212 protein-coding genes, 2 pseudogenes and 1 riboswitch (2 of these 215 running past the window's edge) are annotated in these 228,352 nt (G+C 71.1%); of the genes and pseudogenes, 84 read left to right on the plus strand and 130 right to left on the minus strand.

All coding sequences use genetic code 11. The annotated features are described in order from the left end of the window. Positions 1–503 carry the 5' portion of a carbohydrate ABC transporter permease gene (locus KBX50_RS00825; protein WP_210933715.1) on the minus strand. The gene continues 349 nt to the left of window position 1, outside the view, so 503 of the gene's 852 nt are visible here — the first part of the coding sequence; it begins with the start codon at positions 501–503; its stop codon lies beyond the left edge, outside the window. A gap of 26 nt (positions 504–529) precedes the next feature. Beyond that, entirely contained in the window at positions 530–3,319 is a 2,790-nt protein-coding gene (locus tag KBX50_RS00830) for a sialidase family protein (RefSeq protein WP_210933716.1), read from the minus strand. Between the two features lie 154 nt (positions 3,320–3,473). Between KBX50_RS00830 and KBX50_RS00835 the strand changes: the two genes are divergently transcribed. Next, positions 3,474–4,361 (plus strand): pentapeptide repeat-containing protein, encoded by an 888-nt coding sequence (locus KBX50_RS00835; RefSeq protein ID WP_210933717.1) that lies wholly within the window; start codon positions 3,474–3,476, stop codon positions 4,359–4,361. A gap of 8 nt (positions 4,362–4,369) precedes the next feature. Here the strand turns inward: KBX50_RS00835 and rnhA are convergent, their stop codons facing one another. Further along, entirely contained in the window at positions 4,370–4,849 is a 480-nt protein-coding gene (rnhA, locus tag KBX50_RS00840) for a ribonuclease HI (protein ID WP_210933718.1), read from the minus strand. Between the two features lie 138 nt (positions 4,850–4,987). Between rnhA and KBX50_RS00845 the strand changes: the two genes are divergently transcribed. Beyond that, positions 4,988–5,524, plus strand: a complete 537-nt coding sequence (locus tag KBX50_RS00845; protein ID WP_307870784.1) for a GNAT family N-acetyltransferase — start codon at positions 4,988–4,990, stop codon at positions 5,522–5,524. Here the strand turns inward: KBX50_RS00845 and KBX50_RS00850 are convergent. Both KBX50_RS00850 and KBX50_RS00855 read right to left on the minus strand, forming a co-directional pair. Further along, complete coding sequence (locus KBX50_RS00850) at positions 5,518–6,792, minus strand: lycopene cyclase family protein (RefSeq protein ID WP_210933720.1); 1,275 nt, start codon at positions 6,790–6,792, stop codon at positions 5,518–5,520. The genes KBX50_RS00845 and KBX50_RS00850 overlap by 7 nt on opposite strands. Before the next feature lie 159 nt (positions 6,793–6,951). After that, on the minus strand, positions 6,952–7,539 hold the full coding sequence (locus KBX50_RS00855) for a hypothetical protein (RefSeq protein ID WP_210933722.1): 588 nt from the start codon (positions 7,537–7,539) through the stop codon (positions 6,952–6,954). Positions 7,540–8,189: 650 nt separating this feature from the next. On the opposite strand from KBX50_RS00855, the gene KBX50_RS00860 reads away from it, so the two are divergent. The 4 genes from KBX50_RS00860 (at position 8,190) to KBX50_RS00875 (ending at position 10,443) form a co-directional block, all read left to right on the plus strand. Beyond that, the gene (locus tag KBX50_RS00860) at positions 8,190–8,678 is read left to right on the plus strand and encodes a hypothetical protein (RefSeq protein WP_210933723.1); all 489 of its coding nucleotides are present in this window, start codon (positions 8,190–8,192) and stop codon (positions 8,676–8,678) included. Between the two features lie 125 nt (positions 8,679–8,803). Then, complete coding sequence (locus KBX50_RS00865; RefSeq protein ID WP_210933724.1) at positions 8,804–9,418, plus strand: class F sortase; 615 nt, start codon at positions 8,804–8,806, stop codon at positions 9,416–9,418. Between the two features lie 66 nt (positions 9,419–9,484). After that, on the plus strand, positions 9,485–9,955 hold the full coding sequence (locus KBX50_RS00870; protein WP_210933725.1) for a hypothetical protein: 471 nt from the start codon (positions 9,485–9,487) through the stop codon (positions 9,953–9,955). Positions 9,956–10,023: 68 nt separating this feature from the next. Then, entirely contained in the window at positions 10,024–10,443 is a 420-nt protein-coding gene (locus tag KBX50_RS00875; protein ID WP_307870785.1) for a YchJ family protein, read from the plus strand. On the opposite strand, the gene KBX50_RS00880 is transcribed toward KBX50_RS00875, so the two are convergent. From KBX50_RS00880 to KBX50_RS00895, 4 genes and pseudogenes are all read right to left on the minus strand, one after another. Then, on the minus strand, positions 10,419–11,840 hold the full coding sequence (locus tag KBX50_RS00880) for an MFS transporter (protein WP_210933726.1): 1,422 nt from the start codon (positions 11,838–11,840) through the stop codon (positions 10,419–10,421). The two genes, KBX50_RS00875 and KBX50_RS00880, sit on opposite strands and share 25 nt — an antisense overlap. Before the next feature lie 612 nt (positions 11,841–12,452). Continuing rightward, positions 12,453–13,098, minus strand: a pseudogene (locus KBX50_RS33745) (hypothetical protein); the annotation flags it as partial. 84 nt (positions 13,099–13,182) lie between these two features. Next, positions 13,183–14,007, minus strand: coding sequence for a hypothetical protein (locus tag KBX50_RS00890; RefSeq protein ID WP_210933728.1), 825 nt, complete (start codon positions 14,005–14,007; stop codon positions 13,183–13,185). Continuing rightward, positions 14,004–14,795 carry a hypothetical protein gene (locus KBX50_RS00895; RefSeq protein ID WP_210933730.1) on the minus strand — a complete coding sequence of 264 codons (792 nt, stop codon included), beginning with the start codon at positions 14,793–14,795 and terminating at the stop codon, positions 14,004–14,006. Before KBX50_RS00895 ends, KBX50_RS00890 begins: the two co-directional genes overlap by 4 nt. Before the next feature lie 242 nt (positions 14,796–15,037). Between KBX50_RS00895 and KBX50_RS00900 the strand changes: the two genes are divergently transcribed. Further along, positions 15,038–16,222: a CdaR family transcriptional regulator gene (locus KBX50_RS00900; protein WP_210933732.1), complete on the plus strand. Its 1,185-nt coding sequence runs from the start codon at positions 15,038–15,040 to the stop codon at positions 16,220–16,222. A gap of 87 nt (positions 16,223–16,309) precedes the next feature. Here KBX50_RS00900 and KBX50_RS00905 read toward each other — a convergent pair whose 3' ends face one another. From KBX50_RS00905 to KBX50_RS00915, 3 genes are all read right to left on the minus strand, one after another. Then, the gene (locus tag KBX50_RS00905) at positions 16,310–16,915 is read right to left on the minus strand and encodes a lytic polysaccharide monooxygenase (protein WP_307870787.1); all 606 of its coding nucleotides are present in this window, start codon (positions 16,913–16,915) and stop codon (positions 16,310–16,312) included. A gap of 548 nt (positions 16,916–17,463) precedes the next feature. Then, positions 17,464–18,219 (minus strand): hypothetical protein, encoded by a 756-nt coding sequence (locus KBX50_RS00910; protein WP_210933738.1) that lies wholly within the window; start codon positions 18,217–18,219, stop codon positions 17,464–17,466. Between the two features lie 49 nt (positions 18,220–18,268). Beyond that, complete coding sequence (locus tag KBX50_RS00915) at positions 18,269–19,954, minus strand: serine/threonine-protein kinase (protein ID WP_210933740.1); 1,686 nt, start codon at positions 19,952–19,954, stop codon at positions 18,269–18,271. Between the two features lie 26 nt (positions 19,955–19,980). Here KBX50_RS00915 and KBX50_RS00920 point away from each other — a divergent pair, with 26 nt between their 5' ends. Next, positions 19,981–20,163 (plus strand): hypothetical protein, encoded by a 183-nt coding sequence (locus KBX50_RS00920; protein WP_210933741.1) that lies wholly within the window; start codon positions 19,981–19,983, stop codon positions 20,161–20,163. 29 nt (positions 20,164–20,192) lie between these two features. Further along, entirely contained in the window at positions 20,193–21,767 is a 1,575-nt protein-coding gene (locus KBX50_RS00925; RefSeq protein WP_210933743.1) for an FMN-binding glutamate synthase family protein, read from the plus strand. A gap of 131 nt (positions 21,768–21,898) precedes the next feature. Here the strand turns inward: KBX50_RS00925 and KBX50_RS00930 are convergent, their stop codons facing one another. Beyond that, a complete protein-coding gene (locus KBX50_RS00930) occupies positions 21,899–22,600 on the minus strand; it encodes a hypothetical protein (protein WP_210933744.1) in 702 nt (233 codons plus the stop codon). 162 nt (positions 22,601–22,762) lie between these two features. Next, a complete protein-coding gene (locus tag KBX50_RS00935) occupies positions 22,763–23,341 on the minus strand; it encodes a hypothetical protein (protein ID WP_210933747.1) in 579 nt (192 codons plus the stop codon). A gap of 695 nt (positions 23,342–24,036) precedes the next feature. Between KBX50_RS00935 and KBX50_RS00940 the strand changes: the two genes are divergently transcribed. From KBX50_RS00940 to KBX50_RS00950, 3 genes are read left to right on the plus strand one after another with little or no spacing between them, the layout of a single operon-like run. Further along, positions 24,037–24,753 carry a FadR/GntR family transcriptional regulator gene (locus tag KBX50_RS00940; protein ID WP_210933749.1) on the plus strand — a complete coding sequence of 239 codons (717 nt, stop codon included), beginning with the start codon at positions 24,037–24,039 and terminating at the stop codon, positions 24,751–24,753. Next, positions 24,750–25,577, plus strand: a complete 828-nt coding sequence (locus KBX50_RS00945; RefSeq protein WP_210933752.1) for a sterol desaturase family protein — start codon at positions 24,750–24,752, stop codon at positions 25,575–25,577. Before KBX50_RS00940 ends, KBX50_RS00945 begins: the two co-directional genes overlap by 4 nt. 29 nt (positions 25,578–25,606) lie before the next feature. Then, a complete protein-coding gene (locus KBX50_RS00950) occupies positions 25,607–26,239 on the plus strand; it encodes a lysoplasmalogenase (RefSeq protein ID WP_307870790.1) in 633 nt (210 codons plus the stop codon). A gap of 2 nt (positions 26,240–26,241) precedes the next feature. Here the strand turns inward: KBX50_RS00950 and KBX50_RS00955 are convergent, their stop codons facing one another. From KBX50_RS00955 to KBX50_RS00965, 3 genes are all read right to left on the minus strand, one after another. Then, positions 26,242–28,071, minus strand: a complete 1,830-nt coding sequence (locus KBX50_RS00955) for a long-chain fatty acid--CoA ligase (protein WP_210933754.1) — start codon at positions 28,069–28,071, stop codon at positions 26,242–26,244. 128 nt (positions 28,072–28,199) lie between these two features. After that, complete coding sequence (manD, locus tag KBX50_RS00960) at positions 28,200–29,429, minus strand: D-mannonate dehydratase ManD (RefSeq protein WP_210933756.1); 1,230 nt, start codon at positions 29,427–29,429, stop codon at positions 28,200–28,202. A 24-nt stretch (positions 29,430–29,453) separates the two neighbouring features. Continuing rightward, a complete protein-coding gene (locus tag KBX50_RS00965) occupies positions 29,454–30,332 on the minus strand; it encodes an aminoglycoside adenylyltransferase family protein (protein WP_210933757.1) in 879 nt (292 codons plus the stop codon). An 89-nt stretch (positions 30,333–30,421) separates the two neighbouring features. On the opposite strand from KBX50_RS00965, the gene KBX50_RS00970 reads away from it, so the two are divergent. After that, the gene (locus tag KBX50_RS00970; protein WP_210933758.1) at positions 30,422–31,042 is read left to right on the plus strand and encodes a hypothetical protein; all 621 of its coding nucleotides are present in this window, start codon (positions 30,422–30,424) and stop codon (positions 31,040–31,042) included. 25 nt (positions 31,043–31,067) lie between these two features. On the opposite strand, the gene KBX50_RS32580 is transcribed toward KBX50_RS00970, so the two are convergent. The 3 genes from KBX50_RS32580 to KBX50_RS00980 form a co-directional block, all read right to left on the minus strand. Further along, positions 31,068–31,496: a PHP-associated domain-containing protein gene (locus KBX50_RS32580; RefSeq protein ID WP_374224555.1), complete on the minus strand. Its 429-nt coding sequence runs from the start codon at positions 31,494–31,496 to the stop codon at positions 31,068–31,070. After that, positions 31,394–32,071 (minus strand): CehA/McbA family metallohydrolase, encoded by a 678-nt coding sequence (locus KBX50_RS00975; RefSeq protein WP_247672873.1) that lies wholly within the window; start codon positions 32,069–32,071, stop codon positions 31,394–31,396. The genes KBX50_RS32580 and KBX50_RS00975 overlap by 103 nt, the downstream gene beginning before the upstream one ends. Positions 32,072–32,193: 122 nt before the next feature. After that, entirely contained in the window at positions 32,194–33,273 is a 1,080-nt protein-coding gene (locus tag KBX50_RS00980) for a cellulose binding domain-containing protein (protein ID WP_210933760.1), read from the minus strand. 460 nt (positions 33,274–33,733) lie between these two features. Between KBX50_RS00980 and KBX50_RS00985 the strand changes: the two genes are divergently transcribed. The 4 genes from KBX50_RS00985 to KBX50_RS01000 are packed head-to-tail and all read left to right on the plus strand — an operon-like array spanning position 33,734 to position 37,017. Then, entirely contained in the window at positions 33,734–34,747 is a 1,014-nt protein-coding gene (locus tag KBX50_RS00985; protein ID WP_247672874.1) for a hypothetical protein, read from the plus strand. Then, positions 34,744–35,199 (plus strand): ABA4-like family protein, encoded by a 456-nt coding sequence (locus KBX50_RS00990; protein WP_210933762.1) that lies wholly within the window; start codon positions 34,744–34,746, stop codon positions 35,197–35,199. Before KBX50_RS00985 ends, KBX50_RS00990 begins: the two co-directional genes overlap by 4 nt. A 4-nt stretch (positions 35,200–35,203) precedes the next feature. Further along, a complete protein-coding gene (locus tag KBX50_RS00995; RefSeq protein ID WP_210933765.1) occupies positions 35,204–36,394 on the plus strand; it encodes a sensor histidine kinase in 1,191 nt (396 codons plus the stop codon). Next, positions 36,391–37,017 carry a response regulator transcription factor gene (locus KBX50_RS01000; protein ID WP_210933767.1) on the plus strand — a complete coding sequence of 209 codons (627 nt, stop codon included), beginning with the start codon at positions 36,391–36,393 and terminating at the stop codon, positions 37,015–37,017. The genes KBX50_RS00995 and KBX50_RS01000 overlap by 4 nt, the downstream gene beginning before the upstream one ends. A 6-nt stretch (positions 37,018–37,023) precedes the next feature. On the opposite strand, the gene KBX50_RS01005 is transcribed toward KBX50_RS01000, so the two are convergent. Together KBX50_RS01005 and KBX50_RS01010 are read right to left on the minus strand one after the other, a co-directional pair. Then, complete coding sequence (locus tag KBX50_RS01005) at positions 37,024–37,326, minus strand: MoaD/ThiS family protein (RefSeq protein WP_093405671.1); 303 nt, start codon at positions 37,324–37,326, stop codon at positions 37,024–37,026. After that, positions 37,323–38,438 (minus strand): sialidase family protein, encoded by a 1,116-nt coding sequence (locus KBX50_RS01010; RefSeq protein ID WP_210933771.1) that lies wholly within the window; start codon positions 38,436–38,438, stop codon positions 37,323–37,325. The genes KBX50_RS01005 and KBX50_RS01010 overlap by 4 nt, the downstream gene beginning before the upstream one ends. A gap of 243 nt (positions 38,439–38,681) precedes the next feature. Between KBX50_RS01010 and KBX50_RS01015 the strand changes: the two genes are divergently transcribed. Both KBX50_RS01015 and KBX50_RS01020 read left to right on the plus strand, forming a co-directional pair. Further along, a complete protein-coding gene (locus tag KBX50_RS01015) occupies positions 38,682–39,107 on the plus strand; it encodes a hypothetical protein (RefSeq protein ID WP_093405676.1) in 426 nt (141 codons plus the stop codon). 15 nt (positions 39,108–39,122) lie between these two features. Further along, positions 39,123–41,771: an alpha-amylase family glycosyl hydrolase gene (locus tag KBX50_RS01020; RefSeq protein ID WP_210933773.1), complete on the plus strand. Its 2,649-nt coding sequence runs from the start codon at positions 39,123–39,125 to the stop codon at positions 41,769–41,771. On the opposite strand, the gene KBX50_RS01025 is transcribed toward KBX50_RS01020, so the two are convergent. From KBX50_RS01025 to KBX50_RS01035, 3 genes are all read right to left on the minus strand, one after another. Continuing rightward, a complete protein-coding gene (locus KBX50_RS01025) occupies positions 41,740–42,246 on the minus strand; it encodes a hypothetical protein (RefSeq protein WP_210933777.1) in 507 nt (168 codons plus the stop codon). The two genes, KBX50_RS01020 and KBX50_RS01025, sit on opposite strands and share 32 nt — an antisense overlap. After that, positions 42,236–44,038, minus strand: a complete 1,803-nt coding sequence (locus KBX50_RS01030) for a RyR domain-containing protein (RefSeq protein ID WP_210933780.1) — start codon at positions 44,036–44,038, stop codon at positions 42,236–42,238. The genes KBX50_RS01025 and KBX50_RS01030 overlap by 11 nt, the downstream gene beginning before the upstream one ends. A gap of 156 nt (positions 44,039–44,194) precedes the next feature. Then, positions 44,195–45,808, minus strand: a complete 1,614-nt coding sequence (locus KBX50_RS01035; protein WP_210933782.1) for a flavin monoamine oxidase family protein — start codon at positions 45,806–45,808, stop codon at positions 44,195–44,197. A 231-nt stretch (positions 45,809–46,039) separates the two neighbouring features. Here KBX50_RS01035 and KBX50_RS01040 point away from each other — a divergent pair, with 231 nt between their 5' ends. From KBX50_RS01040 to KBX50_RS01050, 3 genes are read left to right on the plus strand one after another with little or no spacing between them, the layout of a single operon-like run. Further along, positions 46,040–47,932, plus strand: a complete 1,893-nt coding sequence (locus KBX50_RS01040; RefSeq protein WP_210933786.1) for a hypothetical protein — start codon at positions 46,040–46,042, stop codon at positions 47,930–47,932. Further along, positions 47,929–50,955 (plus strand): ATP-binding protein, encoded by a 3,027-nt coding sequence (locus tag KBX50_RS33490; protein WP_210933787.1) that lies wholly within the window; start codon positions 47,929–47,931, stop codon positions 50,953–50,955. The genes KBX50_RS01040 and KBX50_RS33490 overlap by 4 nt, the downstream gene beginning before the upstream one ends. Positions 50,956–50,958: 3 nt before the next feature. Continuing rightward, entirely contained in the window at positions 50,959–51,582 is a 624-nt protein-coding gene (locus tag KBX50_RS01050; RefSeq protein WP_210933789.1) for a hypothetical protein, read from the plus strand. Between the two features lie 165 nt (positions 51,583–51,747). On the opposite strand, the gene KBX50_RS01055 is transcribed toward KBX50_RS01050, so the two are convergent. The 7 genes from KBX50_RS01055 to KBX50_RS01085 form a co-directional block, all read right to left on the minus strand. Then, positions 51,748–53,292 (minus strand): arabinofuranosidase catalytic domain-containing protein, encoded by a 1,545-nt coding sequence (locus tag KBX50_RS01055; protein WP_247672875.1) that lies wholly within the window; start codon positions 53,290–53,292, stop codon positions 51,748–51,750. Positions 53,293–53,514: 222 nt separating this feature from the next. Next, complete coding sequence (locus KBX50_RS01060; protein ID WP_210933790.1) at positions 53,515–54,480, minus strand: NAD(P)-dependent alcohol dehydrogenase; 966 nt, start codon at positions 54,478–54,480, stop codon at positions 53,515–53,517. A gap of 70 nt (positions 54,481–54,550) precedes the next feature. Beyond that, on the minus strand, positions 54,551–56,056 hold the full coding sequence (locus KBX50_RS01065) for a tripartite tricarboxylate transporter permease (protein ID WP_210933791.1): 1,506 nt from the start codon (positions 56,054–56,056) through the stop codon (positions 54,551–54,553). 17 nt (positions 56,057–56,073) lie between these two features. After that, positions 56,074–56,535, minus strand: coding sequence for a tripartite tricarboxylate transporter TctB family protein (locus KBX50_RS01070; RefSeq protein ID WP_210933792.1), 462 nt, complete (start codon positions 56,533–56,535; stop codon positions 56,074–56,076). Position 56,536: 1 nt separating this feature from the next. Next, positions 56,537–57,550, minus strand: a complete 1,014-nt coding sequence (locus KBX50_RS01075) for a tripartite tricarboxylate transporter substrate-binding protein (protein ID WP_210933793.1) — start codon at positions 57,548–57,550, stop codon at positions 56,537–56,539. A gap of 187 nt (positions 57,551–57,737) precedes the next feature. Beyond that, on the minus strand, positions 57,738–58,883 hold the full coding sequence (locus KBX50_RS01080) for an erythromycin esterase family protein (RefSeq protein WP_210933795.1): 1,146 nt from the start codon (positions 58,881–58,883) through the stop codon (positions 57,738–57,740). 68 nt (positions 58,884–58,951) lie between these two features. After that, entirely contained in the window at positions 58,952–59,341 is a 390-nt protein-coding gene (locus KBX50_RS01085) for a MerR family transcriptional regulator (protein ID WP_210933798.1), read from the minus strand. A gap of 63 nt (positions 59,342–59,404) precedes the next feature. Between KBX50_RS01085 and KBX50_RS01090 the strand changes: the two genes are divergently transcribed. After that, positions 59,405–60,055: an NADPH-dependent FMN reductase gene (locus tag KBX50_RS01090; protein ID WP_210933800.1), complete on the plus strand. Its 651-nt coding sequence runs from the start codon at positions 59,405–59,407 to the stop codon at positions 60,053–60,055. Between the two features lie 47 nt (positions 60,056–60,102). On the opposite strand, the gene KBX50_RS01095 is transcribed toward KBX50_RS01090, so the two are convergent. After that, positions 60,103–61,005, minus strand: coding sequence for a LysR family transcriptional regulator (locus tag KBX50_RS01095; protein ID WP_210933804.1), 903 nt, complete (start codon positions 61,003–61,005; stop codon positions 60,103–60,105). A gap of 79 nt (positions 61,006–61,084) precedes the next feature. Between KBX50_RS01095 and KBX50_RS01100 the strand changes: the two genes are divergently transcribed. Together KBX50_RS01100 and KBX50_RS01105 are read left to right on the plus strand one after the other, a co-directional pair. Continuing rightward, positions 61,085–62,008 carry an EamA family transporter gene (locus KBX50_RS01100; RefSeq protein ID WP_307870792.1) on the plus strand — a complete coding sequence of 308 codons (924 nt, stop codon included), beginning with the start codon at positions 61,085–61,087 and terminating at the stop codon, positions 62,006–62,008. Further along, positions 62,005–62,631 (plus strand): NAD(P)-dependent oxidoreductase, encoded by a 627-nt coding sequence (locus KBX50_RS01105; RefSeq protein ID WP_210933808.1) that lies wholly within the window; start codon positions 62,005–62,007, stop codon positions 62,629–62,631. The genes KBX50_RS01100 and KBX50_RS01105 overlap by 4 nt, the downstream gene beginning before the upstream one ends. 2 nt (positions 62,632–62,633) lie before the next feature. Here KBX50_RS01105 and KBX50_RS01110 read toward each other — a convergent pair whose 3' ends face one another. Then, entirely contained in the window at positions 62,634–63,923 is a 1,290-nt protein-coding gene (locus KBX50_RS01110; protein ID WP_210933810.1) for a serpin family protein, read from the minus strand. Positions 63,924–64,215: 292 nt separating this feature from the next. Between KBX50_RS01110 and KBX50_RS01115 the strand changes: the two genes are divergently transcribed. Continuing rightward, on the plus strand, positions 64,216–64,629 hold the full coding sequence (locus KBX50_RS01115; RefSeq protein ID WP_210933812.1) for a nucleoside 2-deoxyribosyltransferase: 414 nt from the start codon (positions 64,216–64,218) through the stop codon (positions 64,627–64,629). 125 nt (positions 64,630–64,754) lie between these two features. Here the strand turns inward: KBX50_RS01115 and KBX50_RS01120 are convergent, their stop codons facing one another. Genes KBX50_RS01120 through KBX50_RS01130 form a run of 3 tightly spaced genes read right to left on the minus strand, consistent with a single transcriptional unit; the run spans position 64,755 to position 65,965 of the window. After that, positions 64,755–65,150: a hypothetical protein gene (locus KBX50_RS01120; RefSeq protein ID WP_210933815.1), complete on the minus strand. Its 396-nt coding sequence runs from the start codon at positions 65,148–65,150 to the stop codon at positions 64,755–64,757. Continuing rightward, positions 65,147–65,650 carry a hypothetical protein gene (locus tag KBX50_RS01125; RefSeq protein WP_210933817.1) on the minus strand — a complete coding sequence of 168 codons (504 nt, stop codon included), beginning with the start codon at positions 65,648–65,650 and terminating at the stop codon, positions 65,147–65,149. The genes KBX50_RS01120 and KBX50_RS01125 overlap by 4 nt, the downstream gene beginning before the upstream one ends. Before the next feature lie 60 nt (positions 65,651–65,710). Next, complete coding sequence (locus KBX50_RS01130; protein ID WP_210933819.1) at positions 65,711–65,965, minus strand: DivIVA domain-containing protein; 255 nt, start codon at positions 65,963–65,965, stop codon at positions 65,711–65,713. A gap of 227 nt (positions 65,966–66,192) precedes the next feature. Between KBX50_RS01130 and KBX50_RS01135 the strand changes: the two genes are divergently transcribed. Next, complete coding sequence (locus tag KBX50_RS01135; protein ID WP_210933821.1) at positions 66,193–67,080, plus strand: helix-turn-helix transcriptional regulator; 888 nt, start codon at positions 66,193–66,195, stop codon at positions 67,078–67,080. Continuing rightward, positions 67,073–67,276, plus strand: a complete 204-nt coding sequence (locus tag KBX50_RS01140; protein ID WP_210933822.1) for a DUF397 domain-containing protein — start codon at positions 67,073–67,075, stop codon at positions 67,274–67,276. The genes KBX50_RS01135 and KBX50_RS01140 overlap by 8 nt, the downstream gene beginning before the upstream one ends. A 42-nt stretch (positions 67,277–67,318) precedes the next feature. Here KBX50_RS01140 and KBX50_RS01145 read toward each other — a convergent pair whose 3' ends face one another. From KBX50_RS01145 to KBX50_RS01155, 3 genes are all read right to left on the minus strand, one after another. After that, on the minus strand, positions 67,319–69,232 hold the full coding sequence (locus KBX50_RS01145; RefSeq protein WP_307870794.1) for a DUF2075 domain-containing protein: 1,914 nt from the start codon (positions 69,230–69,232) through the stop codon (positions 67,319–67,321). A gap of 154 nt (positions 69,233–69,386) precedes the next feature. After that, the gene (locus KBX50_RS01150) at positions 69,387–71,351 is read right to left on the minus strand and encodes a DUF2075 domain-containing protein (protein ID WP_210933824.1); all 1,965 of its coding nucleotides are present in this window, start codon (positions 71,349–71,351) and stop codon (positions 69,387–69,389) included. A 121-nt stretch (positions 71,352–71,472) separates the two neighbouring features. Continuing rightward, positions 71,473–71,856 (minus strand): nucleotide pyrophosphohydrolase, encoded by a 384-nt coding sequence (locus KBX50_RS01155; protein ID WP_307870795.1) that lies wholly within the window; start codon positions 71,854–71,856, stop codon positions 71,473–71,475. A gap of 130 nt (positions 71,857–71,986) precedes the next feature. Between KBX50_RS01155 and KBX50_RS01160 the strand changes: the two genes are divergently transcribed. The 4 genes from KBX50_RS01160 (at position 71,987) to KBX50_RS01175 (ending at position 76,565) form a co-directional block, all read left to right on the plus strand. Then, positions 71,987–72,352, plus strand: coding sequence for an MmcQ/YjbR family DNA-binding protein (locus tag KBX50_RS01160; protein WP_247672877.1), 366 nt, complete (start codon positions 71,987–71,989; stop codon positions 72,350–72,352). Between the two features lie 73 nt (positions 72,353–72,425). Further along, positions 72,426–73,028 carry a dihydrofolate reductase family protein gene (locus KBX50_RS01165; RefSeq protein ID WP_210933825.1) on the plus strand — a complete coding sequence of 201 codons (603 nt, stop codon included), beginning with the start codon at positions 72,426–72,428 and terminating at the stop codon, positions 73,026–73,028. A gap of 389 nt (positions 73,029–73,417) precedes the next feature. Beyond that, positions 73,418–75,550 carry a PQQ-dependent sugar dehydrogenase gene (locus KBX50_RS01170; protein ID WP_247672878.1) on the plus strand — a complete coding sequence of 711 codons (2,133 nt, stop codon included), beginning with the start codon at positions 73,418–73,420 and terminating at the stop codon, positions 75,548–75,550. A gap of 19 nt (positions 75,551–75,569) precedes the next feature. Continuing rightward, positions 75,570–76,565 (plus strand): sugar phosphate isomerase/epimerase, encoded by a 996-nt coding sequence (locus KBX50_RS01175; protein WP_210933826.1) that lies wholly within the window; start codon positions 75,570–75,572, stop codon positions 76,563–76,565. 498 nt (positions 76,566–77,063) lie between these two features. Here the strand turns inward: KBX50_RS01175 and pdxY are convergent, their stop codons facing one another. The 6 genes from pdxY to KBX50_RS01205 form a co-directional block, all read right to left on the minus strand. Beyond that, positions 77,064–77,915, minus strand: coding sequence for a pyridoxal kinase PdxY (gene pdxY / locus KBX50_RS01180; protein ID WP_210933828.1), 852 nt, complete (start codon positions 77,913–77,915; stop codon positions 77,064–77,066). Positions 77,916–77,993: 78 nt separating this feature from the next. After that, positions 77,994–78,959 carry a zinc-binding dehydrogenase gene (locus KBX50_RS01185; protein WP_247672879.1) on the minus strand — a complete coding sequence of 322 codons (966 nt, stop codon included), beginning with the start codon at positions 78,957–78,959 and terminating at the stop codon, positions 77,994–77,996. After that, on the minus strand, positions 78,959–79,321 hold the full coding sequence (locus KBX50_RS01190; protein WP_210933829.1) for a hypothetical protein: 363 nt from the start codon (positions 79,319–79,321) through the stop codon (positions 78,959–78,961). The genes KBX50_RS01185 and KBX50_RS01190 overlap by 1 nt, the downstream gene beginning before the upstream one ends. Next, positions 79,318–80,181, minus strand: coding sequence for an extradiol ring-cleavage dioxygenase (locus KBX50_RS01195; protein WP_210933830.1), 864 nt, complete (start codon positions 80,179–80,181; stop codon positions 79,318–79,320). Before KBX50_RS01195 ends, KBX50_RS01190 begins: the two co-directional genes overlap by 4 nt. Before the next feature lie 12 nt (positions 80,182–80,193). Beyond that, positions 80,194–80,982, minus strand: a complete 789-nt coding sequence (locus KBX50_RS01200) for a citryl-CoA lyase (protein ID WP_210933831.1) — start codon at positions 80,980–80,982, stop codon at positions 80,194–80,196. Next, a complete protein-coding gene (locus KBX50_RS01205; protein WP_210933832.1) occupies positions 80,979–82,169 on the minus strand; it encodes a CaiB/BaiF CoA-transferase family protein in 1,191 nt (396 codons plus the stop codon). Before KBX50_RS01205 ends, KBX50_RS01200 begins: the two co-directional genes overlap by 4 nt. Positions 82,170–82,361: 192 nt before the next feature. On the opposite strand from KBX50_RS01205, the gene KBX50_RS01210 reads away from it, so the two are divergent. Together KBX50_RS01210 and KBX50_RS01215 are read left to right on the plus strand one after the other, a co-directional pair. Next, positions 82,362–83,819 (plus strand): amidohydrolase family protein, encoded by a 1,458-nt coding sequence (locus KBX50_RS01210; RefSeq protein ID WP_210933834.1) that lies wholly within the window; start codon positions 82,362–82,364, stop codon positions 83,817–83,819. 31 nt (positions 83,820–83,850) lie between these two features. Then, positions 83,851–84,666 carry an IclR family transcriptional regulator C-terminal domain-containing protein gene (locus KBX50_RS01215; RefSeq protein WP_210933837.1) on the plus strand — a complete coding sequence of 272 codons (816 nt, stop codon included), beginning with the start codon at positions 83,851–83,853 and terminating at the stop codon, positions 84,664–84,666. 77 nt (positions 84,667–84,743) lie between these two features. Here KBX50_RS01215 and KBX50_RS01220 read toward each other — a convergent pair whose 3' ends face one another. The 3 genes from KBX50_RS01220 to KBX50_RS01230 form a co-directional block, all read right to left on the minus strand. Further along, on the minus strand, positions 84,744–85,748 hold the full coding sequence (locus KBX50_RS01220; protein WP_210933839.1) for a MerR family transcriptional regulator: 1,005 nt from the start codon (positions 85,746–85,748) through the stop codon (positions 84,744–84,746). 6 nt (positions 85,749–85,754) lie between these two features. Continuing rightward, complete coding sequence (locus KBX50_RS01225) at positions 85,755–86,423, minus strand: HEAT repeat domain-containing protein (protein WP_374224556.1); 669 nt, start codon at positions 86,421–86,423, stop codon at positions 85,755–85,757. Positions 86,424–86,527: 104 nt separating this feature from the next. Continuing rightward, the gene (locus KBX50_RS01230; protein WP_210933841.1) at positions 86,528–88,975 is read right to left on the minus strand and encodes a M14 family metallopeptidase; all 2,448 of its coding nucleotides are present in this window, start codon (positions 88,973–88,975) and stop codon (positions 86,528–86,530) included. 328 nt (positions 88,976–89,303) lie between these two features. Here KBX50_RS01230 and KBX50_RS01235 point away from each other — a divergent pair, with 328 nt between their 5' ends. The 3 genes from KBX50_RS01235 to KBX50_RS01245 all read left to right on the plus strand — a co-directional run bounded on the left by KBX50_RS01235 (position 89,304) and on the right by KBX50_RS01245 (position 91,497). Beyond that, the gene (locus tag KBX50_RS01235; RefSeq protein WP_210933844.1) at positions 89,304–89,630 is read left to right on the plus strand and encodes a hypothetical protein; all 327 of its coding nucleotides are present in this window, start codon (positions 89,304–89,306) and stop codon (positions 89,628–89,630) included. Positions 89,631–89,671: 41 nt separating this feature from the next. Next, positions 89,672–90,151, plus strand: coding sequence for a hypothetical protein (locus KBX50_RS01240; protein WP_210933845.1), 480 nt, complete (start codon positions 89,672–89,674; stop codon positions 90,149–90,151). A gap of 77 nt (positions 90,152–90,228) precedes the next feature. Beyond that, the gene (locus KBX50_RS01245) at positions 90,229–91,497 is read left to right on the plus strand and encodes an MFS transporter (RefSeq protein ID WP_210933846.1); all 1,269 of its coding nucleotides are present in this window, start codon (positions 90,229–90,231) and stop codon (positions 91,495–91,497) included. Here the strand turns inward: KBX50_RS01245 and KBX50_RS01250 are convergent. Next, positions 91,448–91,957, minus strand: a complete 510-nt coding sequence (locus tag KBX50_RS01250) for a hypothetical protein (protein WP_307870796.1) — start codon at positions 91,955–91,957, stop codon at positions 91,448–91,450. The two genes, KBX50_RS01245 and KBX50_RS01250, sit on opposite strands and share 50 nt — an antisense overlap. Positions 91,958–92,488: 531 nt before the next feature. Here KBX50_RS01250 and KBX50_RS01255 point away from each other — a divergent pair. Further along, positions 92,489–93,307 carry an arginase family protein gene (locus tag KBX50_RS01255; RefSeq protein ID WP_210933848.1) on the plus strand — a complete coding sequence of 273 codons (819 nt, stop codon included), beginning with the start codon at positions 92,489–92,491 and terminating at the stop codon, positions 93,305–93,307. Here KBX50_RS01255 and KBX50_RS01260 read toward each other — a convergent pair. The 4 genes from KBX50_RS01260 to KBX50_RS01275 form a co-directional block, all read right to left on the minus strand. Beyond that, a complete protein-coding gene (locus KBX50_RS01260) occupies positions 93,297–94,040 on the minus strand; it encodes an SDR family NAD(P)-dependent oxidoreductase (RefSeq protein ID WP_210933849.1) in 744 nt (247 codons plus the stop codon). The two genes, KBX50_RS01255 and KBX50_RS01260, sit on opposite strands and share 11 nt — an antisense overlap. 100 nt (positions 94,041–94,140) lie before the next feature. After that, positions 94,141–94,692, minus strand: coding sequence for a GNAT family N-acetyltransferase (locus KBX50_RS01265; protein ID WP_210933852.1), 552 nt, complete (start codon positions 94,690–94,692; stop codon positions 94,141–94,143). Between the two features lie 70 nt (positions 94,693–94,762). After that, the gene (locus KBX50_RS01270) at positions 94,763–95,728 is read right to left on the minus strand and encodes a diacylglycerol kinase family protein (protein WP_210933853.1); all 966 of its coding nucleotides are present in this window, start codon (positions 95,726–95,728) and stop codon (positions 94,763–94,765) included. Positions 95,729–95,872: 144 nt separating this feature from the next. Further along, positions 95,873–96,088, minus strand: a complete 216-nt coding sequence (locus tag KBX50_RS01275) for a GntR family transcriptional regulator (RefSeq protein ID WP_307870797.1) — start codon at positions 96,086–96,088, stop codon at positions 95,873–95,875. A gap of 215 nt (positions 96,089–96,303) precedes the next feature. Here KBX50_RS01275 and KBX50_RS01280 point away from each other — a divergent pair, with 215 nt between their 5' ends. After that, entirely contained in the window at positions 96,304–96,468 is a 165-nt protein-coding gene (locus KBX50_RS01280; protein WP_210933855.1) for a hypothetical protein, read from the plus strand. Beyond that, positions 96,458–97,675, plus strand: a complete 1,218-nt coding sequence (locus KBX50_RS01285; RefSeq protein ID WP_210933856.1) for a helix-turn-helix domain-containing protein — start codon at positions 96,458–96,460, stop codon at positions 97,673–97,675. The genes KBX50_RS01280 and KBX50_RS01285 overlap by 11 nt, the downstream gene beginning before the upstream one ends. Positions 97,676–97,809: 134 nt before the next feature. Here KBX50_RS01285 and htpG read toward each other — a convergent pair whose 3' ends face one another. The 4 genes from htpG to KBX50_RS01305 all read right to left on the minus strand — a co-directional run bounded on the left by htpG (position 97,810) and on the right by KBX50_RS01305 (position 102,488). Continuing rightward, the gene (gene htpG / locus KBX50_RS01290; protein ID WP_210933857.1) at positions 97,810–99,726 is read right to left on the minus strand and encodes a molecular chaperone HtpG; all 1,917 of its coding nucleotides are present in this window, start codon (positions 99,724–99,726) and stop codon (positions 97,810–97,812) included. An 88-nt stretch (positions 99,727–99,814) separates the two neighbouring features. Continuing rightward, the gene (locus tag KBX50_RS01295; protein ID WP_210933858.1) at positions 99,815–100,450 is read right to left on the minus strand and encodes a GerMN domain-containing protein; all 636 of its coding nucleotides are present in this window, start codon (positions 100,448–100,450) and stop codon (positions 99,815–99,817) included. Further along, a complete protein-coding gene (locus KBX50_RS01300; RefSeq protein ID WP_210933860.1) occupies positions 100,447–101,802 on the minus strand; it encodes a cell wall metabolism sensor histidine kinase WalK in 1,356 nt (451 codons plus the stop codon). Before KBX50_RS01300 ends, KBX50_RS01295 begins: the two co-directional genes overlap by 4 nt. Next, on the minus strand, positions 101,799–102,488 hold the full coding sequence (locus tag KBX50_RS01305) for a response regulator transcription factor (RefSeq protein WP_093405811.1): 690 nt from the start codon (positions 102,486–102,488) through the stop codon (positions 101,799–101,801). Before KBX50_RS01305 ends, KBX50_RS01300 begins: the two co-directional genes overlap by 4 nt. Before the next feature lie 153 nt (positions 102,489–102,641). Here KBX50_RS01305 and KBX50_RS01310 point away from each other — a divergent pair, with 153 nt between their 5' ends. The 7 genes from KBX50_RS01310 (at position 102,642) to KBX50_RS01340 (ending at position 108,083) form a co-directional block, all read left to right on the plus strand. Then, a complete protein-coding gene (locus KBX50_RS01310) occupies positions 102,642–103,121 on the plus strand; it encodes an STAS domain-containing protein (protein ID WP_210933862.1) in 480 nt (159 codons plus the stop codon). 44 nt (positions 103,122–103,165) lie between these two features. Then, a complete protein-coding gene (locus KBX50_RS01315) occupies positions 103,166–103,435 on the plus strand; it encodes a GlsB/YeaQ/YmgE family stress response membrane protein (protein ID WP_093405816.1) in 270 nt (89 codons plus the stop codon). 85 nt (positions 103,436–103,520) lie between these two features. Beyond that, complete coding sequence (locus KBX50_RS01320) at positions 103,521–104,195, plus strand: STAS domain-containing protein (RefSeq protein WP_210933864.1); 675 nt, start codon at positions 103,521–103,523, stop codon at positions 104,193–104,195. Positions 104,196–104,433: 238 nt separating this feature from the next. Next, positions 104,434–106,065, plus strand: coding sequence for an MFS transporter (locus tag KBX50_RS01325; RefSeq protein ID WP_247672880.1), 1,632 nt, complete (start codon positions 104,434–104,436; stop codon positions 106,063–106,065). Between the two features lie 47 nt (positions 106,066–106,112). Next, positions 106,113–106,913 (plus strand): hypothetical protein, encoded by an 801-nt coding sequence (locus tag KBX50_RS01330; RefSeq protein ID WP_210933868.1) that lies wholly within the window; start codon positions 106,113–106,115, stop codon positions 106,911–106,913. A gap of 68 nt (positions 106,914–106,981) precedes the next feature. After that, positions 106,982–107,545 (plus strand): DUF6529 family protein, encoded by a 564-nt coding sequence (locus KBX50_RS01335; RefSeq protein ID WP_247672971.1) that lies wholly within the window; start codon positions 106,982–106,984, stop codon positions 107,543–107,545. A 25-nt stretch (positions 107,546–107,570) separates the two neighbouring features. After that, complete coding sequence (locus tag KBX50_RS01340) at positions 107,571–108,083, plus strand: Rieske (2Fe-2S) protein (protein WP_210933872.1); 513 nt, start codon at positions 107,571–107,573, stop codon at positions 108,081–108,083. A 135-nt stretch (positions 108,084–108,218) separates the two neighbouring features. Here KBX50_RS01340 and KBX50_RS01345 read toward each other — a convergent pair whose 3' ends face one another. The 7 genes from KBX50_RS01345 to KBX50_RS01375 form a co-directional block, all read right to left on the minus strand. Continuing rightward, positions 108,219–110,195: a cellulase family glycosylhydrolase gene (locus tag KBX50_RS01345; protein WP_210933874.1), complete on the minus strand. Its 1,977-nt coding sequence runs from the start codon at positions 110,193–110,195 to the stop codon at positions 108,219–108,221. A gap of 114 nt (positions 110,196–110,309) precedes the next feature. Continuing rightward, positions 110,310–110,993, minus strand: coding sequence for an urea ABC transporter ATP-binding subunit UrtE (gene urtE / locus KBX50_RS01350; protein ID WP_247672881.1), 684 nt, complete (start codon positions 110,991–110,993; stop codon positions 110,310–110,312). 8 nt (positions 110,994–111,001) lie between these two features. After that, complete coding sequence (gene urtD / locus KBX50_RS01355; RefSeq protein WP_210933878.1) at positions 111,002–111,775, minus strand: urea ABC transporter ATP-binding protein UrtD; 774 nt, start codon at positions 111,773–111,775, stop codon at positions 111,002–111,004. Then, entirely contained in the window at positions 111,772–112,941 is a 1,170-nt protein-coding gene (gene urtC, locus KBX50_RS01360) for an urea ABC transporter permease subunit UrtC (RefSeq protein ID WP_210933880.1), read from the minus strand. The genes urtD and urtC overlap by 4 nt, the downstream gene beginning before the upstream one ends. Then, positions 112,938–113,825, minus strand: a complete 888-nt coding sequence (gene urtB / locus KBX50_RS01365) for an urea ABC transporter permease subunit UrtB (protein ID WP_210933882.1) — start codon at positions 113,823–113,825, stop codon at positions 112,938–112,940. Before urtB ends, urtC begins: the two co-directional genes overlap by 4 nt. Before the next feature lie 64 nt (positions 113,826–113,889). Then, entirely contained in the window at positions 113,890–115,134 is a 1,245-nt protein-coding gene (urtA, locus tag KBX50_RS01370; RefSeq protein WP_210933884.1) for an urea ABC transporter substrate-binding protein, read from the minus strand. A gap of 456 nt (positions 115,135–115,590) precedes the next feature. Next, on the minus strand, positions 115,591–116,718 hold the full coding sequence (locus KBX50_RS01375) for a substrate-binding domain-containing protein (protein ID WP_247672882.1): 1,128 nt from the start codon (positions 116,716–116,718) through the stop codon (positions 115,591–115,593). A gap of 96 nt (positions 116,719–116,814) precedes the next feature. Between KBX50_RS01375 and KBX50_RS01380 the strand changes: the two genes are divergently transcribed. Further along, positions 116,815–117,261, plus strand: a complete 447-nt coding sequence (locus KBX50_RS01380) for a MarR family winged helix-turn-helix transcriptional regulator (RefSeq protein WP_210933888.1) — start codon at positions 116,815–116,817, stop codon at positions 117,259–117,261. A gap of 177 nt (positions 117,262–117,438) precedes the next feature. Here KBX50_RS01380 and KBX50_RS01385 read toward each other — a convergent pair whose 3' ends face one another. Genes KBX50_RS01385 through KBX50_RS01415 form a run of 7 tightly spaced genes read right to left on the minus strand, consistent with a single transcriptional unit; the run spans position 117,439 to position 122,896 of the window. Next, the gene (locus KBX50_RS01385) at positions 117,439–118,404 is read right to left on the minus strand and encodes a maleylpyruvate isomerase N-terminal domain-containing protein (RefSeq protein WP_307870798.1); all 966 of its coding nucleotides are present in this window, start codon (positions 118,402–118,404) and stop codon (positions 117,439–117,441) included. Further along, the gene (locus KBX50_RS01390) at positions 118,382–119,164 is read right to left on the minus strand and encodes an urease accessory protein UreD (protein WP_210933890.1); all 783 of its coding nucleotides are present in this window, start codon (positions 119,162–119,164) and stop codon (positions 118,382–118,384) included. Before KBX50_RS01390 ends, KBX50_RS01385 begins: the two co-directional genes overlap by 23 nt. Continuing rightward, positions 119,164–119,937 carry an urease accessory protein UreG gene (gene ureG, locus KBX50_RS01395; protein ID WP_374224557.1) on the minus strand — a complete coding sequence of 258 codons (774 nt, stop codon included), beginning with the start codon at positions 119,935–119,937 and terminating at the stop codon, positions 119,164–119,166. Before ureG ends, KBX50_RS01390 begins: the two co-directional genes overlap by 1 nt. Beyond that, complete coding sequence (locus tag KBX50_RS01400) at positions 119,891–120,574, minus strand: urease accessory protein UreF (protein ID WP_210933894.1); 684 nt, start codon at positions 120,572–120,574, stop codon at positions 119,891–119,893. The genes ureG and KBX50_RS01400 overlap by 47 nt, the downstream gene beginning before the upstream one ends. Beyond that, entirely contained in the window at positions 120,574–122,277 is a 1,704-nt protein-coding gene (locus KBX50_RS01405) for an urease subunit alpha (protein ID WP_210933896.1), read from the minus strand. The genes KBX50_RS01400 and KBX50_RS01405 overlap by 1 nt, the downstream gene beginning before the upstream one ends. Further along, entirely contained in the window at positions 122,274–122,597 is a 324-nt protein-coding gene (locus tag KBX50_RS01410; RefSeq protein WP_210933898.1) for an urease subunit beta, read from the minus strand. The genes KBX50_RS01405 and KBX50_RS01410 overlap by 4 nt, the downstream gene beginning before the upstream one ends. After that, positions 122,594–122,896: an urease subunit gamma gene (locus KBX50_RS01415; protein WP_210933900.1), complete on the minus strand. Its 303-nt coding sequence runs from the start codon at positions 122,894–122,896 to the stop codon at positions 122,594–122,596. Before KBX50_RS01415 ends, KBX50_RS01410 begins: the two co-directional genes overlap by 4 nt. Before the next feature lie 401 nt (positions 122,897–123,297). After that, positions 123,298–123,410, plus strand: a riboswitch (SAM riboswitch). Between the two features lie 272 nt (positions 123,411–123,682). Here KBX50_RS01415 and KBX50_RS01420 point away from each other — a divergent pair. From KBX50_RS01420 to KBX50_RS01430, 3 genes are read left to right on the plus strand one after another with little or no spacing between them, the layout of a single operon-like run. Further along, positions 123,683–124,531, plus strand: a complete 849-nt coding sequence (locus KBX50_RS01420; protein WP_210933902.1) for an ABC transporter substrate-binding protein — start codon at positions 123,683–123,685, stop codon at positions 124,529–124,531. A 37-nt stretch (positions 124,532–124,568) separates the two neighbouring features. After that, entirely contained in the window at positions 124,569–125,348 is a 780-nt protein-coding gene (locus tag KBX50_RS01425; RefSeq protein WP_210933904.1) for an amino acid ABC transporter permease, read from the plus strand. Beyond that, the gene (locus tag KBX50_RS01430; protein WP_210933907.1) at positions 125,345–126,076 is read left to right on the plus strand and encodes an amino acid ABC transporter ATP-binding protein; all 732 of its coding nucleotides are present in this window, start codon (positions 125,345–125,347) and stop codon (positions 126,074–126,076) included. Before KBX50_RS01425 ends, KBX50_RS01430 begins: the two co-directional genes overlap by 4 nt. A 56-nt stretch (positions 126,077–126,132) precedes the next feature. Here KBX50_RS01430 and KBX50_RS33495 read toward each other — a convergent pair. The 3 genes and pseudogenes from KBX50_RS33495 to KBX50_RS01445 all read right to left on the minus strand — a co-directional run. Then, positions 126,133–126,507: pseudogene (locus KBX50_RS33495) on the minus strand (DUF559 domain-containing protein); the annotation flags it as partial. 703 nt (positions 126,508–127,210) lie between these two features. After that, complete coding sequence (locus tag KBX50_RS01440; RefSeq protein WP_210933908.1) at positions 127,211–128,836, minus strand: ABC transporter permease; 1,626 nt, start codon at positions 128,834–128,836, stop codon at positions 127,211–127,213. Further along, on the minus strand, positions 128,833–129,753 hold the full coding sequence (locus tag KBX50_RS01445; RefSeq protein ID WP_210933909.1) for an ABC transporter ATP-binding protein: 921 nt from the start codon (positions 129,751–129,753) through the stop codon (positions 128,833–128,835). Before KBX50_RS01445 ends, KBX50_RS01440 begins: the two co-directional genes overlap by 4 nt. A gap of 108 nt (positions 129,754–129,861) precedes the next feature. On the opposite strand from KBX50_RS01445, the gene KBX50_RS01450 reads away from it, so the two are divergent. After that, positions 129,862–130,668, plus strand: a complete 807-nt coding sequence (locus tag KBX50_RS01450; protein ID WP_210933910.1) for a TetR family transcriptional regulator — start codon at positions 129,862–129,864, stop codon at positions 130,666–130,668. Positions 130,669–130,733: 65 nt separating this feature from the next. On the opposite strand, the gene KBX50_RS01455 is transcribed toward KBX50_RS01450, so the two are convergent. Then, the gene (locus KBX50_RS01455) at positions 130,734–132,059 is read right to left on the minus strand and encodes a metallophosphoesterase (RefSeq protein ID WP_210933911.1); all 1,326 of its coding nucleotides are present in this window, start codon (positions 132,057–132,059) and stop codon (positions 130,734–130,736) included. Between the two features lie 139 nt (positions 132,060–132,198). Beyond that, positions 132,199–133,716, minus strand: a complete 1,518-nt coding sequence (gene glpK / locus KBX50_RS01460) for a glycerol kinase GlpK (RefSeq protein WP_210933912.1) — start codon at positions 133,714–133,716, stop codon at positions 132,199–132,201. A gap of 57 nt (positions 133,717–133,773) precedes the next feature. Here glpK and KBX50_RS01465 point away from each other — a divergent pair, with 57 nt between their 5' ends. Together KBX50_RS01465 and KBX50_RS01470 are read left to right on the plus strand one after the other, a co-directional pair. Beyond that, positions 133,774–134,796, plus strand: coding sequence for an SDR family oxidoreductase (locus KBX50_RS01465; protein WP_247672883.1), 1,023 nt, complete (start codon positions 133,774–133,776; stop codon positions 134,794–134,796). 62 nt (positions 134,797–134,858) lie between these two features. Next, positions 134,859–135,353 carry an ATP-binding protein gene (locus KBX50_RS01470; protein WP_210933913.1) on the plus strand — a complete coding sequence of 165 codons (495 nt, stop codon included), beginning with the start codon at positions 134,859–134,861 and terminating at the stop codon, positions 135,351–135,353. Positions 135,354–135,378: 25 nt separating this feature from the next. Here KBX50_RS01470 and KBX50_RS01475 read toward each other — a convergent pair whose 3' ends face one another. Continuing rightward, positions 135,379–135,699, minus strand: a complete 321-nt coding sequence (locus tag KBX50_RS01475; RefSeq protein ID WP_210933914.1) for a TraR/DksA family transcriptional regulator — start codon at positions 135,697–135,699, stop codon at positions 135,379–135,381. 455 nt (positions 135,700–136,154) lie between these two features. On the opposite strand from KBX50_RS01475, the gene KBX50_RS01480 reads away from it, so the two are divergent. The 5 genes from KBX50_RS01480 to smpB all read left to right on the plus strand — a co-directional run bounded on the left by KBX50_RS01480 (position 136,155) and on the right by smpB (position 142,245). Next, positions 136,155–136,586, plus strand: a complete 432-nt coding sequence (locus KBX50_RS01480; RefSeq protein ID WP_210933915.1) for an SCP2 sterol-binding domain-containing protein — start codon at positions 136,155–136,157, stop codon at positions 136,584–136,586. Next, positions 136,583–138,640, plus strand: a complete 2,058-nt coding sequence (locus KBX50_RS01485; protein WP_210933916.1) for a glycogen debranching N-terminal domain-containing protein — start codon at positions 136,583–136,585, stop codon at positions 138,638–138,640. Before KBX50_RS01480 ends, KBX50_RS01485 begins: the two co-directional genes overlap by 4 nt. A gap of 104 nt (positions 138,641–138,744) precedes the next feature. Continuing rightward, positions 138,745–139,257, plus strand: coding sequence for an NUDIX domain-containing protein (locus KBX50_RS01490; RefSeq protein WP_210933917.1), 513 nt, complete (start codon positions 138,745–138,747; stop codon positions 139,255–139,257). 113 nt (positions 139,258–139,370) lie between these two features. Beyond that, on the plus strand, positions 139,371–141,722 hold the full coding sequence (locus KBX50_RS01495; RefSeq protein ID WP_210933919.1) for a hypothetical protein: 2,352 nt from the start codon (positions 139,371–139,373) through the stop codon (positions 141,720–141,722). Positions 141,723–141,753: 31 nt separating this feature from the next. Next, positions 141,754–142,245, plus strand: a complete 492-nt coding sequence (gene smpB / locus KBX50_RS01500; RefSeq protein WP_210933921.1) for an SsrA-binding protein SmpB — start codon at positions 141,754–141,756, stop codon at positions 142,243–142,245. Positions 142,246–142,339: 94 nt separating this feature from the next. Here the strand turns inward: smpB and KBX50_RS01505 are convergent, their stop codons facing one another. The 3 genes from KBX50_RS01505 to KBX50_RS01515 all read right to left on the minus strand — a co-directional run bounded on the left by KBX50_RS01505 (position 142,340) and on the right by KBX50_RS01515 (position 146,633). Continuing rightward, positions 142,340–142,753, minus strand: coding sequence for a hypothetical protein (locus KBX50_RS01505; protein WP_093405922.1), 414 nt, complete (start codon positions 142,751–142,753; stop codon positions 142,340–142,342). Between the two features lie 41 nt (positions 142,754–142,794). Further along, the gene (locus KBX50_RS01510) at positions 142,795–143,685 is read right to left on the minus strand and encodes an MHYT domain-containing protein (protein WP_210933923.1); all 891 of its coding nucleotides are present in this window, start codon (positions 143,683–143,685) and stop codon (positions 142,795–142,797) included. A 167-nt stretch (positions 143,686–143,852) separates the two neighbouring features. Continuing rightward, positions 143,853–146,633: an RNA helicase gene (locus KBX50_RS01515; RefSeq protein WP_210933925.1), complete on the minus strand. Its 2,781-nt coding sequence runs from the start codon at positions 146,631–146,633 to the stop codon at positions 143,853–143,855. A gap of 86 nt (positions 146,634–146,719) precedes the next feature. Between KBX50_RS01515 and KBX50_RS01520 the strand changes: the two genes are divergently transcribed. Beyond that, entirely contained in the window at positions 146,720–147,475 is a 756-nt protein-coding gene (locus KBX50_RS01520; protein WP_307870799.1) for an HAD-IA family hydrolase, read from the plus strand. Between the two features lie 120 nt (positions 147,476–147,595). On the opposite strand, the gene KBX50_RS01525 is transcribed toward KBX50_RS01520, so the two are convergent. Next, on the minus strand, positions 147,596–148,528 hold the full coding sequence (locus KBX50_RS01525; RefSeq protein WP_307870815.1) for a diacylglycerol kinase: 933 nt from the start codon (positions 148,526–148,528) through the stop codon (positions 147,596–147,598). 206 nt (positions 148,529–148,734) lie between these two features. On the opposite strand from KBX50_RS01525, the gene lanKC reads away from it, so the two are divergent. The 4 genes from lanKC (at position 148,735) to KBX50_RS01545 (ending at position 155,115) form a co-directional block, all read left to right on the plus strand. Further along, on the plus strand, positions 148,735–151,344 hold the full coding sequence (gene lanKC, locus KBX50_RS01530) for a class III lanthionine synthetase LanKC (protein WP_210933927.1): 2,610 nt from the start codon (positions 148,735–148,737) through the stop codon (positions 151,342–151,344). A gap of 6 nt (positions 151,345–151,350) precedes the next feature. Then, the gene (locus tag KBX50_RS01535; protein ID WP_093405935.1) at positions 151,351–151,470 is read left to right on the plus strand and encodes a SapB/AmfS family lanthipeptide; all 120 of its coding nucleotides are present in this window, start codon (positions 151,351–151,353) and stop codon (positions 151,468–151,470) included. A gap of 73 nt (positions 151,471–151,543) precedes the next feature. Continuing rightward, positions 151,544–153,268 carry an ABC transporter ATP-binding protein gene (locus tag KBX50_RS01540; protein WP_210933929.1) on the plus strand — a complete coding sequence of 575 codons (1,725 nt, stop codon included), beginning with the start codon at positions 151,544–151,546 and terminating at the stop codon, positions 153,266–153,268. Continuing rightward, on the plus strand, positions 153,265–155,115 hold the full coding sequence (locus tag KBX50_RS01545) for an ABC transporter ATP-binding protein (protein ID WP_210933930.1): 1,851 nt from the start codon (positions 153,265–153,267) through the stop codon (positions 155,113–155,115). The genes KBX50_RS01540 and KBX50_RS01545 overlap by 4 nt, the downstream gene beginning before the upstream one ends. Before the next feature lie 18 nt (positions 155,116–155,133). On the opposite strand, the gene KBX50_RS01550 is transcribed toward KBX50_RS01545, so the two are convergent. The 8 genes from KBX50_RS01550 to KBX50_RS01585 form a co-directional block, all read right to left on the minus strand. Continuing rightward, entirely contained in the window at positions 155,134–155,712 is a 579-nt protein-coding gene (locus KBX50_RS01550; protein ID WP_210933931.1) for a response regulator transcription factor, read from the minus strand. Between the two features lie 124 nt (positions 155,713–155,836). Then, positions 155,837–156,472 (minus strand): response regulator transcription factor, encoded by a 636-nt coding sequence (locus KBX50_RS01555; RefSeq protein WP_307870800.1) that lies wholly within the window; start codon positions 156,470–156,472, stop codon positions 155,837–155,839. Positions 156,473–156,633: 161 nt separating this feature from the next. Continuing rightward, positions 156,634–158,019: a hypothetical protein gene (locus tag KBX50_RS01560; RefSeq protein WP_210933932.1), complete on the minus strand. Its 1,386-nt coding sequence runs from the start codon at positions 158,017–158,019 to the stop codon at positions 156,634–156,636. A gap of 221 nt (positions 158,020–158,240) precedes the next feature. Beyond that, the gene (gene tatC, locus KBX50_RS01565) at positions 158,241–159,191 is read right to left on the minus strand and encodes a twin-arginine translocase subunit TatC (protein WP_210933933.1); all 951 of its coding nucleotides are present in this window, start codon (positions 159,189–159,191) and stop codon (positions 158,241–158,243) included. Between the two features lie 18 nt (positions 159,192–159,209). Continuing rightward, entirely contained in the window at positions 159,210–159,503 is a 294-nt protein-coding gene (gene tatA, locus KBX50_RS01570; protein WP_210933934.1) for a Sec-independent protein translocase subunit TatA, read from the minus strand. A gap of 246 nt (positions 159,504–159,749) precedes the next feature. Next, positions 159,750–159,998, minus strand: a complete 249-nt coding sequence (locus tag KBX50_RS01575) for a hypothetical protein (RefSeq protein WP_210933935.1) — start codon at positions 159,996–159,998, stop codon at positions 159,750–159,752. A 10-nt stretch (positions 159,999–160,008) separates the two neighbouring features. Further along, positions 160,009–161,031 carry a YafY family protein gene (locus KBX50_RS01580; RefSeq protein ID WP_210933936.1) on the minus strand — a complete coding sequence of 341 codons (1,023 nt, stop codon included), beginning with the start codon at positions 161,029–161,031 and terminating at the stop codon, positions 160,009–160,011. Further along, a complete protein-coding gene (locus KBX50_RS01585; RefSeq protein ID WP_210933937.1) occupies positions 161,028–162,017 on the minus strand; it encodes a YafY family protein in 990 nt (329 codons plus the stop codon). Before KBX50_RS01585 ends, KBX50_RS01580 begins: the two co-directional genes overlap by 4 nt. Positions 162,018–162,205: 188 nt before the next feature. Between KBX50_RS01585 and KBX50_RS01590 the strand changes: the two genes are divergently transcribed. Further along, positions 162,206–163,318: a DUF3866 family protein gene (locus tag KBX50_RS01590; RefSeq protein WP_210933938.1), complete on the plus strand. Its 1,113-nt coding sequence runs from the start codon at positions 162,206–162,208 to the stop codon at positions 163,316–163,318. Between the two features lie 39 nt (positions 163,319–163,357). On the opposite strand, the gene KBX50_RS01595 is transcribed toward KBX50_RS01590, so the two are convergent. From KBX50_RS01595 to rfbA, 4 genes are read right to left on the minus strand one after another with little or no spacing between them, the layout of a single operon-like run. Continuing rightward, entirely contained in the window at positions 163,358–163,543 is a 186-nt protein-coding gene (locus KBX50_RS01595) for a hypothetical protein (protein ID WP_210933940.1), read from the minus strand. Between the two features lie 53 nt (positions 163,544–163,596). Then, positions 163,597–164,955, minus strand: coding sequence for a Pup--protein ligase (pafA, locus tag KBX50_RS01600; RefSeq protein WP_093405965.1), 1,359 nt, complete (start codon positions 164,953–164,955; stop codon positions 163,597–163,599). A 56-nt stretch (positions 164,956–165,011) separates the two neighbouring features. Continuing rightward, positions 165,012–165,629, minus strand: a complete 618-nt coding sequence (locus KBX50_RS01605; RefSeq protein WP_210933942.1) for a dTDP-4-dehydrorhamnose 3,5-epimerase family protein — start codon at positions 165,627–165,629, stop codon at positions 165,012–165,014. Further along, complete coding sequence (gene rfbA / locus KBX50_RS01610; RefSeq protein WP_210933944.1) at positions 165,626–166,540, minus strand: glucose-1-phosphate thymidylyltransferase RfbA; 915 nt, start codon at positions 166,538–166,540, stop codon at positions 165,626–165,628. The genes KBX50_RS01605 and rfbA overlap by 4 nt, the downstream gene beginning before the upstream one ends. Before the next feature lie 85 nt (positions 166,541–166,625). Here rfbA and rfbB point away from each other — a divergent pair, with 85 nt between their 5' ends. The 6 genes from rfbB to KBX50_RS01640 are packed head-to-tail and all read left to right on the plus strand — an operon-like array spanning position 166,626 to position 171,920. Then, positions 166,626–167,624 carry a dTDP-glucose 4,6-dehydratase gene (gene rfbB, locus KBX50_RS01615; RefSeq protein WP_210933946.1) on the plus strand — a complete coding sequence of 333 codons (999 nt, stop codon included), beginning with the start codon at positions 166,626–166,628 and terminating at the stop codon, positions 167,622–167,624. Then, positions 167,621–168,505, plus strand: coding sequence for a dTDP-4-dehydrorhamnose reductase (rfbD, locus tag KBX50_RS01620; RefSeq protein WP_210933948.1), 885 nt, complete (start codon positions 167,621–167,623; stop codon positions 168,503–168,505). The genes rfbB and rfbD overlap by 4 nt, the downstream gene beginning before the upstream one ends. Then, positions 168,502–168,900, plus strand: a complete 399-nt coding sequence (locus KBX50_RS01625; protein ID WP_210933950.1) for a DUF2304 domain-containing protein — start codon at positions 168,502–168,504, stop codon at positions 168,898–168,900. The genes rfbD and KBX50_RS01625 overlap by 4 nt, the downstream gene beginning before the upstream one ends. Then, positions 168,893–169,594 (plus strand): glycosyltransferase family 2 protein, encoded by a 702-nt coding sequence (locus KBX50_RS01630; protein ID WP_210933951.1) that lies wholly within the window; start codon positions 168,893–168,895, stop codon positions 169,592–169,594. Before KBX50_RS01625 ends, KBX50_RS01630 begins: the two co-directional genes overlap by 8 nt. Next, positions 169,591–170,895: a lipopolysaccharide biosynthesis protein gene (locus KBX50_RS01635; RefSeq protein ID WP_210933952.1), complete on the plus strand. Its 1,305-nt coding sequence runs from the start codon at positions 169,591–169,593 to the stop codon at positions 170,893–170,895. Before KBX50_RS01630 ends, KBX50_RS01635 begins: the two co-directional genes overlap by 4 nt. Further along, positions 170,892–171,920, plus strand: a complete 1,029-nt coding sequence (locus KBX50_RS01640) for a glycosyltransferase family 2 protein (protein ID WP_210933953.1) — start codon at positions 170,892–170,894, stop codon at positions 171,918–171,920. The genes KBX50_RS01635 and KBX50_RS01640 overlap by 4 nt, the downstream gene beginning before the upstream one ends. 100 nt (positions 171,921–172,020) lie before the next feature. Here the strand turns inward: KBX50_RS01640 and prcA are convergent, their stop codons facing one another. The 6 genes from prcA to arc all read right to left on the minus strand — a co-directional run bounded on the left by prcA (position 172,021) and on the right by arc (position 178,171). Further along, the gene (gene prcA / locus KBX50_RS01645) at positions 172,021–172,854 is read right to left on the minus strand and encodes a proteasome subunit alpha (RefSeq protein WP_210933954.1); all 834 of its coding nucleotides are present in this window, start codon (positions 172,852–172,854) and stop codon (positions 172,021–172,023) included. A gap of 58 nt (positions 172,855–172,912) precedes the next feature. Continuing rightward, positions 172,913–173,752: a proteasome subunit beta gene (gene prcB / locus KBX50_RS01650; protein WP_210933955.1), complete on the minus strand. Its 840-nt coding sequence runs from the start codon at positions 173,750–173,752 to the stop codon at positions 172,913–172,915. Continuing rightward, the gene (locus KBX50_RS01655; protein ID WP_307870801.1) at positions 173,671–174,252 is read right to left on the minus strand and encodes an endonuclease VII domain-containing protein; all 582 of its coding nucleotides are present in this window, start codon (positions 174,250–174,252) and stop codon (positions 173,671–173,673) included. Before KBX50_RS01655 ends, prcB begins: the two co-directional genes overlap by 82 nt. A 95-nt stretch (positions 174,253–174,347) precedes the next feature. Further along, positions 174,348–174,563 (minus strand): ubiquitin-like protein Pup, encoded by a 216-nt coding sequence (locus KBX50_RS01660; RefSeq protein WP_013734319.1) that lies wholly within the window; start codon positions 174,561–174,563, stop codon positions 174,348–174,350. Between the two features lie 119 nt (positions 174,564–174,682). Then, complete coding sequence (gene dop / locus KBX50_RS01665; RefSeq protein ID WP_374224558.1) at positions 174,683–176,200, minus strand: depupylase/deamidase Dop; 1,518 nt, start codon at positions 176,198–176,200, stop codon at positions 174,683–174,685. A 189-nt stretch (positions 176,201–176,389) separates the two neighbouring features. Next, positions 176,390–178,171, minus strand: a complete 1,782-nt coding sequence (gene arc / locus KBX50_RS01670) for a proteasome ATPase (RefSeq protein WP_210933958.1) — start codon at positions 178,169–178,171, stop codon at positions 176,390–176,392. Positions 178,172–178,349: 178 nt separating this feature from the next. On the opposite strand from arc, the gene KBX50_RS01675 reads away from it, so the two are divergent. Next, positions 178,350–178,643, plus strand: a complete 294-nt coding sequence (locus tag KBX50_RS01675; protein ID WP_093406155.1) for a ferredoxin — start codon at positions 178,350–178,352, stop codon at positions 178,641–178,643. A 29-nt stretch (positions 178,644–178,672) separates the two neighbouring features. Here the strand turns inward: KBX50_RS01675 and KBX50_RS01680 are convergent, their stop codons facing one another. The 3 genes from KBX50_RS01680 to KBX50_RS01690 form a co-directional block, all read right to left on the minus strand. Continuing rightward, positions 178,673–179,245 (minus strand): hypothetical protein, encoded by a 573-nt coding sequence (locus KBX50_RS01680; RefSeq protein ID WP_093406003.1) that lies wholly within the window; start codon positions 179,243–179,245, stop codon positions 178,673–178,675. 176 nt (positions 179,246–179,421) lie between these two features. Continuing rightward, positions 179,422–180,408: a tRNA (adenine-N1)-methyltransferase gene (locus tag KBX50_RS01685; protein ID WP_247672997.1), complete on the minus strand. Its 987-nt coding sequence runs from the start codon at positions 180,406–180,408 to the stop codon at positions 179,422–179,424. A 32-nt stretch (positions 180,409–180,440) separates the two neighbouring features. Further along, positions 180,441–181,604 carry a site-2 protease family protein gene (locus KBX50_RS01690; protein WP_210933960.1) on the minus strand — a complete coding sequence of 388 codons (1,164 nt, stop codon included), beginning with the start codon at positions 181,602–181,604 and terminating at the stop codon, positions 180,441–180,443. Positions 181,605–181,687: 83 nt separating this feature from the next. On the opposite strand from KBX50_RS01690, the gene KBX50_RS01695 reads away from it, so the two are divergent. The 5 genes from KBX50_RS01695 (at position 181,688) to KBX50_RS01715 (ending at position 188,204) form a co-directional block, all read left to right on the plus strand. Further along, positions 181,688–182,602 (plus strand): PD-(D/E)XK nuclease family protein, encoded by a 915-nt coding sequence (locus tag KBX50_RS01695; RefSeq protein ID WP_210933961.1) that lies wholly within the window; start codon positions 181,688–181,690, stop codon positions 182,600–182,602. 79 nt (positions 182,603–182,681) lie between these two features. Then, the gene (locus KBX50_RS01700; protein WP_210933962.1) at positions 182,682–183,878 is read left to right on the plus strand and encodes a sensor histidine kinase; all 1,197 of its coding nucleotides are present in this window, start codon (positions 182,682–182,684) and stop codon (positions 183,876–183,878) included. A gap of 40 nt (positions 183,879–183,918) precedes the next feature. After that, positions 183,919–184,605: a response regulator transcription factor gene (locus KBX50_RS01705; RefSeq protein ID WP_210933965.1), complete on the plus strand. Its 687-nt coding sequence runs from the start codon at positions 183,919–183,921 to the stop codon at positions 184,603–184,605. 282 nt (positions 184,606–184,887) lie between these two features. Further along, positions 184,888–185,655: an ABC transporter ATP-binding protein gene (locus KBX50_RS01710; protein ID WP_210933967.1), complete on the plus strand. Its 768-nt coding sequence runs from the start codon at positions 184,888–184,890 to the stop codon at positions 185,653–185,655. Continuing rightward, positions 185,655–188,204: an ABC transporter permease gene (locus tag KBX50_RS01715; RefSeq protein WP_210933970.1), complete on the plus strand. Its 2,550-nt coding sequence runs from the start codon at positions 185,655–185,657 to the stop codon at positions 188,202–188,204. Before KBX50_RS01710 ends, KBX50_RS01715 begins: the two co-directional genes overlap by 1 nt. Positions 188,205–188,292: 88 nt before the next feature. On the opposite strand, the gene KBX50_RS01720 is transcribed toward KBX50_RS01715, so the two are convergent. Beyond that, entirely contained in the window at positions 188,293–188,940 is a 648-nt protein-coding gene (locus KBX50_RS01720) for an HAD family phosphatase (protein ID WP_210934386.1), read from the minus strand. A gap of 101 nt (positions 188,941–189,041) precedes the next feature. Then, the gene (locus KBX50_RS01725; protein ID WP_210934387.1) at positions 189,042–189,812 is read right to left on the minus strand and encodes a neutral zinc metallopeptidase; all 771 of its coding nucleotides are present in this window, start codon (positions 189,810–189,812) and stop codon (positions 189,042–189,044) included. Positions 189,813–190,135: 323 nt separating this feature from the next. On the opposite strand from KBX50_RS01725, the gene KBX50_RS01730 reads away from it, so the two are divergent. Together KBX50_RS01730 and KBX50_RS01735 are read left to right on the plus strand one after the other, a co-directional pair. Beyond that, the gene (locus KBX50_RS01730) at positions 190,136–190,525 is read left to right on the plus strand and encodes a YciI family protein (protein ID WP_247673001.1); all 390 of its coding nucleotides are present in this window, start codon (positions 190,136–190,138) and stop codon (positions 190,523–190,525) included. Next, positions 190,525–191,763 (plus strand): RNA polymerase sigma factor, encoded by a 1,239-nt coding sequence (locus KBX50_RS01735; RefSeq protein WP_210933974.1) that lies wholly within the window; start codon positions 190,525–190,527, stop codon positions 191,761–191,763. Before KBX50_RS01730 ends, KBX50_RS01735 begins: the two co-directional genes overlap by 1 nt. Positions 191,764–191,830: 67 nt before the next feature. Here KBX50_RS01735 and KBX50_RS01740 read toward each other — a convergent pair whose 3' ends face one another. The 8 genes from KBX50_RS01740 to KBX50_RS01775 form a co-directional block, all read right to left on the minus strand. Beyond that, the gene (locus KBX50_RS01740) at positions 191,831–192,691 is read right to left on the minus strand and encodes a class I SAM-dependent methyltransferase (protein WP_210934388.1); all 861 of its coding nucleotides are present in this window, start codon (positions 192,689–192,691) and stop codon (positions 191,831–191,833) included. A gap of 83 nt (positions 192,692–192,774) precedes the next feature. Next, positions 192,775–193,782: a 1-aminocyclopropane-1-carboxylate deaminase gene (locus KBX50_RS01745; RefSeq protein WP_210933977.1), complete on the minus strand. Its 1,008-nt coding sequence runs from the start codon at positions 193,780–193,782 to the stop codon at positions 192,775–192,777. A gap of 163 nt (positions 193,783–193,945) precedes the next feature. Then, positions 193,946–194,578 carry an HNH endonuclease family protein gene (locus tag KBX50_RS01750; protein WP_210933979.1) on the minus strand — a complete coding sequence of 211 codons (633 nt, stop codon included), beginning with the start codon at positions 194,576–194,578 and terminating at the stop codon, positions 193,946–193,948. A 152-nt stretch (positions 194,579–194,730) separates the two neighbouring features. After that, the gene (locus tag KBX50_RS01755; RefSeq protein ID WP_210933981.1) at positions 194,731–197,118 is read right to left on the minus strand and encodes a hypothetical protein; all 2,388 of its coding nucleotides are present in this window, start codon (positions 197,116–197,118) and stop codon (positions 194,731–194,733) included. Beyond that, on the minus strand, positions 197,118–198,125 hold the full coding sequence (locus KBX50_RS01760) for an NUDIX domain-containing protein (RefSeq protein ID WP_210933983.1): 1,008 nt from the start codon (positions 198,123–198,125) through the stop codon (positions 197,118–197,120). The genes KBX50_RS01755 and KBX50_RS01760 overlap by 1 nt, the downstream gene beginning before the upstream one ends. Further along, positions 198,122–199,921 carry a hypothetical protein gene (locus KBX50_RS01765; protein WP_210933986.1) on the minus strand — a complete coding sequence of 600 codons (1,800 nt, stop codon included), beginning with the start codon at positions 199,919–199,921 and terminating at the stop codon, positions 198,122–198,124. Before KBX50_RS01765 ends, KBX50_RS01760 begins: the two co-directional genes overlap by 4 nt. Continuing rightward, positions 199,914–201,098, minus strand: a complete 1,185-nt coding sequence (locus tag KBX50_RS01770) for a hypothetical protein (protein WP_210933988.1) — start codon at positions 201,096–201,098, stop codon at positions 199,914–199,916. Before KBX50_RS01770 ends, KBX50_RS01765 begins: the two co-directional genes overlap by 8 nt. Positions 201,099–201,218: 120 nt before the next feature. After that, positions 201,219–201,893: a response regulator transcription factor gene (locus KBX50_RS01775; RefSeq protein ID WP_210933990.1), complete on the minus strand. Its 675-nt coding sequence runs from the start codon at positions 201,891–201,893 to the stop codon at positions 201,219–201,221. A 241-nt stretch (positions 201,894–202,134) separates the two neighbouring features. Here KBX50_RS01775 and KBX50_RS01780 point away from each other — a divergent pair, with 241 nt between their 5' ends. After that, positions 202,135–202,824, plus strand: a complete 690-nt coding sequence (locus KBX50_RS01780; RefSeq protein ID WP_307870802.1) for a DUF2306 domain-containing protein — start codon at positions 202,135–202,137, stop codon at positions 202,822–202,824. Positions 202,825–203,018: 194 nt separating this feature from the next. Here KBX50_RS01780 and KBX50_RS01785 read toward each other — a convergent pair whose 3' ends face one another. The 10 genes from KBX50_RS01785 to KBX50_RS01830 all read right to left on the minus strand — a co-directional run bounded on the left by KBX50_RS01785 (position 203,019) and on the right by KBX50_RS01830 (position 214,097). Then, a complete protein-coding gene (locus KBX50_RS01785) occupies positions 203,019–204,098 on the minus strand; it encodes a hypothetical protein (protein WP_210933991.1) in 1,080 nt (359 codons plus the stop codon). Continuing rightward, the gene (locus tag KBX50_RS01790; RefSeq protein ID WP_210933993.1) at positions 204,095–205,180 is read right to left on the minus strand and encodes a hypothetical protein; all 1,086 of its coding nucleotides are present in this window, start codon (positions 205,178–205,180) and stop codon (positions 204,095–204,097) included. Before KBX50_RS01790 ends, KBX50_RS01785 begins: the two co-directional genes overlap by 4 nt. Then, entirely contained in the window at positions 205,180–206,835 is a 1,656-nt protein-coding gene (locus KBX50_RS01795; protein ID WP_210933995.1) for a hypothetical protein, read from the minus strand. Before KBX50_RS01795 ends, KBX50_RS01790 begins: the two co-directional genes overlap by 1 nt. A gap of 185 nt (positions 206,836–207,020) precedes the next feature. Next, a complete protein-coding gene (locus KBX50_RS01800; RefSeq protein WP_210933997.1) occupies positions 207,021–207,281 on the minus strand; it encodes a hypothetical protein in 261 nt (86 codons plus the stop codon). A gap of 19 nt (positions 207,282–207,300) precedes the next feature. Beyond that, positions 207,301–208,407 (minus strand): putative manganese transporter, encoded by a 1,107-nt coding sequence (locus KBX50_RS01805; protein ID WP_210933999.1) that lies wholly within the window; start codon positions 208,405–208,407, stop codon positions 207,301–207,303. Between the two features lie 220 nt (positions 208,408–208,627). Then, positions 208,628–209,074 carry a MerR family transcriptional regulator gene (locus tag KBX50_RS01810; RefSeq protein ID WP_210934001.1) on the minus strand — a complete coding sequence of 149 codons (447 nt, stop codon included), beginning with the start codon at positions 209,072–209,074 and terminating at the stop codon, positions 208,628–208,630. Next, positions 209,074–210,573, minus strand: coding sequence for a SulP family inorganic anion transporter (locus KBX50_RS01815; RefSeq protein ID WP_210934003.1), 1,500 nt, complete (start codon positions 210,571–210,573; stop codon positions 209,074–209,076). Before KBX50_RS01815 ends, KBX50_RS01810 begins: the two co-directional genes overlap by 1 nt. 283 nt (positions 210,574–210,856) lie before the next feature. After that, positions 210,857–213,235 carry an excinuclease ABC subunit UvrA gene (locus KBX50_RS01820; protein WP_210934005.1) on the minus strand — a complete coding sequence of 793 codons (2,379 nt, stop codon included), beginning with the start codon at positions 213,233–213,235 and terminating at the stop codon, positions 210,857–210,859. Next, on the minus strand, positions 213,232–213,642 hold the full coding sequence (locus KBX50_RS01825; RefSeq protein ID WP_210934008.1) for a VOC family protein: 411 nt from the start codon (positions 213,640–213,642) through the stop codon (positions 213,232–213,234). Before KBX50_RS01825 ends, KBX50_RS01820 begins: the two co-directional genes overlap by 4 nt. A 5-nt stretch (positions 213,643–213,647) precedes the next feature. Then, complete coding sequence (locus KBX50_RS01830; protein WP_210934010.1) at positions 213,648–214,097, minus strand: helix-turn-helix transcriptional regulator; 450 nt, start codon at positions 214,095–214,097, stop codon at positions 213,648–213,650. 153 nt (positions 214,098–214,250) lie between these two features. Between KBX50_RS01830 and KBX50_RS01835 the strand changes: the two genes are divergently transcribed. Further along, positions 214,251–214,772 carry a hypothetical protein gene (locus tag KBX50_RS01835; RefSeq protein WP_210934012.1) on the plus strand — a complete coding sequence of 174 codons (522 nt, stop codon included), beginning with the start codon at positions 214,251–214,253 and terminating at the stop codon, positions 214,770–214,772. Next, positions 214,756–217,482 carry a M48 family metalloprotease gene (locus tag KBX50_RS01840; protein WP_210934013.1) on the plus strand — a complete coding sequence of 909 codons (2,727 nt, stop codon included), beginning with the start codon at positions 214,756–214,758 and terminating at the stop codon, positions 217,480–217,482. The genes KBX50_RS01835 and KBX50_RS01840 overlap by 17 nt, the downstream gene beginning before the upstream one ends. A 54-nt stretch (positions 217,483–217,536) precedes the next feature. Here the strand turns inward: KBX50_RS01840 and KBX50_RS01845 are convergent, their stop codons facing one another. Both KBX50_RS01845 and KBX50_RS01850 read right to left on the minus strand, forming a co-directional pair. Next, entirely contained in the window at positions 217,537–218,199 is a 663-nt protein-coding gene (locus KBX50_RS01845) for a response regulator transcription factor (RefSeq protein ID WP_210934014.1), read from the minus strand. Beyond that, positions 218,196–219,329, minus strand: coding sequence for a sensor histidine kinase (locus tag KBX50_RS01850; protein WP_210934015.1), 1,134 nt, complete (start codon positions 219,327–219,329; stop codon positions 218,196–218,198). The genes KBX50_RS01845 and KBX50_RS01850 overlap by 4 nt, the downstream gene beginning before the upstream one ends. 225 nt (positions 219,330–219,554) lie before the next feature. On the opposite strand from KBX50_RS01850, the gene KBX50_RS01855 reads away from it, so the two are divergent. Continuing rightward, positions 219,555–219,965: a DUF6223 family protein gene (locus KBX50_RS01855; RefSeq protein ID WP_247672886.1), complete on the plus strand. Its 411-nt coding sequence runs from the start codon at positions 219,555–219,557 to the stop codon at positions 219,963–219,965. A gap of 56 nt (positions 219,966–220,021) precedes the next feature. On the opposite strand, the gene KBX50_RS01860 is transcribed toward KBX50_RS01855, so the two are convergent. From KBX50_RS01860 to KBX50_RS01875, 4 genes are all read right to left on the minus strand, one after another. Next, entirely contained in the window at positions 220,022–220,687 is a 666-nt protein-coding gene (locus KBX50_RS01860) for a DUF305 domain-containing protein (RefSeq protein ID WP_210934016.1), read from the minus strand. Between the two features lie 71 nt (positions 220,688–220,758). Then, a complete protein-coding gene (locus tag KBX50_RS01865) occupies positions 220,759–221,652 on the minus strand; it encodes a DUF1996 domain-containing protein (RefSeq protein ID WP_210934017.1) in 894 nt (297 codons plus the stop codon). Positions 221,653–221,912: 260 nt separating this feature from the next. Beyond that, the gene (locus tag KBX50_RS01870) at positions 221,913–222,947 is read right to left on the minus strand and encodes a glycoside hydrolase family 11 protein (protein ID WP_210934020.1); all 1,035 of its coding nucleotides are present in this window, start codon (positions 222,945–222,947) and stop codon (positions 221,913–221,915) included. Beyond that, positions 222,944–223,099, minus strand: a complete 156-nt coding sequence (locus tag KBX50_RS01875; RefSeq protein WP_210934022.1) for a hypothetical protein — start codon at positions 223,097–223,099, stop codon at positions 222,944–222,946. The genes KBX50_RS01870 and KBX50_RS01875 overlap by 4 nt, the downstream gene beginning before the upstream one ends. 423 nt (positions 223,100–223,522) lie before the next feature. Here KBX50_RS01875 and KBX50_RS01880 point away from each other — a divergent pair, with 423 nt between their 5' ends. Beyond that, positions 223,523–225,784, plus strand: a complete 2,262-nt coding sequence (locus KBX50_RS01880) for a hypothetical protein (RefSeq protein ID WP_210934023.1) — start codon at positions 223,523–223,525, stop codon at positions 225,782–225,784. Between the two features lie 46 nt (positions 225,785–225,830). Here KBX50_RS01880 and KBX50_RS01885 read toward each other — a convergent pair whose 3' ends face one another. Further along, a protein-coding gene (locus KBX50_RS01885) for a BTAD domain-containing putative transcriptional regulator (RefSeq protein ID WP_210934024.1) crosses the window boundary here: on the minus strand, positions 225,831–228,352 show its 3' portion. 313 nt of this gene lie beyond the right edge of the window; the window shows 2,522 of its 2,835 coding nt (coding positions 314–2,835); its start codon lies off the right edge, out of view; the stop codon is at positions 225,831–225,833.

Here is a 228,352-nt window from a genome sequence, read left to right on the forward strand (position 1 = left end):
AGGTAGTAGACCAGGACGTAGAGCGGCGAGGTGCCCAGCAGCGCCGGCGCGATCAACGGTACGAGAGTGTCGGTCAGCCCGAGCAGCCGAAAGATCGCGAAGCGGGGCACCAGCAGGGCGGTCGCCGGCACCATCAGCGCGACGAGTGAGGCGGCCACCACGACAGCGGTGACGCGTGGCGCGATTCTGGCCAGCGCGAAGCCGGCCAGTGCGGCGACGAGCACGCTCAACGGCACCGCCACCACGGCGACGAGCAGCGAGTTGAGCGAGGCACGCAGCAGGCCGCCGAGGTCGAGGGCGCGCTCGTAGCCGGTGGTGGAGAGTGGTTCGGGCACCAGCTGCGGCGTCGGGGACGGTGGCAGGCCGGGCTCGGTGAGGGAGCCGGAGACCAGCAGCAGCAGGGGCGGAACGAAAACCAACAGGACGAAGGCCGCGCCGAGCGTACGCCACAGCCGGGCGGCCCGTTCGGGCAGCGGTGAGGGGCCGCGAGCGCGACCCCTCACCAATGTTGTGCCGATGATCGTGTTCCCTACTTCAACGTCATTTTCCAGGCGCCGAGACCGTGCGAGGCAGCGTAGAGGATCCGCTCGCCGGGCACGATGGTCAGGCCGGCCACCTCGACGTTGGGCATACCGCGAGCCGCCTTGGTCCAGGACTTCTTGCCCTTGGGCAGCAGCAGCACCCCGAAGTCGGTGGAGGCGTACAGGTCGCCGGTGACGTCGTCGCGGACCAGATCGGTGATCGGCTGGTCCCCGAAGTCGTACGACCTGTCGCTCCAGGTCGCCCCGTCGGCCGTGACCGTCACCTCGAAGGCGTGGCCGGGGGTGGTCGGCGTGTTGGAGCCGTACCCGCTGTAGGAGATCCACGCCCGGGCCGGGTCGGCCGGGTCGATGTGGATGCTGGTGACGAAGCGGTTCGGCGTGGCGGCGGTGTCCACCCGGGTCCAGGTCACCGCGGCGGCCGGCTCCGCGTCGACGTTGCGGCTGACGAAGACCCGGCCGGTGCTGGTGGCCGCCCAGGCGGTGGAGCTGTCGGAGTCGACCCGCTGGATGACCGACACCGCGCCGCCGGCCCGGTCGCCCCAGCCGGTACCGGTCAGGTTGGTGGTGCCCAGCGGCTCCCAGTCACCGCAGTCCTCCTCGTAGGTGCCGGTCCAGGAGTTGCAGATCCGGTCGGCCTCGGCCAGGCTGCGGTCGCCCAGGCCGAAGGTCTTGGTGCGGTACGCCGACAGTCCGGTGCCGGCGAACATGGTGCCGCTGACCTTCGGGTCGCTGATCACCGGGGCGTAGAACAGGCTGCCCGGCTGACCGTAGATCGGGTCGGCGGTCCAGATCCAGCTCGCGATGTCACCGTTGGCGAAGCTCACCTCGGGCGAGACGTCGTAGTAGGTGTGGAACCGGAACTCGGGGCGGGCGACGTCCCAGCCGGAGGCCCCGCCGTCACCGATCATCGTGTTGACCCAGCGCTGACGCTGGCCCTTGTTCTCCCAGGTGCCGTTGTCCTGGGTACCGCCCTGCAACAGGTTCACGTCGTGCGGGCTGGCCGAGAGGCTGATGAACTGCAAGGTGTTCATGCCCTTGTTGACGCCGTCCAGCTTCGACGGGATCTTCGACAGCATCTGCCGGCAGCGGTCCTGCTGGCCCGGCTTGGTCAGGTTGCGGTCCGGGTTGTCGCACCACGACGAGCGGTCCACGAACTCACCGCTGGAGCGCATCACGCCGCCGTCGCTGGCCTCGAAGAACTGGTACGGGTTGCGCGGGTTGGTGACGAGGTCGTGCTGGTCGGGGTGCAGGCCGTTGGGGTGCAACTCGTCGGTGCCGTCGTAGGTCATGTCGGTGCCGCTGACCCCGGCGTCGGTGGAGAGGATCACGGCCCGCTTGTTGGCCACCGTCTCGCCGTACACGTAGGAGCCGCCGGTGTAGACGATGTCGGGGTGCCCCGCCGGGGTGTGCACGAACACGTCGTACCAGCACTGGCCGGTGCACTGGTTGTAGGTGGCGAAGCCCGGATCGGCCGGGTTGGAGCTGGTCAGGTCGGTGAACGTCGGCGATCCGGCGGCCACGTCATCGCTGCGGAACAGCCGCGAGTACGGGGTGCCGGTGTTGCCCTCGTAGACGTACATCCGGGTCTTGCCGCCGGGCAGGGCGGTCACGTCGATCGCCGGGCGGGTCTGGAACATCGCGGGGTTGAGCGACGGCTTGATCTGCGTCCAGGTCGCCCCGGCGTCGGACGAGCGCCACACCCCCCGAGCGTACGAGCTGGCGTAGACGATGTTGGCGTCGCGCGGGTCGAGCTTGACCTGGCGTACGCCGCGCGGCGAGCAGGTGGCGGTGTTGTTGTACTCGGCGGCGCTGCCGGTGCAGGCGGTGGCGTCGGCCGAGCCGTTGTGGATGAACTTCCAGCTCTTGCCGCCGTTCGTGGACTTGTACAGGCCCCACTTCTCGGCGTCCGGCACCGGCCGGGTGACCCCGGTGCAGCAGGAGCTGGACATGCCGCGCAGCGCCGTGGTGGTGGCCACGTAGAGAGTCTTGGGGTCGCCGGGCTTGATGGTGATCTCACCGATGCCCTTGCCGCCGAGGACGTCCTTGCCGAGCGGGCCGGACCAGGTCAGACCACCGTTTGTGGATCGGTACAGGCCGACGCCGGCGACACAACCGGAGCCGCAGGTGTTGGCCTCGCCGGTGCCGACGTAGATGGTCAGGCCGGTACGGTCGTTGCGGTCGATCGTCACCGCGCCGGCGGCGTTGATGCCGAGCGGGCCGCCCAGGTAGAACCACTTCGGTTCGGCGGCGAGGATGTTCAGGGTGCCCCAGACGCCGCCACCGGCCGGGGTGACGTACGCCCGGCAGAGCAGCTTGGAGCAGTCGGGGCTGATGTCGATCGAGGTGACCCGACCGCCGGCGACGTACTCGTTGGGCACGTAGTTGAAGGCGTTGCGGTACTCGGTGAACGGGTAGAGCGCCTCGCTCGGGCCGACGTTGGTCCACTTCCGGCTACCCTTGAACCGCTTGTCGGCCGCCGTGAAGGCTGCCTTCGACCGGTCCAACTGAGCGATGGTGATCGCGTCCGCCGGGTAGGCGCGCTCCAGAAACGCCTGCTGCGCGGCACCGCCGGGTCCGTCGGGTGACATGCCGCTGTCGCCGGGTACGGCTCGGCGCAGCCGCTCCAGGTGGGTGCCGAGGGCGTTGGGCATCTCCCCGCCGACCGCGACGGGTGCCGGCACCTCGGCGCCGGCGAAGTGGATGCCGACCAGACCTGTCGACGCCACCAGGGCACCGACCGCCAGGCCAACAAGAAGATGGCGACGTCTACGCTTCACGAGGGTTCCTCCGGCATGACGGCGTCACCGCAGCGCGGCATCCGGATTGGCGACCGTCGCTGGCAGCGTCCACGCAGGAATATGTCAGAGGGATCCACCGCAGGCAATAGAGCTGTTAGACGTTATCCGACCGCCGCCAGGAGGAACGGATCGGATGTCCGAGGAGGGTGGGCCGGTGTCCGAGGAGGGTGGGCCGGCCGCCGACGAACTGCGGGCCGACTGTGCCCGCTGCTTCGGCCTGTGCTGCGTCGCCCCCGCCTTCGCCGCGTCGACCGACTTCGCGCTCGACAAGCCCGCCGGCCAGCCGTGCCGCAACCTGGGAGCGGATTTCGGCTGCACCATCCACGCCGAGCTTCGCGAACGGGGTTTCCCCGGCTGCACCGTCTTCGACTGCTTCGGCGCGGGTCAGCGGGTCGCCCAGGTCACCTTCGGCGGTCGGGACTGGCGCGACCAGCCGCGCCGCGCACGGCAGATGTTCGACGTGTTCGCGGTGATGCGCCCGCTACACGAGCTGCTGTGGTTGGTCACCGAGGCGTTGCGGCTGAGTCCGCCAGCCGACCTGCGGGCGGGGCTGGCAGCCGCGCTCGCCGAGACTGAGCGGTTGACCGTTGGCGACCCGGAAACGCTGCTCGCCACCGACGTCGACGCGCATCGGGCGGCGGTCAACTCGCTGCTCTCGCGTACCGCCGAGCTGGCCCGCGCCCGGGGCGGAGCCGGCGCCGACCTGCGCGGCGCCGCGCTGGTCGGCCGCGACCTGCGCCGCACCACCCTGCGCGGGGCGAACCTGCGGGGCGCGTCGCTGGTCGGCGCCGACCTGCGTGGAGTGGACCTGGTCCGAGCCGACCTGACCGGCGCGGATCTGCGCGGGGCCGACGTGCGCGGGGCCGACCTGTCCGGTGCTCTCTTCCTGCACCGGTCGCAGGTCGACGCCGCCCGGGGCGACCTGCGGACCCGGTTGCCGGGACGGATCAGCCGCCCGGCCCACTGGTCGCAGCTGCCGCTCGCCTCGCCGAGAGCGTCGCGGCGCGGCCGTCCCCGCTGAACCGGTGGTCAGCGGCGGACCGGCGCGGCGGCCTTCCGCGCCTCGTTCATGCCCTGGTTGGCCAGCGCGTCGGCCCGCTCGTTCTCCGGGTGCCCGTTGTGGCCCTTCACCCACAGCCAGGTGATCTGGTGGCGGGCGCCTGCCGTCTCCAGCCGCTGCCACAGGTCGGCGTTCTTCACCGGCTGCTTGGCGGCGGTCAGCCAACCGTTGCGTTTCCACGACGCCAGCCAGCTGGTGATGCCGTTGCGGACGTACGTGCTGTCGGTGTGCAGTTCGACGGTGACCGGGCGGGTCAGGCTCTCCAGCGCCTCGATGGCGGCGGTCAGCTCCATTCGGTTGTTGGTGGTCGGGTCCGCCTCCCCGCCGCGCAGCTCACGCTCGTGGGAGCCGTAGCGCAGCACCGCGCCCCAGCCGCCCGGGCCGGGGTTGCCGCTGCACGCCCCGTCGGTCCAGATCCGCACCACCCGGCCGTTCGTCTCGTCCACCATGGCGGCAGACCCTACCGTCCGCGGGCCCCTGGGTCGCTCGACGGGCCGTCAGTGCGGCGTCCAGCGTTGGCGGTGTCGCGACGAGGTCCCGGCGGCGGTCCGGTGACCGTTCCCGGACATCGCGCTAGGGTCGGCGGAGTGAGTGATGTCGTGACCGACGGTCGGCTGCTGATCCGCCCGGCGGAGCCGCGCGATGCGGAGATGCTGCACCGTTTCATCGTCGAGCTGACCGAGGCCGAGCAGTATCCCGGCGAGGTGGCGGCACAACCGGCGGACGTGGCGAACGCGCTGTTCGGCGACCGGCCGGTGGCCGAGGCGGTGGTGGCCGACATCGCCGGCGACCCGGTCGGTTTCGCGCTCCACTACCCCACCTACAGCACCGTGGCCGGCCGGCCCGGCATCCACCTCGAGGACCTGTACGTCCGGCCGGAGCATCGCGGCGACGGCGTCGGTCGGGCGTTGCTGGCCCACCTGGCGAGGCTGGCCGTGGCACGCGGCTGCGGCCGCCTTGAGTGGTGGGTGCTGCGTACCAACGATCCGGCGCTGCGCTTCTACCGACGGCTGCACGCCCGCACCGTCGACGAGATCGACGTGCTTCGGCTGGACGGCCCGCAGCTGCGGGCGCTCGCCGCCGGCCACCACCAGTCCGACGCCGACACCGCCGTGGCTCAGTGACCTGGGGCCTCGACGTTCGGCGGCTCGCGGTCGACGACGGGCGGCGGCACGGTCCACGACGGGCGGCGCGACGGCGCGAGCCGGTCGCGTAGCCGACCGGCGGCATCGGCGACGGTGGCGGTGACCATCGGTCGGAGTCGGGTGGAGCGCATCACCGCCAGGTCCTCGGCCACCGTGGTGTCGCCGTCGAGGAAGCGCAGCACCCGGCTGGCCGGGTTGCGATCGAAAAGACGGCCGAAGAACTCCGGACCGTTGACCAGACCACCGTCCAGTGCCCGCAGCGCGACCGCGTCCATCCACCGGTGCCGGTCGGGGTACGCGGGCGCCGGCACCGGCGGCCGGCCGGCCGCGACGGCCCGGGCCACCTGTTCGGCCTGACGGTGCATCGCCGAGAAGGTGAAGCCGGTCGAGGGCCGGGTGGCACCGCCAGCCGTGCCGAGCCGCACCACTCGCGGCGAAGGCCGGGCCACGAACGGGCCGTCGGTCATCGGGATGACGCCGTTCTCGACCTCGGCGACCGTGAGCCGGGCCGGGTCGAGACCGAGCAGGTCGCGGTATCCGGCCAGCGCCGCGTCGTACGCCGCTCCGGTCAGCAGGTCGGGTGAGAACTCGGTGTACTCGACCAGGGCGTACCGGCTGTCGACGGGCAGGACGTAGCCGAAGGAGACCCCCCGGGCAGGCTGCGGGGTGCGAAAGTCCATCAGGACCGCCCGCGCCGGGTCGAAGACCGGTCGGTCGGCTCTCAACCACCAGCCCCGGAAGTGCTGCAACCAGTTGGTACGGCCGGGCCGGTGCGGTGGCCGCGGCCGGGAGTCCAGCAGCCAGCGGGCCCGCAGCAGCGGTCGACCGTCGACGGTACGCACCAGCACCCGTTCACCATCGTCGTCGACACTTCCGGCAGCGGCGACGATCCGGGTCACGCCCAGGCTCCGCTCCGCCTCGGCGGCCCGCTCGTAGATCGGGCCGGAGCGCAACATCGCGTACCGCAGGGGCGTCAGATCCAGGGCGTGCTGCGTGTCGGGCGTGACCACCTCGACCCGGGACCAGTTGGCGCTGAGCAACTCGTCCAGGTCATTGCCGGGCTGGCCCCAGAACGCCCAGGTGCGGTCCTGTCCACGCCGGTGCACCGGATCGACGACGGCGATCCGCACGTCGCGTACGCGGTGCCGAGCCAACGCGGCCAGCACCAGCGACGCCGCTCCACCCCCGCCCACCAGGGCGAGATCGACGTCGACCGGCGGGGAGTCCATCCGATCACGCTGCCACATCCGCAGGCCGGTCGGATGCGCAGGGGCGGTACCGAGTTCTTCGGCCGGTCTCCGAACGCCACAAAGCCCGCTGGCCGGCACCCTGGTTGGGTGCCGGCCAGCGGTTCTTGCTCCCCCTGTGGAGGAATGTTTGTGGTTGTTGTCTGACCGTGGTGGGGGTCAGCTGGTCCAGTGCTGGGCGACGAGGTCGGCGGCCTGCTGCTCCCACTGGGCGTAGTGGTCCGGGTAGGCCGACACCTGCACCGTCTGCGCGGCCTCGGTCAGCGGCATGTCCTGCCAGCCGTCGACCTGCTTCAACCCCTTCAGGAAGGCGAGGGTCGAGTACTCGGGGTCGGTGATCTGCTCCACCGTGCCCCAGCCCGACGACGGGCGCTGCTGGAACAGACCCTGCGAGTCGTGGTCGTTGCGGTCACCCAGGTGACCCAGGTTCTCCAACTTCGACTCCTGCAGAGCGGTCGCGATCGACACCACCGCGGCCCGCTCGTCCATACCGGCCTTCTTCGTCGCCGCGATGATCGCCTTCACATTCGCGATCTGCTCGTCGTTCAACTCGATCGTCGACTGGTTGGCCGGGGCGCCGTGCGGCAGCAACTTGCCCATGTCCGGCTTGTCAGCCGGCACCGCCGCGACCGGGACGGTCTTGACCGGGGTGACATCGGCGTGAGCGGCCACCGGACCGGCGAACAGACCACCGGTGAACGCCAGACCCGCAACACCCAGCACACTCTTCCGCAGCATCGTGTTCATGACCAAGCTCCAATCGGGGGTCAACGCACGCACACCCGCCGGGGGGACAGCAGACACGCGCACGCAAGCACCACCAGGCGCTCAAAGAGGGGGAAAGATCTCCGGGACGCGGGGCCCGAAGGGCCGCTTCGCATCGCCGGGACCATGTCCAACGACCACCGACCCGCCATCATTCCCGGCGGCCCGCACCCGCCGTGACGGGCAGTCGTTCACGGCCGTTCGGGAGTGTCCAACGACCCGCCGGCCCCCACCATTCCCGGGTGCTCATCCCCGAACCCGACACCCCCACCCCAAAACCCCCAAAACCCCCAGACCCCACCCGTTGATCATGAGGTTGGCGGCAGAGTTGGAGATCAAACATGCCGCCAACCTCATGATCAACGAGGAGAAACGGGGGGAGGACGGGGGGCGCGGGCGCAGACCACCGGGCATCGCACCCACAACCTCAGCCGGACACGGCGTACCCCGATCGCCCCTTCCGCGACGCCTACGGCGTCCGGGAGAACACCGGACGGCAACGAGGATTTCTCATTTTCACCGGATCGAGTCTCAAGGCCACCTAGTGTTGGGCACACCGGTGCTAGTCACGGAGTTGGCCACCCGAACGACGTCCCACGCAGTCAGCGGACGAAAAGTGAGGGAAGACGCGTATGAAGGCAAGAAGAGTTCTCATACCGGCGGCAGGTGGCATCGCTCTCGGCGCGCTGTTGCTGCCCGGCACCGCGCTGGCCGACACGACCGTGTCGCCGTCCACCACGCCGGTCGGTGGAACCGTCGTACTCACCGCGACGGGCTGCAACCCGAAATCAGGAGACGCGATCTTCCGCGTCACCGGGCCTGACCGCGACCAGAACGTTCGCTCCACCACGGCAGCCGCCGGTGGCGGGTTGAGCGCGGAGCTGTTCACCGCCGGTTTCACCCTCGGCACCTACACGGTGGCCGCCACCTGCGGCGACGGTACGGCCGACGGCAGCGCGACCTTCACGGTCACCCCGATCGGCGGTGCCGAGGCCGGCGGCCGTGACGGCGACGACGGTGCCGGGACCCTGGCCACCGGCGCCACCCTGTTGGCCACCGCGCTCGGCGGTGCCGTCATTGTGGCCCGGCGGCGCCACGCCGTCACCGCCGCGACCCACTGATCCACGACTCACCCCATCCCATCCTGCGACGGGTGCCCGCACCGTGCTCGACGGTGCGGGCACCCGAGGTGGCACCGGAAGACGGAGTTTCCGCACCTACGCGGGCACCGCGAACGGAGGTTCCCGTGCGGGCGTACCAGGTGATCCGGTTCCTGATCGCGACGCTCGCGGTGGCCGGCCTCGCGCTGGTCGGCACGGGCCTGACGCGGCTACCGGCGCGACCGCCGCAACCCGACGGCGCGACGGCGCCGCACCGGACGGTTCCGGCGCCGCATCTGTCGCCGCTGCCCCGGGCCGCTCCTGTGGAGGTACGCATCCCCGCCGTCGGCATCCGCGCACCGCTGATCTCCGTCGCCGCCGACGCCGCCGGGGCGCTGGAGGTGCCCCCGCTGGACCGCCCGGGTGTGGCGGGCTGGTACCGGCCCGGGGTCAGCCCGGGTGAGACCGGCAACGCGGTACTGGTGGGTCACGTGGACTCCCCCGACGGGCCGGCCGTCTTCTTCCACCTGGGACGGCTGCGTCCCGGCGACACCATCGAGATCGTCCGGACCGACGCCCGGATGGTGCGCTTCGCCGTGCACGACGTCGAGGCGTATCCGAAGGACCGGTTCCCCACGGACCTGGTCTACGGCCCGGGCGACGCGGCCGGCCTCCGACTGATCACCTGCGGCGGTCGGTTCGACCGGGACACCGGCGAGTACGTCGACAATGTCATCGTGTTCGCCACCCGGGCAGCGTGAACCCGCGTTTGACCGTCGGGGCTCCGGGAAGAACGGTCGCCCACGGCAGATTCGCAAGGAGCGACGATGGCGCAGCCAGCACGGGCCAGCAAGCGGACCGGCGCGGACAAGGGTGGCCCGCCGCCACGGAAGGTGGCGGCGAAGAAGGCGGCCACGGCGGCGAAGCGGGCCACCGGGGCCACCGCCGCGAAGACGCCCGACACGAAGCCCACCCCGACGAGTTCCCGCGTCGCCCGCAAGAAGGCCGTCTCCGCCACCGCCACCCCGGCCCGCCGACCCACCGCCAAGGCAACCGCGGCGAAGAAGTCGGGGCCGGTCAAGAAGGCGCCCGCGAAGAAGGTGACGGCGGCGAGAGCGTCCAGCACGACGGCGCCGGCGGGGAAGGCCACGGGTACGAAGCGGGCACCAACCAGGAAGACCTCCGCCTCCCAGGCCGCCGCATCCCGGTCCCGTTCGGCCACCCCGGCACCGGCGAAGCGAGCCACCACGATGGAGTCCTTCGGTAACCGTCGGAACCCCCGCACCGGATCCCGCTGACCGGCACGTCCGGAAGGCCGACGCGCCCCGGTGACCGTGGCCGACGCCGTGACCGGAAGGATGGCGACGTGGCCAAGCGAGACAGACGACCAGCCAGCGGATCCGAGGTGACCGGGACGTGTCCGTGCGGGCAGGGCCTGCCGTACGCGGACTGCTGCGGACGGCTGCACCGGGGTGAGGCGGACGCGCCCACGGCCGAGGCGCTGATGCGGTCCCGGTACGCGGCCTTCGCCGTAGGCGACCCGGACTATCTGCTGCGCAGCTGGCACTCCCGCACCCGGCCCCCACGGCTGCGCCTCGATCCCGCGCAGCGCTGGACCGGGTTGGAGGTGCTCGACACCGACGGCGGTGGCCTGTTCGACAGCACCGGCACCGTGGAGTTCCGGGCCCACTACCGGGAGGGACGCGATCCGGGCACGGTGACCGAACGCAGCCGCTTCGTCCGTGAGGACGGCCGCTGGGTCTACCTGGACGACGACCTGGGCTGAAGCTGGTCACCGCCCCGGGTCACCCCCACCGACGCGAGCGGTCTCCGCTCGTCGGACGGCCGGATCGCCAGTGCCACCGCGATCAGCAGGTACGGCACGGCGGCGACCGCGAACGCCACCGGATTGCCCGCCACGGTGGCGACCAGACCGTACCCGCCGTACACGACGATGATCGTCAGGTCGGTGGCCATGCCGGCGAGCGAGGTGACGGTGGCCCGCCCCGGCCCGGTGATCCGGGCCTGTAGTCGCGCGTCGGCCAGCACCGAGGCCAGTTGAAGGCCGCAGAACGCCACTGCCACCAGCCCGAACGCGGCCGGGTGACCCGACAGCGCGCCCCCGGCCAGGGCCAGCGCGGAGCCGCCCAGCAGCAGCGCGTAGCCACGACTGCCGAACCGCTGACCGACCGGGGCGAGCAGACCGCCGACGATCTGCCCGAGCGTGACGATCAGGAGCAGCAACGGCACGGTGGTCAGCGCGACGCCGGTGTCGCGGGCCAGCAGCGGCGTGTACTCGTCGAGCGCGCCCCAGACGGCACCGACCCCGGCGACGAGCAGCACCGCCCGGCGTACCGACCGGTGACCTCGGGCCTCGGCGATTCCCGCGCGCAGCTCCTGCCACCAACCGAGCTCGTCCCCGTCCGGGTCGGCGGCCGTCACGGTGTCCGCCGGCCCACTGACCACGGTTGCGGCCGCCCTGCCCACGGCCGGCGCGGCGAGATCGGCGTCGACGCCAGCCGACGCGGCGCGTTCGACGCCACGCGGCACGGCGAGATCGGCGTCGAGGTCAACCGGCGCGGAGAACGCGCCGCCGGTTCGGCCGACGGTCTGCCGCTGCTCGGGGAAACGGACGGCGACGGCTGCGGCGAGCAGGCACGCCGCGACGCTGGCCGCACCAACCGCCGGGTAGCCACCGACCCCGAGCACGGGAGCGGCCAGCACGATCGACGCCAGCACCCCCACGGTGCCGGCGGTGCGCGCCCGGCCGATGACGCGGGCGTACCGGTCGGCGGCACCGAGCCGGTCGAGTTCGTCGAAGACCAGAGCCTCCGTCGCGCCGGAGGCGAGCGCTCCGCCAGCCCCCCAGAGGACGAACCCGGCGGCGAACGCCGGATAGGACGGGACGAGGGTCCAGAGGGCGAAGCCGGCGGCGGTGCAGAGCGGCGCGAGGCAGAGCATCCGCCGTCGGGAGGTCGCGTCGGCCCAGGCGCCGGAGGGCACCTCCAGCGCGATGCTGGCCAGCGACCAGATGACGAACAACGAGGAGATCTGCCCGACCGACAGGCCGGTGTCGGCGAAGAGCAGCGCGTACACCGGGTAGAGCAGCACCAGGTCGGTGAGGAACGCGTACGCGTAGAGCGTGCCGGCCAGGCGGCGGGCACGCGGCGAGGTCGGGGTCATCGGGGCCTTTCAGGTGGGACGGTCACGGACGCCGGTGTAATGGCGTTCGTGGCGGCCCACGGCCTCGGATGACGGATCAATGTCGCCAGGTCATGCCGCTGATGCTAACGCCCCACTCGGCGTCTCCGCACAGGTGATTCGGGCGCAGCCAACGGCCTGGGCGGGACGGAACCGGCGCCGGTCCCGTCCCGCCCGCCGGTCAACGCTGCTCGCCGGTCTTCGGCAGCACGATTGTCGAGTCGCTGTCGGCGGAGTCGCGCGGTGCCGGCACCTGCGGCGGGTTCGGAGTGACCACCTGGGTGGCCTCCGGGTCGCTCTCCGACGGCGCCGAGGGCTGCGTCGGGGCCGGGTCCTGGCGGGGCAGCGGCGTGGTCGCGTCAGGGTCGATGGCGGGGCCGGTGACGACCTGGGTCGCCTCCGGGTCGTCACCGGTGGAGGCGGGTGCGGTGTGGCCAGCCGGTTCCGCGTCGACCGGGTGGGAGGTGCTGGGCGCGGCGGCGTCCGACGCGTAGGTGGGCGCGCCGGCAGCGGGATCGGCGGGACGTTCGTCGGCCTCGCGCCGGCTGGCGGAGTAGGCCCGCGCGTGCTCGGCGATGGTCCGCGACTCCTGCTCGGCCCGGGCGAGCCAGGACTCCCAGCGGCTCTGCATCGGACGCACCAGCCCGCCACCGACCCCGACCACGAGGATGCCGCCGATGGTGGCCAGCACGGCGATCAGGACCGGCGTGGTCACCGTGGTCGCCACACCGATCTGGTTGAGCGCGGCGATGATGCCGAGTCCGAGAATGAACGCCGAAGCGGCGGTGGCCAGCAGCCGGCCGTAGGACAGGCCGCCGAGCGCACCGGAGATGATGTCCTTCACCGCACTGGCGATGGCGGCGGCGACAACCACGATGACGATCGCCACGAAGGCGCGGGGCAGCCAGGCGATGACCCCGCCGATCAGGTCGGAGATCGGGTTCGGCCCCCAGACCCCGAAGGCCAGGTAGAGGGTGAGCAGCAGGATCCCGTAGTAGGCGAGCCGGGCGACGATGTCACTGGCGTCGTAGCGGGATCGGGCCAGGGCCCGGCGGATGCCGCCGCGCTCGACCGCACGGTCGAAGCCGACCCGTTCGAGCAGCCGGTTGACCAGCTTCAGCGCCGCCTTGGCCAGCAGCCAGCCGACAACCAGAATGGCCACGAAGGCGAGCGCCTTGGGCAGGAAGAGAAGTATCGAGCGGAGGGTGTCCCCCACCGCGTCACCAAAGTCGTCTCGCATTGGATGGTCCTCCACAGGGGCAGGTGGTTCGTCCGGCCCGACCTACCCGCCTGCCCCTGCGTAGAAACCAGTGGAGGAGACGACCTACGGGCGCAGTTGGGCCAGCGAGGCGACCGCGACCCCGTGCGCGTACTGCTTCGACGCCGCGTCGATCAGCGGGCTGAAGTCGTACTGGATGAGCGCCCCGTACTGGAAGAGCCCCATGCCGCCGGCGGATGCCTGGGCCACGTGCGTACGGGTGACGGTGTCGTACGGGCCGGAACAGAAGAAGCCGCCGTTGAGCCAGATCGGATCGTGGTAGTTCATCCAGAACTCCTCGTTGACACCGTACGGGGTTCCCATGCAGTACGGCTGCCACTGGGTCTGCACCCGGGTGAACGCGTTGACCAGCAACGACCTCAGCTCGGTGACGCTGAAGCGGGCCTGGGCCCGGGCGATCAGCGCGATCGGCCCGATGGCGCCGAGCAGGATGCCGAGCTGATTCTTCGCCGAGGCGTTGGTGACCGCGTTCCACAGCGCGTCGATGAGCGTCACGCAGCTTGTCACGTCCTGCGCCCAGCGCTGCTTGAGGCTGAGCGGGAACTCGGCGATGTCGGCGAACTCGAGCACGTGGTGCCGGACGCAGCCGGTCGCCTCGGCCACCGCCAGCGCATCGGCGTGTGCGTTTATCGCGTCCCGCGAGGCGTTGACCGCGCCGATGATCTGGCTGGTCGCCTGTTCGAGGGTCAGGCCGCCGTTCTGCGAGCTGTTGAAGTACGAGTAGGCCGCGGCGGCGAACTGGATGATCGTCGCCACCGTAGCCGGGTCGACGGCCGCCTGCGCCGGTCGGGCGCCGCCCGGCACGACGAGCCCGGTGGCCAGCACCGCAGCGGCCATGCCGGTAGCGAATCGCTTACGTAGTCTTGTCACCGATCGCCTCCCTGGTTGTCCATCGTTTGTAGTACCGCCCGGGCCACCGCCCAGCTCGTGCCCGCCCCGGCGGCCTCCAGCAGCGACTCCGGCGAGTACGGGCCCTCCACCCAGTCGCCGAAGTACTCGTAGTCCCGGAATTCCAGTCGCCGACCGTCGGGCGCGGTGCAGACGTGCACGACGTGGTAGATCGACGGGTGCGGGTCCAGGTCACCTTGCGCGGGGGGTGCGCAGACCGGCTTGAGGTTCTCCACGATCGACTCCAGTGCCTCCCGGTAGTGGCGCATCAGCGTGGTCGTGCCGAACCCGGCCTTGACCCGGGCGGTCAGCGCCATCGGGTAGAGCGTGTGGATCGCGTACCCGAGGTCGTTGCGGGACTTCCTGTCCGTCATCGCGTTGAAGACGCTCGCCGCCACGTCGGCGTCGTGGGTGACGGCCATCGCCCAGTCCCAGAGCGTCTCCTCCTCGAAGATCTCTATGTCGTTGAACTCCACGACGTGCGCCCGAGCCGCGCCGAGCCACGGTGCCGCGGCGAGGGCGTCCATGTGCGTGAGCACCACCGACTCGGCATCGTCGACCGCCAAGATGGTGTCGGTCACCAGCTGGGCGATCTCCTCGGGGCTGAGCCCGCCGTCGCTGAACAGGTTCAGCAGCTGGATGACAGTGGTGCCGACCTTCTGCACGGGCACCGTGCCGTCGGCGGCGTGCGCCGGCGTCGCCGTACCCGAAACAGCCAGGGCGACCGCCAGCGCGGCGGCGACGAGCGTACGTACCGGTTGACGTCCCATGGCGACTTCTCCTTCGCCCTGCTATCGACGGACGCCAATAGCGTGGACCGCGCACCACCGGCTTGTCTTCGTCATCGGTGACAACCCGGATGCGCGATCGGGCAACCTGCTTGTCACTTGTGGTGACCCGATCGAACGCGGTGCCACCCTTCGCGGACCGCTGGCTCTTACTCGGGCGGGGGCACTAATCTCTGAGGTTGAGGTGACGCGGGAACGGCTGGACCTTCGAGGCAGGGGCTTCAATGGGAGACCTGTTCCACCAGCTCAGCAAGCAGGTCGACCGCAACGCCCGACGGGCTGTTCGGGTTTACCAACGCGAGCTACCCGAGTTTCGGCAGGTCGATGTGTCCAGCCACGGGCTCGCCGCGATGCTGGATTTCGCGGTGCTGCTCCGCCGCCGCACCGCTACGCTCGCGGCCGACGAGCAGCCCTTCACCGACGACGACCTGCGGCAGATGGAGTCGGTCGGCCAGGAGCGCGGCGAGCGCGGCATCTCCGCCGGAGCCCAGCGCCAGGTGCTGATGCTGCACTCGACACTGACACTTCAGGAGATCCGCGAGGCGGCCGGGCCGGACGACATCGAAGACGTGATGCGGATGCTGCGGTGGCTGGGCCCGCAGGGCGCAGTCGCCCAGGCCGCGTACACCCGGGGTTTCCTCGCCGGGCAGCACCGCAGCGTGCCGTTCGCAGCGCGGATACAGCGCCTCACGCTGGCACTGCTCCACGACGACCCCGCCGCCGGTCAGCTCGCCGGTGACCTCGCCCTGCCCCACCACGGGCAGTACCTGGTCACTATCGTCACCATCCGAGGCGACACGCGACGCCTGACCGCCAAGGTGCGCGCCAGGACCATCGAGACGCTTCTGCACGCGCACCGCACGCCGATGATGTGGCGCACGCCGTCGGAGTTCGTCCTGCTGACCCCGATGCCGGGGGCGGTCGGAACGCTCGTCGCCGCGGATCAGCAGACCGCTCTCGCGGTGATCCGCGGTCTCGCCGACGCCGTCGGCCGTCCGCTGTCGATCGGTACCACCGCCGGTTCCACCGGTAACCTCGCCCCGACCGCCGACCTGGCCCGCCGGGTCAGCGGTGTCGCGCCCGCGCAGCCGAGGCCGGAGTGCCTGCACACGGTCGCCGACGTCCTGATCGAACTCGCGGTCGCACAGCTGCCCGCGGTCGACAGCTGGCTCGACGACCTCACCCGCCGTCTCTCCGCCGGCCCCGATCTTGTCGAGACGCTCGCCGCCTACTACGACAACGACATGAACCGTCTCCGTACCGCGGCCGCCCTCAACATCCACCCGCGTACGCTCGACTATCGCATCCGCCGGGCCCACGACCTGCTCGGCTTTCACCCCGCGACAGCCCGAGGCGTACGCCTGATCGGCGCCGGCATCGCCCGCGCTCGGGCCGACCGCACCCGGTGAGCCGGCCCGCCGCAGCGCCGCGACCACCTCGACGAGCCGCTCCGGCCCAGGACGGCAACCCTGGGCCGGAGCGATGGAGCTGGTCGATCAGACGAAGTTCACGTCACTGCACCACATGTACGCCTGGTCGAGGTGCGATGCCTGCCAGATGACGAAGACGATGTGGCGTCCGGTGTAGCCGGAGGTCGAGACGTTGAACGAGATGTTCTGCGCGGGCGCGTACCTGCCGGTCTGCGTGATGAAGTCGAGGTTGCCCCAGCCGAGCCGCTGGGTGGTGGGGTCGAATCCCTGCTTGCTGACGTAGACGCGGAAGAAGTCGGCGCCGTGGCTGGCCTGGTCGTAGAGCTGGACCGTGAAGTTGCGGCTCACGTTGGTCGTCCGCCACGCACCAGGCTGGTTCAGGCTGTTGTTCCTGGACAGCCCGTTGCTGCAGAGCTGCCCGTCGGGGGTGCGGCCCTGGAAGTTGCCGCCCAGGCCGTCCCGCAGCGCGCTCATCCAGTTCCACATGGTGTCCGGGTTGGCCTGGAACGCCTGCCAACACATGGGGTCCTGCTGCTGCATGGCCGGGTTCGTGTGCTGGCTGCCCCAGCTCTGCCAGCACTGGTAGGCGCGGGAGGCCGGGTTGATGATGGTGCCGTGGGCCTGGACCGGGCTGCTCCACGGCAGCACGCCGACCATCATCGCGAGCAGCACGGCAAGCACCCGAAGGGGCTGGCGGACGGCTGACCGGGATCGTCCGCCGCTCTGATCAGGCCTGCGTGAACGCATGTGCGTCCTCCGTTCCTCGGTGGTGTCGGTGGGTGGGAGCGCTTCCAACGCCAGACAAGCATCGAGTCGCATAAATGTCAACAATGATCTTAATTGGTGCCACTGTGTCCCGAGCCGGCCCGAGTCACCGTGAAGGGCACCAATGCCCCATCTGTGCTGCGACGATGACCCACTCCGCCACCCACCCGATCACCCGAACGACGTCCCAGATCGAAACTTTCGGTTGTTGACGGCCCGCGATTCATAGTACGAGAGCGGCGTCGGGCCGGCTCGTTCCAGAGGCGAATGTCGGTGCGGCCGGCAGAGGTCGTCAGGTCGCGTCCGCAGCGAGCAGCGGCAGCCGCTGGACGCAGCGCTGCCCGGTTCCACGGCGCTGCCCGGTTCCATGGCGTAGGCGATCAGGATGGGGCCGCTGCATCCCGGGGGCTAGGCGTCCGAGCCCCAGACGCATCCCGACCACCGGCCCGTCGGAGTCAGCCTGGACAGGCGTAGCTGACCTCGGTCGCCGCCTGCGCCGGTGCCGGCGACACGATGTTCACCGTCGCGGTCTCCGTGGTGCTGCCGACCCCGGTGAACGACCAGCGCAACGTCAGCGTGACGCTACGCTGTCCCCGACCGACGCGCTCGGTGAGCAGAGCACCTGGCGCACTGCCGGTCCGCAGCCACTGATACTCGATCACGCCCGCGCGGCCGTTGGTCCGCACGGTGGCGACCACGTCGACGGTGACGTCGCAGCGTGCGCCGGCCGGTCGGGGCACGCTCGCGGTTACATCGGCGATCTCCAGCGGGCTGAGTCGCTGCCAGATCCACAACCCCACCGCGGTCAGCAGCGCGAGGCTCAGCAGCGCGGAGAGCACTGTGGTCAAGCGACGCCAGGGCGACGGCCGGCGCGGCGGCGCGGGTGCCGGCCAGGCCGGTGCCACTGGCGGGGCGACCGGCACGCCGGGACCGAACCGCAGCTCGCCGCCGGGCCCGGCGGTGGGCGCGGGCAGGGCCGTGCCGCCGGTACGCGTACCGACCGTGACATTCGCGGCCGTCGTGTCTCCCCCGGTCCCAGCCAGCGACAGCGTCGGCTCCGCACCGTCGAGTGAGAGCGTCGGCTCCGCACCGTCGAGTGACGCCTTAGGTGCGGTCACGGACGGTGGGTGTGCGGGCAGGGTGACGGTCGGCTCGGCCGGTACCCGTTGGGTGGGCAGGGCCTCCGTGGCGGCGTCGTCCGGCTGATTCACGCTGTCGTCTCCTGCGTTCGTCGCGGGCCTGGGTGCGGGGGGCGGCTGGTCAGCCGGGCGTGCAGAAGGAGTAGAGCGTCACGTGCACCGTCGCACCGGTGGTGGTGTTACCGACGGCGTCGGTGGCCAGGACCGCGACCGGGATCCGCGTGGTCGCTCCGGGCCTGGGCAGGTCGCCGAGCACGCCCCGGAACTGGCCGCCACGCAGCTGAGCCATGTTCTGCTCGTACGACCGCTTCTCGAGCGTGTAGCGCAGACGGACCCGCAGCTCACCCGAGTCGGTACGGTCGTCGGCGACGAGCGCGGTGACCGTGCTCGCGGTCGGTCCGAACGGGCAGCCCGCCGGATCCAGTTCGGTCGGACTCGCGGTGACCCGGTCGACGGTGGGCGCGGTGGTGTCCGACGGCGGTGCGGGACTGGTGGACGACGTGGGCACCGGCGTCGCGGTCGGTGAGCCGCCCGGGGGACGTACCGACCGGCTCGGCTCGACCGTTGTGCCGCCCGTCGGGACGGTCGCCGTACCGGTCGGGGTGGGTGGATCGGGGGTGCCGACCGTCGGCACGTCGGACGTTGGCGTCGGCTGCTGTGCGGCCGGGACTCCGACGGTCGGGACGGTCCCGGCGGTCAGATCCGTGCGGGCCTCGGTGGCCGCCGCCGCACCGACCGACGGTGGCTCGTCCTTCCCGGCGTAGCTGAGCCCGGCAACGCCGACCAGCATCGCCGCCACCAGGCCGGACCCGACCAGCGCCGCCCGGGACCGTCCGGTCCGCCGAGGTACGGATCCGTCGGCGGCCTCGCCCACCGATATCGGCGCATAGGCACCGACCGCCGTGCTGGCCACGCTGATGCCGCCCCCGCTGCCGTCCGGGAACGGAAACAGAGCCGCCAGCAGCGCTGCCCGGCGAGCCAGCTCGCGCCACCCTCGTTCCTCCCAGTCGTCCCCGTAGGCACCGGCGGCTACCTCCTCCAGGTTGGCGAGGAAGACCTGCGCGGGCTGTGGACGGTCGTCGGGCCGCTTGGCCATCCCGTCGCGCAGCAGGCCGTGCACCGGGCGCGGCGCCCGATCGGTGGGGATCGGCGCCCGGATGTGCTGCCGGCGCAGCGTGGCCAGATCCCGCCCGTCGAACGGCGGGTGGCCGGTGAGGCATTCGAAGAAGGTGGCGGTGGCGGCGTAGATGTCGCAGGCCGGGGTGGCCGGCGCACCGGACCACTGCTCGGGAGCCATGTAGCGGGGGGTGCCGGTGACAGTGCCACCGGAGGCGGCGCCGACCGGCATGGCGATGCCGAAGTCGGCGAGCTTGCTCGTGCCCTCGGCAGTCACCAGCACGTTCTCGGGCTTGTAGTCACGATGCACCACGCCGCGCGCGTGCGCCGCACCGAGCCCGGCCAGGGAACCCTTGAGCACGCAGAGCGCGGACTCCGGTGTGGTGGGGCCCTGCGCACGCAGCATCTGGCGCAGCGACACGCCGTTGACCAACTCCATCACGATCGCCGCACCGCCGGGCGCCTCGACGTACTCGTAGAGGCGACAGATGTGCGGGTCGTCGATGTCGGCAAGCAGCCGCGCCTCGTCCCGGAAGTCGGCCCGCAACAGCTCGTCGTCGGGCCCGGTGGTCAGATACTTGATCGCCACCGCGGTGCCGGTGGCGTCGTGCACGGCGAGATCGACGCTGCCGGAGGCACCGGCACCGAGCCGACGGACCGGGGTGTAGCCGGAGACCTGCCAACCGTTCATGTCGCCACTATCCGCGCCACGCGCAAGTGAACCGTGCCGCTGAACACGCGATCATTATCGCCACCGCCGCCGGTGACGTCATCGTCCCGGCGGGTGCACCGACCTCACCGGGTGGATACCTGGTGAGTCGTCCGGTGGGCACGGTCGGCGGCCTTCCGCTGCGCCTGGTGCGGCCGACCGGCCCTGAGCTGCACCGCCCCGACGTTTGACCTGGCTCGGCGACGGAAAGTGTGGCGGAATGAGATGGGCCCGTCACGCCGTACCCGCCGCCGTCACCGCGCTCGCCGCGCTCGCCGCCCGTGACCTGCTGCAACGTGAGCACGCGCTGAGGCGCAACTTCCCGCTGCTGGGTCGGGCACGCTACCTGCTCGAATCGCTCGGACCGGAGCTACGGCAGTACATCGTGGCCGGCAACAACGAGGAACGTCCGTTCACCCGGGACCAGCGCCGCTGGGTGTACGCCTCCGCGAAGCGGCAGAACAACTACTTCGGGTTCGGCACCGACAACGACATCGAGTACACCCCGGGCTATCCGGTCATCAAGCACCGCACCTTCGGTCGGGCGGTACCGCCGTCGACGCCGACGACCGGGCACGAGGTGCGGCTGCCGTCGGCGAAGGTGCTCGGAGGCGCGCGACGACGCACCCACGCGTTCCGCCCCGGATCGGTGGTGACCATCTCCGGGATGAGCTTCGGCTCCCTGTCCGGCCCCGCTGTGGAGGCGTTGAACCGGGGCGCGGCGATCGCCGGCTGCCTGCACAACACCGGCGAGGGCGGGCTGTCCCCGTACCACCGCCACGGCGGCGAGCTGATCCTGCAACTGGGTACCGCGTACTTCGGCTGCCGCGACGATCGGGGCCGGTTCGACCTGGCCCGGCTCAAGGACGCGGTCGCCGGCGCACCGGTGCGCGCGCTGGAGATCAAGCTCAGCCAGGGCGCCAAGCCCAGCCTGGGGGGCCTGCTGCCGGGGGCGAAGGTGTCGGCGGAGATCGCCGCGACCCGAGGCATCCCGATCGGACGGGACTGTGTCAGCCCGTCTCGGCACGCGGAGTTCTCCGACTGCGACAGCCTGCTCGACTGGGTGGAACTCCTGGCCGCCGAGACCGGCCTGCCGGTCGGCATCAAGTCGGCCGTGGGCGACCTCGACTTCTGGACCGAGTTGGCCGACCTGATGCGCGACACCGGCCGCGGCGTCGACTTCGTCACCGTCGACGGTGGCGAGGGCGGCACCGGGGCCGCCCCGCTGATCTTCACCGATTCCGTGTCACTGCCGTTCCAGCAGGGCTTCGCCCGGATCTACCCCGTTTTCGCCGAACGTGACCTGCACGAGCAGGTCGTCTTCATCGGCTCCGGCAAGCTCGGCCTGCCCGACAACGCGGTGGTCGCATTCGCGCTCGGCTGCGACATGGTGGCCGTGGGCCGGGAGGCGATGCTGGCGATCGGCTGCATCCAGGCGCAGAAGTGCCACACCGACACCTGCCCCACCGGCGTGGCCACCCAGAACGCCTGGCTGACCCGAGGGCTGGACCCGGCATCGAAGTCGGTCCGGGCGGCGCACTACATCAAGACGCTGCGGCGGGACCTGATGAAGGTCGCCGAGGCGTGCGGAGTGGAGCATCCAGGGCTGATCGACACCGACGCCGTGGAGATACTCGGCGGGCGGACCAGCGCCACTCCGCTGCGCGAGGTGTACGGGTATCGACCGGGCTGGGGGCTGCCGTCGGCGGCCGACCGCAAGGCGCTGGTGGAACTGATGTCCGTCGAGGGCTCTCAGGGCGGCAGCGCTCCCCCCTCGCCGACCGCCCAGCGTTGACGCCCGGCGGCCACCCCGGCGGTGGGCAGTGGTGCCGTGAGCCGGGGTGGGCGCGGCGCGGGTCGGCCGGGACCGACCCGCGCGTCCGGGTCGCCGGAGGACGGATCACGTTCGTGCCATCTCGGTACGGATCAGCGGCAGGCCCCTCCTCCGGCGTCGGCCGTTATCACCGTCCTGGGCGGCGGCGTCGCCTGTAGGGCGGCTGGTACCCGTCGCGTCGGAAAGGTGGAGTGACTGATCCGGACCGACGGGACCGGCCGCCAGAGCAGGTTGACGGTGGCGCCGCCGGGACCCGACAGACGTTGCCGGCCCCGGTAGCCCAGCCGGCGATAGAGGCGCAGGTCGTCGTCGCCGTGCGCCTCCGCGTAGGCGGGCAGGCCGAGATTGTCCATGTACCGGTGGCTGCCGGCGAGGACGGCGGCGGCCTGACGAGCCCGGTCGGCGTCCGGTGGTGCGGCGAGGAACGCGAGGTGGTTGTGCGCCTCGGCGGGCCGCCGCGCGGCAAGCAGGTGATCGACATGGCGGAAGCGCGGGGCGTGTACGCCGCTGGCGTCGTCGAGTCGCTCGTCATAGCGGGGTGGCGGCGGGATCGGGCGATAGCGGTGGAACCAGACGGTGGCGGCGGTCCCGTCCTTGAGCAGGAACGCGTCGCCGAACAGCAGGGCGTGCTCGGTCCAGATGCGGGCCACGGCGGCGATCACGGCGGGACGCCGCCGCTCGTCGGGGACGAGCCACGCGCCGAGAGAGGTCGGGACGATCGTGGCGGTGAGCAGGTCGACGATCCAGTCGAGGTCGCACCATCGGGCACGGTTGACGGGCAGGGTGACGTGCATGGGTACTCCTGGTGAGGCATGAAGTCGAAGGACGGTGCCGAGCCGTCGCGACAGGACACGCGCGAGCAGGCTCGGAGGACGGTCGGCGGTGTACGACCGCCGTGAAGTGTCGCGTGACGCGGCCACGACCGGCGTGGCCGCGCGGAAGTGGCAGGGCTGCGGTCAGGCTGGCCGGCTGCGCGGTCGCGGCGAGCGGGAGGGCCGTCGCCGGGTGCGCGCCAGCCGGGTCACCCGGCCGCTGACCGCCGGCGGCGACCAGCCAGCCACAGCCAGGTCGGCCGGGCCGCTGTGCGAGGTCGGGGCCGACTCAGCGCCGCTGGTGCCGGGCGCCGGCGAGAAGGGCGGCGTGCCCGGCGTGCGGTCGGCCGGGCGGCTTCGGTCGTGCTCCTCGCCGTCGACGGCCCCCTTGCCGGAGTGCGACGACGCCGCCGACGGGTAGCCGGAGAGGTGACGGGTGCGGTGATCGGCGGTGCCGAGTTGCCGGGCGCTCTCCGGGTCGAGGTCAGTCCGGTCCGGGCTGACCGGTCCCGCGGGCTCGGCGTCCGGTGCCGGTGGCACGAGATCGGCTCCCGGTGCCGCCGGGGCGCCGGGATCCGGGGCGGGTTGCGGGGTCGGGTCCACCGGTGTCGGTACCGGGGCGGGCTGGGGCAGCTCGACGACCGGATCCAGCACGTCGAGCACCGGCTCCACCAGATCGAGAAGCGGATTCAGCAGGTCGAGGACCGGCGTCAGCTCCCGCAAGACCGGGTCCGCACCCTCCAGAACGGAGTCGAGCAGCGGCGGCGCGGTGTCCTGCGGCGGTTGCCCACCGACAGGGGGAGACTGCCGTCCCCCGGGCCGGCCATCAGCGGGCTCGGGTTGAGCCTCCGCTGGTTGGCCGGGTGGTGGCGTTGGCGCCTGCTTACCAGGCGGCTTCGGCGAGGCGTCCCGCCTCGGTGGCGCGGGCTCGGTACGCCGCCGACGATCGTCGGGCCGGTGAGGGCGGGGCCGATCGGCCCTGGGCGGATCGGACGCGTGCGGATCGGCCGATCGGGGCGCGGGACCGGGCGGTGGAGGGGGGTCCGGGGCGGGCGCATCCGACCCGAGCACCGGCGTCAACAGCCCTCGAACGAGGTCACCGACGCGGGGCGTTGCTCCGTCCTGAGTGGCGACCGGCGGCTCCCCGGCGGCGCGGGCGGAATCGGTCGAGGCGACGTCGTAGGCACACCAGGCCAACCCGGCGACCGCGGTCAGGAAACCGAGTCGTAGGACCGCGCGTGCGAGGCCACGCCGTCGTCTCGTCACCGGCGCCTCCCGTGCCCGACTGCCACCCGCTGCGAACGCACCATAACTCACTGCGACAGTACGGTCACGAGCCACGGGCGTGTCGATCCGCCAGGTTCCGGACTGGTCCAACCAGTTGACGGGTTGATGTGCCCTGGGCCACACTGCCGGGCATGACATTCGTCCCCGTCACCCGGGCTTCCGTCTCCGACCTGGTCTTCGGACAGCTGCGCGACGCCATCGTCAGTGGCACCTACCGCACCGACGACACGCTGCCCGGCGAACGGGAGCTGGCGACGACCTTCCAGGTGAACCGGCATGCGGTCCGGGAGGCGCTGCGCCGGTTGCAGCAACTCGGCCTGGTCCGGATCAGCCAGGGCGGCGCCACCCGGGTGTTGGACTGGCGGGTGCACGCCGGTCTGGATCTCGCGCTCTCCCTGGTGCGCTCCGGAGACGTCCTGCCGGTCGCCACCCTGGTCCGCGACATGATGGACATGCGGGCCTGCATCGGCGTCGACGCGGCCCGGCTCTGCGCCCGCCGGGCCGACGACGCGGCGCGACGACGGATCGTCCGCGCGGTCGAGGAGTTCGCCGACCTCGCACCCGACCTGACCGCGATGGGTGAGGCCAACATCGCCGTCTGGCGGCTGATCCTGGACGGCTGCGGCAACACCGCGTACCTGCTGGCCTTCAACAGCCTGGTGGCCGGCGCCCTGGCGGTGGCCGAGGTGCCGCCCCAGCGGCGCGCCACCGAACTGCTCGACGTCACCGGGCACCGTCGGCTGGCGTCGGCCATCGCCGACGGCCGGGACGTCGAGGCCGCCGAACAGGCCCGATCGCTGCTCACCGCCGCGCTCACCGCCCCGACCAGAAAGGACAGCCGGGCATGATCCCCGCCGTGCTCTACGCCATCCCCGCGTTCCTCCTGCTCATCACCGTCGAGGCGCTGTCGTACCGGTTCGCGCCCGACGACGCCGAACGGGGCTACGCGGCCCGGGACACTGCCACCAGCCTGACCATGGGTGCCGGCAGCCAGGTCATCGGCGTGCCGTGGAAGCTGCTCACGATCGGCCTGTACGCCGCCGCCTACACCATCTCGCCGTTCAGTCTCTCCCCCGGCGACTGGTGGGTCTGGGTGTTGTTGTTCTTCGCCGACGACTTCGCCTACTACTGGTTCCATCGGGCCCACCACGAGGTGCGACTGCTGTGGGCCGGGCACGTGGTGCACCACTCCAGCGTGTTCTTCAACTTCTCCACCGCCCTACGGCAGAGCTGGACGCCGATGACCTCGCTGCCCTTCTGGCTGGGCCTGGCCCTGCTCGGCATTCCACCGTGGATGATCTTCCTTCAGCAGTCGATCAGCCTGCTCTACCAGTTCTTCCTGCACACCGAGCGGATCAATCTGCTGCCCCGACCGATCGAGTTGCTGTTCAACACCCCCTCACATCACCGGGTGCACCACGGCTCGAACGACGAGTACCTGGACCGCAACTACGGCGGCATTCTGATCATCTGGGATCGAATCTTCGGGACCTTCCAGGCTGAGGGCGACGCGGTCCGGTACGGCCTGACCAAGAACATCGGCACCTACAACCCGCTGCGGGTGGCGACCCACGAGTACGCGGCCATCTGGCGGGACCTGCGCACCGCCAGGTCCTGGCGGGAGCGGCTCGGGTACCTGCTGCGCCGCCCGGGCTGGCAGCCGGCCCGATGAACACCGCGACCGGCGGCGGCCGGAGGCTGGTGGACACGCGGCCGCGGCGGCCGGACCGGGATGTGGTGTTGCTCTGGGCGTTCGCCGTCGTGGCGGCCGTCGAACTGGTCGCCGTCGCCAGCGACGTGCTCGCGGTGCAGTGGTTGGCCAAGCCGCTCCTGGCACCGCTGCTGCTGACCTGGCTGTGGCGGGTCCGCGCGGCGAACGCCCCGATCGCGGTCGGCCTGCTGCTCGCCACCGCTGGAGACATCGCGCTGCTGGTGCCGTCGGACACCGCCTTCCTGGTCGGGATGGGCTGTTTCCTCGGCACCCAACTGGCGTTCGTCACCGCGTTCGTCGGTCACCGCCGGGCCCGACCGGCGGCGCTGGCCGGGTACCTGACGCTGTGGGTGGTGGCGAACGCGCTGCTGTGGCCGCGGCTGGGCGAGCTGCGGCTGCCGGTGCTCGGGTACAGCCTGGCGTTGTGCCTGATGGCGGCGACCGCGACCGCGGTCGGCCTGCGGGTCGCGCTCGGCGGCGCGCTGTTCCTCTTCTCGGACCTGTTGATCGGCCTCGGCGCGGCCGGTACGACAGCGCCCGGACACGGCGTGCTGGTGATGGCGACCTACAGTGCCGCACTGTTCCTGATCAGCACCGGCTGGGCAGCGGCGAGCCGGCGCTGACCCTAATGGCCGTGGTAGAGGGCGGCGACCTCGTCGGCGAAATGATCCTGCACCGCCTCCCGTTTGATCTTGAGCGTGGGGGTGAGTTCCCCGTCCACCTCGGTGAGATCCCGGTGCAGGATCCGGAAGGTCTTGACCTGTTCGGCCCGGGAGACGCTGCGGTTGGCCTGGTCGATCGCCACCTGGATCTCGCCACGTAACTCCGAATCGTCCCGCAACGCGGACACCGACGCCCCGGGGTGCCCGTGCTGCTCCCGCCAGCGCGTCCACGCCTGCGGGTCCACCGTCACCAGCGCGGCGACGTAGGGGCGACCGTCGGCGACCAGCATCACCTGGCTGATCAGCGGATGCGCTCGGATCCGCTCCTCGATCGGCCCGGGCGCGATGTTCTTACCGGCGGCCGTGACCATGATGTCCTTCGTCCGTCCGGTGATCCGCAGGAAACCGTCGTCGTCGATCGTGCCGAGGTCGCCGGTACGCAGCCAGCCGTCGTCGGTCAACGCCGCCCGGGTGGCCTCCGGGTTGTTCCAGTAACCGCCGAACACCACCTCGCCCCGGGCGTGGATCTCGCCGTCGTCGGCAATGCGGATCCGTACCCCCGGCAGTGGTCGCCCGACCGTGCCGATCCGCATCTCCGTCGGCAGGTTCGCGGTCAGCGCCGGGGAGGTCTCGGTCAACCCGTACCCCTCCAGCACGGTGATGCCGGTGCCCCGGAAGAAGTGACCGAGCCGCTCCCCCAGCGGCGCGCCGCCCACGATGGCCATCCGGCATCGTCCGCCGAGGGCGGCGCGCAACCGGCGGTACGCGGCGAGGTCGAACACCAGGTGCGCCAGGCGGAGCAGCTTTCCGGGTCCGCCTGGCGTGTCCAGCGCCCGGCTGTACCGCACGGCCGCCCGCTCGGCGAGGCCGAAGAGCCATCCCCGGTGCGCGTCCTCGGCGGTGTGGCGGGCCTGGTCGTGCAGCTTCTCGAACATCCGGGGCACGGCGAGGATGAAGGTGGGCTTGAACCGGCGCAGCTGGTCGAGCACTCCGGAGATGTCGGCGCTGTGCACCATGGTGGCGCGGTTGTGCACCATGCCGATCTGGATCAGCCGGGCGAAGGCATGCGCCAGCGGCAGGAACAGCACCGTCGTCGCACCCGGGTGCAGCAACTGGGGAAGCACCGCGGTGGCGTTGCCGATGTCGGCGGAGAGATTTCGGTGCGCCAGCACGCAGCCCTTCGGCGGGCCGGTGGTGCCGCTGGTGTAGACGATGGTGGCGATGTCGGCGCCGGTCACGGCGGCTCGACGCGCATCCACCTCGGTGGCGTCGACGGCGCGGCCCCGCGCCACCAGCTCGATGAGATCGCCGGCGTCGATACGCCAGGTCTGCCGCAACTCGGGCAGCTCCGAACGCAGATCGGCCACGCTGAAGGCGTGGTCGGCGGTCTCCAGCACGCAGCCGACCGCACCGGAGTCGCCGAGCATCCAGCGGATCTGTTCCGGGCTGGAGGTGTCGTAGATCGGCACGGTCACCGCGCCGATCGACCAGAGGGCGTAATCGACAAGCGTCCACTCGTACCGGGTGCGGCTGAGCAACCCGACCCGGTCGCCGTGCGCGATCCCGGCGGCGACGAAACCACGGGCCACCGCGACCACGTCATCGCGGAACTGCCGGCAGGTCACCGGCAGGGCGCCGCCCCGTCCGGAGCGGCGCACCGGCCACGACCGGGGATCCGGGTCGGGCCGGACGAACTGCACCGCGTCCGGGTCCTCGGCCGCGTTGCGCCACACCTGCTCCGCCAGGGTGGTGTCCTCGCCGCTGACGATCGGCTCGACCGCTGTCTCCTGCACGCCTGTCCACCTGCCGTCGCGTCACCCGGCCAAGGCCATCGGAACAGATGGTGGACCGCACCCCGACGGTGTGCCCGGAAAACCCGAGAACCCGTCCCCCAGGCCCGCCGACGTGCTATCCCCGCCGGTCACCAGTCATGGACGGTGCCGTCCTGGAGGCGGTTGAACGGCAGGTACGCCGGTTGGTACGGGAACCGGGCGGCGGCCTCCTCGTCCAGTTCGACGCCGAGACCCGGCTGCTCACCCGGGTGCAGGTAGCCGTCGGTGAAAGTGAACGACTGGCGGAACACCTCGTTGGTGAGGGCGCCGTGCCGCATGTACTCCTGGATGCCGAAGTTGTGGATGGCCAGGTCAAGGTGGAGCGCGGCAGCCATGCCGACCGGCGAGATGTCGGTCGGCCCGTGGATACCGGACTTGATCTGGTACTGCGCGGCGAAGTCGAGCAGCTTGCGCATCGCGGTGATGCCGCCGGTGTGGGTGACCGCGGAACGCACGTAGTCGATCAACTGTTCCCGGATCAGGGTCTGGTAGTCCCAGACGGTGTTGAACACCTCGCCGATCGCCAGCGGGGTGATGGTGTGCTGACGGACCAGCCGCAGCGCGTCCTGGTTCTCCGCCGGGGTGCAGTCCTCCAGCCAGAACAGGTCGTACGGTTCCAGGGCCTTGCCCAGCCTCGCGGCCTGGATCGGGGTCATCCGGTGATGCCCGTCGTGCAGCAGCGGCAACTCGGGCCCGAACTCGTTGCGGACCGCCTCGAAGACGCCGGGCAGGTGGCGCAGGTACGCCCGGGTGTCCCAGTCCTCCTCGGCCGGCAGCGGGGTGCGCTGCGCCGGCTCGTAGTCGTAGCGCTTACCGTCGGCGCTGGGCTGGGTGGCCACCCCGTACACGGCGTTGATGCCGGGCACCGAGGTCTGCACCCGGATGGACCGGAAGCCGAGGTCGAGGTGGGCCCGGATGGAGTCGAACAGCTCCGGCAGATCCCGCCCGGAGGCGTGCCCGTACGCCATGATGCCGGTGCGGGACGCGCCGCCGAGCAGCTGGTAGAGCGGCATCCCCGCGGCCTTGGCCTTGATGTCCCAGAGCGCGACGTCGACCGCGGCGATGGCCGCCATGGTGACCGGCCCGCGCCGCCAGTACGCCGAGCGGTACAGGAACTGCCAGGCGTCCTCGATACGGTGCGCGTCGCGCCCGAGCAGCAACGGCACGACGTGGTCGCGCAGGTACGAGGCGACGGAGAGTTCACGCCCGTTGAGCGTGCCGTCACCGAGGCCGGTGATGCCGTCCTCGGTGGTGATCCTCAGGGTGACGAAGTTGCGATCCGGGCTGGTGACGATGACGTCGGCGGCCACGATCTTCACGAGGGGTGCCTTTCCCGCGGGCCGTTAACCCGGCGGCGGCACCGGCGGCGAGTCGGGGGAACCCGCGTTGAGCTCGACGTTGTACTGGCCCGAGATGCTAGGCCACAACGCCACCGCGCCGCCATCCGCGGCCGGGAAGCTTCCTCGGCCGACCGCCCGCCCGATGTGGCCCAGCACCTCGTGGACGTGCGGCCGGATCTGGGCGCGCAACGTCTCGCTCCACCGCTCCTGCTCGTAGCGGCGGTCGAGGTACAACCGGCGGGCATGGGCCAGGACGGGCCGGTGCTCCGGCGGCAGGCGGGCCAGGGCCCAGTCGGCGGCGACGTCCTTGGCGCGGACCGCACCGGTGGTCACGGTGAACCAGACGCGGGCGAGGGTGAGCAGCACGTTGCGGGTGTCGCCGTCGAGGTCGTCGAGCAGGCCCGGCACGCCGGCCACGCTCGCCCGGACCACGTCGGCTGTCGGCACCGCCGCCAGCAGCCGCGCTGGGGGCGGTCCGGCCAACGGGTGGTCACCGGCGCGGGCGGCCGCGACCACCAACGCCAGGTCCACCATCGTCTCCGGCTGCGGAACAGCGCCGGACAGGTACGCGGCACGACGCCACTCGCCGTACTGGAAGTCCACAGTGGGTGGGTAACGCCAGGGCCGCACCTCGGTGGCGACGACCACGGTCAGCTCGATCGGGCGGGCCCGGTTCACCGAACCGGAGGTGGCCAGCAGCCCGTCGAGCAGCAGCCGTCGCTCCCGACCGGTCAGGCTCCGGGCGGCGACCACCAGCACGTCGATGTCGCTGGCGGGCCGCAGTCCGCCGAGCACCGCCGAGCCGTGCAGGTAGGCACCGACGAGCCGGTCGCCGAGCACCCGTTCGACAAGCCCGACGAGTTGCCGGATCTGGTCCGTCACGGGTCGAGTCTGTGCCAGGGCCGGGCGTCGGAGCCACCGCTTTACCCGGCACGCCGGCTCCCGTCCCGGTGGTGCGTACGATGCGGCACATGGCGTTGTTGCACCGGGCGGACATCCGTCCCACCAAGCTGGAACTGTTGGCGGCCTGGCTGCCGACCCGCGACTGGTACGAGGGCGGCGTCGACGTGGCGCGCGTGGCCGGGTACCGGTTCGACGACCCGGCCGGGCAGGTGGGCATCGAGACGCTTCTGGTCGCCGACGGCGACGGGCCGGTGCACCAGGTGCCGTTGACCTACCGTGGGGCGCCGCTGGACGGCGCTGACGAGTGGCTGGTGGGTACCACCGAGCACTCGGTGCTGGGTCGGCGCTGGGTCTACGACGCGGTCGGCGACCCGGTTTACGCGGCCGCTCTGGCCGGGGCCATCCTGGCCGGCGCCGGACAGGCCGAGGAGTACTTCGAGGTTGACGGCCGGCGCGAGGTACGCCCGCCCAGCATGGCCATCACCAGCGACGCTCCCGCCGCCGTCGTCGTGCCTCCGGTCGGCGCGCTGCTCCGGGTGGTCGACGGCGACCCGACGCTCGTCGTCACCGACACCGTCGAGCTGGGGGTGATCCGCCGCCCCGGATCCACCGCCGCCCCGGCCGGTGCCACCTTGACCGGCACCTGGGACGACGTCCAGGCCCCGCTGGCGTACGCCGCGCCGCGCTGAGCCGGCACGGGACGGGTGCCGCCGGTCAGGCCAGGATGACGGGGTTGGTCAGGGCCGCCATCCGCCGATCCGGGTGGCGTACCTCGGCCCGGACGAAGCCGCCCTCCCGCGCGGCGGTGCGCCAGCGGACCGTGCCCTCCCCGTCGGCGGGCAGTCGCTCGCGGAGCACGGTGCCGCGTTCGGTGTGCAGACTGACGACGCCGAACGGCACCCCGGACACCCGCAACCGCACCTCGATCGGCTCGCCGCCGGAGTCCAGGCGCTCACCGACACCGACGACGCGGTCACCGCTCGCGGCGGCGAACGCCACGTCGACGGCGGCGGAGCCGGCGATCCAGCTCCGGCCGGCCTTCAGGCCGGCGAGGACCGCCTCAACGCCCAGTTCCTCGGCGAAGACCACGGTGTGCGGGGTGCCGAGCTGACCGGCGAGGTGGGCGTCGCTGTTGCCGACCACCGGCCACCACCGCCCCGATGGATGTCGTGGCCGAGGTTGCGTCCCCACTCGGCCAGCGCCGCCTCGTTGTCGGCGTTCCACGGCAGATCCGAGCGCCACTGTCCGTTCCACACCTCCACCGCGTCGAAGCACCGGTACGGATAGGCCAGGGTGCCGGACTCGTACGGCGCGTACGGGTGGGCGGCCACGCAGATCCCGCCGCCTCGGCGTACCCGGGCCAGGTGCCGGTCTATGACGTCGTCGCGCACGCCGTAGCGCCACTCGATCTGGTGCCCGGCTTCGAGGCCGAGCGCTAGCCAGTGTCCGGTGCGGGTGGTGACCTCCTGTCCGAGAATGACCAGCAGGTCGTCGGCCGCGTACCGGCTCCAGTCACCGTGCCCGGCGGCGGTGTTGTGCTCGGTGGTGGCGACGAAGTCCAGCCCGATCCCCCGGGCGGCGGCGGCGAGCTGCGCCGGGGTGAGTTCGCCGCCAGCGGAGAGCGTCGTGTGCAGGTGGACGTCGCCCCGATACCAGCCGGGCTTCAGGCAGACCGGCTGGCTGTTCCCCCGGGAGGCCGCCGTGCGTGGCCATGTCATCTGATCGGGGTGGAACACCACTGCGGCAGACTACCGCCGGTCCCGGCGCCCGCTGCCGCCCGGTGCGCGGGCGGCGGCGGGCGCCGTTTACGAATCGGACCGCCTCCGGCAGGAGCCTCGCGCTACGTAGCGGAGCACGCCGGGGCCATGCCCGTTCCTGACCCGGTGCCCTGGAAACCGAACTCAGTCGACTGACCAGCGGCCACGGAGCCGTTGTAGCTGACATTGGCGAACTGGACAGTTCCGGTGTTGCCGCTGCGGTTGGCGTTCCACGCGTTGGTGACGGTAGCGCCGGACGGCAGTGCCATGGTCACCGTCCAACCATTGATCGACGTTCCGCCCGAGGTCACCCGGACCGTGGCCACGAAACCACCGTTCCACTGATTCAGCGACACCGACGCGGTGCAGCCCGGTCCCGGCGACGGAGTCGTCGGAGGTGGAGTGGTCGGCGGCGGAGTGGTGGGCGGCGGTGTCGTCGGCGGCGCGGTCGTCGGAGGTGGAGTATCACCGCCGATCGCACCCGGGACCGCCCGCAGGGCGTCGTACCAGACGGCGGCCATCTTGCTGTAGCCACGAGCGTTGGGGTGTACGCCGTCCGCCAGGTCCGCCAGCGTCAACGCGTTGTACATGTCCACCAGGTGCACGCGACGCCCGGCGTCAACCTTGCTCTGCACGATGCCGGGTATTGCCGCGTTGAACGCGCGCACCTGACTGTCCGCTCCGGACAGTGGCACGATGGTGGCGACGAACACGTCCGCCGCCGGCGCGGTGGCGGTGATCTTGTCGATCAGCGTGGACAGCCGGGACGGTGCGCCGGACGAGTTGCCGAACATGTCGTTGGTCCCGATGTGCAGCATCACCGTGCGGGGTGTGGTGGCCCGCAGCCAGTTGACCACGTTGGCGTCGATCTGCGCGATGGTCCACCCCGAGTGGCCCTCGTGGTTGCGATCACCCAGGCTGCTCGGGCCGTTGGACATGGAGCCGACGAAGTCGACCTGGTAGCCGTCGGCCACGAGCTTCTGCCAGAGGTCGATCCGGTACCCGCCGGGCACATTGAACCCGTCGGTGATCGAGTCGCCGAGCGGCATCACCCGTACTGGGGCGTCGGCTGCGGCGTTGGTGGGCCCGGCGGCGACCGCCGTGGTAGCCACGACGGCGGCAAGGGCCGCGAAGAGCGCCGACACATTCAATCTTCGTAGCATGGGCACATTCCCCGATCTGGTCCGTTGCGGTTGGTCGAGTCACCACGGCCGTTGGCGCTTCATAGGTGGTGACGGTGGCAGCGGAGGACGGTCGTGCCCACGATCCATCCACTGACGGTGCCCTGAATGCGCTCACGGCGGAGACCAACCGTGGCCGGGACGGACCGGTCTACGCGCCGAGATGCGTCGCACCCGAGCGCAGCCAATCCACCCGCTCGGAGCTGCCCGAGCTCCCATGGGGAGGCTAGTCGAAGTACCTCTGCACGGACAAGATCCGACCAGCTCTTCGCCAATAATGCAATGACAGACACCGATCTCATGGTCTCGGTCGAGCGGGCCTGCGACCGGACGCCCACCGTCGAGCCCCTACCCAGGGAGGATGTGGAGGTCCACCCAGTGGCCGCGGCTGAGGCTCCTGGTCGGGCGCGGCGGGCAGTCGTTCGATCCAGCATCTACAGACATGACTGACAACCTGTCGCGGCGGGCGTACCGGCACCGTCCCCTGATGGTCTTCGTCTCGGCGATGGCGGTGCTCGCCGTCGTCTGCGCGGTCGGCATTCTGGCCGACCAGCGGGTCCTGACCGGCGTGCCGATCTGGCTCAAGCCGTTCAAGTTCTCGGTGTCGTTCGTCCTGTACGGGGGCACCCTGGTCTGGCTGCTCTCCCTGCTGCGTCGCCGTAGCCGGGTCGCGGAGTGGGCGGTGACCGTGGTGGTCGCCATGGGTGTGGTGGAGATGGTCATCATCGTCGGGCAGGTGCTTCGCGGCACCACCAGCCACTACAACGAGACAAGCCCGGTCAACGCCGTGTTGTGGCAGCTGATGGGTGTGGCGATCATGGTGCTGTTCGTCGCGCACGTCGTCATCGGTGTCGCGGTGCTGCGGCAGCCGATCGCCGGCCGCGCCGGCCGCTACGCGATCGGTCTGGGGCTCGGGCTGGCGGCACTCGGCATGCTGGTGGCGGTACCGATGACCCTGCCGGATCAGGCTTCGGTGATCGAGGGCGTCGCCGGGGCGCACAGTGTGGGCGTGCCCGACGGCGGGCCGGGCCTGCCGCTGGTCGGCTGGAGCACGACCGGCGGGGATCTGCGGATCGGGCACTTCGTGGGGCTGCACGGGATGCAGGTGTTGCCGATCCTGGCGTTGCTGCTGAGCCGGTTCGCCGGTGGTGCGTTGGACGAGCGCACCCGGGCGCGGTTGCTGCTCGTCGTGGGCGTCGGTTACGGTGCGGCGACCGTACTGCTGACCTGGCAGGCGCTGCGCGGGCAGCCGCTGCTCCGGCCGGACACGCTCACCCTGGCGGCTGCTGCGGCGCTGGCGGTGGTGACCGTAGCCGCTGCCGGCGCGGTGCTGGCGCGACACCGGTTCTCGGCGACCACTGTCGAACATCGGCCGGCGGGCCCGGGTGAGCAGCGCGCGGCGGGTCCGCGCGACGGGCGGGTCGCGGGTGACGAGCGGGCGGAGGTGACCGCGTGAGCGCCACGTTGTTCTCCTTGACCTTCGCGGTGGCGGCACCCTTCTGGGCGCTGATGATCCTGCTGCCGAACTGGACGGTGACCCACCGGATCATCCGATCACCGCTGATCGTGGTGCCGGTCGTGGCGATCTACGCGATCCTGGTGGTCCCGGCGTTCGCGGAGGTCCTGCCGGCGGTGATCGATCCCACCCTCGACGGGGTACGGGAGTTGCTGGGCACGGCCGACGGTGCGGCGGCGGCCTGGGCACACATGATCGCCTTCGACCTCTTCGTGGGCCGCTGGGCCTGGCTCGACAGCCGGAAACGGGCAGTTCCACCGCTGGTGATGGCACCGCTGCTGCTGCTGACGATCCTGCTCGGTCCGATCGGCCTGGCCGCCTATCTGGTCGTACGCACCAGATGGGCTGACCCGACGGCCGCTGCCGGCCCCGACGAGCACCGCCTAGGCTGAGGCCGTGGCCTGGGTGGGACGGCTGTTCGACGCGCGCGACAGCCTGGTACGGATGGTGCTGCTCATCCTCTCCGGCCTGGGCTACCTGTTCTTCGGCACCCTGTCCGCACCGACCAGCACCCAGTGGGTGCTCGCGGCGCTCGCCTTCGCGGTCGGGCTGTCGCTGCACCACCGGCCACTGGCCGGCATGCTGACCCAGACCGCGCTGCTGGCGCTGGCGATCTTGCTGGTCGACGACTTCACGATCAACCAGGTGGGTGCCAGTTGGGCGCTGCTCGAACTGACCATGGCCGCCCGCCGGGGGCGGACCATCTGGCTGGCGGCGGGGCTGCTGGCCGTGGTCGACCTGACCGACTCGATCGGCGATCCGCTGTCGCGTCTGCTCTCCGGTGTGTTCGGGCTGCTGCCGGAGGTCGGCGTTCCGCTGCTGCTCGGGCTGGTCATCCGGACCACCCGGGAACTCGGGCAGCAGTCGCGGCAGCGGGCCGAGGAGGAGCAGCGGCGACGCGAGTCGGAGAGCCGCGCCGCGCGTGCTGACGAGCGCAGCGCCATCGCCCGGGAGCTGCACGACGTGGTGGCGCACCACGTGGCGTCGATGGTGCTGCGTGTCGGGGTGGCCCGGCACGTGCTGACCGACCTGGATCCACGGGTCGGCGAGGTCTTCGACGACGTCCACGGCACCGGCACGGCAGCCCTGGCCGACCTGCGCCGGCTGGTCGCGGTGCTGCGCGACCCCGACGGCGTACGCGGCGACGCCGCGCTGACCGCGATCGAACCGTCGGCGCTGCCGGCCGCGCTCGGCGCCGCGGTGGACCGGGCCCGCCAGGCCGGTGTCACAGTGCTCGCCGACATCGACCCGGCGGTCGGCACCCTCGACGCGGTACGCGGCCTCGCGGTGCTTCGGCTCAGCCAGGAGGCGTTGACGAACGTGGCCAAGCACGCCGGTACCGCTGCGGTGGCGCGGCTCTCGGTCAGCGTGGTCGACGGGGCCGTCCACTGGGAGGTGGTCGACGACGGTCGCGGCTCGGTGCCGGCCACCGTGCCGGTCGGCGGTGGCCACGGCATCACCGGCATGCGCGAACGGGTCGAGGTCCTCGGTGGACAGTTGACGGCCGGCCCGACCGGCACGGGGTGGCGGGTGGCCACCGTGCTGGACGGGACCCGCGCCGGCCCGCGTGCGACGGAGCGCGCGTGATCCGGGTACTGCTGGTCGACGACCAGCACCTCATCCGCGCCGGGCTGCGCATGCTCTGCGAAGCCCAGCCCGACATCGAGGTCGTCGGCGAGGCCGACAACGGCCGCGACGCGATCGCCCTGGCCGCCCGGCTGGTGCCCGACGTGGTGGTGATGGACCTGCGCATGCCCGGCGTCGACGGGATCTCCGCCACCAGCCGGATCATCGCCGACCGTCCCGGTGCCCGCGTCCTGGTGCTGACCACGTTCGGCGACGACGACCACCTCTATCCGGCGTTGACGGCCGGCGCCTGCGGCTTCCTGCTCAAGGACGCACCGCCGACCGAGCTGCTGGACGGCGTGCGCCGGGCCGCGACGGGCGACAGCCCGTTCAGCCAGGAGGTGCTGCGCCGGTTGGTGCAGCGCGCGGTGCACGCCCGCGCCGGGACGCCGTCGCCGGTCACCGGGCTGACCGCCCGGGAACAGCAGGTGTTGGAGCTGGTCGCCGACGGGCTGTCCAACGGCGAGATCGCCGAGCGGCTCCACATCGGCGTCACCACCGTCAAGTCCCACATCACCAGCCTGCTGACCAAGACGGGCAGCCCCAACCGGGTACGCCTGGCGCTGTTCGCCCGTGGCCTGTGAGCCGGGTCAGCCGCCGGCCATCGCGCCGAGGACGATGAACGGCTCCTGCCCGGCGACGACCCGCTCGGGCAGGGGCGTGTCGGGTGAGCAGTTGGAGAGGTCCTCCTCGCAGGCGTAGAAGCGGACGAAGGCGCGACGCTTACCGCTGTGCCGGTCGCGGATGGTGCCGAGCAGCATCGGGTACCGCGCCTCGACGGCGTCGAGCACCAGGCGCTGGGTGGCCGGCCCGGGGCCGGCCACCTCGACCCGTACCTCACCGGTCACCCCGGCGAGGGTCTTCAGGTGAGCCGGGAGGACGACCCGGATCACGGCAGCACCTGGACTTCCACGGAGAGCACGGGCGGCAGGTCCCGGACGATCGGCGCCCAGCTGTCACCGCCGTCGGCGGAGCGGTAGACCTGGCCGCCGGTGGTGCCGAAGTAGATGCCGCAGGGGTCGAGCGTGTCGACGGCCATCGCGTCGCGCAGCACGTTGACGTAGCAGTCGGACTGCGGCAGCCCGTCGGTCAGCGGCTCCCACTCGTCGCCGCCGGTGCGGCTGCGGTAGACGCGCAGCTTGCCCTCCGGCGGGTAGTGCTCGGAGTCGCTCTTGATCGGCACCACGTAGATGGTTTCCGGCTCGTGGGCGTGCACCGCGATCGGGAAGCCGAAGTCCGACGGCAGGTTGCCGCTGACCTCGCGCCAGTTCGCGCCGGCGTCGTCGCTGCGCATCACGTCCCAGTGCTTCTGCATGTACAGCGTGTCGGGGCGCGACGGGTGCTGGGTGATGTGGTGCACGCAGTGGCCGACCTCGGAATCCTGGTCGGGAATCTCCCCCGACCGCAGGCCCTTGTTGATCGGCAGCCAGCTGATGCCGCCGTCGTCGCTGCGGAACGCGCCGGCCGCCGAGATGGCGGTGTAGATCCGACCCTGGTGGACCGGATCCAGGATGATCGTGTGCAGACACAGGCCACCCGCGCCGGGCTGCCACGACGGCCCGCTCGGGTGGGTACGCAGGGCGGTCAGCTCCGTCCACTTGCCGCCGCCGTCGTGGGACACGTAGAGCGCCGCGTCCTCCGCGCCCGCGTAGAGGGTGTCGGGATCGTCGCGGGACGGTTCGAGGTGCCAGATGCGCTTGAACTCCCAGGGCCGCGGGGTTCCGTCGTACCAGAGGTGGTCGCCGACGTCGCCGGCGTAGGCGAAGTCGTTGTCGACCGTGGTCCAGGTCCGTCCGCCGTCGTCGGAGCGCTGGATCAGCTGCCCGAACCAGCCGCCGGACTGGGAGGCGTAGAGCCGGTCCGGATCGGCCGGCGATCCGGTGAGGTGGTACATCTCCCAGCCGCCGAAGTGCGGCCCGTCGACCGTCCAGCTGTCGCGTCTGCCGTCGGAGGTCAGGATGAACGCGCCCTTGCGCGTCCCTACCAGTACGCGTACACCACTCATGAGCGTTCTCTCGTCTTCGTCGGGTCGGTGTGGCGGTCGCCGCGCGGCCGCCGCACCGACATGCATCAGTCCTGGTCGGTCTACTCCTGAGGTACGACGAATTGGCATCAGCGAAACGGACAGCACTCCGCCGCCGCGCGGGATCCCCCCGCTTTCTGTCGGATGCCCGTCACTCCCGCCCCTGACCCGTATCCCGCCGTCGCGGCCCTTGCACGGTGTAGTGACAGCGACCACGATGGGATCATGGTCGATGGATTGATCTTGCAGGTCGGGTCGGACGGTCCGCTCAGCGACGAGGAGCTGGCCGAGCAGGCGCGCCATCTGAAGGAACACCTGAACCAGCTGCCCGGTGTCGAGGCGAGCGAACTGACCGCCGAGGCCGCCCCGGGTACCCGGGACACCGCGAGCTACATCTTCGGCGTACTGGCCCTCGCCGTGTTCACCGTGCCGACGGTCAAGCGGGCGGCGGCGGACATCCGGCACCTGGCCGAGGTCATCAAGCGCTATCAGGAGCGCAACAAGGGCAAGCGACTGCGCATGACCCTTCCCGACGGCACCGAGATCGACGTACGGGACGTGTCGGAGAAGACCCTGGCCGAGCTGATCAAGTCGGTGTCGGTACCGCGCCAGGGTACGGCGGCCGTGCCCGAGAAGGTCGACGGTGACTGACCCGGCGGAGCCACGGTGAAGCGGGCGCTGCTGGTCGGGGTGGGCAGCTACGCCAACGAGGCGCTGCCCACCCTCGACTCCCCCGCCAGCGACCTGAAGGACTGGGCCCGGCTGCTACGGGATCCGACGCTCGGCGCCTTCGACGACGTACGCGATCTCCTGGACGCCGACTCGTACCGCCTCCAGCTCACCCTCTACGACTTCCTGACCAGCGCCGAGCCGCACGACTTCCTGCTCGTCTACTACTCCGGCCACGGGCGGCTGCATCACGATCACCGGCTCTACCTCACCGCGACCGACACCGACCCCGACCGGCTGCCACCGACCTCCGTACCGACCGACGAGTTCCGGCACTGGGTCGACGAGTGCCGGGCCCACGAACTGGTGCTGATCCTCGACTGCTGCCACGCGGGCGCCTTCGGCGACCTCAAACAGCGCGGCGACCGCAGTCGCATCGTCGTGGTCTCCGCCGGGGCCACCGAGCTGGCCCACGAGGGCGACGGCCACAAGCAGCACGCGCTGCCGTCGGCGTTCTCCGGTCCGTTCCTGGAGGGGCTGCGTACCGGCGGGGCCGACCGGGACGGCAACGGGATCATCAGCGTGCGGGAGGCGTTCGAGTACGCGGCCGTACGCATGATCGACCGGGAACGCCGGCAGACACCCCAGATGCGCGCCGCCGGAGTCGGTGATCTCATCCTCAGCAACGCACCCCGCCGGCCCCAGCTGATCCCGGAGGAACTGCTGGCGCTCACCCGCAGCCGGCTCGCGGTGGCCCGGGTGCTGGCGGTGGACGAGCTGAGCAACTGGGCGTACGGCCACCAGCGCAGCCGGGACCAGCTGGTCGCCGCCTTCGAGACGCTGGAGACCCTGGAACGGGATCCGGCGGAACGGGTGGCCGAGCGCGCCCGCCAGGCCCTGTCTGGGCGGCTGCGGGTCACCCGGGCCGAGGTGGCGGAGGATCCCGGGCCGCCGGAGCCGGCGGGCGAGCCGGGCTGGGCGGCCGGCAGCACCTTCTACGAGGTCAACGTCCGGTTCTTCTACGACTCCGACGGAGACGGACACGGCGACCTGCGGGGTGTCACCGAGAAGCTGGACTATCTGCGCCGCCTCGGCGTCGACTGCCTGCTGCTCAACCCGATCATGGCGGCCCCGGCGCTGGGCGACGGTCGGGCGGCCGCCGACTTCGAAGCGATCGACGAGGGCCTCGGCGCACCGTCGCACCTGCTGGAACTGCTCAGCCTCGCCCATCGACAGGGGTTACGGGTGGTGCTGGACCTGGTGCTCAACCACACCAGTGATCAGCACCCGTGGTTCCAGGCGTCGCGCGACGACCCGTCCGGCCCGTACGGCGACTTCTACGTGTGGAGCGACAGCGGCGAGGGCTACGCCGAGGCCGACGACCCGCTCGGCAGCCACGGCGCGGGGTGGACCTACGACAGCCAACGCCGCCAGTACTACTGGCACCGCTACAGCCGGTCCGAGCCGGACCTGAACTACGACGCGCCCGAGGTGCGCGCGGCGATGCGCGACGTGATGGCGTTCTGGCTCCGCCAGGGCGTCGACGGGCTGCGCCTGCTCACCGTCCCGTACCTGTTCGAGCGCAGCGGCACCTCCAGCAAGGGGCTCGACGAGACCCACGGTTACCTGCGCCAGCTGCGGTCCTGGTTGGACTCGGCGTACCCGGACCGGATCCTGATCGCCTGGAGTGAGGACTGGCCGGAGGGGGCGGGCGCCTACTTCGGCACCGCCGAGCACCCCGAGTGCCACCTGGTGATGTACGCCTCGCTGATGCCGAGCCTGCTGCTGGCGATGCGACGGGAGGCGCACCGGCCGGTGTCCCGGGTGCTGGCGCAGATGGGCGACCAACCGCCCGACCGGCACTGGGCGGTGTTCCTGCGCAACGGCGACGAGATGTCGCTGGGCCTGCTGCACGAGCGGGAACGTGACGACCTGCTGCAGGCGTACGCGCCGCTGGCCCGGATGCGCGGTGCTACCGGCATCCGGCGGCGCACGGCGACCCTGCTCAATGACGACCGGGGGCAGTTGGAGCTCGCCTTCGCCCTGCTGCTGTCGATGCCCGGCGTGCCGGTGCTGTACTACGGCGACGAGATCGGCATGGGTGAGAACCTGGCGTTGCCGGGCCACCTGGCGTTCAACACCCCGATGCAGTGGGCACCGGACCGCAACGGCGGCTTCTCGGTGGCCCAGCCGGAGAATCTGCCGGCGCCCCCGATCCATGAGTCGATCTACGGCTACATGGCAGTGAACGTGGAGAACCAGCTCCGCTCGCGCTCGTCGCTGCTGCACGTGGTCGAGAAACTCATCGAGACCCGGCACGCCTGCCCGGCGTTCTCCCGCCCCGGTTGCCGGATCGTCCGCTCCACCAACCCGGCGGTGCTGGCATTCCTGCGCGGTGAGCCCGACGACGAGGTGCTCTGCCTGTTCAACTTCTCCCGCTACCCGCAGACCACCACGCTGAGCCTGGCCTCGCACGTCGGTTGCCGGCCCCGGGAGTTGACCGGCGGCGCCGAGTTTCCCGGCGTGCCGAATTCGGGCGAGTACGACCTGGGCGTCGCCGGTCACGGCGTCTTCTGGCTCTCGGTGGCCGCGGGACACGACCCGGACACCGGGGTCAACCCGCCGGGGACCGCCGCGCGTCGGTAGGCCAGATGACGGTGGTGGGGATGCCCCGCTCGCGGGCCCAGCCGACGGTCCGGTCGGTCGACGCGTCGTGGCAGCCCGGTTCCCCGTCCCAGACCGCCACCAGCCGCTGCACCCGCAGCAGCAGCTCCCGGTTGGCGGCCACGTAGGCGGCGGTGCCGGAGGTGCGGTGGCCGGTGTGCAGCACCCGGCTGGCGCGACCCAGCAGCTCGTCGAAGGCGCCCCGCACCTCCGGGGCGATGGTGTTCCGGTAGTCGGGGGCCGGCAGGACCACCTCGTACGTGCCGCCGCTGTCCAGAACCGCGCGAGCGAAGATCTGGTCGGTGCCGGCCGCCAGGCAGGTGACACCGTGCACCGGCCGGTCGCTGATCCGGCGCAGTTCGAGGCGGATCGCCTCGGCGACCAGCCGCTCGGTGGCCGGGGTCAGATTGATGTGGCCGGTGACCCCGACGCGGACCGGTTCCCGTTCAGGCGGCATCGGCCGACCCTCCCCGCTGGACCGGCACCGTGGGGCCCAGTCGGATCAACTCGAAGCCGCTGTCGGACAGCACATCGGGCAATGCCCGGATCTCCTCCCGGTTCTGCTCCTTCGCCGCCGGTGGCAACTCGTCCCACGGCCGCAGCAGATTGTGCCGACGGCGGACGTCGTCGCGCGGCTCGCCGTACGTCCAGCCCTCGGAGCGCCGTTCCCGGCACCACCGCTCGTGTTCGAGTCGGGCCAGCTGTTCGACCCGGTCGTCGATGGCCCGACCGGCCGCGGAGGCGTCACCGGCACCGCCGTGGCGGGGCGCCACGACGCAGCCCAGGTTCAGCAGCTTGGCCGCGATGTCCTGGACATGGCTGCGGTTGGCGCGGCGCAGCGACTCCGGCAGCCGGGACCAGGGCACCATGGCGGGCGCGTCACCGAGACGTACGCCGGCCCGCTGCTGGGCGTGCAGGTACCGCAGATGGATCTGCTGGGCGAGCCGTTCGGTGAGGTCCTCGGCGATCAGCCGGGCGTCGCAGGCGTGCGTCAGCACCGGGTACAACCGCAACTTGCCGTGCACCTCGTCGAGCAGGTCGTGGCGGACGTCGCCGTGGAAGGCGGCGGCGAGCGCGGCCTGCCGGTAGACCGGCACGAAGACGATGCTGCGCGCCCCGCGCCAGAGCGCGGGGGTGTCCAGCGCGAGACGCAGGCCGCTGATCTCGTCGGGGGCGCAGAGGTAGATGCGGTCGTAGCCCTCGGCGGCGAAGTGTTCCAGGCCGACCAGCCCCGCGATGTCCCGGTCGTACCCGACCAACCGGCAGACCTCGCGCAGGAACGGGTAACGGGAGGTGGCCAGGGCCAGTTCGGCCCGGGCGTCCGGCGCCACGAGGTCCACCCGCAGCCGACGGTCGGGCCCGCCCTGGTCGGCCTGGCGCGCCCGCCAGTGCCGGGCGGTCTCCACCAGCAGCGCCCGGCGGAAGCTGCCGCCACCGGCGATGAGGACCGTCGTCGACCGGTCGGGGGCCGACGGCAGCGGATGGTGCCGGTGCAGCGCCCGGGCGGCGATGTCGTCGACGTGGAAGTAGTCCAGGCGCAGCCGGCTGGAACCGGCGGCGCCGAGCCGCCGGGCCTGCAACGACAGGCACATCTCCGGGTCGTGGACCTGCACGTACACCCGGGGCGGATGGCGTCGGTCCTGGATCAGGCGGTTGGCGGTGTTGGCGATGGCGTGGTTGCGGTCGTCGTCGTCGGTGCAGGCGTAGACGGTGTGCGCCCGGGGCAGGCCGGCCCCCCGCAGCACCTCCTCGTTCGTCGGGTCGCCGACGACGCCGAGGTAGCGGCGTCGCCGGTACTCCAGCGGCCCGAACGGTTCGGACCGAACGACCACCACCCGGTCGCCGTCGGCGTACAACCGGTCGGCCAGCATCTGCGCGAACTGGGAGTCGCCGCAGACGACCGCATGGCCACTGGCGCGCCGGGCCCGCCGCCGCCGGATCTCCGTGGCCAGCAGCAGCCGGCCGGCCTCGGCCACCGCCAGCAGGGTGAACAGCGGCGCCATGAACCGGGCGACCTGCAACTGCCACGGGTAGGGACCGGGCTGCTCGAAGAGCTCGGCGCTGAGGAAGAACAGTTGCAGGTCGTAGTAGAGGATGTCGTACCGGTCCCCGATGGCCTCGGGGCGTACCCGCGACAGGCGGTCCAGGCCGACGTAACCGAGCACCGAGGCGACCAGGCCGATCACCCCGAAGACGACCCGCAGCCACCACGTGGCGGGACGGGCCGCACCGGGGACCGGCTGGGTCATCGCGCGGCTGCCTGAACCCGCCGATGCCCCAGCCACCGGATTACGACCATGCGCGCCATGCTATTGGACAAAATCGATCACCAGGGTCGGCGACGTGCCGGCCAGCCGGGCACTTTTCGCAGGTGACGCCGTTCTACAGGGTCGAGATGTCGGGGCTCAGCTCGACATGACCCGGGCGTGCAGGTCGGTGACCACCTTGCGGGCGGACTCGAACGCACCGGCCTGCCAGGCGATGTAGTGGCTGAGGTGATCACCGGCGAAGTAGACCCGGCCGTCCGGCTCCAGCAGCCGGCCGTACGGCCCGCTGGTGCGCGACGGCCACGACACCCAACCGCCCTCCGAGTAACGGGTACGGTCCCAGGCCACCGAGAACGACGTTTCCAACTCCGTCCGGTACGCATCGCCGTGGATCCGCACGCCTTGGGCGACGGCGCGGGCCTCCCGCTCGGCGGGCGTGAGCGCCGCGTACGCCTGGGCGTTGGCACCGAAGTTGTAGTAGCCGACCACCACCCCCTTCGCCCCGTGGTAGCCGTAGGAGGGGTACCAGATCGTGGCGAGGTCCAGGTTGGTGTTGGTGATGCCGGAGTAGATGTTCTCGTCCTGCTCCCACCACCGTCGCCGGTACTGCAATCCGATCTTGCCGGTGGCGTTGGGGACCGGGTAGGCCAACGCGTCCCGGACCGGCCCGGTGAGATTGGACGGGATCTTCGCCAACACCTGCGGCGGGATGGTGCACACACAGAAGTCGGCGGTGGCGGTACGCGGCCGGCCGCCCGGCCCGTCGTAGACCACGGTCACCCCGGAGCCGGTGTTGGAGATCGAGCGCACCTGCGCGCCGTAGGTGACGAGGCGACGACCCACGGCCGCTTCGAGGGCGTACGCGATGCGGTCCATCCCACCGACCGGCTGGAACATCAGCATCGCCTGGTCGTAGCCGAACTCGAAGGAGAAGTACCTGCCGATGCCACTGGCCAGCACGTCCGTCAGCGGGTACGGGGTGAGCTTCGGCGTACCCGCCTCGAAGCCGGCGCCCGGCTCCACCAGGTAGCCGCGCCGGTTGGTGCCCGCGTACCGCCAGCTGGCGGCCGGGTCGTCGGCGACCCGGCCGCCGATCGCGCCGAAGCCGCGCAGGAACTCCAGCAACCGTTCTTTGTCCTCACCCGTCAGGTAGGTGTCGAGGGCGCCCTGGTCGGTGGCCTTGGCGAGCAGTTCGGAGACATACCCGTAGACGTCCGCCTTGGCCTCGCGGTGCCGGATCGGCCGGCCGGACAGCGCCCCGGCGTTCTCGTTGACGTAGTAGGCGTCGGCGTTCTGGTTGCCGAAGATCTCGATCGGCACGCCGAGTTCCCGGCAGTAGTCGAGGGTCACCATGTGCTGGGCGATGCGGGCCGGGCCGGCGTTGAGGTACTGGCCGTCGGCGAAGCGGGCCCGCTGGGTGCGCCCGTCCAGGTCGGTCTCGGTGGTGCCGCCCCGCACCGTCCAGTTGCGCCCGCCGGGCCGGTCACGCGCCTCCAGCAGCCGCACCCGGTAGCCCGCCTTGCCCAGCTCGTACGCGGTGGCCAGGCCGGCGATGCCGGCCCCGAGCACCAGCACGGACTTCGCCGAGCGACCGGTCAGCGTGAAGTCGGACCGGTTCGGCGCGCGGAACGGTGGTGCCGCCTGCGCGGCGGGCGCCAGACCGAGCGCACCCATCGTCCCGTAGAGCACCCCGGCCCCGCCGGACACCCCGACGGCCTGGAGGAACTGTCGCCGTGTCGTCGGTATCGTCACCGCCACCTCCCGCAAGATCGATGCCCGACGATCTCAGTAGCGAGTTACCTCGATGCTTCTCTTTCGTTTCACACCGGTCTCCGGCCGACCCGGGCTGATCACCGACCGAACCGCACCGTCCGATCCGGCTCCATGCCGGGGAGGTGCTGGCCTCGCCGCCAACGCTATGGATATCGGATCATCCGTTTGAGACACTGGCCGGAATCGATGTTCTCCCAGACGGGAGCGATGATGAGTGAATCTTCGAGCGGCCAGCGGTACCTCGATTTTCTCTACGTCGAAGGGGAACGTCTCGGCTGGATCTTCCGTGATCGGAACCTCTTCTGCCACCCCTTCCCCGAGCCGTACCCGACCGTCGAGCCCGTACGCAGCGAGGTGTTCTTCGATGCGGCGGCCGCGCGGGTGGAGAAGTGGTACCGCATGCGTCGGTGGGTGTGGATCGGGCTCGGTGTGACTGTGTTTTTCCTCTGCCTGGGAATTCTCGGCAGTGGACCATCCAACCTGCTCGTCATCATCGCGATCGGACTTTCGGTCATGATCGGCGGCGCCTACCTGAGTTGGTCGCACAGTCGTGCTCTGGAGGACGGCCCGCAGAGGGAGCGCGAGCGACAACTGCGACGCTACGAGCTGGACTGTGCGCTCTGGGAAAGGTACCGCGAGCAGTTCGACGCCGCGGAACGTGAGCGGGTCGCTGGTTACCTCGAATGGGGTGCCGCGCTGCTGCCGCCAACGGCTCGGCGGATCGATGTCGTCGGCGGCAGCGTGTGGGGTTGGGAGGCGCTGCTGACCGTGCTGGGGGCGTCCATGCTGCGGACCAGGGGCGCGCTGACTCTGGTGGATTTTTCCGGCGAGGGCGTCTGCCACGAACTGGTCTGGCTGGCCAGGGCCGTCTCCGTCGACGTCACCGCCCTCCGGCTGCCCGACCAGTTGGGCGAGACCACACTGCTGCTCGACACGGACGGTCAAGGGCTGGTCGACTGCCTGGTCGAAGCGATGCACGGCGACGCTCCCGCCGGCCGGCGGGCGGACCGCGCCCAGGACGACCGGCTTCTGTCGGCGGTCTGCCGGGCGCTCGGCGAGGACGTCACGATCGACCGGATCGCCGCCGCGATAAGCGTCCTGCTCGACGCCCCCGGTGACGTGCCTGAACTGAGCAACGCCGAGCGGGACCACATCGCCGACTCGCTCTTCGCCGACGAGTTCCGGCGGCAGGTTCACCCGAATCTACGGCGGATCGAATCCCACCTTCACCCGCTGCGCGAGTTGCTCGCCGCCACCGCTTCCGGGCGACCTCGGCACGAATTGGGGCATGCTGGGTTGACCTGCCTCGTCTACGAGAACGGTGCCCACAACGTGCGGGAAGAATTGCTCAAGGAGTTGGTGTTCCAGGGGTTGATCCAACGGCTCACCGCACCCGAACAGTTCGCCGGGCCGTTGGTCATCGCCGGTGCGGACGACCTGAGCCACCGATACCTCGAACGGCTGACCGACCTGTGCGCCCGTCGCGGCGTACGCCTGGTGCTGATGTTCCGTCACCTGCGGGACTCGGCGGTGCGCGCCGTCGGCGCGGACGTGGTCGCGTTCATGCGGTTGAGCAACCACGAGGAGGCCGGGCGAGCCGCTGACGCCATCGGCCGGCACCACACGGTGGTGCTCAGCCAGCTCACGCGTACGCTCGGCGGCAGCCAGACGCATTCGGACGGTGACAGCGTTGGAGCTTCCCACCAGACCAGCGGACCGTGGTTGCGGCACGTGAGCCTGGGCCGGAGCTGGACCCACACCCGCACGGTGGCCGACAGTGTCAACTGGAACGAGGCCGAGAGCGATCAGCGGGTGTACGAGTACGTGGTCGAGCCGCGCACCCTCCAGGACCTGCCGGACTACGCCTTGATCGAGGTCACCCAGGGCATGGGGATACTGTCGGTACGCACTGTGGAGTGTAACCCGGACATCGTCTCGCTCCCCGGTCTCACCACCGGTCCGCTACCGGATCTGCCCCTGCCCGATCCGACGCAGGCGCCGCCTTGGCTGTCAGATGGATCTGGCCCTTCCAGTCATCCGTACCCCGACGACGATGACGAGGACGAGTGGTGGGAGGAGCACGACCGGGAAGACTGGCGGTGACGATCCCGACCGGGCCGCGCCCGCACCGACGCGGCTGGCTGGACCACGTACCGGCGTACCGGATCGTGGAGCTGCCCCGGTTGCCTCCGCCACTTGACCAGGCGCGGAGCGATCCAGGGCGACGTCAACGGCTCGCCGCCGTCGTCGCCGCGTACCACGCCGGCGCCCCGAACGGCGGTGGGCGTCTCGTCGTCGGCTGGTGCCGACCAGACGAACGAGGCGGCGTGCACGTCTTCACCGGCGGCGGTGTCGACGCCGCCGGCACCACACCGGGCGGCGGCACTGCAGCGGGCGGCGCGACTGCCGGCCCGCACCGGTCCCTGCTCTTCGCCGGCTCGGTGGGCCTGCGTTACCCGGCGGGGGGCCTGACCGCGCTGCTGGACGCGTTTCCCTACTGGACGCGGATCGGCGGAGTGGCCGACGCCCTTGTCGAGGAGCACGACGACCGGAATGCCGCCAGCGACCTGCGTCCCCGGCTCGACGAATGTCTGCTGGGCGCGTGGCAGGATGCCTTCGCCTGGCTGCTGGTCGCCGACCCGGTCCCGGCGAGCGAGGTCGCTCGGCAGGCCCGGCAACTCGCCGTCGAGGAACGCGAGGCCAGGGCTCGGGGTGCGTCGCCGGCCCAGGCGGTACGCGCCTTACGGCTGGGACACCGGCACCGGGAACTGGCCGCCGCCGAGACGCTGGGGTGGTGGCGCATCGATCTGTTGGCCGCCGGTACGACCCCGGGAGCCGCCGGGGCCGTGGCGGGCCTGCTGTGCGCGTCGATCGATCTGCACGCTCTGCCGTACGCCCTGGTGCCCACGGCGACTGCCGGTGGCCTGACCGACCTGCTCGGACACACGGACCTGGTCGCGGTCACCGGCGAACCGGCACGGTCGGCGCAGGCCGCCTCCGGCGGCTCGTTTCTCGGCAGTTCCGCGCTGGTGGCAGCGCTCGCCGTCCCGCCGACGGAGGAGGTGCCCGGGGTACGCCTCACCGTCCGGTCGGAGTTCGACGTCACGCCGGAGACCACCCCTGTCGGAGCACCGACGGCGGTCGACACCAGCGGGACGGCAGGTCGGGTCCACGCCGGCTCGATAGCGATCGGGGCGGTGCTCGACCGGCACGGCAACCGCAGCGGTGAGTTGCTGCTACCGACGGGCAGTCTCAACCGGCACACCTTCGTCTGCGGCTCGACCGGGGCGGGCAAGTCGCAAACCGTACGCTACCTGCTCGAACAGGCCACGGCCCTGGGGATCCCGTGGCTGGTGGTCGAGCCGGCCAAGGCGGAGTACCGGCGGATGGCCAACCGGGTGCCGATGGCGAGCGTCATCGCGGTCCGCCCCGGGGACCCCACAACACCACCCGCCGGGTTCAACCCGCTGCGCCCGGTACCGGGCTTTCCCCTGCAGACCCACGCGGATCTCGTCCGCGCCCTGTTCGTCGCGGCCTTCGACGCGGACGAACCCTTCCCCCAGGTGCTCTCCGCCGCCCTGACCCGTTCGTACGAGCAGCTCGGCTGGGACCTGGCGCTGGGTGAACCGAGGCTGCCTGGACACCGGCCGCGCTATCCGACTCTGCGCGACCTGCACCAGGCGGCGGAGGAGGTGGTGGACCGGATCGGGTACGGCCGTGAGGTCGCCGACAACGTCCGTGGTTTCATCCGGGTCAGGTTGGCCAGCCTGCGGCTGGGTACGACCGGCAGCGTCTTCGAGGGTGGTCATCCCATTGACATCGGAAGGCTGCTGGACTCCAACGTCGTCATCGAGATCGAGGACGTCGGCGACGACCGGGACAAGGCGTTCCTCATGGGTGCCCTGCTGATCCAACTGACCGAACACCTGCGGGTGCGGGTACGCCGGGAGGGTGCCGCTGCCGGAGTGGCCCTACGGCATCTGAGCGTCTTCGAGGAGGCGCACCGGCTGTTGCGACGCCCCGAACGTGCCGGTCCGGCGGTGCACGCGGTTGAGCTGTTCGCTGGCCTGCTGGCGGAGATCCGCGCGTACGGGGAGGGCCTGGTGATCGCCGAACAGATTCCGGAGAAGCTCACCCCGGACGTCGTCAAGAACACGGCAGTGAAGATCATCCACAGGTTGCCCGCCCAGGACGACAGGGACGTCGTCGGCGCGACGGTAAATCTCACCGACCGTCAGTCGCAGTTCGTCGTGACGCTTCCGCCCGGTGTCGGAGCGGTCTTCACCGACGGCATGGACCACCCGGTACTGGTCCGCGTACCGGACGGCACCGACCGCGAGACGGCCACCCCGGCCGCCACCGCCGACCCGTCAACGATCATCGGACGGCGCAGCGCCAGTTGTGGCCCTGCCTGCCAGGACCGACCCTGCACCCTGCGGGACATGCGTCGGGCGCAGCTGCCGCTGGCGGACCTGCCCTGGTTGGGTCTCTGGGGCGAACTGGCGGTACTGGGACATCTCACCGGCTGGCCCACTCCGGCTCTGCGCGCGGACCTGATCCAGGTGCTGTACCTGATGCCGCTGCGGCTACGCGAATGCGCTCTCTCGCACGTGGTCGACGAGGCAGTCGCCGCACGGGCGGCGTACCTGTCCAACAGATGCGATCCCGACGACCTCGCAGCGCACGTCGTCGAATCACTGCACTGGACGGCGTTCGGTGGCGGACACTGCGCGCGGCAGGAGACCGGCTTCCTCGCACACCGGTACCGCTGGGCGGTGCTGCGCGACGAACTGCGGGCCGAGGTGAACCGGGCCGCGCCCGAAGCCGGGCGATCCGCGCGGAGCGCCGAGTGGGCACGACAGTACGGTGTGGACGTTCCGGGGGGTACCGTCGCCGAGCAGTTCGCGGCCGTCTCGACCTGGTTCGACGCCGATCAGCGGGACCAGGCGGCCGGCCGGATCGTGGCCTTCGGCTCCCGCACGCCGTCGGTGATCGAGACGGCCGTCGGGGTGCGCCGCGACGCGCCATCCTGGCCAGGCCGGCTCGCCGAGGCCGTCGACACCCACTTCGCCGCCTGCCGATGGCCGATGCCGCTTCTTCGCGGAGAGAACGAGGGAAAGGTCTGACGAATGACGGACCGCTGGGACGACCCACCGCGCCGGACTGAGCAGCCGGGTGACGACGACCACCGCGACGAGCGCCGCTCCGAGGACATCGACCAGGGCGCGGACCGCGACCGGGCGGAACGGGCCATGGAGCACGGCGACGAGCCGGGCACCGAGAGGTCGGAGGCGTCTACAGGGACGCTGGACCGGGCTGAGGAGCAGGCCGCCACCGCCGACGCGTCGTTGTGGGAGCGGTCTCAGGCAGCAGCCCGGCGAGCAGGCGGGATGGCGGCCCTTGTTCTGGCTTCCGTGACGGACGCGCTCGGGTGGCACAAGACGGACGACAGGTTGGCCGTACAAGTCGCCGCCGCGGCCGCGGAGACCGTCGAGGCGAAGGCCAGTGCCGACGCGACGAGGAGGGAACACGAGAACGCGGCGGAGGAGCCCACTACCGATGGGAAGGAGCAGGAGCAGCTGCCGCAGGACCGGGAGGGTGACCGGCAGGCGGTGGTGGACCCGGCGGTCGATCGGGTACCGGGCTTCGACGCCGCCGGCTCGGCCGACCTGTCACCCGACGACCTGGATTACCTGGCCGACGCACACCGCTCGGACGCGCCCGAGGACACCGGACGCCCTCGGGACGAATAACAGACCGGTCAGCCTGGAGGAACTGTCGCCGTGTCGTCGGTATCGTCACGGCCACCTTCCGCTCAAGATCGATGCCCGGCGATCTCAACGGTGGGCTTCGTCGACGGACCCCCGTTGTGACGCGTGGACCACCGGCCCGGTTTCGGCAGGTGATCCACGCGTCCGTCAGCGGTAGCCGGCGGCGATGATGTTGGCGTGCACGGCGTTCTCGGTGGCGTCGGAGGGGTAGCCGGCGACCATGGCGCCCTCGTAGAAGGTGCCGGCGCTGAGGTTGGCCCCGCCGTCGGGCTTGCAGCAGTCCCCACCGCTGCCCAGGACGATCGCGCCCTGCTTCTTCATCGGGCTGTAGCCGGGCGGCAGCGGTCCCTCGTAGAGCGTGTAGAGGCTGCCGGACTGGGCGTTGCTGCCCTTGATGGCGAAGCGGGTGGTGCCGTTGTTCTTCAGGGTGGCGGTGACGAACTTGTGCGGGAAGGAGCGCTGGTTCGGGTTCCAGGACTGGCTGCCGCCGGGGAACAGGCCCCACTCCAGGTCCGCCTGCACCCACGGGCCCGTTCCGGAGCACCCGCCGAACCAGCACTGGGTGCTGAAGTTGATCGCGTCCATCGCGCCTGCGGCGTCGGCCTTGCGGGTCGTCTCGCTGTTGCCGTAGTCGAAGCAGCAGCCGTTGTTGACGTGGGTGCCACTCGTCACCATGTACATGCCCTCGGGTGCGCTGCCGGTCGGCACGCCGGTGAGGTGGCCGTCGCGCCAGTAGCTGTTGCCCGGGTTGATGTACAGCGAGTACGCCTTGCTGCCCCCGACGGTCAGCGACTCGGTGGTGGCGATCGCCGGCCGGCTCTGCGGCGAGCCGGGGACGACTGTGGACCCCTGATACCACAGGTCGTTGCCCCGACCGGACTGGTCGTAGATCACGGTGATCACGCACTGCGTACCGGCGCAGAACGAGTCCTGCGTCGCCGCGTTTGCGGTGCCACCCGTGGCCAACAGGCCGATGTCGCGGGTCGTGTTGTCCGACGAGCGTCGCACCTGGTAGAGGTTGCCGCGGTACGCGGCGTAGAGCGCCCGGGTCGTGCTGTGGGCCGCCACGCACGCCGTACCGCCGGCCGCGTAGATGTCGCAGGGCAGCGACCCGGCCGGCGGGGTGGGCGGCGGGCTCGTCGGCGGGGGTGCCGGCGAGGTCCACTGTTGGTTGGTGCCGCCGTGGCAGGACCACAGGATCATCTTCGTACCGTTGCCGGTGCCGGCGTTGTTGGCGTCCAGGCAGAGCCCGGACTGCACGCCGGTGATGGTGCCGTTGGCGTTGACGTTCCACTGCTGGTTCGTGCCGCCGTGGCAGTCCCAGATGATCACCTGGGTGCCGTTGCTCGTGCCGGCGCCGTTGGCGTCCAGGCACTTGGTGCCGTACACCTGAAGTTGCCTGCCGGCGGTGTAGGTCCAGGTCTGGTGGGCTGCGCCGAAGCAGTCCCACAACTGGGTCTGGGTACCGTTCGTGGTGCTCGCGTTCGGCACCTCCAGGCACCGCCCGGAGGCCACACCGGTGATCACGGCGCTCTGACCCGGGACGATGGCCTCGGCGATCACCGGGCCCGGCGCGGCGACCGCGACCTGGACCTGTGGGGCCATGATGGCCCCACCCACCAGGACGAGAGCTGACGCGCCGATGGCCGCCAGCCGTCGGGGACGATGACGGCGACGTCTCGCAACGATCATGGTGATTCCTCCGGGGTGGTGGTGGAGGTCGGGTGCGACTTCCGCGAGCATAGAGGAACTTAAACATGATTGGTATGACGTCCGACGACCTTGGATGCGCGAGCGTCGACACGGCCTGTCAATCCGGTCGATCCGGTCCGCGAGGTTCCCGGCGGTCGTTGGCAAGCCCGCGGAAACGCCTCCAGCTGCGCCGGAGACTCCGACAGCCCGCAGCTCGAACCGTCAGCGTACGTCGATCACGACGTTGCCGACCTTGTGTCCGGTGTCGACGTACCGGTGCGCCTCGACGATCTCGGTCATCGGGTAGCTGCGGTCGATGACGATCTGAAGCCGCTCCTCGGCGAGCAGGTCCCGCAGGGCGGCCAGGGCCGCATGTTTGCGTACCGACATCCCGGTCCGGACCCGTCGACCGCGGGTGAGGGTGGTGCCGAGCGTCAGCAGGCTGTTGTTCACCAGGCCGGTGGTGGGCAGGTAACGGCCACGCGCCGTCAGCACCGCCCGGCACCGGGCGAACGAGCTGCGGCCGACGGTGTCGAAGACGACGTCGTAGCGCTCACCGCTGGCGGTGAAGTCCTCCACCGTGTAGTCGAAGACCCGGCTGGCCCCGAGCGACCCGACGAGCGCGGCGTTCCGGCCACTGCACACCCCGTGCACCGCCGCGCCGAGGTGCCCGGCGAGTTGGACGGCGTACGTGCCGACGCTGCCGGAAGCGCCGATGACGAGCACCTTCTGGCCGGGTTGAAGGTCGGCCAGGTCGCGCAGGAAGTGCCAGGCGGTGGTGAACCCGTCGACGGTGGCCGCAGCCTGCGCGTACGTCACGTTCGCCGGGATCGTGCTGATCGAGGCCCGCTCGGACAGGCACTTGTACTCGGCGTTCGCGCCGGCGCCGAAGCTGGTGAAGCCGAAGACGCGGTCGCCGACGCGCAGCCGACGCGCCCCCGGCCCGAGCGCCGTGACCTCACCGGCGAACTCCAACCCGAGCACCCGGACGCTCCTGCGTGGCCGGCGCAGACCGATGATGACCCGCCCCCACCGGGGCTCGCCCCGGCGCATCCCACACTCGGCGGTGGTCACCGTGGTGGCGTGCACCCGGATCAGCACCTGATCGGCCCGGGGCTCGGGGGTCGGCAGCTCGACCTGAGTGAGCACCTCCGGTGGCCCGTACGCGTTGAACATCACCGCTCGCATGCGCACCATTCTGCGGTGGCCCCGCCACCACGCCCGGTCCCGCTGACGGCGGTCGTGACGGTCCCAACGCTTACTCGTCCTCGACGAACACCTCCTCACGGCGCCTGCGGATCGCCGGGAGAGCCGCGACGACGAGGGCCGCCACCGCCATGACCAGGAGCACCGCGGAGATCGGGCGGGTCAGGAAGACCGACGCGTCGCCGCGAGAGATGATCAGCGCACGGCGCAGGTACTCCTCCAGCAGCGGGCCGAGGACGAAACCGAGCAGCAGGGGCGCGGGCTCGCAGCCACACTTGATCAGGAGATAGCCGAGGATGCCGAAGAACGCGATCGCGTAGACGTCGAACGCGTTGAAGCTCAGCGAGTACGTGCCGATCGAGGCGAACAGGACGATCATCGGAAAGAGCACCTGGTACGGGATACGCAGCATCCGCACCCAGACGCCGATCAACGGCAGGTTCAGCAGGACGAGCAGCACGTTGCCGATCCACATCGAGGCGATCAGGCCCCAGAACAGCGCCGGTTCGTCGTTGATGACGTTCGGGCCCGGGGTGATGCCGTGGACGATGAACGCCCCGACCATCAGGGCCATCACCGGGTGGGCGGGCAGGCCCAGGGTGAGCAGCGGGATGAACGACGTCTGCGCGGCAGCGTTGTTGGCCGACTCGGGACCGGCGACGCCCTCGATCGCACCGCGCCCGAACTCCTGCTGCCGCTTCGAGATGCGCTTCTCCACCGCGTACGAGGTGAACGAGGCCAGCACGTGGCCACCACCCGGCAGCACGCCGAGCGCGCCGCCCAGCCCGGTGCCGCGGAGGATCGGGCCGACGATCCGGCGCCGATCCGCACGGGTCGGCCAGAGTTTCGTCACCCTGCCGACGATGGCCGTACGGGTCTGCTCGTGCTCCAGGTTGCGCAGGATCTCGGCCACCCCGAACATGCCGACGGCTACCGACACGAAGTCGATCCCGCCGTAGAGTTCGCGCTTGTCGAAGACGAACCGGGGCACGCCGGTGTAGATGTCCTGGCCGACCATTCCGAGCAGGACGCCGAGCGCGATCATCGCCAGCGCCTTGAGGGCACTGCCGCGCGCCAGCGCGATCGACACGATCAGGCCGAACAGCACCAGCGAGAAGTAGTCAGCCGGGCCGAACTGCAACGCGATCCGGGCCAGCGGTGGCGCCGCGACGGCCAGCACGAGGGTGGCCACGGTGCCCGCGACGAACGAACCGATCGCGGCGGCGGCCAGCGCGGGACCGGCCCGGCCCTGCCGGGCCATCTCGTGGCCGTCGAGCGCGGTCACCGCGGCGGACGACTCACCCGGCAGGTTGATCAGGATGGCGGTGGTCGAGCCGCCGTACTGCGCGCCGTAGTAGATGCCGGCCAGCATGATCAGCGCGGTCACCGGCTCGAAGTTGAACGTGATCGGCAGCAGCATCGCCACCGTCGCGGTCGGTCCGATGCCGGGTAGCACTCCGACCGCCGTACCGAGCAGGACGCCCACGAAGCAGTAGAGGACGTTCTGGACCAGCAGAGCGGTCGAGAAGCCCAGCACGAGGTTGTCGAAGAGTTCCATACGACAACCCGGTTACGTCAGAACGAGAGCCACGGACCCCAGAGCGGGATCCGTAGCTGAAGTCCGACGACGAAGATGAGCGTGCTGAGCACGGTCAGCCCGACGGCCACGGCCAGCGCCGTACCGATCCGCACCTGCCGGCTGGCCAGGGTGACCAGGAGAGCGGTCACCGCCGAGGTGGGCACGAACCCGAGGCGCCGCACGGTGTATCCGAAGAACACCACCGCGACCACGATGACGCCGACCGCACGCCAGGGGACCGCCCCGAACGAGACCACCTCGCCGGCGACCAGTCCCTTGCCGACGATGAGCAGGCCCAGGGCGGCGAGTATCACGCCGACCAGCAGCGGGAAATAGCCGGGGCCCATCCGCAAGGGGGTGCCCAGCTCGTAGCTGAGCGCCCCCACCACGAATGCGCCGCCAATCAGGACGAAGACTCCTCCGGCGAGGACGTCCGGAAACGATCGTCGGCGTTCCACCTCAGGAGGCCTCGACCCCGGCGTCGGCAATGATCTTCGCCCAGGTGCCGAGCTGCTCCTCAAGGTGCGCCCGGTGAGCCTGCGAGGTGGCGTCCGCCGCCGCGACCGGTGCGGTGCCCAGCTTCGCCATCTGGTCGATCACCGCCGGGTCGGCCAGCGCCGCCTGGAGGGCTTCGGAGAGCTTGTCGACGACCTGCTGTGGCGTGCCGGCCGGGGCGTAGAGGCCGTGCCAGACGCTTACCTGAAGTTGGGGCAGCCCCGCTTCGGTCGTGGTGGGCAGGTCCGGCAGGCTCTGCACCCGCTCGGGAGTGGTGACCGCGTACGCCTTGATCTCGCCCGCGGCGATCTGGCCGCTGGTGTTGGTGGTCTGGTCGCACAGGAAGTCGACCTGGCCGCCGACCAGATCGGTCAACGCCGGGCCGGTCCCCTTGTACGGGACCTCCTGGAGTTTGACCCCGACGGCGTGCTGGAACAGCAGGCCGCACAGGTGCGACGCGGCGCCGACACCGGCGTTGGCGAGGGTGACCTTCTCGGCGTTCGCCTGCACGTGGGTCAGCAGGTCCGGCAGGGTCGTGGGTGGGAAGTCCTTGCGGGCCACGATCGTCATCGGCACCTCGGTGACGAGCCCGACCATCTCGAAGTCCTCGAGCGGTTGGTAGCCCAGGTTCTTGTAGAGGGCGGGCGCGGTGGACATGCCGATGTGGTGCATCAGCACGGTGTAGCCATCGGGCTCGGCCCGCGCGACATCGCCGGCCCCCACCGTGCCGCCCGCACCTTCGACGTTCTGTACGACGATCTTGGCACCCAGCTTCGCGGCCATCGGTTCGGCGATCATGCGGGTGACGGTGTCCGTCGGGCCGCCGGCGCTGAACGGCACAACGAACGTGATGTTCCGGTCCGGGTAGTTGCCGGCATCGCCCCCGCCGCCACCGTTGGCGGAGCAGGCGGCCAACAGCGCGACAGCGCCGATCACCGCGATCACCCGCCCGACGGCCCGCTGCCTGGTCGTGGTCATGTCGGCGCCTCCTCGTCGAGATATGCACATCCATCGGTGGATGTGCCGTCCCAGTCTCGGACGGCCGCGACGCGAATAGTGTCAGAAAGAATCCCAAGCCCGACGGGCTCACCGGATCCGGCTGCAAGCCGTACAATTCGCCGCCGCGCGAGCACCGTCATCAAGGACGGGGTGGCGCGGAGTCCGCTTACCGTACTGGCCCGGTCGGGGTCTCCGGCTCGATCACCAGCGGGTGGATCGGGGTGACGGTGGGGACGAAGGCGATCACGTCGAAGCTGCCGGCAAGGGTGGGCAACTCGTAGTAGTGGTCCTTGTCGTGCTCGGCCTGGTAGAGACCGGAGATCAACCGGGTCCGGCACGGCCTGTCGATCCGGTCCGCGAGGTGCCCGGAGACCGAGCGCAGATCGATGATCCGCTCACCGGGGTCGTCGAGCAGCACCGCCTCCAGTGACGACGCGACGGGACGCGGGATGTCCGTCGCGGGGATCCGGCCGTGGCCGAAGGTGACGTGGACGGCCATGTAGCGCTGGCCGAGAGCCGCCCTGAGGTGTGCGCCCATCATCGTGTCGCCGTGTGCCGCGACGTGTGCGCTGCCCTCCCAGAACACGACCCGGTCGCCGGTACGCCGCAGGTGGTCGAGGAGTCGCCCGGCGGCGGCGCGCTCCTCCGCCGCCGCGTCGTACCCGACGCCGAGGGCGTGCGCGTGGAAGTCGACGATCGCGTCGATCAGCCGTAGTGCCTCGTCGCGCCCCGGGCTGTCGGGCAGCTTGGCGGCCAGGTTGCGGGCGGTGCGGGCGAGTTCCACGAAGGGTACGCCCGGGTGGGTGCCGCGCAGGCGTTGGACGTGCTCACCGTTGTCGTGGGCGGTACGGATGACGGCGAAGATCTCGCCGATCCGCGCCGCGGTCGCCGGTTCCACCGGGTCGAGCAGCGCCACGACCCGGTCGTAGTCGGCCGGCAGCGTACGCCGCCCGTTGACCGCGACGACGCGTACCGGATCGTCGGGGTGACGCGCGTTGTGCCGGCGCAACCGGACGAGCGCGTCGCGCATCTCGATCGTCCGCCACGGACCCCACGCCTGGCTGAGCGCCGCGTCCAGGTCGACGTCCTCGCCCCGGACGTACCGGTCGTACAGGTCGCCGACCCGCTGGTTGTCCAGCAGCGCGACCGCCCGGAAGCCGCGCCGGATCAACTCGTGGGTGGTCTCCTCGACCAGTCGGAAGGTCTCGGCGGCCTCCCGGGTGCTGGCGCCGAGGCCGACGATGGTGGCCGACTCGACGAGGGCGGCAAGCGTCCGGGCGGACGATGGGACCGGGGTTCGGAGAGCACTCATGCCCCGACGATCGGGGTTCAACATATGGTGAAGTCAAGTCCGCGACGACTGTCGCCTTCGCGGAACGATCACCGTGCGGGATCGTCCCGCCCGATCTCGCACAACCTGGTGCCCGACTCCATCGCCGCGAGCTGAGCCTTGAGGTCGCGGACCCGCTCCTCGACCTCGGTCACCAGCCGACGGGCGACATCCGCCCACTCGTCGGGCGTCGGGTCGGCCGAGAGGTCGGCGAAGAGGGCGGCGATCTCGCGGACACTCAGACCGGCCCGCTGGGCGAGTTTGGCGACCTGGATCCGGCACGCCGCGGATCCGTCGAAGCGACGCTGGTTGCCGGCGGTGCGTACCGCGTTGATGACCCCGTGGTTGTCGTAGAACCGCACGGCCGACGGCGCGACGCCGCTGTCGACGGCGACCTCACCGACGCTGAACGTACGAGGCGGACCCGTGAGCACTGTCATGGCCGGAGGATAGGCACACCGGGACTTGACTTCAACATATGTTGAACCTGCACGGTCTCGGACATGAGCACTTCGACAGACCACCAGAGCAGCCTCTCCCCCGCCGCCGGCCGACGCGTGGCCGTGATCTCGGGCAGCGTCCGCAAGGACCGGATGGGCCCGACGATCGCCCGGTGGGTCGCCGCCGCCCTGGACCCCGCTGCCGCGCCGGACCCGGCTGCCGTCCCCGACCCTGCTGCCACCGTCGACCTTGCTCCGGTCGATTTGATCGACGTGGCCGACGTGGAGCTGCCCGACGACAGCCTCCTCTATCCCGGCGGCGGCCCGAGGAGCGAGGTCGCCGACCGGATCGCCGCCGCCGACGCGTTCGTGTTCGTCACGCCCGAGTACAACCACAGCTACCCCGCCTCACTGAAGCGCCTGATCGACTGGCACTACGGCGAGTGGCGTCTCAAGCCGGCGACCATCGTGGCCTACGGCGTCCACGGCGGGTACGCGGCGATCGAGCACCTGCGCGGCGTACTTGCTGAACTCAGCGTGGTGACCACCCGCCGGGCCCTCGGCCTACGGGCGCCGTGGGCGTCCCTGGACGGCCAGGGCCACTACACACCGGACGCGGAGTTCTCCCGTGGCCTGACCGCCAGCCTGGCCGAACTGCGCTGGTGGGCGGAGGTGCTGGCCGACGCCCGTCGGGACCGGCCCCTCGCGACCTGAACGCGGAGTCGTTTGCCGGTCATGGCGGCGCCGGACCGGCACCCCACTCAGCGATCACCACCACGCCCACCGTCGGCGACCGAGACGTCCATCTCCGTGAGGAACGCCGTCGCCGCAGGGGTGAGGGTGGCCCGGTTCCAGATGAGGTGCTCGATCCGGGCCGGAGCGTCCCGTACGGGAATGGTGACCACACCCGGCAGGTGCGGCGCGTAGTTCGACGGCAGCAGGGCGATGCCGAGCTGCCGGCGGATGAGGCGGGTCATCATGAAGTCGACGGTGCTCACCTCGAAGGCGACCTCGCGGTGCACTCCGGCGGCGGCGAATGCCTGGTCGGACTGGGCCCGCCCGGCCGTTCCCGCCGGCAGGTCCACGAACGCCTCGGTGGACAGGCGGTCGAGGTCGACCTCGGGCTGCCCGGCAAGCGGATGGTCGGGGGCGACCACGGCCACCAACCGGTCGTACGCCAACCGCCTGGCGACCACCCCTTCGGGCCGGGCGGTCACCGGAAGTCCGAGGAATCCGATGTCGACAGCGCCCTCCTTGACCTGGTCGATGAGCTGTTCGCTGCCACCGACGCGCAGCCGGATGCGGACGTGCGGATACCGCTGGTGAAAGGCGTCAAGCGCGGCCGGGATGTCGACAGCCGCGACGGTCGGGATCATGCCGACGGTCAGCCGGCCCCGGACCTCCCCGACCGCCGAGGCGACCTCGGCGGCGGCCCGCTCGGCCGCGTCCAGGCACTGACGGGCCGCCGGCAGGAACGCCTCACCGGCCGGGGTCATCCGCACCCGGCGGCTGGTCCGGTCGAAGAGGCGGGCACCGAGTTCCCGTTCCAGCCGGGCAATCTGATGACTGAGCGCGGACTGGACGACCAGACAACGCTCGGCGGCGCGGGTGAAGTTCCGCGTCTCGGCGACGGCCACGACGTACCGCAGCTGTTGAAGCTCCATCCATCAATCGTGGATCGCGATGGTTGGGCTGACAAGGATGTGTTGGACTCATGAATGCGGGGCGTCGATCCTGATTCGCGTGACGAACCTGGTACTACCTCCGACCGCGGGCCGCCTCGCCGCCACCGCCACGACCGCCTTCGCACCGGCGGTATGGGGAACGACGTACGTGGTCACCACCGAGTTGCTGCCGGCCGGCCATCCACTCTTCGCCGGCCTGATCCGGGCGCTGCCGGCGGGCCTGGCCGCGCTGGCCATCGGCCGGGCGTTGCCGCGCGGCTGGTGGTGGCTCAAGGCGGCGGTGTTGGGGTTACTCAACATCGGGGTGTTCCTGCCGCTGCTGTTCGTCGCCGCCGAACGGTTGCCCGGCGGGGTGGCCGCCACGCTGGGCGCGGTGCAGCCACTGGCCGTGGCGATCCTGGCGGTGACCGTGCTCCACCAGCGTCCGTCGGTCCGGAGCTTCGCCTGGGGAATCGTCGGCGTCGCGGGGGTCGGGCTTCTGGTCATCGGCCCCGACGCGGACTTCGACGTGGTCGGACTGCTGGCCGGTTTCGGCGGCGCCGGGGCGATGGCGGTCGGGGTGACGCTCACCAAGCGATGGGGACGCCCCGAGGGCGTCGGCCCCACGGCGTACGCCGGCTGGCAGCTCACGGCCGGCGGCCTGTTCCTACTGCCGGTGACGTTGCTGTTCGAGGGAACACCACCCACCGTCGACGCCAGCGCCGCGCTCGGCTACCTCTGGCTCGGCCTGCCCAGCGGCCTGCTCGCCTACATCCTGTGGTTCCGGGGCATCGCCACGCTGCCAGTCACCTCCGTCGCGGTGCTCACCCTGCTCTCGCCGATGGTGGCGGCCCTGCTGGGTGCGGTGCTGCTCGACGAGTTGCTCACCCCGATCCAGTCGGCCGGCTTCGTTCTCTGCCTCGCCGCGATCGTCGCAGGCCAGATCAGCCCCACGAGGCCCAGAGCCGCCAGCAGACTCCCCAAGGAAAGGATCAACCTATGAGGATCACCGTGGTCGGAGCCACCGGCATGGTCGGCTCACGCGTCGTCCGCGAGGCCCTCGATCGAGGGCACGACGTCACCGCCGTCTACCGGGGCCGACGACCTGCCTCCCTGCCGCCGGAGGCGATCGCCGCCAGGGGCGACGCCGTGGACGTCGACCAGATGAAGCGGCTGTTCACCGACGCCGACGCGATCGTGGGCGCCACCCGCCCCGCGCCAGGCGCGGAAAGCACCGTCACCGCGACCACCCACGCCCTGCTCGACGCCGCCGCCGCAACCGGACTCCGCATCCTGCTGGTCGGCGGTTCCGCACCGCTGCGGAGTCCGTCCGGTGGGTCCGTGCTCGACGACCCCCGGTATGTGCCGCCAGCGGTACGCGACATCGCCGCCGCGAGCGCGGCCCAGCTGGACGCCTGCCGGACCCACGCCGCCGACTGGGTCTACCTGAGCCCACCCGCGCTGCTTGAACCGGGGTTGCGGAGCGGCGGATACCGACGCGGCGGCACCACCCTCGTGGTGGCCCCGGACGGCACGTCCCGAATCTCGGCGGAGGACCTGGCCGTCGCCGTCCTCGACGAGGTGGAGCGGCCCGGCGGAGACCGCCACTTCACCGTCGGCTACTGAATTCAGCCGACGACCAGCGGGTCGTGGACCCGGCCGATGAACAGCGGTACGCCGGTGACCCGGTCGTGGATGACGTACAGGAACGGCCGGTTCACGAAGAACTGCGGCCCCTGCGGGATCGACGGTGGCCGGATGATGACTGCCGAGGCGGCTGCCGCCTCGACACCCTTCTCGTCGACCCCGATGAACGTCTCGTGCACCACGTCGTCGATGCACAGCGCCGGGTCGGTGGTGCTCATGCCGGTGAAGTCGGCGTACGGCGTGAAGGCCGTGGGCATGCCGAGGCCACTCAGCGCGGCACCCAGCTGGGCCGGCAGGCGGAACGTCCATCGGGGCATCCGCAGTTGGATGTCGGTGAACTGGAAGCCGGCGAACAACGCGCCCAGCCAGGCCGCGTCGAGGTTCGCCTCGACCGCGGCGAGGTTGTCCCGGGTCGGCATGACGATGGCCATGGCCAGCCCGTCACCCGCGAGCGGCACGTCGACCGCCCGCCAACCGTCGCCCAGGAGGTGCCCCATCCGGTCGAACGGACCGCGCATCATCGGCACCTGCACGACCGTGCCGTCATCCCGGGTGAACGGTTCGTCCACGGTGGCCGACGCCCGGAAGGGGTAGTACCAGGCCGCCTTGAGGTAGGCCGTGTTGGTGAGCATCAGGCTGGTGTCGGTACGCACCGAGTCCGGGGCCAACAGCTCCGGGATCTTCGCGTTGGTCCGGTCGGACACCCAGGTGTTGATCTCCTGGCGGGCCGCTTCAGGCGCGCCACGGAAGTCGACCGGGTGTGGGACGGCACCGTAGTAGCCGGCCAGGGTGTGCTGGAACCCGGACCGCAGGCCCAGATCGAGCCGGGTCCACACGGCGTTGGCCGTGGTCACCCGGGGCTGCCGCACCCCGTCGCCATCCTGGAACCGCGTGGCGAGCGACTGGTCGACGGTGTTCAGACCGCTGTCGAGCGCGCCGGGTCGCGGATGCGGCGCGTGCAGCACGGCATCCATCTCGTCCGCCGTGGTCGAGCCGGCACCCGCCCTGGCCATGGCGAGGGCCAGTTGGACCGAGTACGGCGCGCAGACCACGTTGCCACCGGTGTGGCTCGACGCGATCGTGCGGTAGAGGTCGGCGGTGAATCCGCGTACCGCTGTCGCGGCGGCCTGCATCGTGGCCGGGTCGGGAGGTACGCGTACCGGATCGCTGGACGCGAACGCTCCGCTGAGCCAGCGGGGATGACCGGGGGCGGCGGTCAGAGCGGCGGCCGCGAGTGGCACCGCTCCGAGAATCGATCGACGCGAGACCATGCCCCGACGGTAGTGCAGTGTTACCGGGACGTGACGGAGGAAGGTCCAGAATGCATCGAAGTTAACCAATGTTCGTTACTTGCGTACGGCTTCCGGCCACCCGACGACGGCACCTTGGCCGAACCCGCGAGGCGGACCGTCGGAGGCTGCCTCGACCTGCCGAACCCGAAGCGGCTTCGATGGTGTGGGAGAAGATTCTGCGGGGGCACGACGGTGTCGGCCACCTCAACGGACCCCGACATCTGGTACCGCTCATCTGAGCACGAATACCGACCACCCGCTTGGAGGATCGATGCCGGAAATCGAGGCAGTCACGATATGCAGCAGCTCCAAGTTCTACGACACAGCCCAACGTGCCGAGGCAGCGTTCCGCCGCCTGGGCATGACCGTCTACACGCCGCGCTACGACTTCGACGAACAGCATGTGCAGGTCAACGAATCGGACAAGATCCAGCTCACGCGTGATTTCCTGGCGAAGATCGCGAAGTCGGACGCGATCTTCGTGGTGGCGAACGGCGGATATGCCGGCGTCAGCGTGTGCATCGAGGTCGGCTACGCGGTGGCGCAGGGCAAGGTGGTGTTGTTCTCCGAGCAGCCGACGGAGTTCGCGCTCCGGGCGCTGGTCGACACAGTGATCCCGATCGAGGAGATCGGCCCAGGGTTGCGATCGGTTGCCAGGGCCGAAGTGGCGGGCAGGTCGCGGTGATCGTCGCGGTGCCCGCTTCCTCGAGCCGGCTGTTCGGCACGGTCGCCGAGTTCGTCGGCAACCGGTTCGCCGGCTGAACGAGGCTCACGCGAGGTCGCTGTGGCACCACATGGGCGCGGACTCACTCATCCACAGTCGGTTCTTCGACATAGCCGCAGCGCAGCGACCCGGGCCAGCACGGGTCGGAACACACCATCTTGATCGTCCGGGCCAATCTCGATGCCTTCGACCCACACCCATTCGCCGTCGTACCACTCGCTGAGGTCGGGCCGGACCCGGACGATCCGGAGCCGGAGCGGACCGTCGGCGTACCGGTAGTCGGATTTGGCGAGCTGGACCACGTCCCCGGCGGCGACGGACACGGGCGGGATGACCGGCAGCCGGGCCACCGCCGCCGCCTCGGCGTGACCATGCGGGCGGGCCGGCGGCTGCCGTCCGGTCCCAGCGGCCAGCGCTGCCCGCCGCGCCCGCAGGATCAGCCGGTTGCGGATCTGCGCGGGCGACAGGTCGAAGACGTTCATCGCCAGTACGTCCGCAGGCAGCGCACGATGATTGAGTCGGCCCAGTCCGCCCGGGGGCAGGTGCCGTCGACGCGGCAGTCCGGGCACTTCCTGGTACGCGGATCCTCGGCGGCGCTCCGCCAGTGCGCCTCGAACAGCCGGTGCGCCCTGGCGAGTTGAGCACGTGTCACGAAGAGGTCGTCACCCGCATCCGGCCGAGCGGACCGGGCCGGCTCACCGTCGGTTGGCCCTCGGAACCTCCCACGGTTCCGCTCGCCTCGCCGGCCCGGTTCGTAGCGACCCGCACGTTGATTCCGCGCCGAAGACGCCACCGGCCGTTCCTCGGGCCGCTCGTAGACGAGCGCGCCGTCGCACCGCGAGGTCACCCGCAGCTCCGGTACGAGATGCTCGACCGACACCCGCCGGAACCGCCCCGGCACGTCCCCGTCCGGCACGGCCTGCCCGGTCAGGTCCAGCGCGCTCGGCCCCGGCCGCAAGAACCACTTCCACCGCCTACCCATGCCCCGCCCCTTTCCCGTGGCCGGACAGGACTACCGTCGCCCTGCTGTCACGGCGGCGGGTCATCGGTCACCACCCCGGGCGCGAGCCCGCGCGGACTGCCAGTCACGCAGCGCCCCCTTGACGCGGGCGGTCTCTCGGTGACTCTCCGCGAGCGCCTGCTGGACGGTGGCCAAGTCACCGGCGACCCGATCGAGGAACGCGTACACGTCGTCGGGGGCCAGGCCACGACGTCCGAGCCAGACGCGGCGGAACCGACGCCCACGCACCTGCCAGGGCAACAGCCCGGAGTACGCAGTGGAGCGGTAGGTCGACATGTCGCCGCCTTTCCCTGGTGGGCGGGGAGGTGCGATCGGAACGCGGCGGCCGTTCGGGGGGAATCGACCGGCCGCCGCGTTGTGACCATCCTGGAACGCTCCGCAGTGGATCCGCAACGTTCCAGAGCAGATTTTCGCGCTTGTGCATTGACTTTCTTTGCCGGAACCGATAAGCGTTACAGCAGCAGGTGACGCAGTGTTGCGAGCCGGAACCAGGGAGTGCGCGAATGGCCGAAGACATCGGATCGACAGTGCCGCGCCGGCAGCTCGGCCGGCTGCTGCGCCAGTTCCGCAACGAGGCCGGGGTGACGCTGGACGCCGCCGCAGAGGCCCTGGAATACAGCCGACAGAAGATCTGGCGGCTCGAATGCGGCATGGGCTCCGTCCGGGTGCTCGACGTCAAGGCGATGTGCGAGCTGTACGGGGTGTCCCCGGAGATGACCGAGGCGATGCGCGGCCTGGCCGTCGAGACCAAGTCCAAGGGCTGGTGGCACGCCTACGGCGATGCGGTGCCGAGCTGGTTCGAGCTGTACGTCGGCCTGGAATCCGCCGCTTCGCGGCTGCGCGGCTACGACGAATCGCTGATCCCCGGCATCCTCCAGACAAAGGAGTACGCACACGCGCTGATCCGCCTCGGCCGAATGATGAGTGACGAGGAACGAGAACGGGCCGTTGAGGTACGGCTACAGCGCCAAGCTCTGCTCACCCGTCGGCTTCCCGCCGCACCTCGCCTGGAGTCGATCCTGTCGGAGGCGGTACTCCGGCGCAGCGTCGGTGGTCCGGCGGTCATGGGCGGCCAACTCGACCACCTCATCCGGCTGTCGGGTCTGCCGAACGTGTCGGTCAGGGTGCTTCCGCTGGTAGCAGGCCCGCAGCCCGGTGCCGTGGCCGGCACCTTCATGGTTCTCGACTTCCCGCCGACCAAGGGCGGTCGGGCCGCACCGGAGCCGTCGGTCGTCTACAGCGAGTCGTTGACCGGGGCGCTCTACCTCGACAAGCCCGATGAACTCGCGGCATACGAACGTGTCTGGCGGGGACTGGATGCGCTCGCCCTCGGCGAGGCAGAATCGAAGGACATGATCAAAGGGCTGATCGGGGAGATTCGGCATGACTGAGCTGACCGGCGCCGTCTGGCGCAAGAGCACCCGCAGCGGCGACAACGGCGGCGCCTGCGTCGAGGTCGCCGACAACATCCCCAGCCTCGTCGCCGTCCGCGACTCCAAAGACCCGACCGGACCCGCCCTCACCTTCTCTCCTGCGGCCTGGGCCGCCTTCGTCCGCGCTGCGCGGTCGCCGAGCCAAACTGGCTGATGGACTCTGCCGACTCAGCGATCGAGTCTGAGCGCGGACGTTTCAGCGGTCCTGGCCGGTCAACTCTTCACGAGCTTGCGCGGGTCCCCGCCGCCCTAGACCTTCACCAACCGGGTAGACGCCAGGCGCCTCCTGCGCCTTTTCGTCGAGGATGGAGGGAATGAGGTGCTGCAGGAACTCCTGCGTCTCATCGTCGACTGAGTAGACAAGACACCCCCGCAGCCCACGGGTGAGCAGCACCTTATATGCGTTGCGGATCAACCGGTCAGCGTTGCGAGCGATGCGGGGCCGCTCTCCCGTGCCGATGATGGCGACATCCTTGGACTGGTTTGGTTGGCTGACGAAGCGCCCATTCCGCACGACCAGGTCTCCGCCGAGGATGACCCCCGACCAGTCGTATTCGAAGCCCTGAGCGGTGTAGATGCAGCCGATCTGCTGGAATCCGCGTGGATCGGTCGCCCAGTACGAGCCCGCCGGGACGCCCTTAGGCGGATGGTTGCCGTAAGCATTCCATGGTCGGTGCCAGGTGCCGATCCGGACATCTGTCACGAGCCTGCCCCGCTGCGGCTGTTTCGTCCACTCCCAGCAGAAGCCTGCCGAGATCCGGGCGGTCATGCCCTCGGCGTTGCGTTGTCGAAGTACCGCTTCCATGGTTTCCGGAGAGTCGACCACTCCCAGGTAGAAGTCGTCGTCGCCCAACCACCGGTAGGGGTTAGACGATGCCAGACCGAGTAGATGTAGTACCCAGCGCTCATAGCGAGGACTTCCGCCACACCTGAACTGCGCGCCAAGGGTCACCACGTCGACATCCAGATCGAGACGACCAGCAGCCTCAACTATCATCCCGACTGTGCCCACCTCGTTCGGACGCACAACCTGGTAGTCGTCAAGCAGAAAGACGGGCACCTTGGCGGCCTGAATCAGTTCCTCGACCTGCGGTATCACGCCAGAGACACCGTTACGGTCTGAACGCTCCCGCATGCGATGCGCCTCGTCGCAGATCAGGACGTCAACGCTGTCCGGAGCAACGTTCATAAAGTCACGAAAGAAGCTGAACAGCGGACGGGTCCGCTGATGCGGCCCCGCGTCCCTGGCACGGGCGTACCGCTGAAGGCTGAGAGTGAACGCTTTGGAGCCGGTGGCATGAGCCACCGCATGTCCCCGATCGGCCAGGGCGGCCAGCAGTGAGAGAGCGATTGCGCTCTTGCCGCTGCCCGGTCCGCCGGAGATCACCACAACCCGCTTCCGCCGTCCGGCCGTGGCCCATCGCAGGGCGCGCATGACCAGCTCGTACGCCTCTCGCTGCTCATCAAGCAGAATGAAGTGCTGGCGCCTGCCGATTTCCTGGGCTGCCAAGGCGAGCAGTTGACGGCTGGGCCGCACCTGGCTGGTAAGCAGACGATGTACCGCCCTACTCTCCCTTCCCGCAGCGAACTTCATGCGAAGATAGCGCTCGAACTTCTCCTCTTCGCCCAGCGTGAAGACCATGTTCTGGTAAGTCCGCTTCCGATCCGCAGCCACCAGATGGGACACACGCTGGCGGGTGGCGTTGTGCAGGTAGGCCATGCCGTGCACAGTGGCTGGCCACTCGTGCAGTTTGACAAGGAAGTCCACGAGGTAGTTGCAGTACGCCTGCACCTGAACGCCCGGATGAAGCTGCGGCTGTGCCATCCCATTGACGGCTACCAGGTTCTCGGCATCGTCGTAACGCGTCGCGGCGCTCCACTGCTTCAGTTCCAGCACAAGATAGGTGTCGGCACCTGATTCGGGTGCTGCGCCGGCCAGAATCACATCCACTCGTCTACTGCTGCGCGGCAACTGAAACTCGACCAACGCGTCGAGATCACCATATCCAAGCTGCCGCAGGTGTCTGGCGAGAGCAGGAAGACTGTTCAGCCATGCCACCTGCTCACGCGAATCAATCAGGTAACCGGTCTCAACGAGATGGGTGCCCACCAGGGAAACCAGTTGTCCAGCATCGTGTAGTTCTAAGATCAAGTTTGGAGTGGTATGGAACGCCCGCAACGACCTTCCCCCAGGGCACGAGAATCTCGTGCGGTGGGGGCATGTCCGTCACGGAAGCCCGTCGATCCGCTGATCCGGGAACACTCTAGTAACGCGGTACGGAGTCGGCTACCCCGCACCCCGGATCATCGTCACTCGGCTCATAGTGGACTTCGATCTTGCGGGTCGGTCTCACCAGACCGGCCAGAAACTCGCGCGTTTCGGGGTCGACCGAGTGGATGATCGTCCCGCGCATACCGCGGGTCAGCAGCACCTTGTAGGTGTTGCGGATCAGCCGGTCAGCTTCGTCGTCGCTCACGGCTTTGCGGCTCCGCAATGCTGGGTCCTTCGACTCGCCCCGCCGAGTCACCAGTCGGCCGTCGCGTGCCACCAGGTCCGGGCCGATGATGACACCGGACCAGTCGTACTCGAAGCCTTGGGCGGTGTAGACGCAGCCCACTTGGTCGAAGCCGTTCGGATCGGTGGCCCAGAAGGCACTACCGGGAGCATCACCCACGCTGCGATCGCTCTTGACGTTCCAGGGCCGGGCCCACTCGCCGACCACTACGTCCGGCACCAGGGTTTCGTCGGGTCGAGGGTCGCTCCACGGCCAGCAGTAACCCGCCGACATGCGTGCCGTCTGTCCCGGCTCACCGGCAGCGCCCGGAGCGCGTTGGCGCGCCCGCAGGAACGCCTCCAGCTGCGTCGGGGACTCCGCCAGCCGCAGATCGAACCGTCCGTCGCCGGCCCACACGGTCGGTCCGTCGCCGTCGAGGCCGAGCAGAGTGAGCACCCAGTCCTCGTACGCCGCGCTGCCGCCGCACCGGAACTGGTCGTGCAGGGCGACGACTTCGACCTCCAGGCCCAGCCTCCCGGCGTACGCCGAGATGACCTCGACGCTGCCCAGCTCCCCCGGTTTGACCACCTGATGCTCATCGAGCAGGAAGACCGGCACGCGCGCAGTCGAAATCAGTTCGTCCAGCTGCGGCCTCGCCCGGTCCCGCCGAGCCTTGGGTGTGTACCGGTTGACGGAGGTTTCCCGGATCCGGTGTGCCTCATCGCAGAGCAGCACCTCGATGTCGTTGGCCCCGGCGTCCATGAAGCTGTTGAAGTACTTGAACATCCCTTGGAGCCGGGTCGAACGGTGTCCGGCGTAGCGACGCAGGGTTTGTGTGAACGCGCGGGAGCCGGTGGCGTGCAGCACGGTCCGACCCTGACGGGCCAATTCACCCATCACCGACAGGGCGATGACGCTCTTGCCGCTGCCTGGTCCGCCGGCCACCACCACTGCCCGCTTTCGGTTCGCCTTCCGGGCCCGCTCGACCGCGTGCAGCACCAATTCGTACGCCACATGCTGCTCGTCGAGCAGGGTGAACTGTGACCGGTCCTTGAGTTCCTCCGCGGCGTACCGCAGCAGATGTCGACTGGGCCGGACGGTGCTGGTCAGGAAGCGATCGGCGGCGGCCGCGCCGGATTTCGGCGCGAACCGCGACTGGAGATAGGCGAGCCACTGGCCGCGACGCTGCCTGGTGAAGAGTCGGCTCTGCTCGGTGACTGGTCGGTCGAGCAGGTCGACGATGTTCCGGTCGACGGCGTTGTGCAGGTAGGCGGCACCGTGTAGCGGATACCGCTGGCGGCCCAGAATGCCGAGAAAGTCGGTGAGGTACTGGCAGTAGTCGGCGACCTGTACGCCAGGGTGAAGTCGTGGTCCACGTGCGTGCTCGACCGCGACCAGGGTGTCGGATTCCTCGTACGCGGTCGCGTAGGACCATTGCTTCAGCTCGACGACCAGATAGGAGTCATCCCCGCTACCGGGATCAACGCCGGCGAGCACCGCGTCGATGCGTCGACTGGTCAACGGCAGTTGGTACTCGACCAGCACCTCCACCTGATCGAGGCCCGCGTCGGCGAGATCCTGCGCCAGCACCGGCAGGCTGTTCATCCACGACCGCCGCTCTGCCGGGCTCACGCCGTGGCGGATCGACCACAGATGCTCGGCGACCCGGTCGGCGAGGGTGCCGTCAGTGGCCAGACGCAACAGATTGGCGGCGGACGTCCGAAACGCCGACATTGACACATGCCCCCAGGCAGCACGATGTGATCGTGCGGATGGGGGGCATATCCGTGCACCGGAAGCCCGTCGGACCGCTTGGCTCTGAGCACCTTACCGAGTCGGATCAGGGTGTTGGTGGCTAGTCGGTGCGGTCGGCCGAAGGAGCCTTGGCCGCCGACCCGTACGACCGCTCGACCGGGTAACGCCTTGCCGCCTCCGTCAACTTGTCGGTCGCGGCAGCCACCGGGTCGATGCCCAGCATGTCGCTCAGGCGGGTCAGGTAGATCATGACGTCGCCGATCTCGGCACGCACCCTTGCGCCGTGCTCGGGATCGGCCATCACCTGCGCGGATTCCTCCGGGGTGAGCCACTGCAACTCGGCCAGCAGCTCGCCCACCTCGCCGGCGAGGGCCATCGCCAGGTTCTTTGGCGTATGGAACCGCTGCCAGTCCCGCTCGTCGGCGAACCGGCGCAGCCGGTGCACGAGGTCGGCCAGCCCGGAGTCGTTCGGTTCGTGTTCCACGGGGCCGAACCCTACCGCTGCCAGCTCACCAGCCGACTTCAGCCGGCCGGTGAGTGCCGCCCCCTGCCCGGCTTCCGATCGAACCCCCGGGTTCCTGAATCGTGTCGGACCGGTGTCCTAGCGTGGGGCGATGACCGACATGGTGGCGATCGTCCGGCGGGCCTGCCTGCGTCTTCCCGAGGTCAGCGAGCGGCTGAGCCACGGCACCCCGACCTGGTTCATCCGGGGCAAGAGGTCGTTCGCCATGGTCTGGCCGGACGGCCATCATCAGGACGACTTCGCCCACCTGTGGTGCGCCGCGCCGCCGGGTGCGGCTGTCGAGCTGATCGCGGAGGATCCGCAGACCTACTTCCGCCCGCCCTATGTGGGGCATCGCGGCTGGGTCGGCGTACGCCTCGACACTGGTATCGGCGAGGCGGAGCTGGCAGAGGTCGTTGAGGACGCATATCGGGCGGTGGCACCCCGGACCCTGCTGGCCCGGCTTGACACGCCCTGAGGGTGGGGCAACCAGGCTGACGCCCGGCGTCGGGCCAGAAGCAGTTGCAGATCACTACCAGCTGGGAGACAGCATGTCGGGTCGATTCGTGTACTGGATGAACGTGTCGGTCGATCTGCGGATCGAGCGCGCCCTGAATGAGCAGGGCGGCGGCGACTGGATGCGCATCGGGGAGTCGTTGCACCGGGAGTTCAACGCGCGGGCTCGGGCGATGTCGCTCATGATCGAGGGCCGCACGATCTACGAGACGATGGAGGCGTTCTGGCCGGGCGCACGAGATGACGAGTCCCTGCCGGGCTTCATGCGTGAGTACGGCGAGATCTGGACGTCGATGCCCAAGGTGCTGGTCTCGCGCACCCGCGACAGCGCCGGGCACAACACCCGGGTCATCGGTGGGGACGACGCGATCGAGCAGCTCGGACGGCTGCGGGAGCAGACCGACGGCGACATCGGGGTCGGCGGCGCAACCCTGGCGACCAGTCTGCTGCGGGCGGGGCTGCTCGACGAACTACTGCTGTTCACCCATCCCGTCGTGCTCGGCACCGGTCGGCCGTTGTTCGACGCGCACGACGAACCAATAGAGCTGGACCTGATCGAGCAGGCGTCGTTCGATCAGGGTGTGACGATGCACCGGTACGCGGTCCGAGGCGGCCGCGACCCCGGCCGGGCGTCCTGAACGGCCACGCTGAGCCGTCGGTCCAACCTGCACCGCCCTCGGGCTCTGAGGAACCACCTCGGGAGCCGAGGGCGGTTTTTCGTGTGTGGACGATCCTTTCGCCACCATAGCCGAAAGTTCGATTAAACCTGGCAGAAGCCATGGACATATCGACATCGCTTTTGTTAACTTCAGCCCGGATGTTACGACGAGGTGAACCGCCGCCGAGGCCAGCGCCTCGATCGTGACCTCCGACGGCCCCTCGGACACCTACCCCAGCTCCCAGTTCCACGCCCGCGTCGCCCACCGGCGATTCAACGGGCCATTCGGTGCTGCCCGACACCCGGAGGAGAAGCCCAAACCCGTACGTCCCGATCTGCCCGACCCGTCCTCACAGCTAGGAGAGGCAGTTGAAGAGACGATTCGCGCTCGCCGTGGCGGGCCTGACGGCCATCACGCTCGTCGCCCCGCCCGCCAGCTCGATGGCCGCGCCGACCACCCCCACGGCCGCGCCCGGCACCACCAGTCCCCCACCTGATTCGGCCTTCCAGAAGGTCACCCTCAACGACCGCCCCGGCGAGCCGATGGACCTCGCCGTGCTGCCCGACGGCCGGGTGCTGCACGTGACCCGCGCCGGGGTGGTGTGGCTGCACAACCCCGACACCGGCCGCAACACGATCGCCGCCACTCTCGACGTCTACCAGCACGACGAGGAGGGCCTGCAGAACGTCGCCGTCGACCCGAACTTCGGCCGACGCGGCAACAACTGGGTGTACCTGTACTACTCGCCGCCGATGGACACTCCGGTCGACGACCCGTCCACGCCGGACGTCAACGAGGGCGACGCGCCGGCCTGGGGCTCCGAGGAGGAACTCGTGCCGTTCCAGGGCGTCATCCGCCTGTCCCGGATCCGGCTGGTCAAGGACACCCTGGACCTGCGCACCGAGCAGCGGATCATCGACGTGCCGGTGGACCGGGGCATCTGCTGCCACGTCGGCGGGGACATCGTCTTCGACGCCAAGGGCAACCTGTACCTGTCCACCGGCGACGACACGAACCCGTTCGAGTCCGGTGGCTACGTTCCGATCGACGAGCGGCCGGGGCGCAACCCGGCATACGACGCGCAGCGCACCTCGGCCAACACCAACGATCTACGCGGCAAGATCCTGCGGATCAAGGTCGGTGCCGACGGCAGGTACACCATCCCCAAGGGCAACCTGTTCAAGCCAGGCACCCGGAACACCCGCCCCGAGATCTACCTGATGGGTCTGCGTAACCCGTTCCGGATCGAACTGGACCGCAAGACCAACGACCTGTACGTCGCCGACTACTCGCCGGACGCCGGCGAGCCCGACCCGCTGCGCGGGCCAGCGGGGCACGGTAAGTGGTTCGTGGCCCGCAAGGCCGGCAACCACGGCTGGCCGTACTGCATCACCCCGCAACTGCCGTACCGGGACTACGACTTCGCCACCGAGGAGTCCGGTGCGGAGTTCGACTGCTCGGCGCCGGTCAACGAGTCGCCGAACAACACCGGGCTGCGGAAGTTGCCCGCGCCGCAGCAGCCGGACGTGTGGTACAGCTACGACCTCGCCCCCGAGTTTCCCGAGCTGGGCACCGGCGGCATCGGCCCGATGGCCGGGCCCGCGTACCGCTTCGACCGGGCGACCACCCGGGGCCGTAACCCGGTGGCGTGGCCGGCGTACTACGACGGCAAGCCGCTGTTCTACGAGTGGACCCGTGACTACGTGAAGGCGTTCCAGCTGGACCGGCGCGGCAAGCTCGACGGAATCGAGCCGGTGCTGCCCTCGGTCGTCTTCGACAACCCGATGGACCTGGAGTTCGGCCCCGATGGCGCGCTCTACCTCCTCGAGTACGGTGACGGTTTCTTCAGCGAGAATCCGGAGGCGCAGGTGGCCAGGATCGACTTCATCGGTCGGGACGGCAACCGCAGCCCGATTCCGGCGGTCTCGGCCAGCCAGACCGCGGGTCTGGCCCCGCTGACGGTGGAGTTCTCCAGCGAGGGCACCACCGATCCGGACGGCGACCGACTGCGCTACGAGTGGTACCTGGACGATGACGACCGGGTCGACTCGCGGTCGGCGAACCCGACCTTCACCTACCGCGAGAACGGCAGCTACGACGCGACGCTCAAGGTGACCGACCGGAAGGGACGCTCGGCGTCGGCGTCGGTGCGGGTCGTGGTCGGCAACGCCGTGCCGGTGGTCGAGCTGGTCGCGCCGGTCGAGGGCCAACCCTTCGCCTTCGGCGACACCATTCAGTACGAGGTACGGGTGACCGACGACCAGCCGGTGGACTGCGCCCGGGTCAGCGTGACCTACATCCTCGGCCACGACGACCACGGCCACCCGCAGACCACCGCCAACGGCTGCACCGGGTCGATCCTGACCACTGTCCCCTCGGGGCACGACCCGGCGACCGACAACCTGTCCGCCGTGTTCGTCGCCTCCTACACCGACCCCGGTGACGACGGGCTGCCGCCGCTGACCGGGACCGACCAGGTCGTGCTCGTACCCAGCGTGTAGACCCACGAGAGGAGTCATCATGTGTTACGGCTACGACGGGATGGCCGCGCTGCGGCGTTCCGTCCTCGACCGGCGGGGCCTGCTACGCGGCTCGGTGGCCGCGATGGCCGGTGTCGGCCTCGCCACGGCGGGCGCGACGGCCGCCTCCGCCGGTCCCAAGCACGGCCCGGGGCACGGGCACGGTCCCGGGCATGGACACGGCCCCGGACACGGGCATGCCGGTCGACGGCGGGTGCCGCCGGGGCTGATCAGCATTCAGTTGTGGACGGTCCGTGACGCGCTGAACGGCGAGCCGGGGTACGACGCCACGCTGCGGCACCTGGCCCGGATCGGCTACCCGAAGGTGGAGCTGGCGCTGGGCTACTTCGGCCGCAACGCCGCCCAGCTGCGTCGTTTCCTGGACAGCATCTGCATCAAGGCCACGTCCAGCCACGACGGGATCAGCGAAACTCCCGCCGCGCTCCAGGAGAAGATCCGCAACGCGGTGACGCTGGGTCAGAAGTTCATGGTGGTGCCGTACCTCTACTCGGAGAACGCCGACGACTGGAAGCGGTGGGCGGAGCAGATGAACGTCGAGGCCGCCGCGGCGGCCCGCGCCGGTCTGCGGTACGGCTACCACAACCACGCCCACGAGTTCACCATCGACCTCGGCAACGGTCGCACCCCGTGGGACGTGCTGACCGAGGAGCTGGACCCCCGGCTCGTCCACCTGGAGATCGACATCTACTGGGCGGTCACCGGCGGCATCGAGTCCGGTGACGGGGCCACCGACCCCGAGGGCTTCACCCTGGACGTCATCCGCGCCGCGCCGCAGCGGGTGCTCCAGTACCACGTCAAGGACCGGCACGCCGCCGACGGCGACATGGCCGACCTGGGCACCGGCATGATCGATTTCAGGCGGATCTTCCGGAAGCACCCGGTGCTGGAGTACATCGTGGAGAACGACACTCCGGACGTGACGCCTCAGCTCACCGCCGAGATCGGCTACCGCTACCTGCGCAACCTGCGGTACTGACGGTCCCGTTGCCAGATCACCCCGGGGTGTCGGGGCCGACCGCGGTCGGCCCCGACACCCCGGTCCACGTCACCAACCCGACGGCGCTACCACCGCGATACCGCCGGACCTTCGCGACACAGCCGCGACGAACACCGTGCGTAACGCTCACCCTGCGTGAATACACCCGCTGAGCGGCCAGTAGTCCCCTCCCGCCCTTTGCTCTGCTTCACCCCACGCAATAGCCGCTGAGCTGCGGCCGAGAACCTGGCGGCGACCGGCGATCACCGTGCGGCGGTGACCCAGAGCGAACGATGCGTATGGTGAAGCAGAGCAAAGGGCGGGGGGTGGGGGTTGCCGGTCGGGGCCGGTTGTCACAGGCCGTAACGGTCGGCTGGGTAGGGTTCCGGGCAGTCACCGTTCCTGCGCGTCGGCGATCTCCCGACGGCCGTCGACAGCCATCGCGAGGTCGCCGACGAGTCGTCGGCCGGCGAAGGACCGACGACGGTGCGGGTCGGCCTACCGCAGCTGGCGGGCGGGGAAGCGGGTCGGTGGGTCGGCGATCGCGTCCTGGGCGGCGATCAGCTGAAGTTCCCGGGTGCCGGCTGCCAGGGTGGCCTCCAGCACCGCGAAGATCGAGGCGGTGGTGCGTTCCAGCGCCGTGGCCGGCGAACCCGTCGTGGACAGGTGCGCCAGGTACAGGGCGGCGGTGACGTCGCCACCACCGTTGGGGTTGATCGGCAGCAGCGGGGTGGTCACCGCCCAGGCACCGGCGTCCGAGACCGCCACCACCTCCAGCGTGTCCGCCGGCAGGTCGCCGTGCAGCACGCTGGTCACCAGGACGTGCGGGGGACCGGTGGCGCGTACCGCGTCGACGGCGGCCAGCAGGTCGTCGACCGAGTTCGTCGGGCGGCCGGCGAGGAACTCCAGCTCGAACTGGTTGGGGGTGACGATGTCCGCGCGCGGCACCACCACGTCACGCAGGTACTCCGGGATGCCGGGCCGGACGAACATGCCCCGGCCGACGTCGCCCATCACCGGGTCGCAGCAGTAGAGGGCGTCCGGGTTGGCGGTCTTCACCAGGGTCACCGCGTCGAGGATCACCGCACCCATCGCCGGATCCCCCTGGTAGCCCGAAAGGACCGCGTCGGCGTCGCCGAGCACACCACGGTCGGCGATGCCGGCGATCACCTCGGCGACGTCGGCGGGGGCCAGCAGCGGGCCGCGCCACGCGCCGTACCCGGTGTGGTTGGAGAAGTGCACGGTCAGCACCGGCCAGACCTCGTGGCCGAGCCGTTGCAACGGGAACACCGCCGCCGAGTTGCCGACGTGACCGTAGGCGACCGAGGACTGGATGGACAGGATCTTCACCGTCTCATCATGGCGGTCGGCGGCCCGCGATGGGGCCGGGCCCCGCTACCCAGCCGAGCCGGCCGGGCTGGTGGCGGCTCAGCGCCTCGGCATGGTCAGCACGATCCGGCCGGCCGCCCGACCGGCGGCCTGCCGGGTCCACGCATCGGCGACCTCCGCCAGCGGCACGGTCTCGTGGGTCGCGGCGAGTCGGCCGCCGGCGACGTGGTCGGCGATCTCCCGGATCGCCTGCGCTCGCTGCGCCGGGTCCAACTCGTTGTTGGTGTAGCCGAGGATGCGCAGCGACCGGCTGCGCAACGTCGCGGAGTCGAAGGGCGCCTGTTCGCCGGCCGAACTGCCCAGGTTGACCAGCCGGCCGTGCGGGGCGAGGGTACGCAGCGCGGCGGCGGCCGGCAACCCGAACAGCGGGTCGAGCACGACGTCCGCCGGCCCGTCGCAGGCGTCGACCAGCCGACCGGCGAGGGTGTCCACGTCGTCGGTGTCGGTGAGCGCCACCACGGCGTCGGCGCCCAGCAGCCGGGCCCGCTCCCGGGCGGTGGCCGACCGGGCGGCGGCGACGACCCGTCGGGCGCCGTGCAGCCGGGCCAGTTGCACGGCGGCCTGACCGACGACGCCGCCGGCGCCGAGGATCACCACCTGCTCCCCCCGGCTCAGCTCGCCACGCCAGGTCAGTGCCATCAGCGCGGCCACCGCGGAGAGCCCGAGGGCCGCCAGGATGGTGTCGACGCCGCCGGACAGGGCGACCACGTCGGCGTACGGCACCACGCAGTGTTCGGCCATGCTGCCGTCACCGGGGCGCATCCCGGCCGTCGTGGCGAACCACACGGGGGTGCCGTCGTCGAGGTGGCCGACGCCCTGCACCCCGGGCACGTACGGGGTGGCCGGGGTGCCGAAGTACGAGGTGCCGCTGGCGCAGAGGACGTCCAGCGGGGTGATCGGGGCCGCGGCCACCCGGACCCGGACCTGCCCGTCGCCGGGCCGTGGTGGTTCGCGACGGGCGACCGCGGGCGGGCGACCGCAGGCGGTGATGACGGCGGCGTCCATCAGGTGGCGATGTCCGGGTACGGCAGCGAGAAGTGCGCCAGCCGGCGGGCGTACTCCTTCTGGAACCCCAACGGTTCGGAGTGGTCGCGTTCGAACATGGCGATGAACAGCGTGAGGGTCAGGAACGGGTGGGCACCCAGCTCGAACAGCTTGACGTAGTCGTGGGTGGCCAGGGCCTCCCGCTCGATCTCGTCGAACCGCAGCCAGGTGCTCGCCTCGGGGACGTGACAGTTGAGGATCTGGTTGGCGCGTTCGGTCTCCCACCAGGTGACCGTGCCGCGTGGGTCGTCGCGGTAGCGCTCGACGAGGTCGGGGTCGCGGTCGACGGTGTAGAGGAACTTGTTCAGCAGGTACCTGCTCATGCCGCCGCTCCGTTCGGATACCAGGTGAAGTACGCCTCCATCGTGTGGAACAGGTCGAGCGTGTCGACGTAGTCGGCCTTCGCGCCCTCACCGGCGACGCCCATCATCAGCATGAAGTCCATGAAGCCGTGGGTGGCGTTGCCGGGGGCGTGCAGACTGTCCAGGGTCACCTCGGACAGGCAGCCCTCCAGGTCGCCGCTGGCGATCCACTCCACCGCGCGGCGGTCGAACTCCGGGTCGGGGCCGTGCGGGCCGAACTGCCGTGGCCCGCCCAGCTCCAGCGACAGGTGCCCGGTGCCGACGACGGCGACCCGCTGGTCGCCGGGCCAGGACTCGACAAGCTCGCGGATGGTCTTGCCCAACTGCACGAAGCGTTTCGGCTGCGGCAGCGGCGGGGCGAAGATGTTGGTGTAGACCGGCACGATCGGCAGGTCGGCCTCGGGCCGCAGGGTGATGATCGGGCAGGTGATGCTGTGGTCGATGCGCAGCTCGTTGCTGTAGGCCAGGTCGAAGCCGGCGTCGAGGCCCTCGCGCAGCAGGTACGCCGACAGGTCCTCCTGGCCGCGCAGCACCATCCGGGGCAGGCCGAACTCGCGTTCCTCGTTGTACCAGTTGGCGTCGTAGAACGGCGCCTTGCCGATGAGGAACTGCGGCATGTTGTCCAGCCACAACTGGTGGAAGTGGTCGGAGCCGACCATCACCAGCACGTCCGGGCGGGCCCGGGTGAGCGTCTCGCGGAACGCAGTGATCTTGCGTACCCATTCGTCAGCGAAGGGTGGCCGGTCCTCGCCCTGGGCGGTGCTGGCCCGGTAGTAGAAGGGGTGGTGGGTGGAGGCGATGACCGCGACGAGTGTGGCCATGGACGGCTCCTCTCAGGACGGGTCGGGGGTGGTGTAGGTGGCGTTGCGGTCGACGGTCAGGTAGACGTCCATGCCGATCGGGGTGTGGCGTTCCTCGGCGAGGTGCCCGAGCAGGCCGGCGGCCCGGGCCAGCAACGCGAAGCCGCGCAGCAGGTCGACCGGCAGACCCAGGTCGGCCAGGGCCGCTCCGCAGACCCCGGCGCCGTTGAGCGGCAGGGTCCGGCCGAGCACCTCCGGGTGGATCCGGCCGATCGCCTCGAACAGCCGCAGGTGCGGCCCGCGCAACTGCTCCTCCTCGGCGATCCGGATGAGCACCGGCGTACGCGGATCCTCGGTCTTGTGCACGGGGTGGCCCAGTCCCGGCACCAGCCGCCGGGCGGCCCGGGCGGCGGTGACGGCGTCACGGGCCAGATCGTCGAAGCCGGCGTCGTCGGCGGGCACCGGACCGTCGACGGCGGCGAGCGTGTCGGCGAGGAACCGACCGCAGTCCTCGGTGACGCCGAGGAAGCGGGATCCACCGCCGAGCAGTCCGGCGGCGAGGGCCCCTTGGAGTGACTCGGGGGCGCTGAGGTAGGTCAGCCGGGCGGCGATGGCCGTGGGAGTGAACCCGTGGTCGGCGAGCGCGACCAGCACCGCCTCGAAGACGCGTACCTCCGACGGGGTGGGGCGGCGCTGCGCGACCAGCCAGAAGGCGAGTTCACCGAAGCCGACGTGGCCCATCAGGTCGGCGGCGAGATCCTGGCCGAGCAGCCGGATGCTGCTCGCGTCGGAGGTGCCGATGGACGTCGGGAAGCTGGTCACGGTTGGTCCTGCCTCTCGGTGAGCCACCTGCGGATCTCGGTGCCGTGCTCGTCGAGACCGGGCGGTGGCAGGTCGTAGCGGGCCGGGGTGGCGGAGAAGGTGATCGGGTGCCGGACGCTGGGCACCGCCCGGTCGCCCGCGCCGACCTCGACGACCGGGTCGAGGTCGAGTTCGTCGGCGAGCGCCACCCCGCCGTCGATGGTGTTGATCGGGGCGCACGGCACGCCCGCGGCGATCAGCTCTCGGAACCACTCGTCCTTGCCCCGGGTACGCAGCCGTTCCAGCAGCAGTGGCCGCAGTTCCTCGCGGTTGGCGGTGCGGTCCTGGTTGCGCCCGAAGCGCGGGTCGTCGACCAGTTCCGGTACGCCGAGCACCTCGCAGAGCTTGGCGAACTGGCCGTCGTTGCCGGCGATGACGACCAGTTCACCGTCGGCGGTGGGCAGCGGCTCGTACGGGAACAGGCTCGGATGGGCGTTGCCCATCCGGTAGGGCACGGTGCCACCGGCCACGAAGGCACTGGAGTGGTTGACCAGCCCGGACAGCGCTGAGGAGAGCAGGTTGACCTCGACGTGCTGACCGTTGCCGTGTACACCCCGGTGGTGCAGGGCGGCGAGGATGCCGATGGTGGCGTGCATGCCGGTCATCACGTCGAACACGGAGATGCCGGCCCGGTACGGCGAGCCGCCCGGGTCGCCGGTGAGGCTCATCAGGCCGGAGATCGCCTGCACCATCAGGTCGTAGCCGGGGAGGGCAGCCCCGGGGCCGGTGCCGAACCCGCTGATGGAGGCGTAGACGACCCGGGGGTTGGCGGCGGCGACCGTGTCGTAGTCGAGGCCGAAGCGACGCAGCCCGCCCGGCTTGAAGTTCTCGATCAGCACGTCGGCGCGGCCGGCGAGGGCGCGGGCCACGGCCAGGTCGTCGGGGTCGCGCAGGTCCAGGGCGATGGAGCGCTTGTTGCGGTTGATCCCCAGGTAGTAGGTGGAGACGCCGTCGCGTACCGGCGGCATCCAGGTGCGGGTGTCGTCGCCGCCGGGGCTCTCCACCTTCACCACCTCGGCGCCCATGTCCGCCAACAGCATGGTCGCGTACGGCCCGGCCAGGATGCGGGAGAAGTCGGCGACCAGCAGGCCCCGCAGCGGACCACCGCCCGGCGTCGGATCCGGTTCGCGTCCGTGCTCGGTTGCCATCGACATCCCACTCCCGACCGCCAGGCGGACATGTGTCCGTGAATGCCGAGTATCGAAGCGTCAATGCACCCTGTCAACCGTTGACACCTGCCGGAAACGGTGCCCACACTTGCGCCCATCACAGGTGCGACCGCAGTACGGACAGCTGTCCGTTAGGTGGGCCGCACCGACCACCGCTGGGAGTTGACCGCCATGAGCGCACCCGTATCAGGCCCGAGTCCCGACCGTCCCCTGCTGTTCCGCAACGGCCTCGTCCTGACCATGGACGACACGCACCGCGTCCTGCCCGGCACCGACGTCCTGGTCGTCGGCGAACGGATCGCCGACATCGGCGTCGGGCTGGCCGCACCCGACGGCGCCATCGAGATCGACGCGTCCGGTGGCATCCTCATGCCCGGAATGATCGACACCCATCGGCACATGTGGCAGACCGCGATGCGCGGCTACGGTGCCGACTGGACGCTGACCCAGTACTTCGTCTGGTACTACCTGGAATCCGGCAAGCTGTTCCGCCCCCAGGACATCTACGCCGGCAACCTGCTCGCCGCCATCGAGGCGATCGACGCCGGTGTCACCACCACCGTCGACTGGTCGCACGGCCTGCAGAGCACCGACCACGCCGACGCCGCCGTCGACGCCCTGCGCGAGGTGCCCGGCCGCTTCGTGCTGGCGTACGGCAACATCCAGCAGGGACCGTGGGAATGGGCGACCAGCCCACAGTTCCGCGACTTCGTCGAGCGTCGCTTCCACAGCCGGGACGACCTGCTCGGCCTGCAACTGGCCTTCGACGTCACCGGCGACCCCGCCTTCCCGGAACGGGCCGCGTTCGAGGTGGCCCGGGAACTGGACCTGCCGGTCACCACGCACGCCGGAGTGTGGGGTGCGACGAACGACGACGGCATCCGGCTGATGCACGAGAACGGCTTCATGACCCCGTCCACGGTGTACGTGCACGCCGCCACGCTCACCAACGACTCGTACCATCGCATCGCCGCGACCGGCGGCTCGGTGTCGGTGTCGACGGAGAGCGAGCAGAGCGCGGGTCAGGGTTACCCGCCCACCTGGGCGCTGTGCCACCACGACATCCCGGTGTCGTTGTCGATGGACACCAGCGTCTGGTGGAGCGGTGACCTGTTCTCCGCGATGCGGACCACGCTCGGCGCCGACCGTTCCCGCGAGCACCTGGAGGCCCACGCCCGAGCCGACACCGTCACCCACTGCCGGTTGCGCGCCGAGCAGGTCGTCGACTGGGCCACCCGGGGCGGCAGCCGCGCCCTCGGCCTGGACGACGTGGTGGGCAGCGTGGCGACGGGCAAGAAGGCCGACCTCGTACTGATCAAGAACGACCGCTCGCCGGTGATGTTCCCGATCCTCAACCCGTACGGCCACGTCGCGTTCCAGGCGCAGCGTGGCGACGTGCACAGCGTCGTGGTCAACGGTCGGCTGGTCAAGCACGACCACCAGCTGCTCGGGGTGGACCTGGCCGCGGCCCGTCGGCACGTCGAGCAGACCATCGACCACCTGATCGGCGAGATGGGCGCCGAGGCCTGGGCCAAGGGCATGAACCCCGACATCCCGGAGACGAAGATCCAGGAGAACCCGTACACCTACACCGAGTGGGACGCCGGCTCGGCGCAGTGGAAGCATTGAGCGGCACGTGACCCTCGGAAGGCAGGCAGTGATGGCACGCGACGCCCGACCCGACTTCATCGAAGCCCTCGCTCGTGGCCTCGACGTCCTGCGCTGCTTCCAGCCCGGTCAACCGGTGATGACGCTCAGCGAGATCGCCGGTGCGACCGGGCTGGCCCGGCCGACCGTCCGCCGGATCCTGCTCACCCTCGAAGACCTCGGCTACGTACGCGCCGCCGAACGCGGCTTCGCCCTCACCCCCCGGGTGCTCGAACTCGGCATGACGTACATCAACGCGCTGGGTGTCTGGGAGGTAGCTCGGCCACACATGCAACGCCTCGTCGCCCAGACCAACGAGTCGACGTCGATGGCCCAGCTCGACGGCAGCGACATCGTCTACGTGACACGGGTCGCCGTACCGAAGATCATCACCCTGGCGGTGACCATCGGCACCCGCTTCCCCGCCACCGCCACCTCGATGGGCAAGGTGCTGCTCGCCGCCCTGACCGACGACGAACTCGACAGACTGCTCACGATGCCCGGCCGTTCCGGCATCACCCCCCGCTGGCAGCCCGACCGGGCCGCTCTCGACGCGTCGCTGCGCGAGGTGCGGGCCCGGGGCTGGGCCCTCGCCGACGAGGATCTCGCCCCGGGCATCCGGTCGGTCGCCACCGGCGTCCGCGACGGCCAGGGCCGGGTGGTGGCCGCCATAAACGTCACAGTCCACGCGGCCGAAACCTCGCTCCGCACCCTCACCGAGGAGCACCTGCCGCGCCTGCTCTGCACCGCCGCCGACATCAGCCAGGACTGGGCCCTGCTCGACGCCGTGCCCAACGCGCTCCAGGACGCGGCTCTTCAGCCGCGCTGATGCTCCGCGAGCCGCTCGACGGGTCAGTGGTGTCGACGCTGTCGAGCTGACTGCACAGACCGATCGGCCGGGCCCCGCTATCGCCCGTCGCGCAGCGTGAGGATGTACGTCGCGGTGAGCGCGACCGCACGGTCCTCGTCGTGGGACAGTTCGCCGAGCGCGGTCGCGGCCGTGCGGCCCGGGATGTCGGCGAGCGCCTGCGTCAGCCGGCGACGTTCGGGTGGCCCGACGCTCGTATCGGTGAGGCGGTCGACGAGTCGGGTGGCGATCCGCTCCGCCACCTCGGGCTCACCGGCCAGCGCGGTCAGCGCGTCGGCCGCGTCGGCCTCGTTCGTCTCCTCGACGACCATCTCGATGAGCGTCGGGATCGCCTCGGCCACGCCACGTGTCCCGAGCGCGATCGCGGCGTACCGGCGGACGACGAGGTCGGGGTGGGCGAGGGTGTCCCGCAGCAGCGCTGTCGCGTCACCGTCCGGGATCTCGGCGAGGGACTGGACGGCGCGTTTGCGTACCTCGGCCACGGGTGCGTCGAGGCCCGCCGCCAGCAGCGCCGGCGCTCCGTCGGCCGACTGTGCCAACGCCCAGCGGAGGGCGCCCGCGACGTTCGGATCCGACTCGCTCAACACCGCCTCGACAAGTGCCTCCACCGGCACCGCCGCCTCACCGGCCGAGGAGAGGGCGGCGCGCTGGCGCCGCCCGGCGTGCTCCGATCCGAGGGCCTGGAGCAGGGCGACGATCTGGAGGACGTCCGCCCAGTCGGCGGGTTGCGCGGCCCCGATCCGACGCAGGCGGGTGAGCAGTTCCGTCTCCGCCGCGATCCGCTGGCGGGTCTGCCGGATGAGGTCATCCACGAGCTGTGCCGGGGTGAAGCCGGGATCGTCGAGCGCCCGCCGGACCTCCCGCAGCGACAGCCCCAACGACCGCAGGCTCTCGATGTGGAAGATCCGGCGGATGTCGTCGCTGGAGTACTCCCGGTAGCCGGCTCCGCTGCGGCCCGTCGGCTCCACCAGGCCGAGCGACTCGTAATGCCGGAGCATGCGGGCACTGACGCCGGAGCGTCGCGCCACCTCACCGATCAGCACCGCCGGTCACCGCTTCCGGTCGTTCTCGCCGAGGGCCACCACGCGCTTCGCCTCCTCGATCGCGAATGCGAAGCCGGCGTCCGGGTCGTCGAGCAGACGTTGCGTGGCGATCGCGTGCTGACGTACCCCTGGGTCGGCATCGCGTGCCGCGGCCCGCAGGATCGGAGTGATCACCTCACCGAGCGCGATCAGCGCCCGGCTGAGGCTCAACTGCGTCTCCCGTCCGCCGCGCCCGAGCTGGGTCGCCAGCACCTCGGCCAGGGCTGGCTCGTCGCCGTCGGGTACCAGCACCACCGCCGCCCGCCACGCGCTGCGGGCCACCTCGTCGTCGTTGTCGGTCAGCAACGCCCGGGTGATCGCCGGCCACGCCCGCCGGTCCCCGATCTTGGACAGCGTGTGCAGCGCCTGGCTGCGGGCCTGGGCGGTTTCCGAGCGAAGTTCCGCGACGAGGCGGGGCACGGTCAGTTCGGCCAGGTGCCGGGTGAGGGCCCAGGTAAGCATCTCGCGTACGGAGAACTCGGGCTCGACCGCGCAGCGCTCCACCAGCTTGGCGATCAACTGGCGGTCGGGAGTCGTGCCGGCCGCGAGTGCGGCCCGCAGCCGCACCGACGGGTCGCCGTGCTCCAGCCCGCGCAGCATCCGCGCCGTCTCCGTGGCCGCCTGTGACGTGTTCATCCGAATCACCTCCTCGACACAGTGAAGACCTTGTCACTCTGTCAAGGTCAAGCCGTGGGTGCCGGCAGATCTCCGGGGCACCCACGGCTTGCCGAGGCGTCCGGTCAGCGCTTCGGCGCCTTGACCTTCTGCTTGTTGTGGTTGTTGCCCCGACCGTCGGGCTTGTAGTTGCGCTCCACGTTGCCGGCCGCGTCCACCGAGAACCAGTGCACGGTCGTACCGACGGGGATGGTGAGCGTCTCGCCGCCCTCCCGGATGCCGGCCGAGCCGTAGAGCGTGGAGGCGTAGGTGGGCCGGCTCCGGTCCAGGGTGTAGAACACCGCCGCCGGTTCGCTTGTGGAGAAGGTCACGTCCACCATCCCCGGGGTGGCGCTCGCCCGCACCGACAGCGAGCTTCGCGGCCGTTTCCGGTCCGTGTCGAAGTCCCGGGCCACCCGCAGCATCTCGGTCAGGCCGTTGGCGAACTCCATCGTCTCGGCGTGCGCCTCCTGCCAGGCCGGCTGGAACGAGGTGCCGACCTCGAAGTTCCAGGCATAGATGCCGTACTTGTACCAGAGCATGTCACCGGAGTTGCCGGCCGCCGAGTACAGCACGTCGGCGATCGGACCGGTCCGGGCCGGGGTGACCGCCAGGTTGCGGTGCCGCTTGATGGCGGTCAGGATCCGCGACGACGCGCCCCAGAACAGCCCTTCCTCGGCCAGCGTCGGTCGCGGCGCCGAGATCCGGCCGGGGACGGCGTACGAGCCGGGCGACCACATGAAGTAGTTGCCCGACGAGTGCAGGTTCATCGAGAACGTGATGTTCGGCCGGGCGGCCAGCCAGTCGAGGTTGCGGTTCTCCGGCTCCGACAGCTCGCCCGGCCCGGCGTACGTGCCGCTGGTGCAACTGGTCGACGCGCCCGCGTACCCGTCGAACAGGCTGTACTCGGTGTAGTTGCGGTTGTTGTCCACGCCCCACGAGTTGCGGCCGAGGAAGTCCGCCGGCGCCTCCGGGGCGCAGTGGTTGGTCATGTTCTTGCGCTGGGAGTTGAAGTCGTAGAACGAGTAGTGCCCGCCGTCCGGGTTGATCGACGGAGCGATCCAGATGTCGAGGTTGTCCACCAGGTCGCGGGTCTTGCGGTCGTGCGCGTAGTTGCGCAGCAGCCGCTCGGCGGTCTCGATGGTGACCAGCGGCGGCACCCACTCCCGGGCGTGTTCCTGGGCGTACGCGAGCACCCCGAGCCGGGAGCCGTCGCGGTGCTTGCCGATGCGGATGGCGTACACCGGATGTGGGTCGCGGGAGACCGACGCCGGCGCGGCGAGGCCGTCGGAGAGCGCGGTCCGCGCGGCCGGCGCGACCACGCCGGCACCCGGGTTGCCCCGATAGGTGTACGCGGTCAGCAGCGTCCCCGCCTGCGCGTTGAGCGCGGCTACGACCTGCTCGGCGGTGCTGGTGATGGTGCCGCTGCCGTCGGTGGCGAGGTCGACGCGGACTCCGGTGCCGGTGACGGTCACCGCCAGGGGCGCGTCGGCGACGCCGGGATCGGCGAACTCGACGGAGATGTCGTTGCCGCCCTGGTGACCCCAGGCCAGCGAGTCGACCGCGACCCGGCTGGCGTCGACGGTGCCGAGCACGGCCTGCGCCTTGCGCCGGTAGCCGTTGGTCCGGTACGGCAGCTCGACGATCTCCGAGATCTTCGGGTACTGCGCGGACAGGGCCTTGATCCGGTCGTACAGCTCGGTGGGGGTCAGGTAGCTGGCCACGAAGTCCTTCATGTAGCCCGGCCCCTCGGGGTCCTTCGGCGGAATGGGCAGCCACTCGTTGACCTTGGCCACCGCCACGTCACCGCTCGGACTGGTGATCCGCACGTACGCCGGACGGCTGGTCACCTGCGCCGCGCCCCGGTGGTAGAGGTAGACACCGGCGTCGACGAACCGGGAGATGGTCTGCGTGCCGCCGGAGCCGATCTCGGTGCCCGGCCCGCTGTCCCGCTCGACGGTCAACGGGCTGGCGTCGGTCTGGCCCTGCGCCCACTTCGCCTCGACCGAGAGCACCTGCGTGTCGCCGGAGGTGTAGTAGTCCGCCCGGATGATTTTGACGTCGGAGACCGTGGACCGGGCCGAGAAGTCGGCCGCTGCCGCGTACTCCCGGTTCTCGGCCAGGTGGGCGGCGATGGTGGCCTCCCGCTCGGCCACCCGCTGCGCCGCGTCCGCCGGGGTGTGCAGCACCTTGCCGAACGTGTAGCCGGCCCGGGTCAGCGTGGCGACCTCGTTGCCGGTCACCACGGCGTGCACGACGATGCCGTCACCGGTGTGGGTGATGTGATGGTCGAGGTCGACGCCGGTGGCCACCAGAGCGTCCAGTTCGGCGTTGTCGGCCAGGATCACCTCGACCACGCTGGCCCGCTCGTCGGCGAGCCGGCCGAGGTCGGCGGGCGCGGTCACCGGCGCGGCGGCCTGCGGCACGATCGCCGCAGCGGGATTGACCAACAGCAGCACGGCCGCAAAGGCGGCCAGTGCGGTGGCGGCGGGCAGCTGGGGTCGCCAGCGCAAGCCCGTACGGACCTTGGACATGAGGCGGTCGCCCCTCTTCTCGGCGCGCGGCACGGAGGCAGCGGGTTCAGCGCGGATCAGCCGGGCCGCCCAGCCTGCGGGACAGCCACGGCGACGCGCTCGGCGGTCGACGCTGCCCGCATCGCCGATTACGCAGCGTCGCGCATCCGGGTCGTAGGAGTGATCGAGATGCCGACATCCTTCGCCCGCAGATAGGGATCTGTCAATCATCGGCGGCCCCGCCTCCGGTGACCGCGCCCACCCCGCACGACCGTCCCGGAAATCGTGTTTGACCTGCGTGCAGACTGGAGATCAAGAGCGTGAGGCTCGACAACGAGGGGGATCACGCGTGTCCGAGAACGCCATCGACCGGCACCACCACACAACCGACCGCCCCGCCGGGGTCACCGACCCGTTGTTGTGGCGGCTCGCCTTGGACGTCGCCGACGCGCACGCGCCGGGCGAGGACGGTGGCTGCACCCACCTGCTGTGCGCCGGCCAGAACTGGCCGTGCGAACCGTGGCAGCAGGCGCAGCGGGCGCTGAACCTCGCCCAGGGCGGTACGGCCGACGAGACGACAACTCCTGCCGCCACCCGGGACGACACCTGGGCGGACTCGACCACCCGACCGACCTGGTCGACGGACCACTCCCGCCGCCAGTCCGCCGCCGCTTGAGCGAGCCGGGCCGGGCCGCGATGTCAATGTAGCGTTGACGGATGCTCGACCCGCTCGACCAACTCGCCGACATCCCGTCCGCCCGGGACCGGCTCGACGACACCGAACTCGATCTCATCGACCGGGCCCGGCAGACCGGCGCCACCTGGAACCAGGTCGCCGAAGCACTCGGGCTGGGCAGTCGCCAGGCCGCCGAACAGCGCCGCCAGCGGCTGGCCGTCGCGCGTACGGCCCGCCGGACGGAATCCGACAGGGGCTGGCCGGCCGAGGTCGCAGCGCTGCGCGGCCTCCTCACCGACCTGCGGCGCTGGATCGACGCCGACCGTCGCTGGGACAGCCGCTTTCGCCGGGCCGCGCTGACCCGCCGCACCACCGTGCTCGCTCTGGAGGCCGAGCCGGGCGCCCTGTACGACCTGGCCGCCCGGATCCGCGCCGACCTGCCGGTCGCCGATCCCGGTCTGCCCGCCCCGGTACGCGCCATCGTCCGCCACCTCGCCGAGGCGCTGTCAACACAACGTTGACGTTACGCCCCACTATTGCCTCGACGCGACTCAAGACAGGACGCTGTGAGCCACTCTGACTCAATTCCGGAGGGCTCGTGCGGCGCAACGCGATCCTGTTCGTGGCGGTCTCCCTGCTGTCCGGCCTCGGCGGCAGCGCGATGGCCCTGGTCACCGGCATCTGGATCCTCGACCTCACCGGCTCCCCCGGCCTGGCCGCGCTCGCCGGCCTCTGCGGGTACGCCCCCACCCTCGGCGGCCCGTGGCTCGGCGCTGTCGTCGACCGGCTGCCCCGGCGCCCGCTCGTCATCGCGGCCAACCTGACCCTAGCCGCCACCCTGCCGAGCCTGCTGGCGGTCCGTGGCCCCGGCCAGGTGTGGCTGCTGTTCTGCGTGGCCACGGTCTACGGCATCGCGTACGTCCTGATCGACGCGGGTGAGAGCGCTCTGCTGCCGGCGGCCCTGTCGCCGGTCCAGCTTGGACGGGTCAACGGGTGGCGCTCCAGCGCCCAGGAAGGCGTCAAGCTGGTGGCGCCGTTGGCCGGTGCCGGCCTGTACACCTGGCAGGGCGGCCATCTGGTCGCCCTGCTCGCCGCCGGCCTGCCGGCTCTCGCCGCAGCCGGCTTCGCGGCGCTGCGCCTGACCCGCACGCCGCCGCCGGTCGCGCCACCGGACCGGGGAGTCCGAGTCGGTCTGGCCGTCCTGTTCGGCTCCCCGCCCATCCGGCGACCGGTGGTACTGGCCGGGATCGCCATCGGCATGTCCGGCTTCACCACCGCCGCCGGCTACGCCGTCGTCACCGACACGCTCGGCCTACCGGCGACGTTCCTGGGTCTGCTGCTCAGCGCCCAGGGCGCTGGCTCGGTAGCCGGTGGACTGGTCGTTGGCCGGCTGATCTCCCGGCTCGGTCCCACGGCCGTGGCCCTGGCCGGCGCCGGACTCTTCGCGCTCAGTTGCCTGGTCCGGTGCCTGCCCTGGTGGCCGGGAGTGGTCACCGCGTCGGTGCTGGCCGGCCTCGGACTGCCGTGGGCGCTCGTCGCGGCCGTCACCGCTGTCCAGACACACAGCCCCGACGCGCTGCTCGGCCGGGTCGTCGCCACCGCCAACACGGTCATGTTCGGACCGATCGCGGCGATGACTCCGCTCGGCTCCGCCGCCGTGCTGCTCGGCCCACGACCACCGCTCGTCCTCGCGGCCGCCGTCTGCCTCAGCGCCTGCACGCTGACCTGGCGAGATCGGCGCGACCGGACACCGTCGTACCCCTCCCCCGCGTCGGCCGGTCGTCCCGGGCTGACGTCGCGAGCTGCGCCGGACCGCGTCAATGCGAGAAGGGCTCCAGGCACCCGAACTCAACAGCCGAGCCGGTGACCCTGACCATGACCCGGTCGGGCCGCACGGACCCGATCACACAGCCCACGTCCGCGAAGCGCACCGCGTACACGGCGCCCGGCGGGGGTGTCGTCTCCTGCCCGATCGGCGTTCGCATGGTGGTGACCTCGATCGCGTCTGCCTCAATGCCCAGGTCGAGCAGCACTCGCTGGGTGGACTCCGGGGCGAAGTCCCCAGCCTCGCGTAGCGCCTCGAGCTTGGGCCGGATCCGCGCGGCGAGCTTCTGCCCGGCGCGCTGATCCGCGGTGGAGAGCTCGTGCCGTCGCTTCCAGCCGTTGTTGTCGGCATGGTTGTTGGGTACGCCTGCCCGCGGAGCGGCCGGCCTCGCCACCACTGTGGGCGACGCCGACGTGCTCGTAGATGTCGCCTGCACGTCGTCGCCCCCGGTGCCGGGGGCCGCGCAGCCGAGCAACAGCACCGCCAGCGAGGCAGCAGCCACCAACGAGATGGTCCCTGCCCGCATCATCGACCCCCGTCGTCTCGCATCCGAGGATCGGATTGTACGAGGTTGCCGCTCTGACGCAGGGGGAACGGGGCCGGTCGACCGTTCGCTACCCGACCGTTGCGGTCAGGCCCTCGCCGCCGCGGCCGTCCGCGATGAGCGCTTCGACTCGCGCCGCCACCTCTGCTGATCCGCCATCGCCGAGACGTCGGTCGGCCCGCAGCGCGATGAGATGACGGACGACTGTCAAATGTTCAGTGAGGTCTGCGGGACTCGACCACGTCGACACCAGCCGCGCGTGCCGTTTCCAGGGCTCGTAGCAGGCCGAGTTGGGCGTCGTACCAGAACGCCGAACAGGGGCGAGGTCCCAGACCGCAGCTGCTTCCGGCGCTTCACCGACAAAGCGTGGCGTGCTCAGCAGACCGAGGACCGTCCGATGCTGCTCGAAGGCGTACGGAGATCCGCTGTACATGCCGAGGAGCTTCGATGTCGGTGTCGGTACTGGCTCGCATCTGGCTAGGGTGAGACGTGACGACAATCGTGGTGCCCTACCACCAAGATGAGCTACTGCTGGACGATGAGATCCCGGTGTCGGCGGATGTCACCGTTCGGTCGCAGGTACTCGACGGAGATGCCTGGCAGCGCATGGCGGGGGTGTGTTCCGCTACTGCGGCGGCGGTGTCGCCGGTGGTTGCGGCCGGCGGCATACCGGTGGTGCTCTCCGGCGACTGCATGGTTGCCGGCGGCACCGTCGCCGGGGTGCAACAAGCGGGAGTCGACCCGGCGGTTGTCTGGTTTGACGCCCATGGTGACGTGCACACCTTGCAGACGAGCACATCAGGCTATCTGGGAGGTCTTTCGCTGCGGCTGCTGAACGGTGCGCATCCCGACAGGTACGCCGACGTGATCGGGTTGCGGCCAGTGCCGGCGGAGCGCACCGTGTTGGTCGACGCGCGGGATCTGGATCCTGCCGAGGTCGAGTATCTGGCCGTCAGCGCGACCCGCCGGATCCCGGTCTCCGAGGTTTCCGCGGACACCGTGCCGTCCGGGCCGCTGGTCCTGCACATCGACGTGGATGTCATCGACTCGGGCGAGGTGCCCGGTCTCCGTTTCCCGGTACCGAACGGCCCGTCGACGGATGCCGTGCTGGCCGCCTGCGCGCGGCTGTTCGCGACTGACCGCGTGGTGGCGTTCGACGTGGCATGCCCGTGGTCGCGGACCGACGACGAGGGCCAGCGGAACATCCGTACGCAGCTGCTGTCCCGGCTGGCAGCTCTCGCCACCCTGGCTGAGCCGCAGCCCAGCCAGGGTGGACAGGAGGGCGGAGAGCCGGGGATCAGATGGTGAAGCCGCCGTCGACGTTGATCGTCGCCCCGGTGATGTAGCGCCCGTCCGGGCCGGCAAGGAACGCCACCGCGGCAGCCACGTCGGCGGGATCCGCGTAGTGACCGAGGGCGGTGAACCCGTTGATCGTCTCGGCGTTGGGGCCGTCGGCCGGGTTCAGTTCGGTGTCCGTGGCCCCTGGGTTCACCAGGTTGACGGTGATCGCCCGGCCGCCGAGCTCGCGTCCGAGTGCCTTGGTCAGTCCGATCAGGGCGGTCTTGCTCATCGCGTACAGCGAGAAGCCCGGAAAGACTGCCCGCTCGGCCACGTTGCTGCCGATGTTGATGATCCGTCCACCGGCCGACATGTGGCGCACCGCCGCCTGGGTGGCGACGAACGGCGCCCGGACGTTCACCGCTACCGTCTGTTCGAACTCATCGAGGCTCAGCTCCTCCAACGGATTGAGCAGGAACGCGCCGGCGTTGTTGACCAGGATGTCGAACCGACCCCATTCGCCGGCCACCTGGTCGACCGCGTCGACCACGGCCGCCGGGTCGGCGCTGTCCGCCCGCACGGCGACCGCCCGCCGTCCTGCGGTCTTGATTTGATCCACCACGCCCTCGGCGCGTTGCTGACTCCGCTGGAACGTCAGCGCCACATCGGCGCCCTCCTCGGCAAGACGCAGCGCCACCGCGGCGCCGATCCCACGACTACCTCCGGTGACCAGAGCCACCTTGCCGTCAAGTGCGTTGTTCATGACCCAAAGCCTGGTCGACCAAGGATCAACTGTCCGGCGGTGATCGGACGCCGCATCTCCGTGCGGCACCAACGGCCCACCCGTCCGCTGGTCATCAGGCTCATCGCCGAGGTGCGTGCGATCGTTGTGCTGCGGCGGGCGGGAGCGCCTTGACCAGGAAACGGCAGGGATCCGCGACCTCGTGACGCGTTCCACGGTCATCCAGGTAGTGGTACCGGTCGAGGTAGCGGTAGCCGGTGTCCTCGTACCCGAGTCGGAGGTACAGCGCGAATGCCCGCGCGTTGTCCTCGCCGACGCCCAGGCCAATCCGGTGATGGCCGCGCCGTGCTGCGAGCTCCTCGGCCGCGCGGATGATCGTCGTTCCGACGCCCTGAGACCGCCGGTCGGGAACAACTGTCAAGCCGTTGATCTCCGGGCAGCCTGGGAACTGGGCACGGACATCCGACTCTTTGGGTCCCTGCCACCTGACCTCGCCGCAGCCAGCCGGAGCATCATCCAGGTAAGCGATCAGGAAGGTGCTGATGCCCTCGCTCTGCCGGCGGTAGCGGGCCTCGTGGTAGCGGTTCCGGCCGGTCGGGACGGCCCTCTCCAGTACGGGGACGTCCTGCGCCCGGCATTCTCTGACGAATTTCCGCGGAGATCCCTCAGGCACAGTGGTTCACAGTAACGACGAGATGAGCGCCCTCGGACCAACTGCCCGGGCGGAACGGGCCTCGACCGCGTCACGCCCCTCGCGGCGACTCGGCCGCCTCCTCGGCGTCCCGGTCGGGGCAGCATACGGTCAGGGCGGCGGGCACGGCGCGTACCTTCAGCTTCCGGGCTTTGCTGCGGGCACCGCCGTCCAGCTCGTACGTCTTGGGGTCGGCGAAGCGGACCTTGACCTTTCGTCCCCGGGTGATCCGCACGAACTTGGAGTCGTCGGAACGGCCGGTGGCCATCTTGCCGAGGGTCCGGGCCCAGTCGACGGCACCGCTGGCGGTGGAGACACCGATCTCCAGCGAGCCGCTGTCGGGGCGGGCGTCGTCGAAGGCGGGGATGCCGCCGGTGATGGTGCCGACGTTGCCGAACAGCACGCAACTGGCCTCACCCTCGAACCACAGGGCACCGTCGACGGTTATCCGGGTCCGGGTCAGCTCGCCACGCACGTGACGCAGCCCGGTCCACACGTACGCGAGCCGACCGAGACGCCCCTTCATCTCCCGGTCGGCCTCGCGAATGAGGTCGCCGTCGAAGCCGGCACCGGCCATCACCGCGAAGTGCTCGCCGTTGAGCTTGCCCAGGTCGAGCCGGCGCCGCTGCCCGTGCAGGCCGATCCGGACCGCCTCGCGCAGATCCTCGGGAATGCCCAGGTTGGTGGCGAACAGGTTGGCGGTGCCGGCCGGCAGAATCGCCATCGGTACGCGGGATCCGGCGAGGGTGTCGGCGCAGCGTTGGACCATGCCGTCGCCGCCCCAGACGAAGACCAGTTCGGCACCCTTGTCGAGCGCCTTGCGGACCTTCTTCGGCGCCTTACGACTCTTGGGCACCTCGTACCAGAGCAGATGCTCGACGCCCGCGCCGACGAGGGCGGCGCGCAGCTCGTCCAGGCCGCCACCGAGGTTCTTCTTCCGGTGGGCCACGACCGCGACGGTGCCGACCGCCACGGCGGGCGCAGGCCGGTCCGGATCCACAAGCACACTCGCACTCATGCCGGCCAGTGGTACCCGACGGCCCGCAATTTCACGCCTGGTTGGATGCGGTCGGGCGTAGAGCCGCCAGCCCGAAATGCAGCCCGCGGACCCCTGACCCACCAGCTCATTGCCAGCTTGTCTAGCGGCGTGCCTGGAGTCAGATCACTCGGCCACGAACACGCCAACGCCTGGCAAGGTCTCCGTCATGCCCTTGATCCGCAGGACCTGCATGGCACGATCGATCACCGGCTCCGTGACGCTGTAGTGCTCGATCAGCTCTCGGCGACTGGGTAGCTTCGAGCCGGGTGGGAACTCGCCCGACGCGATGCGTTCGGCGAGGTCGTCAGCGATCTGTTCGTAGCGGTAACGCGGCGGCACGGTCGTCCCCTCGGTTGGCAACACGAGTAGACCACCTACGTCAGCCCTTGACTACCCAACGGTACCTGTGGGAGGTTGCACCGGAGGCCGTTCCCTCGGTTGGCGCTGTCGGGCCGTCCTCGCCAGCGTGGATGTCCGGGCCGCACAAGCCGCGATCGGACATCCACGCCTCTGCGCCGAGAAGCACCAGGTAGCGCGGGCTCATTGGAGGCGGCATGAGGGGTCAGGACGAGGAACCTGTGAGCCGGGGCGAACAGGTCGAGGCGGCCGAGCGGGACGCTGCGCGGCGGCGACTGCTGGAGCAGGCCGAGGCGGAGCGGATTCCGGTGGACGAGACCACGCGGGCGGTACCGGAACGGCGTTGGCGACGTGACCGGTAGGGGTGAGGTGCCGATCGGGCGGCGGGTGGCCCAGTGGCGGACCCGACGGCGGATGACCCAGCAGGCGCTCGCCGACCGGCTCGGTAAGTCAAAGAGCTGGGTGGACAAGGTGGAACGGGGTGCGCGTGCCCTGGACAAGTTCTCGATGATCCGGCAGATCGCCGACGTGCTGCGGGTCGAGCCGGCGGTACTGATCGGCGAACGACCGGCGGCGTCCGTCGGCACCGTGCCGGTGGACGGGCTCGACGGAGTGCGGACGGCGCTGGCCCGCTACGGAACGTTTCCCCTGGTGGAGTGCCAGGTGCCGGTGGTCCAGGTACGGCGACAGGTCGGGCACGCCTGGTTGACCTACCAGCATGCGCGGTATCCGCAGGTGGTCCGGTTGCTGCCGGGGCTGCTGGACGCCGCCCGGGGCATCCCTCGGACCGATGCCGAGCTGCTGATGCAGGTGTACCGGATCGCCTCGTCCGTGCTGGTGAAGCTCGACGAGCCGGATCTCGCCTGGCTGGCCGCCGATCGGGCGGCGACGGTGGCAGGCGGTGACGCGTTGTGGGCCGGCGCGGCGGCCATCTCGGTCGGGCAGGCGTTACGCGCCGCGGGTCGGGAACGGCTCGCGTTGACCTCGACTCTGGACGCCGCCGTACGGCTGGTGCCGCTGTCTCCGGCGGCGGGAGCGCCGGATCCGACGCCGGGCGCTACTGCGGTGGGTGGCACGCTGCTGCTCCAGGCCGCGCTCGCCGCCGCGTCCTGCGGCGAGGCTCGACAGGCCGGGCAGTTGCTCGACCGGGCCGCCGCGCTCGCGGACGCGTCACCCGAACGCGCTGGTGGCGAGCGAAGTGCCGGGGAGGACGCGCAGCGCACGTGTTTCGGGCCGGTCGTGGTGGAGTCGGCGCGGGTGCTGGTGGCGGTAGAGCGGGGTGAGGCTGCCGAGGCGGTGTGCCGGCACGAGGTGGTGATCCGGCGCGACGGGTGGCGGCGGCTGCCGGCCGAGTACCGGGGTGCCTACCTGGTGGACGCCGCACGGGCGTACCTGCTCGCGGGCGACCTGCTCGGCGCCGGCCGGATGCTGGTCGCCGCCGACGCGGTGGCACCGGCCGAGGTCCGGTCGCGGTCGTCGGCGCGTACGCTGCTGGCGGAGATCGCCCGAGGCCGACCCGCACCGGCCGGCGTGGCGCGGCTGAGCACCCTCGCCGGCCTCACCCGCTGACCCGCCGTCGGGGCCGACTTCGTCCCGCCGTCCCGGACGAGCCGCAGCCCCGACACGTTCCTGACGCGCACAGCCACGGTCTTACCCGCTGCCGGGATCGAGTTGGTGCCACTCGATCCCGGCAGCGGGCGCGGCTACAGGGTGCGGGCGAGGCGGTCGGCGAGGATCCGGGCGAACCGCGACGGGTCGGCCAGGTCGCCGCCCTCGGCGAGCAGCGCGGTGCCGTAGAGCAGCTCGGCGGTCTCCGCCAGGGCTTCGCCGGTGCCGCCCTGTTCGTGTGCCTTACGCAGGCCGGTGACCAGCGGGTGAGTCGGGTTGATCTCCAGGATCCGCTTGACCTTCGGCACCTCCTGCCCCATCGCCCGGTACATCTTCTCCAGGGTGGGCGTGATGTCGTGGGCGTCGCCGACCACGCAGGCCGGCGAGGTGGTCAGCCGCGACGACAGCCGGACCTCCTTGACGTTGTCCGCAAGCACGGTGCCCATCCAGCCGAGCAGGTCGGCGTACTCGGTGCGCTGCCGCTCCCGCTCGGCTTCGGCCTCGGTACGCTCCTGCTCGGTGTCCAGGTCGACGTGCCCCTTGGCGACCGAGCGCAGCGTCTTGCCGGCGTAGCTGCCGACCCGCTCGACCCAGACCTCGTCGACCGGGTCGGTGAGCAGCAGCACCTCGTAGCCCTTGGCGCGGAACGCCTCCATGTGCGGGGAGTTCTCGATGGTGACCCGGTTCTCGCCGGTGGCGTAGTAGATGTCGCTCTGCCCCTCGCGCATGCGTTCGACGTAGCCGGCCAGGTCGGTCTGCTCGGCCGGGTCGTGGGTGGAGGCCACCGACAGGATCTCCAGCAGGACGTCCTGGTTGTCGGTGTCCTCCAGCAGACCCTCCTTGACCGCCGGCCCGAACTCGGTCCAGAAGGTGCGGTAGCGCTCCGGCTGGTCGGTCTTGAGTTCCTTGACCGTGGCGAGGATCTTCTTGACCAGGCGGCGGCGCACGGCGCGGATCTGCCGGTCCTGCTGGAGGATCTCCCGGGAGATGTTCAGCGACAGGTCGTGGGCGTCCACCACACCCTTGACGAACCGGAGGTAGTTGGGCATCAACGCGTCGCAGTCGTCCATGATGAACACCCGCTTGACGTAGAGCTGCACCCCCCGTCGCCCCTGCGGGGAGAACAGGTCCAGCGGCGCGTGGGTGGGGATGAACAGCAACGCCTCGTACTCGAAGGTCCCCTCCCCGCGCATGTGGATGGTTTCGAGCGGGTCCGCCCAGTCGTGGCTGACGTGCTTGTAGAACTCGTGGTACTCGGCGGGCTCGACCTCGCCGCGCGGGCGGGCCCACAGCGCCTTCATCGAGTTGAGGGTCACGGTCTCGGTGGTGGCGGGGGTGTCGTCGGTGCCGGGCCGCTCGACGGTCATCCGGATCGGGTGGGCGATGAAGTCGGAGTAGCGCTTGACGATCTCCCGGATCGTCCACTCGGCCGTGTAGTCGTGCAGGTTGTCATCGGCGTCGGCGGGCTTGAGGTGCAGGGTCACCGCCGTGCCCTGGGCAGCGTCGTCCAGCTCGGTGATGGTGTAGGTGCCCTCGCCGGTGGACTCCCAACGGGTACCACCGCTCTCGCCGGCCCGCCGGGTGACCAGCTCGACCCGCTCGGCGACCATGAACGCGGCGTAGAAGCCGACGCCGAACTGACCGATCAGCTCCTGCGAGGCACCCGCGTCCTTGGCCTCGCGCAACTGCCGCAGCAGCTCCGCCGTGCCGGACTTGGCGATCGTGCCGATGACGGAGACCACCTCGTCGCGGCTCATGCCGATGCCGTTGTCGCGCACGGTGAGGGTACGGGCGTCCCGGTCGACCTCGATGGCGATGTGCAGGTCGCCGGTGTCGACGGCGAGGTCCTTGTCGACCATCGACGTCAGGCGCAGCTTGTCCAGCGCGTCGGAGGCGTTCGAGATCAACTCGCGGAGGAACACGTCCTTGTTCGAGTAGATCGAGTGGACCATCAGCCGGAGCAGCTGACGCGCCTCGGCCTGGAACTCCAACGTCTCGGCCCGGTCGTTCACACCAATTCCTTTCCGGTCGTCGGCACGACGGTTCGCGGAAAGGATACGAGTCGTCGCGCTGCGCGTGCGTCCGGTGGTACGCCTGTCCTCAACGTGGATTGATCAGCACAGCGTAGTCGGCCGCGGTGAGCGGCCCCGACGACAGCGAGCCGTCCGCCCGGGGGACGCTCAACGGCGTGCCGCCCTCCAGGAACAGCACCGCCGTGACGTCGGTGCGGGCGCTGAGCGTGCAGACGATCTGACCGTACGCCAGCCGACCGTCGATGCGGCCGGTGTCCACCGCCGTCAGTCCGACGGTGACCCGGGCCACCCCGTCGACCAACTCGACCACCGCGCTGGTGAACGCCCCCGGCAGAGCGCTGGTCAGCCCGTCGTCGCGCTCGGCCGGGGTCGGCCCGGCCAGCAGGGCCCGCAACTGCGCGTCGAGCGCGGGCACCTGGTCGGCGCGGCGGATCACCGGCACCAGGCGTTCGTCGCGGGAGAAGTAGAGCACCTCGGTGACCGCGCCGGTCTCGGCCGCCGTCGGTGCCGCCGTGGCGGTGGACGGGAAGGGCACCGGTGGCGGGGTGACCGCGCGGGGTTGGTCCTCGGCGGGCACCCCGCACGCCCCCAGTAGGGCAAGCACCGTGGCCACCACCAGGGCTGCCCCGGTCTCCCTCAGGGCCCGATCGGTACGCACAGGTCGACCGGCCTGCGCGGGCTCGACGGCGACGGGCCGGATCATGAGACGCTCCCGGGCAGGGTGACGCGGAACCGGGCACCGCCCTCCGGGCGATCGCTGACCGAGGCGTCTCCGCCGTGCGCGACGGCGTGCTGGGCCACCAGAGCCAAGCCCAGGCCGGTGCCGTCGCCGCCGCCCCGGTAGTTGGCCGCCCGACCCCGGACGAAGCGGTCGAAGATCACCTCGCGGTCCTCCATCGGCACTCCCGGACCCTCGTCGTCGACCTCGATCACGCCCGTGTTCGCGGTGTGGGACAGCCGCACCGCGACCGGCCCCGCACCGTACCGTTCGGCGTTGTCCAGCAGGTTGGCCAGCACCTGGGCGATCCGGCGGCGGTCCACCCGCCAACTGGGCGGCGTCCCCGCCGCCAGCTGCACCATCGACTCCGGCAGGTCCCGGTCCCGGCACGCCTGGCGGGCCAGCTCGGGCAGGTCCACCGGCTCCCGGTGCACCGGCTGATCACCACGGGCCAGGTCCAGCAGGTCGTTGACCAGTTGCTGAAAACGCTCGATCTCGTCGGCGACGAGCCGGGCGGCGGTGGCGGTCCGCTCGTCCTGGTTCACCCGGCGTCGGGACAACACACTCGCGGCCGCGGCGAGGGTCTGCAACGGCGAGCGCAGCTCATGGCTGACGTCGGCGGCGAAGCGCCGGTCCCGGTCGATCCGCCCGGCCAACTCGTCGACCATCCGGTTGAAGGAGGTGGAGAGGCGGTTCAGGTCCGGGTCGGTGTCCGGGGCGAGCCGGGTGGTGAAGTCGCCGGCCGCGATCCGCTCGGCCGCGTCGGCCACGGCGGTCAGCGGGCGCAACCCGTGCCGGGTGGCGTACCAGCCGAGGGCCGCTCCCGACCCGGCGACCATGATCGCGACCGCGGTGAGCGCCAGCGCCAGCACCTGGAAGGTCTGCTCCAGCTCCCGCAGCGAGGCGATCTCGTAGAAGGCGGTCGACTCGGACAGCGGCACGCCGACCAGCATCACCGGGCTGTCGTTGAGGCGGACCCGCTGCACCGCCGGCTCCCCCGCCGAGACCAGGTCCTGAAGCCGGGCCGGCACGATGGTGGTGAGCCCGGTGTCGGCGCTGCGCGCGTACCACTCGCCGTCGAGCAGCACCAGGGGTCGTCGGCCGGTGCCGGTGTCCAGCGCCCGCAGCGCCTCCGCGACGTCCGGGTTCTCGGTGTTCAGGCCGGCGCGGACCACCGCCGCGTCGTAGTACGCCGCCCGCAGCACGGTGCGCTCCCGCTCGTTGAGCAGGGTGCGGCGGGTCAGCTCGTACGACACCAGAGCCATCGAGGCGGACAGCAGCAGCGCGCCGATCGCGAACGCGGCGGTGACGCGGGCACGTAGTCCGAGACGTCTCATCGTTGCAGCTTGTAACCGAGGCCGCGCAACGTCACCAGGTGCCGGGGGTTGGCCGGGTCGGCCTCGATCTTCTGGCGCAGCCGACCGACGTGCACGTCGACCAGCCGTTCGTCGCCGCTGTCGTACCCCCAGACCCGGCTGAGCAGCTGCTGGCGCGACAGCACCCGGCCGGCGTGTTCGGCCAGCTCGCACAGCAACCGGAACTCCGTACGGGTGACCGCCACCGGCTCGCCGGACCGCCGCACCTCCCCCGCCTCGGGGCTCACCTCCAGCTCGCCGAAGGCGAGCACCGGCACCGGCTCGGGACCGTCCGGCGCGGTCACCGCGCGGCCGCGTCGGCGCAGGGCGCGCAGCCGAGCGGTCAGTTCCTTGATCGCCACCGGCTTGACCACGTAGTCGTCGGCACCGGCCTCCAGCGCGGCGACGATGTCGTGGGTGTCGTCGCGGGCGCTGACCACGACGATCGGGACGTCGTCGTCGCGGCGCAGCTGGCGGATGCCCTCGAAGCCGTCGATGCCGGGCAGCATCAGGTCGACCAGGACGTAGTCGGCGGGATCCCGGCGCTGCGTGCGCAGCCCCTCCTCGGCGGTGGCCGCTCCCCGGGCCTCGTAGCCCTCGTCCTCCAGAGCGAGCAGCAACGCCAACCGGATCCGGTCGTCGTCCTCGATCACCAGTACCGCTGTCATACCGGAATCATCCCCAAGCCCCGACCACCGGGCCAACCACGGTCGACAACAGGGCGTTTTGTCACGCAACTGTCATCCGTCCGCGCGGTGCCCGCCAACCCCGCTGGGCAGGGTGAGAGCCACTCGGAGACCGCAGGAGAGGGGGCCTTGGCCGTGACCGCACCACGACGCCCCGAGTGCTCGGTGCCGCTGGTGGAGGTGTCCATCACCGAGTTCGACCTGAGCTGCCTGCCCGAGACCGGCGCGGTCCTCGATCAGCTGCTGGCCCTGCACCCCCAGCAGGTCGTGATCGACCTGGCCGGCTGCCGGCACATCGACGCCGCCGCCATCGGCCTGCTGCTCGACGTGCACCGGCGGATGGTCCGCGCCGGAGGGGTGCTGGCGGTACGCAATCCGAACCCGCGCATCACCCGGATCCTGCAAACCGCCCGGCTGGACCAGATCCTGCCGGTGCACATCGACGCGGGAGCCTCCCCGGTCCCGGCCGCCGACGCGGGAGCTGCCCCGGCGACTCCCGCCGCCGCTGCCTCCGCCGGAGCGGGTGTCGTCCCACCGGCCGGCGGGACACCGCCGCCGAGTACGGCGCCGCGCGCTGCCGCGTACGGCCGCGCCGCGGTCACTGTACGCACCTGACCCACCGCAGCCGACCGCACCAGATCGTGAGCACGAGGAGCAGCATGACCAGCGCCGGGATCGTCGCGGCCCTCGCCGTGGGCCTTGCCGTCGGTGCCCTCGGGCGACTGGTCCTACCCGGCCGCCCAGCCGTGCCGTTGTGGCTCACCACGACCATCGGCGCTGTCGCCGCGTTGCTCGGTGCCATCACCGCCTGGCTCGCCGGGGTCCAGGGGTTCAGCCTGCTGGGTCTGGTCGTGCAGGCCGGGCTCGCGGCGATCGCGGTGGTGATCGTGGTCGCCACGACCGGCAAGGAACGCTCCGACTCCCGGTGAGAAGTCCGCACGGCGACGGTGCTCCGCCCGCCGCCCCGAGTTCCGTACCCCGGCCGACCGGCCGCGGCACCGGAGAGGAAGCAGGATGACCGTCGTACCGGACGACAACCTGATGACCCTGATCTGCGACGTCTGTGGCGACACCACCACCGGCACCGCCTGCGTGCTGCCCGACGCCGAGGTTGTCTGGACGCTGGTCTCCGACCAGGGGTGGAGCGGTTCACCGTTCGCCACCGGTCCGCACCGCTGCCCCCGGTGCAGCTCGCTGCCGCCGGGCAGCTCGCCTGGTGACGGCGACCGTGTTGGGTCGGTTCGCAGCGCCGAGGTGGCGGCCACGCCCGCTGACAGCGACCTCGACCCGGACACCGGCGACGCGCTGCGGACCGCGCTGCGCGCCGCGTTCGACGTAGCCGGGACGGTGGTGGTGGATCTGACCCACGTGCAGGTCATCGACTCACTCGGGCTGGGCATGCTCGTCCGGGCCCACCGGGACGTACGCGAGCAGGGTGGGCGGCTGTGCCTCGCCGCGCCGTCGAGGTTCATCCGTACCGTGCTACACACCATGAAGCTCGACGGGGTCTTTCCGATCTTCGACAGTCTCGACGCCGCGCTCGATCAACTGAGTGCCGCAGCGGTGCAGAACGCCGTTCCGCCCGGCGTATCGTCGGTCGACGTGACGCCGAACGACGTGCCACGGCCCGCCGCCGAGGTGTCGTCGCTGCCCACGGCCCGCCGTCCGGCAAGCCGCGTCACCGTCTGACCTCGGCGGGTCGCCCTGGCCGCCCTCGACGAAGCCAGGTCATCCGGCACCGACGCCATCTCGCACGCCGGAGCACGCCGATCGCGTACGGGCAACGTGATCGACCCGAGAGCAACATTGATGTTTGTCTGATAAAGCTTCCGTAGGTTTCGGCAGTCGTCAATCCGCCGACGTTCTTCTCGCGCCGGGACAGCCCGGAGGTCGGTAAACCATGCCCGAAACCCGTAGTGCCGGCGTCATGTCCACGAAGCGTCGCGGACGGCCCGGATTCCTGCTCGGCGTGGCGCTGGTGACGGCCGGCGTCCTGTTTCAACTGCCCGATGTGCGGATGATGATCGACCATGCCCGCACGCGACCGGCGGAGCCAGGCATGCCGGGCATGCCCGGCATGGAAGGCGGTCCCCCCGGCCAGCCGATGGACATGTGGACGCCCACGATGATCCTCGGCATGCTGCTGCTCCTCGCCGGCCTGCTGATGGCGGGACGGGCACTGTTCGCGGGCATCCAGCCACCGGACTCCGAAGGCGTCACCGTGGAGTCGATCGAGCATGGTCGGCTGAGACCGGCCTACTGGATCACCTGCGCGGTGCTGACCATCGCCCTGGTGGTCGACATCATGAAGCCACTCACCCTCGGCTTCGTCATGCCCGGCATGAGCGACGAGTACGGCATGTCGCTCGAATCGATCTCGATCCTGCCCCTGGTCGCTCTCACCGGTACCGCCGTCGGGTCGGTCCTCTGGGGCCTGCTCGGCGACCGGTACGGTCGGCGGACCGCCCTGCTCCTGGCGACCCTGCTGTTCATCGCGACCTCGGCGTGCGGGGCCATGCCGAGCTTCGAGTGGAACCTGGTGATGTGCTTCGCGATGGGCACCTCCGCCGGTGGCCTGCTGCCCCTGGTGTTCACGCTGATCGCCGAGCTGACCCCGCGGCGGCACCGCGGCTGGGTGGCGGTGACCGTCGGTGGGATCGGTGGTCTGGGCGGGTACCTGGCGGCCAGCGAGGCGGCCCGCCACCTCGAGCCGGCGCTGACCTGGCGCGCGCTCTGGCTGATCGGGCTGCCCTCGGGGCTGCTGCTGTTGCTGATGGCGCCGTTGATCCCTGAGTCGCCGCTGTACCTGCTGCGCGCCGGGCGGCGCACCGAGGCCGAGGCGGTGCTCCGTCGTTACGGATCCCGTCTGAGTGCCACGCCACCGGCCGCCGTGGGCGCGGCGACACGCCTCGGCGTGGGGGCGATGCTTCGGGCGTATCCCGTCGTGACGTCGGTGATCGGCGTGGTCGGTGTGGTGTGGGGGCTGGTGAACTTCGGCTTCCTGGTCATGTTGCCCGCGCAACTGCGCGAGGCCGGGCTGGCCGGTGGCGTCGCGAGTGGACTGCTGGCCGACTCGGCGCTCTACTCGACCCCGGCCCTGGCTCTCGTCGTGCTGCTCTACGCGGCCTGGAGCGGTCGCCGGGCGCTTGCGCTGTTCATCGCGATCACCGCGATCGGGCTCAGCGGAGTTGCCCTCTGGACCGCCGACGGCGGCGGGACGGTGCTGCTGCTGGCTTCCATCGGCGTGCTGGTGCTGTCGCTTTCCGCGGTCAACGCGATGCTGCTGCCGTACAGCGCCGAGATCTACCCGACCGCGATGCGGGCCACCGGCTCCGGCTTCGCCGGTGCGGCCACCAAGGTCGGTGGCATCCTCGGACCGTCCGTCATGCTGCTGGTCCTTTCCCTCGGTAACGGGCTTGTGCTGCCGGCCATCGCGCTGGGTGTGCTGTGTCTGGTCGCCGCCGCCCTGCTGCTGGTGTTCGGGCCGGAGTTGGGCGCTTCCGTCGGGCCACTCGCGCGTGAACGACATCCCCGCGAGAGGTTCCTGGCGCGCGGTTGAACCGATCCACCATCGCCGCCCGTACCTGAGTGCGAAGGGAGTGGCCCATGAAGCGCCTGACCCCGTTGCTCACCCTCCTGTCGGGGGCGGTGACGGCTGCTGTGCTGTTCACAATGAGTGCACAGGCATCCCCGCCGGGCACCCAACCCGCGGCCGGTGGAGGTGCACCGGCCGCCGCGCCGGCCCCACCCGCCGACGTGGCGGCGGACGCCGACGCCGAGGTGGACCCCGACGCGGCCACGCCCGGGGAGGAACCGACCGACCCCGACGCCGACGCCCGGCGACCGGCCGGCACCTCGCCGCCGACGGATCCGGACGCCTCGTCGGCCGGGACCGAGGTGGCATCGGTCGAGCGGAACTGGATCGGTGAACTCGAGAACGGGGCCACCATCGCCATCACCGTGAAGGACGGCAAGGCCGAGGCGTACGTCTGCGACGGCCGGAGCATGGAGCTGTGGCTGTCCGGCACGGTACGCGACGGCAAGATCGAGCTGACCGGCAAGGACGCGAAGCTGACCGGTGTCATCCGGGGCGACCGCGCCAGCGGTGAGATGATCGTCGGCGTACGGCGCTGGAAGTTCACCGCCCGCCCCGACGACACGTCGGCCGACGAAGCGGTGGTGAAGTCCGGCTCGGGCACCGCTCCGGCGATCTACCGGGTGACCGACGAGACCCGCAAGGCCGGCTACGACGGCGGCTGGATCATGCGGCCCGACGGCACCCAGATCGGCATCGTCACCTGGAACGGCAAGCCGATTCCGGCGCCGCCGTTGGACCCCGCCTTCAACAGCACCGTGGTCAACGGAGTGACCCTCGTCGCCGAGCCGGTCGTCCCCGGGGCGCGGTGATGTCCCAGCACCGACACGGCGGGGCACGCACGGTGCCCCGCCGGGCGCCGGAGCCCACCATCGAGGTGATGCGGGACTTCGGCGCCCCGCCGCCGAGCGCACCGAGACGGCGGCCCTCGCTGCTGGTGCCGCTGGTGGTCGGGGCCGGGGTGGCGGTGGCGCTCGGTGTCTACGGACGCACCCACACCCCCACCGGCATCGCGGTGAACGTGGCCGGATTCTCCTCCCCGCTGACGGTGAAGGTGTGGCTCGGCACCGGGGCGGCGTTCTTCGCCGTCGTCCAGTTGCTGTCCGCGTTGGCGATGTGGGGCCGGCTCGGCGGCTTCTCCCCGTCCTGGGCCGGCTCGGCGCACCGCTGGTCGGGGCGGATCGCGTTCCTGCTCACCGTGCCGGTCGCGGTGCACTGCCTGTACGCGCTCGGCTTCGCCGACTACGACACCCGTACGCTGCTGCACTCCCTGCTGGGCTGCTTCTTCTTCGGCGCCTTCGCCACCAAGATGCTGACCCTGCCCAAGCGGGGCCTCGCCGGTTGGGTGCTCCCCACCGTCGGCGGGGTCGTGTTCGTCGCCCTGATCGGTGTCTTCCTGACCTCGTCGGTCTGGTACTTCACCACGTTCGGCATCCAGTTCTGATCCCCGGAAAGGCAAGGCACCTCGGATGAACCACGAGCAGGCTGGCTGCTGCCGGTCACGACGCGCCCTGCTGGCCGGTACCGGCGCGGTGGGCGTGGCCACGTTGACCGGCTGCGCGACGTACGGTCAGCCCACGGCGGCACCGCCGGCCGCACCGCCCGCCGGCAGCGCCGGCGCCGACCCGTCGGGCACCTCCGGTGCCGACCCCTCCGGCACCGCCACCCCGGGCGATGACGGCGCGGATCCCGGTACGCCGGCACTGGCCACGCTGGCCGACATCCCGGTCGGTGGCGGCGCCATCTTCGCCGACGCCGGCGTGGTGGTGACCCAGCCGACCGACGGGGTCATCAAGGCGTACTCGGCGACCTGCACCCACCAGGGCTGCACGGTCACCTCGGTCTCCGACGGCACCATCGTCTGCGCCTGCCACAACAGTGTGTTCGACATCGCCGACGGCTCGGTGCGCAGCGGCCCGGCGGGGGCGCCGCTGCCCGCCGCGAACGTCACCGTTGACGGGGACGCCATCCGGTTGGCCTGACCCGGCGCTCGGCGATGCGAACGCGGTGACGCGGCCCACCCAGGCCCGGGCCGCGCGGGGCCGTCCGAGGTGGCGTCACGCTCCCGGGCGGCCCCTGCCCCACCCCGATACCGGGTGAGGCAGGGGCACCCAGCGTCAGGACGCGGTGCAGGTGAGCGCGGAAGGCGTGCCCGATCCGCTGCCGGTCAGCCCGAACGTGGTACTGGCGCCGGCGGCAAGCTGCCCGTTGTAGGGCTCGTTGCGCACCGTCACGGTGGTTCCGGAGGTGGTGAGCCGGCCGTTCCACAGTGACGCGATGGTGGTGCCGGCGGGGGCGGTCCAGCTGACCGTCCAGCCGGTGATGGCCGCCGTACCGGTGTTGCGGACGGTCACCTCCGCCTGGTAACCACCCTGCCAGGAACTGGTGACCCGGTACGTGGCGGCGCAGCCGCCGTCGCCGTTGTCGTTACCGGCCGGAGTGGTGACGGTCGACGGCGGCGAGGCCGCCGAGACGTTGCCGGCCGCGTCGCGGGCCCGGACGGTGAAGGTGTAGCTGGTCGAGGCGCTCAGCCCCGTCGCCCGGTAGGTGGTGCCGGAGACCGTGCCGACCACAGTGGCCGCCCCGGATCCGGTCGCCCGCAGCACCTCGTACGAGGTGACGCCCACGTCGTCCGTGGCCGCCGCCCAGCTCAGCGTGGCGGCGGTGGCGGTCACGTCGGTGGCGGTCGGCCGCCCCGGCGCGGTCGGCGCGGTGGTGTCACCGGGGCCGGGGCCGCCAGCGTAGCGCTCGGCGAGGCTCATGCCGGTGGTGGAGTCGGCGCCGCCGAGGCGCACCTGGTGGTCGAGGCCGACGAACTTGCCGTTGTGCTGCCACAGCGCGGGCTTGAGCATCTGGTTGTACTTCGTCTCGTCCCAGCTCGCCCAGTCGTCGAGCAGCAGGCCACCGGTGTCACCGGAGTTCGGGTTGAGACACCAGAACGTGTGGTGAATGCCGTTCTCGATCATCAGGTCGCGCAGCGCGGCCATCCAGCGGTCCTGCCGGGCGTCCTGCCCCAGCCGGCCGCCCCACTCCCCGATCAGCAGCGGCGCGATGTTCTGCTCGTGGATGTAGAACCAGTTCGGCCGCCACACGTCGTTGGTCAGCGAGTCCTTGTCGAAGTCGCCCTCGAACCACGGCTGCTCGTACACCAGCGGTCCGTAGTCGTGCGGTGAGTAGACGAGCTGGTCCTGCTGGGCACCGAGGTTGACCGGGTGCTCCGCGACGCCGCGCAGGTTGCCGCCCCACCAGTTGTAGTGGTAGTTGGGGCTGCGGTCGGGGTTGGTGTTGGGCGAGTCCCAGGTCGCGCCGGCCCGCGGATAGATCTCGATGCCCTCACAGAGGATCAGCAGGTTCGGGTTGATCGCCAGGATCCGCTGACCCGCCGTCTCGCACGCGTACTTGAAATTGTCCTGGTCGGTGCTGGAGTCCCACTTGGCCCGCTCGGGATCGTTCGGCGTCCCGTGCGGCTCGTTCTTGACGTCCATCGCGACGATGGTGTCGTTGGTCCGGTAGCGGGTGGTGATCCACTCCCAGCCCTGGAAGAACAGCTCCGGGGTGATGCTGCCCTTCCACCACACCGGATAGACGTGGCCGGAGTTGTCCGCCTCGGCGCTGTGCACGTCGAGCATGACCTTCAGACCGTACTTCTCGCACAGCGCGAGCCAGTGGTCGAAGACCTGGAGGTTGTTCAGGCCCTCCAGCTCCGGGTTGACGTACGTGTTGACGTTCGGCCGGATCGTCTGCCCGGCCTTCCACTCCAGCAGCAGTTGCGTGGAGATGGGCACCCGGACGATGTTGATGCCGCGCTGGGCCATCTGGCGGGTGATCGATTCGAGGTTGCCCGACCACAGGCCGTGGAAGACCCGCTCGCTGGCGTTGAAGCCGAACCAGTTGGCCCCGGTGAGCCAGACCTGGTTGCCGGCCTCGTCGACGATCCGGTTGCCGTCGGTGTGCAGCCAGTCGTCGGTGGGTGCGGCGGCGACGGCCGGAGCACCGACCGTCGGCGCCGCCGTCGCGGCGGGCGCGGCGGCGGCCACGCCGAACAGGACGACGGCCGCCGCCGCGACGGCCGTGAGTTTGGTACGTGCGGACATGCGACTTCCTCTGGTGGTGGGTGACGAGGAACGTCGACGACGACCCGTGCCCAAGGGTCGTGGGAGCGCTTCCATCGACACCCTAGGCGGTCTCGGCCACCAGGGGAAGCCACGTCACACCGCGAGCGCCTCCCGAACCGTGTGCTCGGCCGTGGCGCCGCCGTCCCCGGCGGAGGTGACCCGGCCGGACTCCAGCACGTGGTAGCGGTCGGCGACCCGCAGCGCGAAGCCGAGGTGCTGCTCGACCAGGAGCACGCTGAACCCGGTCTGGGCGATCAGGGCCACGATCCGGTCCTGGATCTCGGTCACCACCGACGGCTGGATGCCCTCGGTCGGTTCGTCGAGCATCAGCAGCCGGGGCCGGGTGATCAGTGCCCGGGCGATGGCCAACTGCTGACGCTGGCCGCCGGAGAGCAGCCCGGCCCGCCGACGCAGCAGCGGACGCAGCGCCGGGAACAGGTCCAGCACCTCGGCGGTGGCCGTTGCTCCGTCGCGACGGCCGTCGGCGACCAGGCGCAGGTTCTCCGCCGCGGTCAGGTGGGGGAAGCACTGCTGCCCCTGCGGCACGTACGCGATCCCCCGGGCGACCCGCTCGTGCGGCGCCAGCCGGGTGATGTCCGCACCGTCCAGCTCGACCCGGCCGGCGCTGGGTCGCAGCAGTCCGGCGGCCACCCGCAGCAGGGTGGACTTGCCGGCGCCGTTGTGGCCCAGCACCGTGGCGACCCCGTCGGCGGGGACCGCCACGTCGACACCGTGCAGCACCCGGCTGCGCCCGTAACCGGCGTGCACGCCGCGCATCGCGAGCATCATGCCTCCGTGTGCGTCGGGGCCGACCCGGCGTCGACCGGGTGACCGAGGTAGACCTCCTGCACGCGTGGATCGGCCTGCACCTCGGCGACGGTGCCCTCGCTGAGCACCCGACCGGCGTGCAGCACGGTGACGGTACGCGCGAAGCGGCGCAGGAAGTCCATGTCGTGCTCGATCACCACCACCGTGCGGTCCTGGCTCACCTTCTCCAGCAGCTGCCCGGTGGCGTCGCGTTCCTCGTGGCTCATGCCGGCGACCGGCTCGTCGAGCAGCAGCAGCCGGGTGTCCTGCACCAGCAGCATGCCGATCTCCAGCCACTGCTTCTGCCCGTGGGCGAGGGTGCCGGCGAGCTGGTCGGCGCGGCTCGCCAGGCCGATCACGTCGAGGGCCTCGGCCACCTCGTCGGGCACGCCGTGGCGGCGGCGCAGCAACGTCGCCCAGCCGCGTCGGGCCCCGGCGGCGATGTCGAGGTTCTGCAACACGGTCAGCTCCTCGAACACCGTCGAGGTCTGGAAGGTGCGGCCGACGCCGAGCCGGCTGATCCGGTGCACCGGCCTGCCGAGCAGTTCCCGGTCACCGAAGCGTACCGAGCCGGTGGCCCGGACCAGGCCGGTGACGGCGTCCACCAGGGTGGTCTTCCCGGCGCCGTTGGGCCCGATCAGGAATCGGATGTCGCCCGGCGCGACGTCGAGGGAGACCCCGTCGACGGCGGTGAACCCGTCGAAGCTGACCCGCAGGTCACGCACGTAGAGCCCGTGCAGCTGCCCGGTCATGCCGCCCCCTCCCGCCGCCGAGGTCGAAGACGGCTGAGTCGGCTCGGGCGAGGTGCGCCGTCGTCGCGGCGGCGGGCCAGGCCGATCAGCGACGCCAGGCCGCCGGGCAGGAACGCCACCACCACCACGAACAGCAGACCCTGAAGGTACGTCCAGGTGCCCGGGAAGCGCTCCGACAGGGCGGTACGCGCCCACGCCACCGCGACCGCCCCGAGGACCGGGCCGAGCAGCGTGGCTCGCCCGCCGATGGCGACGCCGATGACGAACTCGATGGACGGCACGATCCCGATCAGCGCTGGGGAGATGATGCCCACCGCGGGCACGAACAGCGCGCCGGCAAGCCCGGCCATGCCGGCGGCGACCACGTACGCGACCAGCTTCACGGTGGCCGGGTCGTAGCCGAGGAAACGGACCCGTTCCTCCGAGTCGCGGACGGCCACCAGCAGCTCGCCGTAACGGCTCTGCATCAGGTGCCGGGCCAGGGCCAGCAGCGCGAGCAGGGTGCCGGCGATGATGAAGTAGACCATCCGCTGGTTGACCGGGTCGTCCAGGTCGTAGCCGAAGAAGCCCTGGATGTCGGTGAGCCCGTTGGTGCCGCCGGTGGTGCCCTGCTGGCCGATCAGCAGGATCACCATGGCGGCGGCGAGGGCCTGGCTGAGGATGGCGAAGTAGGCACCGCGCACCCGGCGGCGGAAGACCAGCGATCCGAGTACGAAGGCGACCGCCATCGGCAGCAGCACCGTGGCGGGCAGGGCGAACCACGGGCTGGCGAACGGTCGCCACCACAGTGGCAACTCGTCGAGTTGCCCGTACAACATCATGAAGTCGGGCATGTTGCCCGGACCCGCGTCGGCGAGCTTGAGGTGCATGGCCATCGCGTAGCCGCCGAGGCCGAAGAAGACCCCCTGGCCGAGGGTGAGCATGCCGCCGCGACCCCAGGCCAGGCCGATGCCGACCGCGACCATGGCCACGCAGAGGTACTTCGCCAGCAGGGAGAGCCGGAAGTCCGACAGCACCAGCGGCGCGACGGCGAAGAGCAGGGCCGCTCCGAAGGCGAACCCGACGGCGGCCCGGTACCGGTGCCGGGACGGCCCGGCCGCCGGTCTGGTCGGTGGTGCCGGCGCGGGGTCGGCGGCGGTGACGGGATCTCGGGCGACGGTGGTCATGCCAGACTCCTGGTGCGCAGGGTGAACAGGCCCTGGGGTCGCCACTGGAGAAACGCGACGATGGCGATGAAGACCATCACCTTGGCGACGCTGAGGGTGGTGAGGTATTCGCCGGTGGCCTGGAGCACGCCCAGGGCGAAGGCGACGATGACGGTGCCCTTGAGCTGGCCGATCCCACCGACCACGACGACCAGGAAGGCGTCGATGATCAGGTTGGTGCCCATGGTGGGACCGATCGGCCCGAGCAGGGTGAGGGCAACGCCGGCGATGCCGGCCAGGCCGGAGCCGATGAAGAAGGTCATCCGGTCGACCCGGGCGGTGGGGATGCCGGAGACGGCGGCCAGGTCCCGGTTCTGCACGACGGCCCGGATCCGGCGCCCCAGCGGGGTGACCCGCAGGGCCAGGGTCAACGCGACGACGGCGCCGCCGGCCAGCGCGAGGATGAACAACCGGTTGTTGGCCACGGTGATGCCGCCGGGCAGCGCGATGTTGCCGGTGAGCAGTTCCGGTGCGCGGGTCTGCACGTTGGGGCTGCCGAAGATGTCCCGGGCGAGCTGTTGCAGGATCAGCGACACCCCCCAGGTGACCAGCAGGGTGTCCAGTGGGCGGGCGTAGAGGCGACGGATCAGCAGGACCTCCAGCAGCACACCCATCGCGCCGGCCACCACGAAGGCGACCGGCAGGGCGATCAGCAGCGACCAGCCGGCCGCGGTGATGACCTGTTGCAGGACGTATGTGGTGTAGGCCCCGGCCATGATGAACTCGCCGTGGGCCATGTTGATCACGCCCATCTGGCCGAAGGTCAGGGCCAGGCCGAGCGCGATGAGCAGCAGCACCGCCCCGATGCTGACGCCGGTGAAGAGTTGGCCGATGAGAACTGTCACGGTGCGTACTCCGAACTGCTGGTGGGGGTGGGTCCGGACGGCCGCGCCGCCCGGACCCACCGGGTCAGCTCAGGCCACCGGCCCACGGGTAGCTCTTGAGGTACGGATCGGGGGTGATCGGTTGGCCGGAGTTCCAGACCTCGGTGATCAGGCCGTCCGCACCGACCTTGCCGACGCGTGCCGTCTTGGCGATGTGCTGGGTGGCGCCGTCCACGGTGACCAGGCCCTCGGGTGCCTCGAAGGTGATGCCGTCGGAGGCCTCCCGGACCTTCTCCACGTCGAAGGTGCCGGCCTTCTCGACCATCGCCTTCCACAGGTAGACCGAGATGTACGCGGCTTCCATCGGGTCGCTTGTCGGCTTGTCCGCCCCGTACTTGGCCTTGTACGCCGCGACGAACTTCTCGTTCGCCGCCCCCGGCGTGGTCTGGTAGTAGTTCCAGGCGGTGAGCTGGCCCTCCAGGTACTGGGTGCCGATGCTCTTGACCTCCTCCTCGGCGATCGACACCGACACCACCGGCATGGTGGCGGCGGTCAGCCCGGCGGACTTGTACTCCTTGAAGAACGCCACGTTGCTGTCGCCGTTCAGCGTGTTGAAGACCGCGTCCGCGCCGGAGGACTTCACCTTGTTCGTGATCGTGCCGAACTCGGTGGAGCCCAGCGGGGCGTAGTCCTCCCCCAGCACCTTCATTCCGTTGGCCTCGGCGTACGCCTTGATGATCTTGTTGGCGGTGCGCGGGAAGACGTAGTCGGAGCCGACCAGGTACAGCGAGGTGGCGCCCTGGGCCTTGAGGTAGTCCAGGCCGGGGACGATCTGCTGGTTGGTCGTGGCGCCGGTGTAGAAGATGTACGGCGACTGCTCCAGGCCCTCGTACTGCACCGGGTAGAACAGCAGCGCCTTGTTCTTCTCGAACACGGGCTTCACGGCCTTGCGGCTGGCCGAGGTCCAGCAGCCGAAGACGGCCGCCACGCGGTCCTCCCGGATCAGCTTCTCGGCCTTCTCCGCGAAGGTCGGCCAGTCCGAGGCGCCGTCCTCGCCGACGGGTTCGATCTTCTTGTCGAGCACGCCCCCGGCGGCGTTGATCTCCTCGATCGCCAGCATGATCGCGTCTCGGACGGTGACCTCGCTGATGGCCATCGTGCCGGAGAGGGAGTTGAGCAGGCCCACCTTCACGGTGTCGCCGGAGACATCGGCGGCGACTCCCGCCGAGGTGTTCCCATCGGTGGTCTTGCTGCCGCACGCGGCCAGCGCGGCCGCGGCGACCAGGGTCATGGCACCCGCCAGGATGCGGCGGCCCCGGATCAGTGTCATCAAATCTCCCTGCGTCGCGCGTGTGACGTCAGTCAGTGCCCGGGAACGGTCGTCGGCCCCGAGTCGAAGTGCGGATCTGTCTAACTGCGGTGCGGTCCGTCGGATCATTGGCGCTGCCCGGTACGGCGGGTGGACACCGGCCCGGGCGGCGATTCGGATATCGGGCAGGGAAAGCTTCGATCCGTTTCATTGCACGGATGTTTCCCAGTCCTCAATAGAGTGTTTCCGCTGGCCCGACCGCTCTGATGGGGGCACGAAAAATGCCGGTGCATCGCCGAGGAGAATCGGCAGAATGACACCGGCACACGATTTTCAGCCGCATTCGGCTGCGCTTTTCCGTCCCTCGCCGGACGGTGGCGATATCCGACGCGACGGTCGGATGCTTCACGTAGGAAGTATCTTGGCCGCCGGCCGGCGGACCTGTCAAGGCACGGTCCGGTCACGCCCCGGCGGCCATCACAGTTCAGTCAGGACGGTGAAGTCCAGGCCGTCGGCCTCGGCCAGGTAGATGCGCTGGCGGACATGCCTGCGGCGCAACCGCAACTCGCCGCGCGGCCCGTCGTACGACACCACGTCGGCGGAGGCCTCCACCGCCCGTACGTCCAGCGTGCCGGCCTTGGCGATCAGGGCGGCCAGCAACATCACACCCTCGTAGCAGGACTCCCCCAGGCTGCCCAGCGGCGGCGCCTCCAAGCCGAAGCGGCGACCGAAGCTGCCGTGGAAGTCGAGGTTCTCCTGGGTCACCAGACCGGCGAAGAAACCCGCCGTGCTGAACAGCCCCCGGGTGTTGGCGGCGCCGCTGGCGAGCAGCATGTTCTCGTCCATCAGGGTACTCAGGCGCAGACAACGCTGGTCCAGACCGGCCCGGGCGAACGCCCGGTTGAACCGGACCGCGTCCGCGCCCACGAGCAGCATGAGCACCGCGTCGGCGTCGCTGTGTTCGATGCGCCGCAGCACCTCGGCGTAGTCGTGGGTCTCCAACGGCAGGAAGTGCTGGCCGACCACGCGTCCGCCGCTGCGCAACGCGTACCGGTGGGCCGCCCGGGTCGTCCGGCGCGGCCAGACGTAGTCGTTGCCGACCACGAACCAGCGCCGCACCCCGAGATCCCCGGCGAGCACCCGCATCGCCGGCCACAACTGCGCGTCCGGCGTCTCGCTGGTCAGGAAGACACCCTCGGTACGCTCGCCCCCCTCGTACAGGGCGGTGTAGACGTACGGCACCCGGTGCGCGATGCGCGGCGCCACCGCCTGCCGCACGGAGGAGATGTGCCAGCCGGTGACGCCCTGCACCGCGCCCACCGACACCAGCGCCTCCACCTCGGCGGCCACCTCGGCCGGCGGCGCCCCGCCGTCGACCGGCACCAGCCGCAGCTCCCGGCCGAGCACGCCGCCGCGCCGGTTCAGCTCCTCGACCGCGAGCTGTGCGCAGAGTTCACAGCTCGGGCCGAACATGCCCGCCGGCCCACGCATCGGATATACCAACGCGATACTGACCACGCCCCGGTCGACGGTCAGCCAGGACGCCCCGGCGGTGATGCTCTCCCCCGCCTGCGGGCGCCCGGACCCCGGTGCCGGCGCGGACATGAACACATGGTGGCCGCCGCCGCTGGTGAAGACCAGTCCTCCCAGTCAGCGGGACATCTCGCTACGATGACACCGCAACCGCGAGGCGGGAGTGCCATGTCAGACCTTCCCGGTTCCGCAGCCGACCTGTTACCCCTGCTCACCCGCGCCGAGCGGCTGCTCTCGCGCCGGGTCGGCGGGGTGCTCGCCGCCGAGTCGCTGAGCATCGAGGCGTGGCGGGTCCTCTGCCTGCTCGCCGACGGTCTCGGTCATCCGATGAGCGAGGTCGCCGCCGAGGCGTCGCTGCCGCCGGGCACGCTGACCAAGCTGGTCGACCAGCTCGTCGACCGCAACCTCGTCTTCCGCCGGATCGACCCGATCGACCGCCGCCGGATCCGCGCCTACCTGACCGCCCGAGGCCGTCGAGAGCACGAGCGCCTCTCCACCCGGATCCGCGACGAACTGGCCGAACTACCCGACGACACCGACCTGGCCGGGCTGCTCGACGCGCTGATCGGACGCTTGGAGCCGGAGCGCCGCCGGGCAACCGCCCGCCTGAAATAGGGGCGGTGTCTTCCCGCCGCATTCGCACCCTCGGACGCGTTCCTGATCCCCCGCAACTTCGGCGAAGTTGCTGCCTCGACTCCCAGCCAGGCGACACTGTCCCGGTAAGTGTACGGATCTCCGGGTCAGCGAACCCGGGAGTTGGCGAGGGCGGGGCAGCTGCACAGACTGGAGCCGTCAGAATGCGCTGATCGTCTCCGGTGCCCGTTCCCGACGGGACAACGCCCGCACCACCGCGAGCGGACCGTGCCGCCAGGTGGCGATCCGGGTGAGCAGGTCACGTGTCAGCTCGGTGGCCGCGGCCGGCATCTCGGGCGTCGGCAGGCCCAGGCTGACCGCCAGATCATCGGTGTGCACCACCAACTCCAGCAGCCGGGTCAGCAGGAAGTCGTCGACGGCCAGTCCCCAGTCGCCAAGGTCGACGATCCGGTGCGGCGGCTGTGCCGACAACGTGCGGCGAAGTTTCGCCAGAACCCCGTCCACCTCCACGGCGAGCTGGGCGGCGTCGATCTCGGCGGCGGCCCGTTCACCCCGTTCGCGGATGTCGGTGTTGTCCGCCTCCTCGGCGCCGGTGGTGACCCAGCCGCTGCCGGTGAAGTGCGCCAGGACGTCGATCGCGGTCTGCCCGGACGGCGCGTCGAGCAGTTCCGAAGTCCGGGTGATCTGGTTGGCGAGGTGCCGGGCCAGGCCGCCGGTCGAGTAGTACGGCAGCGCGCTCGGCGTCGTCCAGCGCTCCGCCAGCACCGGCGTACGCAGCAGCGTGGCGGCGACGTCGGCGGCGGCGAGGTAGGCGTTGCGGGTGGTGACGTCCTGGGGCACCAGGCCCGGGTCGACGCGCAGGCCGAGGTCCGGCTGGCCCAGCCAGTCCAGTCGAGCCGACGTCTGCTCGGCGTGTTCGGTCAGCAGCAGCCGCACGCGGTACGCGGCCAGCAGCATCGCCTGTAGGGAGTCCACCCCGAACGCGGCGTCGACCGCACCGCCGGCCAGCCCTTCGATCTGGAACGGGCAGCACCAGTCACCGCCCGGCAACGGGTCGGGGTGCGGCTTGCCGAAACGAACGACCAGCTCCGACGTGCCGTCGTCAGGAAGAACCATCGCGATCCGCCGCTCGGCGACGATGTCACCCAACTCGTACAACCCCACGCTCCTCTCCCCCGGCCGAGGCAGCGATGGTATCCGCCGCGGTATCGGGTTCGAGGTACTCCCGCAGGGTGTGCGCGTCCGGCGCGGTGGCGCTCCACAGGGTCGCCGGGCCGCCGGCCAGCGGCAGTCGGGCCCGCGTACCGCACACCGCAGCCGACTGCGCCGGTCTGGCCGGGTCCACGATCAGCAGTGAGCCGGTGGCGGGCGCGCCGGCCAGCACCGCCGGTCCGGCCCAGCCGGGAGCGTTCGGCCCGACCGCCAGGGACTGTCGCAGCAGCGGCCTACCGTCCAGGTCGACCCAGGTGTTGATCTCGACGTTGCCGGGCCGCTCGCCGTGTCGGCCGCAGATCAGCTCGTCCCGCCAGTGCAAGGTGCCCCCCGAAGCGACGTCCACCCGCGAGTCGGCGACATGTGCGCAGCCCGCCGCCGCGACCAGCTGCTCGGGCAGCCAGGACAGGGTCGCCCGGTCGGCGACGGTGGCCCGGACCAGCATCCGGGAGACCGCGCCGGGGCGGCCCGGCAACGCGATGGACGCGGCCACCGTGTGCACGCTTACCACCGCGCCGGAGCCGACCTCGACGTCCAGCCGCAGGTCGTCGCCGGCGAGCGGACCGGCCGCACCGCCGACGACGTACACCGCGACACCACCGCCGGGGGCCGGTACCTGGCGTAGCAGCAGCGGGCTCTCGCCGCGCAGTTCGGCCAGGACGGTGTGGCCGCGCCGGTCGGCCCGGGCCACCAGTCGGGCGGTGGCCCGCATCAGGCCTGCCCGGCGGGTACCGGGCCGGCCGGCGTGGACTGCGCGGCCCGGTGGTGGGCCAGTTCGTGACGGATCCACGCGGCGACCTGGGTCGCCAGGGGATCCTCGCTGATGGACTGGAACACCGTTGGCAGGTCGCCCCGGCGGGCACGGGCGTCGCGGTCCATCACGGACAGGTCGGCACCGACCATCGGCGCCAGGTCGATCTTGTTGATGACCAGCAGGTCGGCGGCGGTCACCCCCGGGCCGCCCTTGCGGGGCACCTTGTCCCCGCCGGCCACGTCCACCACGAAGATCTGCCGGTCCACCAGGCCCCGGCTGAACGTGGCGGTCAGGTTGTCGCCACCGCTCTCCACCAGCACCAGGTCCAGTGGGCCCAGTGCGTCGGTCAGCTCGTCGACGGCGTCGAGGTTGGCGCCGATGTCGTCGCGGATGGCGGTGTGCGGGCAGCAACCCGTCTCCACCGCCCTGATCCGGGTCGGGTCGAGCACCCCGGCCCGCTTGAGGAAGTCGGCGTCCTCGGTGGTGTAGATGTCGTTTGTCACCACGCCGAGGCGCAACTCGGCGGCGAACGCCCGGCACAGCGCCGCGACCAGCGCGGTCTTGCCGGAGCCGACCGGGCCGCCGATGCCGACCCGCAACGCCCGCGCGGCAGTCGGCAGCGGGGCGTGCGGGTCGACACCCGGCTCGGGGTGGGTGTGGGGAACGGACTCGTCGTGGTCGAATTCAGGACGCAAAGAGACGCACCTCCCAGGTGGCGTGAGCTTCGGCATGGATGTCGGCGAGCGGAGCGGCGGCGGCGGGCAGCCGCTCCGGTGGTTCCTCGGCGGCGCGGGCCGCCCGCGTCGCGGTGGCGTCGCAGGCACCGGCGAGCCGCACCAGCAGGGCCTGCACCTGGTACGGGTCGAGGCCGAGCAGACGTACGGCGGCACTGGCCGAGCCGGTCACCGTCGCGTGGACGGCGACCGTGGCCACCTGCCCGGGGTCGAGACCGGCGGCGGCACCGACCAGTCCCAGGACCAGGGGCTGGTGTGGCCCGTCCGGCACGGCGGGCAGGTCGTCGAAGGTGGCCGCCGGCCAGATCCGGCGACCGGCTCGCAGCAGTGCGCGCCCCTGCCGGCGGGACACCGACCGCTGCGCGGGCGAGGCGGTCCGGGCGTCCAGTTCGGCGTCGAGTCGGGCCAGCGCGGCGGAGCGGCCGGACGACCAGGCCACGCCCCGAGCCGCCGCCGCGAACGCCGCCGCGACCAGTCCCGCGGTGGCCAATCGACCCCGCAGGTAATCCGCCAGGGTGTCCAGGTCGGTCACCCGGCCAGCGGCGACGGCCGCCTCCAATCCGGCCGAGTGCGCGTGCGCACCGGCCGGGAACCGCCCGTCGGCCAGGAGCAGCAGCATCGTCGCAGTGGTCATCAGAACAGGAAGTACCGCTGGGCCATGGGCAGTTCGGCCACCGGATCCGGCTCCACCACCACACCGTCGATGCGGACCGTGAAGGTGTCCGGATCGACCTCGATGCGCGGCAGGGCGTCGTTCTCCGGCAGGTCCGCCTTGCCGCGCGACCGTACGTCCGCCACCGGCACCACCCGACGCCGCACGTCCAACCGCAGCCCGGCCTCCAGCGCCGCGGGCGCGACGAACGCCAGGCTGGTGGCGGCGGCCGCGCCACCGTACGCGCCGAACATCGGTCGGGGCAGCATCGGCTGCGGCGTGGGGATCGAGGCGTTCGCGTCACCCATCTGCGCGTACGCGATCATGCCGCCCTTGATGACCAGGTGCGGTCGTACGCCGAAGAACGCCGGCTCCCACAGCACCAGGTCGGCGAGCTTGCCCGGCTCCACCGACCCGATCTCGTGGTCGAGACCGTTGGCCATGGCCGCGCAGATGGTGTACTTCGCGACGTACCGGCGGGCCCGGTGGTTGTCGGCGGCCCCGTCGCCGGGCAGGGCGCCCACCCGGGCCTTCATCACGTGCGCGCTCTGCCAGGTCCGCAGCACGACCTCCCCGATGCGGCCCATCGCCTGCGAGTCGGAGCCGATGATGGAGATCGCCCCGAGGTCGTGCAGCAGGTCCTCGGCGGCCATCGTGGACGGCCGGATGCGGCTCTCGGCGAACGCCAGGTCCTCCGGCACCGACGGGTTGAGATGGTGGCAGACCATCAGCATGTCGAGGTGCTCGGCAAGGGTGTTGCGGGTGTACGGGCGGGTCGGGTTGGTCGACGACGGCAGCACGTTCGGCTCACCGGCGACGGTGATGATGTCCGGCGCGTGCCCGCCACCGGCCCCCTCGGTGTGGTACGAGTGGATCGCCCGTCCGCCGATGGCGCGCAGCGTGTCGGCGACGAACCCGGCCTCGTTCAGGGTGTCGGTGTGGATGGAGACCTGCACGCCGGAGGCGTCCGCGACCCGCAGGCAGGCGTCGATTGCCGCCGGGGTGGTGCCCCAGTCCTCGTGCAGCTTGAACCCGCCGGCCCCGGCCCGCAACTGCTCCCACAGCGCCTCCTCCGAGACGGTGTTGCCCTTGCCGAGCAGCAGCACGTTGACCGGGAACGTGTCGAGTGCCTCGTGCATCCGGGCGAGGTGCCAGGCGTTCGGGGTGACGGTGGTGGCCCGGGTGCCCTCGGCCGGTCCGCTGCCGCCGCCGACCAGGGTGGTGACCCCGCTGGCGAGGGCCTCGGCGACAAGTTGCGGGCAGATGAAGTGCACGTGGGTGTCGACCGCCCCGGCGGTGAGGATCCGACCGTTGCCGGCGATCACCTCGGTGGCCGGGCCGATGACCAGATCCGGATGGACACCGTCCATGGTGTCCGGGTTGCCGGCCCGCCCCAGCGCGACGATCCGCCCGTCGCGCAGCCCGACGTCGGCTTTGATCACCCCCCAGTGGTCGAGGACGACCGCGCCGGTGATCACGGTGTCCAGGGCGCCCTCGGCGCGGGTGGCCCGGGACTGACCCATCGACTCGCGGATCACCTTGCCGCCGCCGAAGACCGCCTCGTCACCGCCGGCACAGTGGTCGTACTCGATCTCGATCAGCAGGTTCGTGTCGGCCAGCCGGATCCGGTCTCCGGTGGTTGGCCCGTACAGGGCCACGTAGCGGTCCCGATCCACGACGCTCACGCCTTACCTCCCTCGTCCAGCGCTCCGGCGCACTCGCCGCGCAGGCCCGGCACGATCCGCGCGCCACCCAGCGGCACCAGGTCCACCCGGCGGCTGACCCCCGGCTCGAACCGCACCGAGGTGCCGGCCGGTACGGCGAGCCGCTGCCCCCAGGCTGCGTCCCGGTCGAAGTCCAGCGCCGGGTTGGCCTCGGCGAAGTGGTAGTGCGATCCGACCTGCACCGGCCGGTCACCGGTGTTGACCACCAGCAGCGTGGTCACCGGCCGGCCGACGTTGATCTCGACAGGCCCGGCCGCCGGCAGGATCTCCCCGGGGATCACGGGATCGGGTGGTGCACCGTCACCAACTTGGTGCCGTCCGGGAACGTCGCCTCCACCTGCACCTCCCTCAGCAGCTCGGGGATGCCGTCCTGCACGTCGTCGCGGCCGAGCACGGTGCGACCGGCGGCCATCAGGTCGACGACGGACTCACCGTCGCGTGCCCCTTCGAGCAGGAAGGCGGTGATCACCGCGACGGCTTCCGGATAGTTGAGACGCAGGCCGCGCTCGCGGCGACGTCGGGCGACGTCGGCCGCCACGTGGACGAGCAGGCGGTCCTGCTCGTGAGGGGTGAGATACACGGGTGCTCCCGGTGGATGTCCGCGCTCCCGACGCCGCCGGCCCGGCGCCTCGACGCGCCGGCCACGGTTCGGGGTTCGCCCGCCGGACCGACCCACCACGCGCGTCGGGCCCGGGAGTTCCACCCTCCCGGCCCACGTGGTGGACCACCGGCGGTGTCATCGGATGCGGACCGCACCGCCCACCGCTGAGCAGACCGTAAGGGATCACGCGCTTCCCCGGCAACACCCCCGACGGGCGTACGCCCCCACCCAGCCCGCGTTGATCATGAGGTTGGCGGCAGCTGCGGAGATCGAACATGCCGCCAACCTCATGATCAACCTGGTTCGGGGGCGGGGGGCGGGGTGAGGGTGGTCATATGGGGTGGACGTTGGGCGGGCGGCGGTTGCTAGCCTGGGCGGCAGGTCATGAGTGCCAGCGCCAAGCCCCGGCTCGCTGGCCGGCAACCCTCCTCCGCGCAGGGGTGCCCCGGGTGAGGACCAGGCATCGGAGCGTTCTCCGGTGCAAGCGTGGCCTGGGTGCCCAGGTCATCACGACCTTGAGGAGCGCCATGTCGTACCCCAGTCGACCCGCCGTGGCCCGCCCGGGCCTGACCCGACGCCGCCACGTCGACATGATGCGGGTATGCAGCGCCGCGTGTAGCTGACCGCGTCGCCGCCGGTCACCGACGCTTCGGCTGACCGGGGCCCGTTTCCACTCTGTCATCGATCCCATCCCAGCGGTCCGCCCTGCGGCGGACCGTCGGTGTGGCACGTCCGTGCCCGCCGCCGCTCGACCAGGAGACACCTGTGCGATTCCTTTCCACCCTGACCCGCGCCGCCGCCGTCGGCGTCGCCGCGATCCTCGGTGCCGCGACCCTGACCGCCTGCGGCTCGGACTCCGCCGGCAGTACCGCTGACAACCCGTACGGCCTGCTCCAACCGGGGGTGCTGCGGGCCGGTACGCTCACCGACGCCCCACCGAACGTGTACCTGAAGGACGGCACGTTCACCGGCTTCGACAACGACCTGCTGGTCGCCGCCGCCGGCAAGCTCGGCCTGACTGTCGAGTTCGTGGGTACCGACTTCTCCGCCCTGCTCGCCCAGGTCGGCAACCGCAAGTTCGACGTCGGCAGCTCCTCGATCACCATCACCGAGGCACGTCAGAAGACCGTGGACTTCGGCAACGGGTACGACTTCGGCTACTTCGGGCTCGACGTGCCCGCCGGGTCGACGTTGCGCAGCTTCGACGAGTTGCCCGGCAAGCGGGTGGTGGTCGTGCAGGGCACCGTCCAGGACGACTACGCCACGAACAAGGAGCTGGACCCGGTCCGGGTGCCCGACTACAACGGCGCGATCAACCAGCTCAAGGCCGGTACCGCGGACGCGTGGATCGCCCCCGCCGAGATCGGTGAGAAGACCGCGGCGGACAGCGGCGGCAGGATCACGGTGGCGGCGAAGGAACTCAGCCCGGCACCGACGGCGTACGCCTTCGCCAAGGGCAACGACGCGCTGCGCGAGGCGCTGAACAAGGCGCTCGACGAGGTGATCGCCGACGGCACCTGGACCCGCCTTCAGGAGCAGTACTACCCGGGCCGGCCGATCCCGGCCGACTTCACCCCGGGCAGCGGAGACGTGTCGGCACCGGCCGCCTCCTGACGGTAGGACCACGAGCGAGCAGGGCGGAGGTTTGACCGTGGATCCGTTGCGCACCCTGTGGGAGACGTTCTTCGACGGCGAGTCGATGCGTGAGGCGTTACCCGAGATGCTCACCGTCGGGTTGCCGAACACGCTGATCCTGGCGGTCACCGCCGCCCTGCTCGGCTCGGCACTCGGCATCCTGCTGGCGGTGGCGGGCATCTCGCGTACCCGTTGGCTGCGGTGGCCGGCGCGGGTGTACACCGACGTGTTCCGGGGCCTGCCGGCGGCGGCGACGATCCTGCTGATCGGGGTCGGCCTGGCCCCGCTGGGCATGCAGGTGTGGGGGCCGAACCCGTACCCGTTGGGCATCCTGGCGCTGTCGCTTATCGCGTCGGCGTACCTCGGGGAGATCTTCCGCTCGGGCATCCAGTCGGTGGAGGCCACCCAGTTGGAGGCGGCCCGCGCGCTGGGCTTCTCCTGGCGCGAGGCGATGCGGAGGGTGATCATCCCGCAGGGCATCCGGCGGATCCTGCCGGCCTGGGTGAACCAGCTCATCGCCCTGATCAAGGACTCCAGCCTGGTCTACTTCCTCGGTCTGCTGGCCAGTCAGCGCGAGCTGTTCCGGATCGGTCAGGACTACGCGGCCAACACCGGCAACCAGTCGGCGCTGCTGCTGGCCGGGCTGTTCTACCTCGCGCTGACCGTGCCGCTGACCCACGCCGTCAACTGGATCGACAAGCGACTGCGACACGGCCGGCCGGCGGCCGGGCCGACCGACGACCCCGACGACCTGGACCTGGCGCTGCCCGGCGCCGCCGGAGGCAACCAACGATGAACACCTCGGTCAGCCTGAGCCTGCGCGACGTACACCTCGCCTTCGGGCGTCACCGGGTGCTGCGCGGGGTGGACCTGGACGTGGCGCGCGGCGGCACCGCCTGCGTCATCGGCCCGTCCGGGTCGGGCAAGTCCACCCTGCTGCGTACCGTCAACCGGCTCCTCGAACCGGACAGTGGCGACGTGCTGCTCGACGGGCGCAGCGTGCTGCGCGACGACCCGGACGCCCTGCGGCAGCGGATCGGCATGGTGTTCCAGCAGTTCAACCTCTTCCCGCACATGAGCGTGCTGCGCAACATCACCCTGCCGTTGCGCCGCATCCGCAGGCTCGGCGAGGACGAGGCGGTGACCCGGGCCCGGGCCGAACTCGACCGGGTCGGCCTGGCCGCCAAGGCCGACGCCCGGCCCGCGCACCTGTCCGGCGGGCAGCAACAGCGGGTGGCCATCGCCCGGGCGCTGGCCATGCAGCCGCAGGTGATGCTCTTCGACGAGGCCACCTCCGCGCTGGACCCGGAGCTGGTCAAGGGGGTGCTGGCACTGATGGCGGAGCTGTCCACCCAGGGCATGACCATGGTGGTCGTCACCCACGAGATGGGCTTCGCCCGGCAGGTCGCCGACACCGTCGCCTTCATGGACGCCGGGGTGGTGCTGGAGGCCGGCAAGCCGGAGTCGGTCTTCGAGTCGCCGCAGCATCCCCGGCTACGTCGCTTCCTGTCCCAGGTGCGATGAGCCTGGTGCCTCGGTAAAAAGCGCCGGCCGGCGAGGATCGCGAGAGGCTCCCGGCGCACCTCGTCTGGCTCCCGCACGAGACGGCGGTGGCTGAACCTGACCACCAGGATGCCGACCGTGGCAAGTAACGCATCGCGCCGCAGGTCGATCTCGCGCTGGCGCGGTTCGCCGTGCCAGGCGGCACCGTCCAGCTCGATGTTGACCCGCTCCTCCTCGGCGAACAGGTCAAGGTACATCGTTCGCTTCCCCACCCGAAGACGTACCTGACGCATCAGCACCGGCATCTCCGGACCGGTGAAGACGCGGTCGTGACCCCAGATCTCCAGCGGGCTGCGGCAGCCGGCATCAAGCCGGTCGATGAGTGCGGACAGCGCCGCCCGCCCGGTCAGCTGCGGAGCGAGCGCGACGCGGAGCCGGAACCCAGTGGTCATTCGGTCGTTCACGGCACGGACGACTGGCCCGATGCGGCTCTCCTCGGGCAACAACGGCCAGGAGTGCACCAGCGCCGCCTCCAGCCGGACGAGAGGCACTCCGCGTCGCACCACGACGTGAGATGGTTCCGCCGCGAATGCCGTCCGGTGCCGCACCACCAGGCTCTCCCTGCTCCGCAGCCCGGTACCGGCCGGCACGTCGAGGTACACGGGCTCACCGGCTGGTTGAGGCCGAAGGTCGTACACGTCAAGCGCGGTCAGCGCGCTCAAGGCCGCCCGGCCGTCGGCGTACGCGAGCGCCGCCCGCCGGGCGACTTCGGGTGCCAGCCTCGCGAGCAGGCTGGCAGAGTCCGAGGCGGCGAACAACGAGGCGTCGACGTAGACCGCCGGCAGCACGCGACGCAGCCAGCCACCGCGGTACGCCCGCCGCAACGCCCATGGCGGTACCACCTCGAGTGCCCGAGCGCGGGTCACCACACCGCCACCAGCCTCAACAAGCGATCGGAGTACGCCATCCACGGCGACAGAGCCTGCCCCAGGCCATGCCGACCCCGCAGCCCCCTGTGGACACCGCACCAAGCTGTGCACAACGCGTCGTCCCAGTGCCAAATGTGGTAGGGGTCCTTGATTGTTTGCAGTCGAGTGACCGTCGCCGTGGCGTGTCGAGTCACTCGACTGCAAGTGATCAAGTCGCGGCGGCTCGTCAGGTGGGGGTGTCGCGGCGGCGGAAGGTGGTGAGGCCGAGCGCGAGCAGGGCGGCGGCGACGGCGGTGAGCACCACCAGGGGCAGGACGGTGACGTCGACGGCGGGCACCGACGGCACGTGGGTGTACGGCGAGAGGTTCAGCGCCGCCTGCGGCAGGTCCAGCGCGGCACCCAGCTGACCGAGCAGCAGGAACACGATGAGCACCGCCCAGCTCAACGCGACCGACAAGCGGGGCAGCGCCCCGAACAGGGCGGTCACCACCCCGGCGACGACCAGCAGGGCGGGCAACCACAGCAGCGCCGCGCCGGTCAACTCGACGGTCCAGCCGACCGGGTCACCGACCGCCAGCCCGTACCCGAGGCCGGTGGTGGCGCCGGCCAGCAGCATCAGCGCCAGCGCACCGAGCACCGCGCCGGCCACCTGGGTGCCCAGCCACCGGTAGCGGCTGACGGCGGTGGCGAGCAACGGTTCGAGGATGCCGTCGGACTCGTCGCCCCGTACCCGCAGCAGGGCCTGCACCACGTACGCGCCGAGGGTCAGGGCGAACAGCGCGAGCATCGCCGCCAGGAAGGCGTCGACAAGTTCGGAGCCGCCACCGAGTTGGGCGATCGCCTCGGCGGCGGCCGGGTTGTCGGCGATCATGTCGTCGACCTCGTTGCCGGCCAGACCCATGGCGAGGCCGAGCACCGCCACCGCGACCGCCCAGCCGGTCAACGCGCCACGGTGCAGACGCCAGGTCAGTCCGGCCGGGCTGAGCAGGCCGGCGGCGGCACGGGCCGGCCCGCGGCGGGCGGCGAGCAGGCCGGCGCCGAGGTCGCGCCGTTCGGCCAGCGCGTACGCCCCGGCGACCCCGACGACCAGCAGGGCGACCGGCAGCGCGAGAACCCACCACCGTTCGCCGCCGAAGGCTCGGATCTGGGTGCCCCAGCCCAGGGGCGACAACCACGTCGGCCAGGCGCTGTCCAGGCGTACCCCGTCGGCGGCGCGCTGGCCGAGCACGTCACCGGTGGCCCGCAGCAGGAACGCCACCCCGACCGTGGCGGCGGCGAGGGCGTTGGCGCCCCGGGAGGTCACCGAGAGCTGCGCGGTGACGGCGGCCACGCCGGTGAAGGCGAGGCCGACACCGGCGATCGCCGCGGCGGCGGCCACCGAGCCGGCGGCTGGCAGCCCGGCGCCGACGAAGGCGAACGCCAGCAGCGCCCCGGCCAGCACGTTGGCGCCGACCACCACGACCAGCGCCGCGGTGAGCAGTGCGTACCGGCCGACGGCGGCGGCACCGAGCAGCTCGGCGCGGCCGGTCTCCTCGTTCTGCCGGGTGTGCCGGACCACGGCGAACGTGCTGAGCAGCGCGGCGAGCACGGCGAGGGTGAGGTACGTCTCGGTGACCGCGACGGCACCGAGGTCGGTGCTGGCGACCGGGCCGTTGAAGGCGCGGGCGACGACACTGGTGTTGGCCACCTCGGCGTACCCGATGCGGTTCTGCTCGTCGGGGTAGATGCTGGCCACGCTCTCGGCGAGGGCATAGCCGATCAAAGGGCTGCCGAGCGTCCAGATGGCCAGGCGGACCCGGTCGCGACGCAGGGCCAGCCGGGTGAGCCGGCCGGTGCCGGTGAAGGCGCTCATCGGGTGCCTCCGGTCGTCGCCTGCCGGTCACCGTTGACGGCCTCGCCGTAGTGCCGCAGGAACAGTTCCTCAAGCGTGGGCGGTGTGCTGGTCAGCGCGCGGACCTCGAAACGGACCAGGTGGGCCAGAAGCGCGTCGAGGTGTTCGGGCTCGACCTCCAGCCGGACGCGGCCGTCGACCGGGCGGACCTCGTGCACGCCGGGCAACTCGGTCAGACCGCTCACCGGACGTCCGGTCTCGACGGTGACGGTGGTACGCGCCAGGTGCCGCAGCTCGGACAGGGTGCCGGACTCGACGATCCGGCCCTCCCGGATGATGCTGACCCGGTCGCAGAGCGCCTCGACCTCGGCCAGCACATGGCTGGAGAGCAGGACGCTGGCGCCGGCCTGGGTGAGCTGGCGGACCTCCTCCTGGAACACCGCCTCCATCAGCGGGTCCAACCCGGAGGTGGGCTCGTCCAACACGTACAGCTCGACGTCGGAGGCGAAGGCGGCGACGATGGCGACCTTCTGCCGGTTGCCCTTCGAGTAGGTGCGGCACTTCTTCGTCGGGTCCAGATCGAAGCGTTGCAGCAACTCGTCGCGGCGACGCCGGTCCAACCCGCCGCGCAGCGCGCCGAACAGGTCGATCGCTTCGCCGCCGGAGAGATTGGGCCAGAGGTTGACATCGCCCGGCACGTACGCCAAGCGCCGGTGCAGCGCGACCGCGTCGCGCCACGGGTCGCCGTCGAGGATGCGGACCTGCCCCGAGTCGCGGCGCAACAGGCCGAGCAGGATCCGGATGGTGGTGGACTTGCCCGAGCCGTTGGGTCCGAGGAATCCGTGTACCTCCCCCGGTTCCACCGTCAGGTCGAGCCCGTCGAGCGCGCGTACGCCGCCGAAGGTCTTGACGAGGTTCTCGATGGAGATCACGGACATGGGTGCCTCCCGCCGTACCGATGTCTGCCGAGCCACTGCACTGACCGATGGTAAGGGATGGCTGCGAGCTGCACCGGCCGGCGGTCAGGACCACTTACGCTGGGGGCCATGACCTGGGAGAAGACGGACGACACCCGCAGCCGGATCCTGCGCACCGCGTTGGACCTCTTCTCCGAGCAGGGCTACCAACGCACCTCGTTGCGGCAGATCGCCGAACGGTTGCGGCTGACCAAGGCCGCCATCCTCTACCACTTCCCCAGCAAGGCGCATCTGCTCACCGCACTCGCCGAGCCGCTGATCCGCGACCTGGAGGCACTGCTGGACAAGGCCGGGGCACTGCCCGGCCAGCAGGCCAGGTGGACGCTGCTGGAGGGCTGGGTGGACACCATGCTCGCGCACCGCGGCCCGCTCGGCATGCTCTTCCACGACCTCGCACTGGTCGACCGGGGCAGCACCTACCACCGGCTGGTGCAGATCGCCATGCGGGCCAACCAGATCGTCGCCGGGCCGACCGCCGGGCGCCGGGACCGGGTCCGGGCGGTCCAGGCCATCGCCATGTGCAGCGATCCGGTGGTGTTCATGATCGACGTGCCCGCGTCGGTGCTGCGGGGAGACATGCTCGACGGCGCCTGCCGGCTGCTGGGTGAGACGCCCCCCGAGGTGGCAGCGACCGACCGGACCGCGCCGGCGACCGACGCGCCCACCGACACCGTCGCCGCGACGCCCGGCCGGGTGGGCCGGCGACGGCCGGGACGCCCGAAGTCGATGAGCCCGGAACAGGTGCGGGCCGCCCGCCGGATGCACCGGGCGGGCACCCACTCGGCCGACGAGATCGCCTTCGAGTTCGGTGTCTCGCGCGCGACCGTCTACCGCCACCTCGAAGCCGACCAGGATAATGAGACAGTTACAAGATAGTTTTGAGACACGGCCGAGCGGGCTCGTCGGCGGTGGCCCGCAGCGCACGAGCCACCGCCGACAGCTCACCGCACCAGGCCGAGCCCGGCGTACGTACGCTCGTGCGCCGGAAACTCCTCGTCGGTGTGTGGCGCGTAGATCCAGGTACGCAGCGAGTCGGCCGCCGCGTCGACCTCCACCAGCCGCACCGGGTTGGTCCGGCGGGAGTGGAACGTCTGCAGGAAAGAGTAGACCCGGTTGCCGTGCACACCGGTGTCCACTCGGGACGCCGCCGTGCCGGTGTGGCCGGAGAAGACGAACCGGATGTTGGGGTATCGCGCGACGAGGTTGTCGAAAAGGTACCGCGGGCTGGTCGAGCCGTAGCCGGCCGACTGGCCGATCGAGGCGTCGCTCTCCAGGTAGTGATGAGTGACGATCACGACGTTGTGCCGGGGATGGGCGGCCACGACGGCCTTCGCCCAGGTGACGGCCGCCCGGCGCGGCCACAGCTCCAGACTCAGCACCAGCCACCGCACGCCGCCGGCGGTGTAGGTGGCGTAGGCGTTGTCCACCTTGCCGGCCTCGAACTGGCCGCGCACCGCCCCGAACCGGCCCGCCGTGAAGTACCTGTTGAACACCGTCGTGTCGCGCAGCAGTTGCCCGGCGGGGCTGCGCAACTCCCCGTCCGGCCCGGCTGCCTGGGTGTCGTGGTTGCCCACGGCGAGGGTGTACGGCATGCCGACCGTCTCCAGTGGGCGCAACGCGGCCCGGGCCCGTTCGTACTGCACGTGGCCGGAAGAGTCGTAGTTCACCACATCGCCGGAGTGCGTGACGAAACGCAGGTCGAGGGTGGCGCGCTGGGCGACCAGCCAGTCGACGCGCTGACGCAGCCGGGCGTCGCTCGCGGACAGCACCTCCTCCTGGGTGTCCGGGATCACGGCGAACGTGAAGGTCGCGTCGACCGCCGGCGGCGGCTGCACCCGCACGTACGCCAGGTGCGCGTTGCGGTCGCACGCGCCGGTGTACCGGTCGTTGACCAGCTCGATCCGAACGTCGTGCCGCCCCTCCGGCAGCTGCTCACCCACCGGATAGCTGCCGTAGTTGGTGGCGCTGGTCACGGTGACCTCGCCGATCAGCTCGCCGGCCACCCTGACCCGCAGGGTCGGCCAGCCGTCGCAGTGATCGCCGATCGCCCCGACGACCAGCCGGCCGGCGCCCAGCACCGGAATGCTGGCGTAGCTGGCGTTGTGCCACAGCGTGGCGTGGGTGCCCGACGGCGGCCGGGGAGTGCCCGTCGCCGGCTGGATCGAGCCGTTGACCACGGTGAACGGTGTCGCCGCGTGCGCCGCGCCAGCCAGGACGCCGGCCGACAGTACGACCACGACCGCCATGATCGCGCGCGTGATCCGCATGGATGCCCTCCCTGTGCCCACCCCCGGCAGCTGCCGGACATCGGGATGCTAAGGCAGAACCACCGGACATTCCGGCACCACGACATTGACACGCAGTGACGTTAACGTGGACGAAACGTAACTGGCCACGGTGGAGTTGTCAGCCGACGTCGACCCAGTCCAGCGTGCGCTGCACGGCCTTGCGCCAGTCGGCGTAGCCGGCCGCGCGCTGCTCGGGCGACCAGGACGGCTGCCAACGCCGGCTCTCGTTCCAGTTCTCCCGCAGCTCCTCGGTGTTCCGCCAGAATCCGACGGCCAGTCCCGCGGCGTAGGCCGCGCCGAGGGCGGTGGTCTCGGCCACCACCGGCCGGCTGACCGGCACGCCGAGGATGTCCGCCTGCAACTGCATGCACAGGTCGTTGACGGTGACGCCGCCATCGACCTTGAGGCGCTCCAGCGGTACGCCCGAGTCCCGCGCCATGGCCTCGGCCACGTCGCGGCTCTGGTAGCAGATGGCTTCCAGCGTCGCCCGGGCGATGTGCGCGTCGGTGTTGTAGCGGGACAGGCCGACGATCGCGCCCCGGGCGTCGGATCGCCAGTACGGGGCGAACAGGCCGGAGAAGGCCGGCACGAAGTAGACGCCGCCGTTGTCGTCGACCTGGCGGGCGAGGTCCTCGCTCTGCGCCGCACTGCTAATGATCTTCAGCTGGTCGCGCAGCCACTGCACGGCCGAACCGGTGACGGCGATGGAGCCTTCGAGCGCGTAGACCGGCGGCTGGCCGGCGAACTGATAGCACACGGTGGTGAGCAGCCCGGCCTCGGAGCGGACGATCTCCGACCCGGTGTTCAACAGCATGAAGTTGCCCGTACCGTACGTGTTCTTCGCCTCGCCCGGGGCGAAGCAGACCTGGCCGACGGTGGCCGCCTGTTGGTCACCCAGATCCGCGGTGATCGGGACCGGGCCGGCGAACGGGCCGTTGGGCAGGGTGACGCCGTAGGCGTCCGGATCGGACGACGGAACGATCCGGGGCAGCATGGCGCGTGGAATGCCGAAGATGGACAGCAGTTCGTCGTCCCAGTCCAGGGTCTCCAGGTTCATCAGCATGGTCCGGCTGGCGTTGGTGGGATCGGTGACGTGGGCACCGCCGTCCGGGCCGCCGGTGAGGTGCCACAACAGCCAGGTGTCGGTGTTGCCGAAGATCGCCTCACCGCGTTCGGCGTCCGCCCGCACCCCGTCGACGTGCTCCAGAATCCACTGGATCTTGCCGCCGGAGAAGTAGGTCGCCGGCGGTAGACCGGCCTTGCGCCGAATGATCTCGCCGTGCCCGTCGCGCTCCAACGCCGAGGCGATCCGATCGGTCCGGGTGTCCTGCCAGACGATGGCGTTGTAGTACGGCCGGCCGGTGCGCCGGTTCCACACCACCGTCGTCTCCCGCTGGTTGGTGACACCGAGGGCCGCCAGGTCACCCGCCGCCAGGCTGTGCGTGTTCAGCGCCGTACGCACGACCGTCTGGGTCCGTTCCCAGATCTCCAGCGGGTTGTGCTCGACCCAGCCGGCGCGCGGCAGGATCTGCTGGTGTTCGAGCTGGTGGCGGCCGACCTCGTTGCCACCGTGGTCGAAGATCATGAACCGGGTGCTGGTGGTGCCCTGGTCCACGGCGCCGACGAAGTCAGCCATGCGGTTCTCCTTCTCCTGGTCCTCGCAGCGGTACCGCCTCGGGGTAGATCCTTCCCGATGTCCGCGCCGCTCACCACGAACGGCCGGCACGGACGTCGGGTGCGGCGGGCGGACCGGCACCGGGTGGGTCGGCCGACGGAGGCCCGGTACCGTTCGGCAGACCACCACTGGGTCGCCGCCGGCGGCGACCGGGACCAGGAGCGCAGCATGCGGTTAGACCTACGCGACCGGACCATCCTGATCACCGGAGCGGCCCGGGGCATCGGCGCCCAACTGGCTCGGGCCGCCGCCGCCCGGGGTGCCCGGGTCGCCGTGGTCGGCCTGGAACCGGCGCTGTTGCGGCAGGTCGCCGCCGAGGTGGGCGGGCACTGGTACGAGTGCGACGTCACCGACCAGGCGGGCCTCGACGATGCTGTCGCCTCGACCGTGCAGCGCTACGGCGGCATCGACGTGGTGGTGGCCAACGCCGGCATCGCCAACATCGGCACCGTCTCCACCGGCCCGGTTGACGCCCTGGCACGCACCATCGAGGTGAACCTGACCGGCGTGGTCCGCACGGTCAGCGCGGCGCTGCCGCAGGTCCGCGCCGCCCGCGGCCACGTCTTGATCGTCTCGTCGGCGGCGGCCTTCGCCGCCATGCCCGGGATGGCGGCGTACTGTGCGTCGAAGGCCGGGGTGGAGCAGTTCGGCAACGTGCTGCGGCTGGAGAACCGCCGCCGGGGGCTGACCGTGGGCACCGCCCATCCGATCTGGATCGACACCGATCTGGTGCGCGACATCCGGGACGACCTCGCCTCGTTCCACACCGCGCAGCGCAAACTGCCCTGGCCGCTGAATACCACGGTCAGTGTCGAGCGGTGCGCCGAGGCACTCCTGCGCGGCATCGAAGGTCGGCGACGCAAGGTCTACGTGCCACGGTCCATCGCCCTGGTCCAGGCGCTGCGTCCGGTGGTGCTCAGCGGGTTCGCCGACCGGCTGATCGACCGGTTCGGCGGCGCGGAGCTGGCCGAGCGGATGGAGGCGGAGGTACACCGTCTCGGCCGGTCCTTCGGTCGCACGTCGGTGGAGGGTGGCCAGTAGCATCCGGATGGTTGCCCCTCGGCAAAGGTCGCGGATGTTCGTGGACGACGTACTCTGCCTGCATGAACTACCTCGGCCCGCCGGACGCCCGGGATTCCCGCGACCCGTCCCCCGGCGCCGGCGAGACGACCCCACTGCTGTCCGAGTCGTTCACCGCGCAGACCGTGACGGCGCTGCGGCACCTGCTCACCGCCCGGGTGGCCGCCGCCGGTCTCACCGGCGATGTGGCCGAGGATCTTGTCCTGGCCGTGCACGAACTGGTCACCAACGCCGTGCTGCACGGTGGGGGCCGGGGGCGACTCGACCTGTTCCGGCGGGCCGACCTGCTCATCTGTGAGGTCACCGATCACGGCCACGAGCGCGGTGGAGACCTACCGGTGAACCTGCCCGCGACGAGCACCCCGGGTGGCCGGGGTCTCTGGCTCGCCCATCACCTGACCGGGGCGTTGACGCTGACCCGCCGGCCCGACGGTCTGACCGCTACCGTCACCGCCAGCCTGCGCGACGAGCCGTCCGGGTCGCCCGAGGTGGCGACGGACCGGCCGCCGCACCCGTGAGACGAGCGGCGGCCGGTCCACCTGGTCAGCCGTTCTGCTTCTGCTGGCACGGCACGCAGAACCGCGCGTGCGGCAGGATCTCCAGGCGTTCCCGGGGAATGTCCGTTCCGCACCGCTCGCAGCTGCCGTAGCCGCCGGCGGTGAGGCGTCGCAGCGCGCCGGAGATCTGATCGAGGCTCTGCCGGGTAGCGGCGATCAACGCGGCGTTGGTGTGCGCCTCCGCCGGATCCCCGGTGTCGGCCGTCAACTCGGTCAGCCGAGCCGTCTGGGCCTCGAACTCGTGGTTCAGCGTCGCCTCGAGTTCGGTGCGCCACTGCCGGTCGTAGGTGCCGGTTCGTTCGCTCATGTCGGTTCCCTTCCGGAAAAGAAAAAGGGCCGAAGCTGTGCGCTTCGCCCCTGGCCGTCACGTGTCCGTGCACGGTTTCCGGAGGGCTGCGACCCGCGGGACGCGGCTGGCCGTGACCGGCCCGCCCCCGGGCCCGGGGCGCGGGGGTGGCCGCGCCGGGCACGCGCAGCACAACCGCCGCCGCCGTGACGGCGGCGGCGCGGTTGAGCAGCGCGGCGGTTCGCATCGGACCACCATAGGTGGCGGCCGGCAGGAAACCAATGCCGATCTCCCAGGCGCGGGTCGGGTCCTCCGGATCTACCTCAAGGTGGCCAGCCAACACAGACCAGCACCAGAGCGGACCAAAGCCGTTAAGGTGACGGTGGCGGAGGAGTCTGACCGGCGCTTCGCCGCCGGCTCGGGCCACCCTGGCACCAGCCCTCGTCGGCCGGCAACGCCCCGCGGGAGGTGCCGGAATGTCGGAGGCGGTGCGCGACTTCTTCGACGGCCTCGCCGAGGGTGGGGGGCGGATGCTTCGGCAGGTCTGCGGCACCGTGCGATTCGACCTGGGCTACCCCGACCGGGTCGACCACTGGCTGGTCAGCATCGACCAGGGCCGGATCACGGTGTCGCGCGGCGACGCGGTGGATGCGGACACGGTGATCTGCACCGACGCGCAGTTCTTCCTCCGGATGGCCCGCGGCCAGGTCAAGCCCCTGCCGGCGTGGCTGCGCAACGACTTCACCGCCGACGGTGAATTCCGTTTCGTCGTCATGTTGGAGCGGCTGTTCGCACCACCGCCCGACGCCCACCACCCCCGGGAGGTGGCCGCCCGGGCGCTGGCCGCATACCGACAGCCGTCGCCGGGCGAGGCGGCACCCCCGGCCGGCGACGGAGAGCCGCAGTGAGGAAGCTGGTCCGCATCCTCGACGGCAACATCTTCGCGCTGAGCGATGACAACGGCGACATGGACTTCAGCCCCACCAATCCGAGCGGGTTCTTCGCCTTCGACACCCGCTTCCTGTCCACCTGGCGGCTGCGTCTGGACGGGGAACGGCTGCATCCGCTGGCCGTGCACGATCCGAGCTACTACAAGATCCGGTTCTTCCTGGTGCCCGGTCACCCGACCCACTACGTCGACGCGAAGGTCTCGGTGATCCGCGACCGGTGGATCTCCGACAGCGCCTTCATCGAGCACCTCACGGTGCTCAACCACACCAACGGCCCCGTCGACTACGTGCTGCGCATCGACGCGGACAGCGACTTCGCGCCGGTCTACGACGTGGTCTGGCCGCACGGGTCGGCCCTACGCGGCTACCGCGAGGCGTCGGACAGCGGTTTGCGGCTCGGTTTCCGGCGGGAGAAGTTTCATCGGGTCACCGACGTCTCGACAAGCGAACCGGCAGAGTTCGACGAACGCGGATTGACCTTTCGGATCCGGGTCGACCGGCAGGGTCGGTGGAGCACGACCCTGCGGGTGAGAGGGCTGGTGCTGCGTCCGGACGGAGCGGACATCCGGGAACGGCTGCGACATCCACGCGGCAAGGTGGGCGCCGAGCTACACCAGGACCTCAGCGAGTGGGTCGCCGAGGCCCCCCAGTTGTACTGCGACTGGAAGTCGTTGTGCACCACCTACCAGCGCGGGCTGGTGGACCTGGCCGGCCTGCGCTTCTCTCCGCTGGCGCTGCCGCACGAGACCATGCTCGCCGCCGGGTTGCCCTGGTCGGCCACCATCATCGGCCGCGACAACCTGCTCACCTGCTACCAGACCCTGCCGTTCGTGCCCCGGATGGCGGCGACCACCCTGCGCCTGCTCGCCATCGACCAGGGCACGGTGCTCGACGACTTCCGCGACGAGGAACCCGGCAAGATCCTCAACGAGTTCCGGTACGGGGAGATGGCCGCCTTCGAACATCGTCCCCAGTCGCCGTACTTCGGCGGAGCGGACGTGACGCCCCTCTTCGTCGTGCTGCTCGACGAGTACGAGCGCTGGACCGGCGACGCCGCGCTGGTGCGGGACCTGGAAGACGCCGCCCGCGCGGCGTTGCACTGGATCGACGAGTACGGCGACCTGCGCGGCGACGGCTACCTCTGGTACCAGCCGCGCAACGACGAGAGCGGGGCGCAGAACCACTGCTGGAAGGACTCGCCGGAGGCGATCTGCTACCGCGACGGCCGGCTGCCGGGGCTGCCCCGCGCCACCTGCGAGTTGCAGGGGTACGCGTACGACGCCAAGCGGCGCGGGGCCCGGCTGGCCCGCGAATTCTGGGGCGACCCGGCGTACGCCGATCGCCTGGAACGGCAGGCCGAGCAGCTCAAGCAACGATTCAACCGGGACTTCTGGATCGATGGGGCCGAGTACTTCGCACTGGCGCTCGGCCCCGACGGCGACCAGGTGGACGCGCTGGCGTCGAACATGGGGCACCTGTTGTGGAGTGGCATCGTGGACACCTCCCGAGCCGCCGCAGTCGCCGGTCACCTGCTCGGGCCCCGGCTCTTCTCCGGCTGGGGGGTGCGGACGCTGGCCACCGGACAGGCCAGCTACAACCCGCTCGGCTACCACGTCGGCACGGTGTGGCCGTTCGACAACTCGCTGATCGCCTACGGGCTGCGCCAATACGGGTTCGTCGAGGAGGCGGGGACCATCGCCGAAGCCGTCATCGAGGCCTCCCAGCACTTCGCCGGGCGGATGCCGGAGGCCTTCGCCGGCTACGACCGCGAGCTGACCCGCTTTCCGGTGCCGTACCCGGCCGCGAACAGCCCCCAGGCCTCCGCCACGGGGGCCACCTTCCTGCTGCTGCGCGCCCTGCTCGGCCTGGAGCCGTACGGCGACCACTTGGTGGTGCATCCGGAGGTTCCGCCGCGCTTCGGCCGGATCGAGCTGCTGAACATTCCGGGACGCTGGGGTCGTAAGGACGCGATCGGCAACGCCCGGACCGACGGTCTGCCAGCACCGCGCTGACGGGCCAGGTCGATCGCGCTGCCCAGCTGGTCGGGCGGTGGTGGGACGTGCCCGGGCTCCGCTGCCGGCGATGCCCGGCCGCATGCCAGGTAACGTGCTGCGGCATGACTGGCGTGGCGTACTCGCATTGTTCGTACTGCGGCGCGGCCTACCCGCCGCCGGTCGGCTGGCCCCGGCTCTGCGCGAGCTGTGGTCAACAGGTCTGGCGTAATCCGCTGCCGGTAGCGGTGGCCGTACAGCCGGTGCTGACCGCCACCGGCCTCGGCGTGGTGGTCGTCCGGCGGGACATCGAACCCGCCCGGGGGCGGCTCGCGCTGCCCGGCGGGTTCATCGAGCACGGCGAACGGTGGGAGGACGCGCTGGTCCGCGAGCTGCGCGAGGAGACCGGCCTGCATGCCGACGCGGCCGGCGCCAGGCTGGTCACCGTGCAGAGCGCGCCGGCCGGCGGCACCATGCTGATCTTCGGAGAGCTGCCGGTACGCCCCGCCGAGGAGCTTCCGCCCTCGGCGCCGACCGCGGAGGCCACCGAGTGGCTGGTGCTGACCGAGCCGACCGAGCTGGCCTTCTCCACCCACACCGAGGTACTGGCTGACTTCCTCGCCCGCCGCCCGGTCTGACCCGCCGGGCATCGCCAGCAGGCGTGTTCGTCGGCTCGGCGGGTAGAAGGGGGGACCGCACCGGTACGCCGGCCCGTGCCAGGCCGGGTCGGTGCACACGTTCCGGGGGGCCGATGACCAGCGAGCCGGGGGCCTCGGACGACGTCGTGGAGCTGCGGGTGCACGGCGTGTCCGGTGCCGACGCCGAACAGATCCTCGACCGTCCGCACAGCCACCAGGTCGCCGGGGACCGCAACGGCGGGTTCTACCGGCCGCGCCCGGGCTATCCGGACACCAGGGGCCCGGCGGGCGTGACGCTGGAGGCGTACCGATGGGGTGAACTGCCCTCCGGCACCACCATCCGCACGCTGTCGCTGATGTTCCTGCTGCCGTTCATGCTGTGCAACGTCGCGATCTGGATGCGGCCGCCCCCAGGCCACAAGCCCGATTCCGGAGTGAAGGCGTTGTGCCGGCTGCTCGCCCTCAGCCTCACCATGCTGTACGTGCTGGCGGCGATGGGCGTGGCGCTGGATCTGATCGCCTGGCGGTGCGTGCCGAACCCGTCCTGTCTGGCCGGGCGGCCGTGGCTGTCCTGGATCAGCGACCGACCTCCCGGGCTGACCCTTGCGGTCTTCGCGCTGCTGCCCCTCGGCGCGCTCATGCTGGTCTGGCTGCTCGGTGTCCGCCCAGGCCGCAACTTCGACGCCTTTCACACCCCGATCAGCACCTCGGGGGGCCACCAGCTCAGCGCGGTGGGCCAGTGGGACAGCGGGCCGACCGTGGACCGGCTCTGTTCGCTGCACGGCGCCGCCGGGCTGATGACCCTCGGCCTCGGCCTGGTCGCCGCCCGGATCAATTCGGGTCCGTCGCCGCTCAGCGTGGCCCTGGCCGTCGTCAGCGGTGCGGTGCTGTTGGCCAGCATCGTGCTGGTCTGCGCGCACCCGTTCGTCGACCTGCTGCCGACCGGCTCATACGCGGACCGGATCGCGCGCGGGCTGCGCAACCTGGCCTTCGTCTTGATCGCTGTGGTGCTGGTCGCGGTGTCGGTCGACCCCACTCCGTGGCGGATCCGGGACGGGCTGCCCGGCTACGCCACCGCCGTCGGGCTGGTCATCTCCGCCCAGGCGGTCCTGCTGTTCCTGCTCGGCACAGGCGCGCTGATCGCCCGGAGCCGACGCCACAGCACCGCCAACACCGCCGAACCACCCGGGCGTCGAGGCGCCGGCCGCGGTGCGGCACCCGCACCCAGTGTCGAGCCCGATGAGGCGCGTCGCGGATTTGGCCGTAACGGGCTCGGCGCCGGACCGCTACGCGGGCTGGGCGCGCCCGTGATCGCGGCCAGCGCGACCGGGCTGGCGGTGGCGATCTCCGCGGACCTGGTCTACCGGGTGGCCGATTTCCTCAACCGCCGTGCCGACGCCGACGGGGAGCGGGAGATCAGCCCGCCGCTGGGCTACAAATGGGCCATCTTCGTCTTCCTGGTGGCAGCGGCAGCCACCCTGCTGGCGGCGCTGATCATCGTGCTGGTCAGTCGTATCCCCCGGATGCGTACCGCCCGAGCCACCGTCGCGCACGACTTTCCCGACGCACCGCCGGCCGCCCGGTACCGCCTGCACCAGGTCGAACGCATGATCGCCCGGGCGCGGTTCACCGAACGGGTGGAGTCACTCGCGGTGGTGTACGCCTGTGTCGTCGGGGTGGGCATGCCCAGCAGCCTGCTCGGCATGCTGGGGCTAGCGCCCGGCCCCACGGTGCAGCGGTTCACCGGCATTCCGGCCGCGGCGACCAACTTCGGTATCCAGATGGGCAGTTTCCTCATCGCGGCGGTGGTGCTCGCGCTGCTCGTCGGCGGCATCTTCGCGTACCGTACGTCCCGGTTCCGCAGGTACGTGGGCGTGCTGTGGGACCTGGGGACGTTCTGGCCACGGGTGGCGCACCCCTTCGCGCCGCCCTGCTACGCCGAGCGCGCGGTGCCGGAACTGGGTCGACGGATCGTGCACCTCACTGACCAGGGTCACGGAGTGCTGCTCACCGGGCACAGTCACGGCTCGGTGCTGCTCGCGGCCACGATCCTGCAACTGCCGCCCGAGGTGTGCGGCCGGTTGGCGCTGCTGACCTACGGCTCACCGCTGCGCCGGCTCTACGCCCGGCTGTTTCCGGCGTACGTCAGTGACGAGGTGCTCCGTGAGGTGGGCGACCGGGTCGGCTGGCGGTGGACCAACCTGTGGCGGGACACCGACCCGATCGGCGGATGGGTGTTCTCGCCGCACCGGCCGGAGCGTCCGCCGGCGGTGTCCGACGCCGCCGGCACCGTGGACCGGCGGCTGCGGGATCCGGTCGGCGTTCGTCCGCCACCCGGCGACAGCGTCCCGCACCCGATCGTCGGGCACTGGCCCGGCGAATCCGATCCGCGCTTCGAAACAGCGGTGGCGGAGCTGGCGAGCCGGCTGCGGGCCCGGCTGCGTGAGCACGACAAGCCGGCCTGAGCCGATCGGCGGTGCGGCTATCCTTCCCCGAATGGGCACCTCCCCCAGCGCCGAGCGGACACTGATCGCGTCGAACCGTCGAGCCCGGCACGACTACGCCGTGCTCAAGACCTACGAGGCCGGCATCGTGCTGGCCGGCACGGAGGTCAAGTCGCTGCGGGCGGGTCGCGTCTCGCTTGTCGACGCCTTCGCGCAGGAACGCGACGGGGAGATCATGCTGTACGGCCTGCACATCGCCGAGTACGGCTACGGCACCTGGACCAACCACGCGCCCCGGCGGACCCGCAAGCTGCTACTGCGCCGGGTGGAGATCGCCCGGATCCTGGACCGGACCCGCGAGGGCGGGATCACCCTGGTGCCGCTGTCGATGTACTTCTCCGGCGGCTGGGCAAAGGTCGAGCTGGCGCTGGCCAAGGGGCGACGGTCGTACGACAAGCGGCAGGTGCTGGCCGAACGCGACGCGAACCGGGAGATCGCCCGCGAGCTGGGCCGCCGACTCAAGGGCCGCCCAGGTCGGCGCTGAGCCGGAAACCGTGGCTCGCCGTCGGGCCGGGTCGAGCCGGCCCGGGACGACCCGGAGACCGTCGGGACCCCGCGACGATCTCCCCAGCGGTCTCTCAGTCGGCGAGCAGCTGGGCGTGGGCCGCGCGCAACCGGGTCAGCGCGGGATCACTTCCCGGCGGGAAACGTCGATCGAGTTCGGCCCAGACCTCGGCGAGCGCCGTGGTCACCGCCCGCAGCTCGGCGGCGTGCCGGCGCCCGCTCTGCTGCCGCTGAGCGTCGAGGCGCCGAGACCAGCCGGCGGTGACCTCGGCCAGGCGCCCGGCGTCGGCGCGGGCCTCAGCGACGGTGCGGGCGGCGGCAGCCGGCACGATCGCGGCGACGGGCCGGGGGTCGCCGTCGCGGGTGACCACCGTGACCGAGTCGGTCAGTTCGGCCATGGCGACGAGTTGGCTGAGTCGGGTGCGCGCCTCGCGAAGGGGCAGCGAGCGCGCCGGGGCGTTTCGCGGAGTGAGGGCGGGGACAGCCATGAATACATGGTCGGTGCCGGGTACGACACTTTCCGCGACGGTCAGCGCGACGAATGGTCCCGGCGGGACGGAAACTGGGCCCCGGGGCGGGCCAGCGTCGACCGGGCGCGCAGCCCCACCGGATCGGGTGCGTCGGCGTTCGGCGTCGCGGTCGCCGTGGGCGGCTGCGGTCGCCGGGCGTCCAGGTAGGCGAGCGCGGCGCGGTCCTCGTCGGTGGGTGCGGCGAGCAACGCGTACACCAGACCGACCACGCCGAAGATGACCAACAGCACGATCGGGATCAGCAGCGTACCGACACCGGCCCCGCTGATCTCGCCGCGCTCCTCGTGCAGGTGCACCGACAGGGCGCTCATCCCGGTGAAGTGCATGCCGTTGACCGCCACCCCCATCACCAGCGCCGAGGCGAAGATCGCCACCCCCTTGCGTACGGTCACCGCGAGCCAGAGCGCGACGGTGGCCGCGACGACGGCGATCAGCACCGACAACCCCACCCGGAGGTTGTCGTAGAGCAACCGACCGTCCAGCCGCATCGCCGCCATGCCGGTGTAGTGCATCGCCGCCACTCCGGCGCCGGTGAACAGGCCGCCACCGACTATCCGCCCCGCCGAGAGCCGACCGGTACCCACGATCGCCAGGCCGATGCCGACCGCGATCACCGCGATCAGCGCGCTGCCAACGGTGATCGGCACGTCGTAGCGGATCCGCGACCCGGTCACCGCGAAGCCCAGCATCGCCATGAAGTGCATCGTCCAGATCGCCGTGCCACCGAGCGCCCAGGCGGCCAGGGTCCCCCACCAGAGCTTCTGGCCGGTGCTGGCGGCGGTCCGGATGCGGCCGGCACAGACCAGGCCGAGGATGGAACCGAGCACCGACAGCGCGTAGCTCAACGCCGGTGTGATCCAGCCGTACTCAAAGTGATTGATGTCCGCCACGTGGGCTCCCCCCAGAGCTGCTACCGGCGCGTAGCGCACGCGCCGATGACATGATCCGGGACGCCCTCACCAGGCACAACAGGCCCCCCGGGCAATTCGTGGGGTGCCGCTGCGGTGACGCAGCGATGCGTCGATTCCGACGGTCGCCCGGCGGCAGCCGGGCCGGTTCAGGCCGGCGAATGGTACGCCAGCACACCTCGGTTGACGGCGTTGATCGCCTGCCGTGCGGTGGCCCGCAGCTCGGTCGAGGCGCCACCGGAGTCGGCCAGCTGGCCGAGCAGGTCCACCACCTGACGAGCCCATCGGACGAAGTCCCCGGCGGGCATCTCGCCGTCGAGCTCGTGCCCGCTGGCCAGCACCTTCGCCAGCGCCTCACCCCGGGCCCAGCGGTAGACCGGCCAGGCGAAACCGAGATCCGGCTCGCGGGTGACGGCCAGCCCGCGCGACGCCTCCTCAGCCTCGATCTCGCTCCACAGCTTCAGGGTCGCGTCGACCGCCTCGGCCACCGCGCCGCGCGGCAGCGAGGCGCGTTCGTCGACGTCGCGGCGGGCCTCGAAGACCACCACCGACACCGCGGCGGCCAGCTCGGCGGGCGACAGCCCGTCCCAGACGCCACGCCGGAGGCACTCCGCCACGAGCAGGTCCGCCTCCGTCCAGATCCGCCCGAGCATCCGGCCGGCGTCGGTGACGGCGCCGTCGGCGGCGAGGTAGCCGCGCCCGGTGAGCAGCGCGACGATCCGGTCGAAGGTACGCGCCAACGACCCCGTCCGACCGGCGACCCGCTGCCGCAGCTCCTCGGTGTCGCGCTCCAGCCGGCGACGACGCTCGGCCCAGCGGGCGTGCTCCTCCCGCTCCGGGCAGGCGTGGCAGGGATGCCGGCGCAGCTCGGTACGCAGCTGGCTGAGCTGGTGGTCCTCCCCCGACTGCCGGCCCCGGGCGCCACGGCGGGAGTGTCGGTCCAGTCCGGTGCCGCTGACCTGTGCCGCCAGGTCACGCCGGGCCGCCGGATTGCGGTGGTTGAAATGCTTCGGCACCCGGATGCGGGCCAGCACCTCGGCCGGGGTGGTGAAGTCGCCGGGGCTGATCCGGCCGGCCCAGCGATCCTGGGTGAGCACCAGCGGGCGCGGCTCGCTGAAGCCACCGGCCGCCGGATCGAGCACCACGGCCAGGCCGGCCCGCCGCCCGGACGGCACCCGGATCACGTCACCCACCCGCAGCCGCTCCAGGGCCGCCACCGCCGCCGCCCGGCGCTGGCTCTGCCCCTGCCGGGCGATGGCCCGCTCCCGGTCGGCGATGGCGACCCGCAGGGCGAAGTACTCGTCGAAGTCGCCGTGGTGGCACTCCGCCTCGACGCCGTACGCCTCGATGGTCTCGGTGTTGCGTTGCACCTGCCGGGCCAGGCCGACCACCGAACGGTCCGCCTGGAACTGCGCGAACGACGACTCCAGCAGCGCCCGCGCCGATTCCGCGCCGACGCTGCCGACCAGGTTCACCGCCATGTTGTACGACGGCCGGAAGCTGGACCGCAGCGGATACGTCCGGGTGGAGGCCAGACCCGCCACATGCCGGGGGTCGGTCTCCGGCGACCACACCACCACGGCGTGCCCCTCCACGTCGATGCCCCGACGACCGGCCCGCCCGGTGAGCTGGGTGTACTCCCCCGGGGTCAGGTCGACGTGCGCCTCGCCGTTGTACTTGACCAGGCGTTCCAGGACCACGCAGCGGGCCGGCATGTTGATGCCCAGGGCGAGGGTCTCGGTGGCGAAGACCGCCTTCACCAGCCCCCGGACGAACAGCTCCTCCACGACCTCCTTGAACGCCGGCAGCATCCCGGCGTGGTGCGCGGCCAGCCCGCGCTCCAGCCCGTCGAGCCACTCCCAGTAGCCGAGCACCGACAGGTCCTCGCCGGGGATCGCGGTCACCCGCGACTCCACCACGCGGCGGATCTCTGCCCGCTCCTCGGGTGAGGTGAGCCGCAGCCCGGCGGCGAGGCACTGCTGCACCGCGGCGTCGCAGCCGGCCCGGCTGAAGATGAACAGGATCGCCGGCAGCAGCCCCTCGCGGTCCAGCCGGTCGACGATGTCCGGGCGCAGCGGCCCCCGCCAGCGGGGGCCGCGCCGGCCGGCACCGAAGCCGGCGGAGCGTCCCTCACCGAGATCCAGCCGGCGCATCGTGTCCCGCGTGTAGCGCAGCAGCTCCGGGTGCACGTCGTGCTTGCGGGCCGCCGCGGCGTCGTGGAACAGGTCGAACATCCGCTTGCCGACCAGCATGTGCTGCCACAGCGGCACCGGCCGGTGCTCGCTGACCACCACGGTGGTCTCGCCCCGAACCGTGATCAGCCAGTCGGCGAACTCCTCGGCATTGGAGACCGTGGCCGACAGCGACACCAGGGTCACCGAGGCGGGCAGGTGGATGATGACCTCCTCCCACACCCCGCCACGGAACCGGTCGGCCAGGTAGTGGACCTCGTCCATCACCACGTAGGCCAGGCCGTCGAGGGTGGCCGAGCCGGCGTACAGCATGTTGCGCAGCACCTCGGTGGTCATCACCACCACCGGAGCGTCACCGTTGATGGCGTTGTCACCGGTGAGCAGCCCGACCTGCTCGGCACCGTAGCGGTCGACCAGGTCGTGGTACTTCTGGTTCGACAGCGCCTTGATCGGCGTGGTGTAGAAGCACTTGCGCCGGACCCCGTCGACCGGCGCCGGCCGCCCGGGCGCACCCCGCAACGCCAGGTGTACGGCGAACTCACCGACCACCGTCTTGCCGGCCCCGGTCGGGGCGCAGACCAGCACGCCACTGCCCCGTTCCAGGGCCTGGCACGATTCCCGCTGGAAGTCGTCGAGGTCGAACCCCAGGTCAGCGGTGAACTCTTCCAGCGCCGGGAACTGTGAGGCCTGGGCGGCCCGGCGGCGCGCCGCGGCGTACCGCTCGGCGGGGCTCGACATGTCACCAAGATTAGTGCGTGCCCACGACGAGCACCCGGCAAGGCCGACCGCCGGGGCGGTCGGAGTGGGTCGGTAGGGTGCACGACGTGCCGGATCATGCCGAACCGACCAGCCCCGTGCCCGACGTCGACGGTCGGGGTCCGTCCCGTCGGCAGGTGCGGGCGGTCCTGTTCGACTTCCACGGCACCCTGGCGCAGGTGGAGGAGCCCAGCCAGTGGGTGCTGGCCGCCGCGTCGGCGTGCGGGGTGGATCTGGACCGCGTCCGGGCGACCGCCCTGGCCGACCGGCTGCTCACCGCCGGCCGCGCCGGTGGGCCGCTGCCCGCCCGGGTGCCACCCCACCTGGCCGAGTTGTGGGCCGACCGGGATCTTTACGAGCACGCCCACCGTGGTGCCTACACCGGGCTGGCCGACACGGTCGACACCGGCATCGACGGCTTCGCCGAGGCGCTGTACGAGCGGGTGCGCACGCCGCAGGGGTGGGTGCCCTACCCCGATACCGCGCCGACCCTCGCCGCGCTGCGGACCGCCGACGTCCGGGTGGCCGTGGTCAGCAACATCGGTTTCGACATCCGGCCCCTCTTCGACGCCTGGGGACTGGCCGACCTGGTCGACGCCCACGTGCTGTCGTACGAGGTGGGCCGCTGCAAGCCCGACCCGGCGATCTTCTGGCGGGCCTGCGGCCTGCTCGGCGTCGACCCGGAGGAGTCACTCATGGTCGGCGACACCCCCGCCGACGCCGGTGCCGTCGCCGCCGGCTGCGCCGCGCTGATCCTTCCCGCCGCCGACCCCGGCCGACCCAACTCCCTCGGCTCCGTCCTCAACCTCCTGCACACCCCCTGACCGCCGCGATCATGCAGTTGTGGCACCTGATTCGTTCGGGTACGCGGCTTTCATCCGGTGCCACAACTGCATGATCAACGGGGAAACGGGGGACGCGGGGAACGGCGGGGCGGGGGACGGTCAGCGGAGGAGGTGGAGGGCGTGGGGGGTGGCGGTGACGGTGAGTGGGAGGGGCAGGGAGCGCTCGCCGTCGGCGTAGGTGGTGATGCCGTCCGCGGCGAGGGTGACGGTGCGGACGCGGTAGGTGTGCACCAGGGGATGGTTGACGTGGGTACCGGCATAGATGCGCGGCTTGACCCGGATCAGGGTGCGTCGGTCGAACCGGCCGCCGACCACCACGTCGAGCAGGCCGTCGGTCGGGTCCGCGTCGGGGCAGATCCGCATCCCGCCGCCGTAGCTGGCGCCGTTGCCGACCGCCACCAGGACCGCGTCGACCTCGATCCGCTCGCCGTCGAGGGTGAGGGTGTACCGGCGGGGACGTAGCCGGGCCAACTCCGCCAGGATGGCCAGGTCGTAGCGGCGTGGACCACGCGGCCAGCGCATCCGGTTGGCCCGCTCGTTGACGATCGCGTCGAACCCGGCCGCCAGCACCGCGCCGTACCAGCGGAGCGTGCCGTCGGCGCCGGTCATCCGGGCCAGGTCGACCGGCCGACTGCGCCCCTCGCGCAGGGCCGCCGCGATGACGTCGACCGCGGCCCGGGGGTCGGCTGGAAAGCCGGTCTCCACCGCGAAGTCGTTGCCGGTGCCCGCCGGCACCGGCCCGAACGGCACCGAGGTGCCGGCGACGGCCTGCATCGCCCGGTGCACCGTGCCGTCGCCACCCACCGCGACCAGGGCACCGGCTCCTTCGGCGACGGCGGCCCGGCAGGCCGCCTCGGCCTCGGCCGCGCTGCCGGCCCGCAACAGCCGTACCGGCCGACCGGCGGCCGTGATCCCGTCCAGCAGGTCCGGCAGCAACCCCCGGTGCCGGCCACGGCCGGCGGTCGGGTTGGCCAGCACGGCGACGGGCCCACCGGATACCGACAGGTGATCGTCTGAGGTCACGGCGAGCACCGTACCTGCCCGGACCGGTGCGGGCGCGACCATGCCGACCCGTGCCGGCAACGGGAACCGGACAGTCCCATCGTCTGCGCCGCAACTGTCATTTGTCATGACCGGTCGTGCGGCACGCATCCATCTCCATGACTGAAAACACTAGGGACGCCATAGGCCGAACGGACAGACTCGTATCCATCAACAGGACCGCAGCCGGCAGGCGGATGGGAGGCGACACAGTGGACGAGCGCTACGACAGCTACTGCGCAGCCGACCCGCTGTTCTACGACTCCCTCGGCAGCGCCGTCGCGCAGCCCACCTTCGCCGCGGCGAATCGGCCGCTGCCGGCGGGCTGGCGTCGGGAGCCGCTCGACGACTGGCTCATCCACGCCCCGGACGGCGAGCGCCTGCCGCAGCAGGGCTGGAAGGTCCACGTGTCGGCCACGGTCGCCAACGCCGACCGGGTGCTGGACACCGTCTGGGACTACTGCGTACCCCGGGGGCTGTCCTTCAAGTTCCTGCGCGGCCCCCGCACCCTGCTGCTGCGCAACTCCAAGTACGCGGCCCGCGCCGCCAGCGGCAAGTTCGTGACCGTCTACCCGCGCGACGACGCCGAGCTCGAGCTGATCTGCAAGGAACTCGACGAGCTGCTCTCCGGCGAGGCCGGCCCGTACATCCTCAGCGACCTGCGGTACGCGGCCGGCCCGGTGTACGTCCGCTACGGCGGCTTCGCCGCCCGGTACTGCCACTCCCCCGACGGCCAGGTGGTCCCGGCCGTCGAGGACGACACCGGCACCCTGGTCCCGGACCGCCGCGACCCGGTCTTCCACGTGCCGTCCTGGGTGACGCTGCCCGACTTCCTCGCGCCTCACCTGGCCGCCCGCAACGCGACAAGCACCGAAGAGGTCCCCTACCGGATCGAGAAGGTCATCCACTTCTCCAACGGCGGCGGCCTGTACGTCGGACGCGACAGGCGCACCGACACCCAGCTCGTGTTCAAGGAGGCTCGGCCGCACGCCGGCCTGGACGCCGACGGTACCGACGCCGTCACCCGGCTGGCTCGGGAGGCCGCCGTCCTGCGCCAGCTCGCCGACCTGCCGCAGGTGCCCCGGGTGCACGACGAGTTCGCCCTGGGCGACCACCGGTTCCTCGCCCTGGAGTTCATCGAGGGCCGCCCACTGAACAAGGTCCTGGTCGATCGCTACCCGCTGATCGACGCCGACGCCACCGACGAGGACCGCGCCGCGTACGCGAGCTGGGCGCTGGACGTCCACCGCCAGGTCGACGAGGTCGTCCGGCCGATCCACGCACGCGGCCTGGTCTACGGTGACCTGCACCTGTTCAACATCATGCTGCGTCCGGACGACCGGGTCGCGCTCGTCGACTTCGAGGTGGCCGCCCCGATCGACGGGCACCGTCGGCCAGGTCTGCGCAACCAGGGCTTCGCCGCGCCCCGGGGACGGACCGGCGTGGCCGTCGACCACTACGCCCTGGCCTGCCTGCGGCTGGCCCTGTTCCTGCCGCTGACCCAACTGGTCCGCCTCGTCCCCGCGAAGGCGGCGCACCTGGCCGACATCATCGCCGACACCTTCCCGGTGCCGAGAGACTTCCTCGACGCGGCGGTAGCCGAGATCACCGCTGCCGACGCCGAGTCCGGGGACCGCGTCCCACCCACCGCCGACGTCCCACCCGTCGACCGGGACCGGCTGGCCCGCGCCATCCTCACCAGCGCCACGCCCGCACGCACCGACCGGCTGTTCCCCGGCGACATCGAACAGTTCCGCAGCGGCGGGCTCAACCTCGCCCACGGGGCGGCCGGCGTGCTGTACGCGTTGCACCAGGGCGGCGCCGGCCGGTGGCCGGAACACGAGCAGTGGCTGGTCCGCCAGGCCACCTCACCCCCGTCGGGCACCCGCTGCGGCTTCTACGACGGCCTGCACGGCGTCGCGTACGCCCTGGAAGTGCTCGGTCGCCGGCAGGACGCACTCGACGTGCTCGACATCTGCCTACGCGAATCGACCACCGGGCTGGACCACAGCCTGGCCGGCGGGCTGGCGGGGATCGCCCTCAACCTGGCCGAGCTGGGCGGGCGTACCGGGGAACCGGCGCTGCGGGAGGCGGCCTGGCAGGTCACCGGAGAGTTGGTGGAACGACTCGCCGACGACCCCGGCGGCGACGTCAGCGGCGGGCGACACCCCTACGCCGGGCTGCTACGCGGCCGGACCGGAGCGGCGCTGCTGCTGGTGCGCATGTATGAGCTGACCGGCGACCCGGACCTGCTCGACCACGCCGCCACCGCGCTACGACAGGACCTGCGTCGCTGCGTGGTACGTCCCGACGGCGCGCTGGAGGTCAACGAGGGCTGGCGGACCATGCCCTACCTGGGGCAGGGCAGCGTCGGCATCGGGCTCATCCTCGACCAGTACCTGCGCCACCGCAGCGACGAGCAGTTCGCCGAGGCGAGCGCCGCGGTACGTCGCGCCGCCCGGTCGCCGTTCTACGCACAGTCCGGCCTCTTCGCCGGGCGGGCCGGCATCATCGCCTATCTCGCCGCCCAACCCGACGATCCGGAGCTACGCGGCGAGCTGGACGGGCAGATCCGGCGGCTGGGCTGGCACGCCCTGCCGTACCGGGACGGCACCGCCTTCCCCGGCGAGCAGTTGCTGCGGCTGTCCATGGACCTCGCCACCGGCACCGCGGGCGTACTGCTGGCCCTGGCCACCGCCCGACCCGACGCCCCGACGACCCTGCCCTTCCTCGCGCCCCTCACCGGCGCACCGGACTCCCCCGCGACGGCGGGGGCGACCCTGACCCCGACGCCCGATAGGAGGTGACACGACATGGCGCTCCTCGACCTTCAGGGACTGGAGGCGGCTCCGGCCGACCGTACCGGCGGTGGTAGCCGGGCGAGCCTGCTGCTCTGCGGCGACAGCTCGCTGTCCGTGACGACCTGCAACTGATCGGACCGCACCACGCGAGGCCCTGGACGGTGACCTGACCGTCCAGGGCCACGCCGTACGACCGGGAGGACCGATGCGAACGCTGGCCGGCGAAGACCGCCTGCTGTTCCGGGTGGTCCGCGACGGTGGCGGCTGGACCGTCGCGCTGGTGGTGGTGGCGCTGACCGGTGCCGCCGCCGAACTGGCCCTGCCCGCGGTACTGGGGCTCGCCGTGGACGCCGCAGTCGGTGGTGATGTCTCCCGGTGGCCCGTCCTCGCCTGCGCCCTGGTCGTCATCCTGCTGGTCACCGACGTCCTCGGTGACCTGGCCGGCGGGTACGGAGCCGCCCGGGCCACCGCCCGGCTCCGCCGGCGGCTGCTGCGGCACCTGTTCGCGCTGGACGTCCGGGCCGTGCGCCGCTTTCCGGTCGGTGACCTGGTCGGCCGGCTGGCCGGGCAGGCCGCTGACACCGGGCAGGCCGGCACCGCCGTGGCACTGGGCGGGATCGCGGTCCTGCCGCCGCTGGGCAGCGTGGTGGCACTGTTCCTGCTCGAGCCCGTGCTCGGGCTCACCCTCCTCGCCGGACTGGGCGTGCTGACCGTGCTCATGGCCACCTTCGTCACCGACGCCTCGGCAGTGATCACCGCGTACCAGCGGGTGCTCGGGACGATCGCCGGCCGGCTCCAGGAGGCGCTCGGCGGGTCCCGCACCATCGCCGCGGCCGGCACCACCGACATCGAGTGTGACCGGGTGCTGGCGGCGCTGCCCCAGCTGCGCGGCCACGGCCGGCTCGGCTGGCGGTTGCTGGCCCGGGCCAACGCCCGCGTCGCGGCCGTGGCGCCGCTGCTCCAGGTCGCGGTGGTCGCCGTCGGCGGGTACGCGCTGAGCGTCGGCTGGCTGACCCCCGGGCAACTGGTCGCCGCGGTGCAGTACGCCGCGCTCGGGGCCGGGCTGGGTGCGGTGCTGGCCACCCTCAACCGGCTGGTCCGCAGCCGGGCCGCGGCCCGCAGGATCGCCGAGCCGCTGTCGTGTCCGGTCCGCCCCGGCGGCGACGAGCCGCTGCCACCCGGCGGCGGCCACCTGCGGCTGCGCGGGGTCGGTGTGCGCGCCGACGACCGACCGGTCCTGGACGCGATCGACCTGGACGTGCCCGCCGGCTGCACGGTGGCCGTCGTCGGGCGTTCCGGCGCCGGCAAGTCCGCCCTGGCCGCCGTGGCCGGTCGGTTGTACGACCCGGACACCGGTGAGGTGCTGCTGGACGGGGTGCCGCTGACCCGTCTCGACCGGGCCGCGCTGCGTCGGGCGGTGGGCCACGCCTTCGACCGCCCGGTGCTGGTCGGCGAGACGGTGCACGACGCGATCGGCCTCAGCCTGCCCGAACGGTCGGCCCGGCCGCCGTCGACCGGTGCGCCGGCCACCGCCGCCGTCCTGGCGGCGGCCCGGGCCGCGCAGGTCGACGGGGTCGTCGCCCGGCTGCCCGACGGATTCCGTACCCGGACCGTGGACGCACCGCTGTCCGGGGGTGAGGCACAACGGCTCGGGCTGGCGCGCGCGTTCCACGCCGAGCGGCTGCTCATCCTCGACGACGCGACGTCCAGCCTGGACACTGCCACCGAACATCGGATCACCCGCGCGCTGACCGGCCGGAATTCGGGACGTACCCGCCTGGTGGTCACCCACCGGGTGACGACGGCCGCCGCGGCCGACCTGGTCGCCTGGCTCGATGCCGGTCGGCTGCGCGCCCTGGCCCCGCACCGGCGGCTCTGGGCGGACCCGGACTACCGGGCGGTGTTCGCGGGCGACGGTGTCCCTCAATGAGCGGCCCCGAGATCGGCCGGACGACGTGGCGGGCGCTGCGGGCGCGTCGCCGGGACGTCGGCCGGCTCGCCGCCTGGTCGGTGGTCGAGTCCCTGCCGGCGCTGCTCGCCGGGCTGCTCGTCGCCCGCGCCGTCGACCAGGGATTCCTGGCCGGCCGGTTCGCCACCGGCCTGGCCTGGCTGGGCGGACTCGCCGTGGCCATCCTGCTCGGCGCGGTGGCGACCGGGCGGGTCTACCGGAGCCTGGGTGCCGTGGTGGAACCGTTCCGCGACGAGTTGGCCCGGCTGGTGGTCCACGGCGCGTTGCACGACGCCACCCGGGCCGGCGGTCACCCGGACAGCGCCCCGGTGGCCCGCCTGACCCACCACGTGGAGATCGTCCGGGACACCTTCGGTGGCCTGGTCATGGTGGTACGCGGCTTCCTGTTCACCGCCGGAGCGGCCCTGCTCGGCCTGCTGGCCCTGGATGCCACGGTCGCGGCGCTGGTGGCGGCCCCGCTGCTCGCCGGGCTTGTCGTCTTCGCCGCCGCGCTCCCGGCGATGCTGGCGCACCAACGCACCCAGGTGCGGGCCGGTGAGGCGCTCGGCCGGTCGGCGGCGACCGCGCTCACCGGTCACCGCGATGTGCTCGCCTGCGGCGCCGAGGAACGCGCGGTGGCCGAGGTCGACCGCAGGGTCGACGACCATGCCGACGCCGAGCGGACCCTCGCCCGGATGTCCGCGCTGCGCAGCCTGAGCCTCGGCCTGGGCGGCTGGCTGCCGGTGGTGGTCCTGCTGCTCGCCGCGCCGTGGCTGGTGCGGCGCGGGCTGAGCACCGGCGCGGTGCTCGGCGCGCTGGTCTACGTCACCACCAGCCTGCAACCCGCGCTGCACGCCCTGGTGCAGGGGCTCGGTGGCGGAGGGCTGCGCTACGCCGTCACTCTGGAACGGATCCTGGTCACCTGCCGTCCCCCTCCGCACAGCGGCTCTGCGGCCATCCCCACCCCGGAACCGGACGCTGACCGCACGGCGGTTCGGGTGGCCGACCTGACCTTCCGGTATGGCCCCCGCGCCCGACCGATCCTGGACAACTTCTCGATGGCCCTGCCCGAGGGGGAGCATCTCGCGGTGGTGGGGCCCAGCGGAACCGGCAAGTCCACCCTGGCCGCACTGGTCGCCGGCCTGGTCGAGCCGGAACGCGGCACGGTCCACCTCGCCGGTCGGCCGGTGGCCGCCGTCGCCCCCGCCGACCGGGCCACGCTGCGGGTGCTCGTACCGCAGGAGGCGTACGTCTTCAGCGGCTCCCTGGCCGACAACCTCCGTTACCTCTGTCCGGACGCCGACGACGCGGCCGTCGAGACCGCGCTGGCCAGGCTCGGCGCCGACGTACTCGCCCGGCGGCTGGGCGGCCTCGCCGCCACGGTCGACCCGGCCACGCTCTCCGCCGGTGAGCGGCAACTGATCGCCGCCGTGCGCGCCTACCTGGCCCCCGCCCCGCTGGTCATCCTGGACGAGGCCACCTGTCACCTGGACCCGACGCTGGAGGCCACCGTCGAGTCGGCGTTCGCCCGACGACCGGGCACCCTCGTCGTCATCGCCCACCGGATCAGTTCCGCCGTCCGCGCCCGTCGGGTGTTGGTGTTCGACGAGGACGGTCCGTTGGCGGGCAGCCACCACGAGTTGCTCGCCCGTTCACCGGTCTACCGGGATCTGGTTGGGCACTGGGACGCGACGGCGTCGCCAGCCGCCGACCCGGATCGCGCCGCCGACGGCGATCGTCCGGTCGGCGCGGATCGGGTCGTCACCACCGACCGTGCCGCTGTCGCGGAGCGTGCTGCGGCTGCCGGAGGATTGCCGCATCGCGGCTGACCCGGCGCGGCAGCCCGGTCAGATCCACCCCGCGTCCCGGGCCACCTGGACTGCCTCCACTCTGGTGCGGCCGCCCGTCTTCCGGATGATCCTGCCGAGATGATTGCGGACGGTGCCAGGGGCGAGACCGAGTGAGCCGGCCACCTCCGAGACCGGCGCGCCACCTGCGGTCAGGTCGAGAATCTGCGCCTCACGCTGGGTGAGTGGGCTGTCCCGGTGCAGCGCCGCCAGCACCAGATCCGCGTCGACCACCGACTCGCCACGGGACAGCCGGCGAATTCCGTCCACCACCCGCTGCGGCGGGACGTCGCTGCCGAGGACGCCGACGGTCCGGGACGGGGTGAGCATCCGATGCAGACTCCCCGCCCGGCGCGGCTCGGCGAGCACCAACAGCGGACACGAGTCGGTCGCCGGCAGCCCTTCGACGAGGTCGAGGTCGACCACTGCCACGTCCGGACGGCGGGAGCGGATCGTCCACGTGACCACGTCACCGCGATCCACCTCCGCCACCACACTGATGTCGTCCTCCGCGGCGAGCACGAGGGACAGGGCGCCACGGACCAGGGCGCCATCGATAGCGAGCAGGGTACGGATCACCGTAGGCTCCCCGAGCATCGTCAGCTGGATCACCGAACGTCAGCATTCAAACACGCCTTGGCCGGTTTCGCCCGTCGACGGGCGGCGGCCGGCTGGGGCCGCCGGGCGGCGGCCCCAGCCACGGTCACATCCAGCCGTCACGGCGTGCGAGCAGGACCGCCTCCATCCGGTTGCGGGCACCGGTCTTGCGCATGATCGCCGACAGGTGGTTACGCACCGTGCCGTGCGCCAGGAACAGCCGATGGGCGATCTCCTTGAGCGGTAGCCCCTCGGCGGCCATCCGCAGCACCTCGGCCTCCCGAGGCGTCAGCGGGCCGGTGGCGGGCCGCAGCGCCGTCGCGGCGGCGGCCACGTCGATGACCCGCTCCCCCGCCGCGAGCGCCCGTACGGCCCGGACCAGCTCGTGCAGCGGCTCGTCCTTGCCGACCAGTCCTTTCGCTCCGGCCGTCAGCGCCTCCTCCACCAGGCACCGGCCCCACCTGTCGCTCAAGGCCAGAACCGCTGTCGCGGGTGCCGCCTCGGTGATCTCGACGATCACTGCCACCGGCTCGGGAACGCCCGACGCCAGGTCCACCAGCACCACGTCCGGCAGGTGTCGGCGCACCATCGCGGGCAACTCACCGATACCCGTCACCTCGGCGACGACCTCGATGTCCTCCTCACCGGCCAGCGCCGCGCACAACGCACTGCGCAGCAGACCCATACTTTCGCCAACCACAACGCGGATCACCACGTAGCTCCGATCTGAGGTACGCGCCACGGCCATCTCCCGGTCCCCTGAACGGGACTGCGCAGGTCGGCCAGACGCGAACGGACTGGGCCCGGCCCGTGGGACGTCGACTGGACGACCCCGGGCACCCGTACGACCACGCCGGGCGACCAGCCGGTGATTCCCGGCGGCGCGGGCGGGTCAGGGCGGACTCAGCCGGGTCGGGCGGCCACCCCGGGGAAACGGCCCGCGTGCCTGCGGGGCGAACGGACATCGGCCCGGGTGCTGGCCGTCGCCGGCACCTGACACCCGTCGAAGATCATCGCCCGCAGCGGCCCGGGGCCGCCATCGGCACCGGCGACACCGTCTCCACCGGGCGGGTGCGGGCGCTGCGGAAGGCCGGTCGGTGCCGGTGTGGACCCCGGTCCCGCACCTGACATGCCGGTCGAGGGCCGATGCCACCCGACCGTCACCCCGGCCACGGTCGCGTCCGACGCCACCTCCCCCGGCGGTGCGGCCCGTGGTGCTGCGGCGGGCGGCGGATCGGGCGCCAGCGGCCGGGCCGGCGGGGTCACACCCGCGACAGGGTCGGTGGTCGACGTCCACGACGTCGACCCGCCCACTGTGTACAGGCCGCCAGCGGACCGTCCCGGCAGGACCCGAAGCCTGGGGGTGACCAGCTCCGGCAGCTGCGTGACCGGCGTCGTCACCGTTGCCACGCCGGACGACACCGCCGCGACGACCGTGACCAGCACCGGCCGTACGACAGCCTCGGTTCGCCCGATGACGGCTTCCGTGGCGGGCAGGGCCGCCAAGCCCGCCGTAAGCAGCGGGTCTGCGCTCGTCGTGGGCAGGGCCGCCAGGGCCGTCGTGGGCAGGGACGCCAGGCCGGTCGCGGCCCGGGTCACCTCCGGTAGGTCCGTCCCCTCGGCCGGGGCCGGAGTCCGGGCGCCGACGATCGGTACGGTCGACCGGGCCGGCGATGCCGCGAGTGCGCGCCCGACCGACGCGGGGTCCGCTGCCGAACGGTCCTCCAACGACCGGGCAGCCACCGGACGGTCATCCGGTGGACGCCCGGTGAGCGGCCGGTCAGCCGGTGAGCGGTCAGTCAGCGACCGGTCAGCCGATGCACGGTTGCCCGGCGACGGGTCGGCGGACGGACCGTTCGGCGCAGGCCCTCGGCTGTTACGTGCTGGTGGCGCCGCCGGGCGGTCCCCGGCAGGTCGGCCGCTGCGCGCCGTGCCTCGTCCCGCACCGCGCTGGTCATCCTGCCGACCGGCGTCCGGGGAAGCCCGCGTCGCGCTCCGGCCCGCACCGGGATGCCGGGCCTCCGGGCGTTCGACGAGGCCGGTGATCAGATCATCGATGGGCGAGGTGGCCCGGATCCGTTCGAGTTTGCGCTCGTCGGCGCCGACCGACGGCACAGCTGCGGTGTCCGCGCTGGCCGGGTCGCTCGACAGGGCACCGAGGAGGAACCCGACGCCGACGGCGGCGGCTCCCATGAAGGCGAAACGGGCGATGGTGGCCCCCAGGCGCGCTGCCGAGGCGTCGGGCCCCCGCCGGGCGGCGGGTGGACGGCGGAACGTCGGACGGCGCACGGAGCCTCTCTCTCGCCGAGAACGTCGACTCATCGTATTCAGTCCTGTACCCAGTCGCTGACCGTGAACAACCCGGTGACGGATTGCCGACTGTCCGGCTGACGGCGGCACGGCCGTCAGGTAGCCGCGCGGCCACCCGCAGTCGCCCGCTCCCACCCAAAGAGCGACAAGCCTTCCAGACGTGGAAGGCTTGTCGCTCTGGTGCCGCGAAGCGGCGCGGGTCAGGTCACGTCGTCGTAGCGTCGCTCGATCGACAGGGGTCGGGTCACCGGCTCGGGGGCGTCGATCGGGCTGACCCCGCCGACCGGCTGTCCCGCCTCCACCGGATCCCGGTCGAACTCCAGCGGGGACGCCTCGTCGTCGGCGGTGTCCGCGTACAGCTCCTTGCCGCGGCCCTTCCGCCGGTCGTTGAGGAACGCCACCCCGACCGCGATGAAGTAGAGCAACGACAGGCACAACGCCAGCAACGTCATGCCGAACGGGCCCGGGTCGGGCGTGGCCACCGCCGCGAACGCGAAGCAGATGAAGACCACGATCCGCCACCAGCTGAGCAGCCGCCGGGCGCTCACCACGCCGGTGAAGTTGAGCATCAGCAGGGTGAGGGGGAACTCGAACGCCACCCCGAAGAGCAGGATCATGGTGGTGACGAAGCTGATGTAGCGCGTGACTTCCAGCTGTGAGTCGGTGCCGGTGACACCGGCTTCGAGCAGGAACGCCAGACCCTTGTCGACGACCAGGAAGGCGAGCGCCGCGCCGGCGGCGAACAGCGGTGCCGCGATCGCCACGAAGACGTACGCCCACTTACGCTCATGCCGGTGCAGCCCCGGTGCGATGAACGCCCACAGCTGGTACAGCCAGACCGGGGCACCGAGGATCAGACCGATCCAGAGCGCCAGCTTGAGCTTGAGGATGAAACCGTCGGCGGGAGCGAGCATCAGGAACTGCTGGCACTCGCCGTCGACCATCATCCCCGGCAGTCGGCAGTACGGCTGCTTCAGCAGGTCGAACGCCGGCTGGGCGAGCAGGTAGCCCCCGATCAGCCCGACGACGATCGCCAGCGAGGCGCGGAACAGCCGATCGCGTAGCTCGCGGATGTGCTCGACGAGGGTCATCGAGCCGTCGGCGGCCCGCGCGAAGTTGCTCGGTCCGCGCTTGCGGAGTCCGAAGGCCACGGTTACCGGACCCGTGGATCAGTTCTCGCGGACGCGCTGCACCGGGTCGACGACCGGCTGCTGCACGGTGCCCTGGTACGGCTGCTGCTGCGGTGGCGCCGGCTGCTGCGGCGGGTACGGCTGGTAGCCGGCCTGTGCGTCGGCCTTGCCGGCGAGGTCACGGTCGTCGTCAGCCAGGCTCTTCGTCTCGGCCTTGATGATCCGCAGCGAGCGACCGAGGGACCGGGCGGCGTCGGGAAGCCGCTTCGCGCCGAAGAGCAGGATCAGCACGACCACGAGTACGGCGATGTGCCACGGCTTGAGGGCACCCATGTGAAGCTCCAGTCGCTTGTGCCAACGGGGGTGGTTCCGCAGCCCATCGTACGTGCGACGAGGGCCGTTGCCACCCGCCGGGGCGGTGGTGGTTCGTCCCGGCGGGTGAAGTCTCGGCCAACCACGAGTGTCCCGTCAACCAGGCGGCTGGATCATTCTGCGCGAAGTCGGCTCGCCGCGTGCAGGAGGACGCACCGTACGGGCAGAAACGCGCACCGCGCGTTCTCCGCCGGTGGACCGGCGGCTTCAGTCGCCGCGGCGGGCTTTGATCACGGTGAGCCGCTGCTGGGTCGTCTCCAGCCGGCTCTGCAACCCCTCCGCCCGCTGCTGGAGGCTCTCCGCCGCGTCACGCAGCGCCGTCGCCTCGTCGGCGCGCCGCTGCAACGCCAGCGCCGCCCGACGCAGCCGGGGCAGTCGCGCCAACACGGGTCGTACCGCCAGGGCGAGCAGAACCAACGGCACCAGCACCAGCGCGAGGACGATCCATTTCAGCACGCCGGCCAGCCTACTGCCTGTCGCCGGCCGCCGCCGGGTCCGCGTCGGCGGCCACCGGCCGGGCGTACGCCTCCAGGGCCGCCACCGCCGACTCGTGGATCTGCCCGGCCAGCTCGGCCGGCGCGACGACCTCGACGTCCGGGCCGAGACCCAGCACGAACCGACGGGCCCAGCCGAGATCGCTGACCCGCAGCGACACCACCCACCATTCGCCGTCGGACTCGACCCGCTCGCAGGGGTAGTACTCGGTGATCCACCGCTCACCCCGACCGATCCGCAACGTGATCAGCGGCAGGTCGGGCGAGGGCCGGAACGCCCCCTCGCGCAGGTCCTGCGGCCGGGCCTGCGGCGGTACGACGGCCGGCTCGGCCAGCTCGGTGACGGCGTCGATCCGGTCGGCCCGGAACAGCCGTACCGCCTCGGCGCGACGGCACCACGCCTCCACGTACGTCCGGCCACCGACCATCAGCACCCGCAGCGGGTCGATGACCCGCTCGGTGGTCTCGTCGCGGGTCGCCGTGTAGTACGTGATACGCAGCGCGCGACCACCCTCCACCGCGGCACGCAACTGCTCCACCCGCCCGGTGTCCCCGGGCAACCGCACCTCCACCGGCGCGGCGACCAGGTCGCCGGCCGCGTCCTCGATCTTCGCGAGCGCCCGCTCGACCGCCTCCCGGTTGGCCACCCCCGGTGTCTCGGCCAGCATGCGCAACGCCACCACCAACGCCAGCGCCTCGTCCGGAGTGAGCCGCAGCGGCCGGTCGATGCCCGCGTCGTAGGTGATGGTCACCCGGTCACCGTCGAAGGCCATGTCGATCAGGTCACCCGGGCCGTACCCGGGCAGCCCGCAGACCCAGAGCAGCTCCAGATCCTCCCGCAGCTGCCGCTCGGTGACGCCCAGGTCACCGGCCGCCTCGGCGATCTCGATCCCGGGGCGGGCGAGCAGGTACGGCACCAGGTTCAGCAGTCGAGCCAGCCGGTCCGCCGAGGCCCGGGAACCAGCACGCGCCGCCGGACGGGTCGTGCTGCTCACGGCACCACCGCCAGGGTGTCGTGTCGCGCGGCGATCTCCTTCAGCCGCTGGATCACCGCCTCCCGGACCTCGGGCGGGTCGACCACCCGCACGTCCGGCCCGTAGCCGACGAGGTGACCAGCCAGCGAGCAGGCATCGCCGTACGGCAGAACCAGCCGGTCCGCGTCCGACCCGGCGGTGACCTCGACCGCCCAGCGGCGCAACCCGGCGGCGCGCCCCGGGGTGACCAGCACGGTCGCCCGGCCAGATCGCTCCACCGGGCCGGACCAGCGGGCCACGTGACTGATCAGGTCGACTCCGGTGGGTGGCTGGTAGGCGCCGGGCTCGCCGGTGGCCCGCACCGCGCCCACCACCCGCGACAACCGGAAACAGCGGGTGGCGTCGCGATCCAGGTCGTGGCCGACCACGTACCACCGGCCCCGCCAGCAGACCACACCCCACGGTTGCAGCCGACGCCGGGCGGGTGCGTCACGGTCTGGAACCCGGTAGTCGAAGCGGACCTCCCGCCGGTCGCGGGCGGCCGCGGTCAGTGGCGCGAACGCCGGATCGACCGTGACCATCGGCTCCAGCCCGAGAGTGGCCTGCGGGTCCACGTCCACGCCGGCGGCGCGCAGCTTCGCCAGCCCCGACGATGCGGCGGCGGCCAGGCCGGCGTGCTGCCACAGTCGCGCGGCGATGCCGACCGCGGCGGCCTCGTCCGGCTGGAGGGGAATGTCGGGCAGCGCGTACTCCCGGCGGGCGATGCGGTACCCGGGCTCGGCGTCGAAGGCGCTCGCCGTCCCGGTCTCCAGCGGTACGCCCAGCTCCCGCAACTCGGCCTTGTCCCGCTCGAACTTGCGCTGGAAAGCCTCGTGCTCGCGGGCGTCGTCCGGATCGTGCTCATAACCGGGTACGGTCGCGGCGATCTGCGCGGCGGTCAGGAACCGCCGCGTGGACAGCAGGCAGATCACCAGGTTGACCAGGCGTTCGGTGCGGCTGCGCGACACCCCGTAGACGCTAGCAGCCCGCACCCCGCACGCAGGCACCCCACGCCACCCATCCGCCCCGTCTCGCCGATCATGCAGCTGTGGTCGGTCGAATGCCCTGATTGACAGCTTTTGCTCCTGCCACAACTGCATGATCGGCGGCGGTACCCGGCGGGCCGGGGCGGCGGGGTGGGGGTTAGCGTGCGGGGGTGGTGCGGTGGCGGGCAGGTGCGGTGACGGGCGTGCGTCGGCGGTGGGCCGGGGCGGTGGAGCTGGACGTCGAGGTGGACGGCGGCGGCTCGATGCGGGCGCTGGCCTATCCAGCGCTGGTCGGTGAGCCCGAGCTGGGCGATCGGGTGCTGCTCAACGCCGGTGCGCTGCTGATGGGCCTGGGCACCGGCGGGTACGCCTTGGTCGTGGCGCTGCCGGAGCGGCTGCCGCCGGACCCGCCGCAGGCTCTCGACTCCCGCGACGCGGGACATCTGGTCAAGGCCCGCTACACCCCGTTGCAGCCGATCCTGCTGGGTGTCGACGAGGAGGCGTCACCGCACCGGGAGGTGCTGGCCGCCGCCGACGACCTGGCCGGTCTGCCGGTGGTCACCGCCGACCTGCACTCCGCGCTGCCGGCGATCCTGGCCGGAATTCGGGTCGACGCGCCGCAGGCGCGGGTGGCGTACCTGCTCACCGACGGCGGGGCGTTGCCCGCGTGGTTCTCCCGCACCCTCGCCGGGTTGGCTGACGATCTGGTCGGCACGATCAGTGTCGGGCAGGCGTTCGGCGGCGATCTGGAGGCCTCGACGTTGCACAGCGGGCTGCTCGCCGCCCGGCACGTGCTCGGCGCCGACGTGGCGGTGGTGGCGCAGGGCCCGGGCAATCTCGGCACCGGCACCCGTTGGGGCTTCTCCGGGGTGGCCGTCGGTGAGGCGGTCAACGCCGTCGCCACCCTCGGCGGACGCCCGGTCGGCTCGCTGCGGATCTCCGCCGCCGACCCGCGACCCCGGCACCGTGGCGTCTCGCACCACAGCCTCACCGCGTACGGCCGGGTGGCGCTGGCCCGTGCGGAGCTGGTGGTGCCGGCGGACCTGGAGCCGCTGCTGGCCGCCGAGGTCGACGCCGCGCTGAAACCACTCGCCGAGCGGCACACCCTGGTGCGGGTGGACACCACCGGGCTGGACGCGGCGCTGCGACGCAGCCCGGTACCGCTGTCGACGATGGGGCGCGGGCTGGACGCCGACCACGCCTACTTCCTGGCCGCCGCCGCAGCCGGTCGGCACGCCGCCCGGCTGGCGGCGGCGACGCCCCCGGCACCGGCCGAGCGCTGACCAGGCGCAACGCTCTACCGTCAGGGCCCTGCCCGCACCTCAGGCGAAGATGATCAGAGCGACCCAGGCACCCACGATCAGCGCCAGGGCGACGGCCAGCACCCAGGTGGGCACGGTGTACTCGCCGCGGCGGTTACGCTCGATCTCGGCGCGGACCTTGTCGCGGCGGCGTTCGAGCCAGCCTTGCCGCTGAGCGTCCGGGGCGGGAGGTTCCGGAGGAATCATGACCCCACCAGCCTACCCGGGGCCGGCCGGTCGGCACGGCCCCGGTCGACCCGTCACATGCTGGCGATCAGCCGTTCCACCCGCTCGTCGTACGCCCGGAACGGGTCCTTGCAGAGCACGGTCCGCTGCGCCTGGTCGTTGAGCTTCAGGTGCACCCAGTCGACGGTGAAGTCCCGCCGCTTCTCCTGGGCGTGCCGGATGAACTCACCGCGCAGCCGGGCCCGGGTGGTCTGCGGCGGCGTCTCCTTGGCCTCGAAGATCTCCGGATCGGTGGCCACCCGGTCCACGTCGCCGCGCCGCTCCAGCAGCGCGTAGAGCCCGCGTCCCCGACGCAGGTCGTGGTACGCCAGATCCATCTGCGCCACCCGAGGGTGCGACAGCGGCAGGTCGTGCTTGCGCTGGTAACGCTCGATCAGCCGCAGCTTCGTCACCCAGTCGATCTCCCGGGAGACCGGTTCCAGGTCACCGGTCTCCACCGCCCGCAGCACCCGGCCCCACAGCTCCACCACCCGCTTGGCGGTCTGGTCGCCGCCCCGGCGCTCGACGAACTCGGTGGCCTTGGCGAGGTACTCCTGCTGGATCTCCAGGGCGCTGATCTCCTTGCCCGAGGCCAGCCGCACCTTCCGCCGGCCGGTGATGTCGTGCGACACCTCCCGGATCGCCCGGATCGGATTCTCCAGGGTGAGGTCGCGCATCACCACGCCACCCTCGATCATCCGCAGCACGATGTCGGCGGTGCCGACCTTGAGCAGCGTGGTGACCTCGTTCATGTTGGAGTCGCCGACGATGACGTGCAGCCGGCGGTAGCGTTCCGCGTCGGCGTGCGGCTCGTCGCGGGTGTTGATGATCGGGCGGCTGCGGGTGGTCGCCGAGGAAACGCCCTCCCAGATGTGCTCGGCCCGCTGCGACAGGCAGTAGACCGCACCGCGTGGCGTCTGCAACACCTTGCCGGCACCGCAGATCAGCTGCCGGGTGACCAGGAACGGGATCAGCACGTCGGCGAGCCGGCCGAACTCACCGTGCCGGGACACCAGGTAGTTCTCGTGGCAGCCGTACGAGTTGCCGGCCGAGTCGGTGTTGTTCTTGAACAGGTAGATCTCACCGGCGATGCCCTCGTCGTGCAGCCGCTTCTCCGCGTCGATGAGCAGCCCCTCCAGGATCCGCTCGCCGGCCCGGTCGTGGGCGACCAGGTCGACCACCGAGTCGCACTCCGGGGTGGCGTACTCGGGGTGTGAGCCGACATCCAGGTAGAGCCGGGCGCCGTTGCGCAGGAAAACGTTGCTCGACCGGCCCCAGGACACGACCCGGCGGAAGAGGTACCGGGCCACCTCGTCAGGGGACAGCCGCCGCTGTCCGCGGTAGGTACAGGTGACGCCGTACTCGGTCTCCAGACCGAAGATTCGCCGTTCCATGATGAGACATTAGCCGTACGGAGGCCCTGTTCGTCACTGTCGGGGACGTGCCGGCCTCAGCCGTCGGTGGAACCGGCCATGGCGGAGAGAGTCTCGACATAGCGACGGCACGTGTCGTACTGCGGCAGCAGCCCGGCCGCCCGAGCCTGCGCCAGGGTGGGCGCGGCGGCGTCGCGGGCGGACAACTGCGCCCCGGTGGTCGGCCAGTCGATGCCCAACTCCCGGTCCAGCGGGTGCACCGTGTGCTCGGCCGACGGGTTGTACGTGGTCGAGCAGAGGTAGGTCAGGGTGGCGTCGTCGGTCAACGCGCAGAACCCGTGGCCGAGCCCCTCGGCCAGGTAGACCGCGCGCCGGTCGACGTCGTCCAGGCGCACCCCCTCCCACCGGCCGAAGGTGGGCGAGCCGAGCCGCAGGTCGACGATCACGTCCAGCACCGCACCCCGCACGCAGGTGACGTACTTCGCCTGCCCCGGTGGCACGTCGGCGAAGTGGATACCACGCACCACGTCACGGGCCGAGATGGACAGGTTGCCCTGGGCCAGCCGCAGCGGATGCCCGACCGCCTCGCCCAACCGGTCGAAGCGGTACCACTCCAGGAACAGCCCGCGCGGGTCGCCGTGCTGCTGCGGGGTGATCTCCCAGGCGCCCTCGACGCTCAACGGCCGCAGCTTCATCGGCCCGCCCCCACCCCACGGAACTCACCGGTCGGCTCCTGCCGCCCCCCACCGGCGAGCAGATCGAGCAGGTAGTCGCCGTAGCCGCTCCGGGTCAACGGCTCGGCCAGGGCACGCAACTGCGCGTCGTCGATCAGCCCGGCCCGCCAGACGGCCTCCTCGACACAGCCGATCTTCAGGCCCTGTCGTTCCTCGATCACCCGGACGAACTCCGCCGCCTGCACCAGCGAGGCGAACGTCCCGGTGTCCAGCCAGGCGGTCCCCCGGTCCAGCACGGTGACCGACAGCTCACCCCACCGCCGGTACGCCTCGTTCACCGCCGTGATCTCCAACTCCCCCCGGGCGCTGGGGGTGAGCCCCCGGGCGATCTCCACCACCCGGTTGTCGTAGAAGTACAGGCCGGGCACCGCGTACCGGGACGTCGGGCGCTGCGGCTTCTCCTCGATCGACAGCACCCGACCCTCGGCGTCGAAGTGCACCACGCCGTACGCCTGCGGATTGGCCACCGGGTAGGCGAAGATCCGGCCACCCACCGGCTCGCCCGCCGCCGCCAGCTGCCGGCCCAGGCCCACCCCGTGGAAGATGTTGTCGCCGAGGATCAACGCCACCGACTCGTCGCCGATGAAGTCCGCGCCGAGCACGAACGCCTGCGCGATGCCCTCCGGGCGAGGCTGGGCGACGTACTCCAACCGGAGCCCGAACTGAGCGCCGTCGCCGAGCAGCCGCTGGAACTGGCCCTGCTCGTCCGGCGTGGTGATCACCAGGATCTCGTGTATCCCGGCCATCACCAGGGTGGAGAGCGGGTAGTAGATCATCGGCTTGTCGAAGACCGGCATCAGCTGTTTCGACACCGCCCGGGTGATCGGCCACAGCCGGGACCCGGTGCCACCGGCGAGCAGGATTCCACGCACCCGCGGCAGCCTACCGGCAATCGGACGCACAGCCCCGCCTCGCCTGCACTGTCGATGTGGCCGTTTCGCGTAGACTTTCGGACCCGTGAGGATCCTGGTCACCGGCGGCGCCGGCTTCATCGGTTCGGAATACGTCCGGACGCTGCTCGGCGTCCCCGGTGGCGGCGCGGCGGGCGTGCCGGCGTGGAAACCGGCCCAGGTCACCGTGCTCGACGCGCTCACCTACTCCGGCAACGTGGCCAACCTCGCGCCGGTGGCCGACGACCCCCGGCTGCGCTTCGTGCAGGGCGACATCCGTGACCACGACGTGGTCGACCAGGCTGTCGCCGGGCACGACGTCGTCGTGCACTTCGCCGCCGAGTCCCATGTCGACCGTTCGATCGCCGGTGCCGCGCCCTTCGTCACCACAAACGTCCTGGGTACCCAGAACCTGCTCGACGCCGCGCTGCGCCACGGCGTCGCCCGGTTCGTGCACGTCTCCACCGACGAGGTCTACGGCTCCATCGCCGACGGCGCCTGGACCGAGGACTGGCCGCTGGCCCCCAACTCCCCCTACTCGGCGTCGAAGGCCGGCTCCGACCTGCTCGCCCTGGCCTACCACCGCACCCACGGCCTCGACGTGGTGGTGACCCGCTGCTCCAACAACTACGGGCCCTACCAGTACCCGGAGAAGGTCATCCCGCTGTTCGTCACCAATCTCCTCGACGGACACCGCGTCCCGCTCTACGGCGACGGCGGCAACGTACGCGACTGGCTGCACGTGCACGACCACTGCCGTGGCATCGCCCTCGTCCAGGACAAGGGTCGCGCCGGCGAGATCTACCACATCGGCGGCGGCACCGAACTGACCAACAAGGAACTGACCGCCCGGCTCCTCGACGCCTGCGGCGCCGGCTGGGACCGCGTGACACCCGTCGCCGACCGCAAGGGACACGACCGCCGCTACGCCCTCGACATCACCAAGATCAGCAAAGAGCTCGGGTACGCCCCCAGCATCACCCTCGACACCGGTCTCGCCGAGACCGTCCGCTGGTACCGGGACAACCGCGACTGGTGGGAGCCACTGAAAGCAGCGAACGCGTGAAATTCCTGGTGACCGGCGCCGGCGGGATGCTCGGACGCGACCTGGTCGACGTCCTCGCCGCACGACCGGAACACCGTCTCACCGCGGTCACCCGCACCGAACTGGACATCACCGACAGCGCCGCCGTGCACGCCGCCGTCGACGGGCACGACGTGGTGGTCAACACCGCCGCCTGGACCGACGTCGACGGCGCCGAGGCGCACGAGTCGGCGGCCACCGCCGTCAACGGCGACGCCGTCGTCCACCTCGCCACCGCGTGCGCCGCGCACGGCGCCCGCCTGCTGCAACTGTCCACCGACTACGTCTTCGACGGCACCGCCACCACCCCCTACCCCGAGGACGCGCCGACCGCCCCCCTCAACGCGTACGGTCGCGGCAAGCTGATCGGGGAACAGGCCGTGACCCGGCTGCTGCCCGACACGGGGTACGTGGTGCGTACCGCCTGGCTCTACGGCACCCACGGCCGCAACTTCGTCACCACCATGCTCGACCTGGCCGACCGACGCGACACCCTCGACGTCGTCGACGACCAGCGCGGCCAGCCAACCTGGTCCCACGCCCTCGCCCGCCACCTGGTCAAGCTCGCCGAGGCCGCCCACACCGGACACGCCGCACCCGGGATCTACCACGGCACCTGCGCCGGCGAGACCACCTGGTTCGACCTGGCCCGCGCCGTGTTCGCCCGGCACGGCCTCGACCCGGACCGGATCCGCCCCACCACCAGCGCCCGGTTCGTGCGACCCGCCCCCAGGCCGACGTACAGTGTGCTGGCGCACGGCCGGTGGGCCGAGGCCGGGCTGCCGCCGCTGCCGGACTGGCACGCCGCCCTGGTCGACGCGTTCATCCCCACCGCCCCACGCTCCCCGCGGAAGGTCGTATGAAGCTCACCCTGGTCACCGGCCTGACCGGCCTGCTTCTGCTGGCCACGATCGTCGAGCTGCTGCGCCGCCGCCAACTACGCGAGAAGTACGGCATGCTCTGGCTCGGCCTGCTCTTCGTGGTGATCCCGCTGTCGCTGTTCCCCCGGCTGCTCGACGGCGTCGCCGACCTGCTCGGCGTCGCCTCCGGAGTCAGCCTGGTGCTCTTCCTCGGCATCGTCTTCCTCCTGCTGGTCTGCATCCACCTCAGCTGGGAGGTCAGCGCGCTGGAGGAGGAGACCCGCACGCTCGCCGAGGAGTTCGCCCTGCTCCGCGCCGAAGTCGAAGCCGAACGGACGGAACGGGCGGAGTGGACCCGACGCCTGGACCGGACGGAAATGGTCTCCCGCGATGGTTGACGGCGAACGACTCCTCATCATCATCCCGGCGTTCAACGAGGCCGCCTCCATCGGTGACGTCGTCGGCGAGATCCGCGGCGAACTACCCGCAGCGGACGTGCTCGTCGTCGACGACGGCTCCACCGACCACACCGCCGCCGTCGCCATCGCCGCCGGGGCCCGCGTCGCCCGGCTGCCCTACAACCTCGGCGTCGGCGGCGCCATGCGGCTCGGCTACCGCTACGCCCACGACCACGAGTACGACGCCGCCGTGCAGGTCGACGCCGACGGGCAGCACGACCCCCGGTACGTGCCGAAACTGGTCGACCTGCTCGACGACTACGACCTGGTCATCGGGGCCCGGTTCGCCGGCGAGGGCGAATACACCGTACGCGGCCCCCGCCGCTGGGCGATGGCCGTGCTGTCACTGGTGCTGTCCGGCCTGGCCGGCGCCACGCTGACCGACACCACAAGCGGCTTCCGGGCCGCAAACCGACGAATGATCGAGATGTTCGCCCACTGGTACCCCGTCGAGTACCTCGGCGACACCGTCGAGACCCTGGTGCACGCCGCCCGCCGCGGCTACCGGATCCAGCAGGTCCCGGTCGCCATGCGCCGCCGGATGGCCGGCACCCCCAGCCACTCCCCCGCCCGGGCGATGATCTACCTCGGCCGGGCCCTGGCCGTCCTCACGCTCGCCCTCATCCGCCGGTGATCCGCCGCCTGCTCCGCTTCGTCCCACCCGGCACGGTCGGCGTCGGCAGCGGACTCGCCGTGGTCGGACTGGCCTCGTACGTCCACCTCGCCGTGGCCGGACACAACCTCGACGCCGCCGACTACTCCTCACTGTCGGTGCTCTGGTCCGTCGTGTTCACCCTCGGCATCGGCGTGTTCTTCCCCGTCGAACAGGAAGTCGCCCGCCTCGTCGCAGCCCGGCGCACCCGCAACCTGCCACCCGGGCCGGTACTGGCCCGGGGCGCCGCCGTCGCCGCCGCCGTGCTCGGCCTGCTTTGGGTGCTCACCATCGGCGCCGCAGACTTGCTCACCGACCGGCTCTTCGACGGCGACCCCGCGATGGTGCCCGCCCTCGGTGGCGCACTCGCCGCACTGGCCGTCGCACACACCAGCCGAGGTGTGCTCTCCGGCCTGCGCCGCTTCGGCTGGTACGGCACCCAACTCGGCCTCGACGGCGGACTGCGCATCGGTCTGGTCGCCGCCCTCGCGGTCACCGGCGTGGACTCCCCCGTCGCCTACGCGCTGGTCCTGGTCGCGGCACCGCTGACCGCCGTCGCGCTGACCGTCGCACCGGTCGCCCGGACGATCGGCCGCGGACCGACGGTCCCCTGGTCGCCGCTGCTACGCGGACTCGCGCTGCTCACCGTCTCCAGCCTGCTCGCCCAGGTGGTCGTCAACGTCGGAGTGATCAACGTACGGTTGCTCGACCCGGCCGAGGTCGCCACCGCCGGCGCGCTGCTCTCCGCGCTGGTGCTGGTCCGCATACCACTGTTCGTCTTCGGCTCGATGCAGGCAGCGTTGCTCCCCGGCCTGTCCACCGCCGCCGCCACCGGCGACGAACCGGCCTTCCGTGCCCTGCTCCGCCGGTCCCTGGCAGTCGTCACCGTCCTCGGGGCCCTCGGCGGCATCCTCGCCGCCCTGTTCGGCCCGGCGCTCGTGCGAGCTCTCTTCGACACCCCCGACGTCCTCGGCCACGGCGACTTCGCCTGGCTCTCGGTGGCCACCCTGGCGTACCTGTGGGCGATGGTGCTCGGTCAGGCCCTGCTGGCCCGCGACCGGCACCGCGGCCAGGCCCTGGCCTGGACCATCGGCGTCGCCGCGCTGGTCGTCGCGACCCTGCCCCCGCTGCCTGTCGCGCTGCGCGTCGAACTCGGCTACACCGTCGGTTCCGTGGTGGCCGCCACCGTCATGATCACCCTGCTGCGCCGCCCCCGGGCCACCCCACCGACCCCGCCGGTCGCCGTGCCGATGCCCGCCACCACCAGCGGAGGAACCCCATGAGACCGCCCCGCGTCACCGCCGTGATGCTCGCCTACGGCACCGAGCCCTGGCTGGTAGACGCCGCACGGGCCGTACTGGCCAGCACCGGCGTCGACGTCGAGCTGGTCGTGGTCGACAACGGCTGCACCGGCCACGGCATCGACGTGGTCAAGGGCCTGCCCGGCGTACGTGTCATCCAGCCGGAGGCGAACACCGGCTACTCCGGCGGCTGCAACATCGGTGCCGCCGAGGCCACCAGCGAGTGGCTGGCCTTCGTCAACTCCGACGCCATCGTGGCCCCCGACGCCCTCGCCAAGGTCGTCGCGGTGGCCGCCGAGCCGGGGATCGGCGCCGCCATGGCCTCCATCCGGCTCGCCCACGACCCCGACCTGATCAACACCTCGGGCAACCCGCTGCACTTCACCGGCCTGTCCTGGGCCGGCGGCAACGGCGAACCGGCCAGCGCCCACGCGAGGCGCACCGCCGTACCCTCGCTGAGCGGCTGCTGCTTCGTCATCAGCCGCCACCGCTGGAAGGAACTCGACGGCTTCCCCGACGAGTACTTCGCCTACCACGAGGACACCGAGCTCAGCCTGCGGCTGTGGCAGCGCGGCCTACGGCTGGAGTACGTGCCCGACGCCGTCGTCCTGCACCACTACGAGTTCTCCCGCAACGACCTCAAGCTCTACCTGGTCGAACGCAACCGCCTGCTCACCCTGCTCACCGCGTACCAGGGCCGGACCCTGGCGCTGCTGGCACCGATGCTGCTGCTCACCGAGGCTGCCATGCTCGCCGCCGCGCTGGCGGGTGGCTGGGGACGCCAGAAGACCCGCGGCTGGGCGTGGCTGTGGCGTCACCGGGACTGGATACGCGCCCGTCGACGCCGCCTACAGGCCGAACGCACCGTCGGAGACGGTGCCCTCGCCGACCTGATGACCGCCCGCGTCACCCCGTCCAACGTGGCGGCCCCACCCGGCACGGGTGTCTTCAACGCGGTCGCCGCCGCGTGGTGGGCAGCCGCCCGGCCACTGCTCACCCGACACTGACCCGCCCCGAATCCGCCCACCGTACGCCGGCCGTCGACCCGAACGAAGCGGCGCCCGCCGGCCGAAACCGCTCGGGCGCCGCCACTGCTCGGGGTGACGATCAGGTGTCCGACTTGTCGCCCGGCTTGTCCTCCAGGTCAGCGGAACCCGCCGAGGTGGTCGGCTTGTGCCCCTCCTCGGTCGGCGTGCTCGGGGTCTGTGCCCGGCCGCCCTCCGCCGCGGACTCGCCGGCCGCGCCGCCGTCCAGCAGCCCGGTCAGCGCGGTCCCGGTGATCCGTCGGAAGGTACGGCCCCTCCGGTTGCGGTCCAGGATCGCGACCTCCAACTGGTCGCCGGCGATCGTGCGGGCGGCACCGCCCTCACCGCCGACACTGCCCAGCGCCTGCACCGCCACCTTCACCGCCTCGCCGAGCGACATGTCCGGCCGGTGGTTCGACTTCAGCACCCCGGAGATCGACTCGGCCTGACCGCCCATCGCCATCCAGCCCGGCTCGTCGGTCACCGACCCGTCATAGGTGCACCGGTACAGCGAGTCTTCCTCCGGCGTGCCACCCACCTCCGCCACACAGATCTCCACCTCGAACGGCTTCGACTGCTCGGTGAAGATGGCACCGAGGATCTGCGCGTACGAGTTGGCCAACGCCAGACCGGTCACGTCCCGGCGGTCATAGCTCAGACCGTTCAGGTCGGCCATCCGCACACCCGCCCGGCGCAGGTTCTCGAACTCGTTGTACCGCCCCACGGCGGCGAAACCGATCCGGTCGTAAATCTCGCTGACCTTGTGCAGCGTGCTGGAGAGATTCTCGGCAACGAAGAGCACCCCGCCGGCGTAGCTGACGACCACCGCGCTGCGGCCCCGAGCGATGCCCTTGCGGGCCAACTCGGAACGGTCGCGCATGATCTGCTCGGGCGAGGCGTAGAACTGCATGGCCACGGCGGCGGCTCTCCTTCGGGCGGTACTCGGGAAACGGGATCAGCTGCGGGCGGGCGGCTCAGCCGCCCGGATTCTCCATCCGACCGGCGACCACGCTCTCCGCGATCGCCGAGGTCTCCGCGTCGGTCAGCCGGTGCGTGCCCTCCGCCGTCGCGGTCATCACCACCGGGTAGATCCGCCGCGTCAGGTCGGGCCCGCCGGTCGCGGTGTCGTCGTCGGCGGCGTCGTAGAGCGCCTCCACCGCCAACCGCACCGCGTCGTCAACGGAGAGCCCGGTCCGGTACCGCTTCTTCAACGCCGACTTGGCGAACAGCGAACCCGAGCCGATGGCGTCGTAGCCAGTCTCCTCGTACGGGCCGCCGGTGACGTCGAAACTGAAGATCCGCCCGGCCCGCGCCGGATCGCTGGCCGCCAGGTCGATCCCGGCGAAGAGCGGAATCACCGCCAGCCCCTGCATCGCCGCACCCAGATTGCCGCGAATCATCGAGGCGAGCCGGTTGGCCTTGCCGTCGAGCGAGAGCATCGCGCCCTCGATCTTCTCGTAGTGCTCCAGCTCCACCTGGAACAGCCGCATCAGCTCGATGCCGATGCCGGCGGTGCCGGCGATGCCCACCAGCGAGTACGCGTCGGCGGGGTGCACCTTCTCGATGTCCCGCTGGGCGATCAGGTTGCCCATGGTGGCCCGCCGGTCACCGGCCATCACGACACCACCGGCCGCGGCGATGGCCACGATCGTGGTGGCGTGCGGGGCCAGATCGGCGGCCATGCCCGGGGGCAGCGCCCGACGGCCCGGCAGCATCTCAGGGGCCACCTTGCTCAGGAATGCCGTGAAGGAGGACGTCCCCGCGTTGGTGAACACATCTGGAAGACGCCCGGATGGATCAAAACCCGCTGCCACGTGGTTCCTCTCAGGTACGTGATGGCCCTGGCCAGCCTCGTCGGACTGTCACGGAACTGGCCAAGACCACCGTTGCAGTTGAAGCAGAGTATCCCGCGCACCCACCCGGTGCGATGATCGTGGTCCACATGTTCCGGATCGGGGTCACCACAGACCGCACAGACACCGCCCTGCTCGGCCAGCAGCTCGTCGAACTCCTGCTGCCCGATGCCGTACCGCCGCCGTAGGTGATACTCGCGATTGCCGCCGTAGAGCCGCTGCTTGGTCTCGTTGGTGCGGGTGTTGTGGCAGGGCTTGCAGTAGCTGTGCCGGCCGCTCGCCTTCCGGGTGGTGCTCGGGAACTCGCCCAACGGCTTGATCTGCTCGCAGTCCGGGCACCACTTCAGACCCTGGCCCACCGGAAACGCCGACCTCCGAGCGGGGGCGATGCCACGCTTGTGCCGGCTGGCCTGGGAGCGAGCTGTCGCACACGCCTTGCAGTAGTAGGCACGCCCGTCCACCCGGCGGATGTTGCGGTGAAACTCGGTGAGAGGCAACGTGCGTTGGCATTGTGGGCATGTCTTGTCCGACCCAAAGGGCAAATCGGACATATGCCTCATTGACCCCCTTTCTGGACGTAACCTCTCACGAACTCTTCGGCGTTTTCCTCGAGGACGGAGTCGATCTCGTCGAGCAGGTCGTCGACGTCCTCGGTGATCTCGGCGTGCCGCTCGGCGACCTCCGGGTTCGCCTCGACGGTGACGTCCTCGACCTCTTCGCCCTGACGGGACTTGCCCGACTGCGACTGACCGCCGCTGTCACGAGTGGCCATCGTTGCCTCCTCCACGATCTCCCTGCGATGAACTTACCTCGCGCGAGCGACGAAACGTCCCCCGCGCGCCGGTACCGGCGCGCGGGGGACGAACTAGTTTGGTGGACGTGGTCGGCGGGTCAGCCGCCGGTCAGAGTCTCCAGCAGGTCCTTGGCGCTGGCACAGCGGTCGAACAACTCTCCGACGTGCCGCCGGGTGCCACGCTCCGGCTCCATCATCGGCACCCGCACCAGCGACTCCCGGCCGACATCGAAGATCACCGAATCCCAGCTGGCGGCGACCACTTCGGAGGCGTACTGGGCCAGGCAGCGACCCCGGAAGTAGGCCCGGGTGTCCTCGGGCGGCTCCGTCATCGCCGTACGGCTCTCCTCGTCGCTGAGCAGCGTCTTCATCGACCCGCGGGAGACCAGCCGGTGGTAGAGGCCCTTCTCCGGGCGTACGTCGGAATACTGCAGGTCGACCAGTTGGAGCTTGTGCGAGCCCCAGCCGAGCTTCTCCCGCTCGCGGTAGCCCTCCAGCAGCCGCAGCTTCGCCACCCAGTCGAGTTCGTCGGCGCAGAGCATCACATCGCGCCCGAGCCGGTCGAGCACGCCTTCCCACCGGTCCAGCACGTCGGCGGTCTGCTCGTCGACGTCGTTGCCGTAGCGGTCGTCGACGAACGCGCGCACCCGCTCCAGGTAGGCCCACTGCACGTCCATGGCGGTCAGCCGGCGTCCGTCGCGCAGCCGCATCAGGTGCGACAGCGACGGGTCGTGACTGACCGCGCGCAGTTCGCCGACCGGGTCGGCGATGCCGAGGTCGGGGCCGAGTGCCTTCTCCTCGATCATCGTGAGGATCAGCGCGGTGGTGCCCACCTTGAGGTAGGTGGAGATCTCCGAGAGGTTCGCGTCACCGATGATGACGTGCAGCCGGCGGTACTTGTCCGCGTCGGCGTGCGGCTCGTCGCGGGTGTTGATGATCGGCCGCTTGAGCGTGGTCTCGAGGCCGACTTCGACCTCGAAGAAGTCGGATCGCTGGGAGATCTGGAAGCCGCTCTGGCCACCGTCCTGGCCGATGCCGACACGGCCGGCGCCGCAGACGATTTGCCGGGTCACGAAGAACGGCGTCAGGTACGCCACGATGTCGGCGAACGGCGTCTGCCGGCGCATGAGGTAGTTCTCGTGCGCGCCGTAGCTGGCGCCCTTGTTGTCGGTGTTGTTCTTGTAGAGGTGGATCGGCGCCGTGCCGGGGATCGTGGCGGCCCGCCGCGCCGCCTCCGCCATCACCCGCTCCCCCGCCTTGTCCCAGCGGACGACGTCGCGGGGGTTGGTCACCTCGGGGGTGGAGTACTCCGGGTGGGCGTGGTCGACGTACAGCCGTGCCCCGTTTGTCAGGATCACGTTGGCCAGGCCGAGGTCCTCGTCGGCGAGCGCCTCGGCCGGGTCGTAGGCCGCGCCGGAGTAGGTGAAACCCCGGGCGTCCCGCAGTGGTGACTCCTCCTCGTAGTCCCAGCGGGCCCGGCCACCGCGGTTCAGTTCCGGTCGAGCGCCGTAGGCGTTGACCACCTGGGAGGAGGTGACCATCGGGTTGGCGCCGGCCTGGCCGGGCACGGAGATGCCGTACTCGACCTCGGTGCCCATGATTCGTCTAACGCTCATCGACCTACCCGCTTCGTTTGCCCGACCGGTCCCCGTCATGTCGAGCGTAGTCGCCACTTCGCCAACCGGGGGCGTGGCGGTGGGGCGGGTCCGTCCCGGGACCGGGGTGGCGAGCCTTGTGCGACGCGGTCCGGGAGTACGACGGGGCCCGCGACGCGGTGCGTCGCGGGCCCCGGTGGCGCCGGTCGGTCAGAGGTACTGACCGGTGTTGCTGGCGGTCTCGATGGAGCGTCCGGCTTCGGCGCCCTTGCCGCCGGAGACGAGCGTGCGGATGTAGACGATCCGCTCGCCCTTCTTGCCGGAGATGCGGGCCCAGTCGTCCGGGTTTGTGGTGTTGGGCAGGTCCTCGTTCTCGCGGAACTCGTCGACGCAGGCGTCGAGCAGGTGCTGCAGGCGCAGCCCCTTGCGTCCGGAGGTGAGGAACTCCTTGATGGCCATCTTCTTGCCCCGGTCGACGATGTTCTGGATCATCGCGCCGGAGTTGAAGTCCTTGAAGTACAGGACTTCCTTGTCACCGTTGGCGTAGGTGACCTCCAGGAAGCGGTTCTCCTCCGTCTCCGAGTACATCCGCAGCACCACCGCGTCGATCATGGCGGCGACGGTGGCCTGGGGGTCGCTGCCGTGTTCGGCCAGGTCGTCGGCGTGCAGCGGCAGGCCGGAGAGGATGTACTTGGAGAAGATGTCCTTGGCCGCCTCGGCGTCCGGACGCTCGATCTTGATTTTCACGTCGAGTCGTCCAGGACGCAGGATCGCCGGGTCGATCATGTCTTCCCGGTTGGAGGCGCCGATGACGATGACGTTCTCCAGCCCTTCGACGCCGTCGATCTCGCTGAGCAGCTGCGGCACGATGGTGTTCTCCACGTCGGAGGAGACACCGGAGCCGCGGGTGCGGAAGACCGAGTCCATCTCGTCGAAGAAGACGATCACCGGCGTGCCTTCGCCGGCCTTCTCCCGGGCGCGCTGGAAGATCAGCCGGATGTGCCGCTCGGTCTCGCCGACGTACTTGTTGAGCAGCTCGGGGCCCTTGATGTTGAGGAAGAAGCTGGTGTGCCTCTCCTTGCCCTGCCGCTCGGCGATCTTCTTGGCGAGCGAGTTGGCGACCGCCTTGGCGATCAGCGTCTTGCCGCAGCCGGGCGGGCCGTAGAGCAGGATGCCCTTCGGCGGGCGCAGCTGGTGCTCGCGGAACAGGTCGGCGTGCAGGAACGGCAATTCCACCGCGTCGCGGATCTGCTCGATCTGGGAGTGCAGGCCGCCAATGTCGGTGTAGTCGACGTCCGGCACCTCCTCCAGCACGAGTTCCTCGACCTCGCTCTTGGGAATCCGCTCGTAGGCGTACGCCGAGCGAGGTTCGATCATGAGCGAGTCGCCGGCCCGGATCGGACTGCCGATCAGGGTCTCGGCCAGGTGCACGATGCGTTCCTCGTCCGAGTGCGAGACCACCAGCGCCCGGTCACCCGGCGCGCCTTCGGGACCGGCGAGGATCTCCTTGAGCATGACCACCTCGCCGACCCGCTCGTAGCCGAACGCGTCGACGATGTTGAGCGCGTCGTTGAGCAGGACCTCCTGGCCACGCCGCAGCTCGTCGACGTCGAGCGAGGGCGAGACGGCCACGCGCAGTTTCCGTCCGCCGGTGAAGACGTCGACCGTGCCGTCGTCGTGCCGGGCCAGGAAGACGCCGTAGCCACTTGGGGGTTGTGCGAGCCGGTCGATCTCCTCCTTGAGCGTCACGATCTGCGCGCGAGCTTCCTTGAGGGTGCTCACGAGCCGTTCGTTGTTCTCGGTCAGCCGCGCCAACTGCGCCTGGGTGGCGGCCAGCCGCTCTTCGAGCTGCCGGACGTGTCGGGGGCTCTCGGTCAACTTGCGCCGCACCAGAGCGAGTTCCTCTTGAAGGAACGCGACCTGCGTGGAGAGATCGTGGGCCTCCTTCTCCCACCGTGCGGCGCGCGAGTCCGCGTCGTCGCTGCGTGCCACGTCCCACCTCCCCGGGGGGCTTGAACGTTCTGACCTAACACTAGCCGCTATGAGCCCGATTCGGTCCTCCGCAACGCGCCCGTCACCGAAGCTTGATCGCCAAGGGTGGGTCGACGGGCGGGTACGGGCATTCGGGTACCGTCGAGGGGTGGGACGGGAGAACATGGGGGGTGCACCGGTGGCCGAGGTCGCGACCGATCAGCTGCAGGTCTGGGTCGACCAGGATCTGTGCACGGGCGACGGGCTGTGCGTGCAGTACGCGCCGGAGGTCTTCGAGTTCGACGTCGACGGGTTGGCTTACGTCAAGGGTCCCGACGGTGAGCTGGTGCAGGCACCGGGTGGCCGGGTGGACGTGCCGGAGCACCTGCGCCTGGAGGTGATCGACTCGGCGAAGGAGTGCCCGGGCGAGTGCATTCACGTCGTACGCGGCAGCGACGGCGTCGAGGTCGCCGGCCCGGAGGCCGAGGACTGACCCGCTGATCACGGAATCACCCGGTCGGGCTACAGCAACGGGCGACCGACCACCGAGGCGACCAGCCGGGCGAACTCCTCCAACCGGGCGATCTGTCCGGCGCCGCCGTCGTCGAGGGTCTTACCGAAGCGCAGTGCGTCGTGGCGCGGGCCGCCAGCGCTCTCCTCGCCCGGCGGCGACTCGTCCAGCGAGGTCAGCAGCAGGTAGACGTCGATGCTGTCGACCCGGATCTCCCCGTTGTCATGGCGGAACAGCCGGCGTCGGCAGCCGACCTCGGTGACCGAGGAGACCGGCACCACCCGCAGCGAGGAGGTCATCGAGCCCGGCGGTCCCTCCCCCGGTGGCACGTCCTCGCCGTGCCAGAGCACCAGACGGCTGCCGTCGCAGACGACGACCTCCTGCCACACGCCGTTCACCTCGTTGACGAAGCGTTCCAGGGTGAAGCCGAGCACCGACGCCCCGCGCAGTACGCCGCCGAGCGCTTCCAGGGCGACGTCGGGGTCGCGCAGGTAGGCGCGCGCCGCAGATTCCAGGTCGGTGTACGGCGACCAGTCGGGGAAGACCGCAGGCAGGTCACCACCGCCGAAGCCGGGCCGGCTCATGTCGGCCCTCCGCTGCGCTCCGGGCCGACATGAGGCACCAAGGCACCGAGCTGATGATTCGCTCGCTGACGCTCACTCATGCCCGCCCTCCGCTGCGCTGCGGGCCGACATGAGGCACCAAGGCACCGAGCTGATGATTCGCTCGCTGACGCTCACTCATCGGATCACCTCCGCCGTCACGGCCGGTCCGTCTCCTGCGCCACGTCAGGCCGTGTCTGCTCGGCGGGTGCCTCGTGTGGCGGCACGGCCGCCTGCCGGGCCGCCTCCACCTCGCGTAGCGCCTGGCGGCGTTGCGCGTACGCCTCGGTGCCCTTGCTGGGTTTGCGACGCCGGGGCGGGGCGGTCACGCCCGGGGCGAGCTTACGCGCGGAGACGAGGAACGCGGTGTGGGCGATCATCCGGTGGTCGGGGCGGACCGCCAGCCCTTCGGCGTGCCAGTCCCGGACCAGCGACTCCCAGGCCCGCGGCTCGGTCCAGCCGCCGCGCTCGCGCAGGGCCTCCACCAGCTCGGACAGCTGCGGGGTGGTGGCCACGTAGCCGATGAACACGCCGCCGGGCAGCAGCGCGCGCTCGACCATGTCGAGGTTCTCCCAGGGGGTGAGCATGTCCAGGATGATCCGGTCGAAACCGGTCTCGCGGCACTCGGCGACGTCACCGACGTGCAGGTGCCAGGCCGGGTGCGAGCCGTGGAAGAACGACTCGACGTTTCGTCGGGCGATCTGGGCGAAGTCGTCGCGGAGTTCGTAGGAGTGCAGTTCTCCGGCGGTGCCGACCGCGCGCAGCAGCGAGCAGCTCAGCGCTCCGGAGCCGGCGCCGGCCTCGAGGACCTTGGCCCCGGGGAAGATGTCACCCATGGCGACGATCTGCGCGGCGTCCTTGGGGTAGATCACCTGGGCGCCCCGGGGCATGGAGAGCACGTAGTCCGACAGCAGCGGGCGCAGCGCCAGGAACGCGGTGCCGCCGCCGGAGGTGGTCACCACGCTGCCGTCGGGCAGACCGATCAGCGCGTCGTGCGCCAGGATGCCGCGGTGGGTGTGGAACTCCTTGCCCGGCTCCAGGGTCACCGTGTGCATCCGCCCCTTGGGGTCGGTCAGCTGCACCCGGTCACCGGGCTGGAACGGCCCACGCCGCACGGCGGGCGGCTCCACCTTCTGCTCGGGCAGGTCGCTGGCCGGGTGGGCGGAGTGGGTGACGGTCACGTGTTCATCTTCCGGTGAGGTTCGAGCAGTTGAGCCAGATCCGCGATGTGCAGAACGCCGACGACATCTTCGCCTGCCGTCACGACGTACTGTGCGCCCGGGTGGGTCTGCACGGTCTCCAGCACCCGTTCGCCGTCCGTGTCCACCGGCATGGCCGGCAGGTCGGCGAGGGTACGGGCGACCGCGTCCACGGCCAGCCAGGGGCGGCGGGCCTCCGGCACCGCCGCCGCGGCGGCCGGGTCGACCAGGGCCACCGGTCGGCCGGTGGAGTCGGTGACCAGCAACGCGACCGGGTGCTGCGGCTCGGTGGTCGGGTGCGTCTGCGCGGCGCGGCGCTGCGCCTCGGCCAGCGGGGTGCCGGTGGGCACGGGGTGCACCGGACGGGCGAGGGTGGCCAGGTCGACCAGGGGAAGCCGCCGGCCGATGCGGGACATCCGGATCGACTGTCCGGCACCGTGCCAGAGGGTGAGGGCGACAAGTGCCGTCAGCGGCAGGGCCAGCAGGCTCAGCACGTCGATCGCGTAGAGCGCGGCCACCAGCAGCGCGGTGCCGACGGCGAGGATCCGTCCGGCCCAACCGGCGATCTCGGTGGCCCGGTGCCGGTCCCGGGTCAGCGCCCAGACCACCGCGCGCAGCGCCCGACCGCCGTCCAGCGGCAACCCGGGCAGGATGTTGAACAGCGCGACGATGACGTTGCTCGCCGCGAGTTGGAAGGCGAGCTGATCGGCCACGGTGCGGTCGGGCAGGGCCAGCGTCGCGGCGACGGCCGCCGCGCCGAGTACGGCTGATACGGCCGGCCCGGCCAGCGACACCAGCAGGTCCACCCGTGGGGAGGGCGCGTCGCGGTCCATCTCGGTGTAACCGCCGAGCAGTTCCAGGGTGATTCCGCGCACCCCGATGCCGAAGCGGCGGGCGGTGAGGGCGTGGCCGAGTTCGTGGGCCAGCACCGAGCCGAGCAGTGCGAGGACGAACCCGGCCCCGACGAGGTAGCCGCCGAGCGGGGACAGTTGCAGTCGTTGACCGGCCAGTTCGCCGTACAGGACCGTGATCAGGAGGGCGAGCAGCAGGATCGAGCCGTTCAGGTAGAGCGGCACCCCGAGGATCCGGCCCACCCGCATGCCGGGGCGCCGGGCGGCCCGTGGTCGCCTGCGCTGTTCCATCGGGCTGATGCTACGCGGCGGGAGATCACCTACCGGAGCGGCGGCGGTCGGCCTGTCATACCGGTGGCCTAACCTTCCGGGGCATGACGGCGGATCCGGTGATCACTCAGCAGGCCCCGACCCCGACGGAGCTGCCGGCGGGGGTGCGGGCCTCGCTGTCACCGTCGCGGGCGGCGGATTTCAAAACCTGCCCGCTGCTCTACCGGTTCCGCAGCATCGACCGGCTGCCCGAGCGGCCCAGCGTGGAGCAGGCTCGGGGCACGCTGGTGCACGCGGTGTTGGAGCGGTTGTTCGACCTGGCGCCGGCCGCCCGCACTCCGGAGGCCGCCGGTGATCTCGTCCCCGGCCAGTGGGACCGCCTGGTCACCGAGCAGCCGGAGTTGGCCGGGTTGTTCCCCGATGACGACCCGGCCGCCGTGGCGGAGTTCCTCCGTTCGGCGTCGGCCCTGTTGGGCGGCTACTTCGCGGTGGAGGATCCGCGTCGGCTGGAGCCGGCGGAGCGGGAGAGCCTGATCTCCGCCGTGGTCGACGACGAGCTGCTGATTCGCGGCTATCTCGACCGGCTCGACGTGGCTCCTGACGGTGCGCTGCGGGTGGTGGACTACAAGACCGGCGGCGCCCCCCGGGAGGCGTTCGAGGCGCGGGCCCTGTTCCAGTTGAAGTTCTACGCCCTGGTCCTGTGGCGTACCCGTGGCGTGGTGCCCCGGGTGCTGCGCCTGCTCTACCTCAAGGACGCCGAGGTGTGCGACTACGCCCCCGAGGCCGAGGAGTTGGTGCGCTTCGAGCGGACGGTGGTGGCGTTGTGGCGGGCGATCGAGCAGGCCACCGCTGCCCGCGATTTCCGGCCCCGGCCGAGCCGGCTGTGCGACTGGTGCAGTCATCAGGCCCGTTGCCCCAGCTACGGGGGGACGCCGCCGCCGTTCCCAGAGCCGACGACGACGCCCGATCCGCTGCGCGACGCCCGGTCCTCCCCCGCGCCACCCGGCGCCGACGAGTAGCCGCCCTCCTTCGCGGGGATGAGGGACGAGTCACCACACAAGACGATCTTTCAGCGGTGGAGGCGGCTAGCGTCGGGGCGTGGGTAACGCGCTGAGGCAGTGGCTGCGTCGCAATCCGGCGGCTGGTGACGCGCTGCTGGCCGTCGGCCTGGTCCTGGCGGAGGTCGTGTTCACCCTGCTGGCTCCCCGGGAGCTCTGGCCGCGGCCACTGCCGGCGACGCTGGGGTGGAGCGTGGTGTGCGCGGCACCGGTGGTGCTGCGCCGGGTGGCGCCGTGGCCGGCGCTGCTCGCCGCGTTGGCGACGCTGCTGCCGTCCTTCGTCATCGAGGTGGCGCCGAACACGCAGAGTCTGACTTTCGTGGTGCTCACCTACACGATGGCGGCCTACCGTCCGGTGCGGCCGGCGCTGGTGGCGGCGGTGGCGCTGTGGCTTCCGGTGGCCGTGGTGAACGCCCTGGTGCCGCCGGAGGGGGTTCCGCAGGTCAGTTCGGCGTTCCTGATCGCCAACAGCATCCTGGTGGGGATCGTGTCGTTCTCGGTGGGGCGCACGGTGCACGCGCGCCGCTCGTCCACCGAGGCGCTGCGGGAACGGGCCCGGGTCGCCGAGGCCAATCAGCGGGCGCTGGCCGAGCAGGCCGTCGCGGACGAGCGGCGTCGGATCGCCCGGGAGTTGCACGACGTGGTGGCCCACCACGTCAGCGTGATGGGGGTGTTGGCGACCGGGGTGCGGCGGGTGCTGCGCCGCGACCCGGACAGCGCCGACGAGGCGATGGCCACGATCGAGGAGACCAGCCGGGCGACGCTGCGGGAGCTGCGCCGGCTGCTGGACGTGCTGCGTACCGAGGCCGAGCCGGCGGCGGAGCTGGCGCCGCAGCCGGGTCTGGCCGGTATCGCGACGCTCGCCGATCAGGTCCGGGAGGCCGGGCTGCCGGTGACGTTGACCGTGACGGGCACGCCGGGGCAGCTGGAGGAGGGGGTGGCGCTGACCGTGTACCGGATCGTGCAGGAGGCGCTGACGAACGCCCTCAAACATGCCGGGTCGGCGACCGCGCAGGTGCGGGTGGGCTTCGGTGGCGACGCGGTGGAGGTCGAGGTCACCGACACCGGTCGCGGGCCGTCACCGGACCCGGATCGGATCGGGCACGGCCTGGTCGGGATGCGGGAACGGGTCGGCCTCTACGGTGGGGTCCTGCGCACCGGCGCGCGCAGCGGCGGCGGCTACCGGGTGTATGCCCGGATTCCGGTCGAGCCGCTGCCCGAGACGAGCCGACGGTGAGGTGGGCCTGGTGAGCGGTGCAGTCGACAGGGAGGATCAGATGGCCGATTCGACGGGGCAGGCCCGGCCGGTGCGGATCCTGCTCGCCGACGACCAGCCACTGCTGCGTACCGGTTTCCGGATGGTCCTTGGCGCGGAGGCCGACCTGGACATCGTCGCGGAGGCCGGCGACGGGGTGGAGGCGGTGGAGCTGTCCCGTCGGTTGCTGCCGGACGTGGTGCTGATGGACATTCGGATGCCGAGGATGGATGGGGTGAGCGCCACCCGGGCGATCGTGGATGCCCGGCTGCCGGTGCGGGTGCTCATTCTGACCACCTTCGACCTCGACGAGTACGTGGTGGGTGCGCTGCGGGCCGGGGCGAGCGGCTTCCTGGCCAAGGACGTGCCGGCGGAGGACCTGGTCACCGCGATCCACACGGTGGCCGCCGGCGACGCGGTGGTGGCGCCGCGGATCCTGCGTCGGCTGCTGGACCGCTTCGCCGACGTGCTGCCGGATCCGTCCGCGACGCCACCGAAGGCGTTGGGCGCGCTCACCGAACGGGAGCGGGAGGTGCTCGTGCAGGTCGCCCGCGGCCTGTCGAACGCCGAGATCGCCCGGGCGCTGTCGGTGAGCGAGACCACCATCAAGACGCACGTCGGACATGTGTTGACCAAGCTCGGGCTACGCGACCGGGTGCAGGCGGTGGTGCTGGCGTACGAGTCGGGCCTGGTCCGACCTGGGGGTTAACGCCACCGTTGCATCCGTCACCTACCGTGACGACCTGCGGCGGAAATCGGTTGACCCTCACGCGACGGCAACGTCCAGGATGACCATGACCACCGACGGCAGACGAGCGACAGCTGCCGGAGTCGGGGACAACCCTGACTTCGGTTTGGGGGGTACCCGCAGCCGGAAATCCGCTTCGGCTCCGCCCGGAGTCGGACGGATCGGCGGTGGGCAGCACAGATGATGGACTCGCACCGGACCAGCGGGGGCGGTGCGAGCAGACGCGACGGAGAGGTACGTGACGTGACCGCTACCACAGGCCAGCCGGCATCAGCCGCAGCCCGGGCGAGCGACGTGTGGAAGGTGTACGGCACCGGCGAGGCGCAGGTCATCGCCCTGCGGGGGGTCAGCGCGGAGTTCGAGCGTGGACGGTTTACCGCGATCATGGGCCCGTCGGGTTCCGGCAAGTCGACGTTGATGCACTGCCTGGCCGGGTTGGACTCGGTGACCAGGGGGACCGTGGAGATCGGCGAGACCACCGTCACCGGGCTCGGTGACGCGGGTCTGACGAAGCTGCGCCGCGACAAGGTCGGCTTCATCTTCCAGCAGTTCAACCTGCTGCCGACGTTGACCGCCAAGGAGAACATCCTGCTCCCGCTGTCGATCGCCGGGCGCAAGCCGGACCCGGCATGGTTCGACGTCGTGATCGACACGGTGGGTCTGCGGGACCGGCTGGGTCACCGGCCGGCGCAGTTGTCCGGCGGCCAGCAGCAGCGGGTGGCGTGCGCCCGGGCCCTGGTCGCCCGCCCCGAGGTGATCTTCGCGGACGAGCCGACCGGTAACCTCGACTCGCGTTCCGGCGCGGAGGTGTTGAACTTCCTGCGCAACTCGGTACGCGAGCACGGCCAGACCATCGTCATGGTCACCCACGATCCGACGGCCGCCGCGTACGCCGACCGGGTGGTGTTCCTCGCCGACGGGCAGATCGTCTCGGAGCTGATCGAGCCGACCGCGGACACGGTGCTGGACACGATGAAGAAGCTGGACACGCCCGCCGAGGTGGCCGGCTGATGTTCCGGGCAACCTTGAAGAGTCTGCTGGCCCGCAAGGTCCGGCTGATCCTGTCCGGCCTGGCCGTGGTGCTCGGCGTGATGTTCGTCTCCGGCGCCTTCGTCCTCACCGACACCCTGGGCCGCTCCTTCGACTCGCTGTTCGCCGACGCGTACGCCGAGGTCGACGTCAACGTGGCCGCCAAGCCGAAGCTGGAAATCGGCGAGATGGAGGGCGAGCAGCTGGCCAGCCCGTTCCCGGCCGCCACTGTGGAGACGGTGCGCGCGGTGGACGGGGTGGCCGAGGCCACCGGCGTGGTCGGCGTCGACGGGGCCCGGTTGATCGGCAGCAACGGCAAGGCGGTCACCTCGTTCGGGCCGCCGCAGTTGGGCGGCAACTGGACCGGCGAGAGCGACCTGGTGCGGTTGCGGGAGGGTCGGGAACCGCAGGCCGACGACGAGATCGTGATCAACAAGGGGTTGGCGGACGCCGGCCGGGTGGCGCTCGGCGACCGGGTGGGGGTGCTCACCCTCCAGCCGCGCCAGGATTTCACAATCGTCGGCATCTTCGGCTACAGCGGTGACCGCGACTCCCTCGGCGGTGCCAACGAGGTCATGTTCACCACCCCCGTGGCGCAGCAGCTGATGCTCGGCGAGCCGGACGTGTTCAGCAACATCGTGGTCACCGCCGCCGACGGCGTCTCCGACGAACAGTTGCGCGACGCGGTGGCCACGGCGGTCGGCGACGGCTACGTGGTCAAGACCGGCGAGCAGCTCTCCGCCGACGCCGCCGCCGGCCTGAAGGAAGGGCTGTCCTTCTTCAACCGGATCCTGCTCGGCTTCGCCGCGGTGGCCCTGCTGGTCGGTACGTTCCTGATTCTCAACACCTTCTCGATCATCGTGGCGCAGCGCACCCGGGAACTGGCGTTGCTGCGGGCCGTCGGCGCCAGCGGCAAGCAGATCATCGGCTCGGTGGTGCTGGAGGCGATCGCCGTCGGGTTGATCGCCTCGGTGTTCGGCCTGGCCGCCGGCATCGGCGTCGGCGCGCTGCTGGCGTACCTGTTCGGCAACCTCGCCGGCGGGCTGGCCCTGGCCGGGGTCGCGGTGCCGGCCTCGGCGGTGATCGGCGCGTTCGGCGTCGGTCTGGTGATCACGGTGCTGGCGGCGTTGCTGCCGGCGCTGCGGGCCGCGCGGATCCCACCGATCGCGGCGATGCAGGACGTGGCCACGCCGGACCGGCCGTTGACCAAGGTGACCGTCGGCGGCGCGCTGGTCACCGCGATCGGCGCCACCCTGCTCTTCCTCGGCCTGGGCGGGTACGCCGGTGGCAGCACACTGGCCACCATTCTCGGTGGCGTGCTGTTCTCGTTCATCGGGGTGGCCCTGCTGACGCCGCTGATCAGTCGTCCGGTGGTGGCGGCGCTGGGCACCGTCTTCTCCGGCTGGGTGCCGGGCAAGCTGGGTCGGCTCAACTCGGGCCGCAACCCGCGCCGCACCGCGATCACCGCCGCCGCGTTGATGGTGGGGATCGCCCTGGTCACCGGCATCACGGTGATCCTGGACTCGGCCAAGAGCAGCATCAGCGGGTTGGCGCAGGACAGCATCAGCGCCGAGCTGGTGATCGCCGGGGCGCAGTCGGGTCCGCGCCCGCCGACGTTCGACCCGGCGGTGCTGGACGAGGCGAAGGCCATCCCCGGTGTCCGCCTCGTCGACGGCGAGTACGGCGACATGGCGCTGGTCGGCGGCGAGCGTACCTGGGTCGGTGCCAGCAGCGAACCGAGCGCGCTGGTGCAGATGTTCGGCGCCACCGCCACCGCCGGGGACATCGGGCGGCTGGGGCCGGGCCAGATGCTGATCAGTTCTGACGCGGCGGAGTCGCGTGGCCTGTCGGTCGGCTCGACGGTACCGGTGCAGTTGGCCCGCGGCGAGGAACGCACCTACACGGTCACCGGCATCTACGAGAGCACCCCGCTGTTCGGCGGCGTGACGTTGCCCGCCGAGGCGGCGCGTGACTTCGCCATCCCGCAGCCCATCCAGGGCTACATCCAGCTGGAGCCCGGAGTACGGGCGGCCGACGTGCTGCCCCAGGTGGAGGCGCTGCTGACGGACAGCCCGGAGGTGTCGGTGGCCGACCGGGACGCGTTCATCGAGCAGCAGGCCGGGCAACTCGACGGGCTGCTCCAGATGATCCAGATCCTGCTGGCGCTGGCCATCGTGATCGCGGTGCTCGGCATCATCAACACCCTCGCCCTGTCGGTGCTGGAGCGGACCCGGGAACTGGGTCTGTTGCGTGCCATCGGCCTGCGCCGGTCGCAGACCATGGGGATGATCACCGTGGAGGCGGTGGTGATCTCGGTGTTCGGCGCGCTGCTCGGCGTCGTGGTCGGTGCCGGCCTGGGTGCCGCGGTGGTGGAGGCCCTGCGCGACGAGGGAATCACCAAGCTGGTGCTGCCGTGGGGCCAGATGGGTGTCTTCCTCGGCCTGGCCGCGATCATCGGCGTGATCGCGGCGGCGCTGCCGGCGATCCGGGCCGCCCGGATCAACGTGCTGGGCGCCATCGCCCACGACTGAGGCACCGCCGAAGCGAAGGCCCCTGTCACCGATCCGGTGGCAGGGCCTTGCGCTGCGCGTCCAGCCGACCAGCCGGGCGGTAGCGGGGTCAGGCGGGGGTTCGGCGCAGCAGCCCCGCCAGCAGGTCCAGGTCCGCCAGGAGCAGGCTCTCCAACTGGTGTACGCCGTCGGCCGGCGCCAGCGGCACCTCGGCGGGTACGGCCAGCACCGCGGCCCCGGCGGCGACCGCGCTGGCCACCCCGGTCGCCGAGTCCTCGATCGCCACGCACCTGTCGATGGGCACTCCGAGCAGCCGGGCGGCCGTCAGGTAGGGCTCCGGGTGCGGCTTGGTCGAGTCGACCTCGTCGCCGCAGACCACCACGTCGAAGCTGTCGCGGCCGAGAGTGTCCAGGGCGATCTCGACAAGCGCCCGCCCGCTGGAGGTGACCAGGGCGGTCGGGATCCGCGCCTGCCGGACCGCGCCGAGCAGCGCCAGCGCCCCCGGCCGCCACTGCAGCCCGGTGCGGAACAACTCCAGGATCCGCGCGTTGATCCACTCCGCGCTGGTCTGCGGATCCCGGTGCGGTTGCCCCAGGTCGTCGTGCAGGATGCGCATCGAGTCGGCCATCCCCGTGCCGACGATCGCCCGACGGGCGTCGGCGGACAGGGCGCCGCCGTAGTGGTGGGCGAGTTCGGCCAACGCGACGTCCCACAACCGCTCGCTGTCGACCAGGGTGCCGTCCATGTCGAAGAGCACGGCGGCCGGACGGGTGCTGCTCACCGGATCCTCCTCGGGCTCGGGTAACCGGTGAATCCTGTCAGCCGACGGTGCTTCCGCGCCCGGCACAGTGACCTTTCTCAACCGAGATCGCAGGCGGCCAGGGATCGTTCGTAGCCGCGGAAGAACGCCTCGGTCCGCTGCTCGGGGGTGCCGTGGGAGCCCTCGGCGAACCATGGTTGGCCGGGGTCGTCGCCGACGGCCAGCAGTCCGTCGTTGAACTCGTCGAGGTCGCCTTCCTCAAGGGTGAGCCGGCCGGCCCGTACCGAGTCGCCGAGGAACGCCCCGGCCATGCAGTCGGCCTGCAACTCCTGCTGGATGGTGAAGTTGTACCGGATGCCCAGCCGGGTCTGGATGCCGTGCGCGTACTCGTGGCCGAGCAGGTAGAACACGAACGCGTCACCGATCTGCCGGAAGGCGCCGAAGGACCAGTTGATGTCGTACGCGATGTAGTCGTCGATGGTGCAGTAGACCGCGTTGTTGCGGGGCACCTCCTGCCCGCCGCAGGAAACCTCACCGTCGCGCTGGTACGGGATGACCTGCCGGATCGGCCGGAAGGACTGCTCCGACACCTCGAACTGGTCAGCCCAGTACAGCTCGGCGAGCCGCTGCGCGTCGGCCACGTCCTGCCGGAACTCCTCCACCGTGTCGGTGCCGTCGGCACGGGTCACCTCGGCCGTCGGTTCGGCCGGCTGCCGCTGCCCGCCCGGGTCCGCCGGTCCCCCCACCGGCTCCACCATGCAGGCGGCCGCCGCCACCAGCGCTACCGCCAGGCCGGCGAGCCTGCCTCGGCGTCGCCCTCGCCCACCTGCCGCCACCGTGCTCCTCCCGCCTCGGCGTCGCCGGTCCAGTACCCCGACGGTACGACCGTCACGCCCGTTGCCGTCAGGTACGCCGTCCCGTCCCGTCCGGTTCAGTTGCCCGTCTGCCAGCGGGTTTCATCCGGCCGATTTGGGCCAGTCGGATCGATCCCGGCCCAGTGCGGTGGCCAGAAACGTTGGCGGTGTCGCGGCGAGGGAAGGCGGCGTTGGAGTCGGCGCGGCCCGGTGAACGTTGCTGGCCACCTCACTAGGGTGCGGTGGTCGGTGTCCGGAACGGACGCCCGGCTCCGACGTCCCCGGTGAACCGGCACCGGCGATGGTGGCGGACGCGAGAGGGAGACCCCGTGAAATACATGATCATGCTGTACGGCTCGCAGCGGGACTACGACGCGATGGCCGGGCACGCCGCCGACCGACCGGCGATGTCGGCCGAGCAGGTGGCCGCGATGCACGAGCACATGGGCAGGGTGCACCAGGATCTTGCCGACTCCGGTGAGCTGGTGGACGCTCAGGGGCTGACCGCGCCGGTGCACGCCCGCCGGGTCCAGGTACGCGCCGGCGCTGCGATGGTCACCGACGGCCCGTACCCGGAGACGCAGGAGGTCCTCGCCGGGTACACCGTGGTCGAGTGCGCCAGCTTCGACCGGGCCGTCGAGATCGCCGCCATGCTGGTGAACCCCGACAACCCGGGCGAGTACGTCGATGTCCGCCCGATCGCCGAGGGCGTCGACGATCTCGTCTGATGGGTGAACCGACCGTCGAGGACCTGCTGCGCCGGCTGGCGCCGCAGGTCCTCGGCGCGCTCGTGCGCCGCTACGGGCACTTCGACACCGCCGAGGACGCCACCCAGGAGGCGCTGATCGCCGCGGCCACCGCCTGGCCCCGCGACGGCGAACCGGCCAACCCCCGGGCCTGGCTGATCACGGTGGCGTCGCGGCGGCTCACCGACCTGCTCCGGGCCGAGCAGGCGCGACGGCAGCGGGAGGACCTCGTCGGCCGGCAGGTGCTGGCCGAATGGCGGCTACCACCGCCGGGTGACCGGATCGCGGACTCCGACGACACCCTGATCCTGCTGTTCCTGTGCTGCCATCCGTCGCTGCCCCCGGCCGCGCAGATCGCGTTGACCCTGCGGGCGGTCGGCGGGCTGAGCACGGCGGAGGTGGCCCGGGCGTTCCTGGTGCCGGAGCAGACCATGACCCGGCGGATCAGCCGCGGCAAGCAGCGGATCCGCGACAGTGGCCTGCCCTTCGCGATGCCCGACCCGGCCGAGGTCCCGACGCGCCTCACGGCCGTGCTCCGGGTGCTCTACCTGATCTTCAACGAGGGGTACGCGAGCACCTCCGGGCCCGGACTGCTCCGCGCTGACCTGTGTGCCGAGGCGATCCGGCTGACCCGGCTGGTGCATCGGATGCTGCCCGACGCCGCGGAGGTTACCGGTCTGCTGGCGTTGCTGCTGCTCACCGACGCCCGCGCGCCGGCACGCACCGGGCCGCACGGCGAGCTGGTGCCGATGGCCGAGCAGGACCGTTCCCGCTGGCGGGCCGATCAGATCACCGAGGGCACGGCGCTTGTGGTCGAGGCGCTGCACCGGGGGCGCCCCGGGCCGTACCAGGTCCAGGCCGCCATCGCTGCCCTGCACGACGAGGCATCCAGCCCGGACGAGACCGACTGGCCCCAGATCGCGGCGCTGTACGAGGTGCTGACGGAGATGGACAGCAACCCCCTGGTCGCGCTGAACCATGCCGTCGCGGTGGCCATGACGGACGGTCCCGACGCGGGACTGGCGCTGGTCGACAGGGTGGCCGCCGACGGTCGGCTGGCCCGGGATCCGAGGCTGCCCGCCGTACGCGCGCACCTGCTGGAGCGGCGCGGCGACCCGGCGGCGGCCCGCGCCGAGTACCGGACAGCTGCCGCGCGGGCCGTCAACCTGGCGCAGCAGCGTTACCTCAACGCTCGCGCCGACCGCCTCACCGACGGCTGACCCACGGTGACCGGGCGGCACCGACGGCTTCGGCAGCCGGGCCGCCGTCGCCGCAGCGTTCGAGGTGTCAGGCGTGCGACGGCCCAGGTAGGTCACCCGTCCGCTCCGCGGGTACCGCCACGGTGATCCGGATCTCGGTGGTCAGCGACAAGCCGCCGCCGTCGTCGCGGGCGGCGTCCAGCGCCTGCGCGGCGTCGGCGGTCGCGGTGGGCAGTCGGTCCGCCGGTAGGTGTCGCAGCAACGCTCGTCCGCCGTGTGACCACATCCACCGCACCCAGTGGTCGACGTCGTCGAACCGGCTCTCGACCCGGTGCGCGACGATCGAGGTGACGGTGAGGCCCGCGCCGTCCATGGTGGCGGTGATCGCCTGCTCGTCGGCGAACGGGCCGGCCGGGCGCGCCGGCCGGGCCTGGTCGGTCGGCAGATGCGCCGCCAGGGCGTCGGTGGCGGCGACGAAGGCCGGATCCTGGGCACCGAAGGTGCTGATCACCAGGCGGCCGGACGACCGCAACAGCCGAGCGTACGCCTCCAGGGCCTGTTGCGGCTGCGGGAGCAGGAAGACGACCAGCCCGGCCAGGACGGCGTCGAAGCTGCGGGGCGGGAAGTCGGGCTGCTGGGCGTCGTCCACCCGGACGTCGACGTGAGTCAGACCAGCGCGGGTGACGTCCTCGGCGGTGAGGGCGACCATGGCCGGAGCGAGGTCGATCCCGGTGACGTGCCCGGTCGGTCCGGTGGCGTGCGCCGCCGGGAAAAGCACCGCGCCGCGACCGCAACCGACGTCGAGAACACGCTCACCCGGCCGGATGGCGGCGCGCCGGACGAGCTCGGCACCGAACGGGCCGAAGAAGGAGACTCCGGTGCGGTCGTAGCTCGGCGCGGCCTGGTCGAACACCTCCGCGGCCCCACTGGGCCGGGCACTGCCCGTCATCGACGCCCCCTCCATCTTGTCGGACATGAAAACCCTAACCGGCAGGGGTGGCGGGTGGCACCCCTGCCGGCGCTGCGGCCCGGTCAGGCGAAGAGCGTGTGATAGGCGTTCAGGGCGGGTTGGCCACCCAGGTGGGCGTAGAGAACGTTGGCGTCGGCGGGGATGTCCCGGGCACGGACGAGGTCGATCAGCGCCGCCATCGACTTGCCCTCGTACACCGGGTCGATGATCATGCCTTCCAGCTCACCGGTGAGCCGGATCGCGTCCAGGGTGGACTGGACCGGAATGCCGTACCGCTCCCCTGCCCAGCCCGCCAGCACGGTGATCTCGTCGTCGCGCAGGTCCCGCCCGAGACCGATGAGCGCGGCGGTGTCACGGGCGATCTTCTCCACTTGGGCCCGGGTCTCGTCGAGCTTCGCCGAGGCGTCGATGCCGAGCACCCGCCGGGGCCGGTCCTGGTCGGCGAAACCGGCGATCATCCCCGCCTGGGTGCTGCCGGTGACGCTGCACACGACGATGGTGTCGAAGAAGACCCCCAGCTCCCGCTCCTGTTGCTGGACCTCGTACGCCCAGTTGGCGAAGCCGAGCCCGCCCAGCGGGTGGTCGGACGCCCCGGCGGGGATCGCGTACGGCACGCCACCGCCGGCCCGGACCTCCTCCAGCGCCCGCTGCCAGCTCTCCTTGACGCCGATGCCGAAGCCGTCCGGTGCGAGGCGCACCTCGGCCCCCATCACGCGCGACAGCAGAATGTTGCCGACCTTGTCGTTGACCGGGTCCGGCCAGTCCACCCAGCTCTCCTGCACCAGGACGGCCTTCAGGCCGGCCCGGGCCGCGACGGCGGCCACCTGACGGGTGTGATTGGACTGCACACCACCGATGCTGACCAGGGTGTCCGCGCCAAGGGCCAGGGCGTCGGGCAGCAGGTACTCCAGCTTGCGGGTCTTGTTTCCGCCGAAGGCCAGGCCGCTGTTGCAGTCTTCCCGCTTGGCCCAGATCCGGGCGCCGCCCAGATGGCGACTCAGTTGGTCCAGCGGATGGACCGGGCTGGGGCCGAAGAGCAACGGGTAGCGGTCGAACACGTCGAGAGACATGCAATATATTGCACGTTGCAGGTCTTCAGCTGTCAACCCCTCCTTCCCGGCACGCTCGGTACCGAACGGCCGCCCGGCCGGACGCGGCACGTCGAGCGCGACGGGGGCGTGACGCCGTCGACGTCACGCCCCCGTCACCGATGCCGCCCCGGCCGGCGACTGGTCAGCAGGTGTTGAGCATGGTGCTCAGCGCCGATTTCTCCGCGCTGTTCACGGTGAGGCCGTAATACCACTTCACCTGGATCCAGGCCCGGGCGTAGGTGCAGTGGAAGGCCGCGCGCGGCGGCTTCCAGGCGGCCGGATCCTTGTCGCCCTTGGACGAGTTGACCGTGCCGGTGACCGCCCACAGTTCCGGCCCGCCCAGGTCGTTGGCGTAGGTCTGGCGACGCGAGGTGCTCCAGGCCCAGGCGCCCGAACGCCACGCCTCAGCCAGCGGCACCACGTGGTCGATGGAGATATCGGCGGGGTTCGTGCGGGTCACCCCGTCGTACGGGCTGTACCAGGACCCGGAGGTCGGATAACAGCTGGAGTTCACCACGACGTTGCTGCCGTCCCGCTTGAGCACCTGCTCCCGGGTGTTGCAGGCACCGGTGATGGTGATCCAGTGCGGGAAGAGGTCGCGGTTGTAGCTGGACTGGTGGGACTCGGCCGCGACGGTGAGCGAGTTCAGCCGGCTCACCGCCGTGCTGTACGAGGGGATGTTGGGGGGTGTGGCGTGGGCGGCCGGCGGCACGAGTACCACCGACAGGGCGACAGCGATCGCCGAGACGATCGCCACCTTGCGTAGGCGAGCCACGGGACGACTCCTGACTGTCTCCTGCGACGGCGGGTGGGGGAACCCGACTTGGGGGCGCGGCAGGCGACATCAGGATTCTCGCAGAAATCGCGATCAATAAATGTCATCGCGCCACAAGCGCCGTTAACGCCACATGAAGACCCGCCGGCGGCTCACTCGGGCAGGTACTCGTGCGCGAGGAAATCCTTGAGACAGGCGGCCGCGTGCCCGGCGGCCAAGAAGAGTTCCGCAGTCGAGCCGGAACTGGCCACGTGCCCCGCGACCACTCCGCGGAAGACCGCCCAGAGCCGCCGCTCGTTCCAGAGGCCGAACTCGTACGACTCGGTGTCCAGCGCCGTCAGGCGTCCATCCTGGTCGCGCAACTCCGCCAGAGCCGCCTCGGTCATCAGCTCCGGCGGTCCGCTGGCCACCGCGCCGTCGAAGTCGATCTCGGGTCGGGGTGCGGTCGGCGATACCGGTAGGTCCTCTGCCCGAGCCGACTTGCGGAAGTCGACCACGAGATCCTGGAACCGGGTGTTGACCCGACGGTAGTAGGCCAACAGAGTCCGCACATAGTCGGGAATCCACAGCTGCGGCACCCGGGTCACCACCTCCCCCGACGCCAGCCGCTCGTAGTGGCCGACCCAGCGCGGAACCACGACGTCGCCGGCGCCGTCCCCTCTCGCCGTGCCGACCAGAAAGAACGCCGAGGGATTGAACCGCTCCACGATGTTCCGGACAGCGCGTGCCCGCCCGGGCGTCAAGCGCTCCGGTGACCGGGCGAGGTAGACCGAGAGCGGTCGATCGGCCCGCTCCGCCGACACCTCGATCCACCGACCGATCTCCGTGGCCTGGCTCTCCGGTGCCAACTCCGGCACGAAGACCTGGAGCACCGCACGGTACTCCGCCGGGTGCGAGGTCAGCACCGCGACGTCGACCCGTCTGGCCGACTCCGCCGGAAGCGTGCCGGACACGCCACGACGCGTCGGTCTGCCGGCGGCACCGGTCGTGGTCTCCGATGCGGGTTGCTGGGCCGAGGGCTGCCTGGGCACCGACGGAGACGTCGGCTCCTGGTCACGTTCGTCGCCGAGGGTGGGTTGCGGTGAGAATGCGTGCATGGCCTGCACCGAAAGTCGGGCATGTTCCGCCTCGGTCAGCAGCGGGGCCCGAGCGCCGAAGTCGAGCAGGAGCAGGTGCACCTGCTCCGGGGTCAACCCACGCGCCGCGCGGGCCCGCAGCACCAGATGATGCACGATCGCCTCGCAGGACTCACGGGCCACCTCAACCTCGTCGAGCCCGACGTTTTCCGCCGGCTTCGCCGCTGACGGCCGGCGCAGGTCGGCGGCCGGCTGGGGCGTCGCGCCGACCACCGGTGCCGCCGACTGCCCGCCGGTGTGCCACAGGTACTCCTCCAGCGCCGCGGCGGCCAGCGTGAAGAACCAGCCACGTGCCTGGTCCTCGTCGCGCATTCGCAGGTCCCGGTCGGCGAAGAGCAACGCGCAGCCGGCCAACGACAACAGCGTCTGCAGTCGCCATCGCTCACCGAACCCCTGGATGGCGGCGATCGCCCGGCCCGCCTCATGCACCGCCGCGCTGACCTCGGCGTGCCCGAGCAGCTCGGGCCGCTGACCGGTGGCCGGGGCGATGCGCAGCAGGGCACGGATCAACTCGGTGCCGGTGTCACCCTCGATCCGGGTGGAGGTCCGGAGCCAGTGCGCCACCATGGAGAGCAACAGGTGCATCGGGTCTCGGGTCAACGGCCCGTCGCTGTGGTAGCCGCCGAGGTCGATCAGCTGGTACCCGTTTCCCTCGAGAGTGGGCTCGGTCGGCACCAGGATGTTGCCGATGTTCAGGTCACCATGGGTATGGCCGGTCAGCAGCGACAGCTCCTCACTGCTTCGTGGCGCGGAACCGGCAAGGAAGGCGAGCGGGTTGGGCAGCTCCGACCGCCACCAGCCCAACTGGACCCGCGCCTGCCCGTCCGGTACGCCCGCCCGCTTTGCCCAGGCCCGCAGGCGCGCACCGGGCGTACCGCGCCGCTCCGGCCGTCCGTCGAGCAGTTCGGCCAGATAACCGCCGACGGTGGTGGGCCGCTGCTGGCTCGACGGTGGTGGTTGGTTCCAATCGTGCACCACCGACTGCACGATGGTGCGCAGCTGAGCGGGAAAGTCCGGCAGCGCCATCACCTCGGTCAGCGGCGGGCAGGCCAACAGGTCTCCCGCGGCGACGTCGAACGCAGCGACCCAGCTGTCACCGAGCGACTCCAGCTGGGCGGTGGGCAGATGCCGGCGTACGAAGGTCGGCGGTGAGTCGACGTACGCCAGCTGCGCACGCTCGATCTCGCCGGTCTGACCGTCGTAGAAGCGCAGGAACCGTTGCCGGTCACGCTGGCCGGGCTCCCGCCAGACCACAAGCGCTATCGGTGTTCCGCTGTGGCCGCCCTGCTGATAGCGCACGATTTCGACGGAGACCCGCTTGACCCGGACCCAACGTTCGAAGGCGGCCGTCTGCCCGGCCGGAATCCGGCTCCAGTCGCCGGTCAGCTCCGGTTCGTCCGGCATCAGCCGACTCCCCACTCGGCGACCAGCTGGACGATCGCGACGACGATCCCGGCGACGCTCAGCACCGCGCCGAGCACCTCCCAGGGCTTTTCCCTGATCAGTACGGTGGTCGACGGACGCCGGCCCAACACGAGCCCGGGCGCCAGCCGGCCCAGCCCACCGGGCAGTCCCGCGACGAGCCGCCGCAACCCGGTCGTGTTGACGCCGCTGCCCTTGACGAGCCGCCCCTCCTCCAGCAGCGCCCGCTCAGTGACCCACTGCCCGTCCGGTCCGGCCTTGAGTTCACGGCGGGTGGACGTCAACTGGACGAAGTGCATCCGGTACCGGGTGACGGCACCGTAGGTGCGCGACTGTTGGACGACCTCGACCTCACCCAACTCGACCAGACGGTCCCGCCGGGCGTCGAAGCTGAACCCGGGTAGTTCCTCCTCCAACTCCCGGACCGCCGCGGCAAACGCGTCCCGGTCGTCGGAACGCAGGTGGCCACCGGGCAGCTGATACTGCCGGGCCGCCCGGTCGTAGATCATCAGGTAGCGCGGGCCGAGTAGCCGCAGTCGCGTCTTGATCAGCACCTGGACCACCCGCCCAGACCGGAGCGGCGACGCCTGCGGGTCGAGACTGAGCCGGCGGTGCTCGATCACGTACAGGAACTGCGCACCGGCCAGCACCTGCTGCGGTTGGTACGGCGGCTCCGTGGTGCCCGCTCGCGCCCAGTTGTCGATGACAGGTGTGCCGCTGCGCAGGTAGGCGGCGAGGCTCTTGAGGAACAGGGCCGCCGCCGGGCTCGCCGCCTTCACCGTGTGCCGACCGGTGGCCGGATCCTCGGTCACCAGCACGGCACCCGAGAGCTGCAGGAAACCGGTGACCACCTCAGCCGCCACCGGTCCGGCCGCGCCGCCGAACCCGGCTGCCGCGCAGAGTTGGTCGGCCGTGACCGCGCCCTCGTCGTGGTCGGGTACGGCCTCCAACACCCGTGCCAGCCGCTCAGGTGGCGCGTCGGCGCTCATCGGCCACCGGCAGCGTCAGCGGCGTCCAGCACGGACAGCCGCGGGGACGGTATCTCGTAGAGCGGGCGGATAGGCACCTCCGGGCCGCCGGCGAGCCGCAGCGCCGAACCAGGATTCCGGTTGATCACGGGGAGATAGGCCAACGCCGTGATCCCGAACCGTCGCAGGATCTTCAGCATCGACAGCGCGGTCGTGTTCGAGCCGTTGAACTCGTCGATGATGGCGACGGCGTACGAGTCGCGCTCGGCGAGCAGGCTGAGCTGACGGCCCCAGCCCATCTCCGTGTGCCGGTCGACCTCCGAGAAGTCGTCCCGCTCCGCAGCCCAGAGGATCCTGCGGGGGATCTTGACCGCGACCGGCCGCGCGCCTCGGCGGGCTTTGAGCTGGTCGGTGAGCGTGTTCATGGCCGGCTCCGCCGGACAGACGTAGACCGCCTCCTCGACGCCCGCGCCGCCGATCCGGGTCGCCTCCAGCATCTCGTCGAGCTTGTAGGCGATCCAGTCGCCGTACTCCTCGAACATCCGCTTGAAGTCGGGCACCAGGGAGAAGCGTGGCGGCCCCGGAGAGCTCTGGTCCGGGTCGCCGGGGCCATATTTCTCCGGCACCCACTCGTGGGTCAGCAGCATCTCCCACATGTCGTAGGACCGGATGCCGGGCCGGTCCGCCAGGGGATCCGCCGGGAGGCTCTTCGCGAGACACTGATCGCACCGGGTGCGTTCGGTCTTCCGCCGGGCGATCGGGCCGGCCACACCACGCACCCGGTAGGCGCGGCGGTCGACCACCATCTGGAAGGAGTCCCTGGCCGGCCCCAACCGCTCCCGGTCGATGAAGACCGCAATGATCGTGGGTCTCACCACGAGGCCGCGCGCACCCAGCCGTCCGATCAACGCCTCGGTCGTCCGACCGGTGTTGACCACGTCCAGCATCAGCAGCGCGTCGCCGGAGGTCGGCAGGTTCGCTAGGTCGTCGCCGGCGGAGACCGGGAAATGTCTGATCCCGAGGCGTTGCGCCACCTCCGCGCCCACCTCGACGAGCCACGGGGAGTGCGCCTGGTGCGAGACGATCATCAGTGGTCCGGAGCTGCCGTTCTGCTCCTCCAGGACGATGTCCTTGGTCAGTTGGCTGACCTCCTGCATGGCGTACGACGCGTCGAAGAAATACCGGGTGCAGTACTTCTCGCTGGTGCCGAACTTGTAGTGACCCAGTCGACGGAGGATCTTGCCGCCCAGCCGGTCGCTGATCGGCTGGTTCAGTCGCTGGAGTTGCTCGGCGTACTCGGGGTCTGGCGGCTGGATCGGTTCGTCGTCGACCTGCCCGGCCGAGACCCGAACCCGGGAGCCGTCGCCGTACTGAATGACGATGTGCCCGGGATGGTCGGTGCCGACGATGTCACGGAAAGCCTGTTGCAGGCCGGTCCCCATCGCCGGCATCAGGACCAGCACCTCCAGGCCGGGATTGGTCAGCAGCAGGGTGCCGAGGGCCTTGCCGGTGTACGCGGCGACGGTCTGGATGATGAGTTCGTGCGGGCTCAGGGTGAAATCGACCAGGACCAGCGTGCCCTCGACCGGGTCCTCGCTCGCCGAGACGTCAGCGATGAGCCGGTCGTACACCTGCCACGCTGACCTCAACTGCTCGAAGCTGAGATAGATCGTCTGACTCGGCTCCGCGCTCACCGTACCCGGGTGGACCTCGGCGACGAGGTCACGGTAGAAACGCAGCCGATCGTCGGGTACGTCCTCTGTGGTCGCGCTGCCGAGCCGGATGACCTTTGGAATGATCCGCCAACGTTCAGCCATGAGTCGGCAGCCGGGCGACGACGAGGTTGCCGCGGATCTTCGGAATACCCAGCCCTTCCCGGAGAGTGACCACATACTGCGCCGACGAGTCGGGCTCGTACTCCGCCTCCACCGTCAATCGGATCGCGCCGACATAGATGTCCAGTGAGCCCTGGAAGACGTCGATCACATGGTGGTAGAGGAAATAGAGTCCACAGCCGAGCAGACGGTCCCGCGACCGCGCGTCGCCGTCGTCCGACTTGCTGGAGATGCCCGGCAACAGACTGGCCATGAGCAGGTCGCGGTCGTCGCTGGCGACGTCGGGCTTCCAATCCGACGTCCGTAGCTCGTCCGCCACCAGTGGGTCGGCCCCCTCCCGGCGGATCCTGAAGGTGTCTGTCGCCGGAGCTGCCGCCACCCGCACGTCGCCCCGGCAGACCAGGCCCCTGCGCAGGGTGTCGACGATGGAGTCGCCGTTGTCCCACACCGCGATGGTCAGTGCGGCCTGCGGCACGTCGTCGCGCGGCAGCACCATGTCGGAGGCCACGACGGCGGTCGACGCGTGCGGATGTTCCTGGACGTTGGCCAAGATCTCGTGCACGACCACCCGAGCCACGTCCCACTCAGCGGTACCCTTGAGATGCCGGCTGAACAGGGCCAACGCAAGCGGGTCCGTCCAGCGCCCGAGTTCCTCCCGCATCATCGCCGTCCGGGCGTCGGCGCTGTCGAGGCGGTACAGCGACAGCCCGAACACGCGCTTCTTGCGCAGGTGCTGCACGATCTGGTCACTCGGATCACCGGACGTCCCGGTGCCGAACGCGGCAGGGGCGCTCTCGTTGACCCGCTTGACGTCCTCCAGGTGCAGCAGCATCGGCAGCGGCGCCCGCGCGACCTGGCAGGCTGCCTCGAAGAATCGGTCCCGCCGCAGCACGTCAAGAGCGGCACGGACGACGGGGAGCCGAAAGCGGGTCAACCGGTCACTGGTGATCCGGGTGCCCATCATCGCCAGCACCCAGAGCAGGGCGACCACGTCGAAGGTGCGGCTAACACGGAAGTCGATAAGGGTGAGAGCGTCGTCGTCCGGCCGGACGCCTCGCTGCCGGAACACATCTTTGAGATGCTGAAGATCGACAGATTCGCCGAGCGGAATCTCACGTACGACGGTGGGATTGTCGACGTCGGCTTCCGACGGTTGCATGAACGCTCCGTGAGGTCGGCCCGGAATGCATTCACATCGTTGTGGCGACGTCACGTTACGAAACAAGGTGAACGATGACAAGCCTGGGTTGAGACGGATTCCGGACAGGCGGTCGCGGCGCTACGCCGGGCGCTCCGGACCGTTGCGGACGCGGTCGGTGTGGTACGCCCACATCGCGATCTCCACCCGGTTACGGACACCGAGCTTGACCATCAGGCTGGCGATGTGGGTCTTCACAGTGCTGAGGCTGATGTGCAACTCCTCGGCGATCTCGGTGTTGGTACGGCCACGCGCGACGGCCACCAGCACCTCCTCCTCCCGCAGTGTGAGCGCGTCGACCGGCTGCCGCGGCGGCGCGGCCGGGCCCGCGTCGGCGAAGGCCCGGAGCAGCCGGGTGGTGATGTTCGGCGCGATGAGCGCGTCCCCGGCGGCGGCAGCCCGCACGGCCTGGGTGAGCAGAGCCGTGCCGGCGTCCTTGAGCAGGAAACCACGCGCTCCGGCGCGGAGCGCGGCGTAGACGTACTCGTCGAGGTCGAAGGTGGTGATCACGACCACCGCCAAGGGGTCCGGCACGGCCGGGCCGGCGAGGCGACGGGTGGCCTCGATGCCGTCCACGCCGGGCATCCGGATGTCGAACAGACACACGTCCGGGCGTAGTCGCCGGGCGAGTTCGACGGCTCGATGACCGTCGCCCACCTCGCCCACCACCTCGATGTCCGGCTGGGCGTTGAGGATCATCGTCAGGCCGGTACGAACGATCTCCTGGTCGTCGGCGACGATCACGCGGATGGCCACCCCACGATTGAACACGGCCGGCCGCCCGGCCCAAAGTACGGCCGGCTTCCCCGTCCATCGGCCGAGACAACGCCGGCCCGCACGGCGATGAGTACGGTCCGCCGCGTTGCCAGGATCGACGGAGCAGGAGCGACCGAGGCCCTTCCCGACTGAACCGCGCACCGTGTCCGTCCAAGGTCGGCCGGACCCGGAGCGGTGACGTGGTCGGGGTCCCGGTCGCCGCGAGAAGGGACCCATCGCTGTGCCGTCTTCCGCCAGGTCGACCTGGCTCATCCCCGCCGGTCTGCTGCTGCTCAGCGCGGTGCCGGTGGCCGCCGGCGGCCTCCGCCTGACCGAACTGGCCGGCGGCGCCCAGGTGTTGCCCGACGGCGACCGGATCGCCTCAGCCCCGCTGCCCGTGATCGTCCACATCGTCGCCGTGACCGGGTTCAGCGTGCTCGGTGCCTTCCAGTTCGCGCCCCGGTTCCGACGGCGCCACCGCCGCTGGCACCGGGTCGCCGGCCGGATCCTGATTCCCTGCGGCCTGCTCACCGCACTGAGTGGCCTGTGGCTGACCCTGTTCCTGCCCCCGGGGGCGCTCGACAGCGGCACGCTGGTCGCCGTCCGCGTGGTGGTCAGCGTCGCCATGGCGGGGTCGATCGTCCTCGGCTTCGTGGCGGTCCGACGCCGCGATTTCACCCGGCACCGCGCGTGGATGATCCGCGGCTACGCCATCGGAATGGGCGCAGGTACCCAGTTCTTCACCCAGATGGCCTGGCTAGCCGCCGTCGGTCCACTCACGACCTTCGGCCGGACCGGGACGATGACCGCCGCCTGGCTGATCAACGTGATACTGGCGGAATGGATCATCCGGCGGCGCGACGGTACCGCCGGAGCGCGTCCGGCGGCGCGCGGACGCCGCGCCCGCGAGGACACGGCGATTCCGGTGTGAGACCTCCGAACGGGTGTCGACGGCGTCGTCTACATCTCGGTCATCGGTGCCGGCCGGGTTCCGATCGGCTACTCCGAGGCCAAGCACGGCACGGAGCGGGCGGTCAGCGAATCCGGCGTGCCGTGGACGACGCCGCGGGCCCCGCAGGTCTACTCACTGGCCGACCTGGTCCGCATACGCTGATCGATCTCCGGCTACCGGAACCCGGCCGGCTGGCGGCGACCGACGGTCGCCTCGTCATCGGGCAGCGGGCCGGCCGGGTCCGCCCGCAGGTCGACGCGGACCCCTTCCAGGATCACACCGGATGCCTGCTCCACGACGATGGGCGACCGCGGGCGCCGCGCCTCGCCGGGCCCGGCCGTGGCGAGCGGCAGCGGCACGAACGTGCAGTCCCGGACCACCACGTCCCGGTATTCGAGTACCCGGAACGAGTGGTCGATCTCGCTGCGTCCCCAGCCCGCGATCCGGACCGCGTACAACGGGCCGTTCCAGGCCACGTGGGCACCCGAGACGCGGATACGCGCGCCGACCGGGTTGTCGCCAGCGGAGTGGAACCGGTCCGTGTTGTCGCCGGGGAGCAGCCGGAAGCCGATCTCGACCTCGCTCAGGTGGACCCGGTCCACCGTCACGTCGTGCACCGAGCTGAGGTAGAACCCCTCGAACGCGTCGGACACGCGCAGGTCACGGAGTTCGAGGTGGTGCGGATGGTACGAGGGGCCGACGATCGAGTCGACCCCGTCGCCGACTGCACCCCAGTGCACGGCGATGCCGGTGCAGCCGCCGACGATGGAGACGTCGCTGATGATGATGTCGCGTACCGCGCCCATGACGGCGACACAGTTGGCGGCGCGCTCGTCGCGGCGCTCGACCTGGACGCGCCGGATCTGGATGTCCTCGATCCACTCCGCCTCGGCCGGGTAGAGGTAGTTCCCGATGGTGATGGCGGTGCCCCGGTCGCCGCCGTGCTCCCCCGGCACGCACGGCGGCGGGCGGAAGCCGATGTCCTGGACGGTCACCCGTGAGCCCAGCACGTGGACGATGGGTTCGCCGGCCGACGAGGACGACGTCAGCCAGGTGGTCACCGGCCCGTTTCCGTGCGCGGCCCCGGTCAGCGTCCAGCCCGAGCTGAGCACCACTCCCCGGTCCAGGGTGAAGGTGCCCGCCGGCAGCCGCAGGGTGCCCCCGGTCCCGGACGCCAGGATCTGTTCGAGCGCCCGCCGGTTGGTCGCTGGATCATCGGTGAGCGTCAGGTCGTGGCGGTTGTGCTCGGTCACCGGTGACACTCCAACTCGACGAGCTGGCAGACGGTCTCGGCGACCCGCCGCCGTACCGCCGGGTTGTCGTGCTCGGCGAGCCCGACCAGCACCGGACCGGGCGCCGTACGCTCGACCACCACGTCGAGGGTGTCCTCGCCCTGCGGCGTGGCGCTCACCCGGCACTCGGCGCCGTCGACCAGATGGACGCCCCGGACCACCAGCCGGTCCGGTTGCGGCGGCCGGGTGAACGGCGACGCCTCGAACAACGCGTATCCCGCCCCACGCTGCGCCACCCGGAACGCCTTCAGCACGGTCTGGCCCTGCTGGCGGCGCAGCCACTTCTGGCTCGGCTGTCGCACCGCTGCCGGTGGGGCCGTGGCGGCCGAAATCCGCAGCCGGCATCGTACGGTGGGGTCGGCGGCGTTGACCACGATGAACCGCGACCGGGCGTGCCCCTGTCCGCGACCTCGCGCCCCGACCAGACCGCCGGCGCTGACGAGCCCGGCGAGCTGCGCGGCGGCACCGGCGAGTCGAGTGGCGTCGCCGCGCTGCTCGGCCGCGTCGATCGCGACGATCTCGACCTGGTTGATCCGCACGCCGATCGCCGCCAGCGGGCTGAGCGCGGTCGACGCCCATGACGGCAGCGTGCCGTCCACCACCTCGATGATCAAGAGGCCGTCGTCGCCCACCTCGTCAGCCCGCAGGTCGAACTCCACCCAGGCGTGGGCCTCCACCATCCGCAACCGCCCCCGTTGGCGGCTGATCACCGCGGCGGCCCGGTCCGCGCCCTGGGCCCGGACCATGACCAGTCGCGGCAGCTCGCGCATCCCCCGGGCCGGTGCCGCCGCCCGCGACCAGGCGGTCTGCGAGGCACCGTCGATGTGCAGGTCGACCCGGACGCGGACCGGGCGGCCGTCGGTGCGTACCTTGAGCACGACCGCGCCGGACCCGCCCTGGACCCGGCCCACGATCGCCACGCCCCGGGCGACCTGGTCGGCGAGCAACACTTCGGGATCCCCGCCCGAGGTGAACGTCGCGGGAAGCTCCCGGGCCGGGATCGGCTCGTCGAACTCGGTGGCGAACCAGGCACCGATCGCCACTACCGGACACCTCCCGGCACCTGGAGGTCGGTCCGGGTCAGCACCGGCTCACGCCGGGTCCACATCCGCTCGACGGCCTCGAAGACCGGGTCCGCGTCGCTCTCGATGTGTCGGAACGAGGTCCGCACCGCGCGCAGCAGGTAGTCGGCGGGCCACACCTCCCAGTGCGGCACCTGAGGGGTGAACAGGTCCGTGGCGCTGCGGTAGAACCACAACCACAGGCGGGCGCGCTCGACCTGCTCGGCGGAGATGATCTCCTCGCCGTTGAGCATGGCGCTGATCGCGGCGTCGAGTGCCTTCCAGTAGGTCTCCGGGTCGTTCACCACCGTGGACAGACCACACTCGCTCCACTCGGACCAGCCGGCCTGGATCACCGGGATGCCGTACGCGGGCAGCTCGTTGCTGACGCTGCCGCGCACGGTCACGCCCAGGTCGACGAGGCTCCACAGACCGTTCTTGCTCAGGTCCTTGCTCGGCTGGAACACCATGTGCCGGTGTCGGGCGTACCGTCGGGCGACCGAGTCGAAGAAGTCGGTGCTGTCGTAGCGGAACTGGCTGGGATGGTCCTGGAACAGCCACTGCACCTCGGTGGCGGTGCTGGCGAACTGGGCGGTCTCCTCGAACCAGTCGGCAAGCGTGGGGAAGGACTGGTGGTTCGTGCCTGGCGCGTCGGACACCGCGTGGTTGAACACCGCCACCACCGGACGAGCCGGGTCGAACCCCAGCCGGGCCGCGAAGTGCGTCCGCAGCCGGGCCCGCTCACTGCTGTTGGTGATGTCGACGGAGGCGCTGGCGCCGCCCCGCCACCAGCTGGGCCGGCCCAGGTTGACCTTCGACCGCCAGGCGACGAGTTCGGCGTTGCGCCGCACCTCGTTGCGTCGTGACCACACCCGCTGTTCGAAGAAGGCACCGATCTGGTGGGTGAGTTCACCACGGAAGGTGTGCTCACCGGTGTCGTTCTCGGGGAACAGCGCGTACGCCTTGAGACACCCGGTCTGCTGGGTGTGCACCACGGGTACCCCGGCCCGGCGGGCGGAGTCCACCGCGAGCCCCCAGTGGTCGTAGTCGACGTGGCTGGTGACCAGCGCGACCACCGAGCCGCTGCCGAGCAGGGCGTCGTAGGCCGAGGAGATGGCCCGGGCCAGCGCCTGCCGTCGCCGGTAGCGCGGGTCGGCGGAGGGGTTCTCCGGCGGCCGGGGCCGCTTGGTCACCCGGCAGTAGGTGGCGCTGACGAACTCGGCGAGGGTTTCCTCACTGATCGGCGCGCCGGGGGGCAGCGGCCGTCCGAACAGCTCCACCGGCACGGCACTCGGAGTGGCGGAGTTGGCCGGCTCCTCCACGAGGCGGTACAGGTCGATGACCTGGCTGGCGCCGTAGGCGGCCGCGATCCGCTCGACCAGCTTCACGTCGAACTCGGTCCACAGCGCGTCGTGCCACATCTGCTCCACCCCGGTCACCACGACCAGTTGGGCGGGGACGATGCGGCGGATCGCGTTGGCGACGGACAGGTTGCGCATCGCCACCCTGATGTCCTGGTGGAACACCTCGACGACGAGGTAGTTCTGGGACGTCGTGGAACCCAGGTTCTTGCGCCAGTAAACGTCAGCGGAATCGAGGAAGGCCTCGAACTCCTTCTTGTCAGCCCCGAGCCACACCCGAAGAACCGCCTTCCCCCGCATACCCGTCTGAGCGCTGTGTCTGAATTCGTTGGCGCACCGTGGCACCCGCCGGCAGGCCCGGCACGACTCACGGAGACCGCAAGGTACCGGCGCCGAGAAGAGTTCAGGTTGACATCGCATGGACAACAGGTGGCCGGGACGGCATCAGCAGTGAACCTTCTTCAGGCTGACGCGCGGCTCCGCCGTGGGCGACGGGCTCTCCAGCCGCCCCGATTCGCGCCCGGGCGCAGCAGTTGGCGAAGGAGGCTGCCGCCGCCGGCCAGGCCGACAGCGACGGGAATCGCCAGGCTGGTCAGCACCAGTGCCGCGATCGACCAGCCCGGCAGCCCGACGGCCACGGCGACGAGACTCAGACCGCTGAAAGCGGCCAGCTTGCGCCGGACCCGCGACATCGGGACGAGGTCCGTCTTCGAGTTCGACATGCAGGCTCCTTCGGCCGGTTCACCAGAACACGAGCAGCGCCCCGCCGACGGCTGCCGCCGGAACGGTGGTGATGACGGTCGCCACGACCGCGGAGTGTCGGCGCAGGGCGGCGAGTGGGATCAGGGCGTCTCCGTCCTGGCTGATCGCGTTGGCGACCAGCGTGGGTAGCGGCAGCCCGCCACTGATGTAGAGGCCGGTGAAGACGATCTGCAGGGCGCAGCCGGGTACCAGGCCGATCAGCGCGCCGACAAGCACGCCGACAAGGCCGGTCAGCACGAGTTGCGAACCGTCGAAGCCGGTCGCAGTGCTCAGCACCTGCCAGCCGAGATAGGCCACGGCCACCCAGACCGTGACGAACGATGCCTCGTGCGCGCTGTGCCGCAGGGTCGCGGCCCTCGTGCTGGCGTGCGCGGTCTCCAGGCTGTCGTCGGCCAGTCGTCCCCCTCCGGCGGCGAAGATGAGCACCGCGACCAGGGTGCCGAGCACACCGAGCGCCAGGTACGGGTCGACCCCACCGATCACGGTCAGCGCCGCCGGGTCGACGACCTGGAACACCACCGGCACGGACACCGCGAAGGCCGGCGTCGTCAGCCCCCAGAACGCGGTCGACGCGGGCACCCGGGGCAGCAGCCCGCCGAACAGGCGGCGGGACGCGGTGAGATCCGGCGCGACGTCGGCAGGGACACGCACCGGCGTGGTGACGGGCACCGACCGCCGTCGGCCGGCGGACCGGACCGGGTCGATGCCGAGAGCGTCCACGGCGTACCCGGTGGCCAGGCCGACGACGAACAGCAGCGCGTGCAGTTGGAGCGCGAAGATCGGGTTCCAGGCCAGCACCACCCAGGACGAGTCACCCATGGTCGCGACCAGCGCCCCCACGACGGTGCCGAAGGAGATCTTGCCGCGCGCGTACAGGGGCATGAGGATGATCGCGCCACCGCAGCCCGGAGTGACCCCGAGCAGCGCGCCGACCAGCGGGCCCACCCGGCGGCGACGGGTCAGCCCGTCGGTGAGCCGGTCCCCGTACCGCCAACGCAGCCAGCCGAACAGCGCCACCATCACGGCGACGTACACACCCACCTGCATGAACGCGTCCGCGAGCGGGCGGAGCACGAGTTCGGTCACGGCTGACCTCCTCTGAGATCAGCGACGTGACTGACTTCCGGTCCCGGGCCGTCTGCGCATTCGTCCCACTCCCCCCAAGCGGCACCGATCGCAGGACCGGTACCCGTTCGGAAGGGGATCAGGCATGGCCAGGCAGTCGACGTTCGGATGTAGCACGGTCGACGACGATCCGCGGTGCGGGCCCGCCGGGCGAGTGACCGAGACGTCCTGGGCCGTACACCTAGTCCGGGCGGGTGTGCTTGTCGATCCGCTGCCGCAGGGTGTCGGCGAAGCCTTCGGCGGTGGTCAGCTGTTCGCGGAGTGCGTCGACCCGCGTGGTGGCGAGAGTGTGGAACATGGCGAGCCGGTCGAGCAGGGCGCGACGTTGGTCATCCTCGGCAGTGGGCAGCGCGTCGAGAACGCCGAGCAGGTCGCGCATCTCGTCGAGGGTGAACCCGAGGGGCTTCATCCGTTTGACCACCCCGAGGCGGTCCAGATCGGGTTCGGTGTAGAGGCGGAAGCCGCCGTCGGTACGCGCCGACGGGACGATGAGCCCGACCTGTTCGTAGTGACGGATGGTGCGGATGCTCAGGCCGACCCGTTCGGCGGCCTCGCCGATCTGCATGTGTCGGCCGGGTGCCGGGCCGCTCGCCTGTCGCGGCCCGGCGTCGCGTCCGGTGACGGACATCAGTGGCCCGCGCTGAGGGTGCCGGCGAGGCTGCCGTGGATCGCCGCGCTGGGCTTGTTCAGTTCGACGATCTCGACGGTCTTGCCACGGTCGGCGTACTTGGTGGTGATGGCGTCGAGGGCGGCCACGGAGGAGGCGTCCCAGACGTGCGCCCGACTCATGTCGATGATCACCTTCTCCGGGTCGCCGGCATAGTCGAACTGGTAGACCAGGTCGTTGCTGGAGGCGAAGAAGAGTTCGCCGTGCACGGAGTAGATCCGGGTGCCGCCGTCGGGGTCGAGCACGCTGGTGACCTCGACGAGGTGGGCGACCCGGCGGGCGAAGATCACCATGGCGGTGAGCACGCCGGCGACGACGCCGATGGCCAGGTTGTGGGTGACCAGGGTGGTGGCGACGGTGGTGACCATGACCAGGGTCTCGCCCAGCGGCATGCGCTTGAGCGTGGCGGGGGCGACGGAGTGCCAGTCGAAGGTGGAGACCGCGACGATGACCATCACGGCGACGAGGGCGGCCATCGGGATGGTGGCCACCACGTCGCCGAGCGCCACGACCAGGATGAGCAGGAAGACGCCGGACAGAAACGTCGACAGGCGGGTCCGGGCGCCGGACGCCTTCACGTTGATCATCGTTTGGCCGATCATGGCGCAGCCGCCCATCCCGCCGAAGAAGCCGGTGACGATGTTGGCCACGCCCTGGCCCCAGGACTCGCGGGTCTTGTTGGAGTGCGTGTCGGTGATGTCGTCAACCAGCTTGGCGGTCATCAACGATTCCATCAGCCCGACCAGCGCGATACCGACGGCGTAGGGGGCGATCAGCGCCAGGGTCTCCATCGTCCACGGGATCTGCGGCAGGCCGAGGGCGGGCAGGCTGTTCGGCAGTTCGCCCTGGTCCCCGACGGTCGGTACGGTCACCGCGGCGGCGACAGTGATCACGGTCAGCACGACGATCGCGACCAGCGGGGCCGGCACGGCTCTGGTGAGTCGGGGCAGGCCGACCATGATCACCAGAGCGAGGGCGACGAGGGGGTAGACCAGCCACGGCACCCCGAGCAGGTACGGCACCTGCGCCGCGAAGATCAGGATGGCCAGGGCGTTGACGAACCCGACCATCACGCTGCGCGGGATGAAGCGCATCAGCTTCGCCACCCCGAGGGCGGCCAGCAGCACCTGGATCGCCCCGCCCAGGATCACTGCGGCGATCAGGTAGTCCAGGCCGTGCTCCTTGGCCAGGGGTGCGACGACCAGGGCGATCGCGCCGGTAGCCGCGCTGATCATCGCCGGGCGGCCACCACAGATCGAGATGACCACGGCCATGGTGAACGAGGCGAACAATCCGACCCGCGGATCCACCCCGGCCAGGATCGAGAAGCTGATCGCCTCCGGGATCAGGGCCAGAGCCACCACCAGCCCGGCGAGGACCTCGGTCCGGAACACCTTCGGCGACAGCCAGGACGGGCGGGACAGACGCGGCCGGGCGACCGCGGACAACATCGAAGACATACAGCCGTTTCCACTCAGGGTGCACGCGCTCAGGCGCACACACGATGCCGCTCCCCCGGGCAGGGAACGACGTGATCTGCACATACCAGAACCGGTCGGACGTTTCCGGACCGTTTGCGGGCATCGTCGCCCGGGAGAAACCGCTCAAGAAGGAGACCGCGAGGGGCCGTAGCCGCACCTCGACGACCAGCACCGAACCTACCCTCCGGAGAGGGTAGGTTTCACCCCACGGTGATGATCATCACCGTGGGGTGAGCGTGGTACCGCTGGTGGATGGGCGGGCTCAGCCGCCCACGTAGGCGGCGAGGTGCTCGCCGGTGAGGGTGGACCGGGCGGCGACAAGATCGGCGGGGGTGCCCTCGAAGACGATCCGGCCACCGTCGTGACCGGCGCCCGGCCCCAGGTCGATGATCCAGTCGGCGTGGGCCATGACCGCCTGGTGGTGTTCGATGACGATCACCGACTTGCCGGAGTCGACGAGCCGGTCGAGCAGACCGAGCAGGTGCTCGACATCGGCGAGGTGCAACCCGGTGGTCGGCTCGTCGAGCACGTAGACCCCGCCCTGCTCGGCCATGTGGGTGGCCAACTTGAGCCGCTGCCGCTCGCCCCCGGAGAGAGTGGTGAGCGGCTGGCCGAGGCTGAGGTAGCCGAGGCCGACCTCGGCGAGCCGGTTGAGGATGCGGTGCGCGGCCGGCGTACGCGCCTCGCCGGACCCGAAGAACTCCTCCGCCTCGCTCACCGGCATCGCGAGCACCTCGGCGATGTCCCGACCGCCGAAGCGGTATTCCAGGACGGATGCCTGGAACCGCTTGCCCTCGCACTCCTCGCACACCGTGGCGACGCCGGCCATCATCGCCAGGTCGGTGTAGATGACGCCGGCACCGTTGCAGTTGGGGCAGGCGCCTTCGGAGTTGGCGCTGAACAGCGCCGGCTTCACGCCGTTGGCCTTCGCGAACGCCTTACGGATCGGGTCGAGCAGCCCGGTGTACGTCGCCGGGTTGCTGCGCCGCGAGCCACGGATCGCGCCCTGGTCGATCGACACCACCCCGGCACCGGGCGGGATCGACCCGTGCACCAGCGAACTCTTGCCCGAACCGGCGACGCCGGTGACCACGACCAGCACCCCGAGCGGGATGTCGACGTCGACGTCGCGCAGGTTGTGCGTCGAGGCCTTACGGATCGGCAGGTGCCCGGTGGGCGTACGCACCGACTTCTTGAGGGTGGCCCGGTCGTCGAGGTGGCGGCCGGTGAGCGTACCGCTGGCCCGCAGCCCCTCGACGCTGCCCTCGAAACAGACGGTGCCACCCGCCGTGCCGGCCCCGGGACCGAGGTCGACGACGTGGTCGGCGATGGCGATCGTCTCCGGCTTGTGCTCCACGACGAGCACGGTGTTGCCCTTGTCGCGCAGCCGCAGCAGCAGGCGGTTCATCTGCTGGATGTCGTGCGGGTGCAGCCCGATCGTGGGTTCGTCGAAGACGTAGGTGACGTCGGTCAGCGACGACCCGAGGTGGCGGATCATCTTGGTGCGTTGCGCCTCGCCGCCGGAGAGCGTCCCGGACGGCCGGTCCAGGCTGAGGTAGCCGAGCCCGATCTCGACGAAGGAGTCGAGGGTGTGCTGCAACGACGCCAGCAGCGGCGCCACGGAAGGCTCACGCAGCCCGCGCACCCACTCGGCGAGATCGCTGATCTGCATCGCGCAGGCGTCAGCGATGTTGACGCCCTTGATCTTCGAGGAACGGGCCGCCTCGCTCAGCCGGGTGCCGCCACAGTCGGGGCAGATCGTGAAGGTGACCGCCCGTTCCACGAAGGCGCGGATGTGCGGCTGCATCGCCTCGACGTCCTTGGACAGGAACGACTTCTGAATCTGCGGGATCAGACCCGAGTACGTCAGGTTGATCCCGTCGACCTTGATCTTGGTCGGCTCCTTGTGGAGCAGGTCGTGCAGCTCCTTCTTCGTGTACTTACGGATTGGTTTGTCCGGATCGAAGAAGCCGCTACCCCGGTAGATCCGGCCGTACCACCCGTCCATGCTGTAACCGGGCACGGTGATCGCGCTCTCGTTGAGCGACTTGCTGTCGTCGTACAACGCGGTCAGGTCGATGTCCGTCACCCGCCCGGTGCCTTCGCAGCGCGGGCACATGCCACCGGTGATGCTGAAGCTCCGCCGCTCCTTCGTCGTGGTGCCACCACGTTCGATGGTCACCGCGCCGGCACCGCTGATCGAGGCGACGTTGAAGGAGTACGCCTGAGGCGACCCGATGTGCGGCTTGCCGAGCCGGCTGAACAGGATCCGCAGCATGGCGTTGGCGTCGGTGGCGGTGCCGACGGTGGACCGGGGGTTGGCGGCCATCCGCTCCTGGTCGACGATGATCGCGGTGGTCAGCCCGTCGAGGACGTCAACCTCCGGCCGGGCCAGGGTGGGCATGAAGCCCTGGATGAACGCGCTGTAGGTCTCGTTGATCAGCCGCTGCGACTCCGCCGCGATGGTGCTGAACACCAGCGAGCTCTTGCCCGAACCGGAGACACCGGTGAACACCGTCAGCCGGCGCTTCGGCAACTCGACGGTGACGTCCTTGAGATTGTTCTCCCGGGCACCCTGCACCCGGATCAAATCGTGGCTGTCGGCGGCGGGTGGTGCCGCCGACCGGTTGTCCCTGCTCATCGCACTTCCTGAATACGGATCATGTTGCCGGCGGCATCCCGAACGGCGCAGTCACGAACCCCGTACGGCTGCTCGGTCGGCTCCTGCACGATCTCGGTGTCGCTGGCCTGCAACCGCTCGAAGACGCCGTCGAGGTCGGGCGTGGCCAGCAGGATCGAGGCGTAGGTGCCCTTGGCCATCATCTCGGTGATGGTACGGCGTTCCTCGTCGGTCACCCCGGGATCGGCGGCCGGTGGATGCAGCACGATCGAGGTGCCGGGCTGACCGGGTGGGCCGACGGTGATCCAGCGCATGCCCTGGTAGCCGACGTCGTTGCGGACCTCGAAGCCGAGGAGATCCCGGTAGAAGGCCAGGGCGGCGTCCGGGTCGTTGTGCGGCAGGAAGCTGGCGTGAATCGTGATGTCCATGCCGGTCACGCTAACTGCGGCGCCAGGGCCGCTGCTTCTCGATTCCTGACCGGTCTGGTCACCTGTTTCACCACGCAGGAGGGCATGCCCTGCGTCGCGCGGGCCGCGTCGCGCCGGTAGACGCTGGGCGGCACGCCGACCAGCTCGGTGAAGCGGGTGCTGAAGGTGCCCAGCGACGAACAGCCGACCGCGAAACAGACATCGGTGACGCTCAGGTCACCACGGCGCAGCAGCGCCATGGCCCGCTCGATGCGCCGGGTCATCAGATAGCCGTACGGGGATTCGCCGTAGGCCAGCCGGAACTGGCGGCTGAGGTGCCCGGCCGACATGTTGACCCCACGGGCGAGCGCCTCGACATCCAGCGGCTGCGCGTACTCCCGGTCGATGCGGTCACGCACGCGGCGCAGCCGGGCCAGGTCGTCGAGACGCTGTTCGGTGGTGGATCTGCTGGTCACCTGAGCGATCGTGCCACGTCGGTCCGACAGGCGGCGAGTTCGGCGGCCCCGGCGCGCCGTTCGGGCGGGTTACGGGGCCCTGCCGGGCCCGTCGCGCACGGTAGTCTGTGGCGGACCTGCCGTCCGTGCATGACGTGCCTCGGGGAGCCGGCGTTGACGATCGAACCCACCCATCCACCGGCGACGGTCAACGGCTCCGAGGCCGTGATCCGGTTGGCCCGGGAGGTGAGCGGGCGGCTCGCTCCGGAGGAGTCGACCATCTTCGACCAGGTGGCGACCGTCTGGCGCGCCGGGCTGGCGCAGCGCCGGGCACCGGGCGGCGGGGTCGGTTTCGGCATCGAGGACGCGCTGGTCAGCGCGATCGTCATCGAGGTGGTGGCCGCATCGATCCTGGACGTGCTGCGTTTCGGTGTCACCACCGTCCGGTCGCGGTGGCGGCGCTGGCGGGTACGAGGCCGGCGCACATCGTCTGCGAGTCAGCTGGACCGCGCCGCGCTGCCCGCGATCGACGGTCGGGTCGTCCTTACCGCCGCCCAGGTGGCCAGGTTGCGTGCGGTGGCCCGGGGACACGCGATGACGCTCGGGCTCGACGAGGCCGCCGCCGATCTGCTCGCCGACGCCCTGGTCGGCGCGGTTCACCTCAGCACGGCGTCGCCGGATGACACCCGCCCCTGACCAGCAACGGCCCCGGCCGCTGTGGTGGCTGTACGGGCTGATCGCGGTCGCCCTCACCAGTCTGGGAGTGGCGGCCGGCAACCTGTTCTTCCGCGGCACCCTGCCCCTGTTGCTCGCGTACGACCTGACGACGACGCGATGCGAAGCGCTGCACCGGGATTCCCTCGACGCGTTCAGCGACTGCGCGGCGGAGCAGCTGCGGGTCCACGGGGCCGTGGTCGGGTCAGCCGCACTCGTCCTGCTCGCCGGAACCCTGGCTCTGGCGGTGGTCGTACCGTGGTGGGATCTGCGTCGGCTGGGTCGACTCGGCCGGCTCGACGTCCCGCCGGCCCAGCAGCGATTCGCCGAGCTGTGCCAGCGGCAGGGGCTGCCGAGGGGGCGTACCCCTCGGTTGTGGGTGGCCGGGCCGGCGGTACGGGACGCCTTCACCACCGCCCTGCCCGGCCGACGACCCACCGTGGTGGTCCCGGCGCGGCTGGCCCTCGACGCCGGTGACCGGTTCGACGCGGTCGTCTCCCACGAGATCGCGCATGTGCTGGCCCGCGACGTCAGTCTGGTCTCGACGATCCGAGGTCCGGCATGGTTGGCGCCGACCGCCGTGGCGCTGGCCGGCGTTCCCTTCCTGAACCTGTTCGGGGTGACGCCACGGCGGATCGCGGCACAGCTCGGGGTCGCGCTGCTGGCGGTGGTCGTGACGCTGCTCGCGGCCGCGCTGCTACGGCTGCGCGAGTACGAGGCGGACCGTTACGCCGCGAGCGTGGGCGCCGAGGTCGCCCTGACGGCTTCGTTCGCCCGGACGGCGCCGGCAGCGCAGCGTCGACCATTCGGCCGGGCCCGCCGGCTGCTGGCCCGTCATCCCCGACCAGCGGACCGGATGCGCGCCCTGGGGCAGCCGACTCCCGGCTACGAGGGCGGCTTCGCGCAGGCGCTGGCGGTTGGCTTCGTCGCCGTCGCGGCCATGTACACCACCCTCGTGATGGTCGCCTTCGGCGATCCACAGTGGTACGGGTGGGGTGACGGCGTCGTCCCGGTGGTGGCCGGTGTTGCGGTGCTCGGCCTGCTGTTTCCGTCGCTGCTGCGGCGGGCCCGCCTGCCGCACCGGGGGTGGTGGCGTCCGGTGCTCGGCACCGCTGCCGGAGTCGCCGTCGGAGCGGTGTTCATGCCGGTCGTGTTCTTGTCCGAGCCATTTCGCTACCCGCTGACGCAGCCGGGTGATTCGGCGCGGACGGCGCTCTCCGTGCTGCTGCTCACGCTGGTCGCCGCCGGGGTGGTCGCGCTCGCCGCCCACCTGGCCGAGCTGGCGGCCCGCCGGGGGCGGCCGGTCCACGCCGGCCTGGCCGGGAGCGCGGCCGGGCTTGCCGCCGTCGCCGCGCTCTGGACCGTCGGTCTGGTGGCCATGGTCCTGCACGACCTCGACGACCTGCGCTACCTGCTCACCTACGGGCTGGCCAACCAGGTGTGGCCGGCCCTCGTCCTCGGGCTGCTGCCGGCCTACGCGTTGCTGTCGCCGCGACAACTGCCCGGAGGACTGCGGTCGTGGCTGGTGGCGCTCGTCGCGGCGGCGCTCGGCGGCACCGCGGCGATCCTGGTGACCGCGGAGGGTGCCGGCCTGACCGACCAGCTGCGGGCGCAGCAGCAGCGGTGGTGGCTCTGTGCCGCCGCCGGCGCGGTGGTTCTCGTCGTGGTCACGCTTACCACCTCTTGGCCGTACGGCTGGACGCGGGGGGCGCTCGCCGGGACCGCGACCACCGTCGCCGCCACGGCGTTGCACTACGGGTACGGCAGGTTGACGGATCGACCGACCGAACCGGACATGTTCCCCATGGACGTCGCGGTGGGCCCGCTCTGGCTCGGGTACGCGGTGATACTGCTGGCGGCGCTGCTGATACCGCTGAGCGCCGCCCGACGCGGGCCGACGATCGCCGGCAGCGCGACGCGGGGCCGCGCGATACCGGCCTGGGTGAGTGCGACAGCCGCGCCGACCGCGACGGCGGTGCTGGTCGCCACCGTCGCGGTCATGGTCGTCAACGTCGGCGTTCCCGGTGGGGTCGCCATGAACGCCGGCCAGCGCCGGCTGGCGGATTTCGACCGGCGGTACGAGGTGGCGCGACGGGTGCTCACCGCCGAACAGGCCGACCGGGCGGCCCAGTCCAGCGTGCAGGTGATCCCGTTCAGCTGGGGCGTTGTCGAATCCGGTCCTGCGGGTCAGGGCATCGCGTCGGCGCGGGTGGCTGTCTCCGTTCCCGAGTGTGAGCCACTGGTCAGGGAGCGGTTCCTGGCGGTGGGCGAGCCCAACCTGCGCGCCACCGGCAAGCGGACCTACACCAGTGAACCTGCGGACGGTGCATTTCCCTACACCGACCTGACCGTCACCGTCTACGCGTACGACACGACGGTGGGCGAGGCCGTGCTGACGGCCGCCCGGGACGCCCGGCGGGCCTGCCCCTCGTTCACGCTCGACGACACACTGGACGTCGAGGTCCGCACCGCCAGCGCGCCGGGGATCGGCGAGTTGAGCTGGCGGTACGACAGCACGATGACAGCTGATCTCGCCGATGGCACCACCGTCGTCGCAACCAACGCGTACGTGATGATGGCGGTCGGATATGCCGTCGTCACGGTGTCCATCTCCGCCTGGCAGGAGCCGCTGGACGAGCAACTGCTCCGGCTGGTCCTGACGACCGTGGAGCACCAGTTGCGCCAACCGTGACCGGCTGGTGCGCGCGGTGTTCGTACCGTGCCGCCACACCGCGAGGCGTCGCGGTCAACGGTCGCGGGGCGACACCAGGCCGAACTCGTACGCGATGACCACGAGCTGGGCTCGGTCGCGGGCATGGAGCTTGGTCATCGCCCGGTTGATGTGGGTCTTGGCGGTCAACGGGCTGATCACCAGGCGTTCGGCGATCTGGTCGTTGGACAGGCCCTGCGCGAGGAGGACGACCGTCTCCCGTTCGCGATTGGTCAACTCCTTCAGTCGCGCACCGGCCGGCCTCCGCAGCGGCTCGGTGACGTACCTGTCGATCAGCTTGCGGGTGATCGACGGCGCGAGCAGGGCGTCGCCACGGGCGGCCACCCGGACGGCGTACACGAGGTCCGCCGGCTCGATGTCCTTGACCAGGAAGCCGGCGGCCCCGGCACGCAGCGCGTGGAAGACGTGTTCGTCCAGCCCGTAATTGGTCAGGATGACCACGTGCACGCCGGCCAGCGTCGGATCCGCAGCGATGAGTCGGGTGGCCTCGATGCCGTCCATGACCGGCATCTGGATGTCGACGAGCGCGATGTCGGGCAGGTGCTTCCGGGCCAGGGTCAGCGCCTGCTGGCCGTCGGCGGCCTCGGCCACCACCTCGATGTCGTCCTCGATGTCGAGCAGCGCGCGGAATCCGCTGCGCAGCAGCGGTTGGTCGTCGACCAGCAGGACGCGGATCATGCCGCGCCCACCGGAAGCTCGGCGTGGACGGTGAACCCGCCCTCGTCGCGTGTTTCGGCCCGCAACAGTCCACCCAGAGCGACGACGCGTTCCCGCATCCCGAGCAGTCCGACGCCCGGTGCCGCCGCCCGACCCGGCGCGCCGCCGCCGTTGTCGTCCACCCGGATCGCGAGGATGCCCGGCCGGTAGTCGATCCGCACCGACGCCGTGGCGGCGGAGGCGTGACGGGCGATGTTGGTGAGGGATTCCTGCACGATGCGGTAGGCGGTGCGGCCCACCGCGACCGGCACGTCGGGCCGTTGTCCGTCGATCGTCAACGTCGCGTCCAGGCCAGCCATCCGGGCCCGTCGCACCAGTTCCGGGAGCTGGTCGAGCCCGGGCGAGCCGGCGGTGCCGTCGGCGCGCAGCGTCTCCAGGGTCGCGCGCAGTTCCCGGGTCGCCTCGCGGCTGGCCTCGCGGATGGCCGAGAGCGCTTCCGGCACCGGCTCGCCGCGCCGGCTGGCCAGGTGCACGGCGACCTCGGCCTGCACCTTGATGATCGAGATCTGGTGGGTGAGGGAATCATGCAGTTCCCGCGCGATGTGCAGCCGCTCCTCGTCGGCGCGGCGCAGTGCCGTCTCCTCCCGGGTGCGCTCGGCCTCCTCCGCACGCCGCTCGGCCTGCCGGAGCGCCTCACCCGCTGCCCCGGCGGCGATCAGCCAGGCCACTTCGAGGGCGTCGCGGGCCCGCGCGAGTGCCTCGCCGACGGGTAGTCCCGGTGGTAGGACCAGAGCCGCGAGCGGCAGGGAGACCAGCATCGCGGCGGCCGCCACGACCGTGACCACGCGGTGTCCCGCGCGTACGGCCGCGTAGACCGCGAACAGAAACGCGACGGCGGGCAGCTCGATGCCGGTGGCCTGGTGACCCACCGCGCACACGCCGGTGACGATCAGCACCGCGACCGGAGCTCGTCGACGCGCCGCCAACACCAGGCCGCCGGCCACCAGCCACGCGTAACCGAACAGGTCCGCTCCGGTGCCGGGGCGCGTTGCGGACAGTCCGGCGATCAGTAGCAGCGCCGTCACGCCAACCGCGATCGCCCAGTCGCTGACCGCAGCGCGCCTGAGGATCCGCCCGCACCGCTCACCCATGCGCGCACCTTAACCAGCCGGCGCGGCCCCGCGACTCCTGCTCACGGACGACTGGCCGGCTACCACGTGCGCGGTAGTGGGGCGACGGCTACGGCGTTGGTGGCAGCCGGTCACGCCGGCTGCGGCAGCCGCAAGTGCCTACGCCGGCCGGATGACCGTCGGTACGGCCGCCGACATGATCGGTGACGTCGAAGTCCGTGACCAGACACCTCAGAGGAGAGAGACATGACGTCCGTCAAGCTCGTGCTCGGCACCCTCGTGGCCGCCCCGTCCGGCGCGCTCGGAATCGTCGCACCGGTGACCACGTACATCGCCGCCGACCCGGCCGCCGCCCAAGGGGTGAGTATGAGCGCCGGCCGGATCGGATCGACGGTGGCCGCCCTGCTGGCGCTCGTGGGGGTGGTCGTTGGCGTACGGGCGCTCGTCCCAGGTCGCGTTCGCAGCGCCAGGGCAGGCTCGATCGCCCTGGCTGCGGGGGCGGGCGGAATGGCCCTCGGCGGTCTGGTCGTGCTCACCTCGGACAGTGGCATCGGTACCGGCAACGGACGGGGCGGCGGCTACGTGGCGCTGGTGGTGGGGCTGATCGCGGTGGTCGTCGGCGGGTTCGTGCTGGCCCGCTCCCGGTCTGCTGGCTGAGTGGCCCTGGTCGGTTCGATACGGCTGAGGGGCACGGTCGTCGGCGGCCGTCGCCGTCATCGTGCAGCAGGTACCGGGGGAAGCGCCGGTGGCCGGTCCAGGCGGTCGAGCCGGGCGAGGTCGGCGGCGCCGGCCCGGACCACGGTCGCGGCCAGCGCGGTGGCTGCCGGGTCGGACCCGCCCTGCTGTTCGGCGGTGGCGATCCGCACCGACTGCGTCAGATGCGCCCGCAGGTGCCCGGCGATCAGGTGGTGGAACGCCCGTCCGGTGGCCGAGCGCAGCGCGGTCAGTTCCTCGTCGGTGACCATGCCGGGCATGTCGTGCCCCTCGTGCGGGTTGACCACCGGTGCGCCGGAGTCGGCCAACAGCCGCCGCGACCGGGTCAGGTGGGTACGCTCGCTGGTCTCGATCCGGGTGGCGAGCCGCCGCCAGGCCGGGTCGCTGGTCCGGCCCGGCACCAGGTCGAGGATCGGCAGCAGCCGTTCGGCCATGGCCACCGACAGTTGGAGCCAGGCGATGTCGGTGGCGCTGAACTGTCCGGTCGTAGCGGGAAGCACTGCGGTGGGCGACTCGCCGGCCGGTGGTGCGAGGGCTGGCGGCGACCCGGTGCGCAGCGGCGCTGGACCCGTGGCGGGTGGGGTTCCGGTGGTCGGCCGTGTCCCGGTGCCGCACCCGGCGGCGAGCAGCAGCACGGCGAGCAACGCGGCGAGTCGAGGTCGCACGCGGCCTCCTTCGCGTCCGCCCGGCGGCGGGCCGGTACGACCGGGGCCGCCGCCGGGTGTCACGGGTCGACTCAGAGCGGCCTGCCGTCGTGCCCGCACTTGATGACCGGACGGATGCAGTCGCGGACCCGGCGCGCCAACTCCTCCACCGGCCAGGCGTTGAAGAAGTCCCCGTGCATCGTGTAGCCCGGCCCGGAGGCCAGCCGCAGCCGCGACGGGTCACCGTTGACCGGGTACCGCAGGACCTGCCGCAGCTTCGGCACGTGCACCGGGTGGCTGGCCGGGCAGGCCTGGTTCACCGGGTAGGCCAGGTGGCTCTTGTGATCCGGTGAGTCGAGGTCCCGGCCGTTCCAGCACTGCGGGAAGTCCAGGTACGACTCCAGCATCGTGCCGGCCGGGCAGTTGACGAAGTCCTTCGACGGCGGCACGTGCCCGGCGTGCAGGCAGGACCAGCGCGCGATGCTGTCGCCCGGTCCCGCGGCCCGGGCGTTTCCGGCGACGAGACGTAGCCCCTGCGGAAACGGCTGGGTCTGCGCGACGACGTCGGGACGAACCCCTTCGCCCAGGTAGTAGAACGTGGCGATGGACGGCTCCACCGGCACGTTGTCGCGGTAGAGGGTCGGCACCCAGTACGACGAGACGTCCACTCGGGGGTTGCAGGTGGTGCCGGAGCCGACCAGGTCGGGCAGCGTGGTGTGGGCGTTGGTCACCGTGCTGCCGAAGAAGCTGTGCATGTGCGAGGCGCCGGGCAGCCCGGGGAAGACGATGGGGTCGTCCGGGAGCCGGTGGCTGTACGTGCAGTCGGCCGGGAACTCGGCGACCCGGATGGCATTGATTCCCGGCGCGGCGTCGGCCGGTGCGGTGGTGGTCACGACGTAGCTGCCGAGCAGTACCAGCAGGGCGCCGATCGCGGTGGCGAGGCGTAGCCGGCTGCGGCCGGCGGGGTGGGGTGCGGCGCTTTCCATCTCATGGCTCCTGTCGGGAGGGTCAGGGTCCTTCCGGCGCCGCCGCCGTAGACATCGGAGCTTCCCTGGCCGGACTGGTGGTGGTCGCGGTGGTAAGAGAGAGCGCTCTCACACCAGCCTTACCCCAATGTCGATGGTTGTCAATACGAACCGCAGCTGGGCGCAGCAACGACGGGCCGACCCTCAGGGTCGGCCCGTCGCAGCGCCGGTACTGGTGGTGGGGCGTCGACCTCGGCCGACACCCCACCTGGTTCACCAGGTCAGCCGCTTGAGCAGGTCGCGGATGGCGTGGTGTTGTTGCCGTTCTTCCAGAGCGTGATGCCGAAGTTGTTGCCGTTACCGTTCGGACGTGCGGTGATCGTGCCGCTGTTGCCGCTGATCGAGGCGTTCCAGCTGTTCTGCAGGCTCTGGCCGCCGTTGGTACGGATGGTGACGGTCCAGTTGTTGCTGCCACTGACCGAGAAGGTCGTGTTGAACCGGTCGTTCCAATCCTCGGCGCGGTTCACGCTGACCGTGCAGCCGCCGTTGCCGGGCGGCGGGGTGGTCGGGTTGCCGGGGTTGCCCGGGTCGGAGCTGCCGCCCTCCCGGAGGGTGATGTCCGAGCTTCCCTGGCTCTGGTAACCCTCGGTGGCCATGATCTGGTAGTAGTGGTTGCCGAGGTTCAGACCGACACGGGCCCAGGCGTCGAAGTGGTTCGCGGTGGTGATGGTGCCACTGCTGCGCTTCTGCTGCCGGACGCTCCAGTACTGGTAGAACGTCTGGGTGCCGTCGATCGAGGGCTGGTTGACCCGCTGGCTGCGCAGGATGTCGTAGGTGCCACCGTCGGTGGTGACGCTGCCCAGCCGGGTGGCCCCGCTGCTCGGGTTGTAGCTGCCGAAGTTCTCCACGATGTAGTACTCGACGAGCGGGTTACGGGTCCAGCCGTACAGGGCGAGGTAGCTGTTGTTGTTACCCGGGTTGTAGCTGCCCGAGTAGCTGATCGTGCGACGGGTTCCCGGGTTCCAGCCCTTGCCGCCGACCCAGTTGTTGGTGCTCCTGCTCCACGAACTGGTGTAGCGGCCGTTCTCGCGCAACACCATGCAGGCGTCGCCGCTGTCCTTCCAGAACGAGAAGAAGAACCCGTTGTGGGTACCTTCCGTGTTCGAGCAGACCTGCCGGTCGGCCTCGGCCTGGGCGGGGCTGGCCGAGATCGCGACGGTGCCGGTGCTGATCAGCGCCACGGCGCAGGCGGCACCGATGAGCGACCTGAGGCGTCCACGCCTGCGACTTCGTGGTGGGACGGGGACGTTGTTCATGCTTCCTCCTCGTGACGGCTGGCCGGTGGCCAGCAGTGCGCTACGAACCGGCGGTCCCGATGGCTGTGCGGCCACCATCGACTGTCGACGTCGTACCGGGTGGTGGTCTGCCGGTCGAACTGCACCGTGACCGGCGGAGTAGGTAGCGACATCCAACGATCATCCAGATTCGTCGATGGCCAACAGTATTGGCGCGTCTCCGCCGACCAGTCAACAACTTCCGGAAATACTCTCGAAACCTTCCCTCGACCGCCCGGCCACGCAACGAAGCGCATCGACGCTGGTCAGTAACAACGGAATGGCCCATTGCTCGACAGAGCTGCGACTGACCACGCCCAGGTGCGCACCGCTGACCAGCGAAAGTTCCAGAGACTTTCCGGATGCTATCCGGCGGCGCAGCGCCGTCAGTGCTGGTGGCAGGGCTACGACGACCAGAAATGGGTACGGTCGCGCCGCCTCACCGCGCAGCGCAGGCGTGGACCCCTTCGGTTGGGGTAGGCCGGGCTGCCGTGGGATGACGCCGCGCCTGGTACCGGCCCGCTCGCGGCGAAGCTGCGAGGTGTCCCGGAGGGTCGATGTCGACTGGATCAGCGGCAACCGGTGGGTTGGCACCGCCCGAGGACGTGGTGGAGCTGCGGGTGCACGGGGTCTCCGCCCCTGCCGCCGAGCAGGTGGCGCAAACGCCCGTGCAGGTGGCAGGGGATCGCAACGCCGGCTTCTACCGGGCTCGCCCGAGCTGCGCCGGTTCCGACCGCACTGACACCGTGGAGGCGTACCGATGGAGTGATCTGCCCTCCGGCACCATGATCCGGACGCTGTCAATGGTGTTCCTGCTGCCGTTCATGCTGCTCAACGTCGCGGTATGGATGCGCCCGGGAAACCCGGGCACCGACGCGGCGGTACGAGCTCTGTGCCGGGTGCTCGGTCTCACCCTGACCGCGCTGTACGTCCTCACCGCCGTCGGAGTCGCCTTGGACCTGACCGCGTGGCAGTGCATGTCCTCCCCGGCCTGTCTGTCCGGCCGCAGCTGGCTGTCCTGGCTCGGTGGTCGCCCCACCGGCCTGCGGCTGACGGCCCTCACCGCGGTGCCGGCCGCCGCCATCGCGCTGATCTGGTGGGCCAGCACCCGCCCCGGACGAACGTTCAACGCGTTCCGCCCGCCGGAGAGCACCCGGTCCGGACACCCGCTGAGCACGGTCGGCCAATGGGACGCCGAGCCGCTGATGGGGCGACTACGCTCGATCCACATCGCCGCGGCGTTCGCCACGCTCGATGCCAGCCTGCTCGCCGCCCGGACCGCACACGCCCAGGGCCCCGCGCCCGCCACCATCGTGCTCACGGTCGCCACCGGGGCGGTGCTGGCCACCTGCGTCGTCCTGGTCTGCGCTCCCCCGCTGATCGAGCGGGATCCCACGAACCCTCGGCTCGACGGGATCGCCCGGGCACTGCGGACAGCAGCCGTCGGGCTCACCATCGTGGTCGTCGTCGACGTCCTCGCCGCCCCCGCCGACTGGCGCGAGGAAGGTGGCCTGCCCGGCTACGCGCCAACCCTCACCTGGCTGTTCGGCGCGCACGCCGTACTGCTGGCCGCCCTGGTCTCGGTCACGCTGCGGCCCCGGGGCCAGCGGTCGGGCCACCGACGCCCACGCTACTTCGGCGCTCCGGCGGCAGCCGCCGCCGGAGCCGGCATCGCGGTGGCGTTCTCGGCCGAACTCGTCCACCGGGTGGCCGATCTCCTGGACCGGGACGCGTCGGCCGGACAGGTGGCCATTCGGCCGCCACCCGCCTTCACCTGGGCTATCTACGGCTTCTTCCGGGCGGTGCTGATCACGCTGGTCGTGGCGGGCCTGGTGGTCCTGCTGACCCGGCGCGGCCGTACCCGCGCGGCGACCGCGATCCTCGCGCGCGACTTCCCGAACCCGCCACCGGAGGCCGCTGCCCGACTACGGCAGGTACGGCAGGCGATCGCACGGGCCCGGTCCACCGAATGGCTGCCACCGCTGGTCGTGGTCTACGCCGGTCTCGCCGGGCTCGGCGCGGCAACCACCGTGATCGACCTGCTCGGAGAGTATCCCGGCGACGTCATCCAGCGGTACGCGCAGGTGCCCGCAGGGCTGATCGAATTCGGCATCGGATTCGGTAGCCAGCTGATCTCGGCGACCGTGCTCGGCCTGGTCATCGGTGGAATCTTCGCCTACCGGACGCCAGGATTCCGCCGCCATGTGGGCGTGCTCTGGGACCTGGCCACCTTCTGGCCACGCGCCGCCCATCCCTTCGCCCCGCCCTGCTACGCCGAGCGGGCCGTGCCGGAGCTGGCCCGGCGCATCACCTACCTGATCAGCAGGGGCCACCTGGTGGTGATCACCGGATACAGCCAGGGGTCGGTGCTGGTCGCCGCCACCATCCTGCAGTTGGCTCCACGGGTCAGCGATCGGGTCGCCCTGCTCACCCACGGCTCGCCGCTGCGCCGACTCTATGCTCGGTTCTTCCCCGCCTACTTCGACGACGACATGTTGCACGAGGTGGGTGACCGGGTCGGCTGGCGATGGGTGAACCTGTGGCGGGACACCGACCCGATCGGTAGCTGGACCTTCTCCGACCACCGGCCCGACACGCCACCGACCAGCACCGGACCCTCCGCGACGGTGGATCGCCGCCTGCCGGATCCGGCGGGCCTGGTCGCCCCGCCCGGCGACAGCGTTCCGCCACCGATCAAGGGCCATGCGCCCAGCGAGTCCGACGAGCCTTTCGTGGCGGCGACGCGGGAACTGGTCGTGCGGTTGCGGGCCGGTCAGCCCACCGGTCCCGGCGATGATTCCCCGCCTAGGCCGTCGTAGGCGAACGGGTCAGCCCGGGGGCGCGATCAGGCACGAGGAGCCGCGGTCAGCCGCTGACTCCGCAGGGGCCGGCGGTCGTCTCCGTCAGTCGCTCGATGCGTCGTAGGGCCTCGTCCATCGCCGGGTCGTCGACGTCGTCGTAGATCCGCGCCGCCTGGCGCCAGGCGACGATGGCCCCGGCCTGGTCACCCATCGTCTCCCGCGAATCGCCGAGCCGGACCAGAGTCTCGGCCTCGTGGTAGCGGTCGGCGGTGTCGCGGAACAGCTGGATCGCCTGCTGGTAGCAGTCGACCGCCCGGGCGTGGTCACCGAGCCTGTCGTACGCGAAACCGATGCTGTCCAGCGTCGCCGCCTGACCGTTGCGGTCGTTGCTGCGGCGCTGCTCGGCCAGGGCGGCAGTGCAGCTCTCGATGGCCTGGTTGTACTCGCCGGTGGTGGCCAGCAGCCAACCGATCGCGTTCAGCGTACGGGCAGCTCCGGAACGGTTGCCGACCATCCGGTACAGCCGCAACGCCTCCCGGGCGTGCGTCAGCGCCTCGTCGAGCCGACCGACCAGGAAACAGAGTTCGCAGTAGTTGTGCAGGGTCTGCGCCTGACCGGTCGGGTCGTTCAGGTTCCGGTAGAGGTCGAGCGCGCGGCGGAGCCGATGCTCGGCGTCCTCGTGTTCGCCGAGACGGGTGAACGCCCGCGACAGCAGGCGGTTGGCGGTCGCCTGACCGGCGAGGTCGTCGATCTTCTCGGCGGCGGTCAGCGCGACCTGCTGGATGGCGAGTTGGTCCTGCCAGAGACCGCGGGGCGCGACGAACGTGTTCAACGTCCAGGCGAGCTGCCAGGCGTACGCCTCGAACCCGCTGTCGGCGGCCTGCCGGACCATGCGGAGCAGCACCCGGTGCTCCGCGGTGAACCAGGCCAGGGCGGCGTCGTGGTCGGTGGCCGGTCGCCGGATCACCCCCGGTAGTGGCGGTACCGGTTCGATCGGCGCCCACTGTGGTTGCAGCAGCACGGCCGCCGGGTATGCGCCGTGCAGGTAGTGGTCGTAGAGCCGTTGCCGGCCGGCTCGCCGCTCCCCGGCGTGCTCGGACGAGTCGGCCAGCTCGGCGGCGTAGACCCGCAGCAGGTCGTGGAAGGTGTACCGGCCGGGCGTGTGCTCGGTCAGCAGGTGCAGTCGGGTCAGCTCGCGCAGCGCCGGTACGACGGCCGCCGTGGGCACCCCGGCCAGGGCGGCTGCGGCGTCGGCGCTCAGGTCCGGACCGGGATGCAGGCCGAGCAGCCGGAACAGCCGCGCTGCGGGCGGACTCAACGCCAGGTAGGAGCGGGAGAAGACCCGCCGCACGTCGCCGTCGGCGAGCATGTCGAGCCGGGCCTCGCTGGAGTGCAGTTCGGCGGCGATGGCATCGAGCGGAAAGGTCGGGTGGGTGGCGACGCGCGCCGCCACCATGGACAACGCCAGCGGCAACCGTCCGGTGGCGGCGATGATGTCGGTGACCGCCTCCGGATCGGTCGCGAGCCGGGTGGCGCCGAGCCGGCCGGCGAGCAGACTCATCGACTCGTCGTCGGTGAGCACGTCCAGCCGCAACGGTTCGGCGCCCTCGGCGGCGACCAGGTCGGCCAGCCGGTCCCGGCTGGTTACCACGACCAGACAGCCGCCGGCTCCCGGCAGCAGGGGTCGCACCTGACTGGCGTCGCGGGCGTTGTCGAGCACCACGAGCATCCGCCGGGAGGCCAGCAGACTGCGGTAGAGGCCGGTGCGGGCCTCGGTGCTGGTCGGAATCCGGGAGGGCGGCACGCCGAGCGCCTCGAGGAAACCCTGGAGCGCGTCGTCCGGGAACGCGACCTCGGCCTCGTCGTAGCCGTGCAGATTCACGTAGAGCTGACCGTCCGGAAAGCGGTCGGACACCCGGTGGGACCAGTGCAACGCCAGGGCGGTCTTCCCGACGCCGGCCATCCCGGACACCGCTGAGATGACGACCGTCGCCGGTCCCTCGCGGTCCAGGAGCGCGTTCAGGCGGGCGAGTTCGGTGGCTCGGCCCACGAACTGCGGCACCGCGAGCGGCAGCTGCTCAGGCCGCCGACCGCCGGGATCCGAAGTCGCCGGGGAGGTCGCGTCGGGCGCCGGCTCACCGCTGCCGGTGAACCCGTTCGCCACCAGGCTCGGGCGGTGATGCAGGATGTCGTCGTAGAGCCTGCTCAGCTGTGGTGCAGGGTCGAGGCCGGTCTCCTCCGCAAGGATCTGCCGGGCCTGCTGGAACGCGTCGAGTGCGCCCGCCACGTCGCCGATGCGGTAGAGGCCCAGCATCAACTGGCTCCAGGCCCGCTGGCGCAGCGGATGCTCGTCGAGCAGGGCTCGCAGCCGGCCGACCACCGCGGCCGACGCGCCTTGCGCCAGCATCGCCTCCGCGTAGTCCTCCTCGGCGAGCAACCGCCGCTCCTGCAGTTGGGCGGCCCATCGGGTCAGCAGCGGATGCGATGGCAGGTCTGCCAGGGGTGCCCCGCGCCAGAGCGTGACCGCCTCGGCGAGTTCCGTCTCCGCTCGGACGGCGTCACCAGCGGTCAGTGCGTCCCGGCCAC

This window comes from Micromonospora sp. C51 (genome assembly GCF_018070435.1).
Taxonomy (GTDB): Bacteria; Actinomycetota; Actinomycetes; order Mycobacteriales; family Micromonosporaceae; genus Micromonospora; species Micromonospora sediminimaris.

Coding starts and splice junctions, on each gene's coding strand:
- KBX50_RS00835 (WP_210933717.1), top strand. CDS start 3,474: ATGTCCGAGGAGGGTGGGCCGGTGTCCGAGGAGGGTGGGCCGGCCGCC.
- rnhA (WP_210933718.1), bottom strand. CDS start 4,849: ATGGTGGACGAGACGAACGGCCGGGTGGTGCGGATCTGGACCGACGGG.
- KBX50_RS00850 (WP_210933720.1), bottom strand. CDS start 6,792: ATGTGGCAGCGTGATCGGATGGACTCCCCGCCGGTCGACGTCGATCTC.
- KBX50_RS00855 (WP_210933722.1), bottom strand. CDS start 7,539: ATGAACACGATGCTGCGGAAGAGTGTGCTGGGTGTTGCGGGTCTGGCG.
- KBX50_RS00860 (WP_210933723.1), top strand. CDS start 8,190: ATGAAGGCAAGAAGAGTTCTCATACCGGCGGCAGGTGGCATCGCTCTC.
- KBX50_RS00870 (WP_210933725.1), top strand. CDS start 9,485: ATGGCGCAGCCAGCACGGGCCAGCAAGCGGACCGGCGCGGACAAGGGT.
- KBX50_RS00880 (WP_210933726.1), bottom strand. CDS start 11,840: ATGACCCCGACCTCGCCGCGTGCCCGCCGCCTGGCCGGCACGCTCTAC.
- KBX50_RS00895 (WP_210933730.1), bottom strand. CDS start 14,795: ATGGGACGTCAACCGGTACGTACGCTCGTCGCCGCCGCGCTGGCGGTC.
- KBX50_RS00900 (WP_210933732.1), top strand. CDS start 15,038: ATGGGAGACCTGTTCCACCAGCTCAGCAAGCAGGTCGACCGCAACGCC.
- KBX50_RS00915 (WP_210933740.1), bottom strand. CDS start 19,954: ATGAACGGTTGGCAGGTCTCCGGCTACACCCCGGTCCGTCGGCTCGGT.
- KBX50_RS00925 (WP_210933743.1), top strand. CDS start 20,193: ATGAGATGGGCCCGTCACGCCGTACCCGCCGCCGTCACCGCGCTCGCC.
- KBX50_RS00930 (WP_210933744.1), bottom strand. CDS start 22,600: ATGCACGTCACCCTGCCCGTCAACCGTGCCCGATGGTGCGACCTCGAC.
- KBX50_RS00940 (WP_210933749.1), top strand. CDS start 24,037: ATGACATTCGTCCCCGTCACCCGGGCTTCCGTCTCCGACCTGGTCTTC.
- KBX50_RS00945 (WP_210933752.1), top strand. CDS start 24,750: ATGATCCCCGCCGTGCTCTACGCCATCCCCGCGTTCCTCCTGCTCATC.
- KBX50_RS00970 (WP_210933758.1), top strand. CDS start 30,422: ATGGCGTTGTTGCACCGGGCGGACATCCGTCCCACCAAGCTGGAACTG.
- KBX50_RS00975 (WP_247672873.1), bottom strand. CDS start 32,071: ATGACATGGCCACGCACGGCGGCCTCCCGGGGGAACAGCCAGCCGGTC.
- KBX50_RS00980 (WP_210933760.1), bottom strand. CDS start 33,273: ATGCTACGAAGATTGAATGTGTCGGCGCTCTTCGCGGCCCTTGCCGCC.
- KBX50_RS00985 (WP_247672874.1), top strand. CDS start 33,734: ATGACTGACAACCTGTCGCGGCGGGCGTACCGGCACCGTCCCCTGATG.
- KBX50_RS01010 (WP_210933771.1), bottom strand. CDS start 38,438: ATGAGTGGTGTACGCGTACTGGTAGGGACGCGCAAGGGCGCGTTCATC.
- KBX50_RS01015 (WP_093405676.1), top strand. CDS start 38,682: ATGGTCGATGGATTGATCTTGCAGGTCGGGTCGGACGGTCCGCTCAGC.
- KBX50_RS01025 (WP_210933777.1), bottom strand. CDS start 42,246: ATGCCGCCTGAACGGGAACCGGTCCGCGTCGGGGTCACCGGCCACATC.
- KBX50_RS01030 (WP_210933780.1), bottom strand. CDS start 44,038: ATGACCCAGCCGGTCCCCGGTGCGGCCCGTCCCGCCACGTGGTGGCTG.
- KBX50_RS01040 (WP_210933786.1), top strand. CDS start 46,040: ATGAGTGAATCTTCGAGCGGCCAGCGGTACCTCGATTTTCTCTACGTC.
- KBX50_RS01050 (WP_210933789.1), top strand. CDS start 50,959: ATGACGGACCGCTGGGACGACCCACCGCGCCGGACTGAGCAGCCGGGT.
- KBX50_RS01055 (WP_247672875.1), bottom strand. CDS start 53,292: ATGATCGTTGCGAGACGTCGCCGTCATCGTCCCCGACGGCTGGCGGCC.
- KBX50_RS01060 (WP_210933790.1), bottom strand. CDS start 54,480: ATGCGAGCGGTGATGTTCAACGCGTACGGGCCACCGGAGGTGCTCACT.
- KBX50_RS01065 (WP_210933791.1), bottom strand. CDS start 56,056: ATGGAACTCTTCGACAACCTCGTGCTGGGCTTCTCGACCGCTCTGCTG.
- KBX50_RS01075 (WP_210933793.1), bottom strand. CDS start 57,550: ATGACCACGACCAGGCAGCGGGCCGTCGGGCGGGTGATCGCGGTGATC.
- KBX50_RS01080 (WP_210933795.1), bottom strand. CDS start 58,883: ATGAGTGCTCTCCGAACCCCGGTCCCATCGTCCGCCCGGACGCTTGCC.
- KBX50_RS01085 (WP_210933798.1), bottom strand. CDS start 59,341: ATGACAGTGCTCACGGGTCCGCCTCGTACGTTCAGCGTCGGTGAGGTC.
- KBX50_RS01090 (WP_210933800.1), top strand. CDS start 59,405: ATGAGCACTTCGACAGACCACCAGAGCAGCCTCTCCCCCGCCGCCGGC.
- KBX50_RS01095 (WP_210933804.1), bottom strand. CDS start 61,005: ATGGAGCTTCAACAGCTGCGGTACGTCGTGGCCGTCGCCGAGACGCGG.
- KBX50_RS01105 (WP_210933808.1), top strand. CDS start 62,005: ATGAGGATCACCGTGGTCGGAGCCACCGGCATGGTCGGCTCACGCGTC.
- KBX50_RS01110 (WP_210933810.1), bottom strand. CDS start 63,923: ATGGTCTCGCGTCGATCGATTCTCGGAGCGGTGCCACTCGCGGCCGCC.
- KBX50_RS01115 (WP_210933812.1), top strand. CDS start 64,216: ATGCCGGAAATCGAGGCAGTCACGATATGCAGCAGCTCCAAGTTCTAC.
- KBX50_RS01120 (WP_210933815.1), bottom strand. CDS start 65,150: ATGAACGTCTTCGACCTGTCGCCCGCGCAGATCCGCAACCGGCTGATC.
- KBX50_RS01125 (WP_210933817.1), bottom strand. CDS start 65,650: ATGGGTAGGCGGTGGAAGTGGTTCTTGCGGCCGGGGCCGAGCGCGCTG.
- KBX50_RS01130 (WP_210933819.1), bottom strand. CDS start 65,965: ATGTCGACCTACCGCTCCACTGCGTACTCCGGGCTGTTGCCCTGGCAG.
- KBX50_RS01135 (WP_210933821.1), top strand. CDS start 66,193: ATGGCCGAAGACATCGGATCGACAGTGCCGCGCCGGCAGCTCGGCCGG.
- KBX50_RS01140 (WP_210933822.1), top strand. CDS start 67,073: ATGACTGAGCTGACCGGCGCCGTCTGGCGCAAGAGCACCCGCAGCGGC.
- KBX50_RS01150 (WP_210933824.1), bottom strand. CDS start 71,351: ATGTCGGCGTTTCGGACGTCCGCCGCCAATCTGTTGCGTCTGGCCACT.
- KBX50_RS01160 (WP_247672877.1), top strand. CDS start 71,987: ATGACCGACATGGTGGCGATCGTCCGGCGGGCCTGCCTGCGTCTTCCC.
- KBX50_RS01165 (WP_210933825.1), top strand. CDS start 72,426: ATGTCGGGTCGATTCGTGTACTGGATGAACGTGTCGGTCGATCTGCGG.
- KBX50_RS01175 (WP_210933826.1), top strand. CDS start 75,570: ATGTGTTACGGCTACGACGGGATGGCCGCGCTGCGGCGTTCCGTCCTC.
- KBX50_RS01185 (WP_247672879.1), bottom strand. CDS start 78,959: ATGGACGCCGCCGTCATCACCGCCTGCGGTCGCCCGCCCGCGGTCGCC.
- KBX50_RS01190 (WP_210933829.1), bottom strand. CDS start 79,321: ATGAGCAGGTACCTGCTGAACAAGTTCCTCTACACCGTCGACCGCGAC.
- KBX50_RS01195 (WP_210933830.1), bottom strand. CDS start 80,181: ATGGCCACACTCGTCGCGGTCATCGCCTCCACCCACCACCCCTTCTAC.
- KBX50_RS01205 (WP_210933832.1), bottom strand. CDS start 82,169: ATGGCAACCGAGCACGGACGCGAACCGGATCCGACGCCGGGCGGTGGT.
- KBX50_RS01210 (WP_210933834.1), top strand. CDS start 82,362: ATGAGCGCACCCGTATCAGGCCCGAGTCCCGACCGTCCCCTGCTGTTC.
- KBX50_RS01215 (WP_210933837.1), top strand. CDS start 83,851: ATGGCACGCGACGCCCGACCCGACTTCATCGAAGCCCTCGCTCGTGGC.
- KBX50_RS01225 (WP_374224556.1), bottom strand. CDS start 86,423: ATGAACACGTCACAGGCGGCCACGGAGACGGCGCGGATGCTGCGCGGG.
- KBX50_RS01230 (WP_210933841.1), bottom strand. CDS start 88,975: ATGTCCAAGGTCCGTACGGGCTTGCGCTGGCGACCCCAGCTGCCCGCC.
- KBX50_RS01240 (WP_210933845.1), top strand. CDS start 89,672: ATGCTCGACCCGCTCGACCAACTCGCCGACATCCCGTCCGCCCGGGAC.
- KBX50_RS01260 (WP_210933849.1), bottom strand. CDS start 94,040: ATGAACAACGCACTTGACGGCAAGGTGGCTCTGGTCACCGGAGGTAGT.
- KBX50_RS01270 (WP_210933853.1), bottom strand. CDS start 95,728: ATGAGTGCGAGTGTGCTTGTGGATCCGGACCGGCCTGCGCCCGCCGTG.
- KBX50_RS01280 (WP_210933855.1), top strand. CDS start 96,304: ATGAGGGGTCAGGACGAGGAACCTGTGAGCCGGGGCGAACAGGTCGAG.
- KBX50_RS01295 (WP_210933858.1), bottom strand. CDS start 100,450: ATGATCCGGCCCGTCGCCGTCGAGCCCGCGCAGGCCGGTCGACCTGTG.
- KBX50_RS01300 (WP_210933860.1), bottom strand. CDS start 101,802: ATGAGACGTCTCGGACTACGTGCCCGCGTCACCGCCGCGTTCGCGATC.
- KBX50_RS01305 (WP_093405811.1), bottom strand. CDS start 102,488: ATGACAGCGGTACTGGTGATCGAGGACGACGACCGGATCCGGTTGGCG.
- KBX50_RS01315 (WP_093405816.1), top strand. CDS start 103,166: ATGACCAGCGCCGGGATCGTCGCGGCCCTCGCCGTGGGCCTTGCCGTC.
- KBX50_RS01320 (WP_210933864.1), top strand. CDS start 103,521: ATGACCGTCGTACCGGACGACAACCTGATGACCCTGATCTGCGACGTC.
- KBX50_RS01325 (WP_247672880.1), top strand. CDS start 104,434: ATGTCCACGAAGCGTCGCGGACGGCCCGGATTCCTGCTCGGCGTGGCG.
- KBX50_RS01330 (WP_210933868.1), top strand. CDS start 106,113: ATGAAGCGCCTGACCCCGTTGCTCACCCTCCTGTCGGGGGCGGTGACG.
- KBX50_RS01335 (WP_247672971.1), top strand. CDS start 106,982: ATGCGGGACTTCGGCGCCCCGCCGCCGAGCGCACCGAGACGGCGGCCC.
- KBX50_RS01340 (WP_210933872.1), top strand. CDS start 107,571: ATGAACCACGAGCAGGCTGGCTGCTGCCGGTCACGACGCGCCCTGCTG.
- KBX50_RS01345 (WP_210933874.1), bottom strand. CDS start 110,195: ATGTCCGCACGTACCAAACTCACGGCCGTCGCGGCGGCGGCCGTCGTC.
- urtE (WP_247672881.1), bottom strand. CDS start 110,993: ATGCGCGGCGTGCACGCCGGTTACGGGCGCAGCCGGGTGCTGCACGGT.
- urtD (WP_210933878.1), bottom strand. CDS start 111,775: ATGACCGGGCAGCTGCACGGGCTCTACGTGCGTGACCTGCGGGTCAGC.
- urtC (WP_210933880.1), bottom strand. CDS start 112,941: ATGACCACCGTCGCCCGAGATCCCGTCACCGCCGCCGACCCCGCGCCG.
- urtA (WP_210933884.1), bottom strand. CDS start 115,134: ATGACACTGATCCGGGGCCGCCGCATCCTGGCGGGTGCCATGACCCTG.
- KBX50_RS01375 (WP_247672882.1), bottom strand. CDS start 116,718: ATGTCCGCGCCGGCACCGGGGTCCGGGCGCCCGCAGGCGGGGGAGAGC.
- KBX50_RS01380 (WP_210933888.1), top strand. CDS start 116,815: ATGTCAGACCTTCCCGGTTCCGCAGCCGACCTGTTACCCCTGCTCACC.
- KBX50_RS01390 (WP_210933890.1), bottom strand. CDS start 119,164: ATGCGGGCCACCGCCCGACTGGTGGCCCGGGCCGACCGGCGCGGCCAC.
- ureG (WP_374224557.1), bottom strand. CDS start 119,937: ATGCCGAAGCTCACGCCACCTGGGAGGTGCGTCTCTTTGCGTCCTGAA.
- KBX50_RS01400 (WP_210933894.1), bottom strand. CDS start 120,574: ATGACCACTGCGACGATGCTGCTGCTCCTGGCCGACGGGCGGTTCCCG.
- KBX50_RS01430 (WP_210933907.1), top strand. CDS start 125,345: ATGAACACCTCGGTCAGCCTGAGCCTGCGCGACGTACACCTCGCCTTC.
- KBX50_RS01440 (WP_210933908.1), bottom strand. CDS start 128,836: ATGAGCGCCTTCACCGGCACCGGCCGGCTCACCCGGCTGGCCCTGCGT.
- KBX50_RS01445 (WP_210933909.1), bottom strand. CDS start 129,753: ATGTCCGTGATCTCCATCGAGAACCTCGTCAAGACCTTCGGCGGCGTA.
- KBX50_RS01450 (WP_210933910.1), top strand. CDS start 129,862: ATGACCTGGGAGAAGACGGACGACACCCGCAGCCGGATCCTGCGCACC.
- KBX50_RS01455 (WP_210933911.1), bottom strand. CDS start 132,059: ATGCGGATCACGCGCGCGATCATGGCGGTCGTGGTCGTACTGTCGGCC.
- glpK (WP_210933912.1), bottom strand. CDS start 133,716: ATGGCTGACTTCGTCGGCGCCGTGGACCAGGGCACCACCAGCACCCGG.
- KBX50_RS01465 (WP_247672883.1), top strand. CDS start 133,774: ATGTCCGCGCCGCTCACCACGAACGGCCGGCACGGACGTCGGGTGCGG.
- KBX50_RS01470 (WP_210933913.1), top strand. CDS start 134,859: ATGAACTACCTCGGCCCGCCGGACGCCCGGGATTCCCGCGACCCGTCC.
- KBX50_RS01475 (WP_210933914.1), bottom strand. CDS start 135,699: ATGAGCGAACGAACCGGCACCTACGACCGGCAGTGGCGCACCGAACTC.
- KBX50_RS01480 (WP_210933915.1), top strand. CDS start 136,155: ATGTCGGAGGCGGTGCGCGACTTCTTCGACGGCCTCGCCGAGGGTGGG.
- KBX50_RS01490 (WP_210933917.1), top strand. CDS start 138,745: ATGACTGGCGTGGCGTACTCGCATTGTTCGTACTGCGGCGCGGCCTAC.
- KBX50_RS01495 (WP_210933919.1), top strand. CDS start 139,371: ATGACCAGCGAGCCGGGGGCCTCGGACGACGTCGTGGAGCTGCGGGTG.
- smpB (WP_210933921.1), top strand. CDS start 141,754: ATGGGCACCTCCCCCAGCGCCGAGCGGACACTGATCGCGTCGAACCGT.
- KBX50_RS01505 (WP_093405922.1), bottom strand. CDS start 142,753: ATGGCTGTCCCCGCCCTCACTCCGCGAAACGCCCCGGCGCGCTCGCTG.
- KBX50_RS01515 (WP_210933925.1), bottom strand. CDS start 146,633: ATGTCGAGCCCCGCCGAGCGGTACGCCGCGGCGCGCCGCCGGGCCGCC.
- lanKC (WP_210933927.1), top strand. CDS start 148,735: ATGGGAGGCGACACAGTGGACGAGCGCTACGACAGCTACTGCGCAGCC.
- KBX50_RS01535 (WP_093405935.1), top strand. CDS start 151,351: ATGGCGCTCCTCGACCTTCAGGGACTGGAGGCGGCTCCGGCCGACCGT.
- KBX50_RS01540 (WP_210933929.1), top strand. CDS start 151,544: ATGCGAACGCTGGCCGGCGAAGACCGCCTGCTGTTCCGGGTGGTCCGC.
- KBX50_RS01545 (WP_210933930.1), top strand. CDS start 153,265: ATGAGCGGCCCCGAGATCGGCCGGACGACGTGGCGGGCGCTGCGGGCG.
- tatA (WP_210933934.1), bottom strand. CDS start 159,503: ATGGGTGCCCTCAAGCCGTGGCACATCGCCGTACTCGTGGTCGTGCTG.
- KBX50_RS01595 (WP_210933940.1), bottom strand. CDS start 163,543: ATGATTCCTCCGGAACCTCCCGCCCCGGACGCTCAGCGGCAAGGCTGG.
- pafA (WP_093405965.1), bottom strand. CDS start 164,955: ATGGAACGGCGAATCTTCGGTCTGGAGACCGAGTACGGCGTCACCTGT.
- KBX50_RS01605 (WP_210933942.1), bottom strand. CDS start 165,629: ATGAAGCTGCGGCCGTTGAGCGTCGAGGGCGCCTGGGAGATCACCCCG.
- KBX50_RS01625 (WP_210933950.1), top strand. CDS start 168,502: ATGAAGCTCACCCTGGTCACCGGCCTGACCGGCCTGCTTCTGCTGGCC.
- KBX50_RS01630 (WP_210933951.1), top strand. CDS start 168,893: ATGGTTGACGGCGAACGACTCCTCATCATCATCCCGGCGTTCAACGAG.
- KBX50_RS01640 (WP_210933953.1), top strand. CDS start 170,892: ATGAGACCGCCCCGCGTCACCGCCGTGATGCTCGCCTACGGCACCGAG.
- KBX50_RS01660 (WP_013734319.1), bottom strand. CDS start 174,563: ATGGCCACTCGTGACAGCGGCGGTCAGTCGCAGTCGGGCAAGTCCCGT.
- dop (WP_374224558.1), bottom strand. CDS start 176,200: ATGAGCGTTAGACGAATCATGGGCACCGAGGTCGAGTACGGCATCTCC.
- KBX50_RS01680 (WP_093406003.1), bottom strand. CDS start 179,245: ATGAGCCGGCCCGGCTTCGGCGGTGGTGACCTGCCTGCGGTCTTCCCC.
- KBX50_RS01690 (WP_210933960.1), bottom strand. CDS start 181,604: ATGGAACAGCGCAGGCGACCACGGGCCGCCCGGCGCCCCGGCATGCGG.
- KBX50_RS01695 (WP_210933961.1), top strand. CDS start 181,688: ATGACGGCGGATCCGGTGATCACTCAGCAGGCCCCGACCCCGACGGAG.
- KBX50_RS01705 (WP_210933965.1), top strand. CDS start 183,919: ATGGCCGATTCGACGGGGCAGGCCCGGCCGGTGCGGATCCTGCTCGCC.
- KBX50_RS01715 (WP_210933970.1), top strand. CDS start 185,655: ATGTTCCGGGCAACCTTGAAGAGTCTGCTGGCCCGCAAGGTCCGGCTG.
- KBX50_RS01730 (WP_247673001.1), top strand. CDS start 190,136: ATGATCATGCTGTACGGCTCGCAGCGGGACTACGACGCGATGGCCGGG.
- KBX50_RS01735 (WP_210933974.1), top strand. CDS start 190,525: ATGGGTGAACCGACCGTCGAGGACCTGCTGCGCCGGCTGGCGCCGCAG.
- KBX50_RS01740 (WP_210934388.1), bottom strand. CDS start 192,691: ATGACGGGCAGTGCCCGGCCCAGTGGGGCCGCGGAGGTGTTCGACCAG.
- KBX50_RS01745 (WP_210933977.1), bottom strand. CDS start 193,782: ATGTCTCTCGACGTGTTCGACCGCTACCCGTTGCTCTTCGGCCCCAGC.
- KBX50_RS01755 (WP_210933981.1), bottom strand. CDS start 197,118: ATGCCGGACGAACCGGAGCTGACCGGCGACTGGAGCCGGATTCCGGCC.
- KBX50_RS01760 (WP_210933983.1), bottom strand. CDS start 198,125: ATGAGCGCCGACGCGCCACCTGAGCGGCTGGCACGGGTGTTGGAGGCC.
- KBX50_RS01765 (WP_210933986.1), bottom strand. CDS start 199,921: ATGGCTGAACGTTGGCGGATCATTCCAAAGGTCATCCGGCTCGGCAGC.
- KBX50_RS01770 (WP_210933988.1), bottom strand. CDS start 201,098: ATGCAACCGTCGGAAGCCGACGTCGACAATCCCACCGTCGTACGTGAG.
- KBX50_RS01800 (WP_210933997.1), bottom strand. CDS start 207,281: ATGTCGAACTCGAAGACGGACCTCGTCCCGATGTCGCGGGTCCGGCGC.
- KBX50_RS01810 (WP_210934001.1), bottom strand. CDS start 209,074: ATGTCCGTCACCGGACGCGACGCCGGGCCGCGACAGGCGAGCGGCCCG.
- KBX50_RS01815 (WP_210934003.1), bottom strand. CDS start 210,573: ATGTCTTCGATGTTGTCCGCGGTCGCCCGGCCGCGTCTGTCCCGCCCG.
- KBX50_RS01820 (WP_210934005.1), bottom strand. CDS start 213,235: ATGAGCAGGGACAACCGGTCGGCGGCACCACCCGCCGCCGACAGCCAC.
- KBX50_RS01825 (WP_210934008.1), bottom strand. CDS start 213,642: ATGGACATCACGATTCACGCCAGCTTCCTGCCGCACAACGACCCGGAC.
- KBX50_RS01840 (WP_210934013.1), top strand. CDS start 214,756: ATGACACCCGCCCCTGACCAGCAACGGCCCCGGCCGCTGTGGTGGCTG.
- KBX50_RS01845 (WP_210934014.1), bottom strand. CDS start 218,199: ATGATCCGCGTCCTGCTGGTCGACGACCAACCGCTGCTGCGCAGCGGA.
- KBX50_RS01850 (WP_210934015.1), bottom strand. CDS start 219,329: ATGGGTGAGCGGTGCGGGCGGATCCTCAGGCGCGCTGCGGTCAGCGAC.
- KBX50_RS01855 (WP_247672886.1), top strand. CDS start 219,555: ATGACGTCCGTCAAGCTCGTGCTCGGCACCCTCGTGGCCGCCCCGTCC.
- KBX50_RS01865 (WP_210934017.1), bottom strand. CDS start 221,652: ATGGAAAGCGCCGCACCCCACCCCGCCGGCCGCAGCCGGCTACGCCTC.
- KBX50_RS01870 (WP_210934020.1), bottom strand. CDS start 222,947: ATGAACAACGTCCCCGTCCCACCACGAAGTCGCAGGCGTGGACGCCTC.
- KBX50_RS01875 (WP_210934022.1), bottom strand. CDS start 223,099: ATGTCGCTACCTACTCCGCCGGTCACGGTGCAGTTCGACCGGCAGACC.
- KBX50_RS01880 (WP_210934023.1), top strand. CDS start 223,523: ATGTCGACTGGATCAGCGGCAACCGGTGGGTTGGCACCGCCCGAGGAC.